General features: G+C 61.0%; 217 protein-coding genes, 2 tRNA genes, 20 pseudogenes, 1 riboswitch and 1 other annotated feature (2 of these 241 cut by a window edge). Of the genes and pseudogenes, 95 read left to right on the forward strand and 144 right to left on the reverse strand.

Going from position 1 to position 225,356, the window contains the following annotated elements; translation table 11 throughout:
* The 3 genes from HQ912_RS20530 to HQ912_RS20540 all read right to left on the reverse strand — a co-directional run.
* Positions 1-442, reverse strand: the 5' portion of a protein-coding gene (locus HQ912_RS20530) for a carboxylate/amino acid/amine transporter (RefSeq protein ID WP_047227914.1). Its footprint begins 425 nt before the window's first position; only the first 442 of its 867 coding nucleotides appear in the window; its start codon is at positions 440-442; its stop codon lies off the left edge, out of view.
* Between the two features lie 348 nt (positions 443-790).
* The gene (locus HQ912_RS20535) at positions 791-1,390 is read right to left on the reverse strand and encodes an FMN-dependent NADH-azoreductase (RefSeq protein ID WP_047227915.1); all 600 of its coding nucleotides are present in this window, start codon (positions 1,388-1,390) and stop codon (positions 791-793) included.
* Positions 1,391-1,541: 151 nt separating this feature from the next.
* Complete coding sequence (locus tag HQ912_RS20540) at positions 1,542-1,856, reverse strand: hypothetical protein (protein WP_047227916.1); 315 nt, start codon at positions 1,854-1,856, stop codon at positions 1,542-1,544.
* A gap of 50 nt (positions 1,857-1,906) precedes the next feature.
* On the opposite strand from HQ912_RS20540, the gene HQ912_RS20545 reads away from it, so the two are divergent.
* The 5 genes from HQ912_RS20545 (at position 1,907) to aqpZ (ending at position 7,191) form a co-directional block, all read left to right on the forward strand.
* Positions 1,907-2,830: a LysR family transcriptional regulator gene (locus HQ912_RS20545; RefSeq protein ID WP_107322098.1), complete on the forward strand. Its 924-nt coding sequence runs from the start codon at positions 1,907-1,909 to the stop codon at positions 2,828-2,830.
* Positions 2,831-2,844: 14 nt separating this feature from the next.
* A complete protein-coding gene (locus tag HQ912_RS20550) occupies positions 2,845-3,648 on the forward strand; it encodes an alpha/beta fold hydrolase (protein WP_173407237.1) in 804 nt (267 codons plus the stop codon).
* 4 nt (positions 3,649-3,652) lie between these two features.
* Entirely contained in the window at positions 3,653-4,216 is a 564-nt protein-coding gene (locus HQ912_RS20555) for a peptidylprolyl isomerase (RefSeq protein WP_076385914.1), read from the forward strand.
* 84 nt (positions 4,217-4,300) lie between these two features.
* Positions 4,301-6,133, forward strand: a complete 1,833-nt coding sequence (locus HQ912_RS20560) for an ABC transporter ATP-binding protein (RefSeq protein ID WP_076385916.1) — start codon at positions 4,301-4,303, stop codon at positions 6,131-6,133.
* Between the two features lie 368 nt (positions 6,134-6,501).
* On the forward strand, positions 6,502-7,191 hold the full coding sequence (gene aqpZ / locus HQ912_RS20565) for an aquaporin Z (RefSeq protein ID WP_173407238.1): 690 nt from the start codon (positions 6,502-6,504) through the stop codon (positions 7,189-7,191).
* Positions 7,192-7,207: 16 nt separating this feature from the next.
* Here aqpZ and HQ912_RS20570 read toward each other — a convergent pair whose 3' ends face one another.
* The 7 genes from HQ912_RS20570 to aceK form a co-directional block, all read right to left on the reverse strand.
* The gene (locus HQ912_RS20570; RefSeq protein ID WP_173407239.1) at positions 7,208-8,332 is read right to left on the reverse strand and encodes a GNAT family N-acetyltransferase; all 1,125 of its coding nucleotides are present in this window, start codon (positions 8,330-8,332) and stop codon (positions 7,208-7,210) included.
* A gap of 144 nt (positions 8,333-8,476) precedes the next feature.
* Entirely contained in the window at positions 8,477-9,787 is a 1,311-nt protein-coding gene (locus HQ912_RS20575; RefSeq protein ID WP_047227923.1) for an OprO/OprP family phosphate-selective porin, read from the reverse strand.
* A gap of 284 nt (positions 9,788-10,071) precedes the next feature.
* Entirely contained in the window at positions 10,072-10,308 is a 237-nt protein-coding gene (locus tag HQ912_RS20580; protein WP_047227924.1) for an anti-sigma factor family protein, read from the reverse strand.
* Positions 10,302-10,913 (reverse strand): RNA polymerase sigma factor, encoded by a 612-nt coding sequence (locus HQ912_RS20585; protein ID WP_047227925.1) that lies wholly within the window; start codon positions 10,911-10,913, stop codon positions 10,302-10,304. The genes HQ912_RS20580 and HQ912_RS20585 overlap by 7 nt, the downstream gene beginning before the upstream one ends.
* Before the next feature lie 163 nt (positions 10,914-11,076).
* The gene (locus HQ912_RS20590) at positions 11,077-12,198 is read right to left on the reverse strand and encodes a beta-ketoacyl-ACP synthase III (protein WP_047227926.1); all 1,122 of its coding nucleotides are present in this window, start codon (positions 12,196-12,198) and stop codon (positions 11,077-11,079) included.
* Positions 12,199-12,522: 324 nt separating this feature from the next.
* Entirely contained in the window at positions 12,523-16,434 is a 3,912-nt protein-coding gene (gene hrpA / locus HQ912_RS20595) for an ATP-dependent RNA helicase HrpA (RefSeq protein ID WP_047228035.1), read from the reverse strand.
* A 207-nt stretch (positions 16,435-16,641) separates the two neighbouring features.
* Positions 16,642-18,363 (reverse strand): bifunctional isocitrate dehydrogenase kinase/phosphatase, encoded by a 1,722-nt coding sequence (gene aceK, locus HQ912_RS20600; RefSeq protein ID WP_047227927.1) that lies wholly within the window; start codon positions 18,361-18,363, stop codon positions 16,642-16,644.
* Between the two features lie 130 nt (positions 18,364-18,493).
* Between aceK and HQ912_RS20605 the strand changes: the two genes are divergently transcribed.
* Positions 18,494-19,411: a DMT family transporter gene (locus tag HQ912_RS20605; RefSeq protein WP_076385920.1), complete on the forward strand. Its 918-nt coding sequence runs from the start codon at positions 18,494-18,496 to the stop codon at positions 19,409-19,411.
* A 170-nt stretch (positions 19,412-19,581) separates the two neighbouring features.
* Here the strand turns inward: HQ912_RS20605 and cysK are convergent, their stop codons facing one another.
* Positions 19,582-20,556: a cysteine synthase A gene (gene cysK, locus HQ912_RS20610; protein ID WP_107322095.1), complete on the reverse strand. Its 975-nt coding sequence runs from the start codon at positions 20,554-20,556 to the stop codon at positions 19,582-19,584.
* Positions 20,557-20,685: 129 nt separating this feature from the next.
* Between cysK and HQ912_RS20615 the strand changes: the two genes are divergently transcribed.
* The 3 genes from HQ912_RS20615 (at position 20,686) to HQ912_RS20625 (ending at position 23,964) form a co-directional block, all read left to right on the forward strand.
* Positions 20,686-21,762: a DUF748 domain-containing protein gene (locus tag HQ912_RS20615; protein ID WP_047227930.1), complete on the forward strand. Its 1,077-nt coding sequence runs from the start codon at positions 20,686-20,688 to the stop codon at positions 21,760-21,762.
* Positions 21,763-21,903: 141 nt separating this feature from the next.
* The gene (locus tag HQ912_RS20620; protein ID WP_003184225.1) at positions 21,904-22,749 is read left to right on the forward strand and encodes an AAA family ATPase; all 846 of its coding nucleotides are present in this window, start codon (positions 21,904-21,906) and stop codon (positions 22,747-22,749) included.
* Positions 22,750-22,785: 36 nt separating this feature from the next.
* Positions 22,786-23,964 carry a vWA domain-containing protein gene (locus HQ912_RS20625; RefSeq protein ID WP_076385924.1) on the forward strand — a complete coding sequence of 393 codons (1,179 nt, stop codon included), beginning with the start codon at positions 22,786-22,788 and terminating at the stop codon, positions 23,962-23,964.
* A 109-nt stretch (positions 23,965-24,073) separates the two neighbouring features.
* Here HQ912_RS20625 and HQ912_RS20630 read toward each other — a convergent pair whose 3' ends face one another.
* The 4 genes and pseudogenes from HQ912_RS20630 to ltrA form a co-directional block, all read right to left on the reverse strand.
* A complete protein-coding gene (locus HQ912_RS20630; RefSeq protein ID WP_173407559.1) occupies positions 24,074-24,616 on the reverse strand; it encodes a DUF2937 family protein in 543 nt (180 codons plus the stop codon).
* A 13-nt stretch (positions 24,617-24,629) separates the two neighbouring features.
* Positions 24,630-25,406 (reverse strand): class II glutamine amidotransferase, encoded by a 777-nt coding sequence (locus tag HQ912_RS20635; protein ID WP_047227933.1) that lies wholly within the window; start codon positions 25,404-25,406, stop codon positions 24,630-24,632.
* A 33-nt stretch (positions 25,407-25,439) separates the two neighbouring features.
* Entirely contained in the window at positions 25,440-25,937 is a 498-nt protein-coding gene (locus HQ912_RS20640; RefSeq protein WP_047227934.1) for a hypothetical protein, read from the reverse strand.
* A gap of 95 nt (positions 25,938-26,032) precedes the next feature.
* A pseudogene (gene ltrA, locus HQ912_RS20645) lies at positions 26,033-27,729 on the reverse strand (group II intron reverse transcriptase/maturase).
* A gap of 1,228 nt (positions 27,730-28,957) precedes the next feature.
* Between ltrA and HQ912_RS20650 the strand changes: the two are divergent.
* Together HQ912_RS20650 and HQ912_RS20655 are read left to right on the forward strand one after the other, a co-directional pair.
* Complete coding sequence (locus tag HQ912_RS20650; RefSeq protein WP_047227936.1) at positions 28,958-31,012, forward strand: S9 family peptidase; 2,055 nt, start codon at positions 28,958-28,960, stop codon at positions 31,010-31,012.
* 150 nt (positions 31,013-31,162) lie between these two features.
* Positions 31,163-31,636 (forward strand): cyclic nucleotide-binding domain-containing protein, encoded by a 474-nt coding sequence (locus HQ912_RS20655; RefSeq protein WP_047228036.1) that lies wholly within the window; start codon positions 31,163-31,165, stop codon positions 31,634-31,636.
* 160 nt (positions 31,637-31,796) lie between these two features.
* Here the strand turns inward: HQ912_RS20655 and HQ912_RS20660 are convergent, their stop codons facing one another.
* Positions 31,797-32,081, reverse strand: coding sequence for a hypothetical protein (locus HQ912_RS20660; protein WP_173407240.1), 285 nt, complete (start codon positions 32,079-32,081; stop codon positions 31,797-31,799).
* Between the two features lie 78 nt (positions 32,082-32,159).
* Between HQ912_RS20660 and HQ912_RS20665 the strand changes: the two genes are divergently transcribed.
* The 4 genes from HQ912_RS20665 to HQ912_RS20680 all read left to right on the forward strand — a co-directional run bounded on the left by HQ912_RS20665 (position 32,160) and on the right by HQ912_RS20680 (position 34,446).
* A complete protein-coding gene (locus HQ912_RS20665; RefSeq protein WP_173407241.1) occupies positions 32,160-32,846 on the forward strand; it encodes a spermidine synthase in 687 nt (228 codons plus the stop codon).
* 48 nt (positions 32,847-32,894) lie between these two features.
* Positions 32,895-33,269, forward strand: a complete 375-nt coding sequence (locus HQ912_RS20670; RefSeq protein WP_003184246.1) for a YajD family HNH nuclease — start codon at positions 32,895-32,897, stop codon at positions 33,267-33,269.
* A gap of 252 nt (positions 33,270-33,521) precedes the next feature.
* Positions 33,522-33,992: an RNA methyltransferase gene (locus HQ912_RS20675; RefSeq protein ID WP_003184248.1), complete on the forward strand. Its 471-nt coding sequence runs from the start codon at positions 33,522-33,524 to the stop codon at positions 33,990-33,992.
* Positions 33,993-34,068: 76 nt separating this feature from the next.
* Positions 34,069-34,446: a DUF2892 domain-containing protein gene (locus HQ912_RS20680; protein WP_047227940.1), complete on the forward strand. Its 378-nt coding sequence runs from the start codon at positions 34,069-34,071 to the stop codon at positions 34,444-34,446.
* A 98-nt stretch (positions 34,447-34,544) separates the two neighbouring features.
* Here the strand turns inward: HQ912_RS20680 and HQ912_RS20685 are convergent, their stop codons facing one another.
* The 8 genes from HQ912_RS20685 to HQ912_RS20720 form a co-directional block, all read right to left on the reverse strand.
* The gene (locus tag HQ912_RS20685) at positions 34,545-35,774 is read right to left on the reverse strand and encodes a hypothetical protein (protein ID WP_173407242.1); all 1,230 of its coding nucleotides are present in this window, start codon (positions 35,772-35,774) and stop codon (positions 34,545-34,547) included.
* Between the two features lie 31 nt (positions 35,775-35,805).
* Positions 35,806-36,255 carry a YcgN family cysteine cluster protein gene (locus HQ912_RS20690; protein WP_047227942.1) on the reverse strand — a complete coding sequence of 150 codons (450 nt, stop codon included), beginning with the start codon at positions 36,253-36,255 and terminating at the stop codon, positions 35,806-35,808.
* Between the two features lie 262 nt (positions 36,256-36,517).
* On the reverse strand, positions 36,518-37,450 hold the full coding sequence (locus HQ912_RS20695) for a D-2-hydroxyacid dehydrogenase (RefSeq protein ID WP_173407243.1): 933 nt from the start codon (positions 37,448-37,450) through the stop codon (positions 36,518-36,520).
* Between the two features lie 123 nt (positions 37,451-37,573).
* Complete coding sequence (locus tag HQ912_RS20700; protein ID WP_047227944.1) at positions 37,574-37,867, reverse strand: YcgL domain-containing protein; 294 nt, start codon at positions 37,865-37,867, stop codon at positions 37,574-37,576.
* Positions 37,864-38,997 (reverse strand): ribonuclease D, encoded by a 1,134-nt coding sequence (gene rnd, locus HQ912_RS20705; RefSeq protein ID WP_076385932.1) that lies wholly within the window; start codon positions 38,995-38,997, stop codon positions 37,864-37,866. The genes HQ912_RS20700 and rnd overlap by 4 nt, the downstream gene beginning before the upstream one ends.
* Before the next feature lie 121 nt (positions 38,998-39,118).
* Complete coding sequence (locus tag HQ912_RS20710; RefSeq protein WP_173407244.1) at positions 39,119-39,760, reverse strand: class I SAM-dependent methyltransferase; 642 nt, start codon at positions 39,758-39,760, stop codon at positions 39,119-39,121.
* A gap of 70 nt (positions 39,761-39,830) precedes the next feature.
* Entirely contained in the window at positions 39,831-41,480 is a 1,650-nt protein-coding gene (locus tag HQ912_RS20715) for a phosphoethanolamine transferase (protein ID WP_173407245.1), read from the reverse strand.
* 190 nt (positions 41,481-41,670) lie between these two features.
* A complete protein-coding gene (locus HQ912_RS20720) occupies positions 41,671-43,053 on the reverse strand; it encodes a glutamine synthetase family protein (protein WP_047227948.1) in 1,383 nt (460 codons plus the stop codon).
* Between the two features lie 522 nt (positions 43,054-43,575).
* Between HQ912_RS20720 and HQ912_RS20725 the strand changes: the two are divergent.
* Positions 43,576-43,878 (forward strand): annotated as a pseudogene (locus HQ912_RS20725) (LysR family transcriptional regulator); the annotation flags it as partial.
* Positions 43,879-43,984: 106 nt separating this feature from the next.
* Here the strand turns inward: HQ912_RS20725 and HQ912_RS20730 are convergent.
* From HQ912_RS20730 to HQ912_RS20750, 5 genes are all read right to left on the reverse strand, one after another.
* Complete coding sequence (locus HQ912_RS20730) at positions 43,985-44,350, reverse strand: 5-carboxymethyl-2-hydroxymuconate Delta-isomerase (protein WP_047227950.1); 366 nt, start codon at positions 44,348-44,350, stop codon at positions 43,985-43,987.
* Between the two features lie 227 nt (positions 44,351-44,577).
* The gene (locus tag HQ912_RS20735; RefSeq protein WP_173407246.1) at positions 44,578-46,662 is read right to left on the reverse strand and encodes a DUF6311 domain-containing protein; all 2,085 of its coding nucleotides are present in this window, start codon (positions 46,660-46,662) and stop codon (positions 44,578-44,580) included.
* Positions 46,659-47,042, reverse strand: a complete 384-nt coding sequence (locus HQ912_RS20740; protein ID WP_047227952.1) for a GtrA family protein — start codon at positions 47,040-47,042, stop codon at positions 46,659-46,661. The genes HQ912_RS20735 and HQ912_RS20740 overlap by 4 nt, the downstream gene beginning before the upstream one ends.
* Positions 47,039-47,746, reverse strand: coding sequence for a class I SAM-dependent methyltransferase (locus HQ912_RS20745; RefSeq protein WP_076385944.1), 708 nt, complete (start codon positions 47,744-47,746; stop codon positions 47,039-47,041). Before HQ912_RS20745 ends, HQ912_RS20740 begins: the two co-directional genes overlap by 4 nt.
* Positions 47,747-47,748: 2 nt before the next feature.
* Positions 47,749-48,717 carry a glycosyltransferase family 2 protein gene (locus tag HQ912_RS20750; RefSeq protein ID WP_047227954.1) on the reverse strand — a complete coding sequence of 323 codons (969 nt, stop codon included), beginning with the start codon at positions 48,715-48,717 and terminating at the stop codon, positions 47,749-47,751.
* 337 nt (positions 48,718-49,054) lie between these two features.
* Between HQ912_RS20750 and HQ912_RS20755 the strand changes: the two genes are divergently transcribed.
* From HQ912_RS20755 to HQ912_RS20765, 3 genes are all read left to right on the forward strand, one after another.
* A complete protein-coding gene (locus HQ912_RS20755; RefSeq protein WP_047227955.1) occupies positions 49,055-49,246 on the forward strand; it encodes a YegP family protein in 192 nt (63 codons plus the stop codon).
* 144 nt (positions 49,247-49,390) lie between these two features.
* Positions 49,391-50,197, forward strand: a complete 807-nt coding sequence (locus HQ912_RS20760; protein WP_173407247.1) for an AraC family transcriptional regulator — start codon at positions 49,391-49,393, stop codon at positions 50,195-50,197.
* Between the two features lie 102 nt (positions 50,198-50,299).
* The gene (locus HQ912_RS20765) at positions 50,300-50,671 is read left to right on the forward strand and encodes a cupin domain-containing protein (protein WP_076385948.1); all 372 of its coding nucleotides are present in this window, start codon (positions 50,300-50,302) and stop codon (positions 50,669-50,671) included.
* Between the two features lie 32 nt (positions 50,672-50,703).
* On the opposite strand, the gene HQ912_RS20770 is transcribed toward HQ912_RS20765, so the two are convergent.
* From HQ912_RS20770 to HQ912_RS28175, 3 genes and pseudogenes are all read right to left on the reverse strand, one after another.
* Positions 50,704-51,477, reverse strand: coding sequence for a phytanoyl-CoA dioxygenase family protein (locus tag HQ912_RS20770; RefSeq protein ID WP_173407248.1), 774 nt, complete (start codon positions 51,475-51,477; stop codon positions 50,704-50,706).
* Between the two features lie 11 nt (positions 51,478-51,488).
* Positions 51,489-52,277 (reverse strand): methyl-accepting chemotaxis protein, encoded by a 789-nt coding sequence (locus HQ912_RS28170; RefSeq protein ID WP_371516575.1) that lies wholly within the window; start codon positions 52,275-52,277, stop codon positions 51,489-51,491.
* Positions 52,278-52,346: 69 nt separating this feature from the next.
* Positions 52,347-53,123, reverse strand: a pseudogene (locus HQ912_RS28175) (MCP four helix bundle domain-containing protein); the annotation flags it as partial.
* A gap of 497 nt (positions 53,124-53,620) precedes the next feature.
* Between HQ912_RS28175 and HQ912_RS27905 the strand changes: the two are divergent.
* Together HQ912_RS27905 and HQ912_RS20780 are read left to right on the forward strand one after the other, a co-directional pair.
* Complete coding sequence (locus HQ912_RS27905; RefSeq protein ID WP_047227960.1) at positions 53,621-53,887, forward strand: hypothetical protein; 267 nt, start codon at positions 53,621-53,623, stop codon at positions 53,885-53,887.
* Positions 53,888-54,173: 286 nt separating this feature from the next.
* Entirely contained in the window at positions 54,174-54,590 is a 417-nt protein-coding gene (locus HQ912_RS20780; protein WP_047227961.1) for a type II toxin-antitoxin system YafO family toxin, read from the forward strand.
* Positions 54,591-54,763: 173 nt separating this feature from the next.
* Here HQ912_RS20780 and HQ912_RS20785 read toward each other — a convergent pair.
* From HQ912_RS20785 to dapA, 5 genes are all read right to left on the reverse strand, one after another.
* Positions 54,764-54,853, reverse strand: a tRNA-Ser gene (locus HQ912_RS20785).
* 83 nt (positions 54,854-54,936) lie between these two features.
* Positions 54,937-55,650: a phosphoribosylaminoimidazolesuccinocarboxamide synthase gene (gene purC, locus HQ912_RS20790; protein WP_025212375.1), complete on the reverse strand. Its 714-nt coding sequence runs from the start codon at positions 55,648-55,650 to the stop codon at positions 54,937-54,939.
* Between the two features lie 28 nt (positions 55,651-55,678).
* On the reverse strand, positions 55,679-56,437 hold the full coding sequence (locus tag HQ912_RS20795) for an MBL fold metallo-hydrolase (RefSeq protein ID WP_047227962.1): 759 nt from the start codon (positions 56,435-56,437) through the stop codon (positions 55,679-55,681).
* Positions 56,438-56,441: 4 nt separating this feature from the next.
* On the reverse strand, positions 56,442-57,557 hold the full coding sequence (gene bamC / locus HQ912_RS20800; RefSeq protein WP_047227963.1) for an outer membrane protein assembly factor BamC: 1,116 nt from the start codon (positions 57,555-57,557) through the stop codon (positions 56,442-56,444).
* Positions 57,558-57,574: 17 nt separating this feature from the next.
* Positions 57,575-58,453 carry a 4-hydroxy-tetrahydrodipicolinate synthase gene (gene dapA / locus HQ912_RS20805; protein WP_047227964.1) on the reverse strand — a complete coding sequence of 293 codons (879 nt, stop codon included), beginning with the start codon at positions 58,451-58,453 and terminating at the stop codon, positions 57,575-57,577.
* 316 nt (positions 58,454-58,769) lie between these two features.
* Between dapA and HQ912_RS20810 the strand changes: the two genes are divergently transcribed.
* Positions 58,770-59,330: a glycine cleavage system protein R gene (locus HQ912_RS20810; protein WP_047227965.1), complete on the forward strand. Its 561-nt coding sequence runs from the start codon at positions 58,770-58,772 to the stop codon at positions 59,328-59,330.
* Between the two features lie 10 nt (positions 59,331-59,340).
* Positions 59,341-59,814, forward strand: coding sequence for a peroxiredoxin (locus HQ912_RS20815; RefSeq protein ID WP_047227966.1), 474 nt, complete (start codon positions 59,341-59,343; stop codon positions 59,812-59,814).
* Between the two features lie 135 nt (positions 59,815-59,949).
* Here HQ912_RS20815 and HQ912_RS20820 read toward each other — a convergent pair whose 3' ends face one another.
* Both HQ912_RS20820 and HQ912_RS20825 read right to left on the reverse strand, forming a co-directional pair.
* Positions 59,950-61,020: an AI-2E family transporter gene (locus HQ912_RS20820; protein ID WP_047227967.1), complete on the reverse strand. Its 1,071-nt coding sequence runs from the start codon at positions 61,018-61,020 to the stop codon at positions 59,950-59,952.
* Positions 61,021-61,049: 29 nt separating this feature from the next.
* Positions 61,050-61,289, reverse strand: a complete 240-nt coding sequence (locus HQ912_RS20825; protein WP_047227968.1) for a sulfurtransferase TusA family protein — start codon at positions 61,287-61,289, stop codon at positions 61,050-61,052.
* Positions 61,290-61,387: 98 nt separating this feature from the next.
* On the opposite strand from HQ912_RS20825, the gene HQ912_RS20830 reads away from it, so the two are divergent.
* Entirely contained in the window at positions 61,388-62,821 is a 1,434-nt protein-coding gene (locus HQ912_RS20830; protein ID WP_076385958.1) for a M48 family metalloprotease, read from the forward strand.
* Positions 62,822-62,884: 63 nt separating this feature from the next.
* On the opposite strand, the gene HQ912_RS20835 is transcribed toward HQ912_RS20830, so the two are convergent.
* The 4 genes from HQ912_RS20835 to rpoE all read right to left on the reverse strand — a co-directional run bounded on the left by HQ912_RS20835 (position 62,885) and on the right by rpoE (position 66,695).
* On the reverse strand, positions 62,885-64,312 hold the full coding sequence (locus HQ912_RS20835) for a DegQ family serine endoprotease (protein WP_076385959.1): 1,428 nt from the start codon (positions 64,310-64,312) through the stop codon (positions 62,885-62,887).
* 226 nt (positions 64,313-64,538) lie between these two features.
* Complete coding sequence (locus HQ912_RS20840; RefSeq protein ID WP_047227971.1) at positions 64,539-65,486, reverse strand: MucB/RseB C-terminal domain-containing protein; 948 nt, start codon at positions 65,484-65,486, stop codon at positions 64,539-64,541.
* Positions 65,487-65,495: 9 nt separating this feature from the next.
* Entirely contained in the window at positions 65,496-66,083 is a 588-nt protein-coding gene (locus tag HQ912_RS20845; protein WP_047227972.1) for a sigma-E factor negative regulatory protein, read from the reverse strand.
* A gap of 30 nt (positions 66,084-66,113) precedes the next feature.
* Complete coding sequence (gene rpoE / locus HQ912_RS20850; protein WP_003172477.1) at positions 66,114-66,695, reverse strand: RNA polymerase sigma factor RpoE; 582 nt, start codon at positions 66,693-66,695, stop codon at positions 66,114-66,116.
* A gap of 555 nt (positions 66,696-67,250) precedes the next feature.
* On the opposite strand from rpoE, the gene nadB reads away from it, so the two are divergent.
* Entirely contained in the window at positions 67,251-68,867 is a 1,617-nt protein-coding gene (gene nadB, locus HQ912_RS20855) for an L-aspartate oxidase (RefSeq protein ID WP_047227973.1), read from the forward strand.
* Here nadB and HQ912_RS20860 read toward each other — a convergent pair.
* The gene (locus HQ912_RS20860) at positions 68,836-69,288 is read right to left on the reverse strand and encodes a protein YgfX (protein ID WP_047227974.1); all 453 of its coding nucleotides are present in this window, start codon (positions 69,286-69,288) and stop codon (positions 68,836-68,838) included. The genes nadB and HQ912_RS20860 overlap by 32 nt on opposite strands.
* Entirely contained in the window at positions 69,272-69,526 is a 255-nt protein-coding gene (locus HQ912_RS20865; protein WP_007930227.1) for a succinate dehydrogenase assembly factor 2, read from the reverse strand. Before HQ912_RS20865 ends, HQ912_RS20860 begins: the two co-directional genes overlap by 17 nt.
* Before the next feature lie 149 nt (positions 69,527-69,675).
* Between HQ912_RS20865 and HQ912_RS20870 the strand changes: the two genes are divergently transcribed.
* Positions 69,676-70,617 (forward strand): YgfZ/GcvT domain-containing protein, encoded by a 942-nt coding sequence (locus tag HQ912_RS20870; RefSeq protein WP_076385965.1) that lies wholly within the window; start codon positions 69,676-69,678, stop codon positions 70,615-70,617.
* A gap of 36 nt (positions 70,618-70,653) precedes the next feature.
* On the forward strand, positions 70,654-71,475 hold the full coding sequence (locus HQ912_RS20875) for an HDOD domain-containing protein (RefSeq protein ID WP_047227976.1): 822 nt from the start codon (positions 70,654-70,656) through the stop codon (positions 71,473-71,475).
* Between the two features lie 183 nt (positions 71,476-71,658).
* Here the strand turns inward: HQ912_RS20875 and HQ912_RS20880 are convergent, their stop codons facing one another.
* Positions 71,659-73,050 (reverse strand): sensor histidine kinase, encoded by a 1,392-nt coding sequence (locus tag HQ912_RS20880; protein WP_047227977.1) that lies wholly within the window; start codon positions 73,048-73,050, stop codon positions 71,659-71,661.
* Positions 73,043-73,714 (reverse strand): response regulator, encoded by a 672-nt coding sequence (locus HQ912_RS20885; protein ID WP_047227978.1) that lies wholly within the window; start codon positions 73,712-73,714, stop codon positions 73,043-73,045. Before HQ912_RS20885 ends, HQ912_RS20880 begins: the two co-directional genes overlap by 8 nt.
* Positions 73,715-73,949: 235 nt before the next feature.
* Between HQ912_RS20885 and HQ912_RS27910 the strand changes: the two genes are divergently transcribed.
* The 5 genes from HQ912_RS27910 to HQ912_RS20905 all read left to right on the forward strand — a co-directional run bounded on the left by HQ912_RS27910 (position 73,950) and on the right by HQ912_RS20905 (position 78,206).
* Complete coding sequence (locus tag HQ912_RS27910) at positions 73,950-74,075, forward strand: hypothetical protein (RefSeq protein WP_256676726.1); 126 nt, start codon at positions 73,950-73,952, stop codon at positions 74,073-74,075.
* 91 nt (positions 74,076-74,166) lie between these two features.
* Positions 74,167-75,144 (forward strand): Bug family tripartite tricarboxylate transporter substrate binding protein, encoded by a 978-nt coding sequence (locus HQ912_RS20890; protein WP_047227979.1) that lies wholly within the window; start codon positions 74,167-74,169, stop codon positions 75,142-75,144.
* A 57-nt stretch (positions 75,145-75,201) separates the two neighbouring features.
* Positions 75,202-75,660 carry a tripartite tricarboxylate transporter TctB family protein gene (locus HQ912_RS20895; RefSeq protein ID WP_092397315.1) on the forward strand — a complete coding sequence of 153 codons (459 nt, stop codon included), beginning with the start codon at positions 75,202-75,204 and terminating at the stop codon, positions 75,658-75,660.
* Position 75,661: 1 nt separating this feature from the next.
* A complete protein-coding gene (locus HQ912_RS20900; RefSeq protein WP_047227981.1) occupies positions 75,662-77,176 on the forward strand; it encodes a tripartite tricarboxylate transporter permease in 1,515 nt (504 codons plus the stop codon).
* Positions 77,169-78,206, forward strand: a complete 1,038-nt coding sequence (locus tag HQ912_RS20905; RefSeq protein WP_047227982.1) for an AbrB family transcriptional regulator — start codon at positions 77,169-77,171, stop codon at positions 78,204-78,206. Before HQ912_RS20900 ends, HQ912_RS20905 begins: the two co-directional genes overlap by 8 nt.
* 111 nt (positions 78,207-78,317) lie before the next feature.
* Here HQ912_RS20905 and ung read toward each other — a convergent pair whose 3' ends face one another.
* On the reverse strand, positions 78,318-79,010 hold the full coding sequence (gene ung / locus HQ912_RS20910) for a uracil-DNA glycosylase (RefSeq protein WP_047227983.1): 693 nt from the start codon (positions 79,008-79,010) through the stop codon (positions 78,318-78,320).
* A gap of 131 nt (positions 79,011-79,141) precedes the next feature.
* On the opposite strand from ung, the gene HQ912_RS20915 reads away from it, so the two are divergent.
* Entirely contained in the window at positions 79,142-80,254 is a 1,113-nt protein-coding gene (locus tag HQ912_RS20915) for an enoyl-CoA hydratase/isomerase family protein (protein WP_076385967.1), read from the forward strand.
* A gap of 215 nt (positions 80,255-80,469) precedes the next feature.
* Here the strand turns inward: HQ912_RS20915 and HQ912_RS20920 are convergent, their stop codons facing one another.
* A complete protein-coding gene (locus HQ912_RS20920) occupies positions 80,470-80,871 on the reverse strand; it encodes a hypothetical protein (protein ID WP_173407250.1) in 402 nt (133 codons plus the stop codon).
* 305 nt (positions 80,872-81,176) lie between these two features.
* Positions 81,177-81,278, forward strand: a riboswitch (guanidine-I (ykkC/yxkD leader).
* 60 nt (positions 81,279-81,338) lie between these two features.
* Between HQ912_RS20920 and HQ912_RS20925 the strand changes: the two genes are divergently transcribed.
* The 26 genes and pseudogenes from HQ912_RS20925 to HQ912_RS21050 form a co-directional block, all read left to right on the forward strand.
* Entirely contained in the window at positions 81,339-82,406 is a 1,068-nt protein-coding gene (locus HQ912_RS20925; protein WP_076385971.1) for a putative urea ABC transporter substrate-binding protein, read from the forward strand.
* A gap of 15 nt (positions 82,407-82,421) precedes the next feature.
* Positions 82,422-83,237: an ABC transporter permease gene (locus HQ912_RS20930; protein WP_047227986.1), complete on the forward strand. Its 816-nt coding sequence runs from the start codon at positions 82,422-82,424 to the stop codon at positions 83,235-83,237.
* Entirely contained in the window at positions 83,234-84,022 is a 789-nt protein-coding gene (locus tag HQ912_RS20935) for an ABC transporter ATP-binding protein (protein ID WP_047227987.1), read from the forward strand. Before HQ912_RS20930 ends, HQ912_RS20935 begins: the two co-directional genes overlap by 4 nt.
* Positions 84,023-84,034: 12 nt before the next feature.
* Positions 84,035-84,760, forward strand: coding sequence for an urea amidolyase associated protein UAAP1 (locus HQ912_RS20940; RefSeq protein WP_173407251.1), 726 nt, complete (start codon positions 84,035-84,037; stop codon positions 84,758-84,760).
* 11 nt (positions 84,761-84,771) lie between these two features.
* Positions 84,772-85,413, forward strand: a complete 642-nt coding sequence (locus HQ912_RS20945) for an urea amidolyase associated protein UAAP2 (RefSeq protein ID WP_107322078.1) — start codon at positions 84,772-84,774, stop codon at positions 85,411-85,413.
* 302 nt (positions 85,414-85,715) lie between these two features.
* Positions 85,716-89,345 carry an urea carboxylase gene (uca, locus tag HQ912_RS20950; protein ID WP_173407252.1) on the forward strand — a complete coding sequence of 1,210 codons (3,630 nt, stop codon included), beginning with the start codon at positions 85,716-85,718 and terminating at the stop codon, positions 89,343-89,345.
* 22 nt (positions 89,346-89,367) lie between these two features.
* The gene (atzF, locus tag HQ912_RS20955) at positions 89,368-91,152 is read left to right on the forward strand and encodes an allophanate hydrolase (RefSeq protein ID WP_173407253.1); all 1,785 of its coding nucleotides are present in this window, start codon (positions 89,368-89,370) and stop codon (positions 91,150-91,152) included.
* A gap of 307 nt (positions 91,153-91,459) precedes the next feature.
* Positions 91,460-92,065 (forward strand): annotated as a pseudogene (locus HQ912_RS20960) (GGDEF domain-containing protein); the annotation flags it as partial.
* Positions 92,058-92,276, forward strand: a complete 219-nt coding sequence (locus tag HQ912_RS20965) for a cysteine-rich CWC family protein (RefSeq protein WP_173407254.1) — start codon at positions 92,058-92,060, stop codon at positions 92,274-92,276. The pseudogene HQ912_RS20960 and the gene HQ912_RS20965, both read left to right, overlap by 8 nt.
* A gap of 36 nt (positions 92,277-92,312) precedes the next feature.
* Positions 92,313-93,005, forward strand: a complete 693-nt coding sequence (locus HQ912_RS20970; protein ID WP_107322074.1) for a pseudouridine synthase — start codon at positions 92,313-92,315, stop codon at positions 93,003-93,005.
* 309 nt (positions 93,006-93,314) lie between these two features.
* Positions 93,315-94,199: an alpha/beta fold hydrolase gene (locus HQ912_RS20975; RefSeq protein ID WP_173407255.1), complete on the forward strand. Its 885-nt coding sequence runs from the start codon at positions 93,315-93,317 to the stop codon at positions 94,197-94,199.
* 162 nt (positions 94,200-94,361) lie between these two features.
* Positions 94,362-94,435, forward strand: a tRNA-Gly gene (locus HQ912_RS20980).
* Between the two features lie 237 nt (positions 94,436-94,672).
* The gene (locus tag HQ912_RS20985; protein WP_173407256.1) at positions 94,673-96,526 is read left to right on the forward strand and encodes a tyrosine-type recombinase/integrase; all 1,854 of its coding nucleotides are present in this window, start codon (positions 94,673-94,675) and stop codon (positions 96,524-96,526) included.
* 138 nt (positions 96,527-96,664) lie between these two features.
* Positions 96,665-97,651 carry a 2Fe-2S iron-sulfur cluster-binding protein gene (locus HQ912_RS20990; protein ID WP_014819639.1) on the forward strand — a complete coding sequence of 329 codons (987 nt, stop codon included), beginning with the start codon at positions 96,665-96,667 and terminating at the stop codon, positions 97,649-97,651.
* Positions 97,652-97,794: 143 nt separating this feature from the next.
* Positions 97,795-98,109 carry a naphthalene 1,2-dioxygenase system ferredoxin NdoA gene (ndoA, locus tag HQ912_RS20995; protein ID WP_009399901.1) on the forward strand — a complete coding sequence of 105 codons (315 nt, stop codon included), beginning with the start codon at positions 97,795-97,797 and terminating at the stop codon, positions 98,107-98,109.
* 69 nt (positions 98,110-98,178) lie between these two features.
* Positions 98,179-99,528, forward strand: a complete 1,350-nt coding sequence (locus HQ912_RS21000; RefSeq protein WP_173407257.1) for an SRPBCC family protein — start codon at positions 98,179-98,181, stop codon at positions 99,526-99,528.
* Between the two features lie 15 nt (positions 99,529-99,543).
* A complete protein-coding gene (locus tag HQ912_RS21005) occupies positions 99,544-100,125 on the forward strand; it encodes an aromatic-ring-hydroxylating dioxygenase subunit beta (RefSeq protein ID WP_014819637.1) in 582 nt (193 codons plus the stop codon).
* Positions 100,126-100,194: 69 nt separating this feature from the next.
* A complete protein-coding gene (hcaB, locus tag HQ912_RS21010; protein WP_173407258.1) occupies positions 100,195-100,974 on the forward strand; it encodes a 3-(cis-5,6-dihydroxycyclohexa-1,3-dien-1-yl)propanoate dehydrogenase in 780 nt (259 codons plus the stop codon).
* 47 nt (positions 100,975-101,021) lie between these two features.
* Entirely contained in the window at positions 101,022-102,473 is a 1,452-nt protein-coding gene (locus tag HQ912_RS21015; RefSeq protein ID WP_173407259.1) for an aldehyde dehydrogenase, read from the forward strand.
* 27 nt (positions 102,474-102,500) lie between these two features.
* Positions 102,501-103,409, forward strand: a complete 909-nt coding sequence (gene nahC / locus HQ912_RS21020; protein WP_020307243.1) for a 1,2-dihydroxynaphthalene dioxygenase — start codon at positions 102,501-102,503, stop codon at positions 103,407-103,409.
* A gap of 406 nt (positions 103,410-103,815) precedes the next feature.
* The gene (locus HQ912_RS21025; protein WP_037060439.1) at positions 103,816-104,820 is read left to right on the forward strand and encodes a dihydrodipicolinate synthase family protein; all 1,005 of its coding nucleotides are present in this window, start codon (positions 103,816-103,818) and stop codon (positions 104,818-104,820) included.
* Positions 104,821-105,078: 258 nt separating this feature from the next.
* Complete coding sequence (locus HQ912_RS21030) at positions 105,079-105,747, forward strand: 2-hydroxychromene-2-carboxylate isomerase (protein ID WP_003292062.1); 669 nt, start codon at positions 105,079-105,081, stop codon at positions 105,745-105,747.
* Between the two features lie 84 nt (positions 105,748-105,831).
* Positions 105,832-105,936, forward strand: a complete 105-nt coding sequence (locus HQ912_RS28180; protein ID WP_180983588.1) for an alcohol dehydrogenase catalytic domain-containing protein — start codon at positions 105,832-105,834, stop codon at positions 105,934-105,936.
* 295 nt (positions 105,937-106,231) lie between these two features.
* Positions 106,232-107,632, forward strand: coding sequence for an OmpP1/FadL family transporter (locus HQ912_RS21040; protein ID WP_173407260.1), 1,401 nt, complete (start codon positions 106,232-106,234; stop codon positions 107,630-107,632).
* Between the two features lie 374 nt (positions 107,633-108,006).
* Positions 108,007-109,111, forward strand: a pseudogene (locus HQ912_RS21045) (IS3 family transposase).
* A gap of 50 nt (positions 109,112-109,161) precedes the next feature.
* Positions 109,162-109,683 (forward strand): annotated as a pseudogene (locus tag HQ912_RS21050) (IS5 family transposase); the annotation flags it as partial.
* 566 nt (positions 109,684-110,249) lie between these two features.
* On the opposite strand, the gene HQ912_RS21055 reads toward HQ912_RS21050, so the two are convergent.
* Both HQ912_RS21055 and HQ912_RS21060 read right to left on the reverse strand, forming a co-directional pair.
* Positions 110,250-111,500 (reverse strand): FAD-dependent monooxygenase, encoded by a 1,251-nt coding sequence (locus HQ912_RS21055; protein ID WP_024162457.1) that lies wholly within the window; start codon positions 111,498-111,500, stop codon positions 110,250-110,252.
* A 219-nt stretch (positions 111,501-111,719) separates the two neighbouring features.
* Positions 111,720-112,289, reverse strand: a pseudogene (locus HQ912_RS21060) (IS5-like element ISAch1 family transposase); the annotation flags it as partial.
* Between the two features lie 315 nt (positions 112,290-112,604).
* Between HQ912_RS21060 and HQ912_RS21065 the strand changes: the two are divergent.
* Together HQ912_RS21065 and HQ912_RS21070 are read left to right on the forward strand one after the other, a co-directional pair.
* A pseudogene (locus HQ912_RS21065) lies at positions 112,605-113,780 on the forward strand (IS3 family transposase).
* Positions 112,871-112,988, forward strand: a sequence feature (AL1L pseudoknot). It overlaps the preceding pseudogene by 118 nt.
* A gap of 157 nt (positions 113,781-113,937) precedes the next feature.
* Positions 113,938-114,126, forward strand: a pseudogene (locus HQ912_RS21070) (transposase domain-containing protein); the annotation flags it as partial.
* Between the two features lie 55 nt (positions 114,127-114,181).
* On the opposite strand, the gene nahR reads toward HQ912_RS21070, so the two are convergent.
* The gene (gene nahR / locus HQ912_RS21075) at positions 114,182-115,084 is read right to left on the reverse strand and encodes an HTH-type transcriptional activator NahR (RefSeq protein WP_173407261.1); all 903 of its coding nucleotides are present in this window, start codon (positions 115,082-115,084) and stop codon (positions 114,182-114,184) included.
* 154 nt (positions 115,085-115,238) lie between these two features.
* Between nahR and salA the strand changes: the two genes are divergently transcribed.
* From salA to HQ912_RS21130, 11 genes are all read left to right on the forward strand, one after another.
* Positions 115,239-116,552, forward strand: a complete 1,314-nt coding sequence (gene salA / locus HQ912_RS21080) for a salicylate 1-monooxygenase (protein ID WP_036993061.1) — start codon at positions 115,239-115,241, stop codon at positions 116,550-116,552.
* A gap of 442 nt (positions 116,553-116,994) precedes the next feature.
* On the forward strand, positions 116,995-117,333 hold the full coding sequence (locus tag HQ912_RS21085) for a 2Fe-2S iron-sulfur cluster binding domain-containing protein (protein WP_003292091.1): 339 nt from the start codon (positions 116,995-116,997) through the stop codon (positions 117,331-117,333).
* On the forward strand, positions 117,330-118,253 hold the full coding sequence (locus HQ912_RS21090) for a catechol 2,3-dioxygenase (RefSeq protein WP_003292092.1): 924 nt from the start codon (positions 117,330-117,332) through the stop codon (positions 118,251-118,253). Before HQ912_RS21085 ends, HQ912_RS21090 begins: the two co-directional genes overlap by 4 nt.
* 34 nt (positions 118,254-118,287) lie before the next feature.
* On the forward strand, positions 118,288-119,748 hold the full coding sequence (locus HQ912_RS21095) for a 2-hydroxymuconic semialdehyde dehydrogenase (RefSeq protein ID WP_003292094.1): 1,461 nt from the start codon (positions 118,288-118,290) through the stop codon (positions 119,746-119,748).
* Positions 119,749-119,758: 10 nt separating this feature from the next.
* Positions 119,759-120,607 (forward strand): alpha/beta fold hydrolase, encoded by an 849-nt coding sequence (locus tag HQ912_RS21100; RefSeq protein WP_014819622.1) that lies wholly within the window; start codon positions 119,759-119,761, stop codon positions 120,605-120,607.
* Positions 120,608-120,618: 11 nt separating this feature from the next.
* The gene (dmpE, locus tag HQ912_RS21105; protein ID WP_003292096.1) at positions 120,619-121,404 is read left to right on the forward strand and encodes a 2-oxopent-4-enoate hydratase; all 786 of its coding nucleotides are present in this window, start codon (positions 120,619-120,621) and stop codon (positions 121,402-121,404) included.
* Between the two features lie 14 nt (positions 121,405-121,418).
* A complete protein-coding gene (locus HQ912_RS21110) occupies positions 121,419-122,342 on the forward strand; it encodes an acetaldehyde dehydrogenase (acetylating) (RefSeq protein ID WP_003292099.1) in 924 nt (307 codons plus the stop codon).
* 12 nt (positions 122,343-122,354) lie between these two features.
* The gene (gene dmpG / locus HQ912_RS21115; protein WP_003450283.1) at positions 122,355-123,395 is read left to right on the forward strand and encodes a 4-hydroxy-2-oxovalerate aldolase; all 1,041 of its coding nucleotides are present in this window, start codon (positions 122,355-122,357) and stop codon (positions 123,393-123,395) included.
* Entirely contained in the window at positions 123,392-124,186 is a 795-nt protein-coding gene (gene dmpH, locus HQ912_RS21120; protein ID WP_017849598.1) for a 2-oxo-3-hexenedioate decarboxylase, read from the forward strand. The genes dmpG and dmpH overlap by 4 nt, the downstream gene beginning before the upstream one ends.
* A 48-nt stretch (positions 124,187-124,234) precedes the next feature.
* Positions 124,235-124,426 carry a 2-hydroxymuconate tautomerase gene (locus HQ912_RS21125; protein ID WP_003292102.1) on the forward strand — a complete coding sequence of 64 codons (192 nt, stop codon included), beginning with the start codon at positions 124,235-124,237 and terminating at the stop codon, positions 124,424-124,426.
* Positions 124,427-124,458: 32 nt separating this feature from the next.
* Complete coding sequence (locus HQ912_RS21130; RefSeq protein ID WP_017849597.1) at positions 124,459-124,899, forward strand: GlcG/HbpS family heme-binding protein; 441 nt, start codon at positions 124,459-124,461, stop codon at positions 124,897-124,899.
* A gap of 188 nt (positions 124,900-125,087) precedes the next feature.
* On the opposite strand, the pseudogene HQ912_RS21135 reads toward HQ912_RS21130, so the two are convergent.
* A pseudogene (locus tag HQ912_RS21135) lies at positions 125,088-125,424 on the reverse strand (ISL3 family transposase); the annotation flags it as partial.
* A gap of 307 nt (positions 125,425-125,731) precedes the next feature.
* Here HQ912_RS21135 and HQ912_RS21140 point away from each other — a divergent pair.
* On the forward strand, positions 125,732-127,162 hold the full coding sequence (locus tag HQ912_RS21140; RefSeq protein WP_003451223.1) for an FAD-binding oxidoreductase: 1,431 nt from the start codon (positions 125,732-125,734) through the stop codon (positions 127,160-127,162).
* A gap of 313 nt (positions 127,163-127,475) precedes the next feature.
* Here HQ912_RS21140 and HQ912_RS21145 read toward each other — a convergent pair.
* The 4 genes and pseudogenes from HQ912_RS21145 to HQ912_RS28190 all read right to left on the reverse strand — a co-directional run.
* Positions 127,476-128,251: pseudogene (locus HQ912_RS21145) on the reverse strand (IS110 family transposase); the annotation flags it as partial.
* A 77-nt stretch (positions 128,252-128,328) separates the two neighbouring features.
* Positions 128,329-129,579 (reverse strand): annotated as a pseudogene (locus tag HQ912_RS21150) (IS256 family transposase).
* Positions 129,580-129,746: 167 nt separating this feature from the next.
* Positions 129,747-130,610 carry a methyl-accepting chemotaxis protein gene (locus tag HQ912_RS28185; protein WP_370737524.1) on the reverse strand — a complete coding sequence of 288 codons (864 nt, stop codon included), beginning with the start codon at positions 130,608-130,610 and terminating at the stop codon, positions 129,747-129,749.
* Positions 130,608-131,405 (reverse strand): annotated as a pseudogene (locus HQ912_RS28190) (Tar ligand binding domain-containing protein); the annotation flags it as partial. The gene HQ912_RS28185 and the pseudogene HQ912_RS28190, both read right to left, overlap by 3 nt.
* A 225-nt stretch (positions 131,406-131,630) precedes the next feature.
* On the opposite strand from HQ912_RS28190, the gene HQ912_RS21160 reads away from it, so the two are divergent.
* Together HQ912_RS21160 and HQ912_RS21165 are read left to right on the forward strand one after the other, a co-directional pair.
* Positions 131,631-132,203 carry a recombinase family protein gene (locus HQ912_RS21160; protein WP_011078028.1) on the forward strand — a complete coding sequence of 191 codons (573 nt, stop codon included), beginning with the start codon at positions 131,631-131,633 and terminating at the stop codon, positions 132,201-132,203.
* Between the two features lie 3 nt (positions 132,204-132,206).
* Positions 132,207-135,174 (forward strand): annotated as a pseudogene (locus tag HQ912_RS21165) (Tn3 family transposase).
* Between the two features lie 5 nt (positions 135,175-135,179).
* Here HQ912_RS21165 and HQ912_RS21170 read toward each other — a convergent pair.
* Both HQ912_RS21170 and HQ912_RS27915 read right to left on the reverse strand, forming a co-directional pair.
* Positions 135,180-135,473 (reverse strand): annotated as a pseudogene (locus tag HQ912_RS21170) (IS110 family transposase); the annotation flags it as partial.
* A gap of 513 nt (positions 135,474-135,986) precedes the next feature.
* The gene (locus tag HQ912_RS27915) at positions 135,987-136,394 is read right to left on the reverse strand and encodes a hypothetical protein (protein WP_260990095.1); all 408 of its coding nucleotides are present in this window, start codon (positions 136,392-136,394) and stop codon (positions 135,987-135,989) included.
* On the opposite strand from HQ912_RS27915, the pseudogene HQ912_RS21175 reads away from it, so the two are divergent.
* Together HQ912_RS21175 and HQ912_RS28195 are read left to right on the forward strand one after the other, a co-directional pair.
* Positions 136,368-136,445: pseudogene (locus HQ912_RS21175) on the forward strand (hypothetical protein); the annotation flags it as partial. The gene HQ912_RS27915 and the pseudogene HQ912_RS21175 sit on opposite strands and share 27 nt — an antisense overlap.
* 110 nt (positions 136,446-136,555) lie before the next feature.
* Entirely contained in the window at positions 136,556-136,765 is a 210-nt protein-coding gene (locus HQ912_RS28195) for a hypothetical protein (RefSeq protein ID WP_376748148.1), read from the forward strand.
* Between the two features lie 401 nt (positions 136,766-137,166).
* On the opposite strand, the gene mobH is transcribed toward HQ912_RS28195, so the two are convergent.
* From mobH to HQ912_RS21190, 3 genes are all read right to left on the reverse strand, one after another.
* Positions 137,167-138,963: a MobH family relaxase gene (gene mobH / locus HQ912_RS21180; protein ID WP_037059631.1), complete on the reverse strand. Its 1,797-nt coding sequence runs from the start codon at positions 138,961-138,963 to the stop codon at positions 137,167-137,169.
* Positions 138,964-139,169: 206 nt separating this feature from the next.
* Positions 139,170-140,090, reverse strand: a complete 921-nt coding sequence (locus HQ912_RS21185; protein ID WP_009397192.1) for a nucleotidyl transferase AbiEii/AbiGii toxin family protein — start codon at positions 140,088-140,090, stop codon at positions 139,170-139,172.
* The gene (locus HQ912_RS21190) at positions 140,083-140,841 is read right to left on the reverse strand and encodes a type IV toxin-antitoxin system AbiEi family antitoxin domain-containing protein (RefSeq protein WP_173407262.1); all 759 of its coding nucleotides are present in this window, start codon (positions 140,839-140,841) and stop codon (positions 140,083-140,085) included. Before HQ912_RS21190 ends, HQ912_RS21185 begins: the two co-directional genes overlap by 8 nt.
* Positions 140,842-141,071: 230 nt before the next feature.
* Here HQ912_RS21190 and HQ912_RS21195 point away from each other — a divergent pair, with 230 nt between their 5' ends.
* Positions 141,072-141,440 (forward strand): DUF3742 family protein, encoded by a 369-nt coding sequence (locus HQ912_RS21195; protein ID WP_009397194.1) that lies wholly within the window; start codon positions 141,072-141,074, stop codon positions 141,438-141,440.
* Positions 141,441-141,468: 28 nt separating this feature from the next.
* Here the strand turns inward: HQ912_RS21195 and HQ912_RS21200 are convergent, their stop codons facing one another.
* The 22 genes from HQ912_RS21200 to HQ912_RS21305 form a co-directional block, all read right to left on the reverse strand.
* On the reverse strand, positions 141,469-142,989 hold the full coding sequence (locus tag HQ912_RS21200; RefSeq protein WP_173407263.1) for a conjugal transfer protein TraG N-terminal domain-containing protein: 1,521 nt from the start codon (positions 142,987-142,989) through the stop codon (positions 141,469-141,471).
* Between the two features lie 15 nt (positions 142,990-143,004).
* Positions 143,005-143,358, reverse strand: coding sequence for a hypothetical protein (locus HQ912_RS21205; RefSeq protein ID WP_003292115.1), 354 nt, complete (start codon positions 143,356-143,358; stop codon positions 143,005-143,007).
* The gene (locus tag HQ912_RS21210) at positions 143,355-144,761 is read right to left on the reverse strand and encodes an integrating conjugative element protein (RefSeq protein WP_059392981.1); all 1,407 of its coding nucleotides are present in this window, start codon (positions 144,759-144,761) and stop codon (positions 143,355-143,357) included. The genes HQ912_RS21205 and HQ912_RS21210 overlap by 4 nt, the downstream gene beginning before the upstream one ends.
* 10 nt (positions 144,762-144,771) lie before the next feature.
* Positions 144,772-145,716: a TIGR03756 family integrating conjugative element protein gene (locus tag HQ912_RS21215; protein ID WP_059392980.1), complete on the reverse strand. Its 945-nt coding sequence runs from the start codon at positions 145,714-145,716 to the stop codon at positions 144,772-144,774.
* Entirely contained in the window at positions 145,713-146,162 is a 450-nt protein-coding gene (locus HQ912_RS21220; RefSeq protein ID WP_059392979.1) for a TIGR03757 family integrating conjugative element protein, read from the reverse strand. The genes HQ912_RS21215 and HQ912_RS21220 overlap by 4 nt, the downstream gene beginning before the upstream one ends.
* A gap of 152 nt (positions 146,163-146,314) precedes the next feature.
* Positions 146,315-146,809, reverse strand: a complete 495-nt coding sequence (radC, locus tag HQ912_RS21225; protein ID WP_059392978.1) for a RadC family protein — start codon at positions 146,807-146,809, stop codon at positions 146,315-146,317.
* 195 nt (positions 146,810-147,004) lie between these two features.
* Positions 147,005-147,748, reverse strand: coding sequence for a thioredoxin domain-containing protein (locus HQ912_RS21230; RefSeq protein WP_003292124.1), 744 nt, complete (start codon positions 147,746-147,748; stop codon positions 147,005-147,007).
* A 13-nt stretch (positions 147,749-147,761) separates the two neighbouring features.
* Entirely contained in the window at positions 147,762-150,650 is a 2,889-nt protein-coding gene (locus tag HQ912_RS21235) for a conjugative transfer ATPase (protein WP_059392977.1), read from the reverse strand.
* Positions 150,650-151,084, reverse strand: coding sequence for a TIGR03751 family conjugal transfer lipoprotein (locus HQ912_RS21240; RefSeq protein WP_059392976.1), 435 nt, complete (start codon positions 151,082-151,084; stop codon positions 150,650-150,652). Before HQ912_RS21240 ends, HQ912_RS21235 begins: the two co-directional genes overlap by 1 nt.
* Positions 151,065-152,498, reverse strand: coding sequence for a TIGR03752 family integrating conjugative element protein (locus tag HQ912_RS21245; protein WP_059392975.1), 1,434 nt, complete (start codon positions 152,496-152,498; stop codon positions 151,065-151,067). The genes HQ912_RS21240 and HQ912_RS21245 overlap by 20 nt, the downstream gene beginning before the upstream one ends.
* On the reverse strand, positions 152,488-153,402 hold the full coding sequence (locus tag HQ912_RS21250; RefSeq protein ID WP_010792124.1) for a TIGR03749 family integrating conjugative element protein: 915 nt from the start codon (positions 153,400-153,402) through the stop codon (positions 152,488-152,490). Before HQ912_RS21250 ends, HQ912_RS21245 begins: the two co-directional genes overlap by 11 nt.
* Positions 153,399-154,091, reverse strand: coding sequence for a PFL_4703 family integrating conjugative element protein (locus HQ912_RS21255; protein ID WP_010792125.1), 693 nt, complete (start codon positions 154,089-154,091; stop codon positions 153,399-153,401). The genes HQ912_RS21250 and HQ912_RS21255 overlap by 4 nt, the downstream gene beginning before the upstream one ends.
* Positions 154,092-154,171: 80 nt before the next feature.
* A complete protein-coding gene (locus HQ912_RS21260; protein ID WP_010792126.1) occupies positions 154,172-154,582 on the reverse strand; it encodes a TIGR03750 family conjugal transfer protein in 411 nt (136 codons plus the stop codon).
* Between the two features lie 12 nt (positions 154,583-154,594).
* On the reverse strand, positions 154,595-154,963 hold the full coding sequence (locus HQ912_RS21265; RefSeq protein ID WP_003294215.1) for a TIGR03745 family integrating conjugative element membrane protein: 369 nt from the start codon (positions 154,961-154,963) through the stop codon (positions 154,595-154,597).
* 22 nt (positions 154,964-154,985) lie between these two features.
* Positions 154,986-155,225 carry a TIGR03758 family integrating conjugative element protein gene (locus tag HQ912_RS21270; RefSeq protein ID WP_003294214.1) on the reverse strand — a complete coding sequence of 80 codons (240 nt, stop codon included), beginning with the start codon at positions 155,223-155,225 and terminating at the stop codon, positions 154,986-154,988.
* Positions 155,222-155,581, reverse strand: coding sequence for an RAQPRD family integrative conjugative element protein (locus HQ912_RS21275; RefSeq protein WP_044305282.1), 360 nt, complete (start codon positions 155,579-155,581; stop codon positions 155,222-155,224). Before HQ912_RS21275 ends, HQ912_RS21270 begins: the two co-directional genes overlap by 4 nt.
* A gap of 195 nt (positions 155,582-155,776) precedes the next feature.
* Positions 155,777-156,232: a hypothetical protein gene (locus HQ912_RS21280; RefSeq protein WP_017462909.1), complete on the reverse strand. Its 456-nt coding sequence runs from the start codon at positions 156,230-156,232 to the stop codon at positions 155,777-155,779.
* Between the two features lie 75 nt (positions 156,233-156,307).
* Positions 156,308-157,471: a Wadjet anti-phage system protein JetD domain-containing protein gene (locus HQ912_RS21285; protein WP_023094198.1), complete on the reverse strand. Its 1,164-nt coding sequence runs from the start codon at positions 157,469-157,471 to the stop codon at positions 156,308-156,310.
* A complete protein-coding gene (locus HQ912_RS21290; protein ID WP_260990048.1) occupies positions 157,458-158,558 on the reverse strand; it encodes an SbcC/MukB-like Walker B domain-containing protein in 1,101 nt (366 codons plus the stop codon). Before HQ912_RS21290 ends, HQ912_RS21285 begins: the two co-directional genes overlap by 14 nt.
* A 105-nt stretch (positions 158,559-158,663) precedes the next feature.
* Positions 158,664-159,814, reverse strand: a protein-coding gene (locus tag HQ912_RS21295; protein WP_085990600.1) for an IS3 family transposase whose coding sequence is annotated in 2 segments (ribosomal slippage) — positions 158,664-159,577 and positions 159,577-159,814 — 1,152 coding nt in all. Because the reading frame shifts where the segments join, the coding sequence is not laid out codon by codon here.
* Positions 159,815-159,854: 40 nt separating this feature from the next.
* On the reverse strand, positions 159,855-160,817 hold the full coding sequence (locus HQ912_RS21300; protein WP_173407264.1) for a CBASS cGAMP-activated phospholipase: 963 nt from the start codon (positions 160,815-160,817) through the stop codon (positions 159,855-159,857).
* A 6-nt stretch (positions 160,818-160,823) separates the two neighbouring features.
* The gene (locus HQ912_RS21305; protein WP_023093135.1) at positions 160,824-161,048 is read right to left on the reverse strand and encodes a DUF2188 domain-containing protein; all 225 of its coding nucleotides are present in this window, start codon (positions 161,046-161,048) and stop codon (positions 160,824-160,826) included.
* 288 nt (positions 161,049-161,336) lie between these two features.
* Here HQ912_RS21305 and HQ912_RS21310 point away from each other — a divergent pair, with 288 nt between their 5' ends.
* On the forward strand, positions 161,337-161,726 hold the full coding sequence (locus HQ912_RS21310; protein WP_017462926.1) for a helix-turn-helix domain-containing protein: 390 nt from the start codon (positions 161,337-161,339) through the stop codon (positions 161,724-161,726).
* Between the two features lie 2 nt (positions 161,727-161,728).
* Complete coding sequence (locus tag HQ912_RS21315) at positions 161,729-162,598, forward strand: ImmA/IrrE family metallo-endopeptidase (RefSeq protein WP_173407265.1); 870 nt, start codon at positions 161,729-161,731, stop codon at positions 162,596-162,598.
* A 57-nt stretch (positions 162,599-162,655) separates the two neighbouring features.
* Here the strand turns inward: HQ912_RS21315 and HQ912_RS21320 are convergent, their stop codons facing one another.
* From HQ912_RS21320 to HQ912_RS21405, 18 genes and pseudogenes are all read right to left on the reverse strand, one after another.
* Positions 162,656-163,405, reverse strand: coding sequence for a TIGR03747 family integrating conjugative element membrane protein (locus tag HQ912_RS21320; protein ID WP_003141008.1), 750 nt, complete (start codon positions 163,403-163,405; stop codon positions 162,656-162,658).
* Complete coding sequence (gene traD / locus HQ912_RS21325; protein WP_023094212.1) at positions 163,402-165,558, reverse strand: type IV conjugative transfer system coupling protein TraD; 2,157 nt, start codon at positions 165,556-165,558, stop codon at positions 163,402-163,404. The genes HQ912_RS21320 and traD overlap by 4 nt, the downstream gene beginning before the upstream one ends.
* An 8-nt stretch (positions 165,559-165,566) precedes the next feature.
* Positions 165,567-166,100 (reverse strand): integrating conjugative element protein, encoded by a 534-nt coding sequence (locus tag HQ912_RS21330; RefSeq protein ID WP_003141015.1) that lies wholly within the window; start codon positions 166,098-166,100, stop codon positions 165,567-165,569.
* Complete coding sequence (locus HQ912_RS21335) at positions 166,097-166,717, reverse strand: lytic transglycosylase (RefSeq protein ID WP_013982131.1); 621 nt, start codon at positions 166,715-166,717, stop codon at positions 166,097-166,099. The genes HQ912_RS21330 and HQ912_RS21335 overlap by 4 nt, the downstream gene beginning before the upstream one ends.
* Positions 166,702-167,421: a TIGR03759 family integrating conjugative element protein gene (locus HQ912_RS21340; RefSeq protein WP_016851990.1), complete on the reverse strand. Its 720-nt coding sequence runs from the start codon at positions 167,419-167,421 to the stop codon at positions 166,702-166,704. Before HQ912_RS21340 ends, HQ912_RS21335 begins: the two co-directional genes overlap by 16 nt.
* 9 nt (positions 167,422-167,430) lie before the next feature.
* Positions 167,431-168,078, reverse strand: a complete 648-nt coding sequence (locus tag HQ912_RS21345; RefSeq protein ID WP_059390747.1) for a hypothetical protein — start codon at positions 168,076-168,078, stop codon at positions 167,431-167,433.
* Positions 168,075-168,644, reverse strand: a complete 570-nt coding sequence (locus tag HQ912_RS21350) for a PilL N-terminal domain-containing protein (RefSeq protein WP_059390746.1) — start codon at positions 168,642-168,644, stop codon at positions 168,075-168,077. Before HQ912_RS21350 ends, HQ912_RS21345 begins: the two co-directional genes overlap by 4 nt.
* Positions 168,645-168,842: 198 nt before the next feature.
* Positions 168,843-171,116 carry a helicase-related protein gene (locus HQ912_RS21355; RefSeq protein ID WP_059390745.1) on the reverse strand — a complete coding sequence of 758 codons (2,274 nt, stop codon included), beginning with the start codon at positions 171,114-171,116 and terminating at the stop codon, positions 168,843-168,845.
* A gap of 99 nt (positions 171,117-171,215) precedes the next feature.
* The gene (locus HQ912_RS21360; RefSeq protein WP_059390744.1) at positions 171,216-171,521 is read right to left on the reverse strand and encodes a hypothetical protein; all 306 of its coding nucleotides are present in this window, start codon (positions 171,519-171,521) and stop codon (positions 171,216-171,218) included.
* A gap of 101 nt (positions 171,522-171,622) precedes the next feature.
* Complete coding sequence (locus HQ912_RS21365; protein WP_059390743.1) at positions 171,623-172,732, reverse strand: DUF6094 domain-containing protein; 1,110 nt, start codon at positions 172,730-172,732, stop codon at positions 171,623-171,625.
* A 65-nt stretch (positions 172,733-172,797) separates the two neighbouring features.
* Complete coding sequence (locus HQ912_RS21370; protein ID WP_059390742.1) at positions 172,798-173,448, reverse strand: hypothetical protein; 651 nt, start codon at positions 173,446-173,448, stop codon at positions 172,798-172,800.
* Between the two features lie 84 nt (positions 173,449-173,532).
* Positions 173,533-173,898, reverse strand: a complete 366-nt coding sequence (locus tag HQ912_RS21375; RefSeq protein ID WP_003294139.1) for a hypothetical protein — start codon at positions 173,896-173,898, stop codon at positions 173,533-173,535.
* An 89-nt stretch (positions 173,899-173,987) separates the two neighbouring features.
* Entirely contained in the window at positions 173,988-174,599 is a 612-nt protein-coding gene (locus HQ912_RS21380) for a DUF3275 family protein (RefSeq protein ID WP_003294141.1), read from the reverse strand.
* A gap of 54 nt (positions 174,600-174,653) precedes the next feature.
* Positions 174,654-175,205 (reverse strand): STY4534 family ICE replication protein, encoded by a 552-nt coding sequence (locus HQ912_RS21385; protein ID WP_024162449.1) that lies wholly within the window; start codon positions 175,203-175,205, stop codon positions 174,654-174,656.
* Between the two features lie 344 nt (positions 175,206-175,549).
* Positions 175,550-175,912 carry a DUF3085 domain-containing protein gene (locus HQ912_RS21390; protein ID WP_003294147.1) on the reverse strand — a complete coding sequence of 121 codons (363 nt, stop codon included), beginning with the start codon at positions 175,910-175,912 and terminating at the stop codon, positions 175,550-175,552.
* A 66-nt stretch (positions 175,913-175,978) separates the two neighbouring features.
* Entirely contained in the window at positions 175,979-176,779 is an 801-nt protein-coding gene (locus tag HQ912_RS21395; protein ID WP_003294149.1) for a hypothetical protein, read from the reverse strand.
* Between the two features lie 289 nt (positions 176,780-177,068).
* Positions 177,069-177,785: a hypothetical protein gene (locus tag HQ912_RS21400; RefSeq protein WP_003294150.1), complete on the reverse strand. Its 717-nt coding sequence runs from the start codon at positions 177,783-177,785 to the stop codon at positions 177,069-177,071.
* Positions 177,786-178,035: 250 nt separating this feature from the next.
* Positions 178,036-178,224, reverse strand: a pseudogene (locus tag HQ912_RS21405) (hypothetical protein); the annotation flags it as partial.
* Between the two features lie 529 nt (positions 178,225-178,753).
* Between HQ912_RS21405 and gstA the strand changes: the two are divergent.
* A complete protein-coding gene (gene gstA, locus HQ912_RS21410) occupies positions 178,754-179,362 on the forward strand; it encodes a glutathione transferase GstA (RefSeq protein ID WP_003292074.1) in 609 nt (202 codons plus the stop codon).
* A gap of 263 nt (positions 179,363-179,625) precedes the next feature.
* On the forward strand, positions 179,626-180,303 hold the full coding sequence (locus HQ912_RS21415; RefSeq protein ID WP_003292072.1) for a type 1 glutamine amidotransferase domain-containing protein: 678 nt from the start codon (positions 179,626-179,628) through the stop codon (positions 180,301-180,303).
* 88 nt (positions 180,304-180,391) lie between these two features.
* Here HQ912_RS21415 and HQ912_RS21420 read toward each other — a convergent pair.
* From HQ912_RS21420 to HQ912_RS21500, 18 genes and pseudogenes are all read right to left on the reverse strand, one after another.
* Positions 180,392-180,598: pseudogene (locus tag HQ912_RS21420) on the reverse strand (hypothetical protein); the annotation flags it as partial.
* 25 nt (positions 180,599-180,623) lie between these two features.
* Positions 180,624-180,860, reverse strand: a complete 237-nt coding sequence (locus HQ912_RS21425; RefSeq protein ID WP_013982118.1) for a hypothetical protein — start codon at positions 180,858-180,860, stop codon at positions 180,624-180,626.
* A 779-nt stretch (positions 180,861-181,639) separates the two neighbouring features.
* Positions 181,640-183,655 (reverse strand): DNA topoisomerase III, encoded by a 2,016-nt coding sequence (locus tag HQ912_RS21430; protein ID WP_173407266.1) that lies wholly within the window; start codon positions 183,653-183,655, stop codon positions 181,640-181,642.
* Between the two features lie 294 nt (positions 183,656-183,949).
* Complete coding sequence (locus HQ912_RS21435) at positions 183,950-184,333, reverse strand: single-stranded DNA-binding protein (protein WP_004362284.1); 384 nt, start codon at positions 184,331-184,333, stop codon at positions 183,950-183,952.
* Positions 184,330-184,878: a DUF3158 family protein gene (locus tag HQ912_RS21440; RefSeq protein ID WP_012584773.1), complete on the reverse strand. Its 549-nt coding sequence runs from the start codon at positions 184,876-184,878 to the stop codon at positions 184,330-184,332. The genes HQ912_RS21435 and HQ912_RS21440 overlap by 4 nt, the downstream gene beginning before the upstream one ends.
* On the reverse strand, positions 184,875-185,663 hold the full coding sequence (locus HQ912_RS21445; protein ID WP_173407267.1) for a PFL_4669 family integrating conjugative element protein: 789 nt from the start codon (positions 185,661-185,663) through the stop codon (positions 184,875-184,877). The genes HQ912_RS21440 and HQ912_RS21445 overlap by 4 nt, the downstream gene beginning before the upstream one ends.
* A 246-nt stretch (positions 185,664-185,909) precedes the next feature.
* Positions 185,910-186,431, reverse strand: a complete 522-nt coding sequence (locus HQ912_RS27920; RefSeq protein WP_226925003.1) for an OST-HTH/LOTUS domain-containing protein — start codon at positions 186,429-186,431, stop codon at positions 185,910-185,912.
* Complete coding sequence (locus HQ912_RS27925) at positions 186,416-186,733, reverse strand: hypothetical protein (protein WP_226925002.1); 318 nt, start codon at positions 186,731-186,733, stop codon at positions 186,416-186,418. Before HQ912_RS27925 ends, HQ912_RS27920 begins: the two co-directional genes overlap by 16 nt.
* Entirely contained in the window at positions 186,730-187,044 is a 315-nt protein-coding gene (locus tag HQ912_RS21455; RefSeq protein WP_003294157.1) for a type II toxin-antitoxin system RelE/ParE family toxin, read from the reverse strand. Before HQ912_RS21455 ends, HQ912_RS27925 begins: the two co-directional genes overlap by 4 nt.
* Before the next feature lie 5 nt (positions 187,045-187,049).
* The gene (locus HQ912_RS21460) at positions 187,050-187,310 is read right to left on the reverse strand and encodes a type II toxin-antitoxin system ParD family antitoxin (RefSeq protein ID WP_003451164.1); all 261 of its coding nucleotides are present in this window, start codon (positions 187,308-187,310) and stop codon (positions 187,050-187,052) included.
* A 148-nt stretch (positions 187,311-187,458) separates the two neighbouring features.
* Positions 187,459-188,628: an STY4528 family pathogenicity island replication protein gene (locus HQ912_RS21465; protein ID WP_003294159.1), complete on the reverse strand. Its 1,170-nt coding sequence runs from the start codon at positions 188,626-188,628 to the stop codon at positions 187,459-187,461.
* A gap of 3 nt (positions 188,629-188,631) precedes the next feature.
* A complete protein-coding gene (locus HQ912_RS21470) occupies positions 188,632-189,192 on the reverse strand; it encodes a DUF2857 domain-containing protein (protein ID WP_003294161.1) in 561 nt (186 codons plus the stop codon).
* Between the two features lie 17 nt (positions 189,193-189,209).
* A complete protein-coding gene (locus tag HQ912_RS21475; RefSeq protein ID WP_155679002.1) occupies positions 189,210-190,868 on the reverse strand; it encodes a ParB family protein in 1,659 nt (552 codons plus the stop codon).
* Positions 190,861-191,097, reverse strand: a complete 237-nt coding sequence (locus tag HQ912_RS21480) for a type II toxin-antitoxin system HicA family toxin (RefSeq protein ID WP_141123754.1) — start codon at positions 191,095-191,097, stop codon at positions 190,861-190,863. The genes HQ912_RS21475 and HQ912_RS21480 overlap by 8 nt, the downstream gene beginning before the upstream one ends.
* Positions 191,081-191,947, reverse strand: a complete 867-nt coding sequence (locus HQ912_RS21485; protein WP_141123753.1) for a ParA family protein — start codon at positions 191,945-191,947, stop codon at positions 191,081-191,083. Before HQ912_RS21485 ends, HQ912_RS21480 begins: the two co-directional genes overlap by 17 nt.
* A gap of 40 nt (positions 191,948-191,987) precedes the next feature.
* Positions 191,988-192,209: an AlpA family transcriptional regulator gene (locus HQ912_RS21490; protein ID WP_064481747.1), complete on the reverse strand. Its 222-nt coding sequence runs from the start codon at positions 192,207-192,209 to the stop codon at positions 191,988-191,990.
* 116 nt (positions 192,210-192,325) lie between these two features.
* Positions 192,326-193,087, reverse strand: a complete 762-nt coding sequence (locus tag HQ912_RS21495) for an ATP-binding protein (protein WP_141123777.1) — start codon at positions 193,085-193,087, stop codon at positions 192,326-192,328.
* Between the two features lie 514 nt (positions 193,088-193,601).
* Positions 193,602-194,513, reverse strand: a complete 912-nt coding sequence (locus HQ912_RS21500; protein ID WP_173407268.1) for a LysR family transcriptional regulator — start codon at positions 194,511-194,513, stop codon at positions 193,602-193,604.
* A 217-nt stretch (positions 194,514-194,730) separates the two neighbouring features.
* Between HQ912_RS21500 and HQ912_RS21505 the strand changes: the two genes are divergently transcribed.
* Positions 194,731-194,952 (forward strand): ExbD/TolR family protein, encoded by a 222-nt coding sequence (locus HQ912_RS21505; protein ID WP_009401140.1) that lies wholly within the window; start codon positions 194,731-194,733, stop codon positions 194,950-194,952.
* Between the two features lie 269 nt (positions 194,953-195,221).
* Positions 195,222-196,130, forward strand: coding sequence for a LysR family transcriptional regulator (locus tag HQ912_RS21510; protein WP_003451128.1), 909 nt, complete (start codon positions 195,222-195,224; stop codon positions 196,128-196,130).
* Between the two features lie 264 nt (positions 196,131-196,394).
* On the opposite strand, the gene HQ912_RS21515 is transcribed toward HQ912_RS21510, so the two are convergent.
* Entirely contained in the window at positions 196,395-196,541 is a 147-nt protein-coding gene (locus HQ912_RS21515) for a hypothetical protein (protein WP_173407269.1), read from the reverse strand.
* A 359-nt stretch (positions 196,542-196,900) separates the two neighbouring features.
* Between HQ912_RS21515 and HQ912_RS21520 the strand changes: the two genes are divergently transcribed.
* Positions 196,901-197,263, forward strand: a complete 363-nt coding sequence (locus HQ912_RS21520) for a DUF6124 family protein (RefSeq protein WP_173407270.1) — start codon at positions 196,901-196,903, stop codon at positions 197,261-197,263.
* A 45-nt stretch (positions 197,264-197,308) separates the two neighbouring features.
* Here HQ912_RS21520 and HQ912_RS21525 read toward each other — a convergent pair whose 3' ends face one another.
* On the reverse strand, positions 197,309-197,755 hold the full coding sequence (locus HQ912_RS21525; protein ID WP_173407271.1) for an NUDIX hydrolase: 447 nt from the start codon (positions 197,753-197,755) through the stop codon (positions 197,309-197,311).
* Between the two features lie 454 nt (positions 197,756-198,209).
* A complete protein-coding gene (locus HQ912_RS21530; RefSeq protein WP_053129460.1) occupies positions 198,210-198,515 on the reverse strand; it encodes a hypothetical protein in 306 nt (101 codons plus the stop codon).
* A 115-nt stretch (positions 198,516-198,630) separates the two neighbouring features.
* Here HQ912_RS21530 and HQ912_RS21535 point away from each other — a divergent pair, with 115 nt between their 5' ends.
* Positions 198,631-199,197, forward strand: a complete 567-nt coding sequence (locus tag HQ912_RS21535) for a tyrosine-type recombinase/integrase (protein WP_173407272.1) — start codon at positions 198,631-198,633, stop codon at positions 199,195-199,197.
* A 179-nt stretch (positions 199,198-199,376) separates the two neighbouring features.
* Positions 199,377-200,156 (forward strand): DNA polymerase beta superfamily protein, encoded by a 780-nt coding sequence (locus HQ912_RS21540; RefSeq protein WP_173407273.1) that lies wholly within the window; start codon positions 199,377-199,379, stop codon positions 200,154-200,156.
* 348 nt (positions 200,157-200,504) lie between these two features.
* Here the strand turns inward: HQ912_RS21540 and HQ912_RS21545 are convergent.
* Positions 200,505-201,067 (reverse strand): annotated as a pseudogene (locus tag HQ912_RS21545) (tyrosine-type recombinase/integrase).
* 208 nt (positions 201,068-201,275) lie between these two features.
* Between HQ912_RS21545 and HQ912_RS21550 the strand changes: the two are divergent.
* Complete coding sequence (locus HQ912_RS21550; protein WP_139050932.1) at positions 201,276-202,268, forward strand: TerC family protein; 993 nt, start codon at positions 201,276-201,278, stop codon at positions 202,266-202,268.
* 94 nt (positions 202,269-202,362) lie between these two features.
* On the opposite strand, the gene HQ912_RS21555 is transcribed toward HQ912_RS21550, so the two are convergent.
* The 7 genes from HQ912_RS21555 to HQ912_RS21580 form a co-directional block, all read right to left on the reverse strand.
* A complete protein-coding gene (locus tag HQ912_RS21555; protein WP_173407274.1) occupies positions 202,363-203,574 on the reverse strand; it encodes a hypothetical protein in 1,212 nt (403 codons plus the stop codon).
* 676 nt (positions 203,575-204,250) lie between these two features.
* The gene (locus HQ912_RS21560) at positions 204,251-204,784 is read right to left on the reverse strand and encodes a hypothetical protein (protein ID WP_173407275.1); all 534 of its coding nucleotides are present in this window, start codon (positions 204,782-204,784) and stop codon (positions 204,251-204,253) included.
* A gap of 229 nt (positions 204,785-205,013) precedes the next feature.
* Complete coding sequence (locus HQ912_RS21565; RefSeq protein WP_173407276.1) at positions 205,014-205,199, reverse strand: hypothetical protein; 186 nt, start codon at positions 205,197-205,199, stop codon at positions 205,014-205,016.
* A gap of 190 nt (positions 205,200-205,389) precedes the next feature.
* Positions 205,390-205,920, reverse strand: a complete 531-nt coding sequence (locus tag HQ912_RS21570) for a GNAT family N-acetyltransferase (RefSeq protein WP_173407277.1) — start codon at positions 205,918-205,920, stop codon at positions 205,390-205,392.
* A gap of 37 nt (positions 205,921-205,957) precedes the next feature.
* Entirely contained in the window at positions 205,958-206,452 is a 495-nt protein-coding gene (locus HQ912_RS21575) for a glutathione S-transferase (RefSeq protein WP_260990049.1), read from the reverse strand.
* Positions 206,407-206,622: a hypothetical protein gene (locus HQ912_RS27930; protein ID WP_313959886.1), complete on the reverse strand. Its 216-nt coding sequence runs from the start codon at positions 206,620-206,622 to the stop codon at positions 206,407-206,409. Before HQ912_RS27930 ends, HQ912_RS21575 begins: the two co-directional genes overlap by 46 nt.
* 41 nt (positions 206,623-206,663) lie before the next feature.
* Complete coding sequence (locus tag HQ912_RS21580; protein WP_173407278.1) at positions 206,664-207,143, reverse strand: Lrp/AsnC family transcriptional regulator; 480 nt, start codon at positions 207,141-207,143, stop codon at positions 206,664-206,666.
* Positions 207,144-207,289: 146 nt separating this feature from the next.
* On the opposite strand from HQ912_RS21580, the gene HQ912_RS21585 reads away from it, so the two are divergent.
* Together HQ912_RS21585 and HQ912_RS21590 are read left to right on the forward strand one after the other, a co-directional pair.
* The gene (locus tag HQ912_RS21585) at positions 207,290-207,919 is read left to right on the forward strand and encodes a LysE family translocator (protein WP_173407279.1); all 630 of its coding nucleotides are present in this window, start codon (positions 207,290-207,292) and stop codon (positions 207,917-207,919) included.
* A gap of 183 nt (positions 207,920-208,102) precedes the next feature.
* Positions 208,103-208,513: a type II toxin-antitoxin system HicB family antitoxin gene (locus tag HQ912_RS21590; RefSeq protein ID WP_047228002.1), complete on the forward strand. Its 411-nt coding sequence runs from the start codon at positions 208,103-208,105 to the stop codon at positions 208,511-208,513.
* Positions 208,514-208,650: 137 nt separating this feature from the next.
* On the opposite strand, the gene HQ912_RS21595 is transcribed toward HQ912_RS21590, so the two are convergent.
* On the reverse strand, positions 208,651-208,797 hold the full coding sequence (locus HQ912_RS21595; RefSeq protein WP_171061408.1) for a hypothetical protein: 147 nt from the start codon (positions 208,795-208,797) through the stop codon (positions 208,651-208,653).
* 166 nt (positions 208,798-208,963) lie between these two features.
* Between HQ912_RS21595 and HQ912_RS21600 the strand changes: the two genes are divergently transcribed.
* Entirely contained in the window at positions 208,964-209,377 is a 414-nt protein-coding gene (locus tag HQ912_RS21600; RefSeq protein WP_047228003.1) for a low affinity iron permease family protein, read from the forward strand.
* A gap of 47 nt (positions 209,378-209,424) precedes the next feature.
* Here HQ912_RS21600 and HQ912_RS21605 read toward each other — a convergent pair whose 3' ends face one another.
* From HQ912_RS21605 to HQ912_RS21625, 5 genes and pseudogenes are all read right to left on the reverse strand, one after another.
* On the reverse strand, positions 209,425-210,333 hold the full coding sequence (locus tag HQ912_RS21605) for an SDR family oxidoreductase (protein ID WP_173407280.1): 909 nt from the start codon (positions 210,331-210,333) through the stop codon (positions 209,425-209,427).
* Between the two features lie 76 nt (positions 210,334-210,409).
* Positions 210,410-210,913 (reverse strand): DUF4142 domain-containing protein, encoded by a 504-nt coding sequence (locus HQ912_RS21610; RefSeq protein WP_173407281.1) that lies wholly within the window; start codon positions 210,911-210,913, stop codon positions 210,410-210,412.
* 289 nt (positions 210,914-211,202) lie between these two features.
* Positions 211,203-212,552: a diguanylate cyclase domain-containing protein gene (locus HQ912_RS21615; RefSeq protein ID WP_047228038.1), complete on the reverse strand. Its 1,350-nt coding sequence runs from the start codon at positions 212,550-212,552 to the stop codon at positions 211,203-211,205.
* Between the two features lie 85 nt (positions 212,553-212,637).
* Positions 212,638-212,757: pseudogene (locus HQ912_RS21620) on the reverse strand (LysE family translocator); the annotation flags it as partial.
* 13 nt (positions 212,758-212,770) lie between these two features.
* Entirely contained in the window at positions 212,771-213,187 is a 417-nt protein-coding gene (locus tag HQ912_RS21625) for a VOC family protein (protein WP_173407282.1), read from the reverse strand.
* Between the two features lie 267 nt (positions 213,188-213,454).
* Between HQ912_RS21625 and HQ912_RS21630 the strand changes: the two genes are divergently transcribed.
* Both HQ912_RS21630 and HQ912_RS21635 read left to right on the forward strand, forming a co-directional pair.
* Positions 213,455-214,690: an aminotransferase class I/II-fold pyridoxal phosphate-dependent enzyme gene (locus HQ912_RS21630; protein WP_047228007.1), complete on the forward strand. Its 1,236-nt coding sequence runs from the start codon at positions 213,455-213,457 to the stop codon at positions 214,688-214,690.
* 12 nt (positions 214,691-214,702) lie between these two features.
* Entirely contained in the window at positions 214,703-215,866 is a 1,164-nt protein-coding gene (locus HQ912_RS21635; RefSeq protein ID WP_173407283.1) for an MFS transporter, read from the forward strand.
* Here the strand turns inward: HQ912_RS21635 and yiaY are convergent.
* Positions 215,863-217,011 (reverse strand): L-threonine dehydrogenase, encoded by a 1,149-nt coding sequence (gene yiaY, locus HQ912_RS21640; protein WP_047228009.1) that lies wholly within the window; start codon positions 217,009-217,011, stop codon positions 215,863-215,865. The two genes, HQ912_RS21635 and yiaY, sit on opposite strands and share 4 nt — an antisense overlap.
* A 140-nt stretch (positions 217,012-217,151) precedes the next feature.
* Here yiaY and HQ912_RS21645 point away from each other — a divergent pair, with 140 nt between their 5' ends.
* Entirely contained in the window at positions 217,152-218,171 is a 1,020-nt protein-coding gene (locus HQ912_RS21645) for a DUF4917 family protein (RefSeq protein ID WP_047228010.1), read from the forward strand.
* A gap of 96 nt (positions 218,172-218,267) precedes the next feature.
* Here the strand turns inward: HQ912_RS21645 and HQ912_RS21650 are convergent, their stop codons facing one another.
* The 6 genes from HQ912_RS21650 to HQ912_RS21675 form a co-directional block, all read right to left on the reverse strand.
* Positions 218,268-218,612 carry a YegP family protein gene (locus HQ912_RS21650; RefSeq protein WP_047228011.1) on the reverse strand — a complete coding sequence of 115 codons (345 nt, stop codon included), beginning with the start codon at positions 218,610-218,612 and terminating at the stop codon, positions 218,268-218,270.
* A 68-nt stretch (positions 218,613-218,680) separates the two neighbouring features.
* A complete protein-coding gene (locus HQ912_RS21655) occupies positions 218,681-219,262 on the reverse strand; it encodes a DJ-1/PfpI family protein (RefSeq protein WP_047228012.1) in 582 nt (193 codons plus the stop codon).
* A 231-nt stretch (positions 219,263-219,493) separates the two neighbouring features.
* Positions 219,494-220,711 carry a class I SAM-dependent methyltransferase gene (locus HQ912_RS21660; protein ID WP_160891792.1) on the reverse strand — a complete coding sequence of 406 codons (1,218 nt, stop codon included), beginning with the start codon at positions 220,709-220,711 and terminating at the stop codon, positions 219,494-219,496.
* A 149-nt stretch (positions 220,712-220,860) separates the two neighbouring features.
* The gene (locus HQ912_RS21665; RefSeq protein ID WP_173407284.1) at positions 220,861-221,478 is read right to left on the reverse strand and encodes a TPM domain-containing protein; all 618 of its coding nucleotides are present in this window, start codon (positions 221,476-221,478) and stop codon (positions 220,861-220,863) included.
* Positions 221,479-221,506: 28 nt separating this feature from the next.
* Entirely contained in the window at positions 221,507-222,253 is a 747-nt protein-coding gene (locus tag HQ912_RS21670) for a TPM domain-containing protein (RefSeq protein ID WP_173407285.1), read from the reverse strand.
* A gap of 136 nt (positions 222,254-222,389) precedes the next feature.
* Positions 222,390-222,998, reverse strand: coding sequence for a LemA family protein (locus tag HQ912_RS21675; RefSeq protein WP_047228016.1), 609 nt, complete (start codon positions 222,996-222,998; stop codon positions 222,390-222,392).
* A 262-nt stretch (positions 222,999-223,260) separates the two neighbouring features.
* Here HQ912_RS21675 and bglX point away from each other — a divergent pair, with 262 nt between their 5' ends.
* Positions 223,261-225,356 carry the 5' portion of a beta-glucosidase BglX gene (bglX, locus tag HQ912_RS21680; RefSeq protein WP_173407286.1) on the forward strand. The gene runs 196 nt beyond the window's last position, so 2,096 of the gene's 2,292 nt are visible here — the first part of the coding sequence; the start codon lies at positions 223,261-223,263; the stop codon falls past the right edge of the window.

Here is a 225,356-nt window from a genome sequence, read left to right on the forward strand (position 1 = left end):
AGTTGGCCAGTTGCAGCAGCAAAAAGCCCATGAAGAAATCCGGGTTGATCCGGTCGTAACGAATCACCGCCGCGCCAGCCACCGCCACCAGCGCCGCGATCAAGGCCCAGGGATTGAAGCGACGATTGAGCGCGTCTTCGATCAGGGTCACGTGCAGCGGCGTCAGGATGGTGAAAAGCAGGACCTCGGGCACCGTCAGCACACGAAAGCTCAAGTACAGGCACACGTAGGTCACGCCGAACTGCAAGGCGCCGATCAACAGCATGCCGCGCATGAACGACGGTTCCACCTGACGCCAGCGGGTCAGCGGAATGAACACCAGCCCCGCCAGCACAACCCGCACCAGCACCGCGAAGTAACTGTCGACATGCCCGGCCAGGTATTCGCCAATCAGACTGAAGGAAAACGCCTGAATCAGCGTGACAAAAAGTAGATAGCCCATACGCCCCTCGTTTCGGATGGCGGCGAAGATAGCGGTTTTTGCCGGTTGTCGCTAACCGCAGTAGCCAACCCAGGCACTGAACCCTGTGGGAGCGAGCCTGCTCGCGATGGCGGAGTGTCAGGTGATTTCTCTTACACAGTCACACTGCAATCGCGAGCAGGCTCGCTCCCACAGGGTTGTGTGGCTGGCCTGGAATTGCAGGCAAAAAAAAGCCCGATCTCGCTAAAGCGTTCAATCGGGCGACTGCACTCAGGAGCAACAAGTGCCAAGGGAGGTTCGATGCGCAAAACAGCTTGAAGGGAGCGCCAGGCCACTAGACCACCTGGCGATTACCTGAGGATTAACGGATCAGGCGACCTGAGACAGCTTGGCGTTGGCCTGATTCAAGCCCTTCTCCTGGAAATCACCGCCCAGGTTCATGCCCTCGGCATGGATGAAGGTCACGTCGTGGATGCCGATGAAGGCCATGACCTGACGCAGGTAGGGTTCCTGGTGGTCGGAGCTGGCGCCGGCATGAATGCCGCCGCGAGCGGTCAGGACGAAGGCACGTTTGCCGGTCAGCAGGCCCTGGGGACCGGTGGGGGTGTACTTGAAGGTCACACCGGCACGCAGTACGTGGTCCAGCCAGGCTTTCAAGGTACTCGGGATGGCGAAGTTGTACATCGGCGCGGCCATCACCAGCACGTCAGCGGCCAGCAACTCATCGGTCAACTGGTTGGAGCGTTCCAGGGAAGCGTTTTCGATGTCGTTGCGCTGCTCGACGGGCTTCATCCAGCCCCCCAGCAGATTGGCGTCCAGGTGCGGTACCGGATGGATGGCCAGGTCACGAACACTGATTTCATCGGCCGGGTGCGCAGCTTTCCATTGGTTGATGAAGGTCTGGGTCAGTTGACGGGAAACCGAGTCTTGCTGGCGGGCACTGCTTTCGATGATCAGAACGCGGGACATGGGATGTAGCCTCCATCGGAGAATGTTGTCAGTCGATGGAGTGAAGCTTAAACATGGTTACATCGATCAAAAAGCGCAAATAATTGCTGCAAAACATCGATAAATTCGTTTATAAGCGGAGCAAGGATTGGCTCGCTCCTGTGTCACCGACTTATTTCGGCTGGCAGGTCAGTGTGATGCGCAGCTTGATGATGTTGCGGTTGAACTTGGCGGTGGCGTTCTTGAACTTGCCGGCGGCGACTTCGATCTTGCGGGTACGTGGTGCTTCAGGGCCGTTGCGAAACACCACAGTGCAGGCCGCGTCGGTGCCGCCGTAGTTGTTGACCTGAATGGAGCCAATGTCGGCGTCGGTGTCATAGGCGGTGTAGTCGATGCTCAGGCCGTTGAGGTGTTTTTCCACATCGATCGGGTACGCGAACGCAGTCAGCGGCAACAGGGCCAGCACCACACAACAGATTTTTTTCATTAGGCAGTCTCCACCAAGGGACCGCCAGCTTAGGACAAGAGGAGCTCAATATGAAAGCGCCCCGCGTGACCCTGGATCAATGGCGAACCTTGCAAGCGGTGGTCGACCACGGCGGCTTCGCCCAGGCCGCCGAGGTGCTGCACCGCTCCCAGTCGTCGGTGAGTTACACCGTGGCCCGCATGCAGGACCAGCTCGGCGTGCCGTTGCTGCGTATCGATGGGCGCAAGGCCGTGTTGACCGAAGCCGGCGGCGTATTGCTGCGTCGTTCCCGTCAATTGGTGAAACAGGCCAGCCAACTGGAAGACTTGGCCCATCACATGGAGCAAGGCTGGGAAGCGGAAGTGCGGCTGGTGGTCGATGCCGCCTATCCCAACGCCCGCCTCGTACGTGCCTTGACCGCGTTCATGCCGCAAAGCCGTGGCTGTCGCGTGCGCCTGCGCGAAGAAGTGCTATCGGGTGTCGAGGAAGTGCTGCTCGAAGGCGTGGCGGACCTGGCCATCAGCGGCTTCAGCATTCCCGGTTACTTGGGCGCCGAACTGAGCGATGTTGAATTCGTCGCGGTGGCCCATCCCGAACACGCCCTGCATCGCCTCAACCGCGAACTGAACTTCCAGGACCTGGAAAGCCAACTGCAGGTGGTGATCCGCGACTCCGGTCGCCAGCAACCCCGCGACGTCGGGTGGCTGGGTGCCGAGCAACGCTGGACCGTCGGCAGCCTGGCCACCGCCGCGACGTTCGTCGGCAGCGGCCTGGGCTTCGCCTGGCTGCCGCGGCACATGATCGAGCGGGAACTCAAGGAGGGCTTGCTCAAGCGTCTACCCTTGGAACAGGGCGGCACTCGCAACTCCACCTTCTATCTTTTTTCCAACAAGGAAAAACCCTTGGGCCCGGCCACGCAAATCCTCATCGAACTGCTGCGCACCTTCGACACCGCGCCGCTGGATGCGCCGTTCGCCGCCCCTGAACAAGCCTGACAAGGATTTTGCCAATGGCCTATTTCGCCCACGAAGATTGCAACCTGCACTACGAGGAATATGGCCACGGCGCGCCCTTGATTCTGGTCCACGGGCTGGGCTCGAGCACCCGCGACTGGGAAAAACAGATCCCGGTATTGTCCGCCCACTACCGTTTGATCGTAGTGGACGTGCGCGGCCATGGACGCTCCGACAAACCTCGCGGGCCTTACAGCATCGAAGGTTTCAGCGCCGACCTGATCGCCCTGATCGAACACCTGGACCTGGGCCCGGTGCACTTGGTGGGCTGGTCCATGGGCGGCATGATTTGTTTTCAACTGGCCGTGGATGAGCCAGGGCGGGTCAAGAGCCTGTGCATCGTCAACAGCGCGCCGCAAGTCAAAGTCCGCACGCCTGATGACTGCTGGCAATGGTTCAAGCGCTGGAGCCTGATGCGCCTTCTGAGCCTTGAAACCATTGGCAAGGCCCTGGGCGCCAAGTTGTTCCCCAAACCGCAACAGACCGAGTTACGCCTGGAAATGGCCCGGCGCTGGGCAAAAAACGACAAACGTGCTTATCTCGCCAGCTTCGATGCCATTGTGGGTTGGGGGGTTCAGGAACGACTGTCGCAGGTGGCCTGTCCAACCCTCGTCATTTGCGCCGACCACGACTACACCCCCGTGGCCTTGAAAGAGGCCTATGTGAAACTTCTGCCCGATGCCCGGCTGGTGGTCATTGCCGACTCACGGCACGCGACCCCGCTGGATCAACCCGAACGCTTCAACCAAACCCTGCTCGAATTTTTGACCGCAATCGACTCAACTACTCAGGATCACTGAACCCATGCTGAAAAAAATCGCCCTCGCCGCCGGCTCCGTCCTGTTTGCCGCCAACCTGATGGCCGCGCAGCCGACCAAGGCGCCCCACGTATTGCTGGACACCACCAACGGTCAGATCGAAATCGAGCTGGATCCGGTCAAGGCGCCGATCAGTACCAAGAACTTCCTTGAGTACGTGGACAGCGGCTTCTACAACAACACGATTTTCCACCGCGTGATCCCGGGCTTCATGGCCCAGGGCGGCGGTTTCACCCAACAGATGCAACAGAAAGACACCAAGGCACCGATCAAGAACGAAGCCAGCAATGGCCTGCATAACGTTCGTGGCACCTTGTCGATGGCGCGTACTTCCAACCCGAACTCGGCCACCAGCCAGTTCTTCATCAACGTGGCCGACAATGCGTTCCTCGACCCGGGCCGTGACGCCGGTTACGCAGTGTTCGCCAAAGTGGTCAAGGGCATGGACGTGGTGGACATCATCGTCAACTCCCAGACCACCACCAAACAAGGCATGCAAAACGTGCCGATCGATCCTGTGATCATCAAGTCGGCCAAGCGCATCGACTAAACAGCACAGGGCAAGCCTGAGCGGCGGCGGCGATCCCGCGCCGCTCACAGGAAAAAAGGAGAGCCCGGCCCGGGCTATGTACCCATGGTTTATCGCCGTTTCGAAACACTGATCGACATTTTCCGCGACGCCCCTACCTCGGCACCACCGAACCGCGTCCTGCCCTTCTACACCTATTATCTGAAACAAGTCTGGCCCAGCTTCGCCGTGCTGCTGGTGGTGGGCCTGATCGGCGCACTGATCGAGGTGGCGCTGTTCAGCTACCTGAGCCGCATCATCGACCTGACCCAGGGCACGCCGAACGTGGACTTCTTCAAGCTCCACGGCCTGGAGCTGGCGTGGATGGCGGTGGTGGCGCTGGTTTTCCGGCCGATCTTCGTGGCCTTGCATGACCTGCTGGTGCACCAGACCTTGAGCCCCGGCATGACCAGCCTGATCCGCTGGCAAAACCATAGCTACGTGCTCAAGCAGAGCCTGAACTTTTTCCAGAACGACTTCGCCGGACGCATCGCCCAGCGCATCATGCAGACCGGCAACTCCTTGCGCGACTCAGCGGTGCAGGCCGTGGACGCGCTGTGGCACGTGCTGATCTACGCCATCAGCTCACTGGTGCTGTTTGCCGAAGCCGACTGGCGCCTGATGATCCCGCTGCTGATCTGGATCGCCGCCTACATCGGTGCACTCTGCTACTTCGTGCCGCGGGTCAAGGAGCGCTCCGTCGTATCGTCCGATGCCCGCTCCAAACTCATGGGCCGGATCGTCGACGGCTACACCAACATCACCACGCTGAAGCTGTTCGCCCACACCAACTTCGAACAGCAATACGCCCGCGAAGCCATCCAGGAACAGACCGAGAAAGCCCAATTGGCCGGCCGCGTGGTCACCAGCATGGATGTGGTCATCACCAGCATGAACGGGCTGCTGATCGTCGGCACCACGGCGCTGGCCCTGTGGCTCTGGACCCAGTCGCTGATCAGCGTGGGCGCGATTGCCCTGGCGACCGGGTTGGTGATCCGTATCGTCAACATGTCCGGCTGGATCATGTGGGTGGTCAACGGCATCTTCGAAAACATCGGCATGGTCCAGGACGGTTTGCAGACCATCGCCCAGCCCGTCAGCGTTACCGACCGCGATCAGGCCAAGCCTTTGGCGGTGGCCCGTGGCGAAGTGCGCTTCGAGCATGTGGATTTCCACTATGGCAAGAAAAGCGGGGTGATCGGCGACTTGAACCTGGTGATCAAGCCGGGGGAAAAGATCGGCCTGATCGGCCCGTCCGGTGCGGGCAAATCCACGCTGGTGAACCTGCTGCTGCGTCTGTATGACGTGCAAGGCGGACGCATTCTGATCGACGGGCAGGACATCGCAGAAGTGGGCCAGGAAAGCCTGCGCGAGCGCATCGGCATGATCACCCAGGACACGTCGCTGCTGCACCGTTCCATTCGCGACAACCTGCTCTACGGCAAACCCGACGCCACCGATGCGCAACTCTGGGCGGCGGTGCACAAGGCCCGGGCCGATGAGTTCATCCCGCTGCTGTCGGACGCTGAAGGCCGCAGCGGTTTTGATGCCCATGTGGGTGAACGCGGGGTGAAGCTGTCCGGCGGCCAGCGTCAGCGTATTGCCATCGCACGGGTGCTGCTCAAGGATGCGCCGATCCTGATCATGGACGAAGCGACGTCAGCACTGGACTCGGAAGTCGAAGCGGCGATCCAGGAAAGCCTCGAGACCCTGATGCAAGGCAAGACCGTGATCGCCATCGCCCACCGCCTCTCCACCATCGCGCGAATGGACCGGCTGGTGGTGCTGGAAAACGGCCGCATCGCCGAGACCGGCAGCCATGCCGAACTGCTGGCCCATGGCGGGTTGTATGCGCGGCTGTGGCAGCATCAGACGGGTGGGTTTGTGGGCATCGACTGAACCGGGTTGGCTTCTACAGACAGGAGGCGTGGGAGTCGTGTGGGAGCAAGGCTTGCCCGCGATGAAGATGACGCGGTCTCCCGGATGGCCCGAGGCGCCTGCCTCGCGAGCAAGCTTTGCTCCCACAGCCCAGCGCCCGAGCGCCATTCTGAAAAATTCTGTCCAGGATCCATTTAGCCCACACCGCAACCACATACTCCCCACCGTCCAAGGCCGAAACCGCCACAGTCCATGACTCTGGCGGTTTTTTAATGCCGCTGGATTTGTCGCAACGTTCTGCTGTACTCAGCCCAGGTTCTGGAGATGAACCTGTCGTAACTCTGCTGGATGCATAACCGATTATCACGACTGTTCTATCAAGGATGCTTATGTCTTTACTCAAACGATCAACGACTGAGTTGTTGGGTACGTTCTGGCTGGTGTTGGGCGGCTGTGGCAGCGCTGTATTGGCCGCTTCCGGGATTGGCGTGCTGGGGGTTGCCCTGGCATTCGGCCTGACGGTGTTGACCATGGCGTTCGCCATCGGCCATATCTCAGGTTGCCACCTGAACCCGGCCGTCTCGGTGGGCTTGTACGTGGGCGGGCGGTTTCCGGCCAAGGAACTGCCTGCCTACATCATTGCCCAGGTCATTGGTGGGGTGCTCGCCGCCGCATTGATCTACTTCATCGCCAGCGGCAAGGAAGGCTTCGACCTGGCCGCTTCCGGCCTGGCAGCGAACGGTTACGGCGAACATTCGCCCGGTCAGTACTCCATGGTGGCCGGCTTTGTGACTGAGCTGGTCATGACGGCAATGTTCATCCTGATCATCCTCGGCGCCACCGACAAACGTGCGCCAGCCGGCCTGGCACCGATTGCCATCGGCCTGGCCCTGACGCTCATTCACCTGATCTCGATCCCGGTCACCAACACCTCCGTCAACCCGGCCCGCAGTACCGGTCCGGCACTGATCGTCGGCGGCTGGGCCATCGAGCAATTGTGGCTGTTCTGGGTGGCACCGTTGCTCGGCGCCATCGTTGGCGGTGTTGCTTACCGCTGGCTGGGCAAGGAAAACAGCTGAGTCACGCCGGCGAAGATCAGCATTGCCGATAAGGCAGTGCGGTCTTCGCCTCTTCGGCATACGCCAACACGCCCTCCTGCTCCCGGACCAGAAAGTCTGCAACCGCCGCCTTCAGGCCAGGATGGCGCAAGTAGTGCCAGGAACGGGTGATCACCGGCTCGAAACCACGAATCAGTTTGTGCTCGCCCTGGGCACCGGCATCGAAACGCTGCAAGCCGTGGGCAATGGCGTAATCCATGCCCTGATAAAAACAGGTCTCGAAGTGCAAACGGTCGAATTCCGCCAGGCAACCCCAGTAACGCCCATAAAAACTGTCACCGCCCACCAGGCTGAACGCCATCGCCACCGGCCGTGAACCTTGCTTGGCCAACACCACGCGAATGGCCTCGGGCATGCGCTCGGCCAGCAGACTGAAAAACGTCCGGGTCAGGTACGGCGCTTGCCGACGCACCGCGTAAGTATTGGCGTAACAGGCGTAGACAAAATCCCACTGGGCCTGGTCCAGTTGATGACCTTCCAGCCATTGGAACTCGATGCCCTGCCCCGCCACTTGCTCACGTTCCTTGCGCATCTGCTTGCGTTTGCGGGAACTGAGCGCGTCGAGAAAATCCTGGAAGTCCCGATAACCGCGATTGCGCCAGTGGTACTGGCAACCAATCCGCTGCAGCCAGCCCTCCTGCCCGGCCAGCGCTGCGTCGGTAAAGGCATCGGTGAAGTTGATGTGGGCACTGGAGAGCGATTCGATTTCCAGATAACCCGGCAGGCTGGCAAGCAACTCCAACCCGTCTTCCCCACTCGCCGCCAGCAGCCGCGGGCCACTGACCGGGCTGAACGGCACCGCCGTCAACAGCTTGGGGTAATAGTCGATCCCGGCCCGGGCGCAGGCGTCGGCCCAGGCGTGATCGAACACGTATTCGCCGTAGGAATGCCACTTGCGATAACTGGGCAGAGCCGACAGCACACGACCGTCTTCAATATGCAGCAGATGCTCGGCCTGCCAGCCTGATTGCGGGCCCAGGCTGCCACTGTCTTGCAGGGCCGTGAGGAAAGCGTGGCGCAGGAAAGGTTGATTGGCGGGCACCAGCGCGTCCCACTCTTGCGGCGCGATGGCGGACAGGCTGTCCAGAACGTGTAGCGGCATGCGGCTCCCCGATATCCAGAATGCGGATGGGGCGAGTATCGCCGATCCTGAGCGGACGGACGTAAAAAAAAAACCCCGCCAGAGGCGGGGTTCAAAGGAGCTATAACGGATGAAACATGAAGCGTTGTATCAAGTCAGCCCAACTCAGAACACGTACTGGGCGCGCATGACAAAACCGTCGCCATCGTCGTCGCCGTTGGCATTGGTCACGTTGTCGGCCTTGGCCTTGACGTAGGCAGCGGAGATTTTCACTGCTTCGTTGGCGTACCAGTTCACGCCCAGGTTGTGCACCTTGGCTTCGGCATCGCCCACGTCACGGGTCGCGGAGGCAGTGGTGATGTTGTCGTCTTCGACGGTCATGCTGTCGTAGCGATAGAACACTTCCCAGGCGCCGATGGATTTGTTCTGGGGTTTGATCGCGTCAAACTTGCCGACTTTATAGCCACGGGACTCACCAGTGATGGTATAGGCACCCTGGACGTAGAAGCCGTGGCCTTTGATGTCTTCGAAGGCATCGCTGTCAGCCTTGGTTTTACGCGAAATGTATTCACCTTGGATCGACGCAGGCCCCATGGCGAAAGCGGCTTCCAGGCCGAACGCCGTGTCGGTGTCGTACGAACCGGCCGGCGAGTTGTTCGCGCCACCCAGCAACGGACGGTTGCCGTTAGGGCCGGCATCGTTGCCACCCAGCGTTTCGACGCCACGCATGCCCAGGCGGGAACGGTAACGTGCATCGAATACGGTGTCGGAGACGTCACGGGAGGCGACGTTCACACCGAAGTGCAGGACGTTGCCGGAGTCATGCATCGGCGCGAATACGAAGCGACCGTTGACCTGCTTGACGCTGTCGCCGTCGGTGTCGTTGTTGTCCTTGGCGAATACGCCAGCGGAGGCATAGAACGAATCGGCGAAGGTGCTGGACGCTTGCAGACCCAGACCGTTCTGGTGGCCGTTGGCCCAGTCGATCAGATCGTAAGCGGCGTTACGCTCCGGCGCGGTCACCCACTTGGAACTGGTGGCTTTTTCCAGACCGAAATCCGGGTCGAAACGACCGAATTTGATCGAGACCGGCTTGAAGCCGTTGTAGGCCATGGACGCTTCGTCAAAGTAACCGTCGTCTGAACTGCCGGCGTTATGCGAGAAGTCGTAGCTGATGGTGTAGGCCCAATCCGTGTACAGCACGCCGGACAGTTCCAGGAAAGCGCGACGAAAGTAAGCGGCGTCGGCCGAATTGCCATTATCGGTGTAGAGACCGTCGAACTGGCTGTAGTCAGCCTGCAAACGACCGCCAAGCTTGAAGCTGAACTCTTTGTCGGTGGTAGCGACCTCAAGGCCGCCCTTGGTTTTGACCACGATATCGGCGCCATCGGTGGTGACGGTGCCGGCGAAAGCCTGGGCGGTTACTGCCATTGCCAGTGCGCTGGCGGCAACACCTGCGAAGTGCTTACGGATCATCGAAGAATTCCCCTGTTGGTAGTCTATGCCGTTAGAAAACACGCGGAACTGAGCCCGCTGGTGTTGGAGGGGATCTTGGCGATGGGTTGTGTCAGCGCAGTTGCTGTCAGATAAAGATTTTATGACAGGGGAACTTTTTACTTCGAAAGGGAATAACCGATGCACCAATACCAGTGGGAGCGAGCCTGCTCGCGATAGCGGTCAATCAGCCGGCATTGATGTCGAATGAAACAATGCCATCGCCAGCAGGCTCGCTCCCACAGGGGCGTAGGGGTGTCTGGGACTCAGCGAATATTTTTACGGCGCTCGGCCGCGAGTTTTTCAGCCAACTGATCCAGATTGGGAACCGGCGATTCAGGCAGCTTTCTGAGCGTGGCCTGCATCAGGCGCATCTGGCGAATGAAACGCCGGCACGTGGCACAGAACATCAGATGATGGCGCATCATCAGGCGCTCACGAAAACTCAGTTGGCCGTCGAGAAAATCGCTGGAGCGCGCCACTTGTTCCTTACAGGTCAGCATTCGCCGGTTTCCTCGAAATGTTCTACGGTCGCAAAGACCTTCAGCCGTGCCCGATGCAACAGCACACGTACGTTGGAGAGCGAGATGTCCAGAAGATTACAGATGTCTTCCAGTTCCAGGCCCTGACGTTCGCGCAGGGTCAAGACACTGCTTTGCAGTTGCGACAGACTGAGCAGCGTGTGCTCGAGGCATTCGCGCAGCTCACTCATCGTGAGCAGCGCCTCCGGTGTGTCCTGATGCCAGGCGAACGGTGCTAGCAGCCAATGGCCATCCGCGGCGAAACGATCATCGCCCAGGGTGCCGTGGGGCGACGGCAGATCATCGAGCAACACCTCCCGACGGTTCTGCTTGTAGCGGCCCTTGGCGGCGTTGGCGGTGATGGTCAGCAGCCAGGTCTTGAGACTGGAGCGGCCCTGGAAGCCATTGAGGTTGCGCACCACTGACAACCAGGCGTCCTGCACCACTTCATCGGCATGCCGACTGCCCACGATGGCGTAGGCCACGGCGCGCATCGGGCTCTGGTAGGTGCTGACCAGCTCTTTGAAGGCCTGCTGCTCACCGGCCAAGAGGCGTTGGAGCAGTTGTGTGTCGTCGGTGACGGTCATTCAACGCCCATTGCTGAATAGATCGCGGCTGTGGCGAGGGGGCTGATGTGGGAGCAAGGCTTGCCCGCGATGCGGTCCTTCATAAACCGCGCTGCCTGTTTCGTGAGCAAGCTTTGCTCCCACATGACCTTGCTCCCACAAAAAATTCGTCGCCGCCAGAGGATCAATGCTTACGCAGAATCACGCTGCCAATCGAATAGCCGGCGCCGAACGAGCTGAGTACGGCGACCGAACCGCTGGGCAAATCATCCTGGTAGGAGTGGAACGCAATCACCGAACCCGCCGAGCTGGTGTTGGCGTAGCGGTCGAGGATCACCGGCGCTTCTTCTTCGGTGGCTTCGCGACCCAGCAGCTTGCGCACGATCAGGTGGTTCATGCTCAGGTTGGCCTGGTGCAGCCAGAAACGCTTCACTTCACCGACGCTCAGCTGATTTTCCTCCAGGTGCACGCCAATCAGTTCGGCCACCATCGGGCAAACATCGCGGAAGACTTTACGACCTTCCTGGACAAACAACTTGTCACGGCTGCCGATCCCCTCTTCCCCGGCGCGGTTGAGGAAGCCGAAGTTGTTGCGGATGTTGTTGGAGAATTTGGTGAGCAGCTTGGTGCTGACCACGTCGAACTGATACGGCGAGGTCGCCAGGTCCGCCCGTTCGATGATCACCGCGGTGGCCGCGTCGCCGAAGATGAAGTGGCTGTCGCGGTCGCGGAAATTCAGGTGGCCGGTGCACACCTCAGGGTTGACCATCAGGATCGCCCGGGCCTGGCCCAGTTGTACGCTGTTGGCCGCGGCCTGGATGCCGAACGTCGCCGAGGAACAGGCCACGTTGATGTCATAACCAAAGCCTTCGATGCCCAGCGCTTCCTGGACTTCAATGGCGATGGCCGGGTACGGACGCTGCAGGTTGGAACAGGCGACGATCACGCCATCGATGTCGGCGGCGGTGCGGCCGGCGCGTTCCAGGGCCTGTTTCGCGGCACCGACGGCCATTTCACACAGCACCGACCACTCGTCGTTGGAGCGCTCGGGCAGGCGCGGGGTCATGCGTTGCGGGTCGAGGATGCCATCCTTGTCCATGACAAAGCGGCTCTTGATGCCAGAAGCTTTTTCGATGAACGCCGCGCTGGATTCGGTCAACGCCTCGACTTCTCCCCGCTCGATGGCTTGGGCATTGTCGGCGTTGAATTGCGCGACGTAGGTATTGAAAGACTGCACCAGCTCTTCATTGGAGATGCTGTTGGCCGGGGTGTACAGGCCGGTGCCGCTGATGACGACGTTATGCATGGTCGTGTCTCTGATCTGTTCAGGCAGAAAGCGTTGGCACCGACGTACCAACACACAAGGGGTCTTTTCCCATCCAGGGGAAGCAGACCTGGCAGCGCTTTATTCCGATCCGCCCGTGATCATCGACGCTAAAAACCACGGGACCGGCATTTATAGGCGCGAAGTTTGCCATAAACGCTGGCGTTTGGCCCATTCTCAGTGAATTACAAAACCAAACCCTGTGGGAGCGAGCCTGCTCGCGATAGCGCTGGATCAGCCAGCATCAATGTTGACTGACCCACCGCTATCGCGAGCAGGCTCGCTCCCACAGGTCTTGCGCCGGGGTCAGGGCTCCACCTGCCCCCACTGCTTGCTCAAGCGCTTATCCGAAATCGGCACCTTGGTGCCCAGTTGCTGGGCAAACAGCGACACCCGGTATTCCTCCAGCCACCAGCGGTACAGCTCCAGTTGCGGGTCGCGCTTGCCTTCCTGGGCGTGTTTGCTGGCGCGGGTCTGGTACTGGGCCCAGAGGTTCGACAGTTCACCGCTCCAGACCCGGTCCTTCTGCACCTGGCTGCCGAGTTTCTCCAAGCGCTGCTCGATGGCCTTGAGGTAGCGTGGCAGCTCCTTGAGCCACTGATGCGGGGTTTCGCGCACAAATCCCGGGTACACCAGATGGCTGAGTTGCTGCTTGATGTCGTTCAGCGCCACGGCCTGGGCCAGGTCGATCTTGCCCTTGAAGCGTTTTTGCAGGCCGTGCCAGAGTTTGAGGATCTCCAGGGTCAGCTTCGCCAGGCGTTCGGCGTGTTCGGTCCAGCCGCCGCGTTTGCGCTCGGCCAGGGATGCTAGTGCGGCGCCATCACGGGGCAGGCTCGCCTCGCCTTCCAGCACGCAGCTGTCGAGACTGACCAGCAGGATGTCTTCCACCAGGCTGTCGATGCGTCCCAGTTCGCGGTACAGCAGACCCAGCTCCGTCAACCCGGGCAGTTTGCCGCGCAGGAACTTGGCCGATTCTGCCAATTGCTGCATCAGCAACCGCTGCAAGGCGCGACGGTGCTGGAACTCGGCTTCAGCCGGGGTCGGGAAGCGGCCTTCCTTGACCACACCGCCCTCTTCCACCAGCGCCGGGTACACCGTCATCGACAGCCCGGCGATCTTCTGTTGGGTTTTCTCGGCCACCGGGGCGAAGATTTTCGCTTCCACCGGCGCCTGGCTTTTCGCCGTCTGCGGCACGGCCAAGGCGGCCTGGCTGGCTTCGGCAAAGCGCGCCGTCAACTCGGCCAGGTCACGGCCTTCGCCGAGAAACTTGCCCTGGCCGTCGACGATTTCCAGATTCATGCGCAGATGGCTTTCCACCTGCTGCGCAGCTTCCGCCCAGGCTTCGTCGCTGACCCGCGCGCCGGTCATGCGCAGCAGTTCGCGGCCCAGGGATTGCGGCAACGAACCCTCAGCAAAGGTGATGCGTTGCAGCGCGGCCTTGACGAAATCCGGCACGGGCACGAAGTTTTTGCGCAGGGCCTTGGGCAGGTTGCGCACCAGGGCGATGCACTTGGCTTCGATCATCCCGGGCACCAGCCATTCCAGACGCTCCGGCGGCAACATGGGCAGCAGCGGTGCCGGCACGCGCAAGGTCACGCCGTCGCGGGGATGGTTGGGTTCAAAATGGTAGCTCAGCGGCAAGGTCAGCTCACCGACGCGCAACGTGTCGGGGTAGTACGCGGCAGTGACTTCACTGGCCTCGCGGGCCAGCACGTCTTCTTCGCGCATGATCAGCAGTTGCGGGTCTTTCTGGCTGTTGATCCGGTACCAGCTGTCGAAGGTCGCGGTCTGGTGGATCTCGGCCGGCAAGCGCGCATCGTAGAAGGCGAACAGGGTTTCCTCGTCCGCCAGGATGTCGCGACGGCGGGCCTTGGCTTCCAGTTCGTCGAGTTGCTCCAGCAGTTGGGTATTGGCACTCAGGCACTTGGCCCGGGACTGGATCTCGCCGCGCACCAGCGCCTCGCGGATGAACAGTTCCCGCGACACCACCGGGTCCACCGGCCCGTAATGCACCGGCCGGCGACCGACCACGATCAGCCCGAACAGGGTGATCTGCTCATACGCCACCACCTGCCCGCGCTTTTTCTCCCAATGGGGTTCGAAGTGGTTTTTCTTGATCAGGTGCCCGGCCAGCGGTTCGATCCAGTCCGGTTCGATCTTGGCCACCATGCGCGCGTAGAGCTTGGTGGTTTCCACCAGTTCGGCGGTCATCAGCCATTGCGGACGCTTCTTGCCCAAGCCTGACGAGGGGTGAACCCAGAACCGTCGTTGACGGGCACCGAGGTAGTCGCCGTCTTCGGTTTTCTGGCCGATCTGGCTCAGCAGGCCGGAAAGCACCGCCTTGTGCAGCTTCGGGAAATCGGCCGGCTCTTTATTGAGGCTCAACTGCATGTCGCGGCAGATCAGGCTCAACTGGCGATGGGAATCGCGCCACTCGCGCAGGCGCAGGTAGTTGAGGAAATTCTTGCGGCACCAGTTGCGCAGCGGGCTGGCGGTCAGGGCCTGGCGCTGCTCTTCGAAACCGCGCCACAGATTGACCAGCCCGGCGAAGTCCGAGTCGGGGTCTTTCCACTGGGCGTGGGCCTGGTCAGCCGCCTGCTGACGCTCCGGTGGACGCTCGCGCGGGTCCTGGATCGACATGGCGCTGGCGACGATCAGCACTTCCTGCAAGCTGCCCAGTTTCGCCGCCTCCAGCAGCATACGGCCCATGCGCGGGTCCACCGGCAAGCGCGCCAACTGGCGGCCCAGCGGGGTCAACTGACTGTTGCGGTCCACCGCCGACAGTTCTTGCAGCAGGTTGAAGCCGTCGCTGATGGCCTTGCCGTCCGGCGGTTCGATGAACGGGAAATCGGTAATCTCCCCCAGGCGCAGGTGCAACATCTGCAGGATGACCGCCGCCAGGTTGGTGCGCAGGATCTCGGGGTCGGTGAATTCCGGCCGGCCGAGGAAATCCTCCTCGCTGTACAACCGCACGCAGATCCCCGGCTCGACCCGCCCGCAGCGGCCCTTGCGCTGATTGGCGCTGGCCTGGGAAATGGCTTCGATGGGCAGGCGCTGGACCTTGGCGCGATAGCTGTAGCGACTGATGCGCGCGGTGCCGCTGTCGATCACGTAGCGGATGCCCGGCACGGTCAGCGACGTTTCAGCGACGTTGGTCGCCAGCACCACGCGACGGCCAGGGTGGGACTGGAAGATCCGCTGCTGTTCGGCTGGCGACAGCCGCGCATACAACGGCAGGATTTCGGTGTGTTTGAGCTGGGCCTTGCGCAGCATTTCCGCCGCGTCGCGAATCTCCCGCTCGCCCGGCAGGAACACCAGCACGTCACCGGGGCTGCGGCGTTCGCTACGCTCATAGGCGGCGATTTCATCGAGGGTGGCGAGGATCGCCTGGTCGACGGTCAAGTCGTCCTCGACCCGGTTGCCTTCCTCGTCCTGCTCCAGGGTCAACGGGCGATACCAGGTGTCCACCGGGAAGGTGCGACCCGAGACTTCCACGATCGGCGCGTCATCGAAGTGCTTGGAAAAACGCTCCAGGTCGATGGTCGCCGAGGTGATGATGACTTTGAGGTCCGGGCGACGCGGCAGCAGGGTCTTGAGGTAGCCGAGCAAAAAATCGATGTTCAGGCTGCGCTCGTGGGCTTCGTCGACGATGATCGTGTCGTAGCGTTCCAGGTAACGGTCGTTCTGGGTTTCGGCCAGCAGGATGCCGTCGGTCATCAACTTGATCAGAGTGTTGGCGTCGCTCTGGTCTTCGAACCGCACCTGGTAACCCACCAGCGCCCCCAGCGGCGTGGCCAGCTCCTCGGCGACCCGGCTGGCGACGCTGCGCGCGGCGATCCGGCGCGGCTGGGTATGGCCGATCAAACCGTGCTGGCCGCGACCGATTTCCAGGCAGATTTTCGGCAGTTGCGTGGTTTTGCCCGAGCCGGTTTCGCCAGCGATGATCAGCACCTGGTGCTTGAGCAGCGCGTCCTTGATTTCGTCGCGCTTGGCGGCGATCGGCAAGCTGTCGTCGTAACGAATGACCGGCAGGCTGGCCTTGCGCGCCAACACCTGATCACACGACGCCTGCATGCGCGTCACCCACTGGGCCAGCTTGGCCTCGTCGGGTTTCTTGCGCAGCTCGAGCAACTGACGCCGCAACCGGTGACGGTCGGCGAGCATGGCGTGGTCGAGGTTTTTCAGCAGTTTGTCGATAGCGGGGGCTTGGTCAGTCATCAGGTACGCAAGGGTCGTCGGTTTGTGCAGGGGGCCGATTGTCGCAGATTTGCGCAGGCTGCGCCGACCCATGGCAGCCTGCCCGCTGTTCCCTTGTGGGAGCGAGCCTGCTCGCGATAGCGGTGTGTCAGTCGACATTAATGCTGGCTGATCCATCGCTATCGCGAGCAGGCTCGCTCCCACAGAGGTTTTGCGCAGATTTCGGGGTTATTCGCTGTCCAGGTCTTTACGCCGATAGGGGAACACGTCGATCACCTTGCCCGCCCGAATCGCCTCTTGCAGGCCCTTCCAGTAATCGGCGTTGTACAACTCGCCGTGCAGTTGATCGAACAGTTTGCGTTGCCCCGCGTCGGCGAACAGGAAAGGTGGGAACTCTTCGGGAAAAACGTCCAGCGGCCCGATGGAATACCACGGCTCGGAGGCCATTTCGTCTTCCGGGGTCCGCGGCTGGGGAATGTGACGGAAGTTGGCTTCGGTGAGAAAGCAGATTTCGTCGTAGTCGTAGAACACCACGCGGCCGTGGCGGGTCACGCCGAAGTTCTTGAGCAGCATGTCGCCAGGGAAGATGTTGGCCGCCGCCAGTTGTTTGATCGCCAGGCCGTAGTCTTCCAGCGCCTCGCGCACCTGGTCCTGGTTGGCGTTTTCCAGGTAGAGGTTCAGTGGCGTCATGCGCCGTTCGGTCCAGCAGTGACGAATCAATACCGTGTCGCCTTCCACCGACACCGTGGACGGCGCCACGTCCAGCAGTTCCTCCAGGCATGCCGGTTCGAACTTGCTCAGGGGAAAGCGGAAATCGGCGAATTCCTGGGTATCGGCCATGCGCCCGACCCGGTCGACGCTTTTCACCAGCCGGTACTTTTCGATCACGGTCGCGCGGTCGACGTTCTTCGACGGCGAGAAACGATCCTTGATGATCTTGAATACGGTGTTGAAGCCCGGCAGGGTGAATACGCTCATGACCATGCCACGTACACCAGGGGCCATGATGAACTGGTCGTCGGTATTCGCCAGATGGTTGATCAGCGCCCGGTAGAACTCGGATTTGCCGTGTTTGTAGAAACCGATGGAGGTGTACAGCTCGGCGATGTGCTTGCCCGGCAGGATGCGCTTGAGAAAGCCGATGAATTCCGCCGGGACCGGCACGTCCACCATGAAGTAAGAACGGGTGAACGAGAAAATGATCGACACCTGCGCCTCGTCGGTAATCAGCGCATCGATCTGGATGCCCCGGCCTTCGCGGTGCAGCAGCGGGATCACCAACGGCCATTGGTCGTCCTGCGTATAGATCCGGCCCACCAGGTAGGCGCCCTTGTTGCGATAGAGCACCGACGAAAACAATTCCACCGTCAGTTGCGGGTCCTTGCAGACCCAGTCGGGCAGGTTCTCCCGCAATTGGGCTTCAAGGCGCTGCAAATCGCCCGGCAAGTCGGCGTAATCCTCGCTGAAACGGTAATCGGCGAAAATCGCCGCCAGCATCCGGTCCAGCTGGCCCTCAGGTTTGTAGGTACGGGTCTGGGCGGCTCGGGCGCGGCGCAGGCTGGGCCGGGTGGTATGGATGAACATGGTGCCGTCGCTGATCAGGTCATGGCTGAACAGCCCGCAGAAGATCGAGTTGTACCAGGTCTCGGACAGCTCATCGTCGAAACGCAGGTCGATCAGGCTGATGTAGGCGCTTTTGACCAGCGGCCAGCAACTGACGTCCATCAGCGCCTCGGCTGCGAAAGCCTTGCGCAAGCGGGCGACGGTTTCGAAGACCTTTTCTTCATACAAGTTGATCCGCGCCGCAGACGCCTCTTGTGCCTCCTGCCAACGGGCCTGCTCGAACCGGGCGCGGGCGCCATCGGTGATCTGCCGGAAATGCTCACGGTAATCGTCAAAGCCTTCGAGGATCGAACGGGCGATATCGGCGGCGGGCCATGGCTGCGGCATAGGGTAAACCTCGGCGGGTCATGCTTGTTATTGGCGACTGAGCTTAGAGGCCAATCGCGCGGCAACGCAACCATTGCCATCGGTCTTGAGCGAGGCGACACTTGCGACCCGATCAAGGAAGGAATGCGCTGTGAACCCCGTTGATATCCTGCGTTTGCTGTCATTGGCCGCCATCTGGGGAGCCAGTTTCCTGTTCATGCGCATTATCGCCCCTGTCATTGGCACAATCCCCACTGCATTTTTTCGCGTGTCCATCGCTTTTGTCGGCTTGCTGGTGATCCTGGCGTTGATGCGTATCGACTGGAATTTTCGCGGCAAGCTGAAAATCGTGATGGTGCTGGGCCTGATCAACTCGGGCATTCCGGCGACGTTTTATTCGCTGGCGGCCCAGGTGCTGCCGGCCGGTTACTCGGCAATCTTCAACGCCACCACACCCTTGATGGGGGTGTTGATCGGCGCGCTGTTCTTCAGCGAAAAACTCACCATGACCAAGGTCAGCGGTGTGTTCCTGGGATTGTTCGGCGTCGGCATCCTGACCGGCGCGGGGCCGGTGGCCTTCGATCTGCAATTGCTGATGGGCGCCCTCTCCTGTCTGCTCGCCACCACCTGCTACGGTTTCGCCGGGTTCCTTGCCCGCCGCTGGCTTGATCATCAAGGCGGGCTGGACAGCCGTCTCGCGGCCCTGGGCAGCATGTTCGGCGCCACGGTGTTGCTGTTGCCATTGTTTGGCTACAGCGTCATCAGTCACCCTCCGGCCAGCTGGGGTGGCTGGAGCGTCTGGCTGTCGCTGCTGGGGTTGGGCCTGGTGTGTACAGCGCTGGCGTACATTCTTTATTTCCGCCTGCTCAGTTCCATTGGCCCGGTCAAATCCATGACCGTGACCTTCCTGATCCCGCCGTTCGGCGTGTTATGGGGGGCGTTGCTGCTGGATGAGCCGTTGGGGATGGCGCACCTGTATGGCGGGGTGCTGATTGCGGCGGCGCTGTGGCTGGTATTGAAACCAGCGGCGAGCGCGACCAAGGAGCCGCTCCCAGACCAGCGCAACTGAACATCCCCCCACCCTTGTGGCGAGGGGATTTATCCCCGCTGGGTTGCGAAGCGACCCCATAACTGACACCTCGAGGTGACTGAGCTGTTCTGGGGACTGCTGCGCAGTCCAACGGGGATAAATCCCCTCGCCACAATAACCTTCGCTCACCAGTCGCTGGGGGGCACGATTTACTGCTGAGTCTCCTGCTCAGTGAACAGATCACTGAACAACATGCTCGACAGGTAGCGCTCACCCGAATCCGGCAGGATCACGACAATGGTCTTGCCTTGCATTTCCGGCTTTTCCGCCAGGCGCACGGCTACAGCCATCGCCGCGCCACAGGAAATGCCGCACAGGATTCCCTCCTCCTGCATCAGGCGCAGGGCCATGGTCTTGGACTCCTCATCCGTAACCCGCTCGACCTGATCGACGATCGACAGATCGAGGTTTTTCGGCACGAACCCGGCACCGATCCCCTGGATCTTGTGGGGGCTGGGCTTGATCTCGTCCCCCGCCATCGCCTGGGTGATCACCGGCGAAACCACAGGCTCCACCGCCACCGACAGAATCGGTTTGCCGCAGGTGTTCTTGATGTATCGCGAAACCCCGGTAATGGTCCCGCCGGTGCCGACGCCCGCCACCAGCACATCCACAGCGCCGTCGGTGTCGTTCCAGATTTCCGGGCCGGTGGTTTTTTCATGAATGGCCGGGTTGGCCGGGTTATCGAACTGCTGCGGCATGAAGTATTTGGCAGGGTCGCTGGCGAGGATTTCGGCCGCTTTCTCGATGGCACCCTTCATGCCCTTGGCCGGATCGGTGAGCACCAGCTCCGCGCCCAAGGCCTTGAGTACCTTGCGCCGCTCGATGCTCATGGAGGCCGGCATGGTCAACATCAGCTTATAGCCGCGGGCGGCGGCCACGAACGCCAGACCGATCCCGGTGTTGCCGGAAGTCGGCTCGACGATGGTCATGCCGGACTTGAGCTTGCCCGAGCTTTCGGCGTCCCAGATCATGCTGGCGCCGATCCGGCACTTGACCGAGTAACCTGGGTTGCGCCCTTCGATCTTGGCCAGGATGGTCACGCCACGCGGGGCAATGCGATTGATCTGCACCAGTGGCGTATTGCCGATGGAATGGGCGTTGTCAGCGAATATGCGGCTCATGACTGGGTCCTTAATGCAGCGGGGATTTAGCGCTTAAAGGTATGCCTGTTGCCCATGGGCGTCCAGTTGCACCGAACGTTCCAGTTGTTACAACAGTCAATGTTTTAACAACGCGGGAGACTGACTGAAATGAAGCGTCGATACAGCTGGCCACTGTGGACTTTCGCCGCCATCGTTGCGGTGCTGGTGGCCCTGCATTTCACCTTGCCGTTCCTGGTCCGCGACTACCTGAACGACAAACTGGCCGACATGGGTGACTACCGCGGCCAAGTGACCGATGTGGACCTGGCGCTCTGGCGCGGGGCCTACCGGATCAACGGCCTGGAGATCGTCAAGGTCGACGGCAAGGTTCCTGTGCCATTTGTCGAGGCGCCACTGATCGACCTGTCGGTCAGCTGGCATTCGCTGTGGTACGACCATGCGGTGGTGGCCGAGGCGGAGTTCGTCCGTCCCGAAGTGAATTTCGTCGACGGCGGAGCCGACCGGCAGAACTCCCAGACCGGTCGGGGCACCAACTGGCGCGAGCAACTGAGCAAGCTGCTGCCCATTACCTTCAACGAAGTGCGAATCCGGGACGGCAAGGTGACATTTCGCAACTTCAACTCCAAGCCGCCCGTTAACCTGCGGGCTACCGACGTCAATGCCAGCTTCTATAACCTGACCAACGTGGTCGACACCGAAGGCAAGCGCGACGCTCGTTTCGAGGGCAAGGCCCTGGTGGCCGAACATGCGCCGCTGGAGGTGCAGGCGACCTTCGACCCGTTGAGCGACTTCGAGGATTTCGACTTCCGCTTGCGCGCCAGGGACATCGAACTCAAGCGCCTCAACGATTTCGCCGCGGCCTATGGCAAATTCGATTTCAATGCCGGCCATGGCGATCTGGTGGTGGAGGCAGAAGCCGAGAACGCCCAGCTCAGCGGCTACATCAAACCGCTATTGCGCGACGTTGACGTGTTCGACTGGCAGCAGGATGTGGAAAACGAAAAAAAGAACATCTTCCGTTCGGTCTGGGAGGCCTTGGTGGGCGCGGGAGAAACGGCCCTGAAAAACCAGCGCAAGAACCAGTTTGCCACCCGGGTGGAGCTCAGCGGCAATGTCCATCAGCAGGACATCAGCGCCTTCGAAGCCTTCCTCCAGATCCTGCGCAACGGTTTCGTCCAGGCCTTCAATGCCCGGTATGAGCAGCCGCCGCCGTCGGCCGACTGAGTCAACATGTGACGCTCCATTCAGAGACTGAATACAGCGTCTGCGTTCACAGTCGGCGGGGCACCGCGTTATAGTCGGGCACGACATTTATTTCGCGCGCCCCGCCTCGTCAGGCCGGCGTCACGTTCGAGGAAATTACAGATGAAGTTCGAAGGCACCAGCGCCTACGTGGCCACCGATGACCTGAAGCTGGCCGTCAACGCCGCCATCACCCTGGAACGTCCCTTGCTGGTCAAGGGCGAACCGGGCACCGGCAAGACCATGCTGGCCGAACAACTGGCTGAATCCTTCGGCGCGCGCCTGATCACCTGGCACATCAAGTCCACCACCAAGGCCCATCAAGGCCTCTACGAGTACGATGCGGTCAGCCGCCTGCGGGACTCGCAGTTGGGCGTGGACAAGGTGCACGACGTGCGCAACTACCTGAAAAAAGGCAAGCTCTGGGAAGCGTTCGAGTCCGAAGAGCGGGTGATTCTGCTGATCGACGAGATCGACAAGGCCGACATTGAATTCCCCAACGACCTGCTGCAAGAACTCGACAAGATGGAGTTCTACGTCTACGAGACCGATGAAACCATCAAGGCCAAACAGCGGCCGATCATCATCATTACCTCCAACAACGAAAAGGAACTGCCGGACGCCTTCCTGCGCCGCTGCTTCTTCCACTACATCGCCTTCCCCGACCGCGTCACCCTGCAGAAAATCGTCGACGTGCATTACCCGGATATCAAGAAAGACCTGGTCAGCGAAGCGCTGGACGTGTTCTTCGACGTGCGCAAGGTGCCGGGCCTGAAGAAAAAACCTTCCACCTCCGAACTGGTGGACTGGCTCAAGCTGCTGATGGCCGACAACATTGGCGAAGCGGTGCTGCGCGAGCGCGACCCAACCAAGGCCATTCCGCCTCTGGCCGGTGCCCTGGTCAAGAACGAACAGGACGTGCAACTGCTCGAGCGCCTGGCGTTCATGAGCCGCCGTGGCACCCGCTGAACCCTCTTCGTTTCAACAAGAGCGAGGGCGATTGCCATGCTGCTTAACCTGTTCAATGAAATGCGCGCCGCCAAGGTGCCGGTGTCGGTGCGTGAACTGCTGGACCTGATCAACGCCCTGAAACAGCGGGTGATCTTCGCCGACATGGACGAGTTCTATTACCTGTCCCGGGCGATCCTGGTGAAGGATGAACGGCATTTCGATAAGTTCGACCGGGCCTTTGCCGCCTACTTCAATGGCCTGGAGAAACTCGATGATCATCTCCAGGCGCTGATTCCCGAAGACTGGCTGCGCAAGGAGTTCGAGCGCTCGCTGACCGACGAAGAGCGGGCGCAGATCCAGTCCCTGGGCGGCCTGGACAAGCTGATCGAGGAATTCAAGAAACGCCTGGAAGAACAGAAGGAACGCCATGCCGGCGGCAACAAATGGATCGGCACCGGCGGCACCAGCCCGTTCGGCTCCGGCGGTTTCAACCCCGAAGGCATCCGCGTTGGTGACGCCGGCAAGCGCCAGGGCAAAGCCGTAAAGGTCTGGGACCAGCGCGAGTACAAGAATCTGGACGACCAGGTGGAACTGGGCACCCGTAATATCAAGGTCGCCCTGCGCCGCCTGCGCAAGTTTGCCCGCCAGGGGGCCGCCGAAGAACTGGACATCGATGGCACTATCGACCACACCGCCCGGGACGCCGGCCTTCTGAATATCCAGATGCGCCCGGAGCGACGCAACACCGTCAAGTTGCTGTTGCTGTTCGACATCGGCGGCTCGATGGATGCCCACGTAAAAATCTGCGAAGAACTGTTCTCGGCCTGCAAGACCGAGTTCAAGCACCTGGAGTATTTCTACTTCCACAACTTCGTCTATGAATCAGTGTGGAAAAACAACCTGCGCCGCACTTCCGAACGCACCTCGACCCAAGACTTGCTGCACAAGTATGGCGCCGATTACAAAGTGATCTTCATCGGCGACGCCGCCATGGCCCCGTATGAAATCACCCAGGCCGGCGGCAGCGTCGAGCACTGGAACGAAGAACCGGGGTATGTCTGGATGCAGCGCTTCATGGAGAAGTACAAGAAACTCATCTGGATCAATCCATACCCGAAGGACACCTGGGGCTACACCGCGTCGACCAACATCGTGCGCGAACTGGTGGAGGACCGCATGTTCCCGCTGACCTTGCGAGGGCTGGAAGAAGGGATGCGGTTTCTTTCCAAGTAAGATTTTTTCCCCCCTTTAGGGCCTCATCGCGAGAAGGCTCGCTCCCACAGGGTCTCGAGTCCAATGTGGGAGCGAGCCTGCTCGCGATGCTTTCAGCCTCCGAGCGATGTTACAGCCCGCGCAAATCGCGCTCTTCAATCGGCCGGCTCTGGCGCAGACGCCTGCCGCCCAGCACCACCCAGTCGATCAGGCGGAACAGGCACTCCAGGCCAAACGACAGCAACATGGCACCACTGAGGCCCCAGATCATCGCTTCGGGGGTCAGGAGAATCTGGTAGCTGTAGCCGTTCCAGGTTTCCTTGCGAATTTCCGGGTCAGCGGCCAGTGCCACTTGCAGCAAACGGATGTACCACGGCCCCTGCATTGCCTGGAATTGCTTGTCCAACGCCTGCTGACGGACGAGCAAGGTGTTCAGGCTGTCAGCATCACTGCGAAAGATCGGGTCTTCGCTGGCACGGTAGTGAACCACCAGCGCTTGCATGTCGCCCTTGAAAAACTGGTTGGCGGTGCCCTGGAAGCCTTTTAGTCCTGTCTGCGCTTCGATCAGGTGCGCCTCGACCCGCTTGGCGTAATCGCTTATGAAACCGGGCACCTGCACCCCCACCAACAGGCCTACCGCGAACAACACCAGCCGTAGATAACTGAGCAACATAATCGTGAAGTCCTTATTCGGTCTGGCCATGGCTGACGCATTCGCCGCGCCGCCACAGGCTCCATTGGCCCGGTTCGTAGCGGGTCCAGGTTTCGTTTTCAGTCAAGGGTTCGGTGGCAATTACCGTGACCACGTCATTGGGCGTGGTTTCGGCGTGGAAATCCACGATCACGTCCACATCCTTGAGCCGCGCCGGGCCGAACGGCGCGCGACGGGTGATCTGGACCAGTTTGGTCGAGCAAAAGCAGAACAGCCAGTCACCATCGCTGAGCATGCAATTGAACACGCCCTTGCTGCGGTATTCGGTGCAGGCCTGGATCAACGACGGCAACAGTTGCTCCACCTCCACCGGTTCCGGGAACGCCTGGCGCACGCGATTGAGCAAATCGCAGAACGCCGCCTCGCTGTCGGTATCGCCCACCGGACGATAGAAGCTTGCGCCCGGCTGGAAATCGGCGAGTTGGCCATTGTGAGCGAAGCACCAGTTGCGGCCCCACAACTCACGTACGAACGGGTGGGTGTTGGACAGGCAGACCTTGCCGACATTGGCCTGGCGAATGTGCCCGATCACCACTTCGCTCTTGATGGGATAGCGCTGCACCAGGTTCGCCACTTCCGACTCGCTGCTGGCGGCCGGGTCCTGGAACAGGCGCAGGCCACGACCTTCATAGAAGGCAATGCCCCAGCCGTCCCGGTGCGGTCCGGTCTTGCCGCCACGCTGCATCAGCCCGGTGAAGCTGAACACGATATCGGTCGGCACGTTGGCGCTCATGCCCAGTAACTCACACATGCTCGGACCCTCGCTTCAATGGGACAAGCCTGGCTACAGCCGCGGTTCGATGCGCGAACGCTGAGGGTTGCTCGGTACTGGCGGGCGACCGTAACGGTCATCACCCGCCACGCCGAACGGCTGCTCATCCTGTAGTTCATCGGCAGCGGCGGCGGCTTTGGCGGCAGCGGCTTTTTCCTTGCGAGCGCTGGCTGCACGCTCGATGGGGAAGCGGATCAGCACGAAGATCAAATAAAGACCAAAGACGATCATGCCGTACATGAACAGATCGGATACCGCACGCCAGGCGTTGTTGCCGACCTTGAACAGCACGTCCAGGGCAACGATGGCCAGGGCCGGAGCAACCTGTTCCTTCACGGGGTCGACGATAGTGGGGCTGAACAGCAACACCGCCATCAACAGGCGCAGGGGCTCGCGCAACCAGCGCCAGATCCAGCGGGTCATGCGCATCCATACCAGCAGGCAGCCCAGGGCGGCGAAGGCATAGAGGCCCCAGGCGATCAGATAGTCGTTCTCGGTCATGGTGTCCATGGCAAGGCAGGCAAGTCGGGTAGAGGCGGACCATTACTGGTCTGCCTCCCCCTAAGAACCGTACGTGCGCCTTTCAACGCATACGGCTCAAGTCTTTAGAAAGCCCCTTGCGGGGCCGGCTTGTTCACTGTCAATCCACGGCTGTGTAGCTGTTGATGACAAACTGGGTGCAATAGTACTCGGTTATCCAAGGTGTCTCCACCGCCTTGGGAGCGGTGGATAATATGATGGTCATGCCATCCGCTATCCTTGGTGATTGGCTGCTTACACTGCAGACACAGGCCTTTTTGGCCTTGGAAGAGCCGCACGATTTGCTTCCGGTACTTCAGTTTTTGAGCATCCGTTCCATCCGCAGTTTCTCGCCCACTACCTCCATGGAAGGATCAAAGGGGTTGTATCCCCCGCTCACCTTTCGATGCCGCTCAATCGGAGTACTCGCGAGCGAGTACAACGATACTACCGTTTTCACCCCGTTTGTCTTCAAGACCGTGGTAGCGAATACCCAATTTCGGCCTTCATGAGTCAGGAAATATCTTCCCCTGATCCATGAAAGCGACTTGTTGGGATGTCGCCGTTTTGCCCAATGCCACAAGGCATGGAAAACCAGATTATCCATTCGGCTATACGCTTTCTTGGCAACCACTGGCTGGTGATACAACGCCCAGCCTTTGAGTATCGGATTAAGCCGTCGGATTAGATCCTCTTGCTTCATCGTTTTGTTGGTGTTGATGACCTCCTTCACCTTGCGATAGAACGCTTTCGAGTTCTTCTTGCTCGGCTTGATCAGGAGCTTTCCATCGTACTTACGGAAATTCCATCCCAAGAAATCGAAGCCCTCATCAATGTGAACCACGCGGGTTTTCTCGAGTGACAGCTGCAGCCCTCGCACTGCGAGAAACTGCTCAACCCAAGGTCTGATCTCGTTTTCGAGCATCTCTTTAGAGCTACCGGTAATCACAAAGTCATCCGCGTATCGCACCACATTGATTTTCAGCTTCTTGGCCCGTGTCACGCCCAGGTGTTGCTTGAGCTGTGACTCCAGTCCGTCCAGCACCAAATTTGCCAAGGTGGGCGAGATAATCCCGCCCTGTGGCGTACCGGCATCCGTTGCCTGTAGCTGGCCTTTATGAATCACACCAGCCTTCAACCATTTCCGGAGGATCTCCTTGTCCGTGGGGACGTGGGCGATCAGCCAGTCATGGTTGATGTGATCGAAGCAGCCTTTGATATCCGCCTCCAATACCCATTGGGCCGAAACCCTCTTGGATAAACAGACGAATAGCTGACCCATCGCATCCGCCGTGGAACGCTCGATCCGAAAGCCGTAGCTGTTCGGATCGCCGGTGGTTTCTGCGATGGGCTCCAAGGCCAGCAGATGTAACGTCTGCATGGCCCTGTCGGTCATGGTTGGGATGCCCAGTGGACGTTCCGTCCCATTCGACTTCGGAATGAAGACACGTCTTAGAGGCCGTGGCTTATATCCGTGACGCTTCAACCCATTGGCCGCTTTCCATTTTGCATCGGGTGTATCCCAGAGCACGCGGTCGACTCCCGCCGTGCGCTTACCCTGGTTTTCAGTGACTCGCCGTGTGGCCAAGTATCTGGCCGAACGAGAGCGGGTCAGCATCCGTTGCAGGGCTTTCACCCTGCGCCAATTACCTTCCCGACAAGCCTTCGCAATCCGTATCTGCATCGCCCGGACATTCCGCTGAACACGACACCAGTCGATGTCGTGCCAATGCTGCGGAGCGCCGGAAGGCGCAGACACGGCCGTGTGGCTATGTACTTTCATGCTGCCTTCCTCTCAAAAATGCCTGAGCTGAAGACGTACGCATTCCCTGACGGGAATGGACGCTCCCGCCAGGGCTGGATCAGTAGGAAACCGCAACCGCCGGTTTCTAGGATTATTGAGACAGGTTCAATCAGAGTTCATGCGACGAAAGACCACGCAGAAGTCTGCCCGGTTTCCCGTGAGGTTATGTTCCAACCTCTATCCGAACCATTACAGCTCGGCGTTCGCTTTCTCTGCGATCCCATACCCGCATAGCCAACAGCTCCCCTTGCGGTTCACCTGCCCGAAGGCAGCTATACGGGCTTACCACGTTCCCTGCCTGTCACACGATTGGTTTAGGGTCCGTCTTTTCGCCGGTGATCCTTATGACGACGTGCCTCCAGCCTATACAGAGGCATCCGACCACTTGCCTTTTGGCTCAAGCCTGACAGCAGTTTTGGCTTGTTTATAATTACGACGTTTATCGACGATTCACATCTGTTACCCATGCCAACCAGCCTGGCGCCTCAACCCGGTACTGCTCCGAGCATCTCTGCAAATACCTCGCGGTATATTCAGACCCGTAAGGGGCTACGTTGTCGGAAAAGCTTCACACCTCACCGTTGCCGATGTCGCATGTTTTCCTAGGCTATCGTTGGTCGCACAACGAGTCCGCTGCTACCTCAGAAGCAAGATAGTTGGACAATGACAGACAGAGCTTTCGCTCATGTCTTCGATTTGATTAGAGAAGGGCCTGATTGAAATAGCCCGCTCCGAGAAATCGTTACCTCCTGTTTCTAACGCAGGAAATAACCCCTGCGGGGATTATTTCCCGCAGGGTGGCGCCCTTAATTAGGGCTGGGATGAGCATGCACTCTCGAACCGGGAAACCCCGGTTCTTAGGTCGAATATTAGAGTGCGAATCGACCTGACATTGCCAACCGCCGCAGCGGCCAAACCCTTAAAGGCAAAGGGTTTCCGGGAGGATTTTGTTTCTCGGGATTGGGTACCCGGGCTTCGGTTCAAAGAACCCTTCAAGATGACCAGACACCTCGAAGCTGAAGACACGCTACGCGTGTCGCACATAGGCGCTTATAGTAACGGCTTTTCGCTCGTCAGGCTGCCCCGGCGTCTGTCGAGTGGTCTGTGCCGCAGTATCTGTCGGTTAATTTCTGCCGCCGCAGGTGGCTGACCGAACTAACCACACCGGCCATCAGTCCCTATTTCGTACAACGTTCGAGAGCCTTTCATGCCCCTATCTGCCCACGTTTGCAACGCCCCGATTGCCCGCAGGGACCCCGGTGTTGATCCCTACGCCTGGCTGCAGGAGCGCGACACCGACGCCGTGCTCGACTACCTCAAGGCTGAAAACAGCTATCAGGACGCGCAACTGGCTGACCAGGCCGAACTGCGCGAAACCCTGTTCCAGGAAATCAAGGGCCGGATCCTGGAGACGGATCTGTCCCTGCCTTCGCCTTGGGGTCCGTACCTGTACTACACCCGCACCACGGCCGGGGACGAATACCCACGTCACTACCGCTGCCCGCGTCCGGTGGACGACAGCCTGACGGTGGATGAAAGCCGCGAGCAATTGTTGCTGGACCCTAACGTGCTGGCTGGCGGCGGTTTCTTTTCCCTGGGTGCCTTCAGCATCAGCCCCGACCACCAGCGTCTGGCTTACAGCCTGGACACCACTGGCGACGAGATTTACACCCTGTTCGTCAAAGAGCTGGCCAATGACAAAGTCAGTGAACTGTCCTTTGAGGATTGCGACGGCAGCATGACCTGGGCCAATGACAGCCTGACGCTGTTCTTTGGTGAGCTGGATGACACCCATCGCCCGCACAAACTTTGGCGCTATCGCCTGGACGGAACGGCGGCCGAAGAAGTGTTTCATGAGCCGGACGGACGTTTTTTCCTGCATTGCTACCGTTCGAGCTCGGAAAAACAGTTGATCCTGTCCCTGGGCAGCAAAACCACCAGTGAAGTCTGGGTCCTGGACGCCACCCAGCCAGACCAGCCTTTCACCTGCCTGGCGCCACGGGTGGAAGACCATGAATACGACGTCGACCATGGTTTGCTCGACGGTCAGTGGAGCTGGTTGATCCGCAGTAACCGCGACGGGATCAACTTCGCGCTGTACCAGGCTGCCGACACGGGCCTGGCGCCGACCGAGGCCGACTGGCAGAACCTGATCCCCCACAGCGACACGGTGATGATCGACGGCCTGAGCCTGAACGCCAGCGCCATGACCCTGAGCCTGCGTGAAGGCGGCCTGCCCATCATCGAAGTTCACCCACAGGGTTTGCCGGCGTATCGGGTGCAACTGCCGGACGCGGCCTACAGCCTGCATGTGCAGAACAGCCTGGAGTTCGTCAGCCCCCGCATTCGCTTGCGCTACGAGGCGCTGAACCGTCCGGCACAGATTCGCCAGCTGGACCTGGCCAGCGGCGAACAGGTCGTACTCAAGCAAACCCCGGTCCTGGGTCCATTCGATGCCGATGACTACGTGAGCCAGCGGCTGTGGGCGACCGCACCGGACGGCACGCAGGTGCCCATCAGCCTGGTGGTCAAGCGCCAGGCCCTCGGCCAGCCGGTGCCGCTGTACCTGTATGGCTACGGCGCCTATGGCGAGAGCCTCGATCCGTGGTTTTCCCATGGACGGCTGAGCCTGCTCGATCGCGGCGTGGCGTTTGCCATTGCCCATGTGCGTGGTGGCGGTGAGCTGGGGGAAGCCTGGTATCGCGCCGGCAAGCAGGAGCACAAACACAACACCTTCAGCGACTTCATCGCCTGCGCCGAGCATTTGATCGCCAATGGCGTCACCCGCGCCGATCAACTGGCGATCAGCGGCGGCAGTGCCGGTGGCTTGTTGATCGGTGCGGTGCTCAATCAACGCCCGGATCTGTTCAAGGTCGCGATTGCCGAAGTGCCGTTCGTCGATGTGCTTAACACCATGCTCGACCCGGACTTGCCGCTGACCGTCACCGAATACGACGAGTGGGGTAATCCCGAGGAGCCCGCCGTCTATGATCGGATCAGGGCCTATGCCCCGTACGAAAACGTCAGCGCCCAGGCGTACCCGGCGCTGCTGGTGATCGCCGGTTACAACGACAGCCGCGTGCAGTATTGGGAAGCAGCCAAATGGGTGGCGAAATTGCGCGCCACCAAGACCGATGACAATCCCTTGCTGCTCAAGACCGAACTGGGCGCCGGCCACGGCGGAATGAGCGGGCGCTACCAGGGGTTACGTGACGTAGCCCTCGAATATGCATTTGTTTTGAAGGTTTTGGGGTTGGTCTGAGGAACTCCGTCGGATGGCCGGGTCTTAGCTCCATGCGCAGGGCTCTGATACCACCACCCAATGTGGGAGCAAGCCTTGCTCCCACAAAGGAATCGCCTTACATCCAAACCCTTGCAACCGCCCCAGACACAAGAAAAAGACCGTGACGACATGTCAGAACCAACCTTACTGAACAACGAAATCCGCGACTGGCTGATGGACTGCGGCCTGTTCGACCAGTTGCAGCCTGTCGACTTCGCCGCGGCGTCGGGCTACTTCAGCATCAGCGCCATTGCCCAAGGGGAAGCGATTTTCCGCGAGGGCGATGCCGGCAGCTTCATGTGCATCATCCATTCAGGGCAAGTGGCCGTGCAGAAAACCGGCCCCGACGGTCAACCCGTCACCATCGCCACGCTGCGCAGCGGCCGGGCATTCGGGGAAATGGCGGTGCTGGACGGAGAACGGCGCTCGGCCAGTTGCATCGCCGCCAGTGATTGCCAATTGCTGAACCTGGGCAAGGATTCCCTGGAAAAAATGCTCAACGATGCACCGAAGATCGCCGCCAAGATCATCCGCGCCCTCGCCGTTTCCCTGTCCAAGCGCCTGCGCATGGCCGATGGGCAGTTGTTGTCGCAGCAGGTTTAGCTCTCCTCTGTCAGTTGAAATGCAGAACCTGTGGGAGCGAGCCTGCTCGCGATAGCGTCGGATCAGCCAACATCAATGTTGACCGGTTTATCGCTATCGCGAGCAGGCTCGCTCCCACAAGTTTTTTGCCATTCAGTGATCTCATTAACAAGCATTGGGCCTACCCCCCCGGCGACTTGGCCTTCGGTGGTTTTGGCTCCATCCCTGGTATCGGCTGGTCCTTGGGCGGCTTGGGCATTTCGATTGGCGGTAGCAACGGCGGTCCGCTTCCGGGGCTGGGCGTGGGTACGCCGCTGGGCGTGACCGGCGGGTATGGCATCGGTGTGGGGGTGCCGGGCGAACCGGGAATGCTCGGTGGGCTCACCGGAATCGTGGGCTGCTGGGCCTGCACCCAACTTATCGAGAGCGCTGCCAGGGCAATGGCCGTTAGAATGGTGCGCGTCATCAATGGCTCCGTGGCGATTGTCTGTCTTCAGGCTAGTCCTTACCGCGCCGCTTTGCCCTTCCTTTGCATGAGACATCCATGAAACGTTTCGTTCTACTGGACACCACCCCCATCCCTGACAACGGCGGTGCCCTGTGCCTGTTCGAGTACGGCGACGACTTCGTCATCAAGATCCAGGGCGGTGACGGCGGGCAGTTGATGAATACGCGCATGCACGGGTCCGAAGACGCCCTGGCCGAGATTCCTTGCCGCAAGGTTGCCGGCCGTCCCGGCTCGCGCGTACTGATCGGTGGCCTCGGCATGGGTTTCACGCTGGCCTCGGCCCTCAAGCACCTGGGCAAAAATGCCGAAGTGGTGGTGGCCGAACTGGTGCCCGGCGTGGTGGAGTGGAACCGTGGCCCTTTGGGCGAAAAGGCCGGTCGCCCACTGTCGGACCCGCGTACCGTGATCCGCATGGAAGATGTGGCCAAGGTGCTGCAAGCCGAACCCCAGGGCTTCGACGCCATCATGCTGGACGTCGACAACGGCCCCGAAGGCCTGACGCAGAAAGCCAACAGCTGGCTGTATTCAGCCGGCGGCCTGGCCGCCTGCGCCAAGGCCCTGCGGCCCAAGGGTGTACTGGCAGTATGGTCGGCCAGCGCCGACCGGCAGTTTTCCGACAAGCTGAAAAAGGCCGGCTTCAAGGCCGAAGAGGTGCAAGTCTTCGCCCACGGCAACAAAGGCACCCGCCACACCATCTGGATTGCCGAGAAGCTCAAGGGCTGAGCTAAACTCTGTTCAACCGTCATCAGTCTTTTTTACAAAGGTGAACCCATGAGTTCGTCAACGCCACCATCCAACACCGCCAAGCTGGATCGCATCCTCGCCGATGCCCAGCGTGATCGGGAAATGGGTTACCGCGACAAAGCCCTGAAAATGTACCCCCACGTCTGTGGCCGCTGCGCCCGTGAGTTTTCCGGCAAGCGCCTGAGTGAACTGACCGTTCACCACCGCGACCACAACCATGACAACAACCCGCAGGACGGTTCCAACTGGGAACTGCTGTGCCTGTACTGCCACGACAACGAACACTCGCGTTACACCGACCAGCAATATTTCGGCGACGGCTCCCTGAGCACCCCGAAAATCGCCAAGGCGACCCACAACCCGTTCGCCGCACTGGCCGGGTTGATGAAAAAGGACGAGTAGCCAGCCATTGTGGCGAGAGGATTTATGTGGGAGCAAGGCTTGCCCGCGATGAAGCCAATGCGGTCTTTCAGAAACCGAGCCGGCTGTTTCGCGAGCAAGCTTTGCTCCCACAGGATTTTGCGAACAACACGAATCCACTGTGGGAGCGAGCCTGCTCGCGATGGCGATCTTCAGAGCAATACATCACCAGAACCGAGCCCAGCCCGGACATTCCCCGTATAATCGCGCCTTTTCCCCAAAGGCACCCCGCCCGTGGCCAACAAACGCTACAGCTGCATCGGTCTGTTCAACCCCAAGTCTCCGGAAAACGTCGGTTCGGTCATGCGCGCCGCCGGCTGCTACGGCGTGGCATCGGTATTCTACACCGGCAAACGCTATGAGCGCGCCGCGGACTTCGTCACTGACACCAAGAAAGTCCACTACGACATCCCGTTGATCGGCATCGATGACCTGAAAAAAATCCTGCCCCTGGGCTGTGTGCCAGTGGCCGTGGAACTGGTCGACGGTGCTCGTCCCTTGCCCGAATACACTCACCCGGACCGGGCGCTGTATATCTTCGGCCCGGAAGATGGCTCGCTGGATAAAGACATCCGTGACTGGTGCGAAGACGTGGTGTACATCCCCACCACCGGTTGCATGAACCTGGCGGCCACGGTCAATGTCGTGTTGTACGACCGCATGGCCAAAGGCAATAACACCCGTTCGGGGCCGCAATTCCGCTGATCGGTGCGCAATTGGATTGAACAAGGGAATCGCTCGGGCAGTCAGTTTTATACCAACCCCACACCGGAGACAGATCATGAGCGATAACAACCCGTTCGAGCCGATTGAGACCACCCCTTTCCAATCTCATCCGCCGCAAAACGTGCATGGCTGGGAACGCATTGGCTCATTGGCCGGCGGAGTCCTGATGATGGGCAAGGGCTTGCGCCGTGGAGGCGTGATCGGTTTGGCCCAACTGGCGATCGGCGGCATGGCCCTGGCGCGCGGCATCACCGGGCACTGCTCGGCCAAGACGTTGCTGGAAAAGAATCGTCAGAACCTGCACCACGCCCGTGCCCGCATCGAGCAGGCCGGTGATGAGCTGAGCCGCATGAAAGCCAGCGCCGAGGCCGCGACCAGCACGGCTACAGTGACGGGGAATGATTCGTTGAGTTCGCCGAAGGTTGGGCTTTGATTTTACTGGCTGATGGCCCCATCGCGGGCAAGCCTTGCTCCCACATATTGAGTGCAACGCTGGTCAATGTGGGAGCGAGCCTGCTCGCGATAGCGGTATTACTGAAGTAACCGAGTTTCCAGCACAGTAGAACTCTCCCCCAGAACGCTCTCGCTGAGCTGGACAAACTCCTGGGTATCAACCGTCTCCAGACGCATGGCGGCGTGCAGCACGTCATCGAGCGAGCGCTTGTTGCGGGTTTTCAAACGAATCTCGCGGTCCAGCTCCTGCAACAGCAACACCGCCTTGGCCACCGTCGCCGGGCGGACCTGCTCGCCACGCAAGGTGCTGACGCCTTTGCTGTCCCGAGCCAACCGGTCGTTCAGGCTCTGGTAGCGCTCATCACTCATGCCGCCAGCCCGGCGCAGCAATTCGATGGCGTAATACTCGGCCAACCCTTCGCTGATCCAGTCACTGCGCTCACGATCGTTGACGCGCGCCAGCATCTGCACCAACTCCCGCAACAACGGGCTATTGCCGCGTTCGCTGACCAGCGGCGGACGAGTGTGCAGATAAATCGATTCATGCCCGGCCTGGGCGCCACGCCACATCGGATCTGACGCGCCGATGATCAGCAGCTTGCCGGGATGACGCGGCACCAGCGCCTGCACTTGCGGCCAGACGAACGTCAGCAGCGTCAGCACATCCATCCGGCGCATGCCCTGGCCTTGGGGTGAGGCCACCGTCACCTCGGTCTCTCCCAGGCGTGTGCGACGGCTTCCGAGTTTGCCGGCGAGCATCCAGCCGGTGGGACGATCGAACAGCCGCGCGGGGTTGTCGATGCGAAAGCGTTGCTTGCCGATGCGCGGCCAGGCCGTTTCGATGCTTTTCCAGCCGTCGGGCAGTTCAAATTGCAAACGTGACACCAGCTCAGTGCCATCCTGCTGATCCAACTTGGCCGGCGGCACAAGATCGTCGCCGCGCAGAAGCCCCCATCCCGGGGTCATACGGGTTTCAAACGTACCGTTCTTGCGAGTATTACTGATGCGCACGCGATAGCTCAGGCTCGCCTTGTCGGCACTGGGACGCCAAACGCCGCGTGTGTCCTTGCCCGGGATGAGCTGCCATTGACCGTCGGCCTTGAAGTGGTTGTAGCGGCTGCCATCGCCGAGGTCGAAGTCCAGGCTGCGCACTGCCGAACCCCGCGCCAGGGTCAGGCGCACTTCGGCCTGATCGCTTTGCGGCAACAGGTGCACGTGATAATCCAGATCGACTTTCTGCGCCGCCCACAGCGGCCCGCACACCGCCCACAGCCCGGCTGCGAGCATCCTTTTCAATCCTGCTGCCATGGGTTCTCCCTGATGGTGCGATGCCCGGCATTCAGCCGGCGCGAAAAATCAGATGATCTTCCCAATCGTCCTCGGGCACGCTGCCTTCGGCCAGCATGCGCCCGGATTGGGAAATGCGTTCGTGGTGCACGGCATCGCGATCGCCACAGACCAGGTGGTGCCATAACGGCAGATCCTTGCCCTCACTGACCAGGCGATAACCGCAGGTCGGTGGCAACCATTTGAACTCATCGGCCTTGCCCGGTGTGAGCTGGATGCAATCGGGAACAAAGTCGCGGCGCCGGGAATAGTCGGTGCACTGGCAGGTTTTCAAGTCCAGCAATTTGCAGGCGATGCGCGTGTAGTAGACGCTGTTGTCGTCTTCGTCTTCGAGCTTTTGCAGACAGCACAGGCCACAGCCGTCACACAGCGATTCCCATTCCTGCGCATCAAGCTGATCGAGGGTTTTACGTATCCAGAACGGTTCGACTTTGGCGGCCATGGCTCAAGCAATCAGCATCAGATGGTGAAAAGGCCGTCAGTCTAGTGCCGGGGCCTCTTCAGGCCAAGCATGGGCGACTGTCGGTAGGACGTTGTGTTGGCGAAGTCCGTAAATGGATTGGCCGAGAACACCGATGGGGTGACCGCTGAAGATCACTGTGGGAGCGAGCCTGCTCGCGATAGCGCCGGATCAGCCAGCATTGATGCCGACTGGCAAACCGCTATCGCGAGCAAGCTCGCTCCCACAAGTTGATTGGCTCGGTCTAATATCCCCGATCGAAATCCACTTCCCCGCGCAAGGTCTCGCCGGCCTGGTAGGCCCGCAGGTTTTCCAGGAACAACTGCACCATCATCGCCGGCGACGTCGGTGCCGAGCTATGGCCGGTCAGCAGCAGGCCCCAGGCCGTCCAGAAAGGATGCCGCTGTGGCAACGGCTCCTGGCGGCAAACGTCAATGACCGCGCCGGCCAGGTGCCCTTCCTTCAAGGCTTGCACCAGATCGGCATCGACCACGGCCACGCCGCGTCCGACATTGATGAACAGCCCGGTGGGTTTGAATTGCCTGAACAGCGTCGCGTCGTATATATCGTGGGTGTCCGGCGTGTTGGGCAGCAGGTTGATCACATAATCCACCTCCCCCACCATGCGCGGCAGATCCTTCAGCGCCCCGACCTCAATGAACGGCGCCAGCTCCCGGGCTTCGCTGGCAATGCCATACAGCTGCACACCAAACGGCAGCAGGAACTGCGCTATCCGCTGGCCGATATCGCCGGTCCCAACGATCAGTGCCTTGCGCCCGGCCAGACTCTGGCCCTGACGGTTGTCCCACTTGCGCTCGACCTGGCTGACCAGCCGCGCCAGCACCTCGCGCTCATGACCGAGCATATAGGTAAGGACGTACTCGGCCATCACCTGGCCGAAAATGCCCACCGCACGGGTCAGGCGATAATCACGCGTCAAGCCCTCGGCCAGCAGCGGCGTGATGCCCGCCCAGGTCGATTGCAGCCACTGGGGCTGATGGCCTTGACGCAACAGGGTGGCCAGCAGATCGGGCTGGCCCAGCCAGACCGGGCAGTCGGCGGCCAGTCGCGACAGTTCGGCGGAGTCGCCACTGGTCAGGACTTGGATATCGGGTGCAGCCTGTCGCAGAAGCTGGGCGTACACCGCGTGATCGTGTTCGGCAATCAGAACGCGCATGGATCAAACCTTTCAAAAACTATGCAGACGACCGCCGACAGAGTGTCGCTCCATCCTTGCGGCCATCGCCAATAAACCATTCCAGTGTTTCAAGAGGCCCGGGAAAGGTGCCTCGGGGTACCGTCAGACCGGGTCGTTGCGTCGCAGCAACTCTTCCGGCAGATGCTCGATGTATTCGTCTTCAGCCGGTGGCATCTGCAAGTGATAACCCTGGGTATCGAGGTTTTCCAGCACCAGGTTGATGTCTTCCCGCGACAGCTTGCGCTCGGGGCTCAGCACCAGGTCAAAGGCATGGATCGCCTTGCCAAAGGCAGCCATCAAGGGCTCGGGCACACGCTCCAGGGCATCGCTTTTGAGCACATACAGGTACATCTCGTTTTTCTTCGAGCTTCGGTAGATCGAGCAGATACGTTTCAAGGCTGTTCTCCGGCGGTGGCCAGGCTATCGAGCAGCGCCTGGCCCATCAATTCGCGGCGCCAGCCACGCAGCGAATCGGGCAATTGGTAAGGGCCCTCGGGAAAGCCGCTCTTGATCAGCGCTTCGAGGGTTTTCTTGCGCAGCATCAGTTCAGGGGCGATTCCCAGGCGCTCGGCCTCAGCCTGCCCCAGTGCCCGCAGACGCTTGACCAGCGCCGAAGCCTCGATGGGCAAGGGTTCGGCCACGGCTGGCGGCCACTGCTCGGGCGGTACGCTGGCGGCGCGTTTGATCAGCTCCAGCAGGAACTCGCCGTCCTGGCGCACGGTACGCGGGTGCATGTCTTCGATTTTCGCCAGCGCGCCGAGGTTATCCGGCTGAGTGCGGGCCAGGGGCCACAGCGAATGCTCGCGAATGACCCGGTTACGCGGCAGGTCACGGGCCCGCGCTTCCCGCTCGCGCCAGGCGCATAGCTCGCGCAGCACAGCCAGTTGGGCACGGGAAAGTTTCCAGGCCAGCTTGGCCTCGCGATAAACCTCATAGGGGTCGACTTCGCGACGCAGGTTGGCCACCAGCTCGGCGCCATCCTCCAGGACCCAGGCGTATTTTTCGTCAGAAAGCTTCGGGCGTAGCTGTACGAAAACTTCCGCCAGATGCACTGCATCTTCAGCGGCGTAGCTGATCTGCGTTTCCGACAGGGGTCTTTGCAACCAATCAGAGCGGGTTTCGCCCTTGGGCAAGTCGATGCCCAACACGTCCTGTACCAGCCGGGAATAACCCATGGAAAAACCCAGGTTCAGGTAGGCGGCGGCCAATTGAGTGTCGAACAGCGGCGCAGGCAGGCTGCCGGTCAAGCGCAGCAGCACTTCAAGGTCTTCGCTGCAGGCGTGCAGCACCTTGAGCACTGCCGGGTTCTCCAGCAACGCGGCCAGGGGCTTCCAGTTGTCGATGGTCAAGGGGTCGATCAGATAGGCACGCTCGCCATCGCCGATCTGCAACAAACCAGCAATGGGATAAAACGTGTCGACCCGCATGAATTCAGTGTCGAGGGCGACGAATGGCAACTGCTGCCATTGGGCGCAAAACTGACCGAGGCTATCGTTGTCGCGAATCCAGTGAATATCGATGGCCACACGGCTCTCCCTTGAAGAATGGCGCGCAGTATATATCGCCGTCAGCGATTGCGAGCATCCATAGAGCGGGAGCCTGAGAGAAATCGCCTGCACGAAGGCAAGAATAGTCCTACATCGGGAATTAACCGGCCTTGCACAACGCATAAATCCGCGTCAGCGCAAACCCGGGCAGAAAATCCTGGTACCACAGCTGGGTGAAACCGGCCTGGCGGAACTCGGCTTCAACTTCAGCCTTGTCCGCCAGGCCGCGGTGCGGCGCAGGTCCGATGTTGAGGCGACCTTCAATTTGCACCGACACAATCACCGTGTCACGGCTGACCCGATGAAATTCGCGCAACAGCGCCAGCCGATGCTCACTGGCCTTGACGTGCCGAAACAGTTGCAGACACAAAATACAGTCCACAGCGTTAGCCGACAGGCCGAGGGTGAATGCCGAACTGGGAAAGGTCGTGACCCGCTCCAGCAACGCGCCGCCATGGTGGGTGCGGGCGTGATCGAGCATGTCTGGCGAGGGGTCCGCCGCCAGGATCACCCGGTTGGCATGTTCGGCCAGCACCGGCCAGAACCGGCCCGCGCCACAGGTCACATCCAGCACCAGCCCCGGTTCACCGGCGGCTTTCAAGGCATTGCGGACCAATTGCTCGTCACGCCAGAACGCCAGGCGCAGTCGCCTGGGCGCCGCTTGACGGCAAATGCGCGCGTGTTCCCGGTCATGATGCCTGGCGAACTCGATCTCTACGGGGGATGGGGGTTGCCCAGACATACCAACCGCTCTTGGGAAAGATGAATAGGAACAGGCTAACCACCCGTACGTGAAAAAAAAGTCGAGGCGCTCACTGCCGGGCCAATACCCCGTCAATGACCGCGCCACGGCAACCGGCAAACAGGTCCAGGTCCCGGTTGTAGACCTTGCTGTTGACTTCCAGCAGCCCGAGCATCGAATGAAACAGATTGTCCTGGCTCAAGGGCTTGTCCCGGCTCAGTTGCAGGCAATGGGTGTCGACGGAGAAGGACTTCTGATAGCTGTCGGAAAACCAGGCCAGCATCGCCACGTGTTTCTGTTGTTCCGGGGCGAGCATGTAGGGCGTGCCATGGAGAAACAGGTTGTACTCGCCCAGGGACTCGCCGTGGTCGGACAGGTACAGCATCGCTGTGTCGACCTTGTCCTGATTGGCCCGCAGCAGGTCGATCAGGGTCGATAACACATGGTCGGTGTACACCAGCGTGTTGTCGTAGCCGTTGACGATGCTCTGGCGGCTGCAATTGTTCAGCGCATTGCTTTGGCACACTGGGGTGAAATGTTCGTATTGCTTGGGATAGCGCTTGAAATACTCCGGCCCGTGACTGCCCATTTGGTGGAGCACCAGCACGGTGTCCTTGTCGAGGGTGTCGATGAAATGCTGCAGGCCCTGGAGCAGAATTTCGTCGCGACACTCACTGTTGGCGCACAGGGCCGGGTCTTTGAGATTGCTGACATCCTGCACAGTGACCCGGTCGCAAGTGCCTTTGCAGCCCGACTGATTGTCACGCCAGATCACCTCCAGCCCGGCGCGCTTGAGCACATCGAGCAGGCCTTCTTCGTTCCTGGCCTTGCTGGCGTCGTAGTTCTTGCGGCCCATGTTGGAAAACATACACGGCACCGATACCGCGGTTTCCGTACCGCAGGAGTGCACATCAGTGAAGGCGATCAGGCCAGCTTCTTGATTGAGTTGCGGCGTGGTATCGCGGTTATAGCCCAGAATGCCGAAGTTCTCGGCACGGGCGCTCTCCCCCACCACCAGTACGGTCAGGGACTTGCGGGCATGGGTTTGCCAGACCGGATTACGACTCGCATCCTCTCCCAAGGTGATGAAGGGCTGTTTGGCCGACGCGACCTGTTCACGCAAGTACCCGATCGACGCACCGATGTAGTTGCTCGGTACCACCATCAAATGCAATTCATGATGATTGCGAAACAATGAAGACAACCCTTGGTAATTGGCCAGGGCGACCATGCCGATCACCGCCGCCGACACCCCACTCACCACTAACTTGCTTAACAGTTCTTTGGGCCAGCGGCGATAGCTGATCGGCGTTTTAAATAACAACCAGGACGGCAACACGCCTAATAAACCGAGGTAGGCAAACAACTTTAACGACAGTAAATCACGCACCTCTGTGGCATTGGTTTCAGCAAAGTTACGAAACATGCCGGCATCGATCAGCACGCCATACTGAGCCATGAAGTACGCCACACCGGCGCTGATCAGAAAAAGCAACATCAGCACAGGCTTGAGCAGCCCACGGAACGCTACCAGTGTCAGCACCAGATTGAAGGCGAACAACACCAGCACCGCAAACGCCACGCCGATCAGCATGCCCCCGCCGTCACCTGCCGTAATGGTATGCAGGTGCTGCCAGAGCACAACGTTGAAGCCCACTAATAAAAAGACACTGGCGACCAGCGTCACCCACTCGGGGCGCACGGGTTTAATGGTCAGCATGAGGTTTTAAAGTTTCCTGGAAGTTGCGCTATGGAAAGCAAATACCGCAGGAAAGTTTGAAAAACTACTGTGCTACGGCAACACAAACTTTAGGCAGGTCACTATCAATTTTTCGTGAAAAAGTTGCCATTAAATAATTTTTCAAGTAGCAAGCCGCACGTCCAATCCGACGTGCAGCTTGTGGCTCAGTTCAAGCCTGATGGATGTACCAACGCCAGTCCTGCTCTCCGACCTCGCCCATGAACTGACGGTATTCGGCGCGTTTGACCGCCAGGTACACCCTGAGGAACTCATCGCCGAAGGCTTGCCTGGCCCAGGTCGAGGCTTCAAGCGTGCGCAAGGTGGTGAGCCAGTCGGTGGGCAGCAATTCGCTCGCCTGGGCATAGCCGTTGCCCGCCACTGGCGCACCGGGATCGCACTGTTCACGAATGCCGCGATGGATGCCGGCCAGTATCGCTGCGGCGGCCAGGTACGGGTTGGCGTCGGCACCACAAATACGATGTTCGATATGCCGCGAAAATGCCGGCCCGCCCGGTATCCTCAGGCTCACTGTGCGATTGTCCACGCCCCAGGTTGCTGCCAGCGGCGCGTAGCTGTTGCTCTGGAAGCGCCGATAGGAATTGGCATTCGGACAGAACATCAGCAGTGAGTCGAGCAACGTGTCGAGCATCCCGCCCACCGCATGACGCAGCAGCGGCGTGCCATCGGCGGCTTCGCTGGCAAACAGGTTATGGCCCTCGCGATCCGCCAGGCTGACGTGCATGTGCATGCCCGAACCTGCCAGTTCCGCGAAAGGCTTGGCCATGAAACACGCCTGCATGCCGTGTTTATGCGCCACGCCTTTGACCAGACGTTTGTAGCGCACCGCCTCATCCATGGCCTGCAAGGCATCGGTGCGGTGTTCGAGGGTGATTTCCACCTGGCCCGGCGCGTATTCGGAAATGGCCGTTCGGGCCGGGATCCCCTGCGACTTGCAGGCGGAATAGAGGTCCGCCAGGAACGGTTCGATCTGTTCCAGCTCGCGCAAGCCATAGACCTGCGTGGCACCGGGTCGACCGCCATCAGCGTCCCGCGCCGGTTGCGGCCGGCCCTGGCTGTCGCGCTGCGCGTCCAACAGATAAAACTCCAGCTCCGCCGCCATCACCGGGTAATAGCCATCGGCCTGCAAAGCGTCGATCACTTGACTGAGCAAATAACGCGGATCGGCGATGGTCGCGGGCATGCCTTCCTGAGGATGCATGCTGACCTGCACTGCCGCAGTGGGGATCAGCCGCCAGGGCATTCGCTGCAAGCTGCCGCTGATGGGATAAGCCCGGCAATCGATGTCGCCAACATCCCACACCAGCCCGGAGTTTTCCACGTCGTCGCCATTGATGGTCAACCCGAGAATGGTACTGGGCAAGGGCCGCCCACTTTCGTAAAGCGCCAGCAACTCATCCCGGTGCAGCAGTTTGCCCCGAGGCACACCGTTGCTGTCGAGAATAAACAGCTCGAACAGCTCAATATCCGGATTTTGCTCCAGGAACGCCTGGGCTTGATGCAGGGGGGCAAAAGAGAGGTGGGCAGAACTCATGAGAACGCTCGTATTTTCATGTCGGACGGGCGACAAAGCACCGTCAGCCTGTGCTCGCGATCAACGAACACTGTTTAGGATCAACAGGAAATACAAGTATCTGGAGGACGGGCGTGGCGACAATGCCAGAGTGCCCAAAAAGCCAGTTCAGAGGGCAGCGCACACAGCGTGGGAGAGACCCCGGACATAAACCTGCCCACCGGCCCCATTGCGGCGAATGAAGGGTATTGGATTGCTGCGGGCCAACCGTCCATAAAAGACATCACAGGAAACACACTTTGGCAGAGTCCCACGTCACCAAAGCCGGTTAAACCTTGATTTGATGGAGCTTGGATCGCAATGAGCTAAACAATCGGCCAGAGAATCGAATGCTGAACGATCCGTCGTGTTCATTACATTATCTGTCCCACTCGCGACCGTGAAACCGCTCGCCTGGCATTCTCCTGGGACGATCGTTCCGTTAGGATCAAGGGTCTGGTTTGCGCAAGATCCGCGCAAGGAGCACAGAGAGAGACAGAACGGATGCTGAACAGTAACTCCCTCAGAAAACTCGATATGCAAGACCTCATGGTGTTTAACGCTGTGTACGAGCAAAGCAGCGTCACCGGTGTATCCGAGGCTTTGTGTGTCAGCCAGTCAACGGTCAGCTACTGCCTCAAGAAACTGCGGACCTGTTTCGACGACGAGTTGTTCATCAACACCCGCACTGGCATGCGCCCCACTTATAAAGCCGAGGGCATGTACAAGCATGTGCGCGCCATCTTGCAGAGTATCAACCTGTGCCATGCCGGTGCGGCCACGGTTGATCCCGCCCGGCAAACCATCAAGCGCCTGAAGGCTTGTCGGGATTCACCTTGAAACGCCGTGCAGCCAGGCCGCTGATAGCACCTGGCTGCGCGAGCGGATCGTCAAGACGCGAAGCACCTGACCCTCAGGCGCCGACGACAGCCTTGGCATAGGGGCCTCGGTCGATGTCGAGGATTTCCACGCACAGTTGCACGGAAACGTCAGCCGGCCATTCGCCCACCTCCTGGATTACCTCCAACAGTTTTTCGGCCAACTGCTTCTTGACCTCTGGCGAACGGCCGCTCAACAAGGCCAGCTTCACATGCACGAAACCGCGCTTTTCGAAAAGGGTGCCCACCAGGAAATTCTCGATTTTCACAGCCCGGCTTTTGATGTCCGACTCGGCAGCGAACTGACCGGAGGCCACCAGCGTATTATTCAGACGCAACAGTACGACACCCTCGTCAAACTTGGGCAGGTTGGCGGTGTACTCCATGTGCAGGTGAGGCATGTGTTCGACTCCTGTTCGAAAATATGACGATGTGGTTTCAGCCGTCGCAACCATACCTCGACTTTACTTGGCTGACGCAGGTTTTGTTTCGCGCAGCGGAATTTGCAGCGCGCCGGCGCGCTCACGCATGAACGCTTCCAGCCGTATCAGCGTTTCGAAAAACAGCCTCAAATTGTGCATTCGGCGCTGCGCAAAAAACCTTGAAGCACACGATAAAGACGTCCGGCTTAATTCACCGTCAGAGACTTCAGCCCCAACGCCATGACTCGCTCGTCGCTCCCCAACCCCAGCGCCTTGGGACTGACCGCGTCGGGTAGATGAAACTGCACACGCACCTGCCCATCTGCGGCAATCGCTTCGCGGATGGCCGGGCTCAATGACAGCTCCAGGGTGTTCTCCTGCATGCGGGTCAGTTGCGTCGACAGGGCCGCAACGCCATTGATCGAGACCTCGATTCTCTGCCTGGTATGCAGGGGCTGTACGAACGCCGCAGCTTCGATCGAGAGGGCGCGGGCCTCAGGGGGTACACGCAATACAAGCTCTGCCTGAGCACCTTCCGACCAGGTGCCCCAATCTTCGACGCGCCCCCAGCCGCTGACCAACATCGCGTTTATTCGGTTGAACACCTGGCGCTCACCTGGCTTGACCTGCACGTCCAGCGTCTCCTGCGCTATCGGTGGGCATTGGGTACAGGTCTTCCATCCCGGTGCCAGCACCACGAGGCCATCAAGACGGGTCAGCAGATCGGTCTGACGATTAACGGTTTTGATCGCTTCGAGCGCGGTGCGGCTGTCGAGAATGTAGAGGGAATCCGCCTCATACTGACCGGTGGCGAGCATTTGGCCAGCGTGCCGTTGAGCGTGTTCGATCTCCCGAGTGCCCATCCGCCCCAAGTACACGCTATCGGTTTCCAGACCATGGTTCTGGGCGTATTGGCTGATCAACAGCCAGTTTTCCGGCTGATTCTGCGGCAACAACGACCGGACCTTGGCGTAGTGATTTGCCGCGCTGGCCCAAAACGGGTCGGCCAGGGGCGTCGGCCAGCTCGAGGCGGTCGGCATCATCCGGCTCTTGCGCAGGCCTGCCCACCCGCTGCGGGTATCCAGAACCTGCACCACCAGGGCCACGGCCAGCAGACACACCGCAGCTCGTGGCTTATTGCCTCGGACCACCAAAAAGATCAGCGTAAACACGAGAATGTAGAACACCGGCCAGAACATCCTACCGGCCGCGCGAAAGACGTTCGCCAACTGCTCGATGGTTTTCGGCAACCAGTAATGCACATCCAGCATGCCAATACCGAGCTTGTTGGTCAGTGAAAAAAGCGTCAGCCCGATCAGCGCCAACAGCAATAGAGGTCTGCGACGCACGGCCTCCGCCAGGCCGGTGTTGCCTTGCAGCAGTGCCACGCTGGCGCAGATCGCCAGCATCAGCACCCCCAAACCCAGGTAATTGAAACCCTCGTAGTCCCCGGGTCCCTGGGGCATGTCGCGCAATACGTATGACCAGCCACTGGGGTTCACCACCGACAAGAGATTCAGACGATACAAGCCAAAACCACCCGCCACGGTCCCGCCGCCCACACTGAAATAACCTGCTTGCCAGCAGCAGAATGCGACCAGCAGAAACAGACCGGCCAGCTCAATCAAGGCATTGCGCCGGGGTAACCGGCCCTTGATGGCGTTGCTGGTCAGATCAGCCAGCCAGATCAATGCCACCATCGCCAACAGATAGGCATGCACCAGCGCCGTCGCGGCCAAGAGCACGCCCCAGGCCAGGCGTCGCTTTTGCAGACCGGGCCGCAACGCCAGGTACAGCGCCGCCAGGATCAGGAAATGCCCGGACAAGGAAAGATGCCCTCCCATGCGCAGAAACATCGGGGGCGAAAACACGAACAACCCGGCCCCCAACAACCTGATCCAGACCGAAGGCGTCAGCAGCCCCACCAGCTTCCAGGCAAACCAGGCCTGCAGGACAAAACACGCCAGCAGCCACAGCCCGAAATACTGGAACGTCTCGGGAAGCCAAGCATTGAAGGGCTTGAATATGAACGCCAGCAGCGGGTTGGAATCGGAAAAAATGATCCCGTTGGCCAACTCCAAGCCATAGGAAGGGTTCATGCCCAACGGAAAGGTCCAGGGCGAATCACGGAAAAACGCCCATCCCAGATAATGAGTCGCCGCATCGCCCTCCCCCAGCCAGGCGATATTCGTCGGGTTCAACACCCGAGGGCCGATGACCATCAGAAACGCCAGCACGCCCAGCAATACGGGCAACAGGGAAACCAGATAACGCTCGCCACGAACGGTCATCGATACGTCCAGAAATTATGCAAGATGAAGGTAAACACCGGGATGATCAGCGCCACGGCAGCAATGCCCGCCAGGTAACTCAGGCCCGCGCTCTGCGCCACCCAGGCCACCAGCATCGCCAGCCAGAATCCGCCGATCGACACCACCACGAAACGGCCGAGCGTGCGGCCATGCAATCGGCTGGAGAAACTCCAGAGCGTGTTGATCAGGTAAGACACCACGGTTGCCACCACAAACGCAAAACCGTTGGCCAACGGCGGGCTGGCCAGGATCAGGTGCACAAACAACACGGCAGCCAACACATGCACAGCGGTCACGAACAAGCCCGTCATGGCGAACCGCAGCCCACGTCGCAGCAACGGCGACCGCGTCCAGATCATGGTTTTTGTGCCAGACAGAACACCGTCAGGCCGGCCACGCGATTGGCGCCCATAAACGCAAGCTCCAGGCTGCACAGCGACTTCAACACGCCATTGACCAGCGGGTGATGCCGAGTGAGCGAGCTGGCCGGCGCGCCGGACGTGTTGCGTTGCAACAGGCGCACGGCGGCGGCGATCGGAAACACCAGGCCGAAATAGTAAGCGCTTTTGTGCACCTGCAAACCCGCCTGGGCCACGACCCCCTCCAGTTGCCCGAGGGTGTAACGGCGTTTGTGTTCCAAAAACACATCATGCCCGCTCCAGAGAAACTGGAACGCCGGCACGGTGATCAGGAAGCGGGTGCCAGAGGGCACCTTGTCGACATAAGCCTTGAGCAGGCCCATGTCATCGCCCACGTGTTCCAACACATCCATCAACAACACCAGATCCGCGTCCAGCGCGTCGATGGCGCGCCGGTAGTGGACGGGTTTGCCGGCGGTGCTGGCATCGGAGTCGGCCGGGTAACTGATGTCCACGCACCAGGCCCGGGCCGTCTCGGTATGGGACAACAAGTGATGGGAAAAAAAGCCCGATCCGGCCCCCACATCCAGCAGTGTTTTGGCCGATGTGCCTTTGAGCATGTGGAGCATGGCGCGCGCCTTGGAACGATAGTACCAATGCTGCCCGATATCAGGCCCCAGGATGTCGGTTTCCTTGAGATCCATTGTCAGTCCTTGGCGTCATAGATGCGCCGTACCAGAAAAACCGGTCGGCGTTTGGATTCGATATAGGTCCGGCCCAGGTATTCACCCAGTACGCCGATGCCGATCAGTTGCAACCCGCCCAGGAACGTGACTGCCACCATCAGGGAGGCATAGCCTGGCAGATCGACCCCGGAAATCAGCGTCCGTAGCACGATGAACACGGCAAACGAAAAGGACACCAGCGAGACGCTAAGCCCCAGGTAGGTCCAGATACGCAGCGGTTCGGTGCTGAAACTGGTGATGCCCTCCAGGGCAAAGTTCCACAGGCGCCAGCCGTTGAATTTGCTTTCACCGGCCGCACGCTCGGGCCTGACGTAATCCACGACGGTGGTTCGAAATCCTACCCAGGCAAACAAGCCCTTCATGAAGCGTCGGGACTCGGGCAGGCTCTGCAGCGCATCGACCACACAACGATCCATCAGCCGAAAATCACCGACATTTTCCGGTAGCTTGTGGTCGGCGATTTTATTGTGCAGCCGATAGAACCCGTTGGCGGAAACCTGTTTGGCCCAAGAGTCGGAGTCACGGTTTATGCGATGGCCCAGTACCACCTCGGCACCGTTGCGCCAGTGGGCGATCATTTGCAGGATCACCTCGGGCGGGTCCTGCAGGTCGACGTCGATCGGCACCACCGCCTGGCCACGAGCCGCTTGCAGACCGGCACTCAGCGCCGCTTCCTTGCCGAAATTGCGGCTCAGGTCGACGATCCGGATGCGCGGGTCGGCTCGCTGTTTTTCCAGCAACAGCATCAATGTTTCGTCGACACTGCCGTCATTGACGAACACCAGTTCCAGGGTCACCAGCGGCTCGTTCGCAAAAACCCGATCGACTCTGGCGATAAACAAATCTATGGACTGGACTTCGTTGAAAACTGGAATGACAAGCGAAAGCGCTAGACATCCTTGCAGATCCGCTCCTGGATATTCAGTCACTTGATGGCTCTTTTTCTTATAGGTTTTTCCAGTCCCATCGGGCTCCCAGCCCCCGGGTTCCCCGGACCGGACGTCAATGACAAACGTCTGAATCGGAATGTATTAAGCAGGACCGGACAAGGCAACGCAAGAACGAAACCGGAACTTTATCCAGCCCCGCGCCCCCAAGATGACCTGTTTCCTGAAAAGGGTCGCCGGAGCAAATCCGAATCCACATCGGCAATATTTGATAACGAATGGAAACGAATTTCCCATAGCCAAAACTATCAGCTTGGCTAGGCTTGGAGCGACATGTGCAAAGCATGTCTTGAATGAATTAATCGCAGGGAGCGAACCGATGTATTTTGAGATCTACAGGCAGACCCGAGGCACCCAGAGCACTGGAAAAGGCCAATGGCGGTGGCGCTTGAGAGCCGGCAACCACGAAACGATCGCCAGCGGCGAATCCTATGTGAACAAGGCTGACTGCCTTCACGTCATCGGGCTGATCAAGAGTGCCCAGGGTGAGACACCCGTGAAAGAAATCTGAAACAGCGACGCACTGTACGACCAGTAAGCCGCCCTGCGTAACGAGCAGCTTTCTGCGTTCCGAAGAATCCGGATCTCGCTTTTTCCTGCGCCAAGGCATATCAGACAGGTATCGTGTGCAGATAAAAGCGAGAGGCCGGTCTAAATGACTCAATCAAATCGTGATCGCGACTGGCTGGTGCGGGCTCCTGAATCGCGGAAAATGGAACGCATCGAAGCCTATTTCAGTGACCATGGCTACACCACCCACCGGCATGACACCTACGCCATCGGCGTCACGCTTTGCGGTGTTCAGAGCTTCAACTACCGCCATAGCAAACGCCATAGCCAGCCCGGCGGAACCATCGTCCTGCACCCGGACGAAGTTCACGATGGCGAAGCAGGCACGAGCGACGGCTTTCGCTACCGGATGTTCTATGTAGAGCCCTCCGTGATCCAGCAAGTGCTGGGCGGCAAACCCTTGCCTTTCATCGAAGGAGGGCTGTCGAACGATCCTCACCTCAATGTGGCTACCCGTAGATTATTGCGCTGCATGGATCATCCACTCGATCCGCTGGAAGAGGAGGACGGCATCTACGATGTGGCCCAGGCACTGGACAGCGCAGCGGGTAACCGGCGTGGGCGGCGATTGATCGACTACTCGGCGGCAGAGCGCGCACGACTGTTCATTCATGATGCCCTTGACCAGCCCATCAGTCTGGATGATCTGGTCCAGGCCAGTGGCCGGGATCGATGGAGCCTGTCCCGGGACTTTCGCGCTCTGTACGGCACCAGCCCCTATCGGTATATCAACCAGCGACGCCTGAATAAAGCCCGTCGTCTGGTTATCCAGGGCATGCCATTAAGTGAAGCGGCCCTGGCGTGCGGCTTTTTCGATCAGAGCCACATGACCCGGTTACATAGCCAGGCTTTCGGCATTTCACCAGCACGCTGGCTGAAGATGCTGCGCTGACTTCGGGTGCCGGGCCCCACAAAAGCTGCACAATCATCCAATACCGGCTCAGGCTCAGGCAGTAAGGTCGCGCTCACCCCCTTCACAAGACGAGCATTCCCCATGAGCACTCACTACTCCCCCATCAATTTCGCTCAGAAATACACACTCTTCCAGGAACAGTGGGCCCCGAAAGTCGTGGCCGAAATGAACGACTACCAGTTCAAGATCGTCCGGCTCGAAGGTGACTTCGTCTGGCATACCCACGCCGATACCGATGAAACCTTCATCGTGCTGGAAGGCGAGCTTCGCATTGATTTTCGCGACGGCGCGGTGACGATTGGCCCAGGCGAGATGTACGTGGTGAAAAAAGGTGTTGAGCACAAGCCCAGCGCCGCACTGGAAGTGAAATTGCTGTTGATCGAACCTCGCGGTGTCATTAACACGGGCGATGAAACCAATGAGCGAACAGCGGTGAATGATGTCTGGATCTGACCTCGCCCCGTGACGTAACCGATGCCAGGAGGTCAATCGTACTCAGCCTCCTGGTGATCGCCCAACAGGCGCCGTTGGCGAGGTGTCGCGGCGGCCAGCACAGCAGGGTTGAATTGCCAGTACAGATAAGGCGAGAACTTCTGCGCGATCATCCGCCGGCCATAGTGAACCTGCAGCATATAACGTGAACGATCGACGCTGCGGTTCTCGCTGCCGGCATGCCACAACTCGCTACGCAGCACCAGCACATCACCCGCTCGACACAACACCGGTTGCGCGACGCGCCCTTGCCATTGCGTTTCGCCCGCCACGGGCGCCCGCCCCGCCCGATGACTGCCAGGAATGACGCGGGTGGGGCTCAGGTCGGCATTGATGTCGTCGAGGTAAAATTGCGCGGTGCAAATCTGCATCGGCAACTCGAAAGCTGGATCGGCCAGAAGCTGTGGTGGCAATGCCATTGCCAGGTAATCCAGGTGCAACGGGGCGCCGACAAAACCGGGGTGGCAACGCCAGGCTGTCTGCCCAATGATGTGGCAATCATCCCCCAGAGCCGCCTCGGCCAGCTCGATCACCCCTTCCATATCGAGAAACGGCAACCAGAACGGATCGCGATTGAACACGCATTTGTAGTGATCGATCACGCCGCTGTAGTCCCAGTGCTGAGGCTTGAGGCGATCGATTGCACGGCGCAGGTCGGTGATTTGCGCGCTGCTCAACACCGCAGGCATCAGGACGAAACCGTCCTGATGCAGGGCTCGCAAGCGCTCGCCGGTGAGCGCCGCCACGGCTGGGAGGGTGGCCACCATCGCGCCTGGACTCAGGTGCGAAAACGGCCGGTCAACTCCGCCAATGTCCTCGACAGCCCGGAAAGCTGCTGGCTGGCATGCATGCTCTGGGCAGAGTTCTGCGCCGCTTCGTTGGACAGGTCGCGGATGTCGGAGATGTTGCGGGCGATTTCCTCAGTGACACTGCTCTGCTCTTCGCAAGCGTTGGCGATCTGCGCGGCCATATCGTTGATCCGCTGTATGGAACCGCCCGTGCCGCTGAGCACCTGATCGACACTCGCCGCACGCTCGACGCTGTCACGGGCCTTGGTGCTACCGACCTGCATCGCTTGAACGGCCTTGGCGACCCCCGACTGCAAGCGCTCGATACGGACCTGTATATCCTTGGTCGAATCCTGGGTCCGCGCCGCCAGCGCCCTGACTTCGTCAGCCACGACCGCAAAACCGCGGCCTTGCTCGCCGGCTCGCGCAGCCTCGATGGCGGCGTTCAGTGCAAGCAGGTTGGTCTGTTCAGCGATGCCACGGATCACCTCGAGGACCGCGCCGATACTGGAAGTTTCCTGGGCCAAGGCCTCGATGGTTCCCGACGCGCTTTCCACTTCCTGGGCCAGTTGGCGGATCGATTCGATGGTGCTGCTGACAACGTCGGCACCGTCACGGGACTGACTGGTGGCCTGTTGTGCAGCATCCGAAGCATTCAGCGCGTTGTGGGCGACTTCATGCACGGCGGCGCTCATCTGGGTCGCGGCGGTGCTGACCTGATCGAGTGCCGCATGCTCGCTGCTGATCAGTTGGTCATTGGTCGCGGCCATGCTGGCCATGGCGCGAGCTGCGGCATCGACCTCCCCGGTCACCCGGCCCACCTCGGCAATCAGCGGCTGCAGTTTGTCGAGAAAGCGGTTGAACGCGCTGCCGAGCTGGCCCAACTCGTCAGCCGAACGAACCTCAAGACGCGCCTTCAAATCACCGCCACCCTCCGCAATCTGCTCGACGCGGCTGAGCAAGCGACGCATAGGACGCAGCACGACCATTGGCAAGGCAACAACGACCAGAATGCAGCCAAGCAGACCGATCAACAGAATGGCGCCCTGATACACCCCCACTTTCTCGCCATTTTCTATCGCCGCATCTCCCTCGCGGTGGGACGCCTGGTCTTCCAGCTCGCCAAGCTTGTCGATGGGATCACGCATGGCCTCGAACAGGCGTTCGCTGTCACCAAAACTCAGTTTGCTGGCCGCCTCCCTATCCCCCACGGACAGCTCAATTACTCGTCTCGAAACCTGCTTCCACTTTACAAAAGCGTCATTGAACTGACTGACCAACACCTGTGCCTCGGCATCGGGCTGCATCGCCGCATATTGCTGCACGCGATCATAAGCCTGCTTCGCATTCTCCTCATGACTGGCGCTCAGCGCTGTCAGATGCTCGTCCGCATGACCATCGAGCAGACTACGCTCGGCAACAAAAGCCTGGTAAAGATCGCGATCGGCATTGAGCAGCAAGCTGATGGCCGGCAAGTAACGCTTGGTCAGCTGTGTGCTGGACGCCGTCACCTGGTCGATGCCTCGCATCCCCGACCACCCCATCAACACCAACAACAGCGCCAGAAAAGCAATCGGCAGGGTAATTTTCCAGCGAAAGCCCAGGTCGGCAAAGAACCGCATCATGGGGGGCACTCCTTCTATGGGGGTTAGCCTTCTTATCGGCAGGCATGCCTTGAGCTATAGACCATTAGTCTGATTGACACAAAGCTTTCGGCCTGGAAGACACTGTGGTTATGCAGGTCGTGGAGGGGGTTGGCCGGGATCGAAAAAAGGTCGGGAGACGCAATTGCTGCGGGGACTTTTCTGACATTTCCCGGCCACATAATTCAGGGAATTTTCTGACTCATCGTCTGATTGATGATTTCTACAGAAGGGCCCTATAGTCCAAGCGTCGTTCGTAGGAGCGGCTTGGGTTTGGCGACCCATGACAAATATGCAGGAACCTCTCGCGGATTGCGGAACGCTACCGTGCGCAATATGCTGCTTTTCGGTAGCTGTGCGTGGGAGATCTTCGGATCTGCCGGTTTTTCTATTTGTCCGGTTCGCCAACCCGCGTACAGCTACCACCTTATTCGTTTGGCGACGATTAAGAAGGTCCTCAATCAAATGGAATTTAAAAAATGAATAGATACATGGCTCTTACCAGTAATGCCGACGATCAACCCCTCTTCGTCGATACCTCCGCGCCTTTGCACATACTGCTTGACACGGCGGGCTATAGAATTCGCGCAGTTACCCAGCTTTTAGAGAACCTCGCAATGCGCGGGGACATTCCCAGCGACTCGGTAATCCTTCAGGACTTTGCACAGCTGTGCTGTATCCCCTTGAGAGATGGCTGTGACGTGCTCGATGTCATAGCCCGACGATTGGATGCAGAGCCGGCCTAGTTCAAAGGGCCCCTGACGGGGCCCATTTCGTCGAAACGAGCATGGTTCGATGACACTGAAACCCTCCGGTTTGCCCGGACTCGATTAATCACATAAGCTGATCAGCATGAATACACACACCTCGGAGGCTCCGATGGCTACCACAAAAAAAGTCGAGAAAGCGCGCAGAAAAGTCACTCACGAAGAGCTGACATTTCTTGACGTTCGACAAGCTGCACGTGATGGTCAGAAAGTGTTCGATAATTTTGTAATCACTGGCAAGCTTCCTATTACAAAGTAGGCGTGGATGCCAGCCGTTAAAATTTCCGCACTTTTTGAACAAACACAGAACTGGAAAAATATTGCCGCACACTTTTATAACTACAAGGTGTGCGGCGAGCTTCCGGCTATCTTTGGCAGAGATGAACAGCTCGATCTGAGCGATATGTGTCACATCCATTTGGCGAGCACTGCAGAAACACAAGCTCGTTGGACTCAAATCGGCCGCCAGTACTACCGCACAGCCCTAACAGAAGACCCTGACAACGACTTCTGGCTTATCTATGCCTATGATGATTTCAAAGATGCGTACCTAATGCTGACGATCATTGGACCAGATGCTCACAATCGGAAGGAATGGGGATCGTTTTTACGTACGGTTCATAGCGACATTGTGGAACCTTGGATCGTAGGAAAAATCATTTTTCCCGACCTAGATGAGTGACGCCGCATAGCTCTAATCAAAAATGGCTCACCATGAGTATTTGACCAGCCCTCGGACCTTTAGCATCGGACGACATCATAGCGAGCCTTTTGGCCCTAAAAATGCCCTACCCCCAGAAACGAAAAAGCCCCTGAAATGTTCAACCATTTCAGGGGCTTAGTCGTATTCAATAATGGCGGAGAGATAGGGATTTGAACCCTAGGTACTGTCGCCAGTACAACGGATTTCGAATCCGTCCCGTTCGGCCACTCCGGCATCTCTCCAGTGGCGCGCATCATACCAGCACATTCGCCGGAAGCGAACCCCCGGGCGAAATTTTTTCCGTGCTATCAGATGCTTGCGTCGATTACAGCGGTACGCCCAGACGCTGGGCAACTTCTTCGTAGGCTTCGATGACATCACCCAGACCCTGGCGGAAGCGGTCCTTGTCCATCTTTTTCTTGGTGTCCTTGTCCCAGAGGCGGCAGCCGTCCGGGCTGAATTCGTCACCCAGGACGATGGAGCCATCGCTGAATACGCCGAATTCAAGCTTGAAGTCCACCAGCAGCAGGCCGGCGTCGTCGAACAGCTTGGTCAGCACCTCGTTGACCTTGAGGGACAACTCCTTCATGCGCGCCAGTTGCTCGGCGGTGCCCCAACCGAACGCCACAACGTGGGATTCGTTGATGAACGGGTCGCCCTTGGCGTCGTCCTTCAGGAACAGCTCGAAGGTGTATGGGTTGAGCTTCATGCCCTCTTCCACACCCAGACGCTTGACCAGACTGCCGGCGGCGTAGTTACGCACGACGCATTCGACCGGGATCATGTCCAGCTTCTTGACCAGGCATTCGTTGTCGCCCAGCAACTTGTCGAACTGAGTCGGCACACCAGCAGCTTCGAGCTTCTGCATGATGAAGGCGTTGAACTTGTTGTTCACCATGCCCTTGCGGTCCAGCTGTTCGATGCGCTTGCCGTCGAACGCCGAGGTGTCGTTGCGAAACAGCAGGATCAAGCGGTCTGCGTCGTCGGTCTTGTAAACCGATTTGGCTTTGCCGCGGTAGAGTTCTTCACGTTTTTCCATGATGGGCTCCGCTTGCTAAGTAGATGGGCTAGGCGATATGTCGCCAGTCGAGCCCTGAATCTTGATCGGCCAGTTGCAGCCAGTCCGGGTCGCACCCTAGGGTGTCGACGAAACATTGCCGGGCCAGCTGCGGCAGGTTGTTCTTGCTGCTCAGATGGGCCAGGACCAGGTGTTGCAGGCCTTGCCAGCCCAACTCGGCCACCAGGAACGCCGCCTGGTGGTTGTTCAAATGTCCGTGTTCCCCGCCTACCCGCTGCTTGAGAAAGTACGGGTAGTACCCGCGCGCCAGCATGTCACGGCAATGGTTGGACTCGATCATCAATGCATCGAGATCCCGGTAGCTGTCCATCACCCTGTCGCAATACGAACCCAGGTCGGTCAGCAACCCAAAGCGCCGCTCACCGTCGCTGAACACATACTGCGTTGGCTCCCGGGCGTCGTGCGCCACGCTGACCACACTGACTTCTAGAGCACCAATGCGCAGTTGCTCGCCACCGGCGACGAAGCCAGCAGGTTCGATGGGCTTACGCAGCCCCTCCAGTGTTCCACGGCTCAGGTACACCGGCAGATTGTAGCGCCGAGACAGCAAACCCACGCCATGCACGTGGTCGGCATGTTCGTGGGTTACGAGTATCGCGCTCAATTGCGCCGGGTGCACCCCCAGGCGCAACAGGCGTTTCTCGGTTTCTCGCAAAGAGAAACCACAATCGACCAGCACATACGTGCCGGCGCTGGCTATCAGCGTGCCGTTCCCTTGGCTACCGCTGCCGAGAACGGCAAAACGCATCGGATCAGCCCAGGTTGTCCTGAATCACGCTCAATACCTTGCGGGCCACATCGGCCGGCGCCACGGTGTTGATGTTTTTCTCGACGGTCACCTGAACGTTGTCACCCACCTTGCTCAGGCGAACCTGATAACGCTCGGCACGGGCTTCAATTTCTTCCTTGTCCGGCGCGCTGCCGAACAGACCGCTGAAGAAGCCAGGCTTCTCATCTTTCTTCTCGGCCTTTTCGGCGAGGTTGATGTAGTACAGGCCCAGGCTGCGGTTGATGTCTTCAACCCGCCACTCACCTTGTTCCAGCGCACGACCTACGCTCGACCAGGCGCGATCCAGGTCGGAGCCGACGTTGAGCACCGGGTTGCCGCTGCCGTCTTCGCTCAGGCTGACGCGGCTCGGGACGTCGAAGTCCCGGGATGCAAGCATCGAAACCGAACCGCCCTGTTCTGCGGTACGGCTCATGCTGGCGAGCATGTCGTCCACCAGCGCAGCGTCCAGGCCGGTGTTGACCGAACGGTTGGTGAAGGCCACATCAGCGGTGCTGCCGGCAGGGCGTTCAGCGCTGACCACGTAGATTTCACTGGTGTTGCGCTGCACGCCCGGCTCGATGCGAACCCGCACGCGGCTTTCGCTGTCGGCACCGACACCGGCGGCGCTCAGGCGCTTGGCCATGGCGGCGGACAGCTCATCGGCACGTTGCCAGGTCGTGGTGAATTCGCCCGTTTGCGGGCGCTGCTCGTCCAGGCGGAAACCGTTGTCCTGGAAGAACTGGATCGCCACGGGCCAGACTTCGGCCGGTGGATGCTGAGCCATGACCCAGCTTGAATCGCCACTCTTCTGCAGGGTGTAGTCGCTGGCATCGGCCATGGCCGACAGCGGCTGCGGACGGGGGACGATGTATTCACCCTTGACGCTGTCGTCGGCCACATTACGCGGGATCGGCAACAGCGGATCCAGACGTTTGGCGACATTGACATCGGGAGGCAGTTGCATCGGTGCAGTCTGTTGCGCTTCCAGGTAATCGCTACCACGGTCGCGGAAGTAACCTTCCGGGCCCCAGACCCATCCGCAGCCACTGGTGCTGGAGATAATCAAGGCAAGTGCGGAAAGTCCGGCCATTCGCTTCATGCGTTGTACTTCCTCAATTAAACCAGGACGCCCGACTGGCGCATGGCCTGCCGAAGCGGTTCGTGACAGGCTTCGCTCAGCCAGGTGAGCGGCAGGCGGATGCCTTGATGCATCAGGCCCATTTCAACCAAAGCCCACTTCACCGGAATCGGGTTGGCTTCGATGAACAGATCCTTGTGCAACGGCATCAGTTTTTCGTTGATTGCCCGCGCGGTCTCGGCGTCGCCCTTGAGCGCAGCCTCGCACAGGTCGGCCATTTCGCGCGGAGCGACGTTGGCGGTGACGGAGATATTGCCCTTGCCACCCAGCAGGATCAGCTCGACCGCGGTCGGATCATCGCCGGACAGCACGATGAAGTCATCACTCACGCCAGCGAGGATGGCCTTGGCGCGGTCCAGGTCGCCGGTGGCTTCCTTGATACCGATGATGTTCGGCACGGTGGAGAGGCGAATCACGGTCTCGGCCTGCATGTCGCAGGAGGTGCGGCCGGGAACGTTGTAGAGGATCTGCGGGATGTCGACCGCTTCGGCAATGTGCTTGAAGTGCTGGTACAAGCCTTCCTGGGTTGGCTTGTTGTAGTACGGCACGACCAGCAGGCACGCGTCGGCACCGGCTTCCTTGGCGTTGCGGGTCAGCTCGACGGCTTCGCGGGTCGAATTGGCGCCGGTACCGGCGATCACCGGAATCTTCCCGGCTACCTGCTTGACCACGGCACGGATGACTTCGATGTGCTCGTTGACATCGAGGGTTGCCGATTCGCCAGTGGTACCGACGGCGACAATGGCATGGGTGCCGTTTTCAAGGTGGAAGTCCACGAGTTTGCTGAGGCTGGCCCAGTCAAGACGCCCTTGTGCATCCATGGGTGTGACCAGTGCCACCATACTGCCCGCAATCATGAAACCGCTCCTGCCGGAAAAAGAGAGCGGTAATGGTACTGGCGCCAAGATGCTTGTACAAGCGAACTACCATTCCCCTTGGCGATGGTTTTCGCTACCCTTCAGGCTTTGATCGGTACCGATAAGCTCATACGCCGGTTCCCAGCCTCCGTTATTCGTCGCCACAAGCCCCATTCCTGCGTTTGTCCTGCCGCATTCCCGCCGTCCCGGAATGCAGCGCAACCCCAGGCACAGGGCTTGAGTCGTTCGTTTATCCCGGTCTGTCGCCGTGCCGAGCTGCAAAAGTGCCGACCGCTCATCGCTTTAGGAATGCTGCATGTCCACCCCCACAGTCCGCGAACAATTCCTTGTTATCAGTGCCCTTGGCGCCAACCCCATGGAGCTGACTAACGTCCTGTGCCGCGCCAGCCATGAAAATCGCTGCGCCGTCGTAACTTCACGCCTGACCCGTCATGGCGAATGCAGTGCGCTCGTGCTTGAGATTTCCGGCAGCTGGGACGCCCTGGCCCGCCTGGAAGCGAGCCTGCCGGTGCTGGCCAAGAAACACGCCTTCACCGTCAACGTGGTGCGCAGCGCCGCCCTGGAGAACCGCCCCCAGGCCCTGCCCTACGTGGCGTATGTGAGTTCGGCCTATCGCCCGGACATCATCAACGAGCTGTGCCAGTTCTTCATGGACCACCATGTCGAGCTGGAAAACCTGACCTGCGACACCTACCAGGCCCCGCAGACAGGCGGCACCATGCTCAATGCCACGTTCACCGTGACACTGCCGGCCGGCACCCAGATCAGTTGGCTGCGCGATCAGTTCCTGGATTTCGCCGACGCGATGAACCTCGATGCCCTGATCGAACCGTGGCGCCCCCAAAACCCAATGTAAGGAAGCGTTCATGGCCGTTGCCATCGACCAACCGGTTACCGATTTCCAGGCGCCCGCCACCAGCGGGCACACCGTCAGCCTCGCGGCCCTTAAAGGCAAGCAGGTGGTGATTTACTTCTATCCCAAGGACAGCACCCCGGGGTGTACCACCGAAGGCCAGGGTTTTCGTGACCAGTACGCCCAGTTCCAGGCTGCCAACACCGAAGTGTTCGGCGTATCGCGCGATAGCCTCAAGTCCCACGAGAACTTCAAGTGCAAGCAGGAGTTTCCGTTCGAGCTGATCAGCGACAAGGACGAAGCCGTCTGCCAGCTGTTCGACGTGATCAAGCTGAAAAAGCTCTACGGCAAGGAATACCTGGGCGTTGATCGCAGCACGTTCCTGATCGACAAAGATGGCGTGCTACGCCAGGAATGGCGCGGCGTGAAGGTGCCGGGGCATGTGGATGCGGTGTTGGCGGCGGCGCAGGCTCTGAACAAGGCCTGAAGTTTTTTGTTGCCTGTTCTGGCGCTATCGCGAGCAGGCTCGCTCCCACACTGGATTTTCGGCGTTAACAAATCCCCTGTGGGAGCGAGCCTGCTCGCGATGAGGCCACCCGCCTCGCCGGATAAGTAGCGGCTGCTACAGCAACGGCGCCACAACCGGCTCACGGCTCGGCCACGCATCCAGCACAGCCTTGAACAGTGTTGCCAGGGGAATGGCAAAGAACACGCCCCAAAACCCCCACAGCCCGCCAAACAGCAATACCGCGCAGATGATCACCACCGGATGCAGGTTCACCGCCTCGGAGAACAGCAGCGGCACCAGCACGTTGCCATCAAGCGCCTGGATGATCCCGTAGACGGCCATCAGATAGATGAACTGATCGCTCCACCCCCATTGGAACAGCGCGATCAACGCCACGGGCACGGTCACCACCACGGTCCCGACATACGGCACCACCACCGAAATGCCCACCAGCAGCGCCAGCAATGCCGCGTAATTGAGCCCCAGGGCCACGAAGCCGATGTAGGTCACGCCGCCGCAGATGAAAATCTCGATGACTTTTCCGCGAATGTAGTTGGCGATCTGGCGATTCATTTCCTGGGCCACCCGGGTGATCAGCGCCCGCTCGCGAGGCAGATAGCCACGGACCCAGCGCCCGATCATTTCCCGATCCTTGAGAAAGAAAAACACCAGGATCGGCACCAGCACCAGGTAGATCATGATGTTCACCAGAAGCGGCAGGCTGGACAAAGAAAACGTCAGCGCCCACTGGCCGAACTTGCCGATCTGGCCGCGCACCACCTCTATGGCCTGCAGTACCTGTTCATCGGACACCAGATGCGGATAGCGCTCCGGCAACAGCAACAACAGCGACTGCCATTTGACGAGCATCCCGGGCAATTCGTTGAACAAGGTCACCAACTGATGCCAGAGCAGCGGCATGATCACGACGACGAACACCACCAACACCCCCATGAACAGGGCGAACACCAGCCCTACCGCCATGGCGCCAGGCAGCCGCATCCGTTCCAGTGTCGTGACCAGCCCCTGCATCAGGTACGCCAGCACCATCCCTGCCAGCACCGGCGCGAGCATGCCGCCCAGCGTGAGGACTGCCGTGAAGGCCAGGAACAGCAACACTGCCAGCACCACCGCCTCTTCGTCGGAGAAGTAGCGCTGGATCCAGTCGCGTAACACTTTGAACATTAAAAATCCTTAAGGGCCGCTGTTGATTTTCAAGCTTTCTTCAGCCAGTAACGGTAGACGCCGTTGTCGTCTTCTTCACGCAGCAGCGTATGACCGGCCAGTCGGGCAAAGGTGCGGAAATCGCGCTGGGAGCCCGCATCCGTTGCGGTCACCTTGAGCACGGCGCCGCTGGCCAGGCGATTGAGTTCCAGCTTGGCCTTGAGCAGTGGTAACGGACAATTCAGGCCGCTGGCGTCCAGTTCGGCATCGGGGGCTACAGCATCGGTCATCGGTTCACTCCGCAGCAGGTCGTTGAGCGACTTAGAATATCTGGTCCCGGGCCTGGTGTCCGGCTACAGTAGAGTCTTTGTCGACTAAGGCTTCGTGCATGACATTTCTGCGCCCCACCCTGCTGACGCTCGCTTGCCTGCTTGCCTCACCGGGCTTCGCCGACGACCTGCCGTCACTTGGCGACGCCAGTTCTGCCATCGTCTCGCCGCAACAGGAGCACCAGTTGGGTCGCGCCTGGCTGGCCTTGCTGCGCAGTCAGGTCTCACAGCTCAACGATCCACAGCTCAAGGACTACGTCGAGTCCAGCGTTTACAAACTGGTGGAGACCAGCCAGGTCAACGACCGACGCCTGGAGTTCATCCTGATCAACAGCCCGCAGCTCAACGCTTTCGCCGCACCCGGCGGAATCGTCGGGGTCAACGGTGGACTGTTCCTCAATGCGCAGACCGAAGGTGAATACGCCTCGGTCATGGCCCACGAACTGGCACACTTGTCACAACGCCACTTTGCCCGGGGCGTCGAAGCTCAACAACGCATGCAGGTGCCGATGATGGCAGCGCTGCTGGCCGGCATTGTGATCGCCGCCGCCGGTGGGGGTGACGCCGGGATCGCGGCCATTGCCGGCACCCAGGCAGCAGCCATCCAGGAACAACGACGTTTCTCTCGCCAGAACGAACAGGAAGCCGACCGCATCGGCATCCAGAACCTGGAAAAGGCCGGCTATGATCCGCGGTCCATGCCGACCATGTTCGAACGGCTGATGCGCCAGTACCGTTTCGACGCCAGGCCCCCTGAATTCCTGCTGACTCACCCGGTGACTGAATCCCGAATCGCCGACACCCGCAACCGCGCCGAACAGGCAAGGCCAGGTGGCATCGAGGACAGCATGCGTTATCAATTGATTCGTGCACGGGTCAAGTTGATCTACGAAGAAACTCCGGGGCTGGGCGCCAAGCGTTTCCGGGCGCAGCTGGATGAAAATCCGAAGAACGACGTGGCCCGCTATGGCTTGGCGATCGCGCAGATCAAGGGTGGCCAGCTGAATGAGGCCCGGGAAAACCTCAAGCAGCTACTGGCCAAATCGCCCAACGAGATCATCTATAACCTGGCCCAGGTCGATCTGGATATCACCAGCAACAAGCTGCCAGACGCTCAGGCTCGCGTCGACCGGATGCTGACCCAGTACCCGGGCAACTATCCGCTGAATCAGGTGCGCGTCGACTTGCTGCTCAAGCAGAACCGCCCCGCCGACGCCGAGAAGGCTCTGGAGAACCTGCTCAAGACTCGTCCGGACGATCCGGATGTCTGGTACATGGTGGCAGAGACCCGCGGACTGTCGGGCAACATCATCGGCCTGCACCAGGCCCGCGCCGAATACTTCGCCCTGGTGGGCGACTACCGGCAGGCCATCCAGCAACTGGACTTCGCCAAACGGCGCGCCGGCAGCAATTTCCCGCTGTCGTCACGCATCGACGCCAGGCAGCGCGAGCTCATGGAGCAGGAGCGCATGGTCAAGGACATGATGGGCTGAGTCTTTTCGGACACAAAAAAACCGCCTCTTTCGAGGCGGTTTTTTTTGGGGACAGCTAAGCGATCACTCGGCCAGCTTGAAGGTAATGAAACTCGCACGGCCCTGACGCAGAACCCGCATCGAGACTGAACGATTCTTCGGCAACGCCTTGGCGATGTCGGTGAACTCCTTGGCCGAACCGATTGCCTGGTTGTTCAGGTGAGTGATGATGTCGCCTGGTTGCAAGCCGATCATGGCCGCAGGACCCTCCTGCACCTCCTTGATCACTACACCACCTTGCAGCTCCAGGGTCCGTTTTTGCTCTGGCGTAAGCTCCGCCACAGCCACGCCCAGACGATTGCTGCTACGTTCCACGCCTGACTTGGCCAGCGAGTCCAGCTCCTTGCCTTCCTCAGGGATGGCGCCGACGGTCAATTCGACGTTTGTGCGCTTGCCTTCGCGAATCACTTCCAGATTAGCCTTGGAACCGGCCTTGAGGGCGCCCACCAGATGTGGCAAGTCAGCGGACATGACGATCGGCTGGCCATTCATGCTCAGGATCACGTCGCCCACTTGCAGGCCACCCTTGGCAGCCGGACCACCATCCTGAATCTGCGCCACCAGCGCACCGGCTGGTTTCTCCAGGCCGAACGACTCGGCCAGGTCCTTGTTCACTTCCTGAATGACCACGCCCAACCAGCCGCGGCTGACCTTGCCTTCGGTTTTCAGCTGATTGGACACGTCCATGGCGACGTCGATCGGAATCGCGAAGGACACGCCCATGAAGCCGCCCGAACGGGTATATATCTGGGAGTTGATCCCCACGACTTCACCGTCGAGGTTGAACAGCGGCCCACCGGAGTTGCCTGGGTTGATCGGCACGTCGGTCTGGATGAACGGCACGTAGTTTTCGTTTGGCAGGCTGCGACCGATGGCGCTGACGATGCCCTGGGTTACGGTATGGTCGAAGCCAAACGGCGAACCGATGGCCACGACCCACTGGCCGGCTTTCAGGTTCTGGGATTTGCCCAGCTTGAGCACGGGCAGATCTTTCCCTTCGATCTTCAGCAACGCCACGTCAGAACGCGGGTCAGTGCCGATCAGCTTGGCCTTGAGCTCACTGCGGTCTGCCAGGCGCACCAGGATCTCGTCGGCATCGGCAATCACGTGGTTATTGGTCAGGATGTAACCGTCGGGCGAAATAATGAAACCCGAGCCCAGGGACTGCGCTTCACGCTGACGACCACCGCCAGGCGAACGCGGTTGCGGCATCCCGCGCTCGAAGAACTCGCGCAACATCGGCGGCAAACCTTCCAGGTCCGGCATCTGCTGATCCATCACCCTGCGTTCCGGCAGTTTCTGGGTGGTACTGATGTTCACCACCGCAGGCGAGGCTTGCTCGACCAGCTCAGTGAAGTCAGGCAATTCGACCGCCATAGCGGGAACGGCCTGACCGAGCACAAGCACAGTGGCAAAGATGGAAAGATAGGTTTTCAAGCGTGGTATCGACATACGGCTCCCGTTACGACGAGCGTGGTTAAGCGATATGGAGCAAGAAATACCAGGGGAAGATACGCCGGTATTTTTGTTCCGCAAACAGGCAAGGCCAGAGCCGAGCGGCTCTGACCTATAGAAAAAAAATTGAAGTTTTGCAAATGAAAATGCTGACAGAAAGTTTCGGCATTTCGATCAAGTCCCGGCGCTGTAAGCCTCTTGCCCAATCGAACCACCCTGGCAGCTATTGAATCGCCGTGGCATCGGAACGCATGGAGAGCGCGATCCGTTCCGCTGTGCCGATGGGAATTTCGCCGACCACCGTGACCATCATTTCGCCCTGGGGCGTCGTGAGTCGACGCGAAACAGCTGCTGTCGGGCCGAGCTGCGTACGCGTGTCGGTGACAGTCGCGCCGTTCAACGGTTCCAGAAACACCGAGAAACGAGCCAAGCCATCATCGTACATCAGGCTATTGACCTGAACGTTGGTTTCCGGATCCTTTCTCATCGCACTGCTGGTCAGTTCGAAGCCCGGTGGAAGCCAGTCCGAACGCCATGCAGTTTTCGCCATGGCACTTTTAGCTGGGGTCTGCGCTACTACCTTGCATTCGGCAGTGGTTTGCAGATCAGCGTCGGACGGTGCCGTGATATTCAAGCGTGTGAACTGAAAACGCTCCAGCAACTGGCCCTTGTCATTGAGCAACAGAGACTTGAGCGGCAGGCCGGTCTCTCGGTCCAGATGCAGTTCGAAACCATAACGATGCTGGTCCTTGGGTGTCAGCGCCACAATCACCGCAGGGCGCCCGGCCACGCGCGACTTGCCAATGACGGCAAGATCATACCAATTCTTGAGTTTTTGCGGATCGAGCGCACGTGCCGTGCCTTCAGGCGTATTCCCCACCCCAGCGATCAAGGAGCCGCTTACGCATTGAGTACGTCCATCAATGCGCAGGACTTCCTGTGCCGACCCATCGAGCTGGAGTAACCGCTCGCGGACTTTGCCATCCTGGACACGATGCCAGATGCTATGGGTAGAAAAACTACCGTTACGCTCGTAAACGAAAGTGCCCTGGAAGCTTTGCTGTTGCTCGGCCTGACTCAGACGATTAAGCCAGTCCTGAGCTTCACCGGCATAGGCTGGGATAACGCACCAGCCACCCAACAGAAGCGAAAATAGAGGTATGGCGCGCAATGGTCCTCCTTAGCGGTTTTCCAGACTGGCTGCACGGGCGTAAGGCAGCGCGCTTTCAGTACCTTTCAGGGCTGCTTCCTGGGCATGCTGACGCAGGTAGTTGGGCAGACGCTGATCATGCCAGCCTGGTTGGCCTTGCAGCACACCGTTGGCCATTGGACCGGCGACTTCCGAGCTTTCGCTATAACCGGCCAACACTGCCGGGCCCTTGACCTGTGGAGCGGCCAAGCCAGGCTGATTGGACTGCTGGGCCATTTGCACACCGGCGATCTCATCCTGGTTGTAGAGGCGAACCCCGGCCAGCACGGCCACCGTAACCGAAGCGGCAACCGCAAGACGACCCAGGCTGCGCCAAGGGCTGCGGGAGGCTTTGGCCGGAACAGCTTCATCAGCCAGAGCAGCAGATACAGCCGCAGCGATGTCCAGACGCGGAAGCAGCAGGTCCTTGTGCATGACAGCCCGGGCGATCTGGTAACGAGCCCAGGTCTCACGGGTTTCAACATCGTCGAAGGCATTGAGTACCCGACGCAATTCCAATTCGTCCGCTTCGTTATCCATCACTGCGGACAGCGATTCCTGCAGGGCTTCACGACTCATGGCGTTCCTCTCTTGGCTGTCGCCGCTGTCTCAGTTTTCCTGCAACAAAGGTTGCAGGGCTTTATCGATGGCCTCCCGAGCGCGGAAAATCCGGGAGCGCACGGTACCCACCGGACACTGCATGACGCTGGCAATGTCCTCGTAACTCAGACCGTCGAATTCACGTAAAGTTAGAGCCGTACGCAAATCTTCGGGCAGTTGCTGGATGGTCCGATGGACAGTGCCTTCGATCTCATCCCGCAGCAACGCTCGTTCCGGTGATTCAAGATCCTTGAGGCCGTGATCGCCATCATAGAACTCTGCATCTTCAGAACTCACATCGCTATCCGGCGGCCGGCGGCCGCGTGAAACCAGATAGTTTTTCGCCGTGTTAATGGCGATGCGGTAAAGCCACGTGTAAAACGCGCTGTCTCCGCGAAAATTACCAAGCGCACGGTAAGCCTTGATGAAGGCTTCCTGAGCAACATCCTGGGCTTCATGGGTGTCGTGCACAAAACGCACGATCAACCCGAGAATTTTGTGCTGGTATTTCAGCACTAGCAGATCGAAAGCTCGCTTGTCGCCGCGTTGAACGCGCTCGACCAGTTGCTGATCCTCTTCCTGGGTTAGCATGAACACTCCTCGATAAGCTCGAAGGAGGCTTGCATTACTAATCGACCGGGCTTGCAACCATAGACTCGGGCTTTTCGCAAAAGTTCTCCCCTCCAAGCAAGTTTCCGGCGCGCTCTGATCCGGCACGCACGAAAAACGCAGCACGAGATTCCCCGGCTGCGCGAATAATCTGTCGCCGGGCCTGTCGGCAAAGATTCAAATCCTAATCTTGCACCAACCCGACGCTGTTCCCTTTTGCAGACAACCGTCTATTGAACCCAGTCGCTCGGCAAAAGTTCCAACTATTTATAGCCTTGTGTGTGGAACATCGAGCAACCCTGACGAGATAAACAGCCTTTCATCCTCGAAACGGTCGCCTTGTCGCCCATCCACCAAAATCGTGATCCGACGAAGCGTCACGGTTGTGTCATTCTGGTTTCACATTGCCATGAATACGCCGCTATTGTGCCGATCCCCCTCTCTATATACTAGTGGGCTGCATGGCTGCCTGACCCCATTGAAACGGATGTCTTGCGCCAACCCCGACCCGGGTCGTTTTGAGCGGAAACCTTTCGAATGAGCCAACAGTTCCAACACGATGTTCTGGTAATCGGCAGCGGCGCCGCCGGATTGAGCCTGGCGTTGACACTGCCTGAGCATCTGCGCATCGCAGTACTGAGCAAAGGCGACCTGGCCAACGGTTCGACATTCTGGGCCCAGGGTGGCGTCGCGGCCGTGCTGGATGACACCGACACTATTGAATCGCATGTCGATGACACCCTCAATGCCGGGGGCGGCCTGTGCAATCCAGAAGCCGTGCGTTTCACCGTCGAACACAGCAGGGAAGCCATACAGTGGCTGATCGACCAGGGCGTCCCCTTCACGCGTGACGAGCAATCCGGTACCGAAGACGGTGGTTTCGAGTTTCACCTGACCCGCGAGGGCGGTCACAGCCATCGGCGCATCATTCACGCTGCCGATGCCACCGGTGCGGCGATTTTCAAGACGTTGCTGGCCCAAGCCCGCCAGCGGCCCAATATCGAGCTTCTGGAGCAACGCGTCGCGGTCGATCTGATTACCGAAAAACGCTTGGGTCTGGACGGTGATCGGTGCCTGGGTGCCTACGTGCTCAACCGTGGCACCGGGGAGGTCGACACCTACGGCGCCCGCTTCGTGATCCTGGCCTCCGGCGGTGCCGCGAAAGTCTACCTTTACACCAGCAACCCCGACGGCGCATGCGGGGACGGCATTGCCATGGCCTGGCGTTCAGGCTGCCGGGTGGCGAACCTGGAGTTCAATCAGTTCCACCCCACATGCCTCTACCATCCGCTGGCCAAGAGTTTCCTGATCACCGAGGCCCTGCGCGGCGAAGGTGCTCACCTGAAACTTCCTAACGGCGAGCGTTTCATGCAGCGCTTCGATTCCCGCGCCGAACTGGCGCCCCGGGATATCGTCGCCCGGGCCATCGACCACGAAATGAAGCGCCTGGGCATCGACTGCGTCTACCTCGACATCAGCCACAAGCCCGAAGCATTCATCAAGAGCCATTTCCCCACGGTGTACGAGCGTTGTCTGGAGTTTTCCATCGACATCACCAAGCAACCGATTCCGGTGGTGCCAGCGGCGCATTACACCTGCGGAGGGGTGATGGTCGACCAACAAGGGCGCACTGACGTACCGGGCCTGTATGCCATTGGCGAAACCAGCTTCACCGGCCTGCATGGCGCCAACCGCATGGCCAGCAACTCGTTGCTGGAATGTTTCGTCTACGCCCGCTCGGCGGCAGCGGACATTCTTGAGCAATTGCCACAGATCGCCGCCCCATCCGCCCTGCCCTCGTGGGACGCCAGCCAGGTCACCGACTCGGACGAAGATGTGATCATCGCTCACAACTGGGACGAACTGCGGCGCTTCATGTGGGACTACGTCGGCATCGTGCGCACCAACAAACGCCTGCAACGGGCGCAGCATCGGGTGCGGCTGTTGCTGGATGAAATCGATGAGTTCTACAGCAACTACAAGGTCAGCCGCGACCTGATCGAGTTGCGCAACCTGGCCCAGGTCGCTGAACTGATGATTCGTTCAGCCATGGAACGCAAGGAAAGCCGCGGGCTGCACTACACGCTCGACTACCCGGGCCTGCTGCCCGAAGCGTTGGACACTATCCTGGTGCCGCCCACCTACGCCGGCTGAATTTGAGCCGAACCCGCAGGCGCCGATGCAGATCCGGCGCCAGCGCATCGCGGGGCACACACAGCGAGCGGACCCGCCACTCCCCCCGCAGGCGAAAACGCAGCACGATAATCATCGGCAACGCCAGGCTGTCAGGGCGCAATTGCACCGCCTGCCAGCCAGATGCCCTGTTCCACAGCTGCCAGCCATCGGCGTCACGACGCAACCGGCAAAAAGCCTGACGGTGGGTCAACAATAGATGCCGCGGTAGCGTCCAGGCACCATGGGCCAGGCACAGCAGCACGCCGAGGCTGATTAACCAGAACGGGACGGACAACAGCAACAACGAACCCAAGGCGAAGGCCTGGGCCAGGAGATAGGCCGCCAGCAGTTGCCCGGAAGCCTGCCAGCGGCATTCAAAGCGATTACTTGGGCTGGACACGGTCCAGAATCATCCGAACCATGCGCTGCAGCTCCGGGTCTTCGGATTCGCTGCGTTCCATGAACCAGCCGAACATGTCCTGATCCTCGCACTCGAGCAGACGCACGTAGCACGCACGGTCGACGTCGTTAAGGTGGGGATAAACTTCTTTCACGAACGGCACCAGCAACACGTCAAGCTCAAGCATGCCGCGGCGGCTGTGCCAGTAAAGGCGATTCAGTTCAACATCTTCGACCATGGAGCGCTCCTCAAATAGAGCGCAAGTATACAGGCCCCGCCGCGATGGAACAGACGGCTCGGGTCAGGCACCACCGATCCTTTGTGAACTACCCATTTCAAGGGCGCCCCCTTATGATGTCCACCAGACTTTTTACCCTGCGATGACCCATGGCTGATTCCGCTTTTTTCTGCACCCTGTCCCACGAAGGCGTTCTCGCGGTCCGCGGCGTGGACGCTGGCAAATTCCTGCAAGGCCAATTGACCTGCAACCTCAACTACCTGAGCGACAGCCGGGCCAGCCTCGGTGCCCGCTGCACCCAGAAGGGCCGGATGCAATCGAGTTTCCGCATCCTGCTCGAAGGCGATGGTGTACTGATGGCAATGGCCAGCGAATTGCTCGAACCGCAACTGGCGGACCTGAAAAAGTATGCCGTGTTCTCTAAATCCAGACTGACCGATGAAAGCACCGCCTGGGCTCGCTTCGGCCTGGAGAACGCCGACACGGCGCTCGCAGCCTTGGGCCTTGAGCTGCCGGCCGAGACCGACAGCGTCGTTCGTCATGATGGCCTGATTGCCATTCGCGTCTCTCCGAACCGCGCCGAACTTTGGGCGCCCGCCGAACAGGCCGACCCGCTGTCAGCCCGGCTGCGCGAACAGTTGACCGAGGGCGAGCTGAACCAGTGGCTGCTGGGTCAGATCCGCGCCGGGATCGGCCAGGTCATGCCGGCTACCCGCGAACTGTTCATTCCGCAGATGCTCAATCTGCAAGCCGTTGGCGGCGTGAGCTTCAAGAAAGGTTGCTACACCGGCCAGGAAATCGTCGCCCGCATGCAGTACCTGGGCAAACTCAAGCGGCGCCTGTATCGGCTGCAAATGGATGCCGGTGAACTGCCCGAGCCTGGTACCCCCTTATTTTCACCCACGCACGGCAGTTCTATCGGTGAAGTGGTGATGGCCGCTCACGCCGAACGAAACATTGAACTGCTGGCGGTGGTACAGGCCGAAGCTGCAGAAGATGACAATTTGCACCTCGGCGCGCTGGAAGGCCCGGGCCTGCAATTGCTCGACCTGCCTTACGAACTGGACCGCGACCGCGAAATCCAGCGCTGATCGCAGCATTTTGTCGTAATACCCTAGAGAAACGAAATGAGCGATTTGGCGGATAAGGTCCAACGGGATTTGGTGGAGGCCATCGATAACGATGACCTGGTTCTGCCAACATTACCGGAAGTGGCCCTGCAGATTCGCCGGGCCGCCGAAGACCCGGAAATCAGCGTCAGCAACCTGAGCAAGGTGATTGGTCGTGACACGGCGCTTTCGGCGCGCCTGATAAAAGTGGTCAACAGCCCACTGCTGCGTGCGACCCAGGAAGTCACTGACCTGCACACAGCCATCACCCGGCTGGGAGTCAACTACAGCAGCAACCTGGCCATCGGCCTGGTCATGGAGCAGATTTTCCATGCCCGTTCCGAAGTGGTGGAACAGAAGATGCGCGAAGTCTGGCGTAAAAGCCTGGAAATCGCCGGTGTCTGCTATGCGTTGTGCCGGATCTATACGCAACTCAAACCCGATCAGGCCGCGCTGGGTGGGCTGGTGCATCAGATCGGCGTACTGCCGATTCTCACCTACGCCGAAGACAACAATGAATTGCTGTCTGACCCGGTCAGTCTCAATCACGTCATCGAGACGATTCACCCGGTGCTGGGAGACAAGTTGCTCAGTGTTTGGGAGTTTCCAGAAAGACTGGTGAAGCTGCCGGGGCTGTATCTGGACTTCACCCGAGATTCGAAGCAACTCGATTACGTCGACCTGGTGCAGGTTGCTGCGTTGTATTGCTACAAGGACTCCGACCACCCCCTGGGCAGGATCGATGCCTTCGGGGTACCGGCCTTCAATAAGCTGGGCATCGACCCGGAAAACAAAGCCCGGTGCGCGGAGATCGAAGAAGCGCGCTCGATGTTTTATTAAACAACCAGGCTCAAGCCCCTGAACTTGAGCTCAGGCACTGAACCTGTGGCGAGGGGATTTATCCCCGCTGGGGCGCGAAGCGGCCCCTGGCGTTCTGTCTGATACACCTAAATCGCCAGTTTGGGGCTGCTTCGCAGCCCAGCGGGGATAAATCCCCTCGCCACAATAGGGCTTGGCTCGGGTTCAATCGGAACCGGGGATAAAGCTCACCCTAACTTTCAAACCACCCTCCTGCCCATCATGCAGCGTGATTTGCGCCAGGTGCGCACGGCAGATTTCACCGACGATCGCCAGCCCCAGGCCCGAACCGGCCACTTGCTGATTGCGTCGATAGAAGCGCTCGAACACGCGGTCTCGCTCATGCGGCGGGATGCCCGGCCCGTCGTCCTCGACCTCAAGCACCGCAGGCGCTGTGACCCGCAGGATCACATTGCCGCCCGATGGGGTATGGGCCAGGGCGTTGTCCACCAGGTTGCTCAACAACTCGTTCAACAAGGTCGGCTCACCTCGCAGCCATACCGGTTCGTCGGCTTCCAAAGCCAACGCCACGCCACGGGCATGGGCCAACGGGGCCATGGCCATACCCAGCTCCCGTGCCAATTGGCTGAGATCAAGCAACTGCGCGCCGCCCTCGGCGATGGCCCGGGCACCATTTTCGACACGCGCCAGGGACAGCAACTGATTCGCCAGATGGGTCAACCGATCCGTGCCTTGGGCCGCGGTTTCCAGGGTTTCACGCCAGATTGCCGGCTCGCTGGCGCGCAGCCCCAGCTCAAGCCGGGCCTTCAGCGCAGCCAAAGGCGTGCGCAGTTCATGGGCGGCGTCGGCGATGAATTGCGCCTGACGTTCGAATTGCCCACGAAGACGCTCGGTGAAATGGTTGAGGGCCCGCACCAGTGGCCAGAGTTCATGCTGGACCTCCACCAGGGGCAATGGCCGCAAATCATCCGGCTGACGCTCCTCCACCGCCGTGCGCAAGCGCTCCAGGGGGCGCAAGGCGGCACTGACGGCGAACCACACCATCAGCAGCGCGCCCACCGCCAGCATACCCAGGCGCAACAGTGTGTCGGCCATCAAGCCGCGGGCCATGCTGATCCGCGCCTCTTCGGTTTCCGCCACGCGAATCTCCGCCATGCCGTTCATGTTCGGTTCACTCACCGCCTTGAGCAGGCTCACCACCCGCACATCCTGCCCCTGATAGCTGGCGTTATAAAAGCGCGCCAGGGCCGGGTAATCGTCGGTACGCGGCGTACCGGGCGGTGGACCTGGGAGGTTTTCGTAGCCGGAAATCAGCTTCTGGTGGATGTCATTGACCTGGTAGTAAATACGCCCGGCGCTGTCGTAGGCAAAGGTATCCAGGGCCACGTAAGGCACATCCGCGCTGAGGCTGCCGTCGCGTTGCGACAGGCCGGCGGCGATGGTCCGGGCGGAGGCCAGCAGCGTGCGGTCGTAGGCCGTGTCCGCAGCTTCGCGACCGTTCCAATAGGCACTCAGACCACTGGCGAGCATCAGTACCACCAACAGCAGTGCCAGGTTCCAGAGCAGCCGCCAACGCAAACTGTCGGGCTTATGCATCGCGGGTTTCCAGCAGGTAGCCCAGGCCACGGAATGTCACGATCGCCACGGCATGGCCGTCGAGTTTCTTGCGCAGGCGGTGGACGTAGATTTCGATGGCATCGGGGCTGGCCTCTTCGTCCAAGCCGAACACCTGGGCCGCAAGCTGCTCCTTGCTCATCACCCGCCCTGGCCGGGCGATCAACGCCTCCAGCACGGCCTGCTCGCGGGAAGTCAGGGTCAGCAATTCGTCGTCGAGGGTGAAGCGGCGGGTGTCCAGGTCATAAATCAACCCACCACAGCGCTGCTGGCGTTCGCCCCCCAATACGCTACGGCGCAACAGTGCCTTGACCCGAGCCTCCAGCTCCGTGAGCTCGAACGGCTTGGCCAGGTAATCGTCAGCACCCAGGTTCAGGCCATGAACCCGGTCCTTGACGTCGCTACGGGCAGTCAGCATCAACACCGGTAAGGTCTTGCCGCGGGCCCGCAGCCGGGCCAGCACCTCGAAACCGTCCATGCGTGGCAGCCCCACATCGAGAATCGCGACCGCGTACTCCTCGCTGCTCAAAGCCAGGTCAGCCGCCACCCCGTCGTGCAGCACATCCACGGTCAAACCGGTGCTCTTGAGCGCCTGGGCTACACTTTCGGCCAGCTGGAGATGGTCTTCGACGAGCAGGACACGCATTGGATTTCACCTCGATTCAGGGATGGTCGGCACCATTCTGTGGCGCGGAGTTTACAGCCGCATCCACCTCTGTGAAGCCAAAAACATCGTGAAAGCTTTTGAAAGGTTAGCGAAAGGTTGGCCGGTTACAGTCCTCCAACGGCAAGTTTCGACTGCCGGTCGCGAGGCACCTCGCGAACGAAAAACGCCCCGAAGCGTTTTCGCCAAATAAGAACAATAGAGCGGAGTATTCACCATGCTGTCCATACAGCCCCAGGCCCCGACGCCTGCTCGCCCTTCCCGCCTCAACCAGATCGCCTTCACTTGCGCCGCCGCTTTCGCCGGTCTTGCACCGTCGTCTCTGTGCGTCTACGCCACGTGACCTATCGCTCCTGATGGCCCGCTGTCGATTCCCGAAGGGTCCGACAACGGCAAATGTGCAACACACAACAACAACTCCTGTGGAGACAAAAATGAACCTATCACTGCGTAAAGTAGCCCTGGCCGCTGGTTGCCTGATGTTCGCCGGGCAGTTGCTCGCCGAACCCAAGCGTCCGGAATGCATCGCCCCGGCCGCGCCTGGCGGCGGTTTTGACCTGACGTGCAAATTGGCCCAAAGCGCCCTGGTGAACGAAAAACTGCTGACCAAACCGATGCGTGTGACCTACATGCCCGGCGGCGTCGGTGCAGTGGCCTACAACGCAGTGGTCGCTCAGCGCCCGGCCGACGCCGGCACGCTGGTGGCCTGGTCCAGTGGCTCGCTGCTGAACCTGGCCCAAGGCAAATTCGGGCGTTTCGACGAAAACGCCGTTCGCTGGTTGGCAGCCGTTGGCACCAGCTATGGCGCCATCGCGGTCAAGAGCGATTCGCCCTACAAGAACCTCGATGATCTGGTACAGGCGCTGAAGAAAGATCCAGGCTCCGTGGTCATCGGTTCCGGCGGCACCGTGGGCAGCCAGGACTGGATGCAAACCGCGCTGATCGCCAAGGCCGCCGGTATCGACCCGCGCAAACTGCGCTACGTGGCGCTCGAAGGCGGTGGCGAGATCGCAACGGCCCTGCTGGGCGGCCATATTCAGGTAGGCAGTACGGACATCTCCGACTCCATGCCACACATCCAGAGCGGCGACATGCGCCTGCTGGCGGTGTTCGCCGAGAAGCGCCTGGATGAGCCGGAAATGAAAGACATCCCGACCGCCCGTGAACAAGGCTACGAGATCGTCTGGCCAGTGGTTCGTGGCTTCTACCTCGGGCCGAAGGTCAGTGATGAAGACTACGCCTGGTGGAAAAATGCATTCGACAAGCTGCTGGCTTCCGAAGACTTCGCCAAGCTGCGTGACCAGCGCGAACTGTTTCCGTTCGCCATGACCGGTCCGGAACTGGACACCTACGTGAAGAAGCAAGTGGCCGACTACAAGATGCTGGCCAAAGAGTTTGGCCTGGTCCAGTAATCGCCTCTGTTCTCGCGGCGGCGCCTGCATCACTGCGGCGCCGCCCAGGAGTTAGTCATGCTCATCCAACGTATTTTCGCTTCAGTGCTGCTGCTGGTTTGCGTCGGCCTCGCGCTGATGGCCTGGCCCTACCAGGCAGCCTTTTCCTACGAACCGGTCGGGCCGCGCGCCTTCCCCTTGCTGATGATCGGGCTGCTGAGCCTGGCCCTGCTTTATATGGTGTTTCGTCCGACGCCCATCGTGCACAGCGACGAAGATCCGCAACTGGATCGCGAGACCCTGCAGAAAATCGGCATCTGCGTAGTGCTGCTGCTGATATTCGCCGGGACCTTCGAACCCCTGGGTTTCATCCTCGCCAGCATTGTGGTCGGGGTTCCGATGGCGCGCCTGTATGGCGGTCGTTGGGTGCCGAGCGTGGTGATCATCAGCCTGATGGCCATCGGTCTCTATCTGTTGTTCGACAAGCTGATGGACGTGCCGCTGCCCCTGGGCCTGCTCGACGTCCTGGAGAATTGATATGGATACCCTGAATTATCTCGGCCAGGGTTTTGGCGTTGCACTGACCCCCTACAACCTCGTTACCGCCCTGAGCGGCACCCTGATCGGCACCGTGGTCGGCCTGCTGCCGGGCCTGGGCCCGATCAATGGCGTGGCGTTGCTGATCCCGATTGCATTCGCCCTCGGTCTGCCACCGGAGTCGGCCCTGATCCTGCTGGCGGCCGTATACCTGGGTTGCGAATACGGCGGACGAATCAGCTCGATCCTGCTCAACATCCCGGGTGAAGCCTCCACCGTCATGACCACCCTGGACGGTTACCCGATGGCCCGCAAAGGCATGGCCGGCGTCGCCCTTTCGCTGTCGGCGTGGAGTTCGTTCCTCGGTGCATTCATTGCCACTTGCGGGATGGTGCTGTTCGCCCCGCTGCTGGCCAAATGGGCGATTGCCTTCGGACCGGCGGAATATTTCGTGCTGATGGTGTTCGCCATTGTCTGTCTCGGCGGCATGGCCGGAGACCGCCCGCTCAAGACCTTCATCGCGGCGCTGATCGGGCTGTTCCTGTCCTGCGTCGGGATTGACGCCAACAGCGGCGTCTACCGTTTCACCGGGGACAATATCCATTTGACCGACGGCATCCAGTTCGTCGTGCTGGTGCTGGGCCTGTTCTCCATCAGTGAAATTCTGTTGCTGCTGGAAAAGACCCATCGCGGCCAGGAAGCGGTGAAAGCCACCGGGCGGATGATGTTCAACGTCAAGGAAGCGGCGTCGGTGTTCTGGGTGAACATGCGATGCGGCGTGCTTGGCTTCATCATGGGCGTGTTGCCAGGTGCCGGTGCGACGCTGGCCAGTGCCGTGGCGTACATGACGGAAAAACGCATCGCCGGTGCAAGCGGTACGTTCGGCCAAGGTGACAAGCGTGGCCTCGCCGCCCCGGAAACCGCCATCGGCGGCGCCGCCTGCGGTGCGTTGGTGCCGATGCTGACCCTGGGTGTTCCGGGTTCCGGCACCACGGCGGTGATGATCGGCGCGCTGTCGCTGTACAACATCACTCCAGGTCCACTGCTGTTCCAGCAACAACCTGACATCGTCTGGGGTCTGATCGCTTCGTTGTTCGTCGCCAACATCATGCTGGTGATCCTCAACATCCCGATGATCCGCGTCTTCACCCGTATCCTGGCCGTGCCGAACTGGGCATTGGTACCGGTCATCGCGATCATCACCGGGATCGGCGTCTACGCGGTGCACGCCACCACGTTCGACCTGTTCCTGATGATCGGTATCGGCATCTTCGGTTACATCCTGCGCAAGCTCGACTTCCCGTTGTCGCCGGTCCTGTTGGGCTTCATCCTCGGTGGCCTGATGGAACAGAACCTGCGTCGTGCGCTGTCGATTTCCAACGGTGCTCTGGAAATCCTCTGGTCGAGCCCGATCACCCTGGGTTGCTGGGTATTGACCGTTATCATGCTGCTGATGCCATTGCTGCGGATCTGGCGCCGTCGCTCGGCTCAACGTCGCGCCCTGGCCAATGTCTAAAGCTACACTCAGACAATGGTGGGGAACACCGCTGGTCGGTCTGGCCGGCGGTTATCTGGCCAGCCTGATCGGCTGGCCTTTGCCCTGGATGGTTGGCTCGTTGCTGGCGATCATCCTGGTGCGCTGCCTCACACCGTGGCAACTGATGGAAATCCCTGGCGGCCGTAAATGCGGCCAGTGGGTGGTCGGCATCGGTATCGGCCTGCACTTCACCCCGGTGGTGATGGAGCAGGTGCTGAGCCATTTTGGCCTGATCTTCTTCGGCGCGCTGATCACCAGCGTGTCTAGCGTGGTGAGTGTGTGGCTGATGCGCCGCACCGGCGAAGACCGCGCCACCGCTTTTTTCTCCAGCATGCCGGGCGGTTCCGGCGAGATGGTCAACCTCGGTGCCCGCAATGGCGCCGACCTGAGCCGCGTCGCTGCCGGCCAGAGCCTGCGGGTACTGGTGGTGGTGCTGTGCGTACCGGCCGCTTTCAAATACTTGCTCGGCGAAGGCGCCCCGGTGCAGCACGCTGCCACGGTGGATTGGCTGTGGCTGGCGCTGCTGTTCCCGGCGGGCGCCCTGCTCGCCTGGGGCTGGGAGCGTTTGCGCCAACCCAACCCGTGGCTGTTCGGACCGTTGCTGGTGAGTGCGGCGGTGAGCATCGGCTGGGATCTGCACATCGGCCTTCCCGACGGTGGCAGCCAGATCGGCCAGTGGTTGATCGGCAGCGGATTGGGTTGTCATTTCAACCGGCAGTTCTTCCGCCGCGCGCCGTCGTTCATGGGACGAACGCTGATCGGCACGGTGTTGACGATGCTGATCGCAACCCTCGCGGCTCTGGGCCTGAGCACGCTGACCCACCTGGACTTGCGGTCACTGACCTTGGGCATGATGCCCGGCGGTATTGCGGAAATGAGCCTGACGGCGGAGACGCTGCAACTGTCGGTACCGCTGGTGACGGCGTTGCAGGTGATGCGACTGCTGTTTGTGCTGTTTCTGGCGGAGCCGTTGTTCAGGTATTGGATTCGCAAGCCGGGTTCGGTCTGATCGTCCGCGGCGCCTTCATCGCGAGCAGGCTCGCTCCCACAGAATATTGCGGCGTACACAAATCAGTGTGGGAGCGAGCCTGCTCGCGATGGGGCCCGTCAGCTGGGCGCATTAAACCGGCGGCAACCGCCAATCAATCGGCGCTTCGCCCTGTTGCTCAAGAAACTTGTTGGCCCGACTGAAATGCCCGCACCCCAGGAAACCGCGGTAAGCCGACAGCGGCGACGGGTGGACGGAGGTCAGCACCAAGTGTTTGGTGGCATCAATCAGCTTCTGCTTGCCTTGGGCATGAGCGCCCCACAGTAGAAAGACCAAATGCGGCTGGTGCTCACTGACCACTTCAATGACCCGATCAGTAAAGTGCTGCCATCCCTTGCCTGCGTGGGAGTTGGCATTGGCACGCTCCACGGTCATGGTGGTGTTGAGCAGCAACACCCCCTGGTCGGCCCAACTTTGCAGGTAGCCGTGATTCGGGATGTCGATATTCAGATCGCGTTTCAATTCCTTGTAGATGTTCACCAGCGAGGGCGGCGCCGGCACGCCCGGCTGCACTGAAAAGCACAAACCATGAGCCTGGCCTGGGCCGTGATAAGGGTCCTGGCCGAGGATCACGACCTTGACCTTGTCCAGCGGCGTGGAGTTGAGGGCATTGAAAATCAACGATGCCGGTGGGTAAATTTCCTTGCCGGCGGCGTACTCCCGACGCAGAAATTCACGCAACTCTGCCATATAGGGCTGGTCGAACTCGGCACGCAGGGCTTGCTTCCAGCTCGGTTCGAGTTTGATACGGTCGTCAGCAGTCATGGTTGCACCCGGTAAAAACAATGGGCGCACCCTAGGAAAGCCTACATGGCTTGTCAATTGATCTGACGCAGAACCGGCACTTTCCTACGCAGCGGTCATACTGATCATTCAAATTTCTGATCGAGGTCACGATGAATCTGCACTTCGAAGAACTCACTGGCATCAATGGCGCCCGTATCGGCATCGCCACCCTGGATGCTGAAAAATCCTTGAATGCCCTCTCCTTGCCGATGATCAACGCCCTGCGCGATCGTCTCGACGCCTGGGCCAGAGAACCGCAAATCGTCTCTGTATTGTTGCGCGGCAACGGCGCCAAGGCGTTTTGCGCCGGCGGCGAAGTGCGCAGCCTGGTAGAGGCCTGCCGCGCTCAACCAGGTGAAGTACCGCCCTTGGCGGCGCAATTTTTTGCCGCGGAGTACCGACTGGACTTCAACCTGCACACTTTTCCCAAACCCTTGGTGTGCTGGGGCCATGGCTACGTGCTTGGCGGCGGCATGGGGCTGTTGCAAGGCGCGAATATTCGGATCGTCACACCGAGCACGCGCCTGGCGATGCCGGAAATCAGCATCGGCCTGTACCCGGATGTCGGCGCCAGTTGGTTCCTGTCGCGGCTGCCCGGCAAGCTTGGCCTGTTCCTGGGCCTGACGGGCGCCCATATGAATGCCCGGGACGCCATTGACCTGGGTCTGGCCGACCGTTTCCTGTTGGATGAACAACAGGACGATCTGATCGAAGGCCTGCTGCAACTCAATTGGCAGGAACAGACGCCCATGCAGCTCAACAGCTTGCTCAAGGCCTTGCAACAGGAAGCCGTCGCCCAATTACCCGAGGCGCAATGGCTACCGCGCCGGCAGAAAATCGACGAATGGCTGGATGTCAGCGATGTGCGCTGCGCCTGGAAAACCCTCAGCCTGCTGGTGGACCATTCAGACCCATTGATCGCCCGGGCGGCCAAGACCATGACCGAAGGCTGCCCGCTGACTGCTCATCTGGTCTGGGAACAGATCGCCCGAGCCCGGCATTTGTCATTGGCAAGTGTGTTGCGCATGGAGTACACCTTGAGCCTCAACTGCTGCCGACACCCTGAATTCAGCGAGGGCGTGCGGGCGCGGCTGATCGACAAAGACCACAAGCCCCGCTGGCACTGGCCGGACATCAACCATGTCCCCGCAGCAGCGGTCGAGGCGCATTTTCACAAGGCCTGGGAAGGGCGGCATCCGCTGGCGGATTTGTCTAACGAGTAAAGAACCTGAGTGGCACACCCGTGAGAGTGACATTCTGTGAGAGCGACATTCTGTGAGAGCAAAGCTTGCTCGCGATAGCGATATGCCAGTCACCGGGAAGCTGACTGATCCCCTGTCATCGCGAGCAAGCTTTGCTCCCACAAGCGTTATCCCATCGGGTTTGTTACAGGCACAAAAAAGCGGCGCTCAATGCGCCGCTTTTTGCTGCCGATGAATCAGCGGTGGTTACGCCGTCCATCATGATCACCGCGTCCCCGATGATCACGTCCGCCTCGACCACGACGGTCGTCATTCCAGCCGCCCCGGTTATGGCCGTCCCAGCCGCCCCGGTGTGGATGAGATCGGTATGCCGTGCGCGGTGGCGAGTAATAGCGTGGACCGTGTTGGTAGTAGCGCGGCGCCGAGTAATAGCGTGGTGCCGGTTGGTAATAACGCGGTGCCGAGTAATACCGCGGTGCGTAATAGCCGCGCGGTGCCGAGTAGTAGCTCCCGCCACCGTAATAGACCGGCGCCGGTGAGGTGTAGACCTCGGAACGGTAGTAGCTTGAGCCTCCGTCGTAAGGAACACATGCCGAAAGTGTCAACAGAAACGCAATGAGCAGAAGTCGTCGATACATGGCGGCCTCCTGGACCGCTAATGAGCCACATCAGCGACGCTGGCGGGCGGCAGTCATCTATTGGGTGACTGACGATTAATCTGACAGCGAAATCCGAATCTGGTGCGCCCCGGCAATAAGTTGAAACATGTGCTCCGCGCCTCATCCCGGTGCAGCAAAGCACCACAACCATGCACAAACCCACTGGCGACGCCGCGCTGATCTCTCCCCACCCGCTTTGGACCGGGCCTTTACGCTACTTGGCACGGCTCTCGCTTTAACAAACTCCGTGCAGGAGTCATCACAGGTTCGCGGCACCACAATTTGCAATGGCTGACTAGGGTTCCGGCTCGCCTCTGGCGAGTGGCTGGTCCGAGAGTTGGCGACCTCCAGTTGAGGTTACACGGCGGGACAAAAGCCCGGGAGACAAGCCACCGTTCGCGGTGCCGCGTTGCTCCTGTCCGCCCTTGATCAACTGGAGAACCACCATGCTCAAGCTTCGTCTTTGCGCCCTGCTCCTCGCTACGTTCTCGGCCCTCGTAAGCCCCTCGTCCCCTGCCGCGCAAAAAGACCATTTCAGCGTCTGCTGGACCATTTACGCCGGATGGATGCCCTGGGAGTACGCCGGCAGCCAAGGCATTGTCGATAAATGGGCGAAAAAATACGGCATCACCATCGATGTCGTGCAGCTCAACGACTACGTCGAATCCATCAACCAATACACCGCCGGTCAGTTCGACGGCTGCACCATGACCAACATGGACGCCCTGACCATTCCCGCCGCCGGCGGCGTGGACAGCACCGCGCTGATCGTCAGCGATTTTTCCAACGGCAATGACGGCATCGTGCTCAAGGGTGACGGCAAGAAAGTCGCCGACCTCAAGGGCATGGACGTCAACCTGGTGGAGCTGTCGGTCTCCCATTACCTGCTGGCCCGCGCCCTGGACTCGGTCGGTCTGACCGAGAAAGACCTCAAAGTCGTCAACACCTCCGATGCCGATATCTCCGCGGCCTTCAATACCGACCAGGTCAAGGCCGTCACCACCTGGAACCCGATGCTCTCGGACATCAAGGCCCAGCCCGGCGTGAGCGAGGTGTTCAATTCCAGCCAGATCCCGGGAGAGATCATGGACATGATGGTGGTCAACACCCAGACCCTGCAGGACAACCCGGCCCTGGGCAAAGCATTGACCGGTGCCTGGTTTGAAGTGGTGGCGCTGATGGATGCAAAAAACGCAGCCAGCAAGACCGCACTCGAACACATGGCCAAAGCCTCGGGCACCGATCTGGCCGGATTCCAGTCGCAACTGGACACCACCAAGCTGTTCGCCACGCCCAAGGAGGCCTTGAGCTTCGCCACCAGCGAGCAACTGCCCGCCACCATGCGCAAGGTCGCCGAGTTTTCGTTCCAGCACGGTTTGCTCGGCGAAGGCGCCAAGGACACCAACGCAGTCGGCATGACGTTTGCCAATGGCGTGACCAGCGGCGACAAGGCCAACCTCAAGCTGCGCTTTGACCCGACCTACGTGCAGCTGGCCGCCGACGCCAAGCTGTAAACCGGAGGAGCTGGCATGCGCCTGATCAACCGCTATCCGGATCGCCCCAGCCGCCTGTTGTTGGTGATCCTGCCCTTCGCGCTGGTGCTGTTCGCCTACTTTATGGGCTCGGCCGAACGGTTGACGGACAACCCCAACGACAAGCTGCTGCCCAGCGCGGTGCAGATGGCCGATGCGGTCAAACGCCTGGCCTTCACCGCTGACGTGCGCAGTGGCGATTACCTGCTCTGGCAAGACACCGCATCGAGCCTGCGCAGACTGGCAATCGGCCTGGGCATCAGCGCCTTGGCCGGCCTGTGTCTGGGCATCGCCGCCGGCACGCTGCCGCTGTTCGGCGCGCCGCTGTCGCCGTTGCTCACCGTGCTGTCGATGGTGCCACCCTTGGCGATCCTGCCCATTCTGTTCATCGTCTTCGGTCTGGGAGAATTGTCGAAAGTGATGCTGATCGTCATTGGCATCACCCCGTGCCTGGCCCGGGACCTGGAACAGCGCGCCCGGGAAATTCCGCCCGAGCTGCTGATCAAGGCCCAGACCCTCGGCGCTTCGACCTGGACCCTGATGCTGCGGGTGGTGCTGCCGCAATTGCTGCCACGCCTGTTGATTTCCCTGCGGCTGATGCTCGGTTCGGCCTGGCTGTTTCTGATCGCCGCCGAAGCCATCGCCTCCACCGATGGGCTGGGCTATCGGATTTTCCTGGTGCGCCGGTACCTGGCGATGGATGTGATCTTGCCGTACGTGGTGTGGATCACCTTGCTCGCCTGGCTGATGGACTGGGGTCTCAAGCACCTGACCCGGCGAGCGTTCCCCTGGTATGAGGGGGCGAAGGCATGAGTTTCATCAAGGTCAATAACGTCTGGCAGCAGTACGCCGATCAGGTGGTGCTCGAACGCTTGAACCTGAGCGTCGCCGAAGGCGAGTTCTGCACGCTGGTGGGGGCGTCGGGTTGTGGCAAATCAACCTTTCTGCGGCTGCTCTTGGGCCAGGAGCGCGCCAGTCGCGGGCAGATTCTGCTGGACGGTGAGCCTCTGGCTGGTGAGCCGGATGCCAGCCGTGGCGTGGTGTTCCAGCGTTACTCAGTGTTCCCGCACCTGACGGTGCTGAACAACGTTGCCCTGGGCCTGGAACTGCCGCGCTCGCCGCTGCTGGGACGCCTGTTCGGCAGCGCCAAACGCCAGGCCCGTGAAGAGGCCGCGCATCTGCTGAACAAGGTCGGCCTCGGCCATGCACTGGATAAATACCCGGCGCAGTTGTCCGGGGGCATGCAACAGCGGCTGGCCATCGCCCAGGCGCTGATCATGAAACCCCGTGTCTTGCTGCTGGACGAACCCTTCGGCGCACTCGATCCCGGCATTCGCAAAGACATGCACGCCCTGTTGCTGGAGCTGTGGCGCGAAACCCGCTTGACGGTGTTCATGGTCACCCATGACCTGTCCGAAGGATTCAGCCTCGGCACCCGCCTGCTGGTGTTCGACAAGGTTCGCGTCGATCCCCATGCCCCCGGCGCCTATGGCGCGCGCATCACCTATGACATTCCACTGAACAGCGACCGCCGCACCGCCCGTGCCGCCGTCGACGCCCTGCCCGCCGAACTGGCCGGCGCATTGCGTATTGCTTGAAAGGAGTTTCCCATGACCGATTCGACCCAATTGTTTCCTCCCTTCGCCGAAGAACTGCTGCCTGGTGGCGGCCACCGTTCCTTCGTGCTCAAGCGCGGTCAACTGCTGCGCCTGACCGATCTGCGCGGCGGAGCCAACGTGAGCCTGACGCTGCTCAATGCCAATGAGAAAACCGAGCGCCTGAACCTGCCCGACAGCCTCAAATGCCAACACACCGCCAAACTCACCACCGGCCATTGCCTGTACTCGGACATGGGCCGGGTGCTGGCGGCGATCACCGCCGACACGTGCGGCTGGAGCGATAGCCTTGGCGGTGTGCTCTGCGCCGAGGAAGTGGCTGAAAAATACGGCCAGGGCCGCTATCAGGAACTGCGTAACGGGTTCTTTCGCAACGGCACCGACAACCTGTTGGTGGAGCTGGGCAAATGGGGGTTGGGCCTGTCCGACCTGCTGATGACCCTCAACCTGTTCAGCCGGGTCGATGTCGACGAGGCCGGCAACTTTCACTTCGTTGAAGGCCATTCCAAGGCCGGCGATTACATCGAACTCTACGCACCGATGGATACCCTGGTGGTGCTGACTGCGCTGCAACACCCGATGAACCCGAACCCCCAATACGCCCCGCAACCGCTCAAGCTCAGCTGGATGAACGCCGAGCCCAGCGTGGCCGAGCACTGCCGCAACTCGCGCCCGGAAAACCAGCGCGGCTTCATCAACACCGACCGCCTGTTCGCCTGAGGATCGCTGCCATGTCACTTGCCATCGCCACCCTGCAAAAGCAGCCCGACGCCGCTATCTACCGCGCCACCATCCCCGCCGGGGAACCCTGGCTGGTGGAGGTCAAGGCCGGCCAGACCCTGCGCATCCTCGACCTGGAAGGCAACCAGGCGGTCGATACGCTGTTCTACAGCCTGGCCAATCCCAAGGAACGCTACGACGTGCAGCGCACCCTGCGCCGGCAGAACAGCGTGTACCTGAGCACCGGCAGCGTGCTGTATTCCAACCTCGGCCGGCCCATGCTGACCATCGTTGAAGACACCTGCGGGCGCCACGACACCCTCGGTGGCGCCTGCGCCCAGGAAAGCAACACCGTGCGCTACGCCCTGGAAAAACGCTACATGCACAGTTGCCGCGACAACTACCTGCGGGCCTGCGCCCACGACGGTCGTCTGGGCAAGGGCGACATCGGACCGAACATCAACTTCTTCATGAACGTGCCGGTCACCGCCGACGGCGGCCTGACGTTCGAGGACGGGATTTCGGCGCCCGGCAAATACGTCGACCTGCGGGCCGAGATGGACGTGATCGTCCTGATCTCCAACTGCCCGCAACTGAACAACCCGTGCAACGCCTACAACCCCACGCCAGCGGAGCTTTTGATATGGAACTGAAACTCACCCGCCTGCGCCGCTGGCTGTTTGCCTTGTGCCAGAGCCGGTCGGGGCAGTGCATCAAATAAACACTGATTTCATGAACACCCTCAAACCCTTGTGGGAGCGGGCCTGCTCGCGATGGCAGCAGCACATCCAACACTGATGTAACTGACAGACCGCTATCGCGAGCAGGCTCGCTCCCACAGGGGAGTCGGGTGTTTGGAGGTTTCGCTCACGGGGACGACCCCGTCGGCCATCGAAAACTGCGGGACGGCCCGCATCCCAGTTCAGGCAGCACGCATGCCTGAGGGGGCAATGCCATGTTCGAAAAAATCCTCATCGCCAACCGTGGCGCCATCGCCTGCCGGATCCTGCGGACCCTGCGCGAGCTGAAGGTCGAAGGCGTCGCGGTGTATTCCCAGGCCGATGCGGCCAGCTTGCATATCCTGCAGGCCGACGAAGCCCACTGCCTGGGCGAAGGTGCGGCGGCCGGTACGTATCTGGCGGTGGACAAGCTGCTGGCAATCGCCAAAAGCAGCGGCGCGACGGCGATCCATCCCGGCTACGGCTTTCTCTCGGAAAACGCCGCCTTCGCGCAGGCCTGCGAGGCCGCCGGCATCGCTTTCATCGGCCCGACGCCAGAGCAACTGCGTGTGTTCGGCCTCAAGCACACCGCCCGCGACCTGGCTCGCCGGCACGGCGTGCCACTGCTCGAAGGCAGCGAACTGCTCGACAGCCTCGACGCCGCGCTACTGGCCGCCAACCAGGTCGGCTATCCGGTCATGCTCAAAAGCACCGCTGGCGGCGGTGGCATCGGCATGCGTGTCTGTCGCAATGCCGCCGAGTTGAGCGAGTCATTCGAAGCGGTCAAGCGCTTGGGCCAGAACAACTTCAGCGATGCCGGCGTGTTCATCGAGAAGTACATCGAGCGGGCTCGGCATCTTGAGGTTCAGGTATTCGGTGACGGCCAGGGCCAGGTGATCGCACTGGGCGTGCGCGACTGCTCGGTGCAGCGGCGCAACCAGAAAGTCATCGAAGAAACCCCTGCGCCCAACTTGCCCGAAGGTATGGCCGAGGAGCTCTGCGCAGCAGCGATTCAACTGGCCCAGGCGGTCAACTACCGCAGCGCCGGCACCGTGGAGTTCGTGTTCGACAGTGACGCCGGGCGCTTTTACTTTCTGGAAGTGAACACCCGCCTGCAAGTGGAGCACGGCGTCACCGAACAAGTGTGGAACGTCGACCTGGTGCGCTGGATGGTGCAACTGGCCGCCGGGGACCTGCCGCCCCTGAGCGAGTTGAGCCAGGGGTTGCGAGCCCAGGGTCATGCGATTCAGGCGCGCGTGTATGCCGAGGATCCAGGCCGGGACTTCCAGCCGAGCCCGGGGCTGCTGACCGCTGTGCAATGGCCGCCAGCCGACGGCAAACAACTGCGCATCGACACCTGGGTCGAGGCCGGCTGCCAGATTCCACCCTACTTCGACCCGATGATCGCCAAAGTCATTCGTTGGGCGCCGACCCGTGAGCAGGCACGCCTGGGTTTGCATCAAGCGCTGAATGAAAGCCTGTTGTACGGCGTGGAAACCAACCGCGACTACCTGCAACAGATTCTCCTCGATGCACCCTTTGCCAGCGGCCAGCCCTGGACTCGCTGCCTTGAGGCGCTGGTCTATCGCGCCCACACTTTTGAAGTGCTCAGCCCCGGCACCCAGACCAGCATTCAGGACTACCCCGGCCGACTCGGCTATTGGGCGGTGGGTGTTCCGCCATCGGGACCGATGGACAGCCGCTCGCTGCGCCTGGGCAATCGCCTGCTGGGCAACGAAGAAGGCGCTGCGGCGCTGGAAATCACCATGAGCGGGCCGTTGCTGCGTTTCAACTGCGCTGCCAGGGTGGCCGTGACCGGCGCGGTCATTGCGCTGACCCTCGATGGCGAAGCTGTGCCGATGAACACTGCCCTGTCGATTCCTGCCGGTTCCACCCTGGCGATCGGCACCATCGCCGGCGCCGGGGCGCGCAGTTACTTGTGCCTGCAAGGCGGCGTGCAAGTGCCGGATTACCTGGGCAGTAAAAGCACCTTCACCCTCGGCCAGTTCGGCGGCCATGGGGGGCGGGCCTTGTGTACCGGCGACGTGTTGCACCTGGCGCCCCTGGATGAGCGCGCGACCGTAGCGTATACGAGCGAACCCACTCTGGAGCTGCCCGACGTGCGGCAGATCCGCGTGATTTACGGCCCCCATGGCGCGCCGGAATACTTCACCGAGCGCTACATCCACACCTTCTTCGACACGGCCTGGGAAGTGCATTTCAACTCCAGCCGAACCGGCGTGCGCCTGATCGGGCCGAAACCCGAATGGGTACGCGCCGACGGCGGCGAGGCCGGACTGCACCCATCCAACATCCATGACAACCCGTATGCCATCGGCGCCGTGGACTTCACCGGCGACATGCCCGTCATCCTCGGGCCCGACGGCCCGAGCCTGGGTGGTTTCGTCTGCCCGGTGACGGTGATCGAGGCGGATCTTTGGCAACTGGGGCAACTGAAGGCCGGGGACAGGGTGCGGTTCGTGCCGGTGGATATATCGACCGCCCGCTCACTGACCGTGAAATGGGATCAATGTGGGAGCGAGCCTGCTCGCGATGAAGTGGATGCGGTGTCTGATCTGGCCCCATCGCGAGCAGGCTCGCTCCCACAGGGGTTTGGGTCGCCAGTGGTGTTGGATATCGGTCAGGACGATACCCGTCTGGTGGCGAGATTGGCCGGCGACACGCACCTGCTGCTGGAGATAGGCGCTCCTGAACTGGATCTGGTGCTGCGCTTTCGCGCCCACGCCTTGATGCAGGCGCTGGAACACAAACAGTTGCACGGCGTAATCGACCTCACGCCGGGCATTCGTTCGTTGCAAGTGCATTACCAACCCGAACAACTGCCGCTGGCCGAACTACTGCAGATCCTCACTGGTGAATGGGACGCGGTGTGCGCCGCGCAGGATCTGCAGGTGCCGTCACGCATCGTGCATCTGCCGCTGTCCTGGGACGATCCGGCCTGCCAGCTGGCCATCGAAAAATACATGACCACAGTGCGCAAGGACGCGCCCTGGTGCCCGAGCAACCTGGAGTTCATCCGCCGTATCAACGACCTGCCCAACCTCGACGCAGTGCAACGCACGGTGTTCGACGCCAGCTACCTGGTGATGGGCCTTGGGGATGTCTACCTCGGCGCGCCGGTCGCCACGCCACTGGACCCTCGACATCGGTTGGTGACCACCAAATACAATCCGGCCCGCACCTGGACTGCGGAAAACTCGGTGGGCATCGGCGGCGCGTACATGTGTGTGTATGGCATGGAAGGCCCAGGTGGATATCAGTTCGTCGGGCGCACGTTGCAGATGTGGAATCGTTATCGCGAGGTCGCCGCATTCGACGGCAAACCCTGGCTGTTGCGGTTCTTCGACCAGATCCGCTTCTACCCGGTCAGCGCCGATGAACTGCTGCGCATCCGCCGGGACTTCCCGCTGGGCCGCTTCGACCTGAACATCGAACACGGTCAACTCAACCTTGCTGATTACCAGCGCTTCCTGGCGCAGGAGGCGGACAGCATCGCCGCGTTCCGGGCGCAGCAACAAGGCGCCTTCAATGCCGAGCGCGAGCGGTGGATCGCCAGTGGCCAGGCACACTTCGACAGCGAAGAACCGGCACCCGCGCCCAGCGAAGATTCACTGCTGAGCGAAGATCAACTCAGTGTCGATAGCCACATCGCTGGCAATCTCTGGCAGGTCCAGGTGCAGGTGGATGCTCGGGTCAGCGCGGGTGACGTACTGGTGATTCTGGAGTCGATGAAGATGGAGATCCCACTCCTCGCCCCCGTGTCCGGAGTGGTGCGCCAGATTCGTGTACAGCCCGGCTCGGCGGTGCGCGCCGGACAACGTGTGGTGGTGCTGGAACGTGACTGAACTCAATCAAAGGATTAATGCCATGACCCCGTCTTTACGCCTGGACGATCTGCGCGACGCCTACCGCAGCGGCGAACTTACACCTCGCAATTTACTGTTGAGCCTGCGGGAAAAAGCCGCGGCGCTGAACCCGGACTACCACCTGTTCATCCACCTGCTGACGCCCGAGGAGCTGGAACCTTACCTCGTCGCGCTGGAGGGCCAGGATCTGGAAAACCTGCCGTTGTATGGCGTGCCGTTCGCGATCAAGGACAACATCGATCTGGCAGGCATTCCCACCACGGCCGCCTGCCCGGCGTTCAGCTACGTGCCGCAACGTTCGGCCACCCTTGTCGAGCAGCTACTGGCCTTGGGCGCGATTCCTCTGGGCAAGACCAATCTCGACCAGTTCGCCACCGGGCTCAACGGCACCCGCTCGCCTTACGGTGCCTGCCGCAATAGCGTGCTGCCCGACTATCCGGCCGGCGGTTCAAGCGCCGGCTCATCACTGGCGGTGGCCCTGGGTGTGGCAAGTTTTGCCCTGGGCACCGACACCGCAGGTTCGGGTCGGGTGCCGGCGGCGCTGAACAATCTGCTGGGTTTGAAGGCCACCAAGGGATTGATCTCAACGGCGGGTGTGGTGCCGGCCTGTCGCACGCTGGACTGCGTCACGACCTTCACCGCAACGGCGCGGGAAGCCAGCCAGTTACTGGCGCTGACAGCCCGTCTCGACCCACGCGATGAGTACAGCCGCCGCAACCCGCAGTGGAACGACGGCTCAGCGTTCGGCGCGCCACGCAGCTTTCGCTTCGGCGTGCCTCGTGGGCAAGACCTGGCTTTTTTCGGCTGCCACGAAGGTTCACAACTGTTTCAAGCGGCCATCGAGCGCCTCAAGGGCCTGGGCGGCGAAGCGGTGGAACTGGACCTGTCCCCGTTTCTCGAAGCCGCCCGGCTCCTTTATGAAGGGCCTTGGGTGGCTGAGCGCTACAGCGTTGCCGGGGAGTTGATGGAGCGCGAGCCCGATGCCGTACTGCCAGTTATCCGCGCCGTATTGGCGAAAGCGCCTACCGTGGATGGCGTACAAACCTTCCGTGCCCAGTACCGTTTGCAAGCGCTCAAAGCCCAATGCGATCGCGTCATGGAAACGCTCGATTGCGTCCTCACCCCGACCATCGGTCGCCCGGTGACCCTCGCCGAACTGGCCGCCGAACCGGTGCTGCGCAACTCGGAGCTGGGTTACTACACCAACTTCATGAACCTGCTGGACTACGCTGCCGTCGCTGTTCCCAGCGCATTCATGGCCAACGGTTTGCCCTGGGGCGTGACGCTGTTCGGTCGGGCCTTCACCGATCAATACCTGTTAAGCGTCGCCGATGCCTTGCAACGCCAGCAAGAGCCGGCCGTGCCAGCGCCGGCCAACCCGGCTCGCCATGACCGGGCGCGGCTGGTGGTGTGCGGGGCGCATCTGGACGGTTTGGCGCTGAACTGGCAGCTCCAGCAACGCGGAGCCCGTCTGATCGAGGCCACCCACAGCTCAGCCGATTACCGTCTCTACGCACTGGCCGGTGGCCCGCCTCTGCGCCCCGGCATGCTGCGGGTCAGTGAAGGCGGCGTGGCCATCGAGGTGGAGGTTTGGGAATTGCCGAGCAGCGAACTCGGTTCGTTCCTGACCGGCATCCCCGCGCCGCTTGGGCTGGGCAAGGTACAACTGGCCGACGGCCGCTGGGAAAGCGGATTCATTTGTGAGCCGTATGGTTTGACGGGCGCGCAGGACATCAGTCATTTGGGGGGGTGGCGGGCTTATTTAGATAGTCTGAAACAGTTGTGATTGTGTGGCGAGGGAGCTTGCTCCCGCTCGGCTGCGTAGCAGACGCTTTTGCGGCCGCTGCACTTCGGTAAATCCCTCGCCACCCTTTACAACCCTGCAAATCCGAGCACCTTTTCCTACAAGGCCACTAAACTGATTTCATTGGGTCTGCGCCAAGGAAATCGCCATGTCGCTCCGTTCGCCGTTGTATTCCCAGCGCAAGCCGCTCCTGCTCGTGGCGGGGCTGCTAGGTGCAGGCTTTCTGATCATTTCATTGTTGGGCTACCACGCTGCCAACACTTCGGTACGGGACCACACGCTCAGGATGCTGTACCTGAACCTGCTGATCGGCCTGCTCGTGACGCTGGCGGTGTTGGCAATCCTTTATCAATTGATCAGCAGCTACCAACGCCGCATCGACGCCCAGGCGACCCTCGACAGCCTGACGGAACTTCCCAACCGCCGTGGCTTCGACCTGTTGGCGGTACAAGCCCTGCACGAAGCCCAACGTGAACCCCAACCCCTGGCGGCGCTGCTGCTGGAGCTGGACGAGTTCAAGCGACTGGACTCCACCCATGGTCACATCGCCAGCGACCAGTTGTTGACCGGGTTCGCTCGCGACTTGACCGACAGCCTGCGGCATTCGGACATCGTGTGTCGCTGGAGTGGCGAGACGTTTATTGTGCTGCTCAAGGACACCGACGGGCAGAACGGTCTGAAGATCGCTGAGAAAATTCGTCAACGGATCGAACAACAACGTTATTTCTGCAGTGGCAAAGAGCTGCGGGTCACCGTCAGCATCGGCCTCACCACCTTGCAGGACGAAGATACCTTGCACAGCCTGCTGTCGCGGACCGATCATGCGCTGCAACGCGCCCGGCAAACCGGGAACAACCGAACCTGTGTACAGATGCCTCATTCCAGCTATGAATAAACCCGACTTGTGCCCGGCCTGTGGCGCCAGCAATGACTGCACGCTGGCCGACCCGCGAACCGCCGACCGCGCCTGCTGGTGTTACGGCGTGAGCATCGACCCGGTCGTGCTTGAAGCATTGCCGGCCGAGCTGCGCGATCAGTCCTGCCTGTGCCCACGTTGCGCCCAGGTCGAAACCCAGTTGCGGGCCAAGCCGCAGCCGATCGCGTAAGATGCCCGCCCTTCGCTCTCTTGCCTGACCTGCCCCATGCGCCTTGACCGCTTCCTCAGTAATCTGCCGCGTTTCAATCGCCAACAAGTCCGGTTGTTGTTGGTGGAACGCCGGGTGCGGATCGACGGGCAGATCATCAGCGATCCTCATGCACAGGTGCGCGAATTCAGCCGGGTCGAAGTCGATGACCAGGTGCTGCAAGCCGGTCGCCCACCCCGGTATTTCATGCTGCACAAACCGCCCGGTTGCGTCAGCGCCACCCGCGACCCGCAGCATCCCACCGTGCTGGACCTGCTGGATGAGCCAGACAAGGACGACCTGCACATCGCCGGGCGGCTGGACTTCAACACCACCGGGCTGATGCTGATCACCAATGACGGCAGTTGGTCACGACGCCTGACCCAACCGCAGACCAAACTGCCCAAGGTCTATTACGTCGAGACCGAGCAACTCATCACCGCCGAATACGCCGTTACCTTCGCGCGCGGGCTGTACTTCGCTTTCGAAAACCTCACCACCCAGCCTGCGGAACTGCTACTGCTGGGGCCAAGATCGGCACGGCTGAGCATCGTTGAGGGCCGCTATCACCAGGTCAAACGCATGTTCGGCCACTTCGACAACAAGGTGTTGCGCCTGCACCGTGAACGCATGGGACCGCTGCTGCTGGACGCCGAACTTGAGCCTGGCCAATACCGCGCCCTGAGCCCTGAAGAGATCCAGCTGATCTGATCGTATGACCGCTCGGCAGAAGTGTCGGACAATTGTCAAACAACACTTGCGCGACGGCCGGTCCACTGCTTGAATCAAACCGTCGGCCGAAATGTGACCGATGAGTCACCACATACTTCCAAGAAACTTTTTGCCGGCCGGAGCCTCCTCGGGTTCCTTCTTAACTCCGGCAAACTGCCCGCCATAACAATACCCGTCGACCGGCTTTCGTGGATCGACATGGGCCTTATCTTTCAGGCGTATGCCTACCTGTCACATTGCTCGTGCAATCTCATTGCGCGCATACCCGCTTGCCAGGAGTCTTATGACATGAGGCCAGAAATCGCTGTGCTGGATATACAGGGTCAGTATCGGGTTTACACGGAGTTCTATCGCGCAGACGCCGCGCAAAAGACCATCATCCTGGTCAACGGCTCGATGGCCACCACCGCGTCGTTTGCACAGACCGCCAAAAACCTCTACCCGCAATTCAACGTCGTGCTGTACGACCAACCCTATGCGGGCAAGTCCAAGCCCCACAACCGCCATGAAAAAATGCTGACCAAAGAGATCGAAGGCCAGATCCTCCTGGAGTTGATCGATCACTTTGCCGCAGAGCATGTGCTGTCTTTTTCCTGGGGCGGCGCCGCCACCCTCACCGCCCTGGCCCAGCGTCCACGGCGCATCGAAAAAGCGGTGATCAGCTCGTTCTCCCCAGTGCTCAATGCACCGATGCGCGACTACCTGGAGCGCGGCGTGGATTACCTGGGCAGCCTGGACGGCGACCGCGTGGGACACCTGGTCAACAGCACCATCGGCAAACACTTGCCGCCGCTGTTCAAGCGCTTCAACTATCGACACGTCAGCAGCCTGGCCGAGCACGAATATGGGCAGATGCATTTCCACATCAACGACGTGCTCCACAGCGACCGGTTGTGCTACGTCAACGCGGCGAAAAAAATCAACGTGCCGGTGCTGTTCCTGAACGGCGAATGGGACGAATACACCTCAGCCAGCGATGCCAAGGTTTTCGCCGACCACGTGCAACACAGCACTTTCACCACCCTGCAAGCCACCGGGCATTTCCTGGACATGGAACACAAAGCCGCCTGCCGCGACAGCCGTGATGCCCTGCTGGGTTTCCTCAAGCAGCCCCATCAAGAAAGCCGACCGCGCTACAACTACGTGCAGGACTACCATGCCCTGGCTATGTGAAACCGAGTCCTCGCGAGCAAGCCCCGCTCTGCCCCCACAGACACGGGGCTTGCCCACGAACGACCGCTCTGGTTTGAGGTTTGCGTAGACGCGTCACTGCTGCGCCCGTAAAGAAAAACTTCAAATCCGCGCCCACATCTGGTACAAAGTCAGCCGCTCTGAGCGGGTGTCGTATAATGGCATTACTCCAGCTTCCCAAGCTGATAACGAGGGTTCGATTCCCTTCACCCGCTCCACTGCATCATTCTGCGGACTTCCGCAGAAGTCCAAGAGAGTCTGCAAGTCGTTGCCACACAAAGGCTTTTTCTCTCTTTGACGTTCTGCTGTGGTCCACTGCGATCCGCCTACAGCCGGGACTTTTAAGTCCACAAACAAGTCCATTTTTGCGGGCGCGGCTGATTCCGGATTGTTGATGGAGAGGCGAGGTCGACGTGACCAGCATCTGGTTCCTGACTCATGTTCGGAGCAAGAGCATGGCACTCTCAGACCTGGCCGTTCGACAGGCCAAGGCGACTGGCAAGGCATACACCCTCCCTGACCTGGATGGCCTCTCCCTGGCCGTCACCGCTGCCGGTGGCAGGACTTGGCACTTCCGCTACTACTGGGCGGGCAAGCAGAAGCGGATGTCGCTCGGCACCTACCCGGAGGTGACGCTTCGCGAGGCCCGCAGCCTGCGCGATGAAGCGCGCGCCCTGCTGGCCAAAGGCACCAATCCTCGCGATCACCGCAAGCAGAAGCGCACCGCTGTCCGGCTCGCCGACGAAAACACCTTCGAGGCGGTGTATCGCAAGTGGCTCAAGCATCGCGGGCTCAGCCTCAAGGAAGGCCGGCAGACGACTCTCTCGATCCTTCCGCGCATCTTCGACAAGGATGTGCTGCCGACCTTGGGCAAGCAGTCGATCTATGAGATCAAGCGGCCCGACCTCCTGGAGGTGATCGCCAGGATCGAGAAGCGCAGGGCGCTCTCCGTCGCCGAGAAAGTCAGGACGTGGTTCAACCAACTGTTCCGCTACGCGCTGGTGATCGTGCCGGGCCTAGAGCAGAACCCCGCCTTCGATCTCGATGTGGTGGCGCTGCCGCTGCCACCCGTCAACCACAACCCGTTCCTGCGCATGGCCGAGCTGCCAAGGCTGTTGCAGCGGCTGCGCAGCTATCGCGGCCGGCGGCAGACCCAGCTCGGGCTGCGGCTATTGCTGCTGACCGGCGTGCGAACCGGAGAGCTGCGGCAGGCGATGCCGGATCAATTCGATCTGGACCGAGGGCTGTGGATCATCCCGCCCGACGTCGTGAAGCAACTCCAGCTGGATATGCGCAAGAAGCGGCAGCAGCCGAAGGACATCCCGCCCTACATCGTGCCGCTGTCGATTCAGGCCATGGAGATCGTCGGGCACCTGCTCGATGAGTTCAAGCCGGCCCAGCGCTACCTGTTCCGGCACGACAGCGACCTGAAGAAGCGCATCAGCGAGAACACGCTCAATGGTGCGCTCAAACGCATGGGCTATCAGGAACGCCTGACCGGACACGGTATCCGTGGCACGATGTCCACTGCGCTCAACGAGATCGGCTACCCGAAGGTCTGGGTGGATGCACAGCTCTCGCATGTCGATCCCAACAAGGTCAGCGCCACCTACAACCATGCCGAGTACGTGGAGCAGCGTCGACGCATGATGCAGGACTGGGCCGATCGCCTCGACCTCTTCGAGCAGAACCAGGTCGAGGCGGCCAGCATGCCGCTCACCGTGCATCTGGAAGGTGTGCCCGCATTCCCGAGTGAGCAAACCGCAAGCGCGCCCTCTACGCCGGTTGCCGCTTCGCCAAGCCTGCTCGTGACGAAGCCGGGTGACGCCATGCCGTTGGTTTCTGCCGCCGCACATCGGCTGCCGGCAGTGCCGCCCCAGCGATCGGCCGCGCCGCTGGTGCCTTCGGACATTCAGCGCGAGAGAATGGATTTGTTCGATGTCTTCGAAGCGCCGCACAACCTTCCCGTCGCTGCGTTTGCCAAGATGGCGGGCAAATCTCGCAGGTGGATCAGCTACGAGATCCAGGCGGGCAACTTGCTGGCGTTGAACGTGGGCAACCGCGGCCAGCGCGTGCCGGACTGGCACCTCGACCCGCTCAAGCACGAGCTGATCCAGTCTGTCCTGAAGCTGACCAGGGGTGCGGACCCTTGGCAGATCTACCATGCACTGCTGCAGCCGCGCTCGATGCTGCGGGGGCGCTCGGCACTGGAGGGCGTGACTGCCAGCAATTTCGACAAGCTCGTCATGGCCGTGAGCACAGCGGTGAAGGAAAGCGAATGGACCCCGCTGCGGGTCGGGGTCGTGTAGTCAAACAACGGGCCGGTAAGGGATGGCCTGGACATTATTCATATTAGTGATACTAATATTCATTTATGGTTTATTGACTATTAGAATACAGTCAATGACCATGGAACCATAAAACATATAAATAAAGAAGCTAGATCTATGGAACTTCTCGTACTACCGAACAATCGCCGCTTGCCTTTTGATTCCGGTGCCAACCTTTTGGAAGTGCTCCGTGAGCACCGTGTGGGTATTTCCTACAGCTGTATGTCTGGACGATGCGGTACTTGCCGCTGCCGAGTTATAGATGGCAGCGTCATTAGTTCGGCGGCGAAAAGCGGTGACTCAAATCGCATCGAAGAGCATTATGTACTCGCCTGTCAGTCAGTGCTCACCAGCAATTGCGCAATTGAGATCATAGACTCAGACGACATAGTCACTCACCCGGCGCGAATCATCAAAGGCATGGTTGTCGCCGTCGAGTCGCCCACTCACGATATTCGTCGCATCCGCATTCGCCTCGCCAAGCCCTTTGAGTTCTCACCCGGACAGTACGCGACGCTACAGTTCAGTCCCGAACATGTGCGTCCATATTCAATGGCTGGTCTGCCAGATGACCAAGAAATGGAGTTCCATATCCGCAAAGTGCCGGGCGGGCGTGTCACGGAGTATATTTTCGAGCACGTCCGCGAAGGTACAAGCATTAAGTTGAGCGGGCCTCTTGGTACGGCCTATCTGCGTCAGGCTCACACCGGGCCGATGCTGTGTGTGGGCGGCGGGACCGGACTCGCACCGGTGCTGTCGATTGTTCGCGGCGCGCTGAAGTCGGGAATGACGAACCCCATCCACCTTTATTTCGGGGTGCGCAGTCAGCAAGACCTTTACGACGCAGACCGATTGAACCAACTCGCGGCTATCCACCCTCAACTGACTGTCCATACAGTGATCGCGACGGGCCCGATTAATGAGGGCCAGCGAGCCGGCCTAATTACCGATTTGATTGAAAAAGACATTCCCTCGCTGGCTGGGTGGAGAGCCTACCTGTGCGGCGCACCAGCGATGGTTGACGCTCTATGCACCGTCGCCAAAGTTCTTGGAATATCGCCCGAACATATTTATGCCGATGCCTTCTATCCCAGCGGGGTCTGAATTGCCCCGACCCTGCACCTCTGTACATCGAGAATTCATCAGGAAGACACTTAAATGAGCATCACTAACAACAGCCGCGTCAGAATATTTGGGACAGCTGAATGATCTCTAACTCCATCATTACCCCATTTGAAGATAGCTTTATGACAGAAAAATGGATTGACGCAGTCGCTCTTTATGAAATCCCTGAAGGTGACGTCCTCGGCGTGACAGTCGAAGGTAAGGAACTAGCGCTGTATGAAGTGGAAGGCGAAATCTACGCTACCGACAACCTGTGCACACATGGTGCTGCCCGCATGAGTGATGGCTTTCTAGAAGGCAGAGAAATTGAATGTCCTTTGCATCAAGGTCGATTTGATGTTTGCACAGGCAGGGCCTTGTGCGCCCCTGTGACACAGAACATCAAAACATACCCGGTGAAGATTGAGGGCCAGCGTGTGATGATTGATTTGAGCTGAGAATTTTAATAGGAGGCACCCCGGACCCTAGAGCGTAATCCCCCCCATTCGATTTTTTTAGGTGAAAATATGAATTACAAAAATAAAACCTTGGTGACTGAATCTGGGCTGACCCAAAAACACCTGATTCATGGCGACGAAGAACTTTTCCAGCGCGAACTGGAAACCATTTTTGCTCGGAACTGGCTTTTCCTGACTCATGACAGCCTGATTCCGTCCCCTGGCGACTATGTTACGGCAAAAATGGGGGTTGATGAGGTTATCGTCTCCAGGCAGAACGACGGTTCGATTCGTGCTTTCCTGAACGTTTGTCGTCACCGTGGCAAGACGCTGGTACACGCAGAAGCAGGTAATGCTAAAGGTTTCGTTTGCAGCTATCACGGCTGGGGCTTCGGCGCTAACGGTGAACTGCAGAGCGTCCCGTTTGAAAAAGAACTGTATGGCGAGGCGCTCGACAAGAAATGTATGGGATTGAAAGAAGTCGCTCGTGTAGAGAGCTTCCATGGCTTCATCTATGGTTGCTTCGATGAGGAAGCCCCTTCTCTCATAGACTATTTGGGGGACGCTGGCTGGTACTGGGAGCCCATGCATAAGCATTCCGGTGGGTTAGAACTGATCGGTCCTCCAGGCAAGGTCATAATCAAGGCTAACTGGAAAGCGCCCGCGGAAAACTTTGTGGGGGATGCATACCACGTGGGTTGGACGCATGCGTCTTCGCTTCGTACAGGGCAGTCGGTCTTCTCGTCGTTAGCTGGCAACGCAGCTTTGCCCCCAGAAGGTGCAGGTCTGCAAATGACCTCCAAATACGGCAGCGGCATGGGTGTGTTGTGGGACGGATATTCAGGCGTGCACAGCGCAGACCTGGTTCCGGAATTGATGGCCTTCGGCGGTGCTAAGCAGGAACGGCTGAACAAAGAAATTGGCGAGGTTCGCGCACGAATCTATCGTAGCCACCTCAACGGCACCGTTTTCCCGAACAACAGTTTTCTGACCTGCTCGGGTGTCTTCAAGGTATGGCACCCGATCGACGCAAATACCACTGAGGTATGGACCTACGCCATGGTCGAAAAAGACATGCCCGAGGATCTCAAGCGCCGCTTTGTCGACGCGGTTCAGAGAACGTTTGGGCCTGCTGGCTTCTGGGAAAGCGATGACAATGACAATATGGAAACGGTATCGCAAAACGCCAAGAAATATCAGTCCAGGGATGGCGATCTGATTTCCAACCTGGGTTTCGGCGGGGACGTATACGGCGACGAGGTTTATCCTGGCGTCGTCGGCAAATCGGCGATTGGCGAGACCAGTTATCGTGGCTTCTATCGGGCTTACGGCGCGCACATCAGCAGCTCTAGCTGGGCTGAATTCGAGGATGCCTCTAAAAATTGGCATACCGAACTGACAAAGACTACTGATCGCTAACAGACGAGAGGGACCATGATGATTAATATTCAAGAAGACAAGCTTGTCTCCGCCCACGATGCCGAAGAGTTTCTTCGTTTCTTAAATTCCGGCGACGAGGCTTTGCAACAAGAAGCTACCACGTTGCTAACCCGGGAAGCGCATCTTTTAGACATTCAGGCTTACCGCGCCTGGTTAGAGCACTGCGTGGACTCAGAGGTGAAATATCAGATTATCTCACGCGAACTGCGCTCAGCTTCCGAGCGCCGTTACCAGCTCAATGAAACCATGAACATTTTCAACGAGAATTATGAACAACTGGAAGTTCGCGTAGCGCATCAACTGGATCCGCAAAACTGGGGCAATAGTCCAAAGGTGCGCTTTACTCGTTTCATCACAAATATCCAGGCTGCAATGGACGAAAATGAAGATTTGCTTCACATTCGCTCCAACCTAATTGTTCACCGAGCACGACGCGGCAATCAAGTCGATGTCTTCTATGCCACTCGGGAGGATAAATGGAAGCGCGGCGAAGATGGAGCGCGTAAGTTGGTCCAACGATTGATTGATTATCCAGAGCGCACATTCCAGACGCACAATGTGATGATCTTTATGTGACCCAATAATCGCCTTTACAAATGGTGACTGCTACAAGCGGTCCCATTGTTCAAAAGGAAATTTGTGTGTATGAGCAATCAACAAGTCGTTTCGATAACCGGTGCTGGCTCAGGAATTGGTCTCGCACTGGTTCGATCCTTTAAGTCCGCCGGTTATTGCGTATCCGCTCTCGTACAAAACGAGGAGCAAAAGGCGAGCCTTTGCAATGAGTTCAAGGACGCACTCGAGATCGTCGTGGGCGATGTCCGGGACCACGCAACAAATGAGAAGCTGATAAAGCAAACAACCGATAGATTCGGCCATCTCGATTGTTTCATTGCAAATGCCGGTATTTGGGATTACATGCTTGGCATCGAAGAGCCTTGGGAGAAAATATCGAGCAGTTTTGATGAGATATTCAACATCAATGTCAAGAGCTATTTCAGCGGTATCAGGGCCGCCCTGCAGGAACTGAAAAAGACTAGCGGATCAGTGGTGATGACCGCTTCAGTGTCGTCCCATACGGTCGGTGCTGGTGGTTCATGCTACATCGCCAGCAAACATGCGGTCCTGGGCATGATGAAAGCTTTGGCTTACGAATTGGCTCCCCACATTCGCGTCAACGCCGTAGCACCGGGCGGCACTGTGACGCCTCTGAGCGGTCCCGCAAGCGCCGGCTTCGACAAAACTCACATGGAAAAAATGCCCGGTATCGAGGACATGATCAAGGGTCTAACGCCTCTTGGAATTTCAGCCAAGGCCGAAGACGTAGTGGCACCCTATTTGTTGTTGGCGTCGCGAGATCAAGGGAAATTCATTACCGGGACTGTCATTAATATAGATGGAGGGATGGCGCTCGGTCGCAAGTAGGTTTGTCGCCTATCTTGAAATAATAACTAAATTTCTGGTAAAACCGCATGAATACAAAATTGTTTATCAACAATGTCTGGATCAATTCCAGTGACCAACAGACCTTCGAGCGAAAGCACCCCGTCAGTGGTGAGGTGATGACGGAGTGTGCAAACTCCACGGTGATGGATGCGTTAAAGGCCGCGCAAGCTGCCCAAGAGGCGTTCCAGACCTGGAAGACTGTTGGCCCTTCGGAGCGTCGCCGCCTTCTGCTGAGGGTTGCTGAGGTCATGGAAAGTAAAACACCCGAGTTTATCGAAGTGATGGCCAAGGAGGTGGGAGCCTCCGCTCTTTGGGCCGGCTTCAATGTCCAGATGTCAGCTAATGTGTTCCGTGAAGCGGCATCGCTGGCTACACAAATTCAGGGGGAAACTATTCCGACAGACAAGTCTGACACGCTCTCAATGACGCTACGTCAGCCGGTCGGTCCGATCCTGAGCATCGTTCCGTGGAACGGCACCGCAGTGCTGGCGGCACGAGCCATCGCTTATCCGCTGGTCTGCGGCAACACGGTGGTATTCAAAGGTTCCGAATTTAGTCCCGCGACGCATGCCCTGATCACCCAGTGCGTGCAGGAAGCCGGGCTGCCTGCTGGCGTACTCAACTATCTCAATTCTTCGCCTGACCGTTCGCCCGAGATCGCGGACGCATTGATTTCGGCCAAGGAGATCCGCCGCATCAACTTCACGGGCTCCACCCGCGTGGGCAGCATTATCGCGCAGAAGGCCGCGCAACACCTCAAGCGCTGCCTGCTGGAGCTCGGTGGCAAGTCCCCACTTATTGTTCTGGATGACGCGGACATCGACGCAGCTGTCAAGGCAGCGGTATTCGGTAGCTTCCTGTTCCAAGGTCAGATCTGCATGTCCACTGAGCGCTTGGTGGTTGATGAGAAGATTGCCGACGAATTTGTCGCCAAATTTGCCGAAAAGACCAAGCGTTTGAGCGCGGGCGACCCATGCGTAACTGGCGACTGCATCATCGGCCCAATGGTCTCGCCAAATTCAGGCGAGCGGATCAATGGTTTGTTCAAGGACGCGATCGACAAAGGAGCCACAGTTGCCTGCGGCGGCATGGCCCAAGGTGCGGTCATGCCGGCCACGATCCTGGATCACGTCAAATCCAACATGCGGATCTACGATGAGGAGACCTTCGGTCCCATCACTGTGGTGATCCGTTGCAACGGCGAAGCAGAGGCCATTCGCATTGCCAACGACAGCGCCTATGGCCTGTCGTCGGGCGTATTTGGCCGCGACATCAACCGTGCTTTGCGCGTGGGCATGTCCATCGAATATGGTTCAGTGCACATTAACGGATCGACTGTCCAAAGCGAGGCGCAGGCTCCATACGGAGGCACTAAGAACACTGGCTACGGGCGCTTCGACGGCCGTGCTGTGATCGATGAGTTCACAGAGCTCAAGTGGCTGACCATCGAGCCTTTCGAGCAGCAGTATCCCTTCTAATAAGCACTAACTCCATGGAATCAAACTATGAGTAAGCAACCTGCAGTTATTGAACTCGGATACATGGGCATCTCGGTCAAGGATCCTGATGCGTGGAAATCATTCGCCACGAATATGCTGGGCCTGCAAGTTCTTGATGAAGGTGAGAAGGACCGTTTCTATCTACGTATGGATTACTGGCATCATCGAATCGTGGTCCATCATAACGGCCAGGACGACCTGGAATACCTGGGCTGGCGTGTGTCCGGAAAACCGGAGTTCGAGGCTCTCGGTCAAAAACTCATTGACGCCGGTTACGATGTTCGCGTCTGCGATAAAGCCGAGGCTCAGGAACGAATGGTGTTGGGCCTGATGAAGACAGTAGATCCAGGCGGCAACCCGACCGAGATATTCTGGGGCCCCCGGATCGACATGAACAACCCGTTCCATCCCGGCCGCCCCCTGCACGGCAAGTTTGTGACTGGTGACCAAGGCCTGGGTCATTGCATCGTTCGCCAGACCGATGTCGAAGCTGCCCACAAGTTCTATAGTCTTCTGGGCTTGCGTGGGGACGTCGAATACCGGATCCCGCTGCCCAACGGCATGACTGGCGAACTAACGTTCATGCATTGCAATGGTCGGGACCACTCCATTGGGTTTGGTGCCATGCCCGCTGAAAAGAGGCTCAATCATGTGATGCTTGAGTACACCGACATAGAGGATCTGGGATACACCCATCAACAGTTTGTAAAGAACGACATTGACATTGCCTTGCAACTTGGCATTCATGCTAACGACAAGGCGCTGACGTTCTATGGCGCAACACCTTCCGGCTGGCTCATTGAGCCCGGCTGGCGAGGTGCCAAGGCCATAGACGAAGCGGAGTACTACGTTGGAGACATCTTTGGCCATGGTATCGAGACCACTGGCTACGGCATGGATGTAAAATTGAGTTAAAACTACAACCAAAGTTACAGGCGCAGGCTCTCTTCCAGATATGCGTTGGGGAAAATTACTTATGCTCCTGCAGTATTAATTTTCCCGATTTTGCTCCGGTTCACCCTCACATCGGGGCTGTAATAGATTATGCAAGGATCGTGGCGAATGAGGATGCTAGTCTCAGTCGTTCGATGCAGATCATGCATGGGGCCCAGCACTGCAAGTTCATGTTGACTTAACGAGCGACTGGCTCGTTAGTATTGATATCCGGAAGCTGTTCCTTAAACCGAACGTATAAAGGTGATTGGGCTCCAAGAGGCTACAGCTACGGTAACTCTAGATCCGTAATTTGGAGTCGGTCGCGATTGGACAACGATTCTGACTAACCTAGTTCCAGCTTTTTTACCTAACCAAGAGTGTCTCCATGTCGAATAAAACTATGAAACCAGCGCGTCTTACTGCCGAGGATATCCATGGTGTCTGGGCTATTATGCCAACGCCGGCTACTCCGGATGCTTCTAACTGGCGCAGCACTAACACAGTTGACTTAAACGAGACTGCTCGCATAGTTGAAGAACTGATTGCGGCTGGTGTCAACGGAATTTTAAGTATGGGCACTTTTGGCGAGTGCGCTACGTTGACCTGGGAGGAAAAACGTGACTATGTTTCGACGGTTGTCGAAACCATTCGTGGTCGCGTGCCTTATTTCTGCGGCACCACGGCCTTGAATACCCGCGAAGTCATCCGCCAAACTCGTGAGTTTATGGATATGGGCGCCAGCGGTACCATGCTCGGTGTCCCAATGTGGGTGAAGATGGACCTGCCCACAGCGGTCCAGTTCTATCGTGATGTTGCAGAGGCGGTACCGGAGGCTGCCATTGCGATTTACGCTAACCCTGAAGCCTTCAAGTTCGACTTCCCTCGCCCCTTCTGGGCAGAAATGTCCAAAATTCCGCAGGTAGTAACTGCCAAGTATCTAGGCATCGGAATGCTTGACTTGGACCTGAAATTGGCACCCAACATCCGCTTCCTTCCACACGAGGACGACTATTACGCGGCCGCACGCATCAATCCTGAGCGCATGACCGCGTTCTGGTCAAGCGGCTCCATGTGCGGCCCGGCTACCGCCATCATGTTGCGTGATGCAGTGGATCAGGCCAAGAGCAGCGGTGACTGGATCAAGGCCAAAGCCATCTCCGATGACATGCGCGCAGCCGATTCGACATTGTTTCCGCGTGGCGACTTTTCGGAGTTCTCGAAATACAACATCGGACTTGAAAAAGCACGCATGGATGCAGCTGGCTGGCTCACAGCTGGACCATGCCGTCCGCCCTATAACATCGTCCCAGAAGACTATATTGCTGGCGCCCTTAAGTCAGGCAAAGCTTGGGCCGCACTGCATGCTAAATACAGCAAGGAATTGAAGTAGTCCAACTCGATTGGTCTGGCGAAATGCTGGAAAAGACGCTGAACGATTTGAAATATATTAGATTAATCATATTTCTTGCGCTACTAGTAGGCGTCGCCAGTTCGGCAAATTTAGCTAAGACTGCTAGTCTCGCAGACTCGGGTGTGAAGTCAGGCTTTAGGAATACCGAATGAAGCCAGCATATCAAGCCGACGATGGGTGCCATCCTTGATGAGGCAACCCACTGTTGGTTGGCTTAGTTTTTTGGAGTGTTTGATTGTGATTGTTGATTTCTATTTCGACTTTTTGAGCCCTTTTTCTTACTTGGCTAACCATCGCTTGTCGAAGCTAGCCCACGATTATAGCTTTTCCATTCGCTATCACTCGATTGATTTGGCGCGAGCCAAAATCGCCATCGGAAACGTAGGCCCCTCCAATCGCGATCTGAAAGTCAAACTTGCCTATTTGATGGTGGATTTAAAACGCTGGGCCGAGCTGTACGGATTACCGTTTTTATTTCCTGCCAATTACAATAGCCAACGGATGAATGCTGGGCTCTATTACTCGGGTGCCGAAACGCAGACTGCTGCTTACGTGAATACAGTATTCAATGCAGTTTGGGGGGAAGGTATAGCTCTGGACTCGGAAAGCCTGCTTGCCCTAGTGTGCGGGACTCTAGGGTGGGATCGCGCTGCTTTCGAGGAGTTTCTCAGCAGCGACGCTGCAACAAATGCGTATGATGAGCATACCCAGGCCGCCATCGAACGTAAAGTATTCGGTGTACCAACGATGTTTTTGGGCGATCAAATGTGGTGGGGCAACGACCGTCTATTTATGCTCGAGAACACACTGAGGTGCGGCTGTAGTGCTGGAATAGCCGCCGCGGGGGAAACCGGAGTAAAACCGGTAACAGAAGGAGATGGAAATCAAAGCGGCAATAGTCCGTAAAAAAAACGGCCCATTCTTATTCGGGCATGTAGCTCTTAATGAGCTGCAGAAGATCAAGTTCTCGTTATATTGGTTGCGACCGGGTTGTGTCATACGGATCTGATTTGTCGCGATCAGCATTATCCGGTTCCGCTCCCGATGGTTTTAGGGCATGAAGGGCCTGGTGTAGTTCCTGCTATTCAATCGTAAGCTTCGTGGAATCGTCGAAGATCAGTCGATTTCAGATATTTTTATTCCGAGGTTGGTGGAACTTTATCGCCAGGGGAAGTTTCTATTTTACAAGCTAATTAAGTTTTATCCTTTTGAGGAAATCAATCGAGCCGCCGAAGACTCGGAAGAAGGGGTCACGCTCAAGCCGGTGCTCCATATTGGTTGAAACGTGCTGGTAGAATTACGCGGCTCGTGTGGGCTTTTCTAAGGTTGCGGGCAGTTTGCTTTTAGTGATGTTGTATCCCAAAAACAAAATTAATAAACGGTGGAACATATGATTAAAAAAACAAATTTACTCAATAAAACAATTAGTGCTGCGATCTTGGGTATTGCGTCAAGCCATGCGGTAGCGACGGATGGTGTGTTTTTGGAGGGCTTTGGCGCGGTTTCCAGAAGCATGGGCGGTACGGCTGTTGCTCATTATGTCGGGCCCGCGTCAATGATGGTCAACCCAGCGACAATGGACTTGTCTGATGCGACAGGTGAAATACTGCTAGGGCTAGATCTGATTACCACAGATATCAGCGCCACTAATCTTGGTACAGGCGAGAAAGCGTCATCAAGTCGGCATTCTAATAATAGAGGCCCCTATGTTGCCCCTCAGCTTGCTTTTATCCGTAAAGTTTCTAACTGGACCTTTGGCGCGGGCATATTCGCACAAGCGGGGATAGGGGTCGAGTATGGGAAGGACAGTTTTTTGTCCCGCGGCGATATTGGCGGAATGGGCTATGCCGCCGATGCTGATACCGGCCTTGAGAACGCCAGTCGCTTGTTTGTACTTGACATACCTTTTGCCGTGAGTTTTAAGATTAACGATCGTCTTGTTATCGGTGGATCGCTAGATGCAAAATGGACTGGTTTGAATCTCGATTATTTGCTGGGAACGAACCAGTTGGGTAGTCTCGCCGGTGATGGGCGTGTGTCCGGTTCGCTGTTGGGCTTGATCGGCACTTTACCCGACCCGCGGGGTGTGCATTTGAGCGTTAGCCAAAACAAGGAACTTGCGAGTGGTGTCGATGGTTGGGGATACTCGGGTAGGTTAGGTTTGCTATATAAGATTACGCCAACGACCAAGTTGGGTATCTCCTACATGCTCAAAAGCCATATGAACGATTTGAAAGGGAAGGGGACTGTTACCGCGGTAGATGGCCTCATCGGTAATGTGCCTATCGAGGGCGAGGTTCGTGTTTTAGACTTTAATACCCCTGCCAAACTTGACGTGGGTCTGAGCCACCAAGTTACGGACAAATTACTCGTTGCTGTTGATGTGTCTCGCGTTTTTTGGAAGGATGCCTGGAAGGATATAAAGGTAGGGTTTTCTAGTGATGTTGGTGATGTCGACTTAAGACTTCCTCAAAATGCCAAGGATCAAACAATAGTGGCGATTGGGGCTTCGTATGCAGCTACCCCGAATTTAACAGTGCGAGCAGGTTACCGTCAGGCGACGCAGCCCTTTAATGATGAGGGATTGTTGGCGCTAGTTCCGGGTATTTTGCGGAAACACGCTTCCTTGGGATTCAGCTACCAAGTATCAAAATCGGGTAGGTTCGATGCTGCGTATTCGCATGCCTTCGAGCAAAGTATGACCAATCGATCGGCTTACAACACCTCGTCGCCCGTGAGATCGTCCATGTCGCAAGATAATTTCGTCTTAGCCTATAATTATTCATTCTGATTAAATCGCTATCGTGAGCATCTGAAGTTCGTACTAATTAATTTTAGCCGCTGTCTTTGTTGGCTCGATCTTCGGGGGCAATAGCGATCTGGTTGACTAGGGATGGTCTGAAGTAGTCACGTATTTCTGGCTGACTTCAGCCCTGCCAATTTTAAAAGCGGCGATTCGTCTAAAAAACGATCGAATCATCCATTCTTTCTGGATTTTTAGCCGCCGCGAGCACCTCGCGGCGGCCATTTCCCGCATTACAGGTGCGGATTCCACGGCCATCCGGCCACCCATTCCATGAGCATCTGGCCACCGATTCCGACGTCTCCCCTGATTTGAGTAGCGCTCAGCTTTAGAGTCCAATCCCAGTAACCAGGAGATTGGACATGAAGAAGCGTTTCACTGAAGAGCAAATCATTGGCTTTCTACGCGAAGCCGAGGCTGGGCTGCCGATCAAGGAGCTGTGTCGTCGGCACGGCTTTTCAGAGGCCAGTTACTACCTCTGGCGCAGCAAGTTTGGCGGGATGAGCGTGTCGGATGCCAAGCGCCTGAAGGAGCTGGAAAGCGAAAATGCCCGGCTTAAGAAAATGCTCGCCGAGTCGATGCTGGAGATTGAAGTCACCCGCGAGGCGTTGCGAAAAAAGTGGTGAGCGCACCCTCGCGTCGAGAGCTGGTGCGCCACATGACGGCACGCGGCTTGAGTGAGCGCCGAGCGCTTCAGGTGATGCGCATGAGCGCCAGTGCTCTGCGCTACCAACCGAGGGCGGATCGCAACCAGAGCCTGCGCAAGCGCATTGTGGCCCTGGCTCATCGGCATCGCCGCTATGGCGCCGCGATGATCTATTTGAAGCTGCGCCAGGCTGGCGAGGTGGTCAACCACAAGCGGGTGGAGCGCCTGTATGCCGAAGCCCGCTTGCAGGTGAAAAGGCGTAAGCGCAAGAAGATTCCGATTGCAGATCGACAGCCGCTGGGCCGCCCGCGGGCCGCCAACCAGGTCTGGTCGATGGACTTTGTATTTGATCGCACGGCTGAAGGGCGTGTCATCAAGAGCCTGACCGTGGTGGATGATGCCACCCATGAGGCTGTAGCCATCGTGCCGGAAAGAGCGATTGGCGGGCTTTCGTTGACGCGCATCCTGGATCGTCTGGCCATGTCACGCGGACTGCCCAAAGCCATCCGCACGGACAATGGCAAGGAGTTCTGTGGCAGGGCCATGCTGACCTGGGCTCATCAGCGAGGTGTGCAGCTGTTCCTGATTGAGCCAGGTAAGCCCAATCAGAATGCCTACATCGAATCGTTTAACGGGCGCTTCCGTGATGAATGCCTGAACGAACACTGGTTCACCAGCCTGCCGCACGCCAAGGTAGTGATTGAGTCCTGGCGGAGGGAATACAACGAAGAGAGACCGAAGAAAGGGCTTGGTGGGTTAACCCCATCGGCCTATGCCGAGCAACTGGCCTCGAAAGCCGTTACATTGACCCAGGACTCTAAAGCCAGCTGCTACTGAAGACGGGGAGACGTCGCACCCGCCCGAGTTTCCGATGAAACAGATCACTTTCGCCGACGACGAGTACGCCGGTAAGCGCAAGCAGACCCGCAAGGAATTGTTCCTGATCGAGATGGATCGGGTTGTGCCATGGAAGGGTTTGATTGCCTTGATCGAGCCGCATTACCCCAAGGGCGAAGGCGGCCGACCCGCCTATCCGCTGATGGCGATGCTGCGCGTACATCTGATGCAAAACTGGTTCGGCTATAGCGATCCGGCGATGGAAGAAGCGCTGTACGAGACCACCATCCTGCGTCAGTTCGCCGGGTTGAGCTTGGAGCGCATTCCTGACGAGACCACCATCCTCAATTTCCGCCGGCTGCTGGAGAAGCATGAGTTGGCGGCCGGTATCCTTGGCATGATCAATGGCTACCTGGGAGATCGCGGCCTGTCGCTGCGCCAAGGCACCATCGTCGATGCCACGCTGATCAATGTGCCGAGTTCGACCAAGAACAAGGACGGCAAACGCGACCCGGAGATGCACCAGACCAAGAAGGGTAACCAATATTACTTCGGCAGTGCGACCCGAAAGTCGCATGGGTTTCTGTTCCGCAGGTTAACGCCCGACGGAACCGACTGTTCCACCACTCGTTCCCTACCCAGACAGGCGTGGCCGGTAACAGCCGGGTCTGAAGCTCTGGGACAATGTTACCGCCGATATTTCGGTAGGTCGAACCGCGAGGCCAGACTGAATCTGCCAGCATCAAGGCGGAGATTAGCTAGGGATGAGCGGGTACGGCTAACACAAGTGAACCTCATATAAACGTCGTCATAGTGTCGAGCCTGCTGGAAATGACCTGAACCGGGCACCGGTTGCGTGATGCAACCGGCCATTCACGATGCTCTGCGAGCGCCCAAGTCGGCGTTCGGATGCCAAGGAGCTGCACTTTCGAATCCTGGCTCAGTCCGGATGAGTGTTTTTAGAGGTGCCCCAAGAGGCTTAGGCCATCAAGACCCAGGATGGTAAAGATTTCCACAACTCGCTTCCCGGTTAATCGCAATGCTGCTCCGCTTAGGTGAGTAGCATTGCACCACAGGTCTTCTACGGTAAATTACATTCCGAGGTGACGTAGAAAGCCCGCATCACAACCAGGTGCCGCCCTGGCGTTCATCCGGCTCGTTGAGATCGCTAGCATCGAAGCCGTGGATCCAATCGAGGTGATGCACCATGGCATCATGAGATGCAAGACGTGCATCGCGCCGATCCCTCTCTTCACCCGGTGGCAAGTGCAACATATCGCCAGTGGTCACGGACGCATACACAACTTTGCGCGCCCGGCCACGACGCAGTCGCTCGTAACGTTCAAAGGTTTCTGCAATCGACGCGGAACCCGCAGCGGCAATGCAGTCAGCAAGGACCACGGCATCCTCGATCGACTGGTTGGCACCCTGTCCATGGTGCGGTACTAGGGAATGTGCAGCATCACCGAGCAGCGTTACCCGACCTTTGCTCCAGCGGCCAAGGGTCATACGATAAACCATTCCCCATCGCTGATTTACTGTCTTCAAGGTGTTCGAAGCGATCATCTCGACGAGAGCAGGATGCCAGTCCTTGAAGAGGCGTAGCTGTTCACCGTCGTCTGTAGGCGCAGTCGACTGTTTTAGTGGCCAAGTCGTCGGAGTGCGCTCTACGAGAAAGAAATTGATGTCTCCTTTTCTGTCTCCGCCGATCGGGTAGTGAAGACAGTGGCCGGACTCACCCATCCAGAATTGAATAGCGGTCGGATCAGGCATGCTCGGTATTTTATCGATTGGAACAATCCCACGAAATGCTGTGTACCCCGCGTATATGTAATCTTCATAGCCGAGCATCAAATTCCGTACGGTGGAACGCATCCCGTCAGCACCGATGACTATATCGGCTTCCGCTTTGCTGCCATCCTTAAAATGTAACACTACCTGTTCGCCAGTGTCATCGATATTTACTAGGCGTTTATTCAGGTGGATGCGTTCCATACCCACCTTGGTGGAGAGGATTCGTTGCAACTCGGCCCGGTGGATGCCGAGATATGGGCCGCCGAAAAGGTCTCGATACGCCAGCCCGCCGGCGTGCCTGCCGATTTCACGGCCAGTCTTTCCGTCCCGGTAGATCAAAGCAGAAATTTCAAACGCAGCCTCGTCAAACTCCTCGCCCAAACCCCAGTGGTTATAATAAAAACGCGTGGCATTGGCGGATAATGCGACCGCGGCACCCACCTCACGCAACTCCTCCGCTTGCTCGTATATATCAACGTCGATACCGTGGTGGCGCATCGCAATCGCAAAGGTCAAGCCACCGATGCCGCCACCGACCACAGCAATGCGGCGTATTTTATTGGTTTCTTTTTCATTCATAATTATTATCTCTTTCTTATTAGGGGTGGGCGAAAATTGAGATGGTGCGAATGGCATCATGCTGGGGCATTTAAGGATGGTCTGAAGTAGTCACGTATTTCTGGCTGACTTCAGCCCTGCCAATTTTAAAAGCGGCGATTCGTCTAAAAAACGATCGAATCATCCATTCTTTCTGGATTTTTAGCCGCCGCGAGCACCTCGCGGCGGCCATTTCCCGCATTACAGGCGCACCTCTCCTGTATTCGCCAGTAAATGTCGGCGCGCCATCCACAGGTTCGACAGGGCGAACAGCGTCACCAACTGCGCCGTGTTCTTCACCAGCCCTCGAAAGCGAACTTTGGTGTAACCAAACTGGCGCTTGATCACCCGAAACGGGTGCTCGACCTTGGCCCGCACCTGCGCCTTGGCCTTCCCGACCTTGCGCTTGGCTTTGTAGAGCGGGCTGCTCTTGCCAAGCTTTTTGTAAGTACTGCGGCGTGCCGCGACCTGCCAGATCACCGCCCGGCCCTCATGTTCGGAGCGCTTTTCGACGCCCGTGTAGCCGGCATCGGCGCAAACGACGTTTTCGTCGCCGTGCAGTAACTTGTCGACCTGAGTGACATCCGCCACGTTGGCTGGCGTACCGACTACGCTGTGTACCAGACCCGACTCATCATCCACTCCGATGTGGGCCTTCATGCCGAAGTAATATTGGTTACCCTTCTTGGTCTGGTGCATCTCCGGGTCGCGTTTGCCGTCCTTGTTCTTGGTCGAACTCGGCGCATTGATCACCGTGGCATCGACGATGGTTCAGAGCTTCCTTAACAGGGGCGGTGAGTTGCAGCGTCTCATGCCGTGGCGTGAGAGCCCGCTCTGACCACGCTCCCATTAATGATGCCGTTGGGTGAAAAATAGAGAAGGCTGTTATATAAGTAAATAAGCGAATTTGTATAGATATCATCGCCGGCATGAATATTGAGGGGAAAGTATGCAGCTGCATGTGTCAAGGCCGATGTAAAACTGACCCACCTGGGCTAACGTCGCGGCCTTGTCGAGGCTGCTTATGTTGATCTGAACCGCCCCGGCTATCGCGGAGGCTCCACCTTTTGAGAAACTGGAGCCACTATGCCAAAGCCACCGAAGTTTTCCCCTGAAGTCCGCGAGCGTGCCGTACGGATGGTCTATGAAGTCCGTGAGTCGCATGCTTCCCAGTGGGCGGCCATTGAGGCGGTATCCAGCAAGATCGGTTGCACCGCTCAGACCTTGAGCAACTGGATTCGCAAGGCATCTTCCCCCTCAACACCCAATCCGTCGGTAGATCCTCGTATCAAAGAGCTGGAGCGCGAGATTCGCGAGCTCAAGCGGGCCAACGAGATTCTCAAGGTCGCCAGCGCTTTTTTCGCCCAGGCGGAGCTCGACCGCCGTTTGAAGTGATCTGGCTACTCATCGACGAGCACCGGAAAACCTTTGGGGGTCGAGCCAATGTGCAGCGTGCTGCAGGTGTCCCCATCGGCCTATCGACGCCATGCTGCGCGCTTACGCGACCGATCACGGCAATCAGCACGCGCAATACGTGACGAGGCGCTTACCGTGCAGATTCGTCGTGTCTGGCAAGAGAACTACGAGGTCTATGGTGCCCGAAAAATCTGGCGTCAGATGCTCCGCGAACGCCAGACCGTAGCGCGCTGCACAGTGGAGCGGTTGATGCGGGACATGGGGCTGCGTGGTGTAACACGAGGCAAGGCCGTGAAAACCACACGCGCTGACCCTAGCAATGCCAATCCCAGAGACTTGGTGAAGCGGCAGTTCACGGCTGAGCGCCCCAACCAGCTCTGGGTGGCAGATTTCACCTTCGTTTCAACCTGGCAGGGGTTTGCCTACGTCGCGTTCATCGTGGATGTCTACTCCCGGTTTATCGTTGGCTGGCGTGTCAGTCGGCACATGCGCACGGAGTTTGTCCTCGATGCGCTCGAACAGGCACTTCACAGCCGTCGGCCTGAGCCGCACCGGCTGGTTCATCATAGCGACCGGGGCTCGCAAGCCGGCGTCGAGCCGTCGGTTGGCAATACCGGCGACAGCTACGACAACGCCTTGGCGGAGACCATCAACGGACTCTACAAGACCGAGTTGATCCACAAGCAAGGGCCATGGAAAACTGTAGAGGCTCTGGAATGGGAAACGCTGAAGTGGGTGACCTGGTTCAACCAACAGCGCTTGCTGGAACCGATTGGAAATAGGCCACCAGCGGAGTTTGAGGCACTATACGAACAGAGTCAGGCAGCAATCCCAGTTGCCGCCTGACTCAAATACGATAGCCTCCGCGAAACCCGGGGCGGTTCAAGCATTACAACGAGCAGCATCCGCACAGCGCTTTGAAATATCGCTCGCCGAGGGAATTCAGGCGCTTGGCAGTAGCATCAACGGGGAGTTGGTGTCCGGTTTGGTAGGGGCAAGTCCATCGAACTGGTTGTTTGCCGGGCCGCTACGCAGCGGCAAACGAGCGGCGGCGATCATGAGCCTGATCCGGTCGGCCCGCATGAACGGACATGATCCGTATGCCTATCTCAAGGACGTGCTGACACGGCTGCCTATGCAGCGGGCCAGTGAAATCGGCCAACTGCTGCCGCATCAGTGGGTACCTGCCTGAATCACGCAAGGTGAGTTCGGCGTACGCTTACGTATCGATCACCCCGGATTGTCACTCAATCCGAAAACAGCTCGAACATCAGTTGTCGCAACCAGATGTTGGCTAAATCCTTGTGATATTTTGCGTGCCAGAACATGTTAATGGGGATTTCTGGTAGGTCGATGGGGATTGGCAGCACATCCAAGCCGAAGGGCTCTACACAGCAGTCAGCGAAGCGCTCAGGTACGGTGGCGAGTAGCTCCGTATGCTGGAGGATATGGCCGACGGCGACGAAGTGCGGAACCTCTAGGCGAATGTCCCGCCGGATGCCAGCTCGCGCCATAAGGGAATCTACTTCGCCGTGGCCAGTGCTGGCGGCGATGACACGTATATGGCTGTAGGCACAGAAGCGCTCCAAGGTCAGTGGCTCTCTGGTGGCCGGGTGGTTCTTACGGCACAAGCACACGTAGCGGTTATGAAGAAGCCGACGCTGAAAGAAGCCGGCCTGTAGGTTGGGTAGCAGGCCTACGGCCAAATCTACTGTACCGTCTTGTAACGACTGTCCCAAACTCACCGAGCTGCCGCGTACCGTGCTGATTGTGCAATGGGGGGCCTTACGAGTGAGCGCATCTATTAACCGCGGCATGAAATATATCTCACCAATGTCGGTCATGGCCAAGGTGAAGGTACGCTCGCTGGTTAAAGGATCGAAGCGCTCTTCGTGATGTAGCGCTTCGCGCAGACTGTGCATGGCATGGGCGATAGGCTCAGCTAAATGTGCAGCATAGGGCGTAGGTTCCATGCCTTGGTGGGTACGCACGAACAGTTCGTCCTGCAGTGCGGTGCGCAGGCGCTTCAGGGCGTTGCTTACGGCAGGTTGGGTTAGGCCTAGGCTTTGCGCGACGATAGAGACACGCTTGTCGACCATCAACTGGTTGAATACTACCAGCAGGTTTAAATCCAGGTCATGCAGTTCCATGGAGCCTCGCTATGTTGGGACGTCGTCCTGCCAAAGCGGCAGCATCGTACATTCTCACCATGAATATATAATATAGGGATTAGTGTATTTATCAATAGTTATGGCTTCGCTACTGTTGAAGATATCCCAATAATAAAGTCATGACAGGTATTGCATGAACGACATGAACGCTAAGAAACCAGCCTTGCGCGTCGCTATAGTCGGCGGCGGAATTTCAGGCCTTGCCTTGGCATTGAGCTTGTGCAAACACTCCCATCTTAATGTGCAGCTATTCGAGGCTGCCCCGGCGTTCGGTGAAGTCGGTGCTGGTGTGTCCTTCGGGCCTAACGCAGTGCGCGCCATTGTCGGTTTGGGTTTGGGTCAAGCCTACTTTCAGGTTGCTGATCGGACTCCGCAGCCTTGGGAGGATATTTGGTTTGAATGGCGGCGCGGTAGCGATGCCAGCTATCTAGGCGCCACCATTGCGCCGGGCGTAGGTCAGTCCTCTGTACACAGGGCTGATTTCCTTGACGCCCTAGTAAAACACCTTCCAGAAGGTATCGCCCAATTTAGGAAGCGTGCCACCCAAATCGAGCAGCAGGGTGATGAACTGCAAGTGCTATTCGCCGACGGCACAGAGTACCGCTGCGATCTTCTAATCGGCGCCGACGGCATTAAGTCAGCGCTTCGTAGCTATGTGCTGGAAGGTCAGGGGCTGGATCATTTAGAACCACGTTTTAGCGGTACCTGTGCATACCGGGGCATGGTAGATAGCCTGCAACTGCGCGAAGCCTATAGAATAAATGGCATTGACGAGCACTTGGTGGATGTCCCGCAGATGTACTTAGGGCTCTATGGCCATATTCTTACCTTCCCGGTGAGAAAAGGCCGCATTGTCAACGTGGTAGCGTTCACCTCCGACCGTAGCCAGCCGGAACCGACTTGGCCCGCGGACGCTCCCTGGGTACGGGAAGCGAGCCAGCGCGAGATGCTCGATGCGTTCGCGGGCTGGGGCGATGCCCCGCGCGCCTTACTGGAGTGCATCCCGGCGCCAACTCTCTGGGCACTGCATGACCTGCCGGAACTGCCAGGCTACGTACACGGTCGGGTTGCCCTGATCGGCGACGCAGCGCACGCCATGCTGCCGCACCAAGGGGCCGGTGCAGGGCAAGGGCTTGAGGACGCCTATTTCCTCGCCCGGCTGTTGGGCGATAGTCGGACCGAAACAGGCAACCTCCCCGAGCTGCTTGGAGCTTACGACGACCTGCGCCGCCCTCATGCCTGTCGTGTGCAACGAACCACTGTGGAAACCGGCGAGTTATACGAGTTGCGCGACCCCATTGTAGGTGCGGACGAACAGCTGGTGGGGGAAATACTGGCGACTCGTTTCGACTGGCTATGGAACCATGATCTCGATGCCGATGTGGCTGAGGCCCGACTGCGCATGGGTTGGGAGGCGCATGAGCAAATTGCGCTGCGTCAAGGGTAAGAGGCCGTGTCGATAGTGGCTAAGGTTTCGAAGGCGAGTAATTGAAGTGTTTTCTGCGAACGGGTTACGTGATGCACATAGGCTTGCGTTTAGTGCTAGGTGCAAAATATCACTTTGTTTCAGCCGCTAGGCCGACGCCCATGGGAGCCGTTGGATCTGTAAATATAGTTAGATTCTGATCTAAGCACAGGCAGCCACCGCATCGGTGCCAGTGGACCGCAGATACCACGGTAACCCATTAGGATTTCATACATGCTGCGCCAAAGAGCATCGCTAGAGAGAACAATGCAAACCAATAACAAGAGTTCGTTCCGTTACACCTTAATAATCAGCGCTCCCGCGATGACAATCAATACTTCCCTAGCAATCGCCAAACTGGTCAGGCCTTGTATTTGGAGGTCCTGCAGCGGTGCCCACTGACGCACATGTCGACGGAGGCGGGATGCCAACGGTCTTTGAAATCACTGTACGGCCTGATGGGGAGAGCTTCGTCTGCCAGCCGCAGCAGTCAGTGCTTCGTGCTATGGAGGCCCAGAACAAGCACTGCCTACCAGTTGGCTGTCGCGGCGGCGGGTGCGGCCTGTGTAAGGTGCGGGTGCTGACCGGTGATTACGAATGCGGGCGTATGAGCTGCAAGCACGTACCGGTAGAGGCCCGCGAACAAGGCTACGCCCTGGCCTGCCGACTGTTTGCCCGTAGCGATCTATGTATCGAGCGTTATTCAAAGCCGTGCTATGAAAATACGGTCGACCCACAACAAAGAGAAAAGGTGACGTCATGAACAAAGGTATAATGCGCCCCGGCCATGTGCAGCTGCGTGTACTGGACATGAGCAAGGCCCTGGAACACTACGTCGAGTTGCTGGGCCTGATCGAGATGGACCGTGACGATCAGGGCCGTGTCTATCTCAAGGCTTGGACCGAAGTTGACAAATTCTCCGTGGTGCTACGCGAAGCCGACGAACCTGGTATGGATTTTATGGGTTTCAAGGTTGTGGATGAGGATGCTCTCCGGCAACTGGAGCGGGATCTGACGGCATATGGCTGTGCCGTTGAGCAGCTACCCGCAGGTGAGCTGAACAGTTGTGGCCGGCGCGTGCGCTTCCAGGCACCCTCCGGGCATCACTTCGAGTTGTATGCAGACAAGGAATATACTGGAAAGTGGGGTGTGAATGAGGTCAATCCCGAGGCATGGCCGCGCGATCTGAAAGGCATGGCGGCTGTGCGTTTCGATCATTGCCTACTGTATGGCGACGAATTGCCGGCGACCTATGACCTGTTCACCAAGGTGCTCGGCTTCTATCTGGCCGAACAGGTGCTGGACGAAAATGGCACGCGCGTCGCCCAGTTCCTCAGTCTGTCGACCAAGGCCCACGACGTGGCCTTCATTCACCATCCGGAAAAAGGCCGCCTCCATCATGTGTCCTTCCACCTCGAAACCTGGGAAGACGTGCTTCGCGCCGCCGACCTGATCTCCATGACCGACACCTCTATCGACATCGGCCCGACCCGTCATGGCCTGACCCACGGCAAGACCATCTACTTCTTCGACCCGTCCGGTAACCGCAGCGAGGTGTTCTGCGGCGGCAACTACAGCTATCCGGATCACAAGCCGGTGACCTGGCTGGCTAAGGACCTGGGCAAGGCGATCTTCTATCACGACCGTGTGCTCAACGAACGATTCATGACCGTGCTGACCTGATGGTTCGGTTCGACTTATTGCAGAGATTGCGCAGATGAAAGAGATCAAGCATTTCATTAACGGTGCCTTCGTCGATTCGGCCAGCGGCCGCACCTTCGAGGACATCAACCCGGTCAATGGCCAGGTGATCGGCCGCGTGCACGAGGCCGGCCGCGCCGAGGTCGACGCCGCGGTCAGGGCGGCACGCGCTGCGCTGAAGGGACCATGGGGGAAGATGACGGTGGCCGAGCGCGCTGAGATTCTGCATCGCGTGGCCGATGGCGTCACGGCGCGCTTCGATGAGTTTCTCGAGGCCGAATGCCTGGACACCGGCAAGCCCAAATCCCTGGCCAGCCACATCGACATTCCGCGCGGCGCGGCCAATTTCAAGGTGTTCGCCGACCTGATCAAGAACGTGCCGACCGAAGCCTTCGAGATGGCCACCCCGGACGGCGCCGGTGCACTCAACTACGGCGTGCGCCGGCCCAAGGGGGTGATCGGCGTGATCAGCCCGTGGAACCTGCCGCTGCTGCTGATGACCTGGAAAGTCGGCCCGGCCCTGGCCTGCGGCAACTGCGTGGTGGTCAAACCATCCGAGGAAACCCCGCTGACCGCCACCCTGCTCGGCGAGGTGATGCAGGCCGCCGGTGTGCCGGCCGGCGTGTACAACGTGGTGCACGGTTTCGGCGGCGATTCGGCCGGGGCCTTCCTCACCGAGCACCCGGACGTCGACGCCTACACCTTCACCGGCGAGACCGGCACCGGCGAAACCATCATGCGCGCCGCGGCCAAGGGCGTGCGCCAGGTGTCGCTGGAGCTGGGCGGCAAGAACGCCGGCATCGTCTTCGCCGACTGTGACCTGGACAAGGCCATCGAGGGCACCCTGCGCTCGGCCTTCGCCAACTGCGGCCAAGTCTGCCTGGGCACCGAGCGGGTGTATGTCGAGCGGCCGATCTTCGACGCGTTCGTCGCCCGCCTGAAGGCCGGCGCCGAAGCGTTGAAGATCGGCGAACCGAACGATCCAGAGGCCAATTTCGGCCCGCTGATCAGCCACAAGCACCGTGAAAAAGTCCTCAGTTACTACCAGCAGGCAGTCGACGACGGCGCCACCGTTGTCACCGGCGGCGGCGTGCCGGAGATGCCGGCGCACCTGGCCGGCGGCGCCTGGGTGCAGCCGACCATCTGGACCGGCCTGACCGACGATTCGGCGGTGGTCACCGAGGAAATCTTCGGCCCCTGCTGCCATATCCGCCCGTTCGACAGCGAGGAGGAAGCCATTGAACTGGCCAACAGCCTGCCTTACGGCCTGGCCTCGGCGATCTGGACCGAGAACGCTTCGCGCGCCCACCGCGTCGCCGGGCAGATCGAGGCCGGCATCGTCTGGGTCAACAGCTGGTTCCTGCGCGACCTGCGCACCGCCTTCGGCGGCAGCAAGCAGTCGGGCATCGGGCGCGAAGGGGGTGTGCACTCGCTGGAATTCTACACCGAGCTGAAAAACATCTGTGTGAAACTCTGAGGAGCTGGCCATGAACGCACCGCAGCAAAGCCCTGAAATCGGTCGCGAAATCCTCGCCGCTGGCTACCGCACCAACCTGCATGATCAGGGCGAAGGCTTCCCGGTTCTGCTGATCCACGGCTCCGGGCCGGGCGTCACCGCCTGGGCCAACTGGCGCGGGATCATTCCGCAGCTGGCGCAGACGCGCCGGGTGGTCGCTCCGGACATGCTCGGCTTCGGCTACAGCGAACGTCCGGCCGATGGACAATACAGCCAGGCGCGCTGGGTCGAGCATGCCATCGGCGTGCTCGACGCCCTCGGCATCCAGCAGGCCGACATCGTCGGCAACTCGTTCGGCGGCGGGCTGGCGCTGGCACTGGCCATCCGTCACCCCGAGCGCGTGCGCCGGCTGGTGCTGATGGGCAGCGTCGGCGTGGCCTTTCCGATCACCGAGGGGCTGGAAATGGCGTGGGGCTACACGCCGTCGCTGGCCAACATGCGCAGGCTGCTCGATCTGTTCGCCCACGACCGCACCCTGGTCAACGACGAGCTGGCCGAGCTGCGCTACCAGGCCAGCATCCGCCCGGGCTTCCAGGAGTCGTTCGCCGCGATGTTCCCGCCGCCACGGCAGAACGGAGTCGACGATCTGGCCAGCAACGAGGCCGATATCCGCGCCCTGCCCCACGAAACCCTGGTCATCCATGGCCGCGAGGATCGGATCATCCCGCTGCAGGCTTCGCTGACCCTCGCGCAGTGGATTCCCAACGCCCAACTCCACGTCTTTGGCCATTGCGGCCACTGGACCCAGATCGAACACGCCGAGCGTTTCGCCCGCCTGGTCGAGAATTTCCTCGCCGAGGCCGACGCCCTCCATTCCTGAGAGAGACCGATATGGACAAGACATTGATCAACGAACTCGGCGACGAGCTCTACCAGGCGATGGTCCAGCGCGAGACCGTGTCGCCGCTGACCAGCCGCGGCTTCGACATCACGGTCGAGGACGCCTACCACATCTCCCTGCGCATGCTCGAACGCCGCCTGGCGGCCGGCGAGCGGGTGATCGGCAAGAAGATCGGCGTCACCAGCAAGGCCGTGCAGAACATGCTCAGCGTGCACCAGCCGGACTTCGGCTACCTCACCGATGCCATGGTCTACAACAGCGGCGAGGCAATGCCGATCAGCGAGCGGCTGATCCAGCCACGCGCCGAGGGCGAGATCGCCTTCATCCTCAAGAAGGATTTGATGGGGCCGGGCGTGACCAACGCCGACGTGCTGGCTGCCACCGAATGCGTGATCCCCTGCTTCGAAGTGGTCGATTCGCGCATCCAGGACTGGAAGATCAAGATCCAGGACACCGTCGCGGACAACGCCTCCTGCGGGCTGTTCGTGCTGGGGGACCAGGCCGTCTCACCGCGCCAGGTCGATCTGGTCACCTGCGGCATGCTGGTTGAGAAGAACGGCCAGCTGCTCTCCACCGGCGCTGGAGCGGCTGCGCTCGGCTCGCCGGTCAACTGCGTGGCCTGGCTGGCCAACACCCTCGGCCACTTCGGCATTGGCCTCAAGGCCGGCGAAGTGATCCTGTCCGGCTCGCTGGTTCCGCTGGAACCGGTCAAGGCCGGTGATTTCATGCGCGTCGAGATCGGCGGCATCGGCAGCGCCTCCGTGCGCTTCATCTGATCGAGGACAGCCTGATGAGCAAGAAACTGAAAGCCGCCATTATCGGCCCGGGCAACATCGGCACAGATCTGGTGATGAAGATGCTGCGTTCCGAGTGGATCGAGCCGGTCTGGATGGTCGGCATCGACCCCGAGTCCGATGGCCTCAAGCGCGCCCGCGAGTTCGGCCTGAAGACCACCGCCGAGGGCGTCGACGGCCTGCTGCCGCACGTGCTCGAGGACGATATCCGCATCGCCTTCGATGCCACCTCCGCCTATGTACACGCCGAGAACAGCCGCAAGCTCAACGAGCTGGGCGTGCTGATGGTCGACCTGACCCCGGCCGCCATCGGCCCGTACTGCGTGCCGCCGGTGAACCTCAAGCAGCATGTCGGCACGCTGGAAATGAACGTCAACATGGTCACCTGTGGTGGCCAGGCCACCATCCCGATGGTCGCCGCGGTATCGCGCGTGCAGCCGGTGGCCTACGGCGAGATCGTCGCCACCGTGTCCTCGCGCTCCATCGGCCCGGGCACCCGCAAGAACATCGACGAGTTCACCCGCACCACCGCCGGCGCCATCGAGCAGGTCGGCGGGGCCAAGGAAGGCAAGGCGATCATCGTCGTCAACCCGGCCGAGCCGCCGCTGATGATGCGCGACACCATCCACTGCCTGACCGAAACCGAACCGGACCAGGATGCGATCACCGCATCGGTCCACGCGATGATCGCCGAGGTGCAGAAGTACGTGCCCGGCTACCGGCTGAAGAATGGCCCGGTATTCGACGGCAACCGCGTCTCGATCTTCATGGAGGTCGAGGGCCTGGGCGACTACCTGCCCAAGTACGCCGGCAACCTCGACATCATGACCGCCGCCGCCCTGCGCACCGGCGAGATGTTCGCCGAGGAAATCGCCAGCGGCACCATTCAACTGCCACGTCGTGAAGCGGCACTGGCCTAAAGGAGTCGCACCATGAATCTGCAAGGCAAGAACGTCACCCTGCACGACATGAGCCTGCGCGACGGCATGCACGCCAAGCGCCACCAGATCAGCCTCGAGCAGATGATCGCGGTCGCCACCGGCCTCGACGCCGCCGGCATGCCACTGATCGAGATCACCCACGGCGACGGCCTCGGCGGTCGCTCGATCAACTACGGTTTCCCCGCGCACAGCGACGAGGAATACCTGCGTGCGGTGATCCCGCGCCTCAAGCAGGCCAAGGTATCCGCCCTGCTGCTGCCGGGCATCGGCACGGTCGACCACCTGAAGATGGCGCTCGACTGTGGCGTCTCCACCATTCGAGTGGCCACGCATTGCACCGAGGCCGATGTCTCCGAGCAGCACATCGGCATGTCGCGCAAGCTGGGCGCCGATACCGTCGGCTTCCTGATGATGGCGCACATGATCAGCGCGGAAAAAGTGCTGGAGCAGGCGCGGCTGATGGAAAGCTACGGCGCCAACTGCATCTATTGCACCGACTCCGCCGGCTACATGCTGCCCGATGAAGTCAGCGAGAAGATCGGCCTGCTGCGCGCCGAGCTGAACCCGGCCACCGAGATCGGCTTCCACGGCCACCACAACATGGGCATGGCCATCGCCAACTCGCTGGCGGCCATCGAGGCCGGCGCCTCGCGCATCGACGGCTCGGTCGCAGGGCTAGGCGCGGGTGCCGGCAACACCCCGCTGGAAGTCTTCGTCGCGGTGTGCAAGCGCATGGGCGTGGAAACCGGCATCGACCTCTACAAGATCATGGATGTGGCCGAAGACCTCGTCGTGCCGATGATGGACCAGCCGATCCGCGTCGACCGCGATGCGCTGACCCTGGGCTATGCCGGCGTATACAGCTCATTCCTGCTGTTCGCCCAGCGCGCCGAGAAGAAATACGGCGTGCCGGCCCGCGACATTCTGGTCGAGCTGGGGCGCCGCGGCACCGTCGGTGGCCAGGAAGACATGATCGAAGACCTCGCCCTGGATATGTCCCGGGCCCGCCAGAACCAGAAGGTGAGCGCATGAACCGTACCCTCAACCGCGAGCAGGTGCTGGCCCTGGCCGAGCACATCGAGAACGCCGAATTGCAGGCCCATGACATCCACAAGGTCACCAACGACTATCCCGAGATGACCTTCGCCGATGCCTACGACATCCAGTGGGAAATCCGCCGGCGCAAGGAGGAGCGCGGCAACAAGATCGTCGGCCTGAAGATGGGCCTGACCTCATGGGCGAAGATGGCACAGATGGGCGTGGAGACGCCGATCTACGGCTTTCTCGCCGACTACTTCAGCGTGCCCGACGGCGGCACGGTGGACTGTTCCAAGCTGATCCACCCCAAGATCGAGGCGGAAATCGCGGTGGTCACCAAGGCACCGCTGGTCGGGCCTGGTTGCCATATCGGCGACGTGATCGCCGCGGTCGACTACGTGATCCCCACCGTCGAGGTAATCGACTCGCGCTATGAGAATTTCAAGTTCGACCTGATCAGCGTGGTGGCCGACAACGCCTCGTCGACCCGCTACATCACCGGAGGCCGCATGGCCAACCTCGAGGAGGTCGACCTGCGCACTCTCGGCGTGGTGATGGAGAAGAACGGCGAGGTGGTGGAACTTGGTGCCGGCGCCGCAGTGCTCGGCCATCCGCTGTCCAGCGTGGCCATGCTGGCCAACCTGCTGGCAGAGCGCGACGAACACATACCGGCCGGCACCTTCATCATGACTGGCGGCATCACCGCCGCCGTCGCAGTAGCGCCGGGCGACAACATCACCGTGCGCTACCAGGGGCTTGGCAGCGTCTCCGCGCGCTTCGTCTGAGCCATCCGGCCGCCCTGCCCGGGCGGCCTCTTCTTCAGGAGGCACACCATGCCTATTGCCCAGATCCACATCCTTGAAGGCCGCAGCGACGAGCAGAAGGAAACCCTCATTCGCGAAGTCAGCGAGGCCATCTCGCGCTCCCTGGATGCGCCGCTGACCAGCGTGCGAGTGATTATAACCGAGATGCCCAAAGGCCACTTCGGCATCGGCGGCGAAAGCGCCAAGGCCATTGGTCGATGAACCTGCCTCCTCCTGCACAGAGAGTCCGACACATGAGAACAACGAATCAACGCTCGCTGCACTGGGAAGCCGCCTATGCCGCCACCCGTGCGGCCGTGGCACATGCAGAGAAGCTAGGCGTGCGCATTAACGTCTGCGTGGTTGACCACTCCGGCCTGCCGTTGGCCTATCTCCGCATGAACGGCGCCTTTCTACATTCACGGGAAATTGCCGAAGACAAGGCATACACCGCCGTGAGCTTCGGCTTCTCCACCCGCGACTGGCTCGACGTGCTGGGTGACAACCCGCGCCTGCGCATCGGCCTGCCAAGACGCGAGCGGCTGGTGGTGTTCGGCGGGGGCCTGCCGATCCTGCTCGATGGTGAATGCATCGGCGGCATCGGCGTCTCTGGGGCCGACGAGGGGCAGGACGAAGCCTGCGCGGCAGCGGGCTTGGCGGCCATAGGGCATCATGAGGCATCCAGTTTGGGGTAGAGGCAGATTTTGACTTTCGCGCCCGAACGCATCATGCGGCTGGCTTCCAGAAGGGAAATCAGCAGCATTGATTGGCCTTCTGATCTCTTTAGGCGGTTTCGGTAATAAGCGGAGCGAGAAACAGATCAGCCGATGGATGCTAGGTCGGCAAGCCCGTTCAGTTTGGCGGTGGCAGATAGACCGTGGGCCAATGGCTGGTTGGCGGCGAGCAATTCCTGCAACTGCACGGCTTGGCCGCCCTTGAGGTGCTCAGCGTTGCGCAGCAGCAGCCAGCGGCTGCGCTTGACCACCTTGCGCGCTGGTTTGTTATCGCGCAAGGTGGTTGGCCTGGTCGACGCGGATACGGTCGATCACCTCACGACCGTAGCGCGCCACCCCATGGAACAGGTCGTACACCACTTCGGCTTGAGGGCAGTGCCGCTTCACTTCCAGGTCGAAAGCGGTGTTCATGTCCATGGCGACCGCCTCGATATGCCGGCAGTGCTCACCGAGCCACTCGAAGAATGGGCGAATCGCCTGGCGGCTGCATAGCGACAGCAGGGTGTGGGGGTTGGGATGTTTAGCGACTGCCAATCTACCCACTTCCTCGCCTGTTACTAATGAGGAACAAAGTATCCGAACATCGCAATAATATTCGCGGTATTGTCTGACATCATAAAAACACAAAAGCATCAGCGTGTTATGGGTTTCACGGATACTTATCGGAAAACTTTTTGACTGTCCGGATACAAAATTTCGGGTTAGTAACTCGCTCTTTCCCCAGAATCCGCGGCCGCCCATTATAAAGGCTGGACACGCTGGCCGTTCCATAAACTGGAAGAGGAGTCTCTTCATGAACATCACTGCATCGGAACCGGCGTCCGGGCCCTGGAACCCTAAACGAATTCTGGCCGCGCTGCGCGCCGACGCCAGCATCGGCGAAGTGCTGGCGGGCGCCGACATCGAGGCCCGGTACCTGAACGACTGGAGCGGCGAGGAAGGCGGCAGGCCGCTGGCCTTGGTGCGCCCGCACGACACCGCCGAAATTGCGCGCGTGATGGCATTATGCCATGCAGGACGCTGCCCGGTGGTGCCGCAGGGCGGGCTGACCGGCCTGGCCGGCGGTGCCACGCCGATAGAAGGCTGCGTGCTCGTTTCACTGGAGCGCATGTCCGGCGTGGTCGAACTGGACCCTGCCTCAGCCACCATGACCGTGCTGGCCGGCACGCCGCTGCAGGTCGTTCAGGAAGCCGCGCAGGCGGCGGGCTTTCTGTTCGCGCTGGACCTGGGCGCGCGCGGCTCATGCCAGATCGGCGGCAACATCGCCACCAATGCGGGCGGCAACCGCGTGATCCGCTACGGCATGGCGCGCGACCTGGTGCTGGGACTGGAAGCCGTGCTGCCCGACGGAACCGTGCTGTCCATGATGAACAAGATGGTCAAGAACAATGCCGGCCCCGATCTGAAGCATCTGTTCATCGGCACCGAGGGCACGCTGGGCATCATCACGCAGGCCGTGCTCCGCCTGCATCCGGGCGTCTCGGGCGCCAATACCGCGTTGGTAGCCGCGCCCGATTTCGGCTCGGCCATCAAGCTGCTGCGCCATGCGCAGCACCTCCTGGGCGGCCGGGTCAGCGCATTCGAGATGATGTGGCAGGACTACTATGCCGCGGCCACAACCGCCGGCGGCATCGCCGCGCCGCTGCCGGCCACGTATCCACTATACGTGCTGCTGGACCTGCAGGCGGCCGCACCCGAAGAGGATGCGGCGCGCTTCGAGGCGATGTTGGAACACGCGCTGGCCGAAGGCTGGATCGCCGACGCCGCCGTGGCCCAATCTCACACGCAGACCCAAGCCTTCTGGGAACTGCGCGATGCCATCTCCGAGATGCTGCGCACCTTCGCGCCCACCATCAACTTCGACGTGTCCGCGCCCATCTCGGGCATCGAGGAATGCGTGGCCCGGATGCGCGAGGCGCTGGCGCGCGATTTCCCCGGCGTTCGGGCGATCTACTTCGGCCACGTCGGCGACGGCAACGTGCATATCGTGGTGGGTTCGCTGCCGACTGACGACCGCAAGACCGAACAGCGCATCGAGGCCGCATTCTACGCTATCGTGCGCAGCCTGTCGGGATCGGTCTCGGCCGAGCACGGCATTGGGCTGCACAAGCGGCCGTGGTTGCACTACAGCCGCAATCCGGCGGAGCTGTCCTTGATCGCGACGGTGAAGCGCGCGCTCGATCCGCACGGGATCATGAATCCGGGGAAGATTCTGGCGTCTTGAGTGGGGGTGGTGGCGGCGGTCGCCGCCTGATGGGTGCTGCAAGAGATTTTTTTGAAGAAAAAATTTACGGTCACCCCGTTTCTGCAATACTGACCAGCGATGATTCTATGGCTTGCGTAAATCTATCCGGCGTCTCGTTTGGGCTGCCTCGCGCCACGATGAGAGTCGCGCCTGGTGATCCTGACAAGCCGGCGGCTTCGAAAGCCGTTTTTTATGTCAGGTTCTTCACCAAGCCGGTGGCCGTTCACGTCATCGGTTGTTCAGCATCGCAAAACCTGGAAGGGTGTTCCGTGGTACAGCTGTAATGGCCGGATCAGGCGGCGTAGACGACTGGCCCTGCTTCGAATTCCGAGTGGTTGGCAGCGATCGCCCAGGCGATTCGGGCGAACTTGTTGGCCAGGGCGCACACCACTACATTCGAGTGATTCGAGCGGCGTCGCTCTCGTAGCGAACGGACCCAGTCGGCCAGGGCGCCCTGCTGATGCTTCAGGCGCTGCGGCTAGACCCGGGCGCATTGCACTAGAAGTCGCCGCAAATTCTTGTCCCCTCGTTTGCTCATCCCCAGCAAATTGGCTCGACCGCCGGTGCTGTGCTGGCGGGGCACCAGCCCCACCGATGCCGCGAAATCACGGCTGCCGCCATACTGCTTGCCATCGCCATTTCGGCCGATAACAGGCTGGCCGTGATCGGGCCGACACAGGGAATCGTCAGCAAGCGACTCCCCAGGTCATCTTCCTCAAGCTGGGTGGTCATTTCCTTGTCCAGTGCCTTGATCTGTCCGTCCAGATAGCGTGAATGCTGATGCAGGCGCGTTAGGAGTGCGACCAGCCGAGGCGGCAGCTCATGCTCATCCAACGTGCTCGGCAGTCGTCTGACCAGCGATAGTCCCTTGGGCAGGCTGATGCCGAACTCAAGCAGGAAACCGTGGGCCTGGTTGGCCGTCTTGGTACGATCACGCACCAGCGAATCACGCATCCGGTGCAATACCGAGAGCGTTTGCCGGGCCTCGATCTTGGGCGAGACGAAGCGCATGCTGGGCCGCGATGCGGCTTCGCAGATCGCTTCGGCATCAATGAAGTCGTTCTTGTTGGGGAGCCCGCAGAATCCGGAAAATAACGTACGCTAAGGATGAGGGTGTCCCGGATTATGTGTAAACGGGATTTCTATTAATCCTGCATCAATCGATCTTCGAACTGGATACTGAAGCGATTCAGAGCCGCTTTCCAGTCCCGTATCGGCATCGTCCACTTCTTGCTGATGTTGTTCAGCGCCAGATAAAACAGCTTGCTCACGGCCTCGTCAGTTGGGAACGAGGCCCGGGTCTTGATCACCTTGCGCAAACTCATGTTGATCGATTCGATGGCGTTGGTGGTGTAGATCACCTTGCGGATCTCGGCCGGATGGTCGAAGAACGGGATAACCCGTGCCCAGTTACGCCGCCAGGACAGGCCGATTGACTGGTACTGACCACCCCACTTTTCTTCAAACTCCGTCAGCCGTTGCTCGGCCAGTTCGACCGTCGCCGAGGTGTAGACCAGCTTCAGATCGGCGGCCACTTCCTTGCGCGCTTTCCAGGACACGAAGTTCAGGCTGTTGCGCACCATGTGCACGATACACAACTGCACGCAGGCTTTCGGATAGACCGTTTCGATCGCCTCGGGGAAGCCCTTGAGGCCGTCCACGCAGGCGATAAAAATGTCCTGCACGCCACGGTTCTTCAGCTCGGTGACTACCTGCAACCAGAACTTGGCACCCTCGGTTTGGGCGATCCACAGCCCCAGCACTTCCTTGTGCCCGTCCATATTGACCCCGATAGCCAGGTACACCGCCTTGGTCCGCACCGCGCCGGCATCGCGCACTTTGACGTGGATGCAGTCCAGATAAAGGATCGGGTACAGCGGATCGAGTGGACGGCCCTGCCAGAGCTTCACCTCGTCGCTTACCGCGTCCGTGACGGTCGAGATGAGGGTTGGGGAGACCTCGGTGCCGTACATCTCCTCCAGGTGCCCCTGGATCTCTCGTACGCTCAGGCCGCGGGCGTACAGCGAGATGATCTTGTCGTCGAAGCCCGTCCAGCGGGTTTGCTGCTTGGCCACCAGCTGCGGCTCGAACAGCGCCTGGCGGTCACGAGGGATGGCCAGCGGCAGTTCGCCGAAATCGCCCTTGAGGGTTTTGTCGCTGTGACCGTTACGGGCATTACCGCCGGCGTTGAAGATCGATCCACTCTTGCCATGCCCAGGTGCTCGGTCATCTCGGCTTCCAGCGCACGCTCGACCAGCATCTTGGTGAGCTGGCTTGAGCAGGCCGTTTTCGCCAATCAAATCTTCCGGTTTCTTGTAATTGACCAGCAGGCTGTCGGCGAGCTTAACGAGTTCAGGGTCGGGCTTCGCTCGCTTGGTGCGTTTTACTACGGTCATGGGTACTCCTTGAGGCTGGCAGTCTCCTGCCAAATGACCGTTTACACAAAGTTAAAAACACCCTCCTCAGGATGGCCTGAGGAAGTCCTTTCTCGGGAAAAAGAGCCCAGCAGCCGAGCGGGTTACAGCGCATCAATTCCGCGAAGCTGGGGCTTTTCAGAGTTTCCCTAAAGACGGAACATGTGCATCAGACGCTGAAGTTGGCTTGCCAGAGAAGCCAATTGCGTACTGGTGGCAACATTCTGACGTGAGGCTTCGCTAGTTTTTTCGGCAATCTGGCTTACGTTGGTAACGTTACGGCTGATCTCCTCCGCGACAGAGCTTTGCTCCTCAGCTGCAGAAGCAATCATGGCATTCATGTCATTAATGGTCGCCACAGCATTACTGATTTGCTCCAGCATATGGCCTGCACTGGCAACCTGCTGCTTACCAGCTTGTGCTTTGCTGCAACTGCTTTCCATGACAGCAACAGCACGATTTGCGCCGCTCTGCAGCTTTTCAATCATGGCCTGAATTTCGTTGGCTGACTGTTGCGTGCGCGAAGCAAGCGAGCGCACCTCATCCGCGACAACAGCAAAGCCTCGTCCGTGCTCACCAGCATGTGCAGCTTCAATAGCCGCGTTAAGGGCAAGCAGGTTGGTTTGTTCGGTAATGCTTCGAATGACATCCACTACAGAGCTAATACCAGCACTGTCTGCCTCAAGCTCATGAATCACAGTGGCAGCGTGTTCAACTTCACTGGCGAGGCTGTCAATAGAAGCGATTGTTTGATGAACCACGCGCATGCCGCTTTCAGACTGCTGATCGGCCTCCTGTGCCGCCCGTGCCGCACTGGCAGCGTTCCCCGCTACGTCCTGAACAGTAGCGGACATTTCGTTCATCGCAGTAGCTATCAGGTCTGTCTCCAGCTGCTGGCGGCGGATACCGTCACTGGTTTGACTACTTGCCTGGGCCGTCTGCTCAGCTGCAGCTGCCAGTTGCTCCACGGCACCTGCCAACTCTTGAAAGGTGTGGTGAAAACGCGAAGCCATTTCATTGAATGCGCTAGATATTTCGCCCAGCTCATCACGCCCCTGATAGGTAACTCGATAGCCCAAATTGCCATCAGCGAGCTGCTGACCGCCGACTTGAAGCTCCCGAACGCCTTTGGTGATACTTGGCACAGTGGCCAGAGCCGTGACTGTGACCAGAGACAGAGCCACTACCAGCGCCAGTCCTATCATCGCCACAAGACGCTCGAATTGCTTATCCGCGTTTTGAAAGCTTAATTCAGCTGCCGACGCCTCCGACTCAATAAGAGTGCGCAAGCTGGCATAGGTAGTCATAAAAGCAGGATCAAGGCGGGTTAGCAGGATTTGGTTCCCTCCCGCATAGTCGCCTTGGCGCATCGCATTGAGCGTCGGCAGAACACCATTATCCAAGTAATCAGACAATTTGTTCTGCAGCTCAGTGCTAAGGCGCTGCTGTTCTTTGCTCATTGGTATACGCTGGTAGTCAGAAAGGCGCTCACGGATGATGCTTACGCTTTTATCCACTCTATCGAAATGCATACTCGATGGATGATCATGCGCCTTCTCGAAGGCACTTCCGGGCTCATGCTGAAGGGCAAGCAAAAGCTGAGCACGCGCGTTGTGCATGTGGTTATTGATGTCGCCAAGCTTGTCGATCGGTAGCAACATGTTGTTGTACAGCCGATCAATCACTGCATTGCTGGTGCGCATTCCATTAAGACCAGCCATTGGCAAGCCGACAGCCATAGATGCTAGAAGCACGAGCAAGCCGATGAGACGGGTTTTTATTGAGAAACGGGCTAGCCAACCACTCATCGTGTCACCTCATTATTAGATATTTCAATGTGCCTTCATTGTATCGGCTGGTTCATTTGAAATCTTGAGTCAGGCTCCCCCTCAAGGCTTCTCGCCATATGGCCGGGGGAAATATTAGTACTCAAATCAAATACAAGACCTAAAGGCCGTCAGGTTGGGCTATACCCTAACCGGATGTCAGGCAGCCCAGCGCTACGCCGTCAGATAGAGTCCATCATTAATTTTTTGACCTCTGCTTGCCAAAGTCATAGATTTCAGCCTGACAAATTCAGCAGTTACGACCAGAACCCGGAACGCCAACTGGAACAGACCCAGGTGAGCAAGCTGTTCACCGACAAGGCCTCGGGCAAGGATAATCAGCGCCCGCAACTGGAGGCGTTGCTGAGCTTCGTCCGTGAGGGCGACACCGTGGTGGTGCATAGCATGGATCGTCTGGCGCGCAACCTCGATGACCTGCGCCGCCTGGTGCAGAAGCTGACCCAGCGCGGCGTGCGCATCGAGTTCCTGAAGGAGGGCTTGGTGTTCACGGGCGAGGACTCCCCGATGGCCAACCTGATGCTATCTGTGATGGGGGCCTTCGCTGAGTTCGAGCGCGCCTTGATCCGTGAGCGGCAGCGCGAGGGCATCGCCTTGGCCAAGCAGCGCGGCGCGTACCGAGGCCGCAAGAAAGCCCTGTCCGATGAGCAGGCTGCTACCCTGCGGCAGCGAGCGACGGCCGGCGAGCCCAAGGCGCAGCTCGCCCGTGAATTCAACATCAGCCGGGAAACCCTCTACCAGTACCTCCGCACGGACGACTGATACATGCCGCGTCGCTTGATCCTCTCGGCCACGGAGCGGGACACCCTGCTCGCGCTGCCGGAAAGCCAGGATGACCTGATCCGCTACTACACCTTCAACGATTCCGACCTGTCGCTGATCCGCCAGCGGCGCTGGCGACGCCAACCGTCTGGGCTTTGCGGTGCAACTCTGCCTGCTGCGCTTCCCCGGCTATGCGTTGGGCACCGACAGCGAGCGGCCCGAGCCGGTGATCCTGTGGGTGGCCAAGCAAGTCCAGACCGATCCGGCGAGTTGGGAGAAGTACGGCGAGCGCGACGTGACCCGTCGCGAGCACGCCCAGGAACTGCGCACCTACCTGCAACTGGCCCCGTTCGGCCTGTCCGACTTCCGCGCCCTGGTGCGCGAGCTGACCGAACTGGCCCAGCAGACCGACAAGGGCTTGCTGCTGGCCGGTCAGGCGCTGGAGAGCCTGCGGCAGAGGCGACGCATCCTGCCGGCGTTGAGCGTGATCGACCGGGCTTGCTCGGAGGCCATTGCGCGGGCCAATCGGCGGGTCTACCGCGCCCTGGTCGATCCACTTACGGACTCGCATCGGGCCAAGCTGGACGAGCTGTTGACGCTCAAGGCCGGCAGCAGCATCACCTGGTTGACCTGGCTGCGACAGGCACCGCTGAAACCCAACTCCCGGCACATGCTTGAACACATCGAGCGGCTGAAGACATTTCAGCTGGTGGACTTGCCCGAAGGCCTGGGCCGGCACATCCATCAGAACCGCCTGCTCAAGCTGGCCCGCGAGGGTGGGCAGATGACACCCAAGGACCTCGGCAAGTTCGAGCCTCAGCGACGCTACGCGACCCTGGCCGCGGTGGTGCTGGAGAGCACCGCGACTGTGATTGATGAGTTGGTCGATCTGCACGACCGTATCCTGGTCAAGCTGTTCAGCAGCGCGAAGCACAAGCATCAGCAGCAGTTCCAGAAACAGGGCAAGGCGATCAACGACAAGGTGCGCCTGTATTCGAAGATCGGCCAGGCGCTGCTGGAGGCCAAGGAAAGCGGCAGCGACCCCTATGCAGCCATCGAAGCGGTGATACCTTGGGACGAGTTCACCGAGAGCGTCAGCGAGGCCGAGCTGCTTGCCCGGCCGGAAGGCTTTGACCATCTGCACCTGGTCGGCGAGAACTTCGCCACTCTGCGCCGTTACACGCCGGCCTTGCTGGAGGTGCTGGAACTGCGCGCTGCGCCGGCCGCGCAAGGCGTGCTGGCAGCCGTGCAGACCCTGCGCGAGATGAACGCCGACAGCCTGCGCAAGGTGGCGGCCGATGCACCAACGGCCTTCATCAAGCCCCGCTGGAAGCCGCTGGTGATCACCCTGGAAGGCAACGACCGGCGCTTCTATGAAATCTGCGCGCTTTCCGAGCTGAAGAACGCCCTGCGCTCCGGCGACATCTGGGTCAAGGGCTCGCGGCAGTTCCGTGACTTCGACGACTTCCTGCTGCCGGCAGAGAAGTTCGCCACGCTCAAGCGGGAACAGGCCCTGCCCCTGACGATCAATCCCAACAGCGACCAGTATCTGGAAGAGCGATTGCCGCTGCTGGACGAGCAGTTGGCCACCGTCATCCGCCTGGCCAAGGACAACGAGATGCCCGAGGCCATCCTCACCGAGTCCGGGCTGAAGATCACCCCGCTGGATTCAGCGGTGCCAGATCGTGCGCAGGCGCTGATCGACCAGACCAGCCAGTTACTGCCGCGCATCAAGATCACCGAACTGCTGATGGACGTTGACGACTGGACGGGCTTCAGCCGCCACTTTACCCACTTGAAGGACGGGGCCGAGGCCAAAGACCGGACGTTGCTGCTGTCCGCGATCCTCGGTGATGCAATCAACCTCGGGCTGACCAAGATGGCCGAGTCGAGCCCCGGCCTGACCTACGCCAAGCTGTCCTGGCTGCAAGCCTGGCACATCCGAGACGAAACCTACTGGGCGGCCCTGGCCGAGCTGGTCAACCACCAGTTCCGTCATACCTTCGCCGCTCACTGGGGCGACGGCACGACCTCTTCGTCCGATGGCCAGCGCTTCCGGGCGGGCGGCCGGGGCGAAAGCACCCGGCACGTCAACCCGAAGTACGGCAGCGAGCCGGGCCGGCTGTTCTACACCCACATCTCCGACCAGTACGCGCCATTCAGCACCCGCGTGGTGAATGTCGGCGTGCGCGATTCCACCTACGTGCTCGATGGCCTGCTGTACCACGAGTCCGACTTGCGGATCGAGGAGCACTACACCGACACGGCCGGCTTCACCCATCACGTCTTCGCCCTAATGCACCTGCTGGGCTTCCGCTTCGCACCACGCATCCGCGACCTCGGCGAAACCAAACTGTATGTGCCGCAGGGCGTGCATGCCTACCCGGCGCTGCGCCCGCTGATAGGAGGCACCCTGAACATCAAGCACGTCCGTGCCCATTGGGATGACATCCTGCGCCTGGCCAGCTCGATCAAGCAGGGCACCGTCACCGCCTCGCTGATGCTGCGCAAGCTCGGCAGCTATCCGCGCCAGAATGGCCTGGCCGTCGCCCTGCGCGAACTGGGCCGGATCGAACGCACGCTGTTCACCCTGGACTGGTTGCAAAGTGTTGAGCTGCGCCGCCGCGTGCATGCCGGCCTGAACAAAGGTGAGGCTCGCAACTTGCTGGCTAGGGCGGTGTTCTTCAACCGCCTTGGGGAAATCAGGGATCGGAGCTTCGAGCAGCAGCGCTACCGGGCCAGCGGCCTCAACCTGGTGACGGCCGCCATCGTGCTGTGGAACACGGTGTACCTGGAGCGCGCCACCCAGGGACTGGTCGAAGCCGGCAAGCCGGTGGACGGCGAGCTGCTGCAATACCTGTCGCCGCTGGGCTGGGAGCACATCAACCTGACCTGCGATTACGGCTGGCGGCAGAGCCGCAGGCTGGAAGACGGGAAGTTCAGGCCGCTACGGTTGCCTGGAAAACCTTAGCGTACGATTTTTTCCGAATTCTGCGGGCTCCCCTTGTTGCCCTTGACGAAAGGACGCACGAACTGCGGCGAGATCAATTTCACTTGATGCCCGAGCGCCGTCAGTTGGCGCGCCATAAAGTGCGCTCCGGCGCAGGCTTCCATCACCACCGTGCAAGCCGGCAGGATGCCAAGCAATCGCATCATTTGCTGGCGTGTCGCTTTCGTGCGAAAGATCTTCCGGCCAGAACCGTCTTTTCCGTGTAGATGAAAGCTTTGCTTGCCCGGATCAATCCCTACCAGTGCAACTGCGCTCGTGATGATGGCCTCCGAAATAAAACACCCTGCGAAAGTGTGCCCTCGGAGGGTGGGGATGACCATCTCATTAACCCGAATCTCGAACGCGCGGAACCCACCAGGCAGCAAAAGCCACCGATCTTCTCGGCATGCAGCCAACTACCCTGGCTGCTGCCCAGCTCCACGCTGATCCTCCGCGCCGTTTCGCAAACTACCGGTATCAGCCTGCATGCGCTTTTCATCCATGTATTCGAGCGTGCTGGACAGGCTGCTCGCGGCGACGGTCTTGCGGCTGCCGCCGCGTATCGACAGTAAGCGCCCCCCCCCCTTTTGCTCGAACACCCCGCCCTGCATCCTGTGCTTTTCCAGTAGGGGATTTATATGGAAACGATGCACGCGCGCCGCGAGTCCTGGGCTCGGCATGTTCAGGCCTGGCAGGACAGCGGGCTGACGCAGTTGCTTATTGCCAGTAGCATGCGCTCAAACCCGAGGCACTGGCCTACTGGATCAGGCGCAGCAAGCGGGCGGCCACGCCGCTTACCCTGGTGCCCGTGGCAGCGGCAGGGGTGTGGCTGCTGCAGGCATGCCAGTGGCTGGCGGTTGGCGTTGCCGGCGGACGTCGATGCAAGCTGGTTGGCCGGATTGCTGCGGGGGATGGCCTGACGCGAATGCCGGCCCAGGTTTGGCTGGTGGCCGACCGATCAACATGCGCTTGGGGATCGACGGGCTTTGGTGCACCTTCAGCAGGCCCTCGGGCGACCACCCTGCGATGGCACGACCTATGCCTTTCGCAATCGGCACGGCTCGCGGCTCAAGCTGTTGCAGTAGGACGGCACCGGTGTGTGGTTGGGTCAGCGCCGTCTGCATCAAGGCCGTTTTCGCTAGTTCCATGCCGCCGAATGCAGCGCCGCGCTGGTCAAGATCGGCGAAGACATCAGCGAGCAGCTCGACCTGATCCTGGCCAGGTCCTTCGTCCACCGGCACAGTCGCCCGCAATAAGCCTGCCGCCCGTGCGAAAGCATCAGCGCCGCGCCGGTTCCGCCGGCAGTGGCGTGGCCTTGCAGCCCCTGGTGGATCGGCTGCGCGCCTTATTGCTCCAACGCCAGGTGCTGCATGCCGATGAAACACCCTCTGCGGCAACTCGATCCCGGCGAGGGGAAAACCAAACGCCCCTATATCTGAGCCTACTCTGGGCCTACCGCAGCAACGACCTGGAGCCCAGTGACAGCCGAGGCCTTGCGGCGCATCGCCGATCTCTATGCCCTCGATTGGCGCGCCCGCGCACTCGACGCGGCCGTCCGGCAGCTGCTGCGTGAACAGAAAGCCCTGCCCAAACTGCAGGCCCTACACGACCGGCTGCAGCTACCGCGCCGCCGCCATCCAGGGCCTTGCTGGCCACCACCAGACTGAACGGGCTCGAGTCCGGCGCCTGGCTCAAGGACACCCCGGGGAAAACTGCCCATCTGGCCCACCAGCCGGATCGAGGAGCTGTTGCTCCTCGGCGTCTCAACCTGAGTAGCGATGGGACGGCTGGACGCTCACCTTTTTTCATAAGACGAGCCGAAAACGGGCACCTACCCACAGCATGGGTTCGCGGAGGCGGGCTTAACCGTGATCGGTTGCTGAATGGGGGAGATGCCGCTCAGGATGCGCTTAATGCAGCTCACGACCTGCTCAACCTAGATTGCTAATTCCCGGCTTGGATAGGTGGCAGGTTTTACAGAAGGTTCGCGCTTGGTAAGAAGTCCTCATGCAGGAGCCGCAGGTATGGGTTGTCTGGCGGCGTCTCCTGGAACAGCGTATCCGGGCTGGCGAGCAGGTAGCCGTGCAGTCGGCGCGACTTGCGCGGCCCCGTGACTTCGCAGGTCCAGATGTTCAGCCCGCTCGGCTGCTTGCGGTGCTGTCCCAGCTTCTCGAAGCGCTTCTGCACCCACTGCCACCCCTCCAGCTTCTCCTGCCTGGCCAGCGTGGCGACTTGAAGGTACTCCTGCGCGTAGCGCTGGAACACGCCGGGGCTGACGAGGTAGGTCGTACCGGCGACGGTATGCACCAGAGCCTTGGCGTCGTTGATGATGAGCTTGCGCGTCTGGATGCTCTGACGCAGCCAGGCCATGAAGTGCGCCCCGGAGGGCTCCGCGCGATCCTGGGCAGGCGCGCGGCTCATCTGCGGCGGAGGCACGGTCGAAGGGGCCGGTTCGGCCTCGGCAACAGGGCAACTCGGGGCCTCCGGTGCCGTGGGTGGAGCGGTGTCGCCCAGCAGGTCGAGCAGCGCGGCCACGCCGGTGTCCGTGGCTGCGGTCGGCGCCGTGCTCGCGGGTGCAGCTTCGATGCCTTCCACGTGCGGCCCATCGGCCACCGCCTGTTCCTCTTCGAGCTGCACACGGCCTGCGAACGGCGCCGGCCGGTCGGCGGCATCCCAGATCATCGCCGGCGAGAGTTTCAGGAAGGTGAAGGCGTGCGACCAGCCGGCGTCGCTGGTGACGGTAGCCTTCCAGATCGCCTTGCCATCCGGCGTCGGTTGCACGATGCCGTGATCCTGCAGCACGTTGAACACCGCCGTGTTGCTCGACGGGATGCCGTCGATGCCCTGTGACAGCAGATGGGCGCGCAGCTTGTCGGAGACGGTCTTGCTCACCAGCCACAAGGCGTCCTGGGTCAGCCAACCGTCCGCCGGGCCGGCCTGGTTCAACTTGAACTCTTCCCTGAGCAGGTAGCGCAAGCCGTCGAGCAATTTGCGTTGCAGCGCATGCTTGGGCGCCGCCAGCGCCTTGCCGGGATCGCCGCCGAGTTCCTGGGCGACCGATGCCTGATCGGCCTGCACGACCAGCTCGCCGAGCGTGCCGGCGTGCTCGTACTGGCCGGCCAGCACGTACAGCAGCGCGGCCCAGAGGTCGGGATAGCCGCTGAGCCAGTCGAAGATGTCCCGATCGAGAAGGCGCGCGTAGAGCAGCCCGGTGGCGGCACTGTGCAGACGGTACTCACGCTCCTTTCGGTAACGGAAGCGATAGGGCTTTCGCAGTGGGCCGTGCCAGGGATGCCAGGCACTGCCGTCGGCATGCTCGACGTGCAGATCGACCGCGATCTTGCCGATGTCGTGCAGCAGGGCCGCGTAGGCCGTGCCTGCGGTCCAGGCTTCGGCCTGGGCCGCCTGTGCCTCCGGCGTGACGCCCGCAGGCAGCAGGTATGACTGCCGCAATTTCAGCGCATAGGCGACGATCTCCAAGCCGTGGTCCAGCATGCCGCCCGGATAGGCGTGGTGGTGGCTCTCGGAGGCCGGAAACTGCTGGACCAGCTCGGCGTAGCGCTCCAGTGGGGCGAGGTAGAGCGTGGCGAACTGTCGGCGCGAGAGCGATGTGCGCTGCCAGATGTGTTCCAGCAGTTTCTGCCGACGCGGCGTCGCCAGCAGCGATGCGGCCGACTCGGGCCGCATCGACCCTTTCGGAGTTTCGATGGCGGATGTGGGCGGTGTGCCGGCGGTGGGTGGCACCCGTTTGCGCTGGAACAGCGAGAGCATGACGCCCCCCCCGGATGACGGGCTGATCTGGGGCGCCTTTTGGCCTTTTCGGGTAGGGCCTTTCCCCTTGGCCCCGTTCCCTTGCCCCTTCCCAGCCCTTTGGCCTTTGTCGGAAGCCTTTGGGTATAGGGTCGCTGCTTCGCGGATGCCACGATGAATGCGGCATGGGGCAGGCCCGACAAGCGGGGAATACTTCTGTCGCCGCGTCAGATCTGGCCCAGGCCGGCATCGAGCGCAGCGGCTTGCGCGGCGAAGTCCTTGGGGCGCTTCTTGCGAAAGGTCTCCAGGTTGTTGAGCTTCCAGCGCAGTGCCGGCAGTTGCGCGGCGTGCTGGCATTGCACCAGCGACCAGTCCGGTTCTGCGCGTACCAGGCCGCTCAGGAACCGCCTGTGCGCCTTCGTCAGCCGTTGCTGCAACTCGCGTCGCAACTGCGCGCGAGCCTCCAGCAGCGTGTCCAAGGGGCAGTCCACTTCGGCCATACCGACAAAGGCCCGTTCGTACTCGCCGGCGATGTCCTTGTCGTTGCCGAACAACACTTCGTGGGGCGGCCGGTTGTGGCCCGCCAGATAGATCACGAAGCACTCGACCATGCCATCGCTGATGTCGCCCGACTCAAAGAGCTGCCACACGTCGAACAGGTCGCGCGGATGCTGCCGGTCCAGCGCGGCCACCAGCTTGCCGGCGTACAGCTCGTCCGGTGCCAGGATCGGCACGTCCAACTCGATGCCGAACAGATCGCTGGTCCTAGCATTCAGCGGCCGCCGCTCAACGGGCAGCACGCTGCCTCGGAACACGACGTTGACCTCGATCTTCACCTGGTTGGCGTCGTTCTCGACGATCAGCTTGGTGTCCCCCAGGTCCTTGGCGCGAACCAGGCGTGTCTGCACGCCCAGTGGTGCAACGCGCGTGGCGATGGCGGCCAGCTCCTGGTTGATGGCTTGCAGCGCTTCGTCGCGCGGCGTCTGCCACGGGAGGTACACCACGTCGATGTCTACCGACAGGCGCGGCATGTCCCGCACGAAGAGGTTGATGGCCGTGCCGCCCTTCATGGCGAAGATGTCGTTGGCGAACACGTCAGGCGCGACGGCCAGCAGCAGGCGAACGGTGTCCGCGTAGGTCTTATCCATGAGGTCTCAGGCTCAGCAAGGTGCCGTCATCGAGCCGGCTCATCCAGCGCGTGTTGCTGCCGGTGCGAACCGGGTACTGCTCCAGCAGAGCATCGACATCCACGAGGTTGGTCTCGCGCGCCCAGGTGAGGAACAGGCGCACGGCCTTCACGCTGGCGCAGCAGGACAGCAGTTGCCCGAGTAAGTCCTTGCGGGGGGAACGCAGTCCATCAAAGATGTTGCGGGCCTCTTCGAGGCTCTGCTTGGCGCCGGCTTCGTACAGCAGTTCCAGAACGGCACGCTCGGAGGCAGCCACCCGCAGATCCTCGGGCAGGCCAGGCGGCGTGGTCAGGGTCATGCTGGCCAGCGCCGTGTCCGGCCAGTCGAACAGGCGGGCGTGGACGTAGCGGGCCGGAAAGCGCGCGGTGAACCAGGCCGGCAACGCGAAACGACCGTCGCCCCACAGTACCAGCGTCTCCCGGCTGCCCAGGTTGTGGCGCACGCCCTGCAGGGCCAGGGCGCTCTTGCCGCCGACGTGCAGGCCGGGCACGCGCTGTTGCAGGAACTTCAGCGCACCATAGACCCCGAATTCATCGTTCGGGAAGGCATAGACGCCATGGGCCAGGCGCACGAGCCACCCGCCGTCGGCATAGTGGGCGGCAAGCTGGGGCGACACCCCGAACTGACTCAGGGTGGCGAGGTCGAACGGCGCCCCGCGGGGGAGTCCGGCCTGCAGCCGCTTGATTACCTGGTGCCTAGAATTTCCATCCATGCTATAAAAATAGCACGGAATCCAATCAGCCCCTAGAGGTATCGCAAGAACCTCGCAGGGAAAGTAGCATAAGGTTTGATTTCTATTGCAAAATCTAATCATCTTGGCGACACCCGAGCCAGCCTGGCTCTGCCAGCCGCAACCCACCCGCCCTCCTGATCGCGGTCTATGCTGGAGGGCAAGCCACAACCGGCCGCTCCTGAGGTGAGGCACCACTGAAACCGAGGCACATGAGCATGACCACCAACACGCACAACGGGCGCTGGAGCCACCGGCTGGGCCGGGGGGCTGGCCGTGCCTGGCGTGGATACCAGCGCCGCGAGCAGCGTGTCGCCGGCCGGCTGGTGACGCGCGGGGTGCCCGCAGGCGCGGCGACGGCGGTGCTCTGGATCGTCAAGCTGGCCGTGCTTGGCATGCTGCTCTACACCGTATCCTGGCTCGTCCTGCTGCTGGCCTTTGCGGTGGTCGCCACATGGTTCGCGCGAAATGCCGATGCGGATGACGAGAAGCAGCCGGAACTTAGAGACGGACACTCGGGCGTCGGCCTGTACGACAAAGATGACTGGCGGATCGACATGGGCGATCCCGACGAGCCGTAGCCGCCGCATCAGCGCGAGAGAGTGCTCCTTACTTCGCTGCACCTTTCGATACGGCCGTCATCGCAAGACGAGAGCCGCTACCTCCAGCCGACTTTGCATCGGACGTGCCAGTGATGAGACCGCCCAGGAAGTTTCCAGCGCGAACTCCCGCCCATCCGAGTGCCATCACCCAGAACGTCGGTAACACGATGAACATCATCGCCATCACGAAATTCAACAGCATATCGCCGAAAGCGTTATTCAACCCCATCAGCGGGTTGAAGTTGCTGTGCGGCGAATGCCAGCCGTAGAGCGCGTCCAGGATCGTGCTGTCGATCCAGCGCGCGAGCTGGAACCAGAAGTCCACGAAGAACAGCGCGAACTGGACGCAGCTCACCGTCATCACCGTCTTCAGGTCGTAGGTGCCGATCAGCAGCACCAACGGGATGCAGATGACGAGCGCCATCTTGAGCATCGTCAGCACCATCGGCAGCGCCTGGCGCACCACGTCCATCGCCGGGAAGAAAGCCAGCGAGCCGACGGTCAGCCCCAGGTCGCCCGCGCCGCGCGTGACGACGTTCGGCAGCGTCTTGTCGATCTGGCCGCCGTAGTCGGTGTAGACGGCGCCCTGGTTCATCTTCTGCTGTCGCGGTGAGACCACGGCGCGGATCACCGAGTCATTGACCTCGCTCTGCGACAGGAAGCCCGCCCAGCGCCCGATGCGGGTCAGCAGGTCCGGGTCGACCTGTGCCAGCAGCCGGCTGCGCAGCCCCTGGTCGCCATCGGCCCACCACTGTCGGCAGGACGGATAGCCGCCGCCGCTGTCCACCTGCGCCAGCCCTGCATCGCGGGTCGCGTCGTAGGGCCAGGCCGTGCGAGGGGTCTTGGAGCGATAGGTGTCATAGAAGCCGGGCGTGTCGAGGAAGTAACTCGACCCGATCCAGGTGACATCGTTCATCTGCTCGTCGGAGAGCGTCGGTCGGTTCATGAACAGCTTGGCGCGCGACGGCCCGTAGCAGTCGTGCGTGAAATCGGCGACCTCCTGTGCCAGCACCGAATCGTCGATGCGCGTGGCATCGACATCCATGCGAATCTGACGCAGGTCCGTGCCGCAGGGAATCGCCGCCACCGCGGAGCCCGTCACGGCTTTCGACAGCGCGTGCATGAAGAACCACCACACCGGCACCAGCGCGCTCTGGTCGTTGAGCGCCGTGTAGACGTTGGACCAGCCCGTGTCGTTGGGCAGCGGGACGTTGACCTGGCATTGCGCGGAGCGCGTGGTGTCGAACCTGATCGTGGCGAGATCCACCGGGATGAACGGGATGCCGGCGAACATGATGACCACGATCGCCACCCACACCCGGTTCTCGATGCGCATCGACGACAGCACGCCCTTGTTGCCCTCGTCCGCACCTTCGCTGCGGGCCTTGAGCCATTCCTGGATCACGATGGCCACGAACGGGAGCGCGAACACTCCACTGGCCACAAGGATGTTCCAGATGCCGTTGTTGACCACCCAAGCCACCAGGGTCAGGTAATACTCCAGGTAGTCCGTGGTGTAGAGCGTCATGCCTGCCTGCCGGTCTCAGCCGTGCCGCAACAATTGGCTGGCTTCCAGCGCGACCACGGCGATCACGGCCGCGATCTCCGTGCGCAGCAGGCGCTGATGCGTTTCGCGGGACGGCTCCCGCCGCAACAGGCGCCGACGCATCCACCACCAGCCGTAGGCCGTCGCTCCGTAGAGGCACAGCCGCCACACGAAGAAGTGGCCGGCGTGCGCCTGCAGCCAGTGCTGCCAGCCCTCGACGCCGCCGACCACGTGGATGCCGGCGATGTTCACTGCTACCGCGGCGGCCACCACCAGCAAAGTCCACAGCAGCGCCACGCCGACGCGGCGGTTGAACAGCCATGGCAGCCGCAGCCAGGCCAGCCGGCTCATGGCGTACCGCTCCGCGGCTTCTGGACTTCCCGCAGACGGTCGCGCGTGGTGTCGCCCTCGAAGACGCCGCGCGAGCCGGCAGCGCGGGTGCTGTGGCGCTGGATGATCGCCATCGCCGAGTTGCCGGCCAGCGTGCGCCGCAGCTCCAGCTCAGTCTTGAGGTTGTTGATCTCCTGCTCCAGCGCGCTGTTCTCCTGGTCGACCGCACGCACGGCCAACTCGTTGGCGGCGACGTTCGGCTCCTTCTTGCCGGTGAGCAACGTGCGTTGCAGCAGCAGGGCCTTCTCCAGCACGCTGGACAGCGCCGCCTCGGACGCCAGGCGCTTGCCCAGCACGTCCTGGTCGGGTTCGTCCCGCAAGGCCTCGATCACGCCGCGGGTGATCGGCAGCGAGCTGCTGCCGGCCGCGTCGAGGTTGGTCGGCGTCGTCGGCCGGGCGCCCGTCACCAGCTCCTGCAGCACCTGCAGCTTGGTCTCGTACTCTTCCTGGATCATTGGCGTGAGCCCGACGCCAGGCGTGGTCTGGGTCTTCGTGCAGTTTTCGCAGGTGCGTTGCTCGCGTTCGCCGAGCACGCGGTTCGCAAAGGCCGCGGCCGCGCCAGGCGACGACCAGGTCTGGCAGGTCAGGCGGTTGCCGCAGGCGCTGCGCGCGATCGACGAAGTATCGGTGACGCTGCGCCCGTTGAGCAGGTTGTAGCCCGCGCGCGTCACATCGCCGACCACCTTGATCGAACTCTGGCCGGAGCCGCCCGCATTGCCGCCGCCGACCCAGGGCACGCCGTTGTTCCCTTTGTTGGACTCGGCCTGCTCGATGGCGGAGACGGCATCGGTGCTGCTGACCGCATCCCGCAGCGCCATCCCCTCGGCGAGCTGGTCCCAGCCGGCCTGGCCGCCGGCCATGTCCGCCATGCGATTGGCGATGGCCCGGCAGGTCATCTTCGAGCGGTCGAAGTCCAGGCGCGCCTGGAGGATGCCGTTGGTCAGCAGGTTGTAGAGCCCCGGGTCGGCGCGCTGGATGATCAGGGCCGGCAGCGAGGCCACGGCGCTGGTGGCGTTCTGGATCACGTTGCTCATGATCGTCTGGAAGCCGTTGGTGATGCCGTTGAGCTGGTTCTGCAGCGTCGTGGTGATGCTCATGTCGCCGCAGATCAGGTTGCTGTTCCAGCCGATCCCCACGCCGATGCTCTGCATGTTGCCGGCACCACCCATCGACACGGCCCGGCCGCCGCCGATGCTGTAGAGCACGTCGTCGCCGATCACGCTGCCGCTGACGTTCACGCCATTGGGGTCGATCCGGGTCTGCGCCCAGGCGGCGCCGACGGCCAGCGTGATGGCCGCCATGAGCAGCGTGGCCCGCAGGTGCGACTTCGCGCGGCGCAGGAAGTCAGGGAGGGAGGCGTTCATCGTGGGTTCCTCACATGAAATCGACGCTGCCGAGGAAGACCTGGCCACGGCGCCGGCAGCAGGAGTACGGCCGCCACAAGGCCCAGGCGTAGTCGCCCTGCTGGGCCTGCACGCGGGTGCGGCTGTGCGGGAAGACCACGCAACTGTTCGAGAGCGTGGGCGTCAGCTCCTGCCACTTGCCCGTCGAGGCGTCGGTCTCCATCAGCGCGCCGGCCGGCCAGTAGCCGTCGCGGGCGTTGGCCAGCAGGGGCTGATACACGTGAATCTGGTTGCGGCGCGTCACGATGTCGCCCGCGCGCTGCGCGACCACGGCGCCGCTCTTGTGGTCGTCGGTCTGGTGCAGGAAGCCACCGCGGGGATACACGTTGCCCCAGAGGTTCAGGCCAGTGCGCGTACCGATTTCGCGCCGGCCGGGGATGAGCGCTTCGGGATAGAACGCTTCCGGGATGTTGTAGCGCCAGGCGATCGTGTCGAGCGTGCTCAGCAGATACGGCATGAAGGCCGTGCCCGCGCCTTCGCAGGTGTAACCGGAGGCGCGGGCGAACTGGCTGAACACCATCCCGGCCGGATGGCCGATGACATCGGCGTTCTTGAACTTGGCGAGGTTGTTCTCGTTGTCGTGATTGGTCGTGCCGTCACCGCCAGCCTTGGCGCTCGGGTTGGGCATGCTCATCGCCCTGACTTCCAGCCACGGGTTTTCGCCGGTGTTCGAGTAGCTCGACACCACCGCATCGGGGACGTAGTGGCGCACCTTGACGGAGGTGCGCACCGAGCAGCCGAAGGGCGTGCAGTACAGCCAGTAGCAGATTCCGACCACGCGGTATTCGAGGCAGTCGGGGGACAGCGCCGACGAGACGATGGTGGCGGTGTCCAGGGCGAATGTCGACGTGGCCGCGCTCAGCAGCAGCGAGGCGGCGGTGGCGCGCAGGCGCCGGCGTGCCAGCAGGAGGCTCATGGCTGCGTGCTCCGGTAGGCGTTGATGCGCGCGACGGCGCGGGACACGTCGGGCTCGCCATAGACCACGTAGCGTCGATCGACCACCACGGCGGGAATCTTGGCGATGCCCAGTCCCCAGGCATCCGCGACACCTTGGTAGGCATGGCCGATGCGGCGCTGCAGCGCCTCGCCGCCGTCATGCAACCGCTGCCGCACCGCCGCTGCGGCCTGTTGCGGGTCGGCCGGCAGGTGCGCCGCGAGTTCGACCTCGATGCGCGTGGCCTGGTCCAGCTCGATGATCCGCACGCCGGCCGGGGCCTGCACCGGATGACGGCTGTCGGTGACGACGAGCACATCGGCGGCTGCCGCGATGGAACCGAGCAGCGCGGCGCACAGTCCAGCGGCCAGCCTCGTGGCCAGGGGGCGCCCCGAGGCGGCAGGAAGGTTGAGGGAATGAGCCGGCATGTCGCGTCTCCGCGGAGTCGATGCAGACTCGTAGTCGAGCGCAACCCAGATCAGGGGACGACAAAGAAACCGAAACCGGTCAGTCCCGATTTCCTGCGCACCGGCGAAAAGAAACGGGAGCCAAGGGCTCCCGTGGTGATGAAATGAGTGCGCTACAACAAGCCGGCTTCGGCGAACGAGTACGGGCTGCCCTTGCCGACGATGAAGTGATCCAGCACCCGGACATCGACGGTGGCCAGGGCACTCTTCAGCCGCTCGGTGATCGCACGATCAGCGGCCGATGGCTCGGTGGTCCCCGAGGGGTGCTGATGCGCCAGGATCAGCGCCGAAGCGTTGAGCGCCAGCGCACGCTGGACCACCACCCTCGGATACACGGAAGTCTGGTCGACCGTGCCCTTGAACAGCGGCTCGAAGGAGAGCACCTGGTGCTGGTTGTCGAGAAACACGACGGCGAAGATTTCGTTCGGCTCCGCGACCAGTTTCAGGCGCAGGTAGTCGCGCACGGCGGCGGGACTGCCCAGCGCTGGACCGGCCTTGAACACGCGGTTCTCCAGCAGGGTGATGGCCTGCCGGATGATCCAGTCTTCGTGCTGGGCGGCGATCAGGGTGAGCGACTCCGGGCGGGAGTCGGCGATGACGAGAGACATGGCGAACCTCCAATGGATGAGATCGGAGGGCGCCTGCCCCTGGAGGGCAAACCCTCCTGGGGACGATGGGGATGGAACAGGTGACGAGCGGGCATCCACCACCGCGGGTGCGGTGGCTGTTCGCGTCAAGGGATGCGATGCGAACGGGTTTCGATCAACGCGGACGAGCCGCGCCGCAGCCTTGAAGATCGATGGCTACCTGGGCATGTCACCGGCAACGCCGGCGGGCATGTCTGGGGAATGGGTGGGTTCGGCTGCGGTCGTGCTGCCGGCGGCGAGCAGATCGATGGCCGACAGCAAGGCATCGTCTTCGACGGGACCATGCAGCAGGAGGGTCTTGCCGGACTCGCGGTCGCGCAGTTGCAAGGCCGGCGTCGCCGCGATGCCCTGCTGTGCCGCTTCCGCCGCCTGGGCACGGATGACCGCATCGGGGCGATCGCTGTCGAGACAACCCTGCATGGTTGGTGTGAGGTCGGGATAGCGCAGGCCCTCCGGCAGGCCCTGGCCGTCGCCACGGGTATTCGAGTAGAGCCACGCCACGGCCTGCCAGAACGTGGCATGTCCGCCCGTCTCGCCCGCGCACTCGGCCAGGCGTGCCCCGGCGGTCGCGGCCGGCTCGTGCATGGACAGCGGCAGGTGGTGCCACTGCCAGTTCACCTCGGGATGGGCGTCGATCCAGCGCTTGAGCGCGGGGAAGTAGGTCCGGCAGTACGGACACTCCAGGTCGGCGTACCCGACCACCGTGAAGCGCGCATCGGCACGGCCATACAGCCAGGGCGGGCCGGCCGGTTTCGACGCTTCGGACCCGGCGGCGGCCAGGGACATGGGCTCGGTTGCCGGATGCGGCGCGCGCAGCAGCATCCACGAGGCAACCCCAGTCGTCGCCACGATCAGCAGACCGATCCAGGGATGACGGCGGGCGAATGAGGGCATGCGCATCGTGTTGCTCCCGTCAGGCCAACGTGTCCAGCGTCAGAGGTTCGATGCCCCGCGCACGGTCGATCTTCTCGGCCACGCGGAAGGCGGCATCCAGCTCGCTGATGCCGTGCTGCTGCATCAACTGGAAGCGTTCGGCCTTCTCCTCGGGCTCGGTCATCGCCATCGCCAGGTAGAGGCTGGGCGGCACAGCGCGGAACAGCACTTCCATCGACTTGGACAGGATGACGCCCTCGCTGAACTTGCCGGCCTCCTTGCGTGCCGAGAGCATCAGCGCCTTCTGCGAAGCGTTGAGTTCGCGGAAGCGCGCGATCTTCTCGACTTCATCGGGTGGCATCGACAGGCAGATCCACCACTCGATCATGTTGAGCATGGGCTCGGCCGCTTTCGGCAGGTCGTCCAGGTTCTGCGTGGCGAGCCAGAACCAGGCGCCGAGCTTGCGCCACATCTTGGTGATCTTGACCACGTAGGGCGCGAGCAGCGGGTTCTTCGTGATGATGTGGCCTTCGTCCGTCACGTTGATGATCGGGCGGCCCAGGAACTGGTCGCGCTCGGCGATGTTGTTGACGGTGTTGATGAGCGAGATGTAGGCAATCGAGAGTTGGGCGTTGTAGCCCTCGCGCGCGAAGGTGGCCAGGTCCACGATGGTGATGTCCGCCTCGGGCCACGGCGTGCCGGACCGGTCGAACATCTCGCCGTCCACGCCCTGGCAGAACATGTCCATGGCGTCGGCCATCTCCAGCAACCGGGCGCGCCGCATCTCCGGCAGCGTGGCGTCGCGGGCGCGCTCGCGCAGCGCGTCGCGCACATCGCGGGTCAGCACCGTGCGCTTCTCCGCTACGCATTGCTGTGCCGCATCGAGAATGCACTGGCGGATCAGGCTGCGGTCGGCGCGGGTCATGCGCGCTTCTTCCTTGTCCTCGCCACCGGTGATCATCAGTCGCGCAGTGATCTCCAGCTCCCCGAGCACGTCGCGCTGCTCGTCACCTTCCACGGCCATGCCGGCATCGGTCTGGTCTTCGTCGAGCGCATCGGCGTCCAGCGTCTGTACCTGGCTCGGCGTATCGACCAGGCGCCAGGCGTCGGCGAACGGAGCCAGACTGACGCCCGCGCCGGGTGCAAGTTTCACCCGATGCACGGTGAGACCCAGCCGTGCCGCGAAGTCGCCAAACAGGCCGAAGCTGTTGCCCGCCTCGACGATGAACAGGCGCGGCCGATAGATCGCCGTCACCTGATTCAGGATGTTGTTGAGCGTCGCGCTCTTGCCCGAGCCCGTGGGGCCGAACAGGAACAGATGCGCGTTCATCTGCCGGTCGAGGCGGTTCAACGGATCGAAGGTGATCGGACCGCCGCCGCGGTTGAAGAACGTGATGCCCGGATGCCCCGTGCCCTGGCTGCGGCCCCAGACCGGCGCCAGGTTCGCCGCGTGTTGCGCGAACATGAGCTGGGTGTACCACTGGCGCTTGTCGGCAGCCGGATCGAACACGCACGGCAGCCAGCGCAGATAGCTGTTCAGCGGCGCCACCTCGTCCTCTTCGCGTACCGGTTGCAGGCCGGCGTTGAGCATCACGTTGACGAGCTGCAGGCCGCGCGCATCGAGCTGGGCCAGGTCGCGGCCGCGCAGGTAGAAAGCCAGCGCGCCGCGGTAGAGCTTGTGCGCGCTGCCGATCAGGCCGCGCGCCTGCTGGACGTCCTGCCGGGTCTGCTCCGAGGCCAGGGTCTCGCCGACGGCCTTCCTGGCGAGGTGGTTGAGGTGCGCCTCCAGTACGTCCTGGGGCGTGGCGACCAGCGTCAGGCACATCACCGTGTCCTCGGGCATCTGGTCGAACAGCGCGTTCATGGCATCGCCGCCTTTGCGCGTCTCGCCCGTCAGATGGCCCGTCACGGGTGGCGTGCGCAGGCGATCCATCACGATCACCCGATGCGGCATGCCGTCGAAGAACCACAGGCCGTTGGGCACGTCCGAGCGGGGCTGGCCGAAGAACAGGCGCTGCGCGAAGTCGGTGCCGCCGGCGAGTTCGATCTCGCCCTCCTCCCGCTCTTCCGGGTAGCGGGTCAGCGCGTAGAAGCGTTCCCGATCTTCGGCAGTGGCGCCGAGTAGGGTCGGATTCGGGTTGAACCAGCGCATCAGCCAGGCGTGGATGTCCGCCGCGCCGAGACGTCGGGCTTTCACGCCGGCATTCGCCAGCCCGCCGACGAGGCGGTCGCAGATCGTGGTCAGCGCCTGCTCGGGCGACTGGCCGCGCCGCGAGGCCGGGGCCGCGGACGTGCGGCGGTAGACCACCATGCGCACGCGCCGGACCTGGCCGCGCCACGGCAGGCGCGTCACCGTGGTGTCCTCGAACAGGCCACCCGGCTTGGCGATGGCCCGCAGGTGATGGGCGAAGAAGCGTAGGTAGAAGTCGCTGAACGCGCTGCCCTGCGCACGCGGCTGCAGATAGTTCGCCAGGGAGCGCAGATAGTTGTCCCAGTCGGCCTCGTCCTGAGCGTAGAGCTGCACCACCCAGGGGTTGTCGTCCAACTCGTCGAAGGAGTCCTGCAGGGCGTTCTCCAGCGCATCGCGCGCCTGCCACAGCCAGGCCATCTCGCGGCCCTCGGTGCCGACCGGCGCCAGCTCGAAGAAGGCCGCCACCGACTGGCCATCTTCCAGCAGCATGCACTTGGTGTCGGGCAGATACTCGACCCAGGGCAGCAAGTCCGCGAACGACGGCGCGACCCCATAGAGCGCATCGTGGTCGGCCTGGGTGGCCGGCCTGCGCCGGCCCCGGCCGAGCGCGCTGCCCGGCTCGGCGACACCCTGTGCCGCCAAGGCCGTTACGTGCCGTGCCCAGGCATCATCGGCCGCATCTACGGCGTCAGCAGGCGATGCGTCGAGCTTGCGTGACCACGGCAGCGACCAGGCCATCAGTAGTCCTCCACCCGCTCGCCCGGCATCGCGTACTGCACGCGCTGGTAGAGCGGGAATACCGTGCTGTAGCCGGGCACCGGCACCGGGTCGGTGCCCGCGAGGTGCGGGAACACGTACATCACCAGGTCGGGGTTCGGCAGACGGTGGAACTGGCGGTGAATCTCGTTCTGCGCAGTACGGGTGTAGCGCGCCTGCATGCCGGGCGCTGCCTGCACATCGGCCTCGGTCAGCGGCCGGCGCAGGCCTTGGCGCACATCGAGCAGTTGCCGCGCGGCCTGGCCGCCGCCCGCGCTGCCGCCGGTCTCCTGATGCCAGATGTCGAGCATGGTGCTGTCGCCGTGCGGCAGCAGCTTCTCCTTGCTGGTGGCGCAGCCGCCGAGCAGGGTGGCCGCCAGCAGCACGGCGGCCGCGTCAATCCAGATCCGAGGCATGGGCTTCTCCGGTGCGGTGGTGGACCCGACGCCCCTTGGCGTCGTAGTCGATGTCGAGCGGGTGCTCCAGATGCACGGCCACCCTGGCGCCGGGCTGCACGTAGACCGCCGCGAAGGCCTGGCCGTAGAGCTTGTTGACCCAATCGGCCATGTCGCGCACGCCGCCCGCGAGGATGCGGCCCATCGCTTCGTTGCCGCTGATGCCGACGGTGCCCAGCGAGCCGTTGCTGTTGGCGACCACGGCCACGCTGCCGTTGTCGGACTTGATGAGCGAGGCCGCGCCGGCGCCGGCCGCGGTGATGAGCGCCTGGCTGCCCAGGTACTGCTGGGCGTTGCTGCGCCGCTCGCCGCTGACGCAGGGAATGCCGTAGGGGTCGCTGATCCAGCCCAGGCCGCCCTGGATGCTGGCGCCGTTGTGACCCGCGTTGCCGCCGCTGTTACCGCCCTTGCTACTGTCCTCCGGCACCGTGCGGATGGTGCCGTCCTGGAACACGAACGTGACCGAGCGGATTTGCCCGCGCACGCACGAGAGCGTCCAGTCGCCCGAGGCCGTGCCGCTGACCACGGCGCCGGCCACGTCGGGGATGTCGATGCCGTTGGCCGTGAGGTTGTCCGGGCCGATCAGCACCTTGAACGGATAGGGATCGTTGACGGTTCCATCGATCGGCACGCGCCCGATCAGCGCCGTCATGGCAATCGACCCCATGAGCGTCGAGTTCGACGGCACGGTGTAGACGGCCTTCGTGGATGCGCCCACCGCGCGGCTGCCGACGTCGGCGACGGATTCCACTGCGGCCGACAGGCTTTTCTGGGCCGGCCCGAAGCTCAGGGGAAAGCTCGGCTCCTTGCTGCCGTTTTTGGCGTCGACCTTGGCATCGTCGGGCTCGACCCACTGCGTGCCACCGGCGCCGCGGGTGAAGCGCTGGCCATCACCCTCTTCCAGCCCCAACCCGACCGGCAGGTCGGACGGGCCACCCTTGCCGGAAAGGCCGTCCAGTTGCCGCTGCAGATCCTGCAGCAGCCCCTGGGTCTGCTGCCGGTCGCTGGCCACCTGGGTGCGCTCCTGCTCCAGGCGGTTGTGCTCGCCTTCCAGCGCGCTCTGGATGCGCTGGTCGATCGCGCTTTCCCGGGCACGCAGGCGCTCGTTCTCGGCCTTGTGCTGCTTGTTGTCGCCGAGCGCGCTCTGCAGCTCGGTGCGCAACTGCTTCACCTGGGCCACCAGCGTGGCGACGGTATCGCGCGGCGTGTCGCCGGCGATGCCCAGGGCTTTCATCTCCTCGGGCGTGAGCGTACTGGCCGCGCCCTTGGGAGCGGGCTGGCCGCCGGGGGCGCCGGAGAACAGCTTGATGCCGACGAACACCAGCAGCAGCGCCATCGGGATCAGCAGCCACTTGAGCAGCGGATTACTCTTCATCGCGCGCTCCTCCGGTCGAGCCGGCCGCGGCGGCCGGCGGCAGGTTCACGGTGGCGTCGATCGGGCTCAGTGCCGGCAGCAGCGACTCGGCCAGGCCGTGGCCGCGCGTGACCAGGTAGAGCACCGTGGTGTCGGACGGGGTGCCGGCCGGCCCCAGGTTCGGATGCTGGAAGGTCGCCGCCACGAAGTTCCCCTGCAAAGCGCGCGGGTCGAGGTCGAGCCAGCGCGCCGAGGTATTGGTGAGCCGCACGGCCGTCACCCACTGGTCTTCCAGGCGCCACGCGGCCAGTGCCCGCGCGTGCACCGGCAACGTCGGCAGCAAGGTGTCCAGCGCGAGGCCGCGGCGCAGGTTTACGCGCCCGATGCCGGCGACCGGCTCGACGGTGCGCAGCGGCGCGTACAGGTTCTGCGCGGCATGCCGCGTCAGCACGACCGGTACCGGCGTTTCGCGCCGGGGAAGGGATTTGTCTGCGGGCGCAACGGCCTGCTCGTCCGCGCCGCTTGCTGCACCGCCGCCGTAGCGCTTCGCGGGGGCTTCCGCTTCCACGATGCGCACCGGCTCCAGCGGCGCCTGGCCGTCCTTCGCCGGCTCGGCGGCGATGTCGAGCAGGATCAGCGCGCCGGATTCCACGTCCTGCAGTTGCAACCGCGTGGGCGGAAGCGGCTCGCTCGCCCGCAGGTAGATCGCGCCGCCCGCACTCTGCACGCGCAGGTGGTCGCCGACGCGGGCCGGCACGCCGACGCGCACATTGCGGTCGATGAAGACAACGCGCTCCTGGCCGACCACCAGCGGCACCGGCAGGGGCAGGCGCTCCCAACGCAGGATTTCCACGGCCTGGCTGGCCGGCGCGAAACCGAGGATCAGCAGGACGCCGGCCAGGGCCGACAAGGCAATGGGCTTCATGGGGAGTCTCCCTGCAGATGGCCGGATGCGTTGGCGGGCGCGCCGGCCTGGGTCGGCGTCGGCGGCGGTTCGATGCGCTGGGGTGCGCCGGCGTAGCAGTCCAGCGCCAGGCCGAAGGGGTTGTGCTCGGGGTCGATGTCCAGCCGGACGACCTTGATCGGGTAGCGCACCAGGGCGCGCTTGACCTGCTCGGAGCCGTAGTATTCGTCCGCGCTCACATCGAGCGTGACGATCCAATCGCGGTCGGAGACCACCTTGACGCGCGTGGCCGGATCGTCGCCGTAGCCGCGGCCGGGAATTTCGTAGATGCCGCGCACGCGCTGACGCAGCTCGCCACTGGCGCGCCGGTACTCGTAGTCCTGTTGCAGGAAGGCCCGGCAGCTCGGCGTCAGGTAGGCCGACAGCGCGCGCAGGTTGCGCGGATAGTCTTCTTCGCCGTTCGTGGGCCAGCGCTGTACCTGCTGCCAGATGTAGAAGGAGAAGGCATACACACTCTCGGGCGGCACGTCCCACCACTTGCGCGTGCTGCCCGAGCGCAGGTCCGGCGGCACATGGATGGTCAGACTCTTGGGCGCACTCCACCAACCGAAGCCGAGCAGCAGCGCCACCACGAACAACGCGCCGGCCCCCAGACGCAGCGTCTTCACGTGCGCCTGCAGGTGCGCAACCTCGTTCTTGAAACGGCTCACTGAACTACCCCCCCTGTCGCTGACGCGACATCCTCCCCGAGGGAGGTTCGCGCGCCCTTCGGGCGGCCGTGCGGGCGCGCTCATGGCGCACCTCGATCGGCGTTGCGCCGGGTAGTCCAGTAGCCCGAGCGGGTGATGAGGCGCTGCCCGCCCAGGAGCGCCGCCAGCGCCGGGTGCCGCAGGGCCAGCCGCCACTGGAGCTGCCGGTACAGCCAGGTGTCGGGCCGGCCCCGCTTCTGCGCGCGCAGAAAACCACCGCCGACGAAGACGCCCAGCGCGATGCCGGCGACGATCAGCGTCGGCACCATGGCGATGCTGTGCGTGAGCCAGGCCAGCGGCAGGCCGAGCGCGAATCCGGCTGCGGCCGACAGGCCGGCGCAGATCCACAACTCGTCGGCGGTCAGCCCGCGCACGACCACCGGCTGGCGGTTCAGCCGGTGCGGCAGGAAGGTCACCAGCGTGTCTTGCGGGGTCTCCGGAGGGACGGCCATCGCTTGCCGCCCTCACAGCACGCCGGTGGCCTTGGTGAGCAGCCAGATGCCGACCACCAGGAGGATCGCGCCCACGGCGACCGTCAGGCCGAACTGGCCCCAGGTGGCGCGGCCGGTGTGGATCTCCGAGTAGCGCGTGTAGGCGTGATAGCAGACACCGACGAACATCGATGCGACCACGAGCAGCGCGATCAGCAGCACGATGTCGTAGCCGTAGTTCTGCAAGGTCTGCAGGATGCCGCTGCCCTGGCCGCGCGAAGGGTCCTCCATGGTCGGCAGGCCCTGCGCGAAGGCCGACAGCGGCAGGCCCGCGAGCGCCAGCGGCAGCAGCGGAGCGGCGATGCGGGACGGAATGCGATGGGATGTCGTTGGAGTGTTCATGGCGTATGGCCCTTCGTGACGGTCAGGAGAGGAGGAAGAAGGTCAGCACCAGGTACATCGCCACGAAGCGCACGACGACGGCGAGGAACTGACGTTCAGTGATGCGGTGCTCGGCCCAGCCGACGTAGGCGGTGCGCATAGCCCACACGCCCCACAGCAGCAACACGGCGAACACGAAGCCCAGCACCACGGCAGCGACGGCCGAAGGCGCAAAGCCGCCGTTGGCCTGGAAGGCGGCGACCTGATCGGCAGAGGGCGTCATGGCGACGGCTCCTCGTCGTCGGCGCGGTCGCGGCGGACGTAGTCGCCGGCCAGCGGGACGGGATCGCGCGGCTGGGCGCGCTGGGGCACGAGGTAGTCCTGCAGGCCGGCGCGAACGCGCTTCAGGTCGGCACGCAATCGGGCGTAGTCGAAGTGGTAGCGGGCGCGTTCCTGCGGAGCGGTACCGGCGGCGTGCTCGGCGAGGCGGTCGATCAGATTGAGCTGGCGGGCGAGCGCGGCGATCTGCTCACGCTCCGGAGTGTCCTCGGCAATGGCGGGTTGCAGGGCCGAGAGCGACACGGCCAGCAGCACGGCCAGCGAAGGCCAGGCGGATGCGCGGCGGTTGGTCTGTCCCATCGTGCCATTCCCAAGTGAAGCGAATGGCCTTGATGCTGTGTCCCTTGCTCGGCTCGCGCCGCAATCAAACGGAACCGGTGGTCAACCGTATTTCAGAAGTGTTGCTTGATCTGCTAGCCAACGCTCTATCTACTGTCACGTAGCAGGGCAAGCAATCCCTCCTTACCCGCTTCGACCATCAAACTATTTCCTTGCTCAGTCGCTAGCCCACAACCGCTCGTCATCCTGGGTCGCCGCCCAGAAGTCATCGAACAGCGCCAGCTTCGCCTCGTCCTTGGAGGCATAGGTCTTTGCACTGAAACGGCTGTCGATCCGATATCCCCATCGCTTTGTCTTCGTCGGATGCACGCCGAGGTTATGGCCGTCGACATTCAGAAAGCTGTTGCCCTTGGCGGAGACCCGCCACTTGCGCTGTAGCCATCGAGTGCGTCGGACGGCGCGGTTGCGCAGCTTGGCCTCACGCCGCTTCGGCCCCTCGTAGTCGCCGCTCATCTTCTCGGCGCAGACGCACCCGACTTCGAAAGTCTCGTCCAGATCCGGGTGCTCCATGATGTGGACGTAGCGGATCTTCTCGTTGCCGCACATCTGGCAGGTCGCGTAATCGGTTTCGTCTGCCGGCTCGCCGTCGGCCCGCAGATCGACGACATCCACGCAGTGCCATCCCTTGTGGGGCACGCCCGGCTGGTCCCATCGATTTCCATTCACGACTGACCTCCCGATCCTGGGTCATCGAATACTGGCCTGTATGGCATTCCACGCCACATCCCAGCGTATCCGCTCCTGTTCGAGGCGGACTTGTTGACCCCAGGCATTTCCCTTGATCGACTGATAGAGCTTTTGTTCGGTACTTTTGAGTAGTGGGAGTTCTGTGGAAGAGTGCTGGTCTTTCTCTTCGACCCATAAATCACGATGACTCATCAGCGTTGACTCATCCATGAGCACAGTCTTCAGGCTAGGGATGTATGTTCTGGCTCGATTAAGAATGGAAAAGCCATGCGTATCAATGTCACCCCAGTAGATACATTGCGCCTGTTGTAGCCATGGAAGCTGTCCCAAAACGTCAACCGCGTAACCCAATCGCATGATCACAACCGCCCCTGGCAGGTCATCAAAGGCAAGTCCGGTTTGAAGGTTCTCAACAACGAAGACATTCTTTGGTCGTATGCCAATGCTTGCCACCTCCTCACAAGGAGCAGAGATATCGCCAAGACCGCCCAAACGGGCTCTCAGCTCTGGGTCTAGAACGCGCATGCGCATTAACTGCGGCTGTGCCCTCAAACCGCAGCGTCTAAAAAAGTCGCGCTCTCCTGTCGGGTCACCCTGGAGCGTCGCAACCAAGTCAGAGATGAGGCCCTTTCTAGAATCCAGCCACTTGCTGTCGGCCCCGGCAACCGGAATTTGTCGTGGGTAGAGATTCGATTTCGGATTGAGACTGATCCAATCCAGCATCTCTGCCAGCCGACTAAAATCGGCATCGCCGTAGTCAGCGAGGACATCAAAATATCTCGGCAACTGCTGCGCCAGTACCGGCCAGCGAGCAGTGAGCGTCTGATAGCGAGACTGGGCACGCACCCACCGTGCGGATTCCCCAATCCACAGGGCAACATCTTCAGGGCCTCGTAACGCCAGTTTCTCAGGCAGTCGCTGGACGCCAAGCGCTTTCCACCGGCGCTCACACCAGGACAGGGTGCCGACTCCTTGCCAGCCTTGCCATGCACTCACCCAAGCGCGAACGCCGTCGACTTGCCTTAGCGCAGCCTGTTCCGTCGGTATGCCGAGCGGAACTTCCAGCGGCCATTGGCTCTCGCCAGCATCACCGATCAACCACTCGCGGTGTTTGCTCTGAAAGCGACGGGCAAGAAACTGCCAAACATCTTCAGGAAGCTTCAACGCTAGCCTCCTCTCGAGCGTGCTCCGGCAGCTTCAACCGCTGGCGGTCACCGTCGTACTCGATCAACAGGACGCCTGACACCCGCCGGTCGCTGATATCTACGAAGCAGGCGCCACCGATGAATGGTTCGAGGGTCATGACGGACTTCAGCGGCGTAGCGACCACCATTTGAAATCCGAAATTGGTAAAGATGTTCATCGCCAAAGCGGTGAACTCGTTGTCGGCCTTGTCGAAGGCTTCATCAAGCACGACGGGCGCATACATCGGCACGCCGTGGTCGTTCCCTCCCAGCTGATACCGCAGGGCTGCGGCCAAGCACGTGGTGGCCAGCTTCTGCCGTTGACCGCCTGATTTGCCAGCACCGCTGCGGTAAATTTCGACCTCCACGCCGCTTTCATCAATCTCCCGTCCGATAAACTCAACATGCTGTCGAACGTCGAGCACAGTCTCGCGCCAGCGTTTCTGCTCGGGGTCCTGACTGGCGAGTCGATCAACAAGTCGCCGCAGGGCCAGGAACCGCGCCTCGGCAAACTCGCGATCCTCCGTCCACGCATGGCTAAGTGCCTGCTGGATCTCCTGCTTGAACTCCTTGACGTCGACAAGCTGCCGGTCACTGGCGTCGATGTGGAGATAGGTACGTTGATTGGCGCTTTGGTTGAACGGCACCTGGCCAAGACTGTCGTTGACCAGATCCATCCGCTCTAGGATGGCTTTGCGCGCATCGTTCAGGTAGGTGGACAGTGCCGCCAGATTCTGGTGGCTTTGGTTCTGCAGCAGTTCGAAGAATCGCTGCTCATAGGCGGGCAGGCCATCCGTTTCCAGTCGAACCAACTTGGCGAAAAAGTCCGCTGCGCTGGCGAGGCTCGTGTCCATGTCCACAGCATCCATTGGCCACTGCCGTTTGAAATCGGCAAAGCGTGCTTCAATTTCCTTCTCGCAATCGCCGATCTCATCTTTGATCTCACCGATTTCTGTGTTGAGCCCTCTCTCAACAGCGGTTGCTACCTTGTCGAGGCTTTCGAGCCTGATCGCGTCTGACTGCTTGGTGAATCGTTCGTCGAGCCCCTTGATCTGGTGGGGAGTCAATGGAACTCTGGAAGCATCTTGAAGGAGCGATTCAAGCTTCTGCGTGCTGTCGTTGATCTGCTTGAGAACTGAGTCATGCGCGACCTTTGAATCGCCCCGGCTTTCCTAGACACTCTCCAAGCTCTGGAAATAACGCTTTTCAAACTCCACTGGCGACAGCTGCATAGCGCTGCTGTGCCGGCGCTTGGGGTTATAGAACATCTCGATGTAATCGAACACATCACTGCGGGCTTCTTCGCGAGTGCCGTAGGTTTTCCGTCGGATGCGCTCCCGCTTCAGCAACTGGAAAAAGCTTTCCGCGACCGCGTTGTCGTGACAGTTGCCGCGTCGACTCATGCTGCTGATTAGGTTGTTGGCCTTTAGGAAGCTCTGCCAGTCCGAGCTGCTGAACTGGCTGCCCTGGTCGGAGTGGATCATCACCTCCTGCCTGGGCTTGCGCCGCCAGACCGCCATCAGCAACGCATCGATGGCCAGGTCGCTGCACATCCGTGGTTTCATCGACCAGCCGATCACCTGGCGCGAAAACAGATCCAGCACCACCGCCAAGTACAACCAGCCCTCATAGGTGCGGATGTAGGTGATGTCGGTGACCCAGACCTTGTTCGGCTCGCTGACCTTGAACTGCCGCTCCAGGCGGTTGGGCGAAGCCACCGTCGGCTTACCGCCGTAATAGCCGGGGCGCCGACGATAACCGGTCTGCGAACGCAGCCCCTCCACCCGCATCAGGCGAGCCACGCGGTGCCGGCCACAGGACTCGCCCAGCTCACGCAGGTCGTCGTGGATCTTGCGGTAGCCGTAGACCCCGCCGCTTTCCAGCCAGGCATGCTTGATCAATCCGAGCAGGCGCTGATCTTCCTTCTCGCGTGCGGATTTCGGCTCGGCCAGCCAGGCGTAGTAACCGCTGGGATGTACCTGTAGGGTCTGGCAGAGACGCCGTACCGGGTACTCCACCGACAGCTTGCTGATGACGGCGTACTTCAGCCGGACTCCTTGGCAAAGTACGCGGCGGCCTTTTTTAGGATGTCTCGCTCTTCGGTCACCCGCTTGAGTTCCGCGCGCAAGCGACGCAGCTCGGCCTGTTGATCATCTACCTGCTGCCGCTGTGCTTGGGGCTTGCTGTAGCGCTTTACCCAGGCGTACAGGCTGTGCGCGGACACGCCTAGACGCTCCGCCACATCGGCAACGCGCAAACCGCGCTCGGTGACTTGCTTGACCGCTTCGATCTTGAATTCTTCGGGGTAACGCTGGTTGCTCATGGCACCTCCTGTTGGGCCTCATTATGAGGCTTGGAGGTGTCTACGAAACTAGGGGCGATTCATGGTGCGCTCGAAATGGTTGGAAAAGAGGATCGCCGAGCGCACGCTGCGCCGCGTGGTTGCCGCGATCCTTGAGCGTATTCGTGGCGCCAATGGAAACCCGATCCAGCGCCTTCACGTCCTTGCTTTGATCCGGCGTCGCCTTGTCGTCGATCTGGAAGTAGTTGTTGCCCAACGCCTGCCGCAGCATGTAGTCCACCGACGACTCTTGGGCGGAGATCACGAGATCGAAGAGTCCCCCGCGCCACTTGCCGAATCCGCGGTCGAGGCTGGCGCCGCCACGAACGGTCGCACCGATGGTCATCGTGCCGATGGCGAGGACCCGAACCAGCGCATCCTGCTTCGGCGCCAGGAACGTCCTGACTTCGTGCAACCCGAACAGGCCCGGGGCGTTGCCCACCAGCCCCCCATCCGCGAAGACACCGCGGTCGTTGCGCGCCAGAGGAAAGTAGACGGGCGCGGCGGCTGTCGCCAACGCCACATCAACGACCTTCATGCGGTGATCCAGCTCAAAGGACGGATGGTGCGGTGTCTTGAAGAACTGCCCGCGTCCCGTCGAATAGTTGACTGCCGGCACAAGAACACGATGCTTCAGGTCGCCTATCGTGGTCCCTTGGAAGCGCTCGGTCAGTACCTCTTTCAATCCCGCTGAGTCATGCTTTGCGGTCAGCCAGAATCCCAGAAGCCGCCGCGGCAGGCTGCGGCAGCCAAAGATGCGGCTGCCCTGTTCTTCAAACAGTGCCTTGAGTTCGTAGGCCGGAATTTCCGCAGCCAGCCCCAAAGCCAGCATCCCTCCTGCCGATGTGCCGCAAATCAGATCAAAGTGCGAAGCGATCGGACGGCCCAGCACGGTTTCGAGTTCGGCGAGAACCGTGGCGGTGTACAGGCCGCGATAACCGCCCCCTGACAGGGCGAGCACATGGTAGGTAGGGATACCCGTCATGGCACTTCAGCCCTTCGGCGGGAAGGAGTCGTTGCCGTGGCTGTCCTTGTCACGGATACGGCCATCCGGACGATGGATGACGAGTTCGGATTGCTGGTTGCGTGCGATATCCCTCGCTGCGTCAATGGCCTGTTGCTGCGTGTCGTGCACGGAGGTCGCCCGCTGATTGCCGGCTCCCTTCACGGCCCAACCGTCCTGATGAGGAACAACATGCTGATTCTTGCCTGCCATGATGACTCTCCTACAGTGGAACTATCGAAGTCCCAGCCGCTCGGCTAGGTTGTCAACGGCCGCCCGCTGTAGCACAATTCGTTGCTCACGCAGACAACAGGAAGGCCGAGCCAATCCAACCTGGAGAAGGCGTAAAACCTACATCTGTTGTCTGGCTGGACAACAATGTATCAGAGCGCGTGCGCCGGTGCAACTGGGCGTGCGGTGTGCGCCTTTGAACATCAACCGGATGTGGAGGGGCAACAGAGGGCTTGGCCCTTCTTCCCGCAACCGCAAGGATAAGAACTCATGCCGCAAACAGGCCTAGGCGTCGCCCTCAAGACGCTACGCGAACGCAGAACCCTTTCCCTGCGTGAGATCGGCCAGCTATCGTCAGTTGATCATGCTTATGTCCACCGTCTCGAAACAGGCGAGAAGACAAACCCATCCCAAGACTTGGTGGAGAAGCTATTGAAGGTTCTCAAGCCGGGGGAAAGAGATGCCGCACTCGTGATGTGGCTGGTTGACCACGCAGATGCTGATCCAAGCCTTGTTGAATTCGTGCTACAAGATCCCTCGATCAGCATCGATGTTTTTTCGGCCGCGGCTGGAGTCAGGCATCGAGGAAATGCAAGGCCTGATCCCGCGACGCTCATCGCCCGAATCAAGAAGGCCTTTGACGACGACGAGGACGACTGAACATGGACGAGGCGGATGTCAGGCAGAGAGCGCGCGCGTTTGTCGCGAGAGTCGATGTTTCGAACATCCGAGAAGACCTGTCCCCGTATGTGAACGCGGCTAACGCCAAGGTCAAGAAGGATGAGCTTGGCGATGGGGAGTCCGGCTATACCATTACCAAGCCGAACGGGAAGCACATCATCACGGTGAATTCGCTGGAAACCGAAGAGCGCCAGCGCTTCACTGTCTGCCACGAAGTAGCTCATATCGTGCTCGACTTGGAATCAAGTCACGACGAGGTGCCGTCATGGTCCTATGCAAAGCGACATCCGAACGAGATCGCCTGCGACACGTTTGCCGCTGAACTGCTGATGCCCTATCAGCAATGGCTCTCCGCTATTCCCAAGGAAGAGCCCTCCCTGGATCTCATCCAACACATGGCCGACTTGTTCGGCACATCATTCCCTGCAGCGGCGTCAAGGTTTGCCAGTCTTAGCTATATGCCGTGCGCATTCGTGACCATGGAGCGCGGTGCGGTGCGGTATGCCGCACGCTCAACGGCCTTGCGGCAAGCAGGGGCCTGGATACCTCCCAGGTCGGTCATTCCAGCAGGCTCCGTGGCTCACCGAATCCGCTCTTCAGGGAATAGCGCCACTGAGACGGGGGAAGTTTCACAGGACGTCTGGTTCGACAACTGGGAAAAGGGCCTTGACCTCTGGGAACTTTCAAGACATTACCAGCGCACCGATACCACCATCTCCTTGCTATGGTTCGACGGCGACGATTTGCCGGAGGTTGAGGTGAACCGCTTCGGCGCACGTGTCGAAGACGATGGGGGCTTGGCCGAACTGACGGGAGAACTGCCATGGCCGGGGCGAAGCAGGCGCCGCTGAAAAGCGATCACGGCCAAGACCGCAAGGGGGTGACTCTTATGCGCCATTTGCGCGTTCTTACAGGTACTTCTTGAACGTCGCCGCCGCAATGCACACCGCCACGCCGAGCAATGCGGCACTGGGCAACAGGATCAGCAGCGGGTTCACGCTGACCGGCAATGCCAGGTAAGTTACCCACGGCAGCACGGCCAGCGGGATCAGGCTGGCCCTGGCGCGGTGATAGATGAACCCCGACTCGCGTCCCGCGCCGAAGCGGCGGATGTCCCGGCGCACCAGGCCGTCCACCAGCCCGACGAAGGCGGCCATCAGGAACAGCGGCAGGGTCAGGCACAGCACCAGCAGCCGCACGAGGAAGACCAGCGTCGTATAGGCCGCCGCGATCAGGTAGCTCTCCACGTTCACATAGACCAAGCCGATGTAGTAGCGGAAATCCTTGGTCGGACGATGGCTGCCGGCGCTGGCCTGCGCCGAGGCGTCGCGTATCCAGTCCAGCAGACCGCTTTTCACGAACAGCCAGTCGTAGCCCTGCTCGACCAGCCGGTGCGCGGTGCGCCCCGGCTCCTGCACCAGCGCGCTGCGGGTGAAATGCGTGGAAAGCTGATCCAGCTCGTAGTGCAGCATGCCCTGCGCGTGGCGCCAGCCCTGCTCGGGCCAGAAGAAGTGCATGCCGACGCATTCGATCAGGATGCACAGCAGCAGCGCGCCGCACAGCACGCCGAAGAAGCGGAACGGCAGCGTGACCAGGCCGGCGATCAGGCCTTGCTGTCGTTGCTGCTGGCGTTGGGCCGCGACGGCCGGATCGCTCATGCTTCGGCCTCTTCAGCCGCGGCCATCTGCTTGAAGTCGTCCAGCAGGTCGTCGGGCAGCGCCTTGTCCTGCAGGCCGGGGATGCCTTGGTTCTCCCACCAGTCTCCTGCCTCGACGTAGTGCTGTCGCATGTAGCCGGCCAGCTCCTGCAGATCCTTCGGCATGGCTTCGTCGGGGTCGGGCGCAGGCAGCGGCATGCGGACTTTCCAGAGGTTGCCGCCCTCGGTCAGCGCGAAGCACTGCCCCTTGGGCAGCGCCACCACATGCGCCGGCTCGATCAACGGCACGCTGTTGCTGCTGATGCGGTCCTGGGTGTTGGACGTGAACGCGGTATTGCCGTGCGGATCGGAGCTGTCGGTGGCGCCGCTCATCAGCGCCGTGGCGTACACCTCGACCTTGGGCAGTTGTCGCGTCAGCAGCTCGGCGGTGGCGGTCTCGCGCACGCGCAGCATGAACAGGTTGTTGAAGTTGCCGACCACCTGGCCGGCCTTGGCACGATTGCCGATGCGGGCCTCGATGTCGCTCAAGGTCTGCGTGTAGGCCGTCACCTGCACGCCGGCACCGCCGCCCTTGTTGACCATCGGAATGAACTCGTCGCCCATGAGTTCGTTGAATTCGTCGGCGTGGACGTTGATCGGAATCTTGGCGCCCGCCGCGGCGCCGGGCAGCCCGTCGTCGACGCCGAACTTGTAGATGTGGCCGGCGACCGAGACCAGATCGCTGAACATCGAGTTGCCCACCGCCGCCGCGACTTCGGCGTCGGACAGCGCATCCAGCCCCACGTAGACCACCGCGCGTTTGCGGATGACCTGCATCCAGTCGAAGATCGGCCGCGGGTCGGACAGGTCGGAATAGTTCGGTGCGAGCAGTTGCGCGATCTTGCCGGTGGTGAGCTTCTCCAGCAGCGGCAGCAGCGAAGCGACGATCTTGTCGAAGTAGGTCCGGTCGTAGCGCACGGCGCTGCGCAGGCCGTCGAGCACCGGGTCATAGATGCGCACTTGGGACAGGTACTGTTCGAGGGCCACCACGCGCTTCTCGCGCCCGATCATGTTGCGCGGGATGTTCTTCTCGTTCAGCTTCGCTTCGAGCTGGACGATGACCTCCCAGGCCTTCGGCTCGTTCTTGGCGAAGTAGTGCTGGGCGTACTCGATGAACAGCGCGTCGATGTTGATGACGTGGCGCTGGATCAGCAGGTAGTCCGGCCGCTGCCCCAGCTCGACCAGGGCGCGCGCGATGATGTTGACGAAGCGCCAGGCGAATTCGCGGAACGCGGCGCTGTTGCCTTCGCCGGAGAGCTGCCCGGCGATCCGCGTGGCCACCTCGGAGATCCGCCCGAACCGGCCCACCGCGTTGTAGCGCGCCGAGATGTCCGGCCAGCCCAGATGGAAGACGTAGAACTCGCCTTCGCGCCCGGCGCGCTTGGCCTCGACGTACATGCGCTTCAACAGGTCCGCATCGCCCTTGGGGTCGAAGACGATCACCACCTCGTGCTCGCCGCGGACCTTGCGGCGGATGTCCTGGGTGATGAACAGCTCGGCCAGCCGCGTCTTGCCCACGCGCGTGGTGCCCAGCACCAGGCTGTGGCCGACGCGCTCGCCCAGCGGCAGGGTGACGTCGACCTCGTGCGGCTCGATGCCATGCAGGCGTGGCAGTCCGCCGACCGGCGGCAGTGGTCGCGCCGGGTTGAGCGGGCTGTCCCAGGCCAACGCGCGCGCCAGCGTCGAGACGGGAAACGGCGCGAACTCAAGCCGCTCCTCCAGCCGCCGGGCGGCCCGGTAGATCGCCGTCGGCTCGACGTAGCGGCGGAACTCCGGCCGATAGGTCTGCATCAGCCGGTGCGTGTGCCGCTGTTCCCAGCGAAAGCCCTGGCCGACGAACAGCCGTTGCTGACTCACCGGCACGTCGCGGCTGGTCATCACGTAGCGCGGCAGGCGGCGGATGTTGCGGCGATAGCGCAGGATCGCCCAGGCATCGCGCAGGCGAATCGCGCCGAAGGTCAGGAAGGCCAGCGCCGAGCCCAGGCCAAGCAGCGGGTTCAGCGCGAGCGACCACGGTGCCACCAGGCACAGAATCGCGGCGCCGGTGCAGACCGCCACGGTATAAAGCTCCACCGCTGGCCGCAGCAAGACCTCGACCGCATGCGGTTGGGCCATTTGCGCACCTACTGCTCGACACCGGTGGCCGTGATGAGCACCGGGTAGTGGCGCAGGCCCAGGCGCTGGGCCAGGTCATCGCCGGAGGCCGGCGACAGGATCAGGCCGGGCGCCAGCCTGCGCAGCGCCGTCAGCGCAGCCATCGACTCCACGTTGACCACCAGGCCCACGGCCTGCAGCTCTCGCAGCGCCGCCTGCCGCTGCCGCAGCCAGGCGCGCGAACGCTCGTCGTCGCCGATCAGGAACAGCGCCGTCAGGCCCGGCGCCCGGATGACGCGGCGCTGCACCTCGCCCGGCGACAGTTGCGTCGAGCGCACCGGCAGCATGGCGGCTTCGGCGTCGGCCGTGTTGCCCGCGCGAGGGGTCGGCATCGGGGCCGGCGGCGTGGCCTGATCCGGCTGAGGATTCAGCGACTGGTAGTACGGCAGCGCGGAGTCGCCGCCGCGGTCTTCGACGACGATCAGCGGCCCGGAGACGGTCTGGGCGAAGATGGTGGTCGTGGACAGCAGCCCGATGGCGGCGATGAGGACGGTGTGGTTCATGGCGTGGTGGCCTGGAGAGTTGGAACGGGAACGCCGGGGTCGAGTACGCGGGTCAGGTGCCGATGCACACTGCGCCGGTATCGCGCCGCGGGTGCCCCGCCGGCGGGCCGGTGGTAGCGGCCGATGGCAAGCAGCCAGTCCTCGCCCGGCGTGTGCTGTTCGCGCAGGATTTCCGCAGCGATGGCGAGGTTGCGGTACGGGTCCAGCAGCTCGCAGGGCTGCGTGTAGCGATGCGTGTGGTAGCCGAGATTGACCTGGCCGAGGCCGGCGTCGATGCGATTGGCCGGCGTGTGGGCGAGCGCACGGTGCAGCCCCGCGCAGGCCTCGACGCGGGTGGCGTAGCGCTGTGGCGAGCCGGCGACGTTGAGCGTCCACGGCCAGGGGATCAGGCGCCCGCGCAGCATGGCGCCGCTCTCCTGCAAGGCCACCGCGTACAGCACGGCCGCCGGCACGTCTGCACGATGCGCCGCCAGTTGATAGGCCGGCGGCGGCACTTCCCGCGCCAGGGCGGCCAGCGCCCAGCCGACGGTGGTGAGCAGCAGCGCGGCGCTGGTGCAGCGGATGGCGACGCGGGACGGCCGGTGCTCCCGGCCCGGAGCACCTATTGCCGCTGCCATTGGCCGTTCACCTCGCGCACCACGGCCGGCAGATCGCCGGGCAGGCCGAGCGACAGCCAGCGTCCCGCATCGTGGTTGAGCGTGATGGTGCGGGCGCGCACCCTGGCCGGGTCGATGCCCGCCTGGGTGGCCCACTGCCGGATGCGCGCGTCGTCCTGACGGCTGCCGACCATGTAGAGATCGAAGGCCGTGCCGGCCGCCTGCAACTGCTGCACGCGCTGCGCGCACGGTGCGCAGTCGGCCTTGACGAAGACCGCCAGGCGCCCGGAGCCGGTGTTGCCGGCACCCTGCGCCTTGGCGCCGGGCAGGCTCACGCGCGGCTGGCCGGGAAACAGGCGCTGCCACGCCGCGTCGTAGGCGCGCTGGTAGGCCAGCGTCTTGCCGACGCGCTGGGCCTCGGCCTGCACCTGCAACTCCGCGTAGCGCCTGCGCTCCTCGTCGCTGCGGGCCTCGATGCCCAGCGCCGTGAGCGGATCGAGCTGGGGCGAATAGACCCCGAGCGGCCCCTGCATCAGTTGGCGGTAACGTGCCCACTCCTCGGGCTGAAGCCCCCACTCCCGCGCCTGCCTCTCGTCGAGCGCGGCATCAGCGCCCGGCTGCACCTGGGCGGGCACCATGCGCGAGTTCGTCACCGGGGCCGGCTGGGCGGATGCGCCGAAAGCGGCGAACAGAACGACGGTAGCGAGCAACGGCCGCAGGTTCATGGCGACCTCCTACGGCACCGCAACGCGCTGCGTCTGGCCATTCACCTGGAATACGCCCGCCTGCGCCTCGATGGATTGCAGTTGCCAGCCGCCCTCGGCATCGCCCTCGCGCAGCAGCCGGGCGCCCGCGAGCGAGGCCGCAGCGGTGGAGGTGATCGACAGAAAGCGCTCGCCTCCCCGTAGCTCCACGCCGAGCACCCGGAATGGCGGCTCCGGCACCTTGGGCTTCGTCGCAACCGGAATGCGCGGGCGAGCGGCGGATGCCACCTGCCGGGCCTTCTCCAGGCGGGTTTCGATTCCGTTCACGCGCGCCTGCAGCGTCTGCAGGTCGACGGCCAGGGCCCTGGCCTCCTCCGCCTCTTCGAGGCGCGTCATCCGTTCGTCCAGCGCCTGCCGCGCGGTGGCGAATTCGGCCTGGCTGATCGGCGCCGGCCGGCGCTTGTCCGCATCGGCCTGTTGTTCGAGATCGGCCACGCGCAGGCCCAGCGCATTGACCTGCGCATCCTGTGCGCTGCTCTGGGTCTGTTCGGCGAGCCGCGACAGGCCGACGCTGTTGACGAGTGCCACGGCACTGATGAGGACCAGCCAGAAGGCCGCGGCGACCTTGAGCCAGCGCGTGCGGGAATTGCGCTCGGATGGCGCTTGGGGAAAGGTCATGGCTGCATCTCCCCGGGCCGGTCGGCGTCCGGTACGGGCGTGGCGGTGCCGGGCGGGTTGGCGGAAAGGAAGGTGGGAGCACCGTGCCGGCTGAAGCAGACCTGGCGGGTCAAGTCATCGACCGACAGCTCCCAGGCCGGGCCGGCAAGGGTCAGCAAGGCATCGCGCAGCATCAGCGGGCCCAGGCGCAGGTGTGCGGCAGGCAGCGGCAGCGCGTAGAGGGTGGCGGCTTCGGCCGCATCGCAGAGCCGGTAGCCGGAGCGCAGGAGCACATGGCGCATGGCGTCACCCACGCTGGCATCGAGCATGGGCGGAATCGAGACCTCCACCGCCTGTTGCAAGAGATCACGCTGCGCAGGTTCCGGCACCAGCTCGACCAGGGTGTAGCGGCCATAGCGGGCCACCGGAACAAAACCCGGCTCCGGCGCGACGGCGGTTGGCGAAGCGGCCAGCACCGCTGGCGCAGACGGTGCGGCGGTCGTGGCGCAGCCGGCGGCCAACAGACTGCCGGCCAGCAAGCCAGCGGCGAGGGCCAGGCGGTGAACAGCGCGGATGGATGGTTGCATGGAGGGCGCTTCCCTGGAACACGGAGCGCTCACCATCGCCGCCGCTTGGCCTGCGGGCAGCAAACAAAACGCACTGACGCCCGCCCGAATACATGGCGGGGCGGCGCCATGAACTGTCATACGCCCAAGAAAAACGGCCCCGAAGGGCCGTGGAAAGGAGCCGGCGACCCCGAGGGGCCGCCGGCATGGGTACATGGATCAGGCCGTGACAAGCTGCCGGGCCAGGGCGACCTCGACGGAATCGCCATCCTGGTTCAGAACATCCAGGCCCGACTCGGGTACGTCGCCCGAGGTGCTCTGCGAGACCATGATCTTCCTGGCCATCAGCCCCAGGCAGGTCATCTGCGAGGAGTTGGCGTAGCCGAGGTAGATCACGCGCACCGGCTGCTTCTGGCCGATGCGCCATGAGCGCCGGGCGGCCTGCTGCAACGAATACACGTTGTAGCCGGACTGGAGGAACACGATGGTCGGGAACTCCAGCAAGTCCAGGCCGGTTTTCACCAGCTCCGGGTTGGTGATGAGCACGTCGATGCCGCGGTCCAACTGCTCGGCGATCCAGTCCTCGCGGCGGGAGGCATCCACGCTCGCGCGCAGTACCGCCACCTTGAAGCCTTCCTGCTCCAGCAGCACCTTCAAACGCGACGTGGTGTCGCGCGTGCCGGTGTAGACCGAATAGACCAGGGTCTTGCGCCCTTCTGCTTTCTCCTGCTTGCAGATCTCGATCAGCTCGCGTTCCTTGGGCATCACTTCCAGCTCGTTGAACTGAGCCGGCACGAACGCCAAGGTGTTGCGCGTGCGCGGATGCACCACCGTTTCCGACCGGAAGCAGCAGTCCGGCCAGGCCAGCAGCACGTTGAGGACTACACCGAGCAGCGTCGTGTCGCGCTTCGCCAGGGCCTGCTTCAGCTCCTGGGTCAGCCGACCCGCCAGATCGCGGTAGGCCGCGGCCTGCGCCGTGTCCATCGCGACTTCGCGGAACTCCTCGTCGTAGGGCGGCAGCACGTTGCCACCGATGTCCTTCAACTTGAGGAAGACCGTGAACGGCAGGACGCAACGCAGCACGCCCTTCGGACCGAAGCCCGGCGCCTTGACCGTGCGCACCGATACCTTGGTGCCCTTGGCCGTCTTGTGCGCCATGCCGGTGCTCTCGGAATAGATGTCCTTCAGAACACCGTGATCGCGCATGAACGCCATCGCGGCCGACGTCATGCTGCCGCTCTTCGTCGGCCGGTAGCCGTCTTCGATCATCCGCCCCGGCAGGGCTCGGAACAGCAGGTGGAACAGGTCGTCGCCGTAGCCGCCCATCAGCGTGCCGGTGAGCAGCAGCGTCTTGCGCGCCTTGGCCGCCAACACCCCCATGGCCTGGCCCTGTGCGGAGCCGCCGTTCTTGTACTCGTGCGCCTCGTCGGCGATGAGCAGGTCGAACGTGCCTTGGGGAAGCTGTCTCTTGATGAACTCGGACGGCTGGTAGCCGCCTTCGCCGAAGCCGAACTCCATGTTGGCCATCGCGCGTTCCATCCGGTGGGCTTGCCGGTCCGAGAAGACCAGCTCGCCGTTGCCATCCATCAGGTTGATGAACTCGTGGATGTTGTCCCCGAGCATCGACGCGAGGAAGGCGTCACCGAACTTCTGCATCAGCTTCTGCGCGGTGACTTCCCCGATGGTTGGAATACGCTTCAGTGCCTTGAGCACGGTCGAGGACTGGTCGCTGGCGGACAGACCTCTGGGACGGATCAGCGTCCACAGCGGTGAGGTGCAGTGGCTGCATTTGCGGCGGGACTCTTCCGCTTCGAGATCGATGGTGTTGACAGGCTCGCCGTCCAGGTCGGTGATGACATGCCCGCAAGCCGGGCAGGCCCCCACGTCGCCGTGAGGCGTGCGCCGCCGAACGAAGACAGGCTTCCAGTGGAACCCCATCCGCATCCGCACGCGGCCCAGGACGAAGAACTCCTGGTCCTGGGCTGGCACGCCCAACTGCTCGCGCAGTTTCAGCAGCTTGACCAGCGTGTCCGGGCCATTGAGCACCCAGACCTTGGCACCGGCCACCGTCTCCTGGATTTCGCGCCGCCACTTGTAGACCAGGTGGGGTGGCGAGAGCACCAGGATGCGACGGTAGCCTTCGGCGTTGAGCACGGCGGCCGTGGCGATGCCGACGGTCGTCTTGCCGCAGCCCATCTCGCCGTTGACGATCGCGGCGCGTTCGCCGCGGTCGATCAGTAGCTCGGTGACGGCATGGACCACATCGGCTTGCGCCGGGAACAGCTTGCGCTTGAGCGCGGCGAGGATCAGTTGCCGATGCACCCGCACCTGGCCGGTGTAGACCGGCGGATTGGCGCGGTTGAGTGAGTCGAGCAGTTCGTCGCCGAACTCGGACACGAAGTCCTGCAGGCTGAGTGTGAGGGGTGAAGCGGCCGCTTCGAGCAGGTCGCCCTGCACAGCGGTTTCGGGAACGGTTTCGAGATCGAGGGACATGGTGATGCTCCAAAGCAATGGGGCATGCACCTCCCCCACGGGGCGGTGACATGCCCCTGGGTGGGAAGAAAGAAGCGGTGCGAGACCGCTGGATGTGGATCAGTATTCGCTGGGCAGCAGCAGTGTGGTGACGCTGCGATCCCATTCGGTGATGATCCAGAGCTTCAGGTCGCGCGTGACCTGGTAGGACGAGAACAGACGATCTTCGCCGGACTTCAGCGCGGCGTCGTTCAGTTGCCGATCGCCGTCGCTCAAGTCGCCCCAATCGCCACTGATGTGGCGGCGCAGGTACGAGCTGGGGTTGAGCCGGCCTTGTCGAACCAGCTCATCGACGCCGGCGGTCATGACCACTTGCCCGGGCGAAAAGCGTGCTTGTGACGCGAGGTTGAGGATTGCGAGTGCCATGGTGGTTTCTCCTTTCGGAAAAGCGGGCCACGGCACCCCATCGGGGCAACGTGACCCCGGTGGGTGGATGAAAGCGACGGCGAACCGTCAGGGAACAGCGATCAGCGGATGGTCAGCACTTCGCCCCACGTGGGCGAGCCCAGCGTCAAATCCCATGCACGAATGACCGGCACGAACTTGTCGGTGAGGATGCGCGTCTCGGCCACGGAGCCGTCGTCGCGCTCGGTGTACTCCGTCTGGAGGGTCTTCTCCTTGTGGGTATCACCTTTGACGACGAGCACGCGCCCGCTCTTGGACTTCACCACGCCGGAGATCGCGCCTGCGGCCAGAGCCAGGGCGAGATGCCAGTGCGACAAGGCCCGCGCGGGCGGACGCAGCGATTGCTGCGCGGCGCCCAGGTGGGTATCGAGCGCCGGCCAGAGTCCTTGCAGCCGGCCGACTTCATCGGCGAACTGCTCGGGCTCCATCGTCACGCGATAGAAGTGCTCCGGCTCGGCCGGGCTGGCAGGGACGGTGTACGGCAGGAACGGCCATTCGAGCGGCAGTTCCTCGGCTTCGGCGTCGCCCTGTCCGATCTGCAGCAGCAGACCGCGGGTGGCCTTGACCGAATCCGATGCCTGGTCGCGCTGACGAATCCTGCGACCGAAGATCACCACCTGCTTGAACTGCGTTTCCACCGCACGGTAGATGCGCAGGTCGGCGAAGTGGCGCGTCAGCCATCCGACCAGCTCGGGGTCGAGCACGTAAGACGGCACGATGAAGATCAGCACACCGCCGTATTGCAGCAGCGGCAGCGCGCGCTGATAGAACAGCTTTTCCAGCCGCGCACGGCCCTGGCCCTGATAGCCGATGTTGCCGTTCACGTCCTTGCTCAGGTCGCCATACGGCGGGTTCAGCCACAACAGCCCGAAGGACTGGCGCGAGATCAGCGTGTCCATCAGGTCACCGTGGATGCAGCGATCGACCAGTTGCCGTGCGTGGCTGGCACGCTCGGCGTCGTACTCAACGGCGAAGGCCTGGACCTGCTCGCGCCCGAGGGCGTGGGCGGCTTCGGCGATCGCCACGCCTTCGCCGGCGCAGGGATCAAGGATGGACATGGAGCCGGGAGACGGCGCCAGTGCGGACAAGGCCCGCTCCAGCGTCGGCTCGTCGGTGGGGAAGTAGCCGTTACGAATGAAATTGCGCGCCAGGCGCGGAAACATGAGTGCCATGGATTTCTCCTGATGATGGATGAGGGAAGGCGGGCACGCGCGGCGCGCATGCCCGTGGGGATGGCTCACGCCACACGCAGAAGCGGTGCGTTCGCGGCCAGTTCGTACTGCGTGGCGCCGAGGGTGCCGTTGCGGATCAGCTCGCCCAGCGCCTTCGTCAGCGCCGGGACATCGAGGGCCAGCCGATGGCCTTCCAGCGGCCCGAGGGCCAAGGGAAGACCGGTCAGCATCCGCCGTGTCTGCAATAGCTCCAGCACGGTGTCGCGCCAGTGGTCGAGCAGTGGCAGCGGGCAGGTGTCCTGCACCAACGTCCACAGCCGGTCGAGCCGGTGAGCGGAATCCCTGGGCAGAAGCGCCAGCGCGCTGGCGTTGGCCTTGTCTGGCTTCACGCAGCGACGATCGAACAGCCACACGTTCGTCAACGAACCGAACAACGTTCGCCGGTAGGCGCGAGTGATGCGCTTTTCCAGGTTCTCGACGTTGCCGACGAAGACCGGGATGGATGCGCCCTGCTCGGTGATGACGTGGAACTGATCGAGTCCCTGTTCGTCCCGGCCGAGGGTCAGGCGGGCGAGGAACTCCTGAACGGCGGTGTCGCGCGCCCAGATCGAGAGAAAGACGAGATTGCCCTGCTCGTCACCGACGCAACCGTCGGCCATGAGGTCGGGGCATTCGTCGATGCGGTACAGCGGTTTCGCGGAAGAAGGTGCAGGCATGGTGATGTCCTCTTGAAAATGAAGGAGCAACCACAGCCCGCGGGGCCATGCTCGCCCCGGTTGGGTGAAGGAAGATGCGTTCCGCTAGACAGCGCGGCCCGCGTGGAAGCGGTGAACCCGCTCGCGCCACTCGGGGCTTTGCACCGGCGCCATGTCGAGATAGCGCAGCGGGCACGAGTAGTAGTAGGGATGCACGGACTCATCGAGGGACTTGTAGCCCCAATCGCCGCCCGAGCTTTCCAGCAGGTGGCAGCCGATGTAGCAGACGGACTCACCGGCCGTGAGGCCCATGACGCCCGCCTGCCTGGCGGTGACGCGAACCACGGTCCACAGAACGTCGCCGTCCAGCGTGTGGTCGATGACTTCGCAGCAAGCGCGTTCGGACGCCTGCGGAGCGATCAGCTCGCGGATCAACTGATCGCGCGTCTGACGAACGAAGGTCCAGCCCATGAGGGTCTCCTTGAAGAAAAGGCCGGAGCCCTCCCCGTCGGGGGAGAACCCCGGCGGGTGGCGGTATGCCGCGCAAGGCGGCGGATGGATCAGGCAGCTTTGAGGTGCCAGTCCTGGGACAACGGAGCGAACTCGTAGCCCAGCTTGTCGAGACGGTCTCGCTGCTGACGCAGCACACGACGATCCACGGTCGCATCGAGCTTCACGGTCTCGCCCAGGGGCCACAAGGCACCGAACAGCGCCGCGTCGTCTGCCTCGGCCGAGGCCGCAGCGGACACGGGAGCCGGTTCGCTGCCGAACGGCGTGGTATCGACCAGGGGATCGCGCGGACTGCGCGGCTTCGCCTTCGGCTTGGCCGGGGGCGTTGCCGGCACGGGCGCCTGCGCTTCCTCGTCGATCGGATCGACTTCCTGCGGACTCAGCCGGCGGGCTTCGTCGCGGCTCAGGGCGTCGATGTTGGACAGCGTCATCCCGCCCAGATGGGCGCGGATCTCGATGACCATGCGGCCGTTGGCGTTGTACGTGGAGGGGCGAATCTCGACGATGACGAAATCACCGTCGTACTTGCCCTCGCGGTACTGATCGAGCTCGGCGTTCTTCACGACGAACTCGCCGATCGAGGTCGCCAGGCGGCCGACGTTGAAGTCGCCGTTCCTGCCGTGGATGGTCTTGATGGCCAGTTGGCCGGGGATGGTGATCATGAAGGTCTCCTGGGACGAAGAGAAGACAAGGCCCCGGGGATTGGGCCTTGCGGATCAGAACGACTCGGCAACGGCCAATGCGGGGGCATCGGCAGCGTCGTCGGCAGCATCGGCGAGGGGCTTGGAAGGCTCCGGTGCCGAGGCTTGCTGCGCGGCGGGCGCGTCGGACGTCACAGGGACTTCCGGGTCCCGCTCGTCGGTCTCGGTCGGCTTGGGTTCGGCCTTGTAGACGAGCTTGCCGTCGACCTTGATCCAACTGACGAACAGCAGGCGGGCCTTGAGGCTCACCCCCTGCTCGCCGGCACGCTTGCCCTTGGAGTAGGTGAAGGTGTCGGTCCACAGGTCGCCCAAGCGGAAGCCGATCATCACCTTCTTCTCGGCGTCGACGGCCTGAATGCAGCGGCGCACCAGGTGCTGCGCTTCCGAACCCGATACGCGCGTGTCGAAACGCACATACGAGACGTCATCGCTGGGACCGTTCAGAGCCGCGATGTCGCAGGCCAGGAACGCATCGCCTTTCTTGGGCTTCACTTCGCGGATGCGATTGAGGTACCCGAGGCCGGTGATGTGCAGATCGAAGTAGGACTTTTCGTTGGAAGTGGTCATGGTGAATCTCCTGGGAACAAAGAGGCGGAGACACACCCGACCCAAGGCGGGGAAGGTGTGGAACCCCCGCGTGGGTTGATGGAACAGCTTGGTGGCATCGCCATCGAAAACCGATGGCCGTTCGCGCATGGATGCCGGTGCGAACTGGAGTGATCAACGCGGTCGGAACCGCATCGCAGCCTTGAAGATCGTGGCTGCCTGGGCATGTCGCTGACGGACGTCAGCGGAACATGGCCGGAAGCGTGGCGCCAGGACGGCGCGCATGCGAGCGGCAATCGGCACTCGCGGCTGTCCGCATTGCCGGGAAGAAAGAAGCCCCCGGAGCGGGGGCCAGGGATGGGCGGTCAGTTACCGCTGGGCGGAGGAACCGCCTGCAGCGACAGGTGTGTCGTGGTGGCGGACACGTCGAGGTCGTCCTCGCTGTGCAGGATGCGCGCAAACACGCCCTCCTGCGGATCGAAGAACTCGCCAAAGTCATCGCCGCCGAACTCGGCGCGCGCCAGCTCCCACCAGTCATCGAACGCATCGACATCCGGGTTGCAGCCGGCGGCATAGGCGATGGTCTTCTGGCGACCATCGGGTCGGCGCTCGCCGCGCTCGGCCAGGAAGTACACGCCCTGATCCTTGACCAGGATGACGCGGCATTGATTCGCCACCGCTTCGGCGAGCACGGGCCGCAGCTCCGTGCCTTTGAATCGAACAGTCATGGGTGTGATCTCCAGGGATGCAGGAAGAGAGGCTTCCCGCCGCGAAGGCGGGAAGCTGCTGGGAGATCAGTGCCGGACAGCCTTGCGACCCGACAACAGGCACTGCACTCGGATGCGGCGCCAGCTCCCGTCGTCGATCAGCCGTTCCAGCGTCTCGCCGAGGGTGTCGAAGAACACCTCATCGACCCGTTCAATCAGCTCGCCGTCGCGGCGCAGCTCCACCGCGTAGAGGTCGAGGCCACGCTCATACAGCACGGTGACGTGACCCTGGAACTTCATCGTGGCGACGGTGAAGCCGATGGCCGGTGGCGTGCGGATGATGTCGGCGGGCAGCGGATCGACCCAGGTGATGTCCCGAGCACCGGCGTCCACCAGCATGTGGGTGATGCGCCGGAAGCCGTCGGGAGCGGGCAACTGCTCCAGTTGGTCGATCAGTTCCTGCAGGTCGGGGCAGCGCGGCTCGGGGATCGGCAGCTTCGCCGGTGCGGACCCGAGCACGAACCGCTTCACCGTGTAGGGCTGGCCGTCGCCCGTGAACTCGGTGTGCTCCTCGGGCGTGTCCGCCCGCCGACCGTCGAAGCGGCGTCTGACATAGGGTTCGACCTGCACCTTGGCGCCCTCGTCGGGCACTTGGGTCACGAGCGTGCGATCGAGCACCGCGAACTCGGCTCGCCCCGTCTTGACGACGATAGCCTCGTCGGTGGTGGCGATGACCTTGCCCTCGAAAGGCTTCGGGTCGATGTGAAAGCCCAGCGTCGAAACCTTGGGCTGGCCGTCGAAGATGTTGAACTTGAACGAACGGACGTTGGAAGGCACATGACCGACGACAAGCGTTGGCATCTGTGCACGGATGGCTTGGGTATCCATGGGGAGACTCCTTGTGGCAACCAAGGGACTCCCGCCCGCAAGGGAGGTCTGTCCCTTGAGGGTGAGGTGGATGGACGCGGATGCGCCCGGAGAACGAAACAACCAGCACGGCGAACCGCGCCGCAGTCTTGAAGGTCTCGACTACCTGGGCATGCTGCCGGCAACGCCAGCGAACATGCGGCCAGCGTGCGGCACATGGCGGCGGCCGTCCGTTGGGAATCGGCAATGCGCCGGCACCGCGTTCCGCGAAAAAGAAGAGCCCCGACGTGGGGCTCGAATGGGTTGCGGGTTACTCGTCGTCGTAGAGCGTCAGCCCGTCCAGCACGGGCGCGTCGGCATCGAACACCAACATGCGAACGTCAGCGAGCGCAGCCAGGTGCAACACTTCCACGAAGGACTCCGGCACGCCCTTGGCCCGGTGCTCCTGCCGCAGCTCTTCGGCGGTGATGCCCTCGACATGCTGCAGGTTCGCATCCGTCCAGGGGGTGGCGATCAACTTCACGCCGATCGCGGGGCTGTACGGGATGCGGAAGGCGACGAACAGAAAACCGCTCGGCGTGGCGATGTCGGCCAGGTTGGCCAGATAGCGGCCGGCCTCTTCGGTGATGTGCGCCGAACTGATTTCCCAGGCACGGCTGTAGAAGCCGGTCTCGAAGCGCAGGCGCCGCACCACCTCGCGCGCGGCTTCCTCGGAGTAGGTATCGGCGACGTGCAGCGGTTGGCCGGCTTCTTCGGCCATGACGGCGTAGACGAGGTTTCGGGCGAGACCGTGGCTGGGGCACTGCGCGTCCAGCTCGGGCGGCACGTCCTGGCCCTCGGTGATCAGCGCGAAGTCGTCGCAGAAGACGCAGGCATGGCGCTCGACCTCGCTGTCCGGCAGGTGCGACTGCGAGACGTGCAGCGGCAGATAGCTCAGCGGGCAGTCGTCGTCGTAGGAAATCGCCAGCAGCCGCTGCACGGACAGGCCATCGTAGCCGCGGACGAAGGGGTTTTTGGAATGAGACATGGGATTCCTCCAGCAGAGGATGGCCGAGGCAATCCCCTGCCGGGGATTGAACCCCAGCGAGTGGATGAAGTGGCAACCGGTCAGCCGGCCGCGGCGTCGGGCCGCCCTGGTGGCGGGCGGTGCAGGTCAGTGGAAGATGGTGATTCGGGACATGGCCGCTCCTGCGAAAGGAAGGAGGGACATGGCCCCGAACGGGGACGCATGTCCCTCGTGGGGTGGGGTGAAAGGACGGTGGGTTGCCAGGCGCGGCTCACCAGCCGTTGTAGTGCAGCGTGAGGTCAGCGATGACCTGGCGCCGTTCCAGATCGAGGCCGCCGAAGTCGGACAGCCCCTCGAAGCCGCAACGCTTGAGCATCGCGCCGCCCTCGCGGGAGTTGTAGAAGCTCACCATCGCGGACAGGAACATGCGTTGACCGCTGCTCAGCACGCCCAGGGCGGATGGTGCCATGAAGATGCTGATCCGGCCTTGAATACGGCTCTTGGGGTAGCGATAGGGTGCGCCTGCCGCGCAGGCGAGTATTGGCAGTCGTATTTCTGGAGAACTTGAGCAGCGCGCTGGTGACCGACGACCGTGCCCGCCGGAGCCATGAGGTGGGCATCTCTACCAGGAAGCGTTTGCGAGCATGTTCCCGCCGCCGCGCCAACGCGGGATGGACATGCTGGCGAGTGACGAGTCGGACATTCAACAGCAAGGAGACCTTGATTGCCCAGGGGCGAGAGGATCGCGTGATTCTCCTCTCGAGTTCTTATCGCCTGTTTGAGCTGATTGATCGCGTCCCGTAGTATGTCTTCGGTCACTGCGGCCATTGGACGAAAACCAGCATGCCGCGACCTTCAATCGCCTGGTGAGTTTTTTTATTGCCGAGTAGTGACTCGGCTTGTCACCGGAGAAACCAGCGCCGCGTGGCAGTTTGCGGCGGCCCCGCGTAGGGCTGCAATTTGTAGCATGACCCAAAGGAGAAGCAACGATGAAGCTTTACTACAGCCCGGGAGCCTGTTCCCTGTCCCCTCATATCGTCCTCAATGAGGGGGGATTTTCCTTCGAGACGGAAAAGGTCGACCTCGCCACCAAGAAGACCGAAAGCGGTGGCGATTACACCGCCATCAACCCGAATGGCTACGTGCCAGCATTGGTGCTGAAGGACGGTGAGGTGCTGACCGAAGGGTCGGCCATCATCCAGTACCTGGCCGACCGCGTGCCGGAGAAGAAACTCACGCCGCCCGCTGACACGATGGAGCGTTACCGGCTGCAGGAGTGGCTCAACTTCATTTCCACCGAGCTGCACAAAGCGTTTGCCCCGCTATTCAACCCGAACGCGCCGGAGGAATGGAAAACGCAGATGAAAGACCTGCTTGCCCGGCGTTTTGACTACGTGTCAAAGAAACTCGACGGCAAACAGTATCTGATGGGTGACACCTTCACGTCAGCTGACGCCTATCTGTTTACCGTCCTAGGCTGGGGGCAGTGGGCAGCGGTTGATCTTTCACCTTGGCCAGTGCTGACCAGCTATGTCAGCCGCGTTGCCGCTCGGCCGGCCGTGCACGCAACGTTGAAAGCCGAGGGGCTGGTTAGCTGACGGATTTCAGAGCACGCCTTCTGTGAGGGCGAAGCCCCGCAAGTTAGACCTGTGGCGATGTAGAGGAAAAATATGGTTGGACACGGCTGTGGGCGCGACAGTTTGCGCCCACAGCCATGCCCACAAAGACAAACCTGTCTGTGTAGATTCAGACTCGCTCACCGTAGAAATGTATCCGTTAACTAAAAGTATCCATTTGATCATTACCGGATACGCGTCTTGCGCACTTAGCGAGAGGCCACATTTTAACAATGAGGGAAATCATGAAGATATTGATCGTATTGACGTCCCATGACACGTTGGGTGACACCGGCAAGAAAACAGGCTTCTGGTTGGAGGAGTTTGCAGCACCCTATTATGTCCTCAAGGATGCTGGCGCGGAAATCACGCTAGCCTCCCCGAAAGGTGGGCACCCCCCACTCGACCCGAAGAGCGAAGAGCCGGACTTTCAAACTGCAGCAACCGCTCGTTTCAAGCAGGACAAAGAAACACAGGCGGCCCTTGCCAACACCTCGAGGCTTTCAGCCATCAGAGCGGATGAGTACGACGCAGTTTTCTATCCCGGTGGGCACGGGCCGCTGTGGGACCTGTCTGGGGATGCCGACTCGGTCGCGCTGATCGAGGCAATGTATGCCGCCGGCAAACCGGTTTCCGCGGTCTGTCATGCGCCTGGCGTGTTGCGGTATGCCCGCAAACCGGATGGGAGCCCGATAGTCCAAGGCAAACGGGTGACCGGTTTCTCCAATAGCGAAGAGGCCGCAGTCCAATTGACTAATGTCGTGCCATTCCTGGTAGAGGACGAGTTGAAAAAACACGGCGGTGACTATTCCAAAGGACCCGACTGGCTCCCCTTTGCTGTAGTGGACGGAAATCTTGTTACCGGCCAGAACCCTGCCTCATCGGAGGAAGTCGCACATGAAGTGTTGAAAATGCTGCGATGATCTCTGGCGGTTCAAACTTGACAGTCTGGCCTGTGCCTTTCTCCGCCCTCGAAGGAGTTGCGCATCCGGCGACGGCGCTCCAATGAATGTCGTTGAGCATCAGCATGTTGGGCCGCAGGTCCCACTTGGTGGTGGCATGCTGCAGACCTTCGCGTGTGCCGTCGCCGAACCACTCGTGGCCGGCGATCTGCGCGCCGCGCTTCCAGGCCTCGAAGAAGGCCTGCGGTGCAGCGTCGAAGTGCGCCTGTTCCAGCGCCATCTGATCGAGCACGTCTTCGGGTAAAGACAGATTCATGAGAGAACTCCTTGAAGGGTGGGAATTAGGGGTGAGCGCGCTGTGTCCAGGCATGGGTATCCAGGGCGCGCTGTGCTGCGAGGTGGTTCGGGAAATACTCGACGGACTCCCGCGATACCGGGCCTTCGTCGTCTTGCGTGCCGATGTAGTGGCCGGCCGCGCTGCGCAGCACCTGTAGCGGCAAACGCTTGCCGGTCCAGGCCAGCGCCAGCGCACCACTGCGCACTGCGGTTGCAGAGGAAGATGCGGAAGGTTCAGACATGCCGTGCTCCTTGGTGGGTCGGGGAGCACGCATCCCGCAGGGGATGGGGTTCCCCTCGGGTGGTTGAGAAAAGTGCATCGTCGCCAGGCCGGCGAGCGTCCGCGGTGGGCGATGCGAAGCGGACTGGATCGGTCAACGCGGCGAACCGCGTTGCAGTCTTGAAGACCGGGACTGCCAGGGCATGCCGCTGACGACTGTCAGCAACGCATGGCGTGAGGATGGGCGCGAGGCATGGCTGCCGTCGCAGGGAAAACCGAATCGCGGACGGCCCGCTTTAGGGCAGGCCCGCGTCACGGGACAAGGCAAGGACCAGGGCGCCGAAGGCCACGCGGGCCTTCGGCTGGAGAGGAAGGAAAACCACCTGTGGGCTGCGTCAGCGCGGGCCGTCGTCAAAGCCGTTCGCTGCGTCAGCAATCGCACCCGGCCCGTTTCGTGGCTGGGGCCGGAAACCTCTGGCGTGCATCCACACACAAAGGGAGCCCGTTGTTCCGCCGGCGGGCACCGGCACGGAATACCCTCGGCCCAAGGGGCCTCCTCATGGCTCGCGCGGCGGCAAGGCGTCAGGAAGCCCCTCATGACCGAGGCAAGGCACACCGATCAAGGGAATGGCGGCGGGCGCGATTCGTGGAGCAATGACCTTCTCGCCCCGTCGCCCGATGGCGGGCAGACGGGGCGCGCACACCGTTGCAGAAGGAGACGCGCGCTTTGGAGTCCCGCGCGGTGCGGGACGTTTGCCTCGCCGCCAGTGAAGTGGCCGGCGCGGCAGGGGGAAGCGAGGATCAGGACGCCTTGGAGGCAGCGCGCCGCTTGCGCGGTGCGCTGCGTCGGCCCGTCGGGGACTCTATCGGCAACGTGCCCTTGCAGTCCGGGTAGCGCGAGCAGGACCAGAACGCGCCGCTCTTGCCCGTGCGCTGCTGCATCGGTGCGCCGCACTGCGGGCAGGCTGGCGCCGGCGGCAGCTTGAGCGAGAGCGTCGCGCCGCGGTACTGCTGCACGAGCTGACCAACCCACACGGACTGCTTCTCGATAAAGGTGTCCAACGCCATCTGGCCGGCCTCGATCATGTCCAGCGCCTGCTCCCACACCGCCGTAGTGCCGGGGTCGGCGATGGCCGAGGGCACCGCGTCGATGAGCGTGAACGCCGCGTCGGAAGCGCGGACGGCACGGCCTTTCTTGACCAGGTAGCCGCGACCGATCAGACCGTTGATGATGTTGGCGCGTGTCGCCTCGGTGCCGATGCCGGTGGTATCTCGCAGCTTCTGTTTCAGGCGCGGGTCGGTCACGAACTTGGCGACGGTCTTCATGGCCTTGATCAGCTCGCCCTGCGTGTAGGGTTTGGGCGGCAGCGTCTTCAGCGCCTTGAGATCCACCTTTCCGACCGGGCAGGACAGGCCCGCATGCAGGGCGGGCAGCACCTGGCTGCGCTGCGCATCCTCGCCATCGGCATCGTCCGGCCCCGGCGTCGCCAGCACCTCACGCCAGCCGATGACGGCGATCTGCTTGCCCACGGCCGCCAGCGACTGACTGCCGCACGAGAACTGCGCCACCGTCCGGTCGAACTCATGGTGCGGGAGGAACTGCGCGAGGTAATGGGCGCGGATCAGCCGGTAGACAGCCAGTTCCTTCTCGTTCATGGCCGACAGGTTGGCGGGCTCCAGCGTCGGGATGATGCCGTGGTGAGCCGACACCTTGCCGTCGTTCCAGGCGCGCGAACGCTGGTTGCGGTCGAGCTGGCCGATCAAGGGCCGCAGGCTGGGATCGGTGGCGAGCAGTGCATCGAGCACCGCCAGCACTTCCGCGAGCATGCTTTCGGGCAGATATCCCGAGTCGCTGCGCGGATAGGTCGTCGCCTTGTGCGTCTCGTACAGCGCCTGCGCGATGTCCAGCGTCTCCTGCACATCGAGGCCGAGCTGACGCGAACACACTTCCTGCAAGGTGCCCAGATCGAATGGCAGCGGCGGTGCCTCGCGCACGCGCTCGGTGTCCACCGACACGACCTGCGCATCGCGTGCCGCGCGAATGCGATCCGCAGCCTGCTGCGCCACCGGCTGCTGAAGGCAGCGACCCGCTGCATCCGTGCTGCCTTCGGGCGGTATCCAGCTCGCGGTGAAGGATTGGCCGGCATGGGATAGCAGCACATCCACGGCCCAATACGGCATGGAGACGAATCGCGCGATCTCGCGATCACGATCCACGACCAACTTCAGCGTCGGCGTCTGCACGCGCCCCACCGACAGCACGCCCGTATAGCCGGCCTGACGCCCCAGCAGTGTGAACAAGCGGCTCAAGTTCATCCCGATCAGCCAGTCGGCGCGCGATCGGGCGAGTGCGGAGAAATACAGCGGCAGCGTCTCGGCGGACGGCTTGAGCGCACCCAGCGCTTTGCGGATCGACGCATCGTTGAGCGCCGACAGCCACAGGCGCTGAATCGGCCCGCGGTAGCCGCACAGGTCGATGATCTCGCGGGCGATCATCTCGCCCTCGCGGTCGGCGTCGGTCGCTATCACCAGCTCGCCCGCCTTGGCGACGAGCTGCTGCACGACCTTGAATTGCGCTGCGGTCGCCGCCTTGGGCTCGACACGCCAACGCTCAGGAAGAATGGGCAGTTGCTCGATGGCCCAGCGCTTGTACTGCTCGCCGTACCCTTCGGGCGGAACCGCCTCCACCAGATGACCGATGCACCAAGTCACGACGACACCCGCGCCGCTGTAGCAGCCGTTGCCGCGTTGGCTGGCGCCCAGCACACGGGCGATGTCCTTGCCCTGGGACGGCTTCTCGCACAGGAACACGCGCATGAAGCCTCCTTGGAAATGTGCGGTTCATCGGATGGGCGTCAGCTTGGCGGGGCCAGGAGATGCCGGCAGCAAGGAAATCGATTGATGCAGACACCGCTTTGTGATCGGCAGGCGGTCCGTTGCCGCAGCGGTGTGCATAGATCGCAGGAGCTGCCACAGCAAGAGCGTCGTTTCGGGAGGGCGGCTGGAACTCTGTGGACGACCTTGGAGCTATCCCCTGGGGATAGCTCGCTGGTGCATCGCGGGCGTATGACGGTTGCTACAGCCGCCCTCGGGGGAACGGCGATGGGCGAATTACTGTCCGCCGGCGGGCTTGGCGCTGAGCGCCACCGACTCGATGCGGTACGGCAGGATGCCCACGCGCCGCGCCTCGACCTTGAACGTCACGCGCTCGTTCTCGTCGGCGTCCTCCCATTCGTCGCGCACGGTGCGGCCCTCGACCAGCACCCGCATGCCTTTCTGGTACAGCGTCTTCCAGTGCTCGGCGTCGCGGTGCCACAGCTCCACGGGTGCCCAGAAGCCGCCGCGATCTTCGTACTCGCCGTCCTTCTTCGGGATCGGGTTGTCGAAGTAGACGTTCAGGCGAAGCAGCCGGCGTGGCTCGTCGTTGCCGTTCGGAAATTCGCGGTAGTCCGGCGCAGAACCGATGTTGCCCTCGCCGACGAAGTGCGTGCTCATGGTGACTCCTTGGTGGTGGGTGGAACGGACGCGGTATGCCCGTGGACGCGCCGCAGGTAAGCCGCTTCGGCCTGGGCGGCCTTGTTGGCGCATTCCAGGGCTTGGCGGGCGATGCTGTGGGTCAGGCTGATCTGCATGTTCAGCACGATGCGCTGCAGTTCGATCGCGTACAGCTCGTCGATCAGCGAGGCCGGCGTCGCGGGGTTGGCCAGCAGGGCCTCCCACAACGCCACGCCCATGGAGGAACGGTCGAGGTTGCGCCAGCGCAGGAAGGTCGTCCCTGCGCCAGTGGCCTGCTGGGCCAGTTGCACGTCGAGCAGACTGAATGGGTAGGCGCGCGCCTGGGGCAGCACGCGCCGCTGCGCCAGGCCAATCACGTCGTCGCGCAGCGCTGCGCACTGGCTGGCCCAGGTCTCCAGACTCCCCTTACCCTTAAAAGGCTGTAAAAGGCCTTTTAGGTAGCCTGCGTGTTCCAGCCGCTGGAAGTCCGCCTGTTCCAGCGCCACGAAGCGCGTGGAGTGGCTAATGGGGATCGATGCTGTCATGCGCCCGCAGCCTCATCGCCCGCCGCACCATCGGCTGTGCCATCCGTGTGAGCCGGCGCATCGAGCTCGATGGCGGGCGCTGCAGGCGGCGTGCCGGGCTTGGTCGTCCGCCGCGCGATCGGTGGCGCGAAGCGCGAGCGGCGCGTGCCTTCCAGCACGTCCTGCGGCAACTCGCCGAACTTCTCCAGCGCCGCTCGCGCCGCCGCGTTCTTCGCCGCGAAGTCGTCGCGCGTGGTGCCCGAGTAGCGGTACTGCTGGGCCAGCGAGAACAGGCTGCGCAGCGCGTGCGCACCATCATTGAGCCAGCGCTCCAAGGTGCTGCGGTCGATCAGCGCCGTGTGGTGCGCCAGGATGAGCTTGCGTGCCAGGTCGTCGTAGTCGGCCAGCAGATACACCGCCATGAAACCGAGCTGGGCGTTCACGAACAGCGGCAGCTTCACCGGCTGCACGTTCATGTTCTCGCCCAGGGACAGCGCCGCTGGCACGTCGGCCAAGGCCTGATCCACCTGTTCGCGCAGGGTCTGCAAGCGGGTCTTGGTGTCGGCGAGCTTGTCCTCGATCCGCAACATCCACCAGTCCGAGTACGGGTCGTCCTGCTCGGCGCCGCGCTTCATCTTGTTCATGGCGCCGATGAAGCCGTTGAGACCGATGATGCCGGGGCGCCCCTCGGTCGGCGCACGGCCGTGCCAGATGCGCGAAGCGTGGTGCGTGTGCAGCGTCAGCGACATCGCGCTGCGCAGCGATCCGAGATTCAGTTGCAGGGGTTCTATGCGTTCGTTGGCCATGAGAGCGACTCGCGGTGAAGGGGCGAGTCGCCAGCATCGGCATCGGCCGGAAGGCTGTCAGTCAACAAACCGCAATCGGCGTGCGCCCGGTTTGTTCGCTGCCGGAAGGCTGGCTGTACCGGCTATCCCCTGGGGATAGGGATAGCCTGATGAGATGACAGCAGGACGGGGAAAGCCGCCGATGCGGCACCACGACTTCGACAGTGGGCGCGAGCCCTGTACCAGGCGGCACGCTGCCCGTCCACGTCACGGTAGCTCAGTTCGAACAGGCGCGGTTCGAACAGGCGCGACTCGTGCAAGCACCTGCCGCCAACCGGCACAGCCGTACCTGGCAGGCTGCTGCTCGGGATACCGTTGTGTGATCCATCGTCCTGCGCTGGCAACGGGTGTCCAGCCTTCCACGGCCAGTTCGACCGAGGCCTCGCGCAGGGCGCGGACGATGCCTGCCGCCGGCCAATCCACCGAGTCAGCCGGGGCGATGTCATGGATCACCAGGTCACGGAAGGTATCGGGCTGAACAAACTCTGCCGCCAGGCGCCTGGCCTGGTCCATGTGTTCGGCCCAGCCCCGGAGGCGCTCGAAGTGCTGGTCGATGCGAGCGTAGGCGGCGGCCAGCGCCTTGTGCGCTTCACGACATCCGCCCAAAGTCCACAGGTCGTGCTGGTCGATGAAGTGGTGCACCAGATTGTTGCGCAGCGACACCAATTCCCTCAGGCCGTCCTGGGTCTGGGCGTAGTCTTCCGCGGACAGGCTCAGGTGGATCCGCATGCTGAACGAGATGAGGTCTTCGGGGCGTTGCCTAACGAATCGGCGGATGTGTCGGTTCCGTCGATGACGGCATACGATCCCAAGAGCCGCCCGACCAGGGTGCCGAGCGTCTTGCCTGCGGCATCGGCGATGCGCGCCGCGCGGGTCGACGCCAGTGCGTGGGCCGGTCCCGTAAGGTCGTGGTGGGCCACGATGGTCTTGATCAGGCGCTCGTATTGCTGGAGGCGGAGCATGCAACGGCCGAGCACGCGCTGGACTTCGCGCTGGCGGTCCAGGAGATCGCCGTCGGTCTGTCCGGTCATGAACCGAAATCGTCCCGGAATCGGTCGATCTGGTGCATCCGCTCGTGCAGGATGGTCACGATGCCGATGTCGCCATTCGAGAGCCGGCGCCAGTAGACGAAGTGCCGTTCGTAGCGGAAGAAGTAGCCTTCGATGCCGAACTCGGCCGGGACGGGCCTGGACGATGTCCGGTGCGTGTCGATGCCGTCGAAGGCCTCGAACAGCCCGGCGATGTAGCGATCGGCCTGCTCGGTGCCCCAGCGATCGCGCGTGTAGCGGTAGATCTCGTCGAGCCGCCAGGACGCCGCCTCCTGGACCAGGACCTTGGCCACAACCGTCAGCCCTGGTTGCGCGCGGTCACGTCGGCGGCGGTCAGGGGACGATACGAAGTTTCCGGGGCGCCAAAGGCATGGGCTAGCTCGGCCTTCAGCCGGTCGAAGGCTTCCTGCTCCTTGCGTTCCTTGTCGCGGCGGACCAGGTCGCGCATGTATTCGCTGACGTTCTCGTAGTCGCCATGCTCGCCCACGTTGGCGGCGACGAAATCGCTGAGCGGTCCGCTGAGGCGAACCGTCATGGTCGTGGTCGTTGTCCGGGGCATGTCTGGCTCCTGTTGCCGTTGTTGTATTCAACATACGCAAAAATGAATACGCCAGCAAGCGTCCGGCAGGCTTTTCCTTGCCCGGTCCGTATTGATCGGAAGGCTTCCTGTTGCAACCATCCCTTGGGGATGGCGCAATGTGCCGCCTTCATGGCCGCTCCAGCAGCGAGCGCAGGCGCGTGATGTGAGCCTGTGCCACCTCCGGACCGGCGGCCTTTGACACAGCGGATGCCGGACCGGACATGGCGCGGGCATCGCCTTGCCCGGCCCAGGCACGGAATTCTCCGCGGATCGCCTTCTGGATGATGCCGAACAGGTAGCCGGGCGGATTGCGCACCGTGCTGCCGCCACAGCGCGCCGCCCACTCGTCGAGCACCGCCTGGCGCTGCGCCTCGTCCACCTGTTGCAGCGCCACAAGCGCACCCGCCTGCTGCTCGTCCTTCAGGCGCAGGAAGCGCTCGGGCAGCCGCAGGTTCTGCAAGGCCCTCGCGCACGGTACTGTACGTGCTTCATTTATACGATCATTACGTACTGTACGGTCCTCCTTCGGAATCCCAACAGAGCCGTCCGGCGCGGGTTCCGGCCCTGCTTCGGATTCCGAAGACGGGCGCGCAGCATTCCGAAGAAAGGCATTTCGGCCTTCTTCGGAATCGTAGTCGGCGACCTCCTGTGGATAACTCTCCGCCGCCAAGCCGTGGCGTGTCATGCGCTGCGCCAGCACCTGCAGGCGGGTCGGTAGCGTGCGGCCGCTGAGCAGCGGGTCTTCGGCAATTTCCTTGAGCGTGTTCATGCCCACGATCTGCACCGCCTTGGCGGCATGGGTCAGCGCCTGGCTGACCAGGCCGAGGTAGTCGGCATCGAGCTGCATCGCCTCGAAGGGCGACAGCGGTTCGTCGTGCAGCACGTAGAGGTTGCCTTGGATGCGGCCGGTCTTGGGGTCGCGCCGTCGTCGCACCAGGCTCAGCCAGCGCGTCAGCCGCAGCAGCGTCAGGGCGCGCGCCACGGTCTCGTGCGATGCCTGCGCCGCGCAGGGCATCGAGGCCAGGTAGGGGCGCAATTGGTCGTAGGTGGGAAATGCGGTCACGCCGTCGTCGTTGAGCTGCAGGCGGAACACCTGCCAGGCGTTGCGCTCCAGCGGCGTCAGGCGCCGGTCGAGGAACAGCCTGCGCGGCACGCTCTCATGGCGGTTGCCGCTGTAGAGGAAACCGTCGGCGGCCGGCGCCGTTCCCTGCGCCGGCTGCAGGTGCTGCAGGGCCTCGTCGAAGAGCGCGGACAGCGCAACGGGGCCTTCGCGCCGTGGTACGCCACCCGTGCTCATGGCCTACACCAGCCCCTGGTCGATCCAGTTCCGTATCGCCGACCAGAGCACCGACATGGGCAGAGTCATGGCCTCGGCCAGATCCATGGTCAGCTCCAGCATCGCCATGTCGTCGGTCAGGGCGATATGGCGCTCGGAGACGCCGGCCTTCCAGCGCTCCCACAAGGCCACGTCCTGCGCCTCGTCGAGCACCGGATGCCGGCCCTTGCGCTTGGGCAGCCCGAGGATGTCGCGGCGCAGCGCCACTTCCTGATGCGTGAGGCCGTAGAACTTGCTGACCATCTCCGTGCTCGCCCCCAGGCGCAGCATGCGGTCCACCGTGGCGATCTCCCGCTCCACGTCGTGCACCTGGCTCAGCAGCCGCTTCAACACTTCCCGGTTCACCGACACCGAACACCACGACACCGTGGCATTCACCAGCATGCTCACGAGTTCGGGGTGCTTCAGCGCATCCAGCTCCTCCTCGCCGAAGCCCATGGCCTTGCAGCGGCGCAACTGGCCGTTGCGCAGGTCATGCAGGGCCTGGGCGATCACGGCCTGATTGAGCGGGTGCGGTGCCGACATACGGGAGCCTCCTGCGCTCAGGAATCCTGGCTCGCTACGCCGGCTTCCAGATCCAGCAACCGGCGCGCCAGGCGCAGCAGACGGAACAGCTTCACCAGCGCAGCATCGCTCAGGCGTGTGGCCGAGCCGCCGTGGCCATGCAGCAGCGCCGCCAGCTCGTCGGCCAGCCGCGCGCGGTCCAATCCGTTCGCGGCTGGTGGCGCCACGCTCAGTACATGCAGCAGGGTCAGCACCGCCCGCGCGAACGCAGGCAGCGCCTTCGCCTGGCCCACGGCCGGCGACACGCAGACGAAGCCGATGCCGCCGGCGCTGGCCTCGATGTGGTCGGCAACCGCCGCTTCCTCGCCGATTTCGCGCGCGAACTGCGCGATGTGCACGCGCAGGCGATCCGGCGCGTCCAGTCCCGGCTCGATGTACCAGACATCCGAGATGGGAAAGAGCCCGCCAGCCTGTACGGGGATCGCCCGCAGCGCATCGGCCTCGAAGTCGGGCAGCTTGTCGCCGAGCTGGTCCGCGACCATCCGCTGGATGGACTGCAGGCGCTCGGTGGTCGGTGCCGGTGTCACGATGTGCCCTTGCAGGCGCTCGTCGCGTTGCCCGTGCTGGTCCTCCGGCGCTTCGGGCGATGCAGGCGGTGTCGCTGCTGACGCCGAAGGCGCGACCGGCGTGGTGTCGCGCGGCGCAGACGAGGCGGGTGGCTGCTGAGGCGCGGAGACCGGCGTGGGAGGACCAGCAGGCACGACAGGCGATGCCGGTGGCGTCGGTGCCGCCGGTTCGCTGGTCAGCGCACGCTGGCGGCTTTCGCTGTCGTTGATCTCCAGCGCCAGCGTGTCGTAGTCCGCCTCCAGCAGCTCGGCCATCTGGCCGACCAGCTCGTCCTGCACCCGCTGCGGCGAGAAGTCGTCCGGCTGTGCGTCGAACTGCGTCAGCACGTCCTGAAACAAGGTGGCGAAGTCCACGGTCACGGTGCGGCCCAGCACACGCCGCTCCCAGGTGCGCTCGCACGCCTTGCGCAGCACCGCGAGCCGGTCCACCTGATGCCGGCCCAATCCGCCGTACAACAGCGTCGGGATCGCCGGCAGCAGATAGCGCACCGCATCGTTCATGCGGCTGATGTGTGACTGCGGCACCGGATAGCCGTCGGCAGTCAGCCGCCGCGCGAGTTCGCTTTGCGACAGCGCCTGGCCGCTTTCCTGCTCGTAGAACTCGCGCGCCTTGTCGATGCCCAAGGCACGCTCGATGAAGGTCAGCCCGCCGCGCAGCTCGTTCTCGGCCAGGTGCCCGGTCAGCGCCACGATTTCACCGCGCGCCGGCCACGGGCGGAACAGGCACACGATGCGGAAGAAGCGTTCCTCCTTGGTCTCGCTCCACAACTCGCGCAGGATGGCCAGCCGCGTGTTGCCGCCGTTGCGAATGATGTAGTGCGCCTCGCCCGGCCTGCGCGTGATCGCGGGGGGCGCGTCCAGCCCGCGTTCGCGGATGGACGCCTTGATCTCCGCATAGGCCGGGTTGCGCGTCACGCGCGGGTCGTGGTCGTAGGGCCGCAACTGGTCCAACGTCACCACCATCGGCGTGTCGGCGATGGGGTCGCTCAAGGTCGCGACCGCAGGGCCGCTGCGCTCGAAGCCGGTGGCCAGCAGCTTGGCAGCCATGTCCTGCGGCGTCAGCTCAGCCACGGCCGTTCTCCTGCGCCTGCCGGTCGGCGCGGCGAAGTTGCGCGCGGGCATTGCGGTCGGCACGGTGGTCGCTTGCAGTCGAGCTGGTGTAGATCGACGCGCAGCCTGGTTTCGTGAATTTCAGGTGCCCGCCGGACGTGCGCACCACGCGCCAGCCTTCGCCCAGCGCGAACTCGATCAGCGCGCGCAGCCGTTCACGGCCGCGCGCCAGTTCATGCACGCTCGCCATGGCCAGCCCCTCCCGCATCGGCCCGGCCGGTGACCAGCGCTAAGTGCTCCCGCCACGCGGGGAACAGCTCGCCGCCCAGCGCGCGCATGGTGTCCAGCGCCGCGGGCGCCGTGCGCCCAGCCAGCTGCCGGTACTCCACCCGATGCACCGGCAATCCTCGTGTCGCAGCGCGCGGATAGGCTTCGATGGCTGGCACGTTGGTGTCCAGCACCTGCACGCCGGCCTGTTCCTGGAACACCTGTCGCAGCGCCTGCTGGACCAGCCGCGCGTTCGACGACACCGGATGCACGCGGTTGATGAGCAGGCGCAGCGGCGGTGGCTCGATGCCCAGGTGCCGATACGGCGCGATGTCCTCGATCAGTTGCAGCGTGCCGCGCCGCAGCTCGCGCGCCGCGAGGATCTCCGGCGTCACCGGCGACAGCGCCAGGTCGGACGCCAGCACCGCCATCTCCAGCAGCACGCTGCGCGCGCCCTGGGTGTCGATCAACAGCAAGTCGTAGTGCGTGCGGAAAACGGGAAGCAAATGGCGCAGTCGCAGGCGCCCATCCGCTGCGTGCAGCAGCAGCGTGTTCAGTTCGCCGCGGTCGTCGTTGGAGAGCACCAGGTCCAGGCCCGCGATCGCGGTGCGCGACACCAGGTGCTCGATGCGCCGTTCGTTGCAGGTCAGCATCTCGTAGATGCCGCCAGGCGCGCGCACGTCCAGCGTGAAGTAGCTCGACAGCGTGGGCTGCACATCCAGGTCCAGCAGCAGCACGCGCAGCCCGGCATCGGCAATGAGGCCACCCAGATTGGCCGCCGTGGTGGTCTTGCCGACGCCGCCCTTGGTTGAAATGATGGACACCACCTGCATGAGCTTCTCCTGGTCTAATGGCATGAACCGAGAAGAAGCGTCAGGCGCGTTCCTTGAGGCGATCGACGATCCACTGTTCGATCTCCACCGAGTCCCAGCCCACCGCGCGCACGCCCAGACGCAGCGCCCTGGGGAACTTGCCTTCCTTCATCAGGCTGTAGATGTGCGCGCGCTTGAAGCCGGTCCTGGCCTCGACCTCGGCGCGGCGCAGGATGCGGTGTTCGGTCGGTGCCGCCGTGGCGGTGGTGGTCTGCGAAGACATGAGGGTCTCCTTAACGCTCAGTGGCGCTGATTGGCATGACTCGAATTAAGAACGCCGCGTTGAGGAAAGACACCGCAAATGCGGTTTCCGCGACCGCAGATACGGTCTGGTGTCGCTCAGGAAGTTGTGCTCTGCAGATTGCGTCGAGCCAGTGCGAACTTGGCCTGCAGGGTGCGCTCGGTGATGCCCATCGCGTTGCCGTGGTGCGCCACCATCGCGCTGATGATGGCCTCCTGCGTCAGGAAGCTGGAATACGGCGTGCCGCTGGGCGACTTGCCCAGCAGCAGCGTCAGTAATCCGCCCACGATGTTCAGGTAGGTCGATTCGCTGCGCGGCCCCAGCGTTTTCGCACGCCCCGCGTCGGCCGCGCAGGCGGCGTGCGTTTTCAGCAGCGCCTCGTGCTCGGCGCGCAGCGTCTGGTGCATGCCCAGGTGTTCCACCAGCCGCGCCTTGATCGCTTCCCGCTCGGCCAGCAATGCGCCCACGGTGTCCAGGCTGATCGCCGGGTGAAGCGCACGCTCGATCTCATCGAACAGAAACGCCGGTCTCTCGCCGGGGTAGTGGTGCGCCATCCAGGCTTTCAGATCGACGTGGCGCACCGTCAGCGACGGGTCGTCCATCGCGAAGCTTTGCGTCTCCCGCACCAAGCCCTCCTTGCCATACCGCATCTCGCCGTGGGCCAGCGCATCGAAGATTCTTTCGGTGTTCAATCGCAGCATCGGCCACCGCGGAAACTCCGTTGCCTCCGGCAGAGGCCGCCCTCCCAAGGTCGCCAGGATGCGCCGCTCGAAGCGCAGCAATCCACTCCAGCGGATTGCCGCCTCGACCGGGCGGTAGTAGGTCTTGGCGCCATCGGCCAGGCTGCTCGACTTCGGCATATCGCGCGCCTCCTTTCGTCATCGAACCGAGTCCAGGCACGCGCACCCGCCGTACAGGCGGCGTGTGTGGCTGTGGACTCTCCGGGCGAAACGAGCAGATGGCGAAGCGGCGAAGACCGTGGCATCGTTGATGCTGCCGGTTTCGTTGCGAGATGCGCGCCTTGCTGCGCATGGCACCATCACTCACAATTCGCAAGCCGCGAACACGCTGTCACCAGCGTCATTCGCGGGCACCATGCCTGACCCGGATAACCAGGCCAAAGTCTTTGCAGGGAAAGAGGCCCAGTAAAGCGCGATCAGCTCAACACGCCAGAGCCGATGCACATATGGCAAGCACTGTTGCGCCTCGCGTCTTCGCTGTGACGCGCCACGTTGGGCATGCGAAGTTGCTCGCAGAATGCCAACGACAAGCGCGAGCAAGGCCTGAGTGCACCGCGGCAATGGAATCCCGCTATGACAAAACAGGTCTGGCGCTTTGACCAAAATGGAATCGGTCAACCCGCCTGAGGCAGCCTCATGCGAGCCGTTGCGTATCCAACGGCGTATGGCCGACACGCTGCGCACGGTCGATGAAGTGGCGCAGCGGCTCCGACATCGCGCCCTCGGGATGAAGCAGGTAGGTCGTCAGCGCTGCCGAGTCTTCATCCAACGGTCGGACGATCACGTCCGCCTGCCGGCGTGCCGCCACGTGCGCCGCGCTGGAAAATCCCACGCCATAGCCGGCCGCCACCAGGGCCAGCATCAGCGAGTGGGTCGTCACGTACTCGGCCACGACCGGCGGTGTCTCCACCCGGCGCAGCAGGCGCTCGCATTGCCGGCTGCACTCCTCACACACCTGCGGGTGGCACAGCACCAGCGGGTAGCTCATCACCTCGTCCAGCGGCACCCGCTTGTGCGCCAGCAAGGGGTGCCGCGCGGGTATGGCCACCACCAGCGGGTCTTGCCACACCGGCTTGGCGACCATCCCGGCCGCCATCTCGCCGGCCATCGCAAAGGCCGCGTCGTACAGGTCGTTGCCCAGCCCGCCCACCACCTGCGACAGCGGCGCCTCGAACAGCCGGATGCCCACTTCCGGCGCCTCCTCCCGGCACAGCGCGAGCAGCGCCGACAGCCGGGTCCGCCCGACGCCGCCGGCCAAGGCGATGCGCAGGGTGTCCCGGTGTCCCGCTGCCACCGCCCGCGCCTTGGTCTGGGCTTGCTCAAGGGTCAGCAGCACGCGCCGGGATTCCTCCAGGAACACCTGGCCGGCCGGGGTCAGGCGCACGCCGCGCGGCGTGCGCTCTAACAGCATCACGCCCAGGCCTGCCTCCAGTTGGCGAATCGTGCGCGACAGGGGCGAATGCTCCACATGCAGCCGCCGCGCCGCCCGGCCGAAGTGCAACTCCTCGGCCACGGCGATGAAACAGCGAAGATGGCGTAAGTTCATGGACTTCTCCTCAGAAAGTGGAGTCCATTCCTCTGGCTTTAGGGAACTGCATGAGCGCTTCCCGGCGGCGATGCCGGTCACAGAGGCTTGCCAGTCGCCGCCGTCCGACCTTCTGTCGTGGCCACGGAGGGCGAGTGTCCAAGCAAGTCCGGTTATCCCGTCGGTGTTGCCTTATCGGAAAATTGCCAGATTGTCATTATTGTGTTGTCTGAGTGGAGTGAAGTCGATCAAGCCCGACTCGGCGACCCTGTCCATCACTGCCGACCGCAGCGTGTTCTGGAAAGACGAACGCATGAGCGACGAGCAGCTCGCGCAGTGGCTGCATGCTTCGGCGCAGCGTCATCCGCAGCCCAAGGACTTCATGCGCGGCGACCGCCAAGCGGGCCTACCGGCGCGTCGCCCAGGTGATGGCGGCTGCGCAGAAGTCCGGGCGTGTTAGAACCGGACTTCGTGACCGATCTGGGAGGCGATCGGGGTGACCCGAAAGACACCCAACTGCATCGGCATGCTCGCCCTGACGCCGGCGTGACGTCATCGGCTGCACCGATCGCGGACTCCAGCACACGTGAGCGCCTGCGCGCCGTGCCCGGCGCACCGTGCGGGCATGAGGCTTTGACGCGATGCCACCGAAGGAGGTGCTGACGGGATGCGGAAGGAGATGCTGGCGTCCGATAGGCTGAACCAGAAGAAGACAGACAGGAGGCGGCCTTGGATTTCAGATTGCTGCGTTACTTCGTCGCAGTTGCGGAAGAACTGCATCTGGCCCGTGCAGCCGAGCGTCTGGGCATCGAGCAATCGCCTGTGTCGCGTGCGATGCGCGACCTGGAAAGCCAGCTCGGTGTACAGTTGTTCGACCGCAGCACACGCCTGACGCGGCTGACCTGGGCCGGCCAGGTGTTCCTCGGCGAATGCCGGCGCGTGCAGGCTACCGTGGAGCAGGCAGTCAAGAGCGCCAAGGCCGCGGCGCAGGGCTACCAAGGCCATCTGCGCATCGCCATCTGCGACAGCCTGGCGCAGCCCCGCATCGCTACCTTGCTGGCACGCAGCCGCGAGGATGAACCCGAGCTGGAGATTCGCGTCTTCGAGTTGCCGTTCGTGCAGCAGCTCAAGATGCTGCACAACGATCTGCTGGACATCGGCTTTGCGTTGTCGAACGCGGTGCATGATGGGCTCGTCGCCGAGCCGGTGTGGACCGATCCGCTGTCGGTGATCGTGCCCGCACGCCATCCCTTGCTGGCACACGTCCAGGTGCCGCTGGCCGAAGCCTTGAAGTTCCCGCTGGTTCTGTGCCATCCCGAATCGGGATCGGGCTGCCGCCATCAGATTCAAGCGATGCTGCAGGACGCAGGCACGCCGCTCAAGCTGGTCGATGAAGTGACCAGCCTGGGCGTGATGCTGACCCTGGTCGGCGCCGGCTACGGCATCGGCTTCGCCATCGCCTCGCAGGTGCAGACGCTACAGCGCCCGGACATCTCCATTCGTCCCCTGACCGGCACCCCACCGATGCTCTCTACCTACCTGCTGCGCCGCCGGGGCGAACCCTCGGAGCCCATGAAGCGGTTCCTCGCGCGAGTGAAAGACGAGGCCTCACCGGTCGATGATAAGCCGGTTCGTTGAGGCCGTAGCTCGCCTGTCCGTTGCGGCCTGTGGCGTGGTGTGCCAGTAGACGGATAGACTTCGGAATGAAATCCGATGCTCTGGCTGTTGATGGATGTGCTTGGCTCGCTTTGGATCACCCGCAACGGCCTGCGTTGACCAGGCCGAAGACTTGAGTCCACAATCGAGTCCATTCCGTGACGCCTGGATCGGAAAAAATGTTCGTAATAAACGAGTTGGTGACCGGGTGCTGTTCCCTTCACCCGCTCCAATCGAATTCTGGTCTCACGCCGTGTGGTTTTGGCGGGGGATATGAAAAAACCGGCTCTTGGTGGCCGGTTTTTTTTCGTCCGCAGTTTGTTGGGCTCCGCCCTTAAAATAGTAATACCGACCCAGGATGAGCGAAGAAAACTCGACCTGTTTAATTTTCATAAACACATCCGGCGAAGACACGTTTAAATACATTCCACGTTACGCCCTAGAGGCTACGAGACCTTGCGTCCTCACTTACGCGTGCGTCAGAATCCGCCGGCTTGTGCGCTTTCCCCCCGGCCCCTATCGTTTACCTGCCACTGCCCATCAGTGGTCGGGTTTAGTCGCTCGGTCGGTTTTAGTAAAGTGCATGAGTACCATTCAGTCAGGTCATTCTATTCCTGTACTTGATGGTGGTTGTGCGCAGGGCGCCCTTGGGCGCGCCGGGTTTGCTAATTCCACCGGTCGACTAACCTGCGTACAGCCGCCACCCTCTTTTAGTCGAGAACGGTTGCGGCCCCAACTCTGGAATTAGACATATGTTCAAGGTTACCCCCAACCCCCCGGATATCGACTCGGTACTCTACGGCGACTCTCTCGACCCTGAAAAGTTGAAAGAGGCGGCAGACCGCGCACTCAAGCACTACCTGAACCCGGGGGCGCCGAAAACGCAGATACGGCCCCGCAAGCCCAGCACGATCTTCACCATCGACGCAGCGGTGGATGACGAAACGTTGCTCGTTGAGGCGTGCGAATCCTTGGCATCCGCCAGCGTGATGGTCAGCGACCTCACCGACTTGACGGACGGCCCACGACGCCAAACGATGCTGGTGCTGCAGCGGGTCATCATGTTGGGTGAGCTAGCGGTCAATCGAGTACTGGATAACCACAAGCCTGGCTAGTCGCCAGGGATTGTTGTGGGGGCACTTACGCCCCCCAACAGTTATTCAGTCCAACAACGAAGCCTGTTTGAGCAATTCGAAAAGTCCTTCAGGGACTAGTTCAGACGTAGCGGTGAAGCTGGAACCCAGGCACCACGTGGCTTTGAACGAAGCCCCATTGCTTTCATGACCGTCTAACCAAGATCGCTCATAGACGTCTACATCATCAAACCTTGCATCGTAGACCTGGACTATTTCGTGTCCTGGCTTGCCTGCGTAGGTGAAAATGCTTTCCAAAGTGCCAATCAATCGAACATCACTGATCGAAAGAGCCAGTTCTTCTTGCACTTCACGGACGATGGCATCGATACCTCGTTCGCCGAACTCAATGCCGCCGCCAATAGGGCGAAAAAGGGTTCGCTGTTCAACGGAGTCATAGAATTGATTAACCAGTATTTTTCCCTGATGATGAAAGACACAGAGCGCGAGGGCACGAATGCGTGGTTCTGACATGAGTAAAATTCCCTTTTGACTTGATGAGCTGACGGCACTGGATTCCCTCAACTTGAGGCAGAAATCCAGTAGCGGTCAGATCGCGACCCACAATACTCAATGTGCGAACAGACATTCTAAGCGGAGCCTGGCTGCCAATTATGCGCAAGCAGCTCGCCAATTTCACTTGTCCCCGTGTGTGAGCGCGAAATCAATCGCTGGCTCGAACTGGCCGACAAAGCCAGTGGCTGATCAGCGTCACAACACCCACCACCAGACCCGCCAGCAACGCGCCACCCGCCGCAGGTTGCGCGCAGCAGGCACCTCAAAGCGTCGATAGGCTGGTGAGCGGTAGTATGACGGGCGGACGGTTTGCCGATTTCCCTCTGCTATATAGCTTGTCCGACGATGGCTGTCCGGCGCGAAAGGCCGTAATCGGCCAAGAGGAGCCCTTCGTGAGAATCCGCTTCCGACCCTAAGCGGGTAAATCGCTAGAACGGATGTTCGAATCGATTCGCTGAATTTCCGCCTCGCTCATCACTCGCCAATCATTTGGCAAAATACCGTACTCGAACTCAGCGCTTTCCAGTGCCTCATCCAATCCAAGTATCAAGTGGTCGCCTTCAATCTGGAGTTTTCCGTAGTCCTCAAAACGTATTAGCAGATACACCGGGTCATCGTCTTTTACCTCCAGGCCGAAAAGCACGATAGCGGTAACGTCAGGCCGGAAATCACTGACTGTCCTTACATAAGCAAACAGATGGCTTGTGGGCTGGGGCATGGCGTCGGCTGCATTTAATTGATGATGGGTTACAGCATTCTATATGACCGCTTCTGGCCGGTTAGCGACCGCTCTGGTTAGCCATCCTTGTCCTTCCACACATGGACGACATGTCATGAACATCATCGCTACCCGCAGCCGTCAGCCCTGGAACAAAGGAAAATTGGTCGGGCAAAAAACCCCACTCCGACTGAGAGATATCTGGGCCACCCGAGCAAGGCTTCAAATTGCAGAAAGAACTCGGGATCTGGCTCTCTTCGATCTGGCCATCGACAGCAAGCTTCGAGCCTGCGACTTAACCAAGCTCTGCGTGCGCGACGTCGCCCATGGCGACCACATATCATCACGAGCCATGGTGATGCAGCAGAAAACGCAGCGGCCAGTGCAGTTCGAGATCACTGAGCAAACACGGCCTGCTGTCGCGGCCTGGATACATCAGGCCCAGCTACGCAGCGAGGACTGCCTTTGTCCTAGCCGGCTGTATACCTCAGACCACCTATCCACTCGTCAATACTCTCGTATCGTGAAAGGCTGGGTGAAAGCCGTTGGCCTTGATCCAGCCATGTATGGCACTCACACAATGAAACGTACGAAGGCATCACTGATCTATCGCAGGCCCAAGAACCTGCGGGCGGTTCAACTGCTGCTCGGCCATACGAAGCTGGAGAGCACCGTTCGATAACTGGGGGTTGAGGTCGATGACGCCCAAGAGATGGCGGAACAGACCGAGGTTTGATCATGTATAGCGACGGTCGAAGTCAGACCGTCGCTAACCGGCCAGAAGCGATCACTGGACAGTTTGCCCCTGGAAAAGTAGCGTGCAGTCTAAATGACACTAGTTGGAGTTCCCTCGTGGTTTCTATGGACGTTCTGGAAGAAGTTAGAGGCCGGCTACGCCGTGCAGAAGACGAGCACGATGTGAAAATACTTTTAGCTGTTGAATCAGGAAGTCGTGCTTGGGGGTTCGCCTCTCCCAACAGCGACTATGACGCACGCTTCATCTATGTGAATAAACCTGAGTGGTATCTCTCTGTCGGTCTTGAGGAGCAGCGCGACGTCATCGAATACCCCATCATTGACGACATGGACATCAATGGCTGGGATCTACGAAAGGCACTTAGGCTATTTTGGAAGTCCAATCCAGGCTTTGTTGAGTGGATACAATCGCCCATCATCTACGAGCATATCGGTTCCTTTCACAGGCGCGCCAAGGAGTTACTGCCGCAGGTGTATTCGGTAGAAAGCGGCATCTACCATTATCGCAGCATGGCTAAAACCAACTACAGGGGGTACTTGCAGGCACCTTATGTCCCTTTGAAAAAATACTTTTATGTACTGCGTCCTTTGTTATCGATACGGTGGCTAGAGCAGTTTGAAACGCCTGCTCCTATAGAGTTTGACAAGCTGCGCGGTGTCATCGAAAGGGAGCCCGAATTCCAGCGGACCATTGATGACTTGCTTGCCGTCAAGCGTGAGTCTCCAGAAATGGGGTTATCGCCTCAGATCACGCCCATCCAGCAATTCATTGAGCGTGAGCTCAATAGACTCGAATCCATTAAGCCGACCCGTAGCGAACGTAAAGAAGTTGAACCATTGCTTTCCGAACTTTTTCGCTCGGTGCTCAAAGAAACTTGGGGATGATATGTTGTGCAGGAACACCTTGTAGAAGCCAGGTGAGTCCGCCTACATAGATAAATGATGTCCGCTTTGGGTCGATTCTGTTGAAAAAGTCGGTTTGCCCAAAATGCTCGAATATTAATGGGTGAAAACACCTTTTTTGCACGCTGCTACGTGAAATCCGAGTCCTGAACCTTCTACGCAAAACACAGATTTCAATCTCAGGCGCGTACTTTTCTACCGTGGGAACCGAAGCCGACTTTTTCAACAGAATCGGCCGGTTAGCGACAACCTGACTTCGACCGTCGCCATGCATGGTCATATCTCAGTTTGTTCCGCCATCTCCAGGGCGTCATCGACCTTAACCCCCAGTTATCGAACGGTGCTCTCCAGCTTCGTATGGCCGAGCAGCAGCTGAACCGCCCGCAAGTTCTTCGTCCTGCGATAGATGAGCGATGCCTTCGTACGTCTCATCGTGTGAGTGCCATACATGGCTGGTTCAAGGCCAACGGCTTTCACCCATTTTTTTTTGCCGATACGAGCGTATTGACGAGTGGATAGATGGTTTGAGGTATGTAGCCGGCTAGGAAAAAGGCAGTCTTCGCTGCGTAGATGGGCCTGATGTATCCAGGCCGTGAGAGCGGACCGTGTTTGCTCAGTGATCTCGAACTGCACTGGCCGCTGCGTTTTCTGCTGCATCACCATGGCTCGTGATGATACGTACTCGCCATGGGCAACGTCGCGCACGCCGAGCTTGGTTAAATCGCAAGCTCGAAGCTTGCTGTCGATGGCCAGATCGAAGAGAGCCAGATCCGGAGTTTTTTCTGCAATTTGAAGCCTTACTCGGATGGCCCAGATATCTCTCAGTCGTAGCGGGGTTTCTGCACGACCAATTTACCTTTGTTCCTGGGCTGACGGTTGCAGGTTGCGATGATGGACGCAGGGTTTCTTCAATTTCCCTCAATCGACATTCCGACTTCAGCAACGCCCTCCCACACTGAAATACCTTGCAACTCTTGCCTGATTGAGAAATCCCGCGCGCTTTTCTAAATTTTTTCCCACAACGCCGGGCCCCTCTGACAGCGAATCGCTGCCATGTCGGAGTTGCAGTTTGTACAACTTCGACACTGAGAGGAGGGGCTTATGACTGCCCTGGAACCGTTCTTTTTTGCCGAGTTTCTCGGCACCGCCACTTGGTTGTGGCTCGTTTTTATCAGCATCGTTATCAGCCTGTTGGTCTTCGACCTCGGGGTGCTACACCGCGAGCATCGAGAAATCGGCGTTCGTGAAAGCCTGCTGCTGTCTGCTGGCTATATCACGGCCAGCTTGCTGTTTGGGCTCTGGGTCTGGCAGGTCAAGGGCGGTGATGCCGGGATGGATTTCTACACAGGCTTTCTGATCGAGAAATCGTTGTCGATGGACAACGTATTTCTTATGGCGATGATCTTCAGCTTTCTCTCAATCCCGCGTAAGTATCAGCACGAGGTGCTGTTCTGGGGCATTCTCGGTGTGATAGTGCTGCGCGCGATCATGATTGGCCTAGGTGCGGCGCTGATCGCCGAGTTCAGTTGGATTCTCTATGTGTTCGGCATCTTCCTGCTGTTGACCGGGGCCAAGATGCTGTTCAGCAAGATCGATGACCATCCGGACCTTAGCGAAAACCTGCTGGTGAAGTTCCTGCGCAAGCACATGCGGGTGACCGATCGCTTGCATGAAGGGCGCTTCTTCGTCCGTCAGGCGGATGCCAGTGGGAAGTCCGTGCTCTGGGCGACGCCGTTGTTCCTGGCCCTGGTGCTGATTGAATGTGCCGACTTGGTGTTCGCTGTGGACAGCGTGCCGGCGATCTTTGCCATCACCCAGGATCCCTTCATCGTCTACACCTCTAACATCTTCGCCATCCTTGGCCTGCGTGCGTTGTATTTCGCTCTGGCGGCAATGATTCACCGCTTCGCCTATCTCAAGTACGCCCTGGCGCTTGTGCTGGTGTTTATCGGCGGCAAGATCTTCCTGGTCGGCATCATCGGCAAGATTGCGCCGGTGATTTCCCTGAGCGTGACCCTGGCTTTGTTGCTGGGCGGTGTGCTGCTATCGCTTTGGAAAACCCGCGACCAGGCCTCTGCTCGCTCGCAGGTTTAGATCCAAACAGGCGCAATATTTGCGCCTGCCATCGGGGGCCATAGGCCGATGTCGTTGAATGGGTGAGGGGCAGCCGAAAGTGAGCCGCCCCTCGTCACTTAAACGCGATGTACTGTTGTGTAGGCGCGTTGGTGAATAGTCCGCCCCCCTTCGATGCGTTCTCGAATGCAGACGCGAATTGGTAGAGTCCGATATCGTTCATCTGCACGACCTTGCTTTCATTCGCCGATCCGTGGAGCGAGTGAAAGACAATGCCTCGAACGGGAATCCCCCCTGGGTTGATTAATGCGTTGAGGATTTTTACAGGTAAATCCGTCTTCGTTTCAGGCCCTATGTACGATGCGTTTTTGCTTGCCATATTGATAAGGCACCAGAACAACCATTTGGGTGACATTTGCTGGCCGGTGCTGGGATGACCCAGTGTCGCGTTGACGCTTCCTTTCGCTTCAACAATCAGGTACTCAATTACGTTGCCTGTGCGCATGTCGCGTTTGACCCAAATCTGGTCTATTCCATTGGGGCGCATCCCGTTTGCGGACTTCCCCATTTTCATCTGGTAGTCCGTGCCATACGCGGTGATCAGGAGTTTGCTTGCTGCATATTCCCCGCGGGCCGACGTTATAGACTGCGGGGTATTCAGATCTCCACGAAGGTTCGTGTAGTGGGTGCTCAAGCGATTTCCAGATTTGACATCGTTTCTTTTGAACCGGTCCCAGCCGAGGCTGTGATCCTCCCCCCGAAGCCAGGCGTTCACCGCTTCCCTGGTCGTGGCGTCGAGCCTGGAAACGGCGTCGTAGTGATCCCACGCTTCTTTTGCCTGCCGACGCACGATCCCTTGCTGCCGTATATCCTCGAATGCCAGCAACATCTGCGCACGATGCGTCCGAATCCACTGCACATGCTGATTAGTTGAGTCGAACAGCGGATGACTATGGGCGCTACCTTGGGTATGACGCGCATCCCGCCTCAGTGCCTGTGAGATTTCAAGTTGGCCCTGCATGTCGAGTAGAACGAGTTGGTCGGCGCTGGAATTGCTCGGAAGGACGGTGTGACGGTTCACAATCTGGCTGATCAGGCTACTCTCGGGTGGATCCAGCAACTTTCGTATGCCTATCGTTCCGAGGGCTGTGTAAGGGTATTGCTGGCTCGATAAAAGCGTCAGGTTATTCGTGGTCAGATCCAGCGTAGGTTGGTCGCCCAGATAGAGATCTACTTTCAGACCGCCAGGCCGCCCCGCTTCCAGGTTGTTCAAGATGCGTTGATTCAACTGGTCGTTGGTGTCGGTATAACTTGTCAGCAGGTTCATATCAGGCGCCGTCCGTTGGCAAGGGTAAAGGCCGGATACAGAGCCGCAGTGAACGGTCGTTTACGGTCACTATCACTACGCGGGGCTTGATAGCAGCATAGAACACTGTGTCTGGAGTGTGGGTCTGAATTCAAAACCGGTGTAACGGGCGCTCAGGGGCATTCAGCGGGAATACGCGGATGCCTGCAAGAAGCCGCCTGCGCAAGCGGCATGACGCGAAATGGGCCGGCCGCACATCGCCAACATGCGCAGGGTGCTGGATCCTATTGTTTACAAGGTTCCGGTCAGTCGAAAAACCATCACCGTGCTCAATCAGAACCTTCAGTACCATAGCGCCAGACCGAAGGCTATCCGCTCGGCCCTTAAAGGCCGTGAGTCACTAAGCCAAAAGGTACAGTGATGGATGATAATCAGAGTCAAGGCTCACCAGTCCAGATGGTGAAGCTGAGATGCAATGCCCCACTCGCGTCAGCCCTCCGCTAACAAGCAGAAAATGGGTTGACGCACGTGGCAATTCTCTCTAGATTCACCCCCATCGAAGCGACTGACCAGATGAGATTGAGCGCTTCCCAGCGACGAAAGTCGTAACCGCGCAAGGCGGTTCGTAAGTGGTGTCTGGATCTGCTTTACCGAATACGAAAAAAGACGCCTGCGGCGTCTTTTTTCGTTTCTGTCTCTAACGCTTGGTCGATGTCGGCTGCCGCATGTGGATCTTACCGCACAGCAATATAAAGCCCATCCTGCCCAGTAATCGAGGCGGTTTGTCGGTTTGATGATAAGCGCTTTCAACGACAAGGTTCAGGTCCTGAGGCTTATTCTTGGCAGCCCGACGTATCTCAAAAAACACGTGATAAGGTCCGTTCGGGTCTACGATCGTCATTGAGTACGCCCAATTGCGCAGCGCCGCCGTCTCGCGCACCTTGGCCTGGGGATGGTTTAGCGCTTGGATCACGGCCGGTAACATCAGCGACAGACGATAACGGGTTGAACAGAACGTACGCTGCCGCCCGGCCTGGTCGAGAACAATCTGCTGTTCGACCGGATGCGTGGCCTCGTCATACCCCTGACTGAAACAGTGGCTCGAGAAGGTGACGTGCACACCCAAATCACGTCCCGCCAAATCACTCTGTACTGTGAATGTAAACGGCTCAAGATGAGCAAAATCGTAAACCTGACCACCGATGGTCAGCGGTGGAAAATAGACGGTCACTGAGGTCTCCGTTCCGGCCAGCGAGTCAAAGTAAAATATCGAATAGTTCTGGGGAGGTTTGTAGGCAAACTCCGAGAGTTGCGTAGGGGGCACAGCAAACCCCATCCGATAGGCAGCAAAAAGCCCCGATGCTTTCGCACCGGGGCTTTTTGTGAATATCAATATCGGCTCGCCCTTTCACGGTTTCCCGCTTATCCCGCTCCCTCGGGGGTGTCTGAGCGATAGAGAATCAAACATGCTTTGCGACAAAAGCGACGACGGCAAACAAGGTCAGAGCGAACACTGCACCGATGCTGAACGGCAACAACGTAACTCGCATTGTGGTCGGGGCAGGGCGTCTCATCTCTTCAGCTAACGCCTCTACCTCTTGATGCAATTGCTCGATGCTTGCTTGATAACTACGATGCGTAGGCATGTCTCATTTTCCTCCGAGGCCGCAGGCCGTGCTGAGTCTGTGAACCATTTCGATCGAGCTCTAAATTATCTCGTTCTGAAGCATTGATCATCCTTCCAGGGTTTGAGCCACCGCCTCAGCGTCGCTTTCTGAGAAGCCAGCAAAATCTGTCGGACGTCCATCACTCATTGCCAATCGTGCAGCACATTTGCTAACCGCCAGCCTGAGTGTCCGCTTCAATCGAGTTGACACCCGCAAGATCATAAGCACCTGGATCGATTAGTTGTTTACGCATGGGTATGCAAGCCAATTGCAGCCCAGAGGGAGAGTTGTAAACACTTTGGGCACCTGCGGTGAAGCCACAACGGCGATAGAAAGCAGCAGCGTTTAGAGTCGCTTCAAGATGGATCTCAGCAAGTCCCCCCTCTCGGGCCAGATGCTCGAGATAACTGACCATACGTTTACCGATGCCCTGCCCCATGAACTGCGGCAGCACAAAGACTGCGCCCAGTTCACCGCTTTGGAAATCTATCAGACCTGTTCCAACGGGAACCCCATCCACCGACGCCAGGTGATAGTCCTTTTCCACCCACGCCCTGTACCCGTCCGTAAATGGCACAGAAGTCCAAGCCATCACTTGATCGTTCGTGTAAGCAGCAATGCACTGGTGCCGTATTGCTTGAACGCGGATATCAAAAGCAACCTGCGCGTCACCTTGTTTGGCTGGACGAATTTGTAGCATTTTCACACTCCTTTCCTTGGCGACTATGGACGGGAAATCAAGTAAACAAGCCCAGATCAATGCCTTCAGTGGCCAACGCACGTCGAACAGCCGGCCGCTCAATTACAAGGCTCATGGTATGTGCCCACATCGGATAGTTCTTGCTCATATCCAGGCCGATCCATTTTCCCCAAAGCCAGAACACCAGAAGCACGGGAAGCACGATCGTGAAGCTTTTAGGATCGGGCAATGCCCTCAACTGATGTTCGATAAAGGCATAGTCCCGCTCGACATTCTTTATGCCCATTGCAATCACATTGGGAAAGCACGAGGGATCGTCGAGGACTCGCTGGGGCCTCCAGATCTGTCCGTATGCCAATGTATGCACGGTGCCCGACAGCCAATTCAACCATTCGATACAACGTGCCTGCGCGCCAGGCTCGCAAGGAAGGAGGTGGCCTTCCGGATGCCGGGCTGCGAGAAAAAACAGAATGGCGGGCAGCTCGGTCAGGACATCACCGACGCCGCCGATATCCCCCGAACTTGATTGCAAGCAGGCACTCGCCCCTTCGGGTTGATCGATAAATATTCGGGCGTCTGGGTCCCGCTGCCTTTGAGTGCAGAACGTAATTCCAATTCGAAGGGCAGCCCCAACTCTTCCAAGATTATATGGGCCGCCAACGAACAGGCGCCGGGAGAATAGTAAAGCCGGTACATATGCATTCCTTGGATATCCTTATCGAGGCGCAGATTAGCCGCCGTAACTATTCAGCCCCCGGCAAATGCCCCAACGGCAGGGCCCCGGGAGTCTTCACCGTATGAATCGCAAAATTACTCCGGATGTCACTCACCCCCGGCAACTTCAGTAGCCGCCCAGTGAGAAAACGGTCGTAGGCCCGCAAGTCCGGCACCACCACTTGCAACAGAAAGTCCGATTCGCCTGAGACCAGAAATGCTGAAATCACCTCCGGCAACGCCGTGACCGCTTGGCGAAACGCTTCGGCCTGTTCGTCGTTGTGCCGTTCAACCTTGACGCCGACAAAGATCGTCAACCCAAGTCCTACTTCATCACGGTCGAGGATGGCTTGGTAACCGCGAATGACGCCGGCTTCTTCCAGCATCCGCACGCGGCGCAGGCATGGCGACGCGGACAGGCCGATTTCCTCCGCCAGTTGCACGTTGCTCAAGCGGCCGTCGCGTTGCAGCGCGGCGAGGATTTTGCGATCGAAGGCGTCCAGTTTCATGGATTGGTAGTTTCCGATTGAACTTCACGATTACTTAGCAGGTTATGCCAATTTCATAAGCTTTAGAAGCTGACTTCGCAACCACCTGCCCTGCCCCTCAGCCATAGACTGGCATTACCGAAATCGTCGATATGCAGGGGGATGGTGTGGCAGAGCTCTGGTTGTTTTTGATGGCGTTAGTGGTGGTGTATCTGTTGCCTGGGCCGGACATGATCCTGCTTCTGCAAACGGGCGCTCGTCAGGGTAAGGGCGCGGCGCTGGCGACTGCGGTAGGCCTGGGGATCGCTCGGGGGTGTCATGTCGCGCTGGCAGCGTTGGGGCTTTCGGCGTTGTTCAAGACCGCGCCCTGGACCTTTGACGTGGTGCGCCTGGCCGGTGCCGCTTATTTGTTATGGATTGGTTTTCAATGCCTGCGGACTTCGTTGTTGCCGAGTTTTGAAAGTGCCGGCGTTAAGGCTGGAAAGCGGCATTGGCGCCAGGCGATACGGCGCGGGTTGTTGACCAACCTGCTCAATCCCAAGGCGCTGCTGTTTTGCTCGGTGCTTTTGCCACAGTTCATCGACCCACAGGGCGGGCCAGTGCTTGGGCAATTTGCAACCCTCGGCGTGGTGTTGGTCAGCGTCGGCTTATTGTTTGATAGCGCCTATGCGCTGGTGGGCGTGGCGCTCGGTCGCTGGCTCCAGCGTTCTCCTTCGGCCCAGCGCCTGCAGCAGTGGCTATTTGGGAGTCTTTTGATTGGGTTTGCGGTGCGACTGGGCTTTGTGCAGCAGTCGTAGTGCTTTTGGACAGGCTGATTGGAGAAGAGCGAAGCAATCGGAGTCGAAAATCCGACCGACTTTTGGTGGTTATAGTGTTGATCATAAAAATCAAGTAGGTATAGTAACCACCAAGCACACCACACAGAGGTGATGTGAATAGCCGATTTGCCAGTTGCCCTGCCCTCCCGGAGAACGATTGACATGCTTTACCCGATTGCAATTTCCATGGGCGATGAGAAGCACGCCTGGGGTGTTGAAGTACCGGATATTCCGGGTTGTTTTTCAGCAGGCGATGACTTGGACGATGCCATGGCGATGGCCCGCGAGGCGATTGAAGGGCACTTCGAGATTCTGGCTGAGGACGGCTCGCCGATTCCATCGGCCAATACAGTCACCTTGCATGCGGCCAATGCGAAATACGCAGGTTGCACCTGGGCGCTGGTGGATATTGATGTGACCAAATATCTGGGCAAGGCGCAGAAGCTCAACATCACCTTGCCTGGTTATCTGCTGAACCGTATTGACGAGTACGTGCTGCACCATCCTGAAGAAAAAAGCCGTTCCGGGTTTCTGGCCTCGGCGGCGCTGAAGGTGTTGCAGCAAGGACGTTGAAAACCAACCTGCCCTAAATCCCCTGCCCTAACCCTTGTGGGAGCGAGCCTGCTCGCGATGGCGCCCTATCAGTCAAACCCTACTGATCTGCCCATCGCGAGCAGGCTCGCTCCCACATTTTTTTTGCAATAAGCCGGTTATTTTTTCTCCGAACCGGACTCCTGCATCTGCACCGACGACTTGGTGCCATCGGTGTTGTCCTTGGTCTCGTTGTCCGAGTTGTCGAAGCAGCCCTGCAGGGCGAACAGGCAACAGGTGAGGAAAAAGGTGCGCGTGAGATTCATGGTGTACTCCGATTGAGGGCTTTAAGCAGTGACCTCTGAATACGGTGAATGGTTGCGATGACCTTGCAGCTCGCTGAACTTCAGGCTGCGCGGCAAATGTAAGTAGAATTTTCATCGCTTCATTGCTGTCACACCAGACAGGTAAGTCCTAGAAGGAAACGCAGCAATGAACTTCGCAAAAATCGCACAAAAACTGGCCCTGTGGGCAGGCAGTCCCAAGACGTTTTTGGGGGCGCTGGTGTTGTTGGTGCTCTGGGCAGTCAGCGGGCCGTTTTTCCAGTTCAACGATACCTGGCAACTGATCATCAACACCTCGACCACGATCATCACATTCCTGATGGTGTTCCTGATTCAGAACACACAGAACCGCGATACCGACATCTTGCATCTGAAGGTCGACGAATTGATCAGGGCGAACAAAAATGCGCACGATGCAATGCTCGGGCTGGAGTCGCTGGACCTCAAGCAGTTGGAAGCGATGAGAAGACACTACCAAGCCATGGGCGAGAAGGAGGCCAAGAACCTCGGCGCCGAGCAAGGCCTGGAGCCAAAAAACAAGATCGATCTGAATCAGTGCTGAGACTGGCGCGCGAGCAGCCTTCGCCACTCGCGCGGCCAAGCGTGAAGTCAGGGCAGCGGATTACCGCCCGTCACGCCAAACACTTCCCCGGTGATGTAGCTCGACTCCTGTGACGCCAGCAGCACATAGAGCGGCGCACACTCGGCCGGCTGGCCCGGGCGCTTCATTGGTACTTGTGAACCAAAGGTGGGGATTTTCTCCTGGGGTTGTCCACCGCTGGGTTGCAGCACGGTCCAGATCGGCCCCGGTGCCACGGCATTGACCCGTATGCCCTTGCTGATCACCTGCCCCGCCAGCGCCTTAGTGAATGCGACAATGGCCGCTTTGGTGGTGGCGTAGTCCAGCAGGGTGGCAGACGGATCATAGGATTGGATCGACGCGGTATTGATAACCGTCGCCCCCGCTGGCATCAAAGGCACCGCGGCCTTGCAGATCCAGAACATCGCATAGATGTTGGTTTTCATGGTGTCATCGAATTGCGCGGTGGTGATATCGGCAATGTCTTTCTGTGCTTCCTGTTTACCCGCAACATTCACCAGGATATCCAGGCCACCCAGTTGCTCATGGGCGCTTTTCACCAGTTGGACGCAGAATTGCTCATCCTTCAGATCGCCCGGGATTGCAATCGCCTTGCGACCCTCGGCCTCGATCAGCTCAATGACTTGCCGTGCGTCACGCTCTTCGCTGGGCAGATAGTTGATCGCAACATCAGCGCCTTCCCGGGCGTAGGCAATGGCGGCGGCGCGACCGATGCCCGAGTCGCCACCGGTCACCAAGGCCTTACGCCCTTCGAGGCGCCCGAAACCCTGGTAACTTTTTTCACCGTGATCGGGCTTGGGCACCATGTCCTGATCGATACCCGGTGGCGACTGCGGCTGGTCGGGGAAAGGGGGACGGGGATATTGGGTCAAAGGGTTCTGCATCGCGTATTGGTTGGGTTCTCGGCGTGTGGACATCGAGCTTCTCCTTTTCGGCGGGCAAGATGAGCCGGGACGCAAGCGCCCTGGCCCTGAATGTTAAACGTGCGGCGAATCAGCGACTGGCCTGGAGCGCCCGGGCCATTTCGAGGTGGGTCTGCAACTTAGGCAGGGTTTCGTCGGCGAACGCCTTGATTTCCGGCACTTCCGTGGTCTTGGCCTGTTCCTGGATCTGCGCAATGGCTTCCTCGGTAGCCTTGACCTGGCTGGCGGCATAGGCAGCCTCGAACGACTCGCCTTCCGGCACTTGCGGCATCAGCGTCTTGGCCTTGTCTGCCACTTCTTCCCGTGGCGCTACAGGCAGGTCGAGTTTCTTCGCAATCTTGGCCAGATGCTGGTTGGCGGTGGTGCGGTCGTTGATCACCATGATGGTGTAATCCTTGACTTCCCTGGACTCGGCCTTGCCGTGGGCCATGCGGCTGGCCTCGATGTCGGCCATGCCTTTGGCCGAAGCATCATCGATAAACTCGGCAGGCGATTGTGCCCAGGCACTGTTAATCCCCAGGCCCATCAGCACGACGAGACTGGTGCTGCGTAAAAAGGTGGCCATCCGGCTCATGGTCACGCCCTCCTCTAAAAAGTTGCGGCAGATTTCTCGCCACTGAATCAGAACCACCTGTAACGATTTGGACGAACGTCTGTTCCGAATACGGCCGATACCGGCTTCAACGGGTGCCTCTCGACGACGATGAAGTGGGTGGTTCTCCCAAATGTGCGACCCGATCCAGACGCCTTCGTTCGATCCAGGGCAATGTTTCCGGCGAGCGGGCCCCACCTGATATTCGAAAGGGTCGCGAACTGAAAGGTTTGAAAATTCGTTGCGTGCCACGACGAACGGTGGCCCGTAGTCAAATATCGAACGCCTTGTGATTCTGGCGTTTAGCGGCGTACATCGCCTCATCGGCGTGGCGGAACAGTGCGACATCTTCCAGGCCATGCTCGGGGAAACAGGCCACCCCGATGCTCGGCTCGATACTCAGGCAATGCCCGTCCAGGCGCAGCGGCTGGGTCAGTGCATGACGGATCTTTTCCTGCACATGGTGGGCATCTTCCAAGGCCTGGACACTATGGAGCAGGACAACGAACTCATCGCCGCCAATACGCGCCACCGTATCGGTGTCGCGCACACAGCCCTGGAGCCGGCTGGCCACTGCCTGCAACAACATGTCGCCCACCGCGTGGCCGTAGGTATCGTTGATCTGCTTGAAGCGATCCAGGTCGATATACAGCAGCGCCATGCGCCCAGACGCCGTCCGGGCGGTGGCCAGTGCGGCCTTGAAGCGTTCGCGCAGCAATTCGCGGTTTGGCACCTGGGTCAACTGATCGTACTGAGCCATGCGCTGCAACCGGGCGTGCAATTGCTGGCGCTCGATGGCGATGGTGAGCTGCGCACAGACGTATTGCAGCAACTCCTTGTCCTGCTCGGTGTAGCGCTGGTTGTCTTGCGTGCTCTTGACGATCAACGCACCGATCGTGCCGTTTTGCGAGATCAGCGGTACACCCAGCCAGCAGGGAGCGTTCGGTTGCGCCACAAGGTCGCAAAACCCCGATGGCAACTGACTGCAACCGGGCGTCAGCAGGATTGGCTGGCCGCTGCGAATCACTTCGGCGCACAGGCGCTTGGTGACCGAGCCCGGTCCATCGGGCTGTCGTTCCAGGTCATCGACGTGATAGGCAAAGTTCAACTGCTCGCACTGCTCGTCATACAGCGCCACCGAAAAATTCAGCGCCGGCAGCCACTCGCCAATGATCAGGTGGATGCGCTTGAACAACGCCAGCAGGTCCGCAGCCGCATGGGCGGCCTCGGAAATCGCATACAACGCCGCCTGCCGAGACTCGGCCTGCTTGCGTTCGGTGATATCCCGGGCCACGGCGATCCGCAACTGGTCCGCCGGCGACCAGCGCGCCGACCACAAGATATGCACCACCCGACCGTCCTTGTGCAGGTAGCGGTTCTCGAAATTGAGCTTGGGTTCGCCGTCCATGATCTCCCGCGCCGCATCAAGAGTCCGCTGGCGGTCGGCAGGATGCACCAGGTCGATCATCGGCTGGCCGATCAGCTCCTGCGGGGTGTAACCGAAAATGCGTTCACAAGCGGCGCTGACAAATACGAAACGCCCCTGGCCGTCGACGGCACACACGGCGTCCAGCAAAAGATCCATGTAACTGGCCAGCGGCGCACGATTGCGAGTGTCCATGGGGCTGGTGGTCTTCCGATAATGCATCGTTGAAAAAAGCCTTGCCTGCGCAGCCGGCACGTCAGCCCTGCGCCTTGCTGGCCAACAACCGATTCGCGCCAACAATACCCATGAGGATAGCGTAGGCCAACGGGCCGCCCAAAAAACTGATTGTTATCAGCAATGGCAATATCGACCCATGCAGCAGCTCGGCACGGCTGCACAGGCGAGGCGAAGAATCAGGGAGCCGTAAAAAACTCCATGGAGGCGTAAGGCGCCTGTCGACAGGCCTGCAGGCGGGACGTCAGATCTCCCACATGGATTTCGAGTTTGTGCCCGTCCGGGTCGAGAAAGTAAAACGAGTCCCCTTCGCTGCGGTTGTCGCGCCACGTCACCACCTGGGCCGCATTGAGCCGCGCCACCAGCACCGGGAAGTCCTCGGCACGGATACTGAATGCGTAATGGGTGTAGTCCGCCGCAGCCTCCTTTTTGCGCAACGGGTCAACAGACAGGCACAGCCATAGTCCGGGCAGCGACAAATAGGCCCCTTTGTCCCACCTGGCCTCAAGGCGAAGCTGCAATAGCTCGCTATAAAAAACCAAACTTGGGTTCAGCTCGGTGACGGCAAGTGTCAGATGATTGAAGCCTGAGAGCATCGACAAGCAACCTTTGGAAAAGAAACGGATGGGTCAAGTGCAGCAGGCTCAAGGGTGAAAGCATCGCTTTGCCCAGCTCCGACAGCGTAAATGGATTCCCCGCCCAGCCCCTTAGGCAAGATCCTACACAGAAGTCTCCGGTAACACTCAAACACGCCGGAAACGGCCGATTCAAAGCCCTGCATAACGATCTGTAAAGTCTGGAAACACACAGATATCGAAACCACCCACGGACAGCACCACTCAACCAAGGAATGTAAGCGCACCATGAACCAGACTGCACAGCCAACCCATCGCTACACCAACTACCGTAAGGTCATTTCCCTGGCGGACCAGGACTGGCAGAGCGCCGAAGTCGGAAAAATCTCAGGGCTGAATGTCGAGGTCAAGACACCCAATGTCCTGGTCGACCAGTACGGCCGAACCTTTCACCACTTCTGTACCACGTCCTATCTGGGCCTGGATCACCATCCGGCGTTGCTGGACGGGGCCATGACGGCCCTGTGGGAAACCGGGACCTTGCGCGTCGCCAACTCGAAAAACCGCTGCAAACTGGCGATCCTGGACCGATACGAAACCCAATTGTCGGAGTTGTTTGGCGCCAGTTGTCTCAGCGCCCTGTCATGCAGCGCAGCGAGCGCCGGGATCCTGCCGTTGCTGGCCAGCGGCGTGCTCACCGACAATCGGCCGCCAGTCATGGTGTTTGACAAACATGCCCATTACTCGATGAACCACGTCAAGGCTGCCTGCGCCGATGAAACCCAAGTCATCACCGGGCCCCACAACGACATGGACTTTCTCGAGGACGTGTGCAAACGACAGCGCAACGTGGCGTATGTGGCCGATGGGGCCTACAGCATGGGCGGGGTGACGGATATGGACAGCCTTTTGTACCTCAAACAGCGCTATGGCCTGTTTCTCTATCTGGATGACTCCCACGCGCTGTCCGCCGTAGGGCAATGCGGAGCGGGCCTGGTCCGGTCACGCTTGCACGCCGTGGACGAGCGCACGCTGATTGTCGCCTCGCTGGCCAAATCATTCGGGGCCAGTGGCGGCCTGGCGATGTTTGGCAGTGAACGGCAAAAAACATTGGTGCAGCGCTACGGCGGGCCGAGCAATTGGTCCCAGAGCCTGAACGCGGCGGCCATTGGCGCCGGCATTGCCTCGATCCGCCTGCACCGCAGTCGAGAATTCAGCGCCTTGCAGGAGCGTTTGCAGGCTAATATCCGCCTCTTCGACAGCCTCATCCGCACCGAGCAGCTCGGCAATGCCATGGCGATCCGCCTGGTGACATGCGGTGAAGCAACCCTGGCCAACAGCCTGGCGGTCGAATTGGCCGACCTGGGGTATTTCACTTCAGCGGTCTTTTTCCCCGTAGTGCCGCAAAACAAGGCCGCAATCCGCATCACCCTGCGCGCCGACATGGAGACGAACGTGATTCGCTCGTTCTGCGAACGGATCACCGATCTGCTGCTGGCACACGGGCGTGACATCCGTCCTTGAACGAGCGCCTTGATGAAGAACCGTACGACCCTGATCATCACCTGCACCACTGTCTTCCTGGCACAACTGGGCATGAGCATCTACTTGCCGGCCCTGCCCGACATTGCCCGGGATCTGGGGGCCGATGCGTCCCGGGTTTCCTGGGGCTTGTCGGTTTACCTGATCGGCATGGCGCTGCCAATGTTGCTGTGGGGCAGCGTGAGCCAGCGTCTGGGACGCAAACCGGTGTTGCTGGCGGCATTGGGGTTGTACGGCCTGAGTAACCTGGCGTTACCGCTGGGTACGACAGTCGAGGCGTTCCTGACGCTCAGGTTGATTCAGGGCATCGGCGCCAGCGGTATCTCGGTGATGGCCAGGGTATTGATCCGTGACAGTTTCAGCGGCGATCTGCTGGCCAAGGCCCTGTCATGGATCTCGATAGCCTTCGTGATTGCCCTTGGCATTGGCCAGTATCTGGGCTCCTTGATCCAGGTTGCCTTGGGCTGGGAAGCGATCTTCTACGGCTTGGGTGCGGTCAGCCTGGTCATGGCGTTGGCAGTGTCCCGGGTCGGTTTCCCAGTGCTGACAGAAAGCAGCCACGGGCAATCAGCGTGGCGCGTCTACGGCAGAATTCTCAGATACCGAGGTTTTTTACTGCCGGCATTGGCCGGTGGCCTGGGTTACGGCGTGATCGTCGCGTTCAACACCGCCGCGCCACTGATCCTGCAGGAAAGCTTTCATTGGTCAGCGATTGAGTACGGCCTGCTGGGCTGGCCGATCAGTGCGGCGTACCTGTTCGGCGCGCTGGCGGTAAACGCCTTTGTGCTGCGCACCGGTCAGCGACGGCTGATGAGCTGGGGCATTGCGCTGGTGCTGGGTGGCAGCGCAACCATGCTGCTGGGGAGCGTCGCGCTGAGCAGTGTTGCGCTGCTGTTCTGGTTGCCGTACTGCTTCGCGGTGTTCGGCCAATCGTTGAATTACCCCATCAGCCTGTCCCTGGCCAATGAGGGTTCACCGGTGGCCGGTGCTTATGCCATGGCGTTGAGCGGTTTCCTGCATCAACTGATGGCATCGGCGATCGGCGCCATGGCCAGCCTGTTGTTGAGTCAACAGGCCTGGCCGCTGGCGGCATTGTGCACACTGCTGGCGGTGGCAGCGATGCTGTGCGTGCGGTTCATGCCGCCACGGGTCGCCTAAAAGGCGCTGCGGAAAATCTCCTCGATCTGCCGTTGATCCCCTGCCCGTGGATTGGTCAGGCCACAAGCATCTTTCAATGCGTTGGTGGCCAGTACCGGCACGTCGTTGAGACGTACGCCCAACTCACGCAGGCCGGCCGGAATATCCACATCCCGGGCCAGGCTGCGGATCGCCTCAATGGCCACCCGCGCGCCCTCCTCCGGGCTGAGTCCGCGTGTATCGGCGCCCATGGCATGGGCCACGTCGGTCAGCCGAGCGGCACATACCGAGGCGTTGAAACTCTGCACATGGGGCAACAGCACGGCATTACACACGCCGTGGGGCAAGTCATAAAAACCGCCCAGTTGATGGGCCATCGCATGCACAAAACCCAGCGAAGCATTATTGAACGCCATCCCCGCGAGAAACTGCGCGTAGGCCATGTTCTCCCGCGCCGTCAGATCGTTGCCGTCGCGCACGGCCTGACGCAGATTGTTGCTGATCAACGTGACCGCTTTCAGCGCGCAGGCATCGGTGATCGGATTGGCGGCAGTGGATACGTAAGCTTCGATCGCATGGGTCAACGCATCCATGCCGGTGGCGGCCGTCAGCCCCTTGGGCATCGCCACCATCAACGCCGGATCGTTGACCGACATGAGCGGCGTCACGTTGCGGTCGACAATCGCCATTTTCACGTGGCGGGTCTCGTCGGTGATGATGCAAAAACGGGTCATCTCGCTGGCAGTACCTGCCGTGGTGTTGATGGCGATCAGCGGCAACTGCGGTTTACTCGAGCGATCAACGCCCTCGTAGTCACGAATTTCCCCGCCGTTGGTGGCACACAAGGCGATGCCCTTGGCGCAATCGTGGGGCGAGCCACCACCCAGCGACACCACGAAATCGCATTGGCTCTCCTTCAGCAACCCCAGCCCGCGCTCGACATTGGCGATGCTGGGATTGGGCTTGGCACCGTCGAAAATCACCGAATCGATGTCCTGCTGCGCCAGCAGGTCGGCCACCTTGCTGGCGACGCCGGCCTTGGCCAACCCTGTGTCAGTGACGATCAGGGCCTTGCGAAAGCCGTAGTTACGGATGGCGGTCATGGCCTCGTCGAGGCAACCCAGCCCCATGACGTTCACGGCGGGAATGAAAAAGGTGCTGCTCATGGGAGATGCTCCTGGAAGAGGCCGGGATTGGCAGGGCTACCAGAATGACCGACTGGTCACAGCGCATCTTGATCTGGCTCAAGACTGGGTCGTGATAAAGTCGCGCCCTGCCTTAACCACGTTTTGAGATAACTTTCGCAATGACCGACTTCCAGCAATACGACGCCCAGCTCGAAGACTGGGATGCCTTGCGCGCCAGCACCGCTTTCAGCGGCTTGCTGCTGGGTAACGGCGCCAGCCGCGCCGTTTGGGACGATTTCGGCTACGACTCGCTGTTCGAAAACGCTCGCACAGTCGAAGAAAAACCCTTGAGCCCGTCGGAAATGAGTGTGTTCGACGCGATGCAGACACGCAGTTTCGAACAGGTACTCGGTGCGCTGAAAACCACCAGCCGGGTCAACAAGGCCCTGGCCGTCAGTTCCGCTGCACCGCGCAATCGCTACTACGCAATAAAGGAAGCACTGATCAACACCGTGCACGCGGTGCATATCCCGTGGCGACTGGTCGAACCCTCGACCCTGGCGACGCTTAATCAGGAGCTGGGCCGCTATCGCACGGTGTTCACCACCAACTACGATCTGCTCAACTACTGGGCGATCCAGCATGCGCCCGAGACTGTCACCGACCTGTTCCTGGGCAACGATCACAGCTTTGATCTGAGCCAGGCAGACACGGACAAACCACGTCTGCTGTACCTGCACGGTGGCCTGCACCTGGTACGCAACCAGGACGGCACGGCACGCAAGCTGACCGCCACCGAAGGCACGCTGTTGGGCAGTTTCGCCATCAACAATACGATCAAGACCCTTGACGACGTGCCGCTGTTCGTCAATGAAGGCCCGAGCCAGGACAAGCTCAAGACCATTCGCAGCTCTGATTACCTATCGTTCTGCTACGACCAGTTGCTGCACCACGGCGACAACCTGTGCCTGTTCGGCCATGCCTTGGGCGAACAGGACAGTCACATCGTCCATGCCCTGCGCCAGGCCGCGCCGAAAACCGTGGCAATCTCGATCTACCCCCGCAGTCAGGCGTTCATTCAGCACCAGAAGCGCCATTACGCCAAGGTGTTCCAGGGGTTGGCGGTTGAACTGCGGTTCTTCGATGCCAAGACGCATCCGCTGGGCAACCCGAAACTGTCGGTGCCGGTGGAGGTTTAGAGCCAGGGCAGGCATGGCCCCGTAGCTTGTGGGGAAGGGATTTATCGGTGGGAGCAAAGCTTGCTCCCACATTGGCCCTCGGCTTTTGGCGTCCTGTCAAAGCGCCGCCAGCGTCTTGTCCTTGATCACCGTCGTCGGTCCGTTGGCCATGACGCTGGCAATGCCCTTGTCCCGGGCGGCGTCAGAGGAATAGCTTTCGCTGCTGCCGATCACTTCGTGATTGCCAGCCTTGAGGTTGAAGTAAGGATGGCCGTCCTTGGTGCTCTTGAGTTCATAACGTTCAGCCAGTGGGCTGTTCTTCTGCACCGAAGCGATGCCACCGTCGGCACCGCTGCGGGTCGTGTACAGCTCGCTGGTCAAAATCGTTTCGGCGTTCGCCGCCTTGAGCACAAACTTAAACTGGCCGTTGCTGCTTTTGCTGACTTCGTACCATCCGGACATGTTCTTTCTCCTGGGCGGTTGAGGCATCCCCAAGAGTAAAGACCCGCTGCGCTTGTTCTGCCAGTGCCTTACAAGGTGATGGCCGTGCCCAGCAACGTCAGGAACCCCGCCAGCCAGTTCGGATGTGCCGGCCAGGCGGGCGCGGTCGCCAGATTGCCTTGAACGTGGCCTTCGGTGACCGCGCACTCGATAAAGGTCCCTCCCGCCAGACGCACCTCCGGGGCACAGGCGGGATAGGCGCTGCATTCGCGCCCTTCCAGGATACCCGCCGCTGCCAGCAATTGCGCACCGTGGCATACCGCTGCAATCGGCTTGCCCGCCTGGTCAAATTCACGCACCAGTTGCAGGACTTTCTCATTCAGGCGCAGATATTCCGGCGCACGTCCGCCCGGCACCAGCAACGCATCGTAATCAGCGGCCTCGACACCGACGAAATCATGATTCAGTGCGAACAGATGCCCCGGTTTTTCGCTGTAGGTCTGGTCGCCCTCGAAGTCGTGGATCGCCGTGCGCACGGTCTGCCCGGCGCTTTTGTCCGGGCACACGGCATGAACGGTGTGGCCGATCATCTGCAAGGCCTGGAATGGCACCATGACTTCATAGTCTTCGACGTAATCGCCGACCAGCATGAGGATTTTCTTTGCGGCCATGGGGTGGACTCCTTGAAAAATGCGTAGGGGGTGAACGCATTAAAGGTAGACCGGTACGTCGGTAGATGAGGGATAAGCGGCGATTACCTGACGGGCTGCACATCGCTGGATGCTGAATGCAACGTGTGGGAGCGAGCCTGCTCGCGATTCAGGCGACGCGGTTTTTCAGGTGCGCCGCGTCATCGTTCAATCGCGAGCAGGCTCGCTCCCACAGGGTAATGTGTCAGTCACTCAGGCGAGGTAACCGTCAGCCCGCAGCAGGGTTTCGAGGCAGTGCTCGGTGATGTGGTAGAACGCCTTGAGTTCCTGGATCTTCGCCAGCAGCTCTGCCGGGTCCACCGGTTCGGCGCGTTTGACCGCCAGGATCATCTTGTTCTTGTTGGTGTGGTCCAGGGAAATGAACTCGAACACCTTGGTTTCGTAGCCGCATGCCTCCAGAAACAGCGCCCGCAGACTGTCAGTGACCATTTCTGCCTGCTGGCCCAGGTGCAGGCCATATTGCAGCATCGGCTTGAGCAACGCCGGACTCTGGATTTGCAAGCGGATCTGCTTGTGGCAGCACGGCGAGCACATGATGATCGAAGCGCCCGAGCGAATGCCCATGTGGATCGCGTAATCGGTGGCGATATCACAGGCATGCAAGGCAATCATCACATCCACCGCGGCCGGCGCCACGCTGCGCACATCGCCGTGCTGGAAGCTCAGGCCCGGGTGCTCCAGCCGCGCGGCAGCTTCGTTGCACAGCTTGACCATGTCCTCTCGCAGTTCGACGCCGGTCACAATCCCTTCAGCCTGCAAGGTGTTGCGCAGGTAGTCATGGATGGCGAACGTCAGATAACCCTTGCCCGAGCCAAAGTCCGACACCCGCACCGGTTGATCCAGGGCCAGCGGCGAAGATGTCAGCGCATGGCTGAAGACTTCGATGAACTTGTTGATCTGCTTCCACTTGCGCGACATCGCCGGGATCAGCTCGTGCTTATGGTTGGTCACGCCCAAATCCGCCAGGAACGGGCGGTTCAGGTCGAGGAAGCGGTTTTTCTCGCGATTGTGCTCGGCCGATGGCACTTCTCGCAGTTGCTGGGGCTTGCTCTTGAATAGCGAGCTTTTGCCCTTTTTGCTGTATTCCAGCTGCGCTTCGTCGGTGACAGCCAGCAGGTGCGCGTTCTTGAACGACACCGGCAACAACGCGGCGATGGTCGCCACGCCTTCGGCCAGCGGGAAATTCTTGGTGATGTCGCGGGTTTTGTAGCGGTAAACGAAGGACAGGCATGGCTGATCCTTGACCGTCAACTGCTTGATGATCAGCCGTTGCAGGTCCGCTTCGTCACCGACGTACTTGGCCAGCACCAGTTTGATGAAGGCGTTCTGCTCAAGGCTGCTTTGCAGCAGCTCGATGAACTGGGCGTGGTGATCCGGCGCAGGACGGGCGGGGGTAGCGGTGACAGACATGGAAAAAGCGGCCTCGGGGCGGGCGGATCGGGAATGGCGGGTATTTTAGGGGGGATGGGCAGTGAGGGCACGGAAAAGTTCGTGTGGCGAGCAGTAGCCTCTGTGGAAGCAAGGCTTTGCTCCCACAGGCGTGTGCTGGCAAAAATTTTTCAGCCCAGCACCACCAACCGATTCGGCAGCTCATTGCGCGCGTGAGTCACGGGCACATGCTCCTTAAGTAATTCGCCGCAGGCCTCGATGCAGGTGACGAAGCCCTGCAACGTCTGTCCTTGGCGGACCTGCTGGGTGAAGGTGGCGACAATGGCCTCCCAGCGCGAGTTGTCGAGACGCTTGGAGATGCCTTCGTCCACCAGGATTTCCACATACCGCTCGGCCTCGCAAACGAAAATCAACATTCCTGTGCCGCCGACGGTGTGGTGCAGGTTCTGCTCGAGAAACTGCCGGCGCGCCAGATTGGAGGCGCGCCAGTGGCGCACGGAACGGGGGATCAGGTGAGTGGTGATTGCAGGAATGCGAAACACCAGGCACAGCACGATAAACAGGACCCACTGCACCAGCAGCAGACTGTGCATGTTCAGCCAGCCCGTGAGGTAATGCACCATGCCGGGCACCACCAAGGCCAGCAGGCTGGCCCATAGCAGCGGGATGTAGGCGTAGTCGTCGGCGCGGGCAGCAAGCACGGTGACCAGCTCGGCGTCGGTATCGCGCTCCACACGTGCGATGGCCTCGGCGACCTTGCGTTGTTCGTGTTCAGTCAGTAATGCCATGGTTAAAAGTGCCCACTCATTATTATTGTCACCAGCCGCCCGACGAACCGCCGCCCCCGAAACTGCCCCCACCACCACTGAAGCCGCCGCCACCGCCGCCGCCAAAACCGCCGCCACCGCCATAGCCGCCCCCGGAACCACCGCGTCCGGCCGGCAGGATACCGAGCATCTGGCACACGAACACCGTTACGATGAACAGCAGCACCAACAACACGAACAGCCCCGGATGGCGCCCGACGAAATCGCCCTCCTCCTGGCCGTCGGCACCGTACACCGCAGCCGGCTCATCCAGCGCATTGCCGCCCAGCACCATCAGCATCGCCGCTACGCCGTCGCTGATACCTTTGTTGAAATTGCCGGCCTTGAACGCCGGAGTGATCACCTGATTGATAATCACCGAACTCTGGGCGTCAGTCAGGCGGTCTTCCAGACCATAGCCCACTTCGATCCGCAGTTTACGGTCATCCCGGGCCACGATCAGTAGCGCGCCGTTGTTTTTATCCTTCTGCCCAATGCCCCAGTGACGCCCCAGTTGATAACCGAAGTCTTCGATGCTGCTGCCTTGCAGGTCCGCCAGCGTGACCACGACCACCTGTTCACCGGTGGCCTGTTCATGGGCCTTGAGCTGTGCATCCAGTTGCGTGCGCACCGAAGGTTCCAGCATCTGGGCAGTGTCCACCACCCGCCCGGTCAGTGTCGGAAAACTCAACTCGGCCTGGGCCGTGATGGCAAAGACCCAGAGCAACAGCACCAGGCCAAATTTCAACACTCGCATCGTAACTCCTGTGTGGGAGCGAGCTGGTGTGGGAGCTGAGCTTGCTCGCGATGAAGGCACCTCGGTCTTTCTAATGACCGCGTTATCGTTCATCGCGAGCAAGCTTTGCTCCCACAGGCTCGCGCCCACAGTTTTTTCAGAATTTCACTTCAGGGGCTTTTTCGGCGTTGGGGCTGGTGGCTTCGAAGGTTTCGCGGATCGGCAGATCGCTGTACAGCACGCTGTGCCACAAGCGACCGGGGAAGGTGCGGATTTCGGTGTTGTATTTCTGCACCGCCAGGATGAAGTCGCGACGAGCCACGGCGATGCGGTTCTCGGTGCCTTCGAGTTGTGATTGCAAGGCCAGGAAGTTCTGGTTGGCCTTGAGGTCCGGATAACGCTCGACCACCACCATCAGCCGGCTCAACGCACCACTCAACTGGTCCTGGGCCTGCTGGAACTGCTTGAGTTTTTCCGGGTTGTCCAGGGTACCGGCATCGACCTGGATGGACGTGGCCTTGGCCCGCGCCTCGACCACCGCCGTCAGGGTTTCCTGTTCGTGCTGCGCATAGCCCTTGACGGTTTCCACCAGGTTGGGGATCAGGTCGGCTCGGCGCTGGTACTGGTTCTGCACCTGTCCCCAGGCGGCCTTGGCCTGTTCGTCCAGGGTTGGAATATTGTTGATGCCGCAACCGGCCAGCAGCGTGGTGAACAGCATCAGCGCCAGTATTGGCAGGTGGCGAAGGTGATCGAGTCGTAGATTCATCGGTTGAAACTCCCCTATACAGTCCATTGAAGAAAACACAGCCACCTATCTCACCAGCGTCTGGGGCATAATCTGCCGCCGCCACGGGATTGAATCGGGTCGATGGGCTAAAAGATGCCCGGTGCGAAACTAAGTTCATCCGCGTGCGTTCGAAAACAGTGCTGCTCTTATTCAGACAATACTCGAACAACAATAGCCGCTCCTCACATTTTGCTGACCGGCGAGTCCTGATTACCGCCCTTAGGCTTGCGAGAAACCATTCATGAAGAAGCTGTGTTTGCTGGGCCTGTTCGTCACACTGGCCAGTCAATCCGTATTAGCCGACAACCTGCCAACCCCGATAGAGAACAAGAATGCCTTCATCAGCAACCTGATGAAGCAGATGACCCTCGAGGAAAAGATCGGCCAGTTGCGCCTGATCAGCATCGGCCCCGAGATGCCTCGGGAGATGATTCGCAAGGAAATCGCCGCTGGCAACATCGGAGGAACGTTCAACTCCATCACCCGGGCTGAAAACCGCCCGATGCAGGACGCGGCCATGCGCAGCCGGCTGAAGATCCCGATGTTCTTCGCCTATGACGTGATCCACGGCCATCGCACGATTTTCCCGATCCCCCTGGCCCTGGCCTCCAGCTGGGACATGGACGCCATCTACCGCTCCGGCCGCGTCGCTGCCCAGGAAGCGGCGGCCGACAGCCTGGACATCACCTTCGCGCCGATGGTGGATATTTCCCGCGACCCCCGCTGGGGCCGGACCTCCGAGGGCTTTGGTGAGGACACCTACCTGGTGTCGCGCATCGCCGGGGTGATGGTCAAAGCGTTCCAGGGCAGTGGCGCCAACGCGGCCGACAGCATCATGGCCAGCGTCAAGCACTTCGCCCTGTACGGCGCGGTGGAAGGTGGCCGGGACTACAACATCGTGGACATGAGCCCGGTGAAAATGTACCAGGACTACCTGCCACCCTACCGCGCCGCCATCGATGCGGGTGCCGGCGGGGTGATGGTCGCGCTGAACTCCATCAACGGCGTGCCCGCCACCGCCAACACCTGGCTGATGCACGATCTGTTGCGCAAGGAATGGGGGTTCAAGGGCCTGGCGGTGAGTGACCACGGCGCCATCTTCGAACTGATCAAGCATGGCGTGGCCCGGGACGGTCGCGAAGCGGCGAAGCTGGCGATCAAGGCCGGCATCGACATGAGCATGAACGACTCGCTGTACGGCAAGGAGCTGCCTGGACTGCTCAAGGCCGGTGAAATCGAGCAGAGCGACATCGACAATGCGGTGCGCGAAGTCCTCGCCGCCAAATACGACATGGGCCTGTTCAAGGATCCGTACCTGCGCATCGGCAAGGCCGAGGACGACCCGGCCGACACCTACGCTGAAAGCCGCCTGCACCGCGACGATGCCCGTGACGTGGCCCGCCGCAGCCTGGTCCTGCTGGAAAACCGCAACCAGACCCTGCCCCTGAACAAAAACGCAAAAATCGCCCTGGTCGGACCGCTCGCCAAGGCGCCGATCGACATGATGGGCAGTTGGGCCGCTGCCGGGCGCCCTGCGCAATCGGTGACCTTGTTCGACGGCATGACCCGCGCACTGGGCGCAGAATCGAAACTGATCTACGCCCGTGGCGCCAACATCACCGGCGACAAGAAGGTGCTCGACTACCTGAACTTCCTCAACTTCGACGCCCCGGAAGTGGTGGATGACCCGCGCCCTGCCCAAGTGCTGATCGACGAAGCCGTGAAGGCCGCCAAGCAAGCCGATGTGGTGGTGGCCGCCGTGGGTGAGTCGCGCGGCATGTCCCACGAATCCTCGAGCCGCACGGAACTGAGCATCCCCGCCAGCCAGCGCGAGTTGATCAAGGCCCTGAAGGCTACCGGCAAACCACTGGTGCTGGTGCTGATGAACGGCCGCCCGCTGGCGCTGGTGGATGAAAAGCAACAGGCCGATGCGATCCTGGAAACCTGGTTCAGCGGCACCGAAGGCGGCAACGCCATCGCCGACGTGTTGTTCGGCGACTACAACCCGTCGGGCAAACTGCCGATCTCCTTCCCGCGCTCGGTAGGACAGATTCCGACCTACTACAACCATCTGAGCATTGGTCGACCGTTCACGCCGGGCAAGCCGGGCAACTACACCTCGCAATACTTCGATGACACCACTGGCCCGCTCTACCCGTTCGGCTACGGCCTGAGCTACACCGAATTCAGCCTGACGGACATGGCCCTGTCGTCCACCACGCTGAACAAGACCGGCAAGCTCGATGCCAGCGTGACCCTGGAAAACACCGGCGAGCGTGACGGCGAAACCGTGGTGCAGCTCTATATCCAGGATGTGACCGGCTCGATCATCCGCCC

Source organism: Pseudomonas sp. MPDS (genome assembly GCF_013283895.1).
GTDB classification, from domain to species: domain Bacteria; phylum Pseudomonadota; class Gammaproteobacteria; order Pseudomonadales; family Pseudomonadaceae; genus Aquipseudomonas; species Aquipseudomonas rhizophila.

Coding starts and splice junctions, on each gene's coding strand:
- HQ912_RS21345 (WP_059390747.1), bottom strand. CDS start 168,078: ATGACCTTTCCCCAAGCGCCATCCGAGCGCAATTCCCGCACGCGCTGG.
- HQ912_RS21340 (WP_016851990.1), bottom strand. CDS start 167,421: ATGAACCTGCGGCCGTTGCTCGCTACCGTCGTTCTGTTCGCCGCTTTC.
- dmpG (WP_003450283.1), top strand. CDS start 122,355: ATGAATCTGCAAGGCAAGAACGTCACCCTGCACGACATGAGCCTGCGC.
- HQ912_RS21425 (WP_013982118.1), bottom strand. CDS start 180,860: ATGTCTGAACCTTCCGCATCTTCCTCTGCAACCGCAGTGCGCAGTGGT.
- HQ912_RS21275 (WP_044305282.1), bottom strand. CDS start 155,581: ATGGGACAGACCAACCGCCGCGCATCCGCCTGGCCTTCGCTGGCCGTG.
- HQ912_RS21610 (WP_173407281.1), bottom strand. CDS start 210,913: ATGAGCCGGATGGCCACCTTTTTACGCAGCACCAGTCTCGTCGTGCTG.
- cysK (WP_107322095.1), bottom strand. CDS start 20,556: ATGAGCCGCATATTCGCTGACAACGCCCATTCCATCGGCAATACGCCA.
- HQ912_RS21125 (WP_003292102.1), top strand. CDS start 124,235: ATGCCTATTGCCCAGATCCACATCCTTGAAGGCCGCAGCGACGAGCAG.
- HQ912_RS20695 (WP_173407243.1), bottom strand. CDS start 37,450: ATGCGCGTTCTGATTGCCGAACACGATCACGCGGTGTACGCCCAGCTT.
- HQ912_RS21495 (WP_141123777.1), bottom strand. CDS start 193,087: ATGCCGAAGTCGAGCAGCCTGGCCGATGGCGCCAAGACCTACTACCGC.
- HQ912_RS20835 (WP_076385959.1), bottom strand. CDS start 64,312: ATGTCGATACCACGCTTGAAAACCTATCTTTCCATCTTTGCCACTGTG.
- HQ912_RS20970 (WP_107322074.1), top strand. CDS start 92,313: ATGCGCCTTGACCGCTTCCTCAGTAATCTGCCGCGTTTCAATCGCCAA.
- HQ912_RS20755 (WP_047227955.1), top strand. CDS start 49,055: ATGTATTTTGAGATCTACAGGCAGACCCGAGGCACCCAGAGCACTGGA.
- HQ912_RS20540 (WP_047227916.1), bottom strand. CDS start 1,856: ATGAAAAAAATCTGTTGTGTGGTGCTGGCCCTGTTGCCGCTGACTGCG.
- dmpH (WP_017849598.1), top strand. CDS start 123,392: ATGAACCGTACCCTCAACCGCGAGCAGGTGCTGGCCCTGGCCGAGCAC.
- HQ912_RS21260 (WP_010792126.1), bottom strand. CDS start 154,582: ATGGCCGTCCCTCCGGAGACCCCGCAAGACACGCTGGTGACCTTCCTG.
- HQ912_RS20815 (WP_047227966.1), top strand. CDS start 59,341: ATGGCCGTTGCCATCGACCAACCGGTTACCGATTTCCAGGCGCCCGCC.
- HQ912_RS20650 (WP_047227936.1), top strand. CDS start 28,958: ATGCCCCTATCTGCCCACGTTTGCAACGCCCCGATTGCCCGCAGGGAC.
- HQ912_RS20630 (WP_173407559.1), bottom strand. CDS start 24,616: ATGTTGCTCAGTTATCTACGGCTGGTGTTGTTCGCGGTAGGCCTGTTG.
- HQ912_RS20575 (WP_047227923.1), bottom strand. CDS start 9,787: ATGATCCGTAAGCACTTCGCAGGTGTTGCCGCCAGCGCACTGGCAATG.
- HQ912_RS27920 (WP_226925003.1), bottom strand. CDS start 186,431: ATGCGGATCCACCTGAGCCTGTCCGCGGAAGACTACGCCCAGACCCAG.
- HQ912_RS21520 (WP_173407270.1), top strand. CDS start 196,901: ATGTTCAAGGTTACCCCCAACCCCCCGGATATCGACTCGGTACTCTAC.
- HQ912_RS21130 (WP_017849597.1), top strand. CDS start 124,459: ATGAGAACAACGAATCAACGCTCGCTGCACTGGGAAGCCGCCTATGCC.
- HQ912_RS21460 (WP_003451164.1), bottom strand. CDS start 187,310: ATGCCCCGGACAACGACCACGACCATGACGGTTCGCCTCAGCGGACCG.
- HQ912_RS21675 (WP_047228016.1), bottom strand. CDS start 222,998: ATGAATCTACGACTCGATCACCTTCGCCACCTGCCAATACTGGCGCTG.
- HQ912_RS21670 (WP_173407285.1), bottom strand. CDS start 222,253: ATGCGAGTGTTGAAATTTGGCCTGGTGCTGTTGCTCTGGGTCTTTGCC.
- HQ912_RS20765 (WP_076385948.1), top strand. CDS start 50,300: ATGAGCACTCACTACTCCCCCATCAATTTCGCTCAGAAATACACACTC.
- HQ912_RS20780 (WP_047227961.1), top strand. CDS start 54,174: ATGCCAGCCGTTAAAATTTCCGCACTTTTTGAACAAACACAGAACTGG.
- HQ912_RS20880 (WP_047227977.1), bottom strand. CDS start 73,050: ATGCATAAGCCCGACAGTTTGCGTTGGCGGCTGCTCTGGAACCTGGCA.
- HQ912_RS20990 (WP_014819639.1), top strand. CDS start 96,665: ATGGAACTTCTCGTACTACCGAACAATCGCCGCTTGCCTTTTGATTCC.
- HQ912_RS21200 (WP_173407263.1), bottom strand. CDS start 142,989: ATGACGCTCTACACCACGGACTACCTGGAGTATTACCTGACCCTGGTG.
- HQ912_RS21090 (WP_003292092.1), top strand. CDS start 117,330: ATGAACAAAGGTATAATGCGCCCCGGCCATGTGCAGCTGCGTGTACTG.
- HQ912_RS20635 (WP_047227933.1), bottom strand. CDS start 25,406: ATGTGTGAGTTACTGGGCATGAGCGCCAACGTGCCGACCGATATCGTG.
- HQ912_RS21355 (WP_059390745.1), bottom strand. CDS start 171,116: ATGTCCCTCGATCTCGAAACCGTTCCCGAAACCGCTGTGCAGGGCGAC.
- HQ912_RS21390 (WP_003294147.1), bottom strand. CDS start 175,912: ATGACTGTTCGATTCAAAGGCACGGAGCTGCGGCCCGTGCTCGCCGAA.
- HQ912_RS20930 (WP_047227986.1), top strand. CDS start 82,422: ATGCGCCTGATCAACCGCTATCCGGATCGCCCCAGCCGCCTGTTGTTG.
- dapA (WP_047227964.1), bottom strand. CDS start 58,453: ATGATTGCGGGCAGTATGGTGGCACTGGTCACACCCATGGATGCACAA.
- HQ912_RS21245 (WP_059392975.1), bottom strand. CDS start 152,498: ATGAAGAGTAATCCGCTGCTCAAGTGGCTGCTGATCCCGATGGCGCTG.
- HQ912_RS21315 (WP_173407265.1), top strand. CDS start 161,729: ATGGACGAGGCGGATGTCAGGCAGAGAGCGCGCGCGTTTGTCGCGAGA.
- HQ912_RS21645 (WP_047228010.1), top strand. CDS start 217,152: ATGACCGACTTCCAGCAATACGACGCCCAGCTCGAAGACTGGGATGCC.
- HQ912_RS21085 (WP_003292091.1), top strand. CDS start 116,995: ATGCCAACGGTCTTTGAAATCACTGTACGGCCTGATGGGGAGAGCTTC.
- HQ912_RS21400 (WP_003294150.1), bottom strand. CDS start 177,785: ATGTCTCATTCCAAAAACCCCTTCGTCCGCGGCTACGATGGCCTGTCC.
- HQ912_RS21305 (WP_023093135.1), bottom strand. CDS start 161,048: ATGGCAGGCAAGAATCAGCATGTTGTTCCTCATCAGGACGGTTGGGCC.
- HQ912_RS20845 (WP_047227972.1), bottom strand. CDS start 66,083: ATGAGTCGTGAAGCCCTGCAGGAATCGCTGTCCGCAGTGATGGATAAC.
- HQ912_RS21025 (WP_037060439.1), top strand. CDS start 103,816: ATGTCGAATAAAACTATGAAACCAGCGCGTCTTACTGCCGAGGATATC.
- HQ912_RS21000 (WP_173407257.1), top strand. CDS start 98,179: ATGAATTACAAAAATAAAACCTTGGTGACTGAATCTGGGCTGACCCAA.
- HQ912_RS21580 (WP_173407278.1), bottom strand. CDS start 207,143: ATGAAACTGGACGCCTTCGATCGCAAAATCCTCGCCGCGCTGCAACGC.
- HQ912_RS20615 (WP_047227930.1), top strand. CDS start 20,686: ATGAAGCGTCGATACAGCTGGCCACTGTGGACTTTCGCCGCCATCGTT.
- HQ912_RS20685 (WP_173407242.1), bottom strand. CDS start 35,774: ATGGCAGCAGGATTGAAAAGGATGCTCGCAGCCGGGCTGTGGGCGGTG.
- HQ912_RS20760 (WP_173407247.1), top strand. CDS start 49,391: ATGACTCAATCAAATCGTGATCGCGACTGGCTGGTGCGGGCTCCTGAA.
- rpoE (WP_003172477.1), bottom strand. CDS start 66,695: ATGCTAACCCAGGAAGAGGATCAGCAACTGGTCGAGCGCGTTCAACGC.
- HQ912_RS21385 (WP_024162449.1), bottom strand. CDS start 175,205: ATGACCACTTCCAACGAAAAGTCCTACTTCGATCTGCACATCACCGGC.
- HQ912_RS20730 (WP_047227950.1), bottom strand. CDS start 44,350: ATGCCTCACCTGCACATGGAGTACACCGCCAACCTGCCCAAGTTTGAC.
- HQ912_RS21005 (WP_014819637.1), top strand. CDS start 99,544: ATGATGATTAATATTCAAGAAGACAAGCTTGTCTCCGCCCACGATGCC.
- HQ912_RS21330 (WP_003141015.1), bottom strand. CDS start 166,100: ATGAACCACACCGTCCTCATCGCCGCCATCGGGCTGCTGTCCACGACC.
- HQ912_RS21375 (WP_003294139.1), bottom strand. CDS start 173,898: ATGGGCTGGACCTTCGTTCGTCAGACGCGCGATCAGTTGATCCGCGAG.
- HQ912_RS20680 (WP_047227940.1), top strand. CDS start 34,069: ATGAGCGATAACAACCCGTTCGAGCCGATTGAGACCACCCCTTTCCAA.
- HQ912_RS21590 (WP_047228002.1), top strand. CDS start 208,103: ATGCTTTACCCGATTGCAATTTCCATGGGCGATGAGAAGCACGCCTGG.
- HQ912_RS21365 (WP_059390743.1), bottom strand. CDS start 172,732: ATGGCACTCATGTTTCCGCGCCTGGCGCGCAATTTCATTCGTAACGGC.
- HQ912_RS20905 (WP_047227982.1), top strand. CDS start 77,169: ATGTCTAAAGCTACACTCAGACAATGGTGGGGAACACCGCTGGTCGGT.
- hcaB (WP_173407258.1), top strand. CDS start 100,195: ATGAGCAATCAACAAGTCGTTTCGATAACCGGTGCTGGCTCAGGAATT.
- HQ912_RS21555 (WP_173407274.1), bottom strand. CDS start 203,574: ATGAACCTGCTGACAAGTTATACCGACACCAACGACCAGTTGAATCAA.
- HQ912_RS20975 (WP_173407255.1), top strand. CDS start 93,315: ATGAGGCCAGAAATCGCTGTGCTGGATATACAGGGTCAGTATCGGGTT.
- HQ912_RS20810 (WP_047227965.1), top strand. CDS start 58,770: ATGTCCACCCCCACAGTCCGCGAACAATTCCTTGTTATCAGTGCCCTT.
- radC (WP_059392978.1), bottom strand. CDS start 146,809: ATGTCTCTCGTCATCGCCGACTCCCGCCCGGAGTCGCTCACCCTGATC.
- HQ912_RS21530 (WP_053129460.1), bottom strand. CDS start 198,515: ATGCCCCAGCCCACAAGCCATCTGTTTGCTTATGTAAGGACAGTCAGT.
- HQ912_RS21335 (WP_013982131.1), bottom strand. CDS start 166,717: ATGGCAGCGGCAATAGGTGCTCCGGGCCGGGAGCACCGGCCGTCCCGC.
- HQ912_RS21470 (WP_003294161.1), bottom strand. CDS start 189,192: ATGTCGGCACCGCACCCGCTCAATCAGGCCGTGATCGCCCAGGCCCTG.
- HQ912_RS20690 (WP_047227942.1), bottom strand. CDS start 36,255: ATGGCCGCCAAAGTCGAACCGTTCTGGATACGTAAAACCCTCGATCAG.
- HQ912_RS27905 (WP_047227960.1), top strand. CDS start 53,621: ATGAATAGATACATGGCTCTTACCAGTAATGCCGACGATCAACCCCTC.
- HQ912_RS21395 (WP_003294149.1), bottom strand. CDS start 176,779: ATGGATACCCAAGCCATCCGTGCACAGATGCCAACGCTTGTCGTCGGT.
- HQ912_RS21480 (WP_141123754.1), bottom strand. CDS start 191,097: ATGGCGAGCGTGCATGAACTGGCGCGCGGCCGTGAACGGCTGCGCGCG.
- HQ912_RS21230 (WP_003292124.1), bottom strand. CDS start 147,748: ATGCGCATGCCCTCATTCGCCCGCCGTCATCCCTGGATCGGTCTGCTG.
- HQ912_RS20570 (WP_173407239.1), bottom strand. CDS start 8,332: ATGCCGCTACACGTTCTGGACAGCCTGTCCGCCATCGCGCCGCAAGAG.
- hrpA (WP_047228035.1), bottom strand. CDS start 16,434: ATGACTGACCAAGCCCCCGCTATCGACAAACTGCTGAAAAACCTCGAC.
- nadB (WP_047227973.1), top strand. CDS start 67,251: ATGAGCCAACAGTTCCAACACGATGTTCTGGTAATCGGCAGCGGCGCC.
- HQ912_RS20590 (WP_047227926.1), bottom strand. CDS start 12,198: ATGCATAACGTCGTCATCAGCGGCACCGGCCTGTACACCCCGGCCAAC.
- HQ912_RS21525 (WP_173407271.1), bottom strand. CDS start 197,755: ATGTCAGAACCACGCATTCGTGCCCTCGCGCTCTGTGTCTTTCATCAT.
- HQ912_RS21565 (WP_173407276.1), bottom strand. CDS start 205,199: ATGCCTACGCATCGTAGTTATCAAGCAAGCATCGAGCAATTGCATCAA.
- HQ912_RS20770 (WP_173407248.1), bottom strand. CDS start 51,477: ATGGTGGCCACCCTCCCAGCCGTGGCGGCGCTCACCGGCGAGCGCTTG.
- HQ912_RS20745 (WP_076385944.1), bottom strand. CDS start 47,746: ATGGATCTCAAGGAAACCGACATCCTGGGGCCTGATATCGGGCAGCAT.
- ung (WP_047227983.1), bottom strand. CDS start 79,010: ATGACTGCTGACGACCGTATCAAACTCGAACCGAGCTGGAAGCAAGCC.
- HQ912_RS20735 (WP_173407246.1), bottom strand. CDS start 46,662: ATGACCGTTCGTGGCGAGCGTTATCTGGTTTCCCTGTTGCCCGTATTG.
- HQ912_RS21625 (WP_173407282.1), bottom strand. CDS start 213,187: ATGCTCTCAGGCTTCAATCATCTGACACTTGCCGTCACCGAGCTGAAC.
- HQ912_RS20655 (WP_047228036.1), top strand. CDS start 31,163: ATGTCAGAACCAACCTTACTGAACAACGAAATCCGCGACTGGCTGATG.
- HQ912_RS20875 (WP_047227976.1), top strand. CDS start 70,654: ATGAGCGATTTGGCGGATAAGGTCCAACGGGATTTGGTGGAGGCCATC.
- HQ912_RS20560 (WP_076385916.1), top strand. CDS start 4,301: ATGGTTTATCGCCGTTTCGAAACACTGATCGACATTTTCCGCGACGCC.
- HQ912_RS20935 (WP_047227987.1), top strand. CDS start 83,234: ATGAGTTTCATCAAGGTCAATAACGTCTGGCAGCAGTACGCCGATCAG.
- HQ912_RS21380 (WP_003294141.1), bottom strand. CDS start 174,599: ATGATCACCATCCCCGGCCAACTGGCCATCAAGACCATCCACGGCAGG.
- HQ912_RS21300 (WP_173407264.1), bottom strand. CDS start 160,817: ATGACGGGTATCCCTACCTACCATGTGCTCGCCCTGTCAGGGGGCGGT.
- HQ912_RS21540 (WP_173407273.1), top strand. CDS start 199,377: ATGGACGTTCTGGAAGAAGTTAGAGGCCGGCTACGCCGTGCAGAAGAC.
- HQ912_RS21095 (WP_003292094.1), top strand. CDS start 118,288: ATGAAAGAGATCAAGCATTTCATTAACGGTGCCTTCGTCGATTCGGCC.
- HQ912_RS20885 (WP_047227978.1), bottom strand. CDS start 73,714: ATGCGTGTCCTGCTCGTCGAAGACCATCTCCAGCTGGCCGAAAGTGTA.
- HQ912_RS21650 (WP_047228011.1), bottom strand. CDS start 218,612: ATGTCCGGATGGTACGAAGTCAGCAAAAGCAGCAACGGCCAGTTTAAG.
- HQ912_RS21605 (WP_173407280.1), bottom strand. CDS start 210,333: ATGTCCACACGCCGAGAACCCAACCAATACGCGATGCAGAACCCTTTG.
- HQ912_RS20925 (WP_076385971.1), top strand. CDS start 81,339: ATGCTCAAGCTTCGTCTTTGCGCCCTGCTCCTCGCTACGTTCTCGGCC.
- HQ912_RS21485 (WP_141123753.1), bottom strand. CDS start 191,947: ATGCAGGTGGTGTCCATCATTTCAACCAAGGGCGGCGTCGGCAAGACC.
- ndoA (WP_009399901.1), top strand. CDS start 97,795: ATGACAGAAAAATGGATTGACGCAGTCGCTCTTTATGAAATCCCTGAA.
- HQ912_RS21490 (WP_064481747.1), bottom strand. CDS start 192,209: ATGTCTTCGCAGACCACCACCGCCACGGCGGCACCGACCGAACACCGC.
- HQ912_RS20660 (WP_173407240.1), bottom strand. CDS start 32,081: ATGACGCGCACCATTCTAACGGCCATTGCCCTGGCAGCGCTCTCGATA.
- HQ912_RS21265 (WP_003294215.1), bottom strand. CDS start 154,963: ATGAACACTCCAACGACATCCCATCGCATTCCGTCCCGCATCGCCGCT.
- HQ912_RS21635 (WP_173407283.1), top strand. CDS start 214,703: ATGAAGAACCGTACGACCCTGATCATCACCTGCACCACTGTCTTCCTG.
- HQ912_RS20740 (WP_047227952.1), bottom strand. CDS start 47,042: ATGATCTGGACGCGGTCGCCGTTGCTGCGACGTGGGCTGCGGTTCGCC.
- HQ912_RS20870 (WP_076385965.1), top strand. CDS start 69,676: ATGGCTGATTCCGCTTTTTTCTGCACCCTGTCCCACGAAGGCGTTCTC.
- HQ912_RS21140 (WP_003451223.1), top strand. CDS start 125,732: ATGAACATCACTGCATCGGAACCGGCGTCCGGGCCCTGGAACCCTAAA.
- HQ912_RS21210 (WP_059392981.1), bottom strand. CDS start 144,761: ATGAACGCCTCCCTCCCTGACTTCCTGCGCCGCGCGAAGTCGCACCTG.
- salA (WP_036993061.1), top strand. CDS start 115,239: ATGAACGACATGAACGCTAAGAAACCAGCCTTGCGCGTCGCTATAGTC.
- HQ912_RS21660 (WP_160891792.1), bottom strand. CDS start 220,711: ATGTCTGTCACCGCTACCCCCGCCCGTCCTGCGCCGGATCACCACGCC.
- HQ912_RS21220 (WP_059392979.1), bottom strand. CDS start 146,162: ATGCCGGCTCATTCCCTCAACCTTCCTGCCGCCTCGGGGCGCCCCCTG.
- purC (WP_025212375.1), bottom strand. CDS start 55,650: ATGGAAAAACGTGAAGAACTCTACCGCGGCAAAGCCAAATCGGTTTAC.
- HQ912_RS20895 (WP_092397315.1), top strand. CDS start 75,202: ATGCTCATCCAACGTATTTTCGCTTCAGTGCTGCTGCTGGTTTGCGTC.
- HQ912_RS21515 (WP_173407269.1), bottom strand. CDS start 196,541: ATGAAAATTAAACAGGTCGAGTTTTCTTCGCTCATCCTGGGTCGGTAT.
- HQ912_RS20940 (WP_173407251.1), top strand. CDS start 84,035: ATGACCGATTCGACCCAATTGTTTCCTCCCTTCGCCGAAGAACTGCTG.
- HQ912_RS20620 (WP_003184225.1), top strand. CDS start 21,904: ATGAAGTTCGAAGGCACCAGCGCCTACGTGGCCACCGATGACCTGAAG.
- HQ912_RS21465 (WP_003294159.1), bottom strand. CDS start 188,628: ATGAGCACGGGTGGCGTACCACGGCGCGAAGGCCCCGTTGCGCTGTCC.
- aqpZ (WP_173407238.1), top strand. CDS start 6,502: ATGTCTTTACTCAAACGATCAACGACTGAGTTGTTGGGTACGTTCTGG.
- HQ912_RS27910 (WP_256676726.1), top strand. CDS start 73,950: ATGCTGTCCATACAGCCCCAGGCCCCGACGCCTGCTCGCCCTTCCCGC.
- HQ912_RS20625 (WP_076385924.1), top strand. CDS start 22,786: ATGCTGCTTAACCTGTTCAATGAAATGCGCGCCGCCAAGGTGCCGGTG.
- HQ912_RS20640 (WP_047227934.1), bottom strand. CDS start 25,937: ATGGACACCATGACCGAGAACGACTATCTGATCGCCTGGGGCCTCTAT.
- HQ912_RS21110 (WP_003292099.1), top strand. CDS start 121,419: ATGAGCAAGAAACTGAAAGCCGCCATTATCGGCCCGGGCAACATCGGC.
- HQ912_RS20985 (WP_173407256.1), top strand. CDS start 94,673: ATGGCACTCTCAGACCTGGCCGTTCGACAGGCCAAGGCGACTGGCAAG.
- HQ912_RS21055 (WP_024162457.1), bottom strand. CDS start 111,500: ATGAATGAAAAAGAAACCAATAAAATACGCCGCATTGCTGTGGTCGGT.
- HQ912_RS20920 (WP_173407250.1), bottom strand. CDS start 80,871: ATGTATCGACGACTTCTGCTCATTGCGTTTCTGTTGACACTTTCGGCA.
- gstA (WP_003292074.1), top strand. CDS start 178,754: ATGAAGCTTTACTACAGCCCGGGAGCCTGTTCCCTGTCCCCTCATATC.
- HQ912_RS21570 (WP_173407277.1), bottom strand. CDS start 205,920: ATGCTACAAATTCGTCCAGCCAAACAAGGTGACGCGCAGGTTGCTTTT.
- yiaY (WP_047228009.1), bottom strand. CDS start 217,011: ATGAGCAGCACCTTTTTCATTCCCGCCGTGAACGTCATGGGGCTGGGT.
- nahC (WP_020307243.1), top strand. CDS start 102,501: ATGAGTAAGCAACCTGCAGTTATTGAACTCGGATACATGGGCATCTCG.
- HQ912_RS21235 (WP_059392977.1), bottom strand. CDS start 150,650: ATGGCCTGGTCGCTGCCGTGGTCACGCAAGCTCGACGCATCGCCTGCT.
- HQ912_RS21440 (WP_012584773.1), bottom strand. CDS start 184,878: ATGACAGCATCGATCCCCATTAGCCACTCCACGCGCTTCGTGGCGCTG.
- HQ912_RS21310 (WP_017462926.1), top strand. CDS start 161,337: ATGCCGCAAACAGGCCTAGGCGTCGCCCTCAAGACGCTACGCGAACGC.
- bamC (WP_047227963.1), bottom strand. CDS start 57,557: ATGAAGCGAATGGCCGGACTTTCCGCACTTGCCTTGATTATCTCCAGC.
- HQ912_RS20550 (WP_173407237.1), top strand. CDS start 2,845: ATGGCCTATTTCGCCCACGAAGATTGCAACCTGCACTACGAGGAATAT.
- HQ912_RS21205 (WP_003292115.1), bottom strand. CDS start 143,358: ATGAGCCGGCTGGCCTGGCTGCGGCTGCCATGGCTGTTCAACCGCCGC.
- HQ912_RS20830 (WP_076385958.1), top strand. CDS start 61,388: ATGACATTTCTGCGCCCCACCCTGCTGACGCTCGCTTGCCTGCTTGCC.
- HQ912_RS20825 (WP_047227968.1), bottom strand. CDS start 61,289: ATGACCGATGCTGTAGCCCCCGATGCCGAACTGGACGCCAGCGGCCTG.
- HQ912_RS20670 (WP_003184246.1), top strand. CDS start 32,895: ATGAGTTCGTCAACGCCACCATCCAACACCGCCAAGCTGGATCGCATC.
- HQ912_RS21270 (WP_003294214.1), bottom strand. CDS start 155,225: ATGACGCCCTCTGCCGATCAGGTCGCCGCCTTCCAGGCCAACGGCGGC.
- dmpE (WP_003292096.1), top strand. CDS start 120,619: ATGGACAAGACATTGATCAACGAACTCGGCGACGAGCTCTACCAGGCG.
- HQ912_RS21320 (WP_003141008.1), bottom strand. CDS start 163,405: ATGAGCGATCCGGCCGTCGCGGCCCAACGCCAGCAGCAACGACAGCAA.
- HQ912_RS21535 (WP_173407272.1), top strand. CDS start 198,631: ATGAACATCATCGCTACCCGCAGCCGTCAGCCCTGGAACAAAGGAAAA.
- HQ912_RS20555 (WP_076385914.1), top strand. CDS start 3,653: ATGCTGAAAAAAATCGCCCTCGCCGCCGGCTCCGTCCTGTTTGCCGCC.
- HQ912_RS20795 (WP_047227962.1), bottom strand. CDS start 56,437: ATGCGTTTTGCCGTTCTCGGCAGCGGTAGCCAAGGGAACGGCACGCTG.
- HQ912_RS20715 (WP_173407245.1), bottom strand. CDS start 41,480: ATGCTGACCATTAAACCCGTGCGCCCCGAGTGGGTGACGCTGGTCGCC.
- HQ912_RS20820 (WP_047227967.1), bottom strand. CDS start 61,020: ATGTTCAAAGTGTTACGCGACTGGATCCAGCGCTACTTCTCCGACGAA.
- HQ912_RS21500 (WP_173407268.1), bottom strand. CDS start 194,513: ATGAACTTACGCCATCTTCGCTGTTTCATCGCCGTGGCCGAGGAGTTG.
- HQ912_RS28185 (WP_370737524.1), bottom strand. CDS start 130,610: ATGGCTTCGCGTTTTCACCACACCTTTCAAGAGTTGGCAGGTGCCGTG.
- HQ912_RS20915 (WP_076385967.1), top strand. CDS start 79,142: ATGAATCTGCACTTCGAAGAACTCACTGGCATCAATGGCGCCCGTATC.
- HQ912_RS20720 (WP_047227948.1), bottom strand. CDS start 43,053: ATGAGTTCTGCCCACCTCTCTTTTGCCCCCCTGCATCAAGCCCAGGCG.
- HQ912_RS21435 (WP_004362284.1), bottom strand. CDS start 184,333: ATGAGCACGCACTTCGTCGGCGAGGGCAACATCGGTTCTGCGCCGGAC.
- atzF (WP_173407253.1), top strand. CDS start 89,368: ATGACCCCGTCTTTACGCCTGGACGATCTGCGCGACGCCTACCGCAGC.
- mobH (WP_037059631.1), bottom strand. CDS start 138,963: ATGCTCTCGCTGTTCCAGCGCAAACGGGTGCCACCCACCGCCGGCACA.
- HQ912_RS28170 (WP_371516575.1), bottom strand. CDS start 52,277: ATGGCCAGCATGGCCGCGACCAATGACCAACTGATCAGCAGCGAGCAT.
- HQ912_RS21665 (WP_173407284.1), bottom strand. CDS start 221,478: ATGGCATTACTGACTGAACACGAACAACGCAAGGTCGCCGAGGCCATC.
- nahR (WP_173407261.1), bottom strand. CDS start 115,084: ATGGAACTGCATGACCTGGATTTAAACCTGCTGGTAGTATTCAACCAG.
- HQ912_RS21430 (WP_173407266.1), bottom strand. CDS start 183,655: ATGCGCGTGTTCCTGTGCGAGAAGCCGTCCCAGGGCAAGGACATCGCC.
- HQ912_RS21595 (WP_171061408.1), bottom strand. CDS start 208,797: ATGAATCTCACGCGCACCTTTTTCCTCACCTGTTGCCTGTTCGCCCTG.
- aceK (WP_047227927.1), bottom strand. CDS start 18,363: ATGCCGCAGCCATGGCCCGCCGCCGATATCGCCCGTTCGATCCTCGAA.
- HQ912_RS21615 (WP_047228038.1), bottom strand. CDS start 212,552: ATGGACACTCGCAATCGTGCGCCGCTGGCCAGTTACATGGATCTTTTG.
- HQ912_RS20585 (WP_047227925.1), bottom strand. CDS start 10,913: ATGACCGTCACCGACGACACACAACTGCTCCAACGCCTCTTGGCCGGT.
- HQ912_RS21015 (WP_173407259.1), top strand. CDS start 101,022: ATGAATACAAAATTGTTTATCAACAATGTCTGGATCAATTCCAGTGAC.
- HQ912_RS20535 (WP_047227915.1), bottom strand. CDS start 1,390: ATGTCCCGCGTTCTGATCATCGAAAGCAGTGCCCGCCAGCAAGACTCG.
- HQ912_RS20965 (WP_173407254.1), top strand. CDS start 92,058: ATGAATAAACCCGACTTGTGCCCGGCCTGTGGCGCCAGCAATGACTGC.
- HQ912_RS27930 (WP_313959886.1), bottom strand. CDS start 206,622: ATGCATATGTACCGGCTTTACTATTCTCCCGGCGCCTGTTCGTTGGCG.
- HQ912_RS21630 (WP_047228007.1), top strand. CDS start 213,455: ATGAACCAGACTGCACAGCCAACCCATCGCTACACCAACTACCGTAAG.
- HQ912_RS21190 (WP_173407262.1), bottom strand. CDS start 140,841: ATGGATGGAAATTCTAGGCACCAGGTAATCAAGCGGCTGCAGGCCGGA.
- HQ912_RS20710 (WP_173407244.1), bottom strand. CDS start 39,760: ATGTCTGGGCAACCCCCATCCCCCGTAGAGATCGAGTTCGCCAGGCAT.
- HQ912_RS21185 (WP_009397192.1), bottom strand. CDS start 140,090: ATGGATAAGACCTACGCGGACACCGTTCGCCTGCTGCTGGCCGTCGCG.
- HQ912_RS20890 (WP_047227979.1), top strand. CDS start 74,167: ATGAACCTATCACTGCGTAAAGTAGCCCTGGCCGCTGGTTGCCTGATG.
- HQ912_RS21240 (WP_059392976.1), bottom strand. CDS start 151,084: ATGCCTCGGATCTGGATTGACGCGGCCGCCGTGCTGCTGGCGGCCACC.
- HQ912_RS21360 (WP_059390744.1), bottom strand. CDS start 171,521: ATGGCACTCGCAATCCTCAACCTCGCGTCACAAGCACGCTTTTCGCCC.
- HQ912_RS20580 (WP_047227924.1), bottom strand. CDS start 10,308: ATGCTGACCTGTAAGGAACAAGTGGCGCGCTCCAGCGATTTTCTCGAC.
- HQ912_RS21350 (WP_059390746.1), bottom strand. CDS start 168,644: ATGCAACCATCCATCCGCGCTGTTCACCGCCTGGCCCTCGCCGCTGGC.
- HQ912_RS20945 (WP_107322078.1), top strand. CDS start 84,772: ATGTCACTTGCCATCGCCACCCTGCAAAAGCAGCCCGACGCCGCTATC.
- HQ912_RS21600 (WP_047228003.1), top strand. CDS start 208,964: ATGAACTTCGCAAAAATCGCACAAAAACTGGCCCTGTGGGCAGGCAGT.
- HQ912_RS21195 (WP_009397194.1), top strand. CDS start 141,072: ATGAGCATGACCACCAACACGCACAACGGGCGCTGGAGCCACCGGCTG.
- traD (WP_023094212.1), bottom strand. CDS start 165,558: ATGGCCCAACCGCATGCGGTCGAGGTCTTGCTGCGGCCAGCGGTGGAG.
- HQ912_RS21100 (WP_014819622.1), top strand. CDS start 119,759: ATGAACGCACCGCAGCAAAGCCCTGAAATCGGTCGCGAAATCCTCGCC.
- HQ912_RS20665 (WP_173407241.1), top strand. CDS start 32,160: ATGAAACGTTTCGTTCTACTGGACACCACCCCCATCCCTGACAACGGC.
- HQ912_RS21445 (WP_173407267.1), bottom strand. CDS start 185,663: ATGGCCAACGAACGCATAGAACCCCTGCAACTGAATCTCGGATCGCTG.
- HQ912_RS21250 (WP_010792124.1), bottom strand. CDS start 153,402: ATGAAGCCCATTGCCTTGTCGGCCCTGGCCGGCGTCCTGCTGATCCTC.
- HQ912_RS21370 (WP_059390742.1), bottom strand. CDS start 173,448: ATGCCTGCACCTTCTTCCGCGAAACCGCTGTACCGCATCGACGAATGC.
- HQ912_RS27925 (WP_226925002.1), bottom strand. CDS start 186,733: ATGACCGGACAGACCGACGGCGATCTCCTGGACCGCCAGCGCGAAGTC.
- HQ912_RS21415 (WP_003292072.1), top strand. CDS start 179,626: ATGAAGATATTGATCGTATTGACGTCCCATGACACGTTGGGTGACACC.
- HQ912_RS20900 (WP_047227981.1), top strand. CDS start 75,662: ATGGATACCCTGAATTATCTCGGCCAGGGTTTTGGCGTTGCACTGACC.
- HQ912_RS21550 (WP_139050932.1), top strand. CDS start 201,276: ATGACTGCCCTGGAACCGTTCTTTTTTGCCGAGTTTCTCGGCACCGCC.
- HQ912_RS21215 (WP_059392980.1), bottom strand. CDS start 145,716: ATGAGCCTCCTGCTGGCACGCCGGCGCCTGCGCGCCACCGCCGCCTCG.
- HQ912_RS20545 (WP_107322098.1), top strand. CDS start 1,907: ATGAAAGCGCCCCGCGTGACCCTGGATCAATGGCGAACCTTGCAAGCG.
- uca (WP_173407252.1), top strand. CDS start 85,716: ATGTTCGAAAAAATCCTCATCGCCAACCGTGGCGCCATCGCCTGCCGG.
- HQ912_RS21040 (WP_173407260.1), top strand. CDS start 106,232: ATGATTAAAAAAACAAATTTACTCAATAAAACAATTAGTGCTGCGATC.
- HQ912_RS20865 (WP_007930227.1), bottom strand. CDS start 69,526: ATGGTCGAAGATGTTGAACTGAATCGCCTTTACTGGCACAGCCGCCGC.
- HQ912_RS21655 (WP_047228012.1), bottom strand. CDS start 219,262: ATGGCCGCAAAGAAAATCCTCATGCTGGTCGGCGATTACGTCGAAGAC.